Genomic DNA, 228,059 nt, shown 5'->3' with positions numbered 1-228,059 from the left:
CAGCCAGGCCGGTACGCCGTTCTCCTCGCCGTTGTAGTGCACCGTCGCATTGCCGGTGGGCAGGCCCGTGAGGTTTTCCAGGGCCAGGTCGATCAGGCTGCGGCGGGTGGTGTCCACAGCTCCCGGTACGATAAACGTGCCCCACAGAACCGGGCTTTGGATAACAATCTCGATTTTGTCCAGGTTCAGGCTCACGTCCTTTTCAGGCGCGCGGATACGGCTGTGCAACTGTGCCCGGGCATAGTCACGAATGGGAGGAATATCGCCCTGGAACGTTTCGCCTTGGTAACGGGTGTGCAGGTGGGCCAGGTCGATCAGGTAGCGGCTGTAGGCGGCGGTATCGTAGTCCGTCGCCGAGGCCAGCCAATCTGGAAGTTGTTGGTGAATCTCGCGGATACTCGACAGTTGGTGATCGCTCATTTCTTCGATGCTGGGCGCGATCTGGGCGACGGGGGGAGCACCTGACCCGGACCCACCGAAACTCCCAATGACCTGGATTTGCAGCGAGACCAGAGTGCAGGCCAGCGTATCGAAGAAGTTGCCGTCGGGCTCATACAAGCGCCATTGTAAGGTGGTGTCTCGCTCGGGCGCAGGCAGCCGGGCAGCCAGCGAGTCGCCGAACTGGGCCAGGGACTCGAACACCTCATATCCGCTCACCAGCGAGTGCGTCAGTACTATCTGGCGCTTCTCGTGCTCACCTACCAATACGGTGATGTCCAGGAAGCTGGTGTGGGTGGACTGGCCGTCCTGAAGAGTATCTATATCAACCATGTAAGCATGGCTTTTGTAAGGGTCTTTCAGTGAACGCTTGGCCCGGTCGGGTTCCTGGAAAACCGTGCGAGCCATGGCACATTCGTGTTCACCCAGGTCTTGCTCTTCGCTGACGTTCCACACCTTTCTCAGAGAGTGGGAAAGGGACTGCCAGCGGGAGCCGGTGGCACCGTTGGACCCGTTCCAGAAGTCCAGCTGCTGTTCCTGGAAGGCGGTGAACAGCAGATCGGATAACTCGTTGATCAGACGTGCGATGGCATCGATTTTCACCGCGAGGTGTACAGGCGCCGCAGTGTTCGGTTGCAATGTGAGGAAGTGTTGGCCGTCGATGTAGGTCACTCTGTCGCCGGACAATGCCTGATGAGCCAGCACCGAGGCGAGCGATTCGATAATGGCCGGTGCACGCTCGACGGCGTTACCGACCACCTCCCATTGAGGGCTGACCACCACGGCCAGATCGGGGTCGATATTCAGCGAGGGGTACAACTCTTTGAGTGTCGAATGTAGTGTGGCGGCGGCGACTTCCCGGGTGGTAGGGCCGGTGGTCAATTGGGTGAGCAGTTCATAGGTACTGGGTGGGCGGTGGTTATCAGCGATGTCATTGGGCATGTGCTGCTCCTTTGCATTCGATGGCCCGGGCGGGCTTCAGGAATGGGCAAGGTAGCGAGCGGCGTTGCGGCTGGAGCGGTAGATACGTCGAGGTGCAGCCGTTACGCCAAACAATGAGGGCCGCTGTCGTTGTTCTGGTGCCCGTAGGTGACCAACTGTTGCTGGAAGGCCAGGCTCGGCCAGCCAAGTAGGCGGTCTTACCTGAGCCTACCGCTATACCCGCGCCTGGCGCCGCCTCACATCCCGGATTTGATCTTGGTCCAGGCCCTTGTCCTGGCGCGCTCGACTTTGCTGTCCAGGGGCTTGAGCGTGTAAAGCGTGGCCATCGCCGCCTCGGTCGGGTACAGGTTGGGATTATTGCGAATCGCCGGGTCGACCTGCTCGGTAGCGTCCTTGTTCGGGTTGGGGTAGCCGACAAAATCACTGATCGGCGCAATTACCTGAGGTTGCAGCAGGTAGTTGATGAAGGTGTAGGCGTCCTGCGGGTTTTGCGCGCCCTTGGGGATGGCGAGCATGTCGAACCAGATCGGCGCGCCTTCTTTGGGCAGGCGCATGTCCACGGTCACGCCATTTTTGGCCTCTTTGGCGCGGTTGGCGGCCTGGGAAAAGCTACCGGAATAACCCACGGCCACACAAATGTCGCCGTTGGCGATATCGGCCATGTATTTGGACGAGTGAAAGTAGGTGATGTAGGGGCGGATTTTCATCAACAGCGCCTCCGCTTTGACGTAATCCTTGGGGTTGCTGCTGTTGGGGTCCAGGCCCAGGTGTTGCAAGGCCAGCGGCAGAATTTCCGAGGGCGAATCCAACAGGGCGACCCCGCATTGTTTGAGTTTGCTGATGTTCTCTTCCTTGAAGATCAGGTCCCAACTGTCCACCGGCGCATTGTCGCCCAACACCGCTTTGACCTTGGCCGGGTTGAAGCCGATCAGGATGGTGCCGTACATGTAGGGCACGGCGAATTTATTGCCGGGGTCGTTGGCTTCGATCAGCTTCATCAGCTTGGGGTCGAGGTGGTTCCAGTTGGGCAACTGGCTTCGGTCCAGCGTCTGGAACACGCCGGCTTCGATCTGCTTGGCCAGGAACACGTTGGACGGCACCACCACGTCATAGCCCGAGTTGCCGGTGAGCAACTTGGCCTCAAGGGCTTCGTTGGTGTCGAAGATGTCGTACACCAGCTTGACCTGCGGGTGCTGTGCCTTGAAGTCTTCGAGCGCCTTGGGGGTGATGTAGTCGAACCAGTTGTAGACCTTGAGGGGTTTCTCTTCGGCGTGGGCCGCGCCGCCAAGAACGGCTGCGCAGAGGACGAGTGACTTGAGCATGTTCATTGGGCGGACTCCTCAAAACCTTCGAGCACGTTGACGGCGTTGATGCCGATTTCTTCCACGGCGTAGCCGCCTTCCATCACAAACAGCGTGGGTTTGCCCAAGCGGGCGATGCGTGCGCCCATCGCCAGGTAGTCCGGGCTGTCGAGTTTGAATTGCGAAATCGGGTCGTCTTTGAACGTATCCACACCCAGGGAAACGACGATGATGTCGGCGCCATAGCGCGCAATCTCGGTGCAGGCTTCTTCGAGTGCTGCGCTCCAGCGATCCCAGCCGGAACCTGCCGGCAATGGGTAGTTGAAATTGAAGCCTGCGCCGGCGTCTTCTCCCCGTTCGTCGGCATACCCCAGGAAAAACGGAAACTCCGCTTCCGGGTGCCCATGGATCGAGGTGAAGAGCACGTCACTGCGGGCATAAAAAATCGACTGCGTGCCGTTGCCGTGGTGGTAATCCACGTCGAGAATCGCGACCTTTTTGTGGCCTTGGTCGAGGAATGCCTGAGCGGCAATGGCCGCGTTGTTGAGGTAGCAATACCCGCCCATCAAATCGCTGGCGGCGTGATGCCCCGGCGGGCGACACAGGGCAAAGGCGGCGTTTGCACCTTGTGCGATTGCCTGCTGCGCCGTCAGGGCGACTTGCGCGGCGCTGTAGGCGGCTTGCCACGTGCCGGCGGTAATCGGTGCGCCACCGTCAAAACTGTAATAACCCAGTTGGCCGTGCAGGCTGGCAGGCAGTACCCGGCGCAGGGTGCGGGCAGGCCAGGTGTAGGGCAGCAAGTCGCCGTCCTGGCCGAACTCGGTCCAGCGCGCCCAGGCACCCTTGAAGAAGTCGAGGTAGTCGCGGCTGTGAATGCGTTGCAGTGGTGCCAGGCCAAAGTCCTGCGGCGCCTGAACCGGGCCCAGGTCGCGGTCCTTGACCCGTTGCAACACATGGTCGGCGCGCGATGGCATTTCGAAGCAGGGCATCAGTCGCCCGTCCATCAATTCGCAACGGCCGTGATGCAGGTGGTGATCGTCCGAGTAGATCGTCAGCATTTATTGTTCTCCGCAGGCTGTATCGGTGGATGCAGTCTTGCGGCGGGCGGGTTTTAAGAGAACGGCAGGAGCGGCCAAAAGGGGATAAATCTGGCCAAATTGTCTGTCCTCAATTGGCCCCGAAATGGCGCGGCCATGCGCCTTCAACTGGCATCAGGGCCGGAACTGGCTGGGCGCCACGCCGCTCCAGCGCACGAAGGCATGCCGAAAACTGGCGGTTTCGCTGAAGCCGAGTTGCTCGGCGATCCGGTAGATGGGCAGTTCATCGTCGGCCAGCCATTGCTTGGCTCGCTCAAAGCGCAACTCGTCGAGCAGCTCCTGGTAGCTGCAGCCCAGATCATGCAGGTGTCGACGCAGGGTACGGGCCGAGCAGTTCATCTGTTCGGCCAGGCCTTCAATCCCGGGCGCCGCGCTGAGTTGGTTGGCAAGCAGTTGGCGGATTCTGCCAAGCCAGGCCTGGCGACCGGTGAATTCCAGGTTCTGTTTGCGGCAACGCTCGGCCATGGCCTGGTGAGTGATCGCGTCGGCCAGAGGCAAAGGGTGGTCCAACCAGCGTTTGTCGAAGGCAAACGCGTTGGTGGTGGTTTCAAACTGCAGCGAGCAGGCAAAGCACTCGCCGTAGCGCGCCTGATAATCCGGTGCGCTGTGCTCAAAGCGCGCGGCGAGCAGCGGCAGTGGTTGGCCGAGCAAGTCGTCGCAGATGACCTTCAGCGACGCCAGGCACAGTTCAACGTTGAACATCGCAAGGCTCGGGGTTTCCCGGTAGTCGCTGGCGGTGAACCAGATACGCTCAGCGTCTTCTTCAAGGCTGAGCTCGAAAAGTGTTCCCAGCAGCGCCGGATAACGCAACGCCAGGCGCAAAGCGTCACCGAAGGTGGCACTGGTGAGCAAGGCGTAACCGAGCATGCCGTAGGCCGAGACATGCATCCGGCGGCCCAACTCCAGGCCCACATCCCGGCGCAGGGCCACGGCGTTGGCGCATACGCGCATTTCCTGATTGGTGGTGATGCGCGTATCGGCGCGGCTCAAGTCCGCCGCACAGATGCCACTGCCGGCGAGCAGCGCTTCAAAGGGCAAGCCTTCGGCCTTGAACGTGCTGAGCACCAGGGAAACGGCATTGAGGGTGGTGAGGTGGGAGTGCAGCATGGGAACTTCCAGCCAGGGGATGGCTGGAAGTGGAGCAAGTTACATGCCGGTCAGCTCAGTTCGCCGCACAGGTCCAGTTCCACCAGGCGGCGTACCTCGTTTGTCGCCAGCCCGGCACCCAGCAGCACCTGCAGCTTGCCGAATACCGCTTCGCGGGTCATGCCGCCACCGGACAGCACGCCCACACCGCGCAGACGGCTGCCGGCCTCGTAGACGTCGAGTTCCACGCCACCTTCATGGCATTGGGTGATCGCCACCACGACCACGCCCAGGGCCTGCGCGCGCTTGAGGCTGGCGAGGAACGCCGGGTTATCGCTCGGCCCGGTGCCGCTGCCGAAGCATTCCAGCACCAACGCCTGAATGCCGCTGTCGATCAGTGCGTCCAGTTGCGCGGCGGCGATACCCGGCACCAGCGGCAGCACGCCGACGTTGGCCAGCGCTTTGGGTTGGCGGTAATCCAGGGCGGGCGGCAGTGCATCGGCCTTGGCTACGCCGCCATTGCGCTGCAAGGCGGCAAATGGATGGCGACCAAAGCTGCGAATCTTCGCGCATCGGGTCGGTGCCATCAGTGCGCCGTGGAAGTACAGCTGCACACCTGGTGCAAGGCCTTCGCCCAATGCCAGCAGGGCGCCGCTGACGTTTTCCCAGGCATCGCTGTCGGGCACGCCGGCAGGCAGCATGGAACCGGTGAACACAACCGGCACCGGCAGGCCGAGCAGTTGGAAACTCATCGCCGCCGCGCTGTAGGCCAGGGTGTCGGTGCCGTGCAGGATCAGCACGGCGTCGCAGCCGTTGTCCACGGCTTCAATCACAGCGGTGCGCAGGCGCTGCCAGTAGGCGGGGGTCATGTTGGCGCTGTCGATCAGCGGCGCCATTTCCCGGAAGCGCCAGGCAGGCACTGGCAGGTCGGCAAGCTGTTCGCGCATACGTGCTTCGAAACCGGAAGCCGGGGCCAGGCCGTTGGCGCTGGCCTGCATGCCGATGGTACCGCCGGTGTAGAGCACCATGATGTTGTTAGCTTTGGACATCGAGAATTCTCCTGAACGAAAAACGCCGCCGGGCCCAGAGCATGCCCAAGGCCGGGCGGCGTGTCATCTATCTAGGCTTTCTACGCTCAGCGTTGCGCTTGAGCGTTCAGTTCAGCCGATGCTTGAGCGCCAGGCTCAGGCGTCGCCGGGTTTGCCGGCCACGCTTTGCGGTCCAGGTCCAGGTCAGGGAACTTGCTGGAATCGAACACTGGCGTCTTGATGCCTGCCGCACGCTGGCCATCGTAGTCATTCAGGATGCGCATGGCGATCTTGAACAGGAACGCCAGGGCGAACAGGTTGACGAACGCCAGCAGGGTCATGGTGATGTCGGCGAAGGCGAACACGGTGCTCAGGTTCTCGATGGAACCCCAGAAAATCAGCACCAGCACCAGCGCACGGTAGCCCATCAGCACCTTGCGGTTGTTGCCGACCAGGAAGCGCAGGTTGCTCTCGCCGAGGTAGTAGTTGTACATGATCGAGGTGAACACGAACAACGCCAGGGCCACCGAGATGAACATGCGGCCCCAGTCGCCGACCACGGCTGCCAGGGAGTTCTGGGTCAGGGCAATGCCGTCGCCTTCAAAGCCTGGGGTGTAGAAACCGGAGAGCAGGATCAGCAACGCGGTGCAGGTGCAGATCACGAAGGTATCGAGGAACACGCTGAATGCCTGTACCACGCCTTGTGCGATCGGGTGTTCGACCGAGGCCACGGCGGCCACGTTAGGCGCACTGCCCAAACCGGCTTCGTTGGCGAACACGCCGCGTTTCACACCCATGATGATTGCGCTGCCCACCAGGCCACCGAAGGCTTGGTCGAGACCGAAAGCGCTCTTGACGATGGTCGCGAGCATGGCCGGCACGTGGTCGAATTGCAGCACGATCACGTAGAGGGTCACGGCGATGTAGACCAGGGTCTTGACCGGCACCAGCAGGTCGGCGATCGAGGCGATACGCTTGATCCCGCCGATGAACACCAGGCCCAGCAATACCGCCAGCGCGAGGCCGGTGTAGGTGGTGTCGAGGCCAAAAGCATTGTTCAGCGAGTGGGTCACGGCGTGGGCTTGCAGGCCGTTGAAGGCGAAACCGAAGGTCACCAGCAACAGGAACGCCATGACCATACCCAGCCAGCGCTTATGCAGGCCGTGCTGGATGTAGTAGGCCGGGCCACCACGGTAGGTGCCTTCAGCGTCGGTGCGCTTATACAGCTGGCCGAGGGAGCATTCGATGAAGCTCGAAGACATGCCCACCAGCGCGGTGACCCACATCCAGAACACGGCACCCGGGCCACCCAGGGTGACGGCAATGCCGACACCGGCGATGTTACCGGCACCGACGCGGCCGGCCAGGCTGAGCATCAGCGCCTGGAACGAGCTGAGTTGGCCGGCGCTGCTCTTCAGGCTGTCTTTAAACACCGAGAACATGTGGAAAAAGTGACGCAATTGAACGAAACGCGAGCGGATCGTGAAATAACCGCCGAGCCCGACAATGAGCACGATCAGTACTTTCCCTGAGAGGAAGTCGTTGATGACTTCGAGCATGGAGTGTTCCTCGCTGATTTTTCTAATGGCAAACGCAGGACGGTCCGACGCGTCGCTCGGCACCAGGCAGTGCACGACGCTTCGCCCCAATCCTTTTGCGGGTGTTGTTATTCATGCGCTTTCGCGTTGTATCCGGGCCTCGTTACCGACGGCCGCAGACGCGAAGAGGGGCGGCACTATACCTAGGCGAGCGTGATCCGTCTGCACGGGGCGATTAAAGGTTTCAGCCAAGCTATTGCAGGCAAGGAGGGTTTGTAGGGCGTTATTGGATTTTTTATGGGCGTCATTTCACAACCTTGAGGCAAAAAAAAGGGCCTGAAGAACGAGCCTTCAGGCCCTCAAAAGGTGAGAGGTGTCTAGTCCCTCATCCTGGTGAGCAGTGCAACAAACGTTAGGCCTTCAGCGGGACCAAACGTGGGGCAATCATGTTTTCGGGGCGCAGGATGTCGTCGAGCATGGCGTCGTCGAGCAAGCCTTCTTCGCGCACCAGTTCCAGCACACCGCGACCGCTTTCAAGGGCGATGCGCGCAATGCGGGTGGCGTTTTCATAGCCGATGTACGGGTTCAGCGCGGTGACCAGGCCGATGGAGTGCTCCACCAGCTCGCGGCAGCGTGCTTCGTTGGCGGTGATGCCGACGATGCAGTGCTCGCGCAGCATGTCCATGGCGCGTTGCAGCAGGCGGATCGAGTCGAAGATCTTGAACGCGATCAGCGGCTCCATCACGTTCAACTGCAGTTGGCCGCCTTCGGCCGCCATGGTCAGGGCCAGGTCGTTACCGATGACTTGGAACGCCACCTGGTTAACAGCTTCCGGGATCACCGGGTTGACCTTGCCGGGCATGATCGAGCTGCCTGGCTGGCGTGCCGGCAGGTTGATCTCGTTGATGCCGGTGCGTGGGCCGCTGGACAACAGGCGCAGGTCGTTGCAGATCTTCGACAGTTTCACTGCGGTACGCTTGAGCATGCCGGAGAACAGCACGAAGGCGCCCATGTCGGAGGTGGCTTCGATCAAGTCGGCAGCCGGTACCAGCGGCTGGCCGCTGATCAGGGCCAGGCGCTGCACGGCCAGGGCCTGGTAGCGCGGGTCGGCGTTGATGCCGGTGCCGATCGCGGTGCCGCCCAGGTTCACTTCGGTCAACAGCTCAGGCGCGAGGGTTTTCAGGCGGGCCAGGTCTTCACCGAGGGTGGTGGCGAAGGCGCGGAATTCCTGGCCGAGGGTCATCGGCACGGCGTCTTGCAATTGGGTGCGGCCCATTTTCAGCACGTGGCTGAACTCGACGCCCTTGGCGGCGAACGCCTGGATCAGGCTGTCGAGGCTGGCCAGCAGTGCATCATGGCCCAGCAGCAGACCCAAGCGGATCGCGGTCGGGTAGGCGTCGTTGGTCGACTGCGCCATGTTCACGTCGTTGTTAGGGTGCAGGTACTGATATTCGCCCTTGTTGTGGCCCATGGCCTCCAACGCGATGTTGGCGATGACTTCGTTGGCATTCATGTTGGTTGAAGTGCCGGCGCCGCCTTGAATCATGTCCACCACGAATTCTTCGTGGAAATCGCCGCGGATCAGGCGGGCACAGGCTTCGCTGATGGCAGCGTGCTTGGCTTCGCTGAGCTGGCCCAACTCGCGGTTGGCGTCAGCGGCTGCTTGCTTGACCATTGCCAGGCCGACCACCAATTTCGGGTAATGCGAAATCGGAACGCCCGAGAGGCGGAAGTTATTCACCGCTCGCAGGGTCTGGATGCCGTAGTACGCTTGAGCAGGTACTTCAAGTACGCCAAGCAGGTCTTTTTCTGTGCGGAATGATGCAGCGGAGGACATGACGGAAATCATCTCGATATGGACCCGGAACAGGCCGGAACGCTGTGAATGCTAGGCTTGTGGGAGTTTTTGGGCCAATGCTGTTAAACACTGGCCTATGCACAAACGGCATAATGAAGGTGTGACCCAGCTATCATGGCGGGCGTGTGTGCCAAAATGGTGCATACCCGTGGGAGGAAGTGATGAACCTTGAGAGCAAATGGCTGGAAGACTTCAGCGCCTTGGCGGCCACCCGCAGCTTTTCCCAGGCGGCAGAGCGACGCTTTGTTACCCAGCCGGCGTTCAGCCGTCGTATTCGCAGCCTGGAAGCTGCGCTGGGCTTGACCTTGGTCAACCGCTCGCGCACGCCAGTCGAATTAACGGCGGCGGGGCAGTTGTTCCTGGTGACTGCGCGCACGGTGGTCGAGCAACTCGGCGAAGTGCTGCGCCATTTGCATCACCTGGAAGGCGGGCAGGGCGAAGTCATGCAAGTGGCGGCGGCGCATTCCCTGGCATTGGGCTTCTTTCCACGCTGGATCGCGCAACTGCGCAACGAAGGCCTGAACATCGCCACGCGACTGGTCGCCACCAACGTCGGTGACGCCGTGCACGCCCTGCGTGAGGGCGGCTGCGATTTGATGCTGGCGTTCTACGACCCGGATGCCGCCATGCAGATGGATCCGGAGATCTTCCCGTCGCTGCACCTGGGCAATACCGAAATGCTCCCGGTGTGCGCCGCCGATGCCGAGGGCAAGCCGTTGTTCGACCTGGAAGGCGAGGGCAGTGTGCCGCTGCTGGCCTACAGCGCCGGCGCATTTCTCGGGCGCTCGGTGAACCTGTTGCTGCGCCAGCGCGCACTGCGTTTTACCACGGTGTACGAAACCGCCATGGCCGATAGCCTCAAGAGCATGGCGCTGGAAGGCCTCGGCATTGCCTGGGTGCCGCAACTGAGCGTGCGGGCCGAACTGGCGCGCGGTGAACTGGTGGTGTGCGGCGGCCCGCAATGGCATGTGCCGCTGGAGATTCGTCTGTATCGCTGCGCGTTGGTGCGCAAGGCGAACGTGCGGTTGTTGTGGCGTAAACTTGAAGGTGGTGCTGCGGGGGCGACTTCTGGATGAGCAGGTGAAGTCGCCGACGCCGACGTCTGATGTACATCTGGTGTGTCAGCTGAACTTGCTTAGATAGGTGCGGATGTTTGTTCGGTTCTTATCGCTGAAGCGGTAATCGTTTGCGTGCATTGTTGAAACACTACTATCGTTCATGACAGTTTCATACCACCAAGGGAAATGATAGTTAACTTCGGCGTCGCTTGGTTTGGCGCCGAACATAAGCCCTACGGCGTGGGCAATTCCCCTGTCGTCATTCAATGCAGCAATGCCGGCGTCCAAGCCCGGAGCGCCTGATCCAGGGTGACCGTCTTCACTTTTTGGCGTTATAAACAAGTATTTTTTGAGTTCTTCCGAGTTGTCGGTAGCGTGTTGCTTCTGTTGGCGCTTCAAATAGTCGACCTGTGAGTTCAGGTCGCTGAGCTTGTCGCCGCCTTTGCTGAAGCCACGCAGATGTGAGTAATGATCGACGTTGAACTTGACCTCGCGCCCAGCATATTTTTTAAATTCAGACTGGATCAGGTTGAAGTTTTTTTGCATTCGGTCTTCCTGCGACTGAGTAAGCCTGATGCTCTCATGCAAAATAACTTGTATTTCAACAGGTTTTTTTTCAGTGCTGGCAAGTACAGGGCTGTTAACTTTTGCAACTTGCCAGAAGTCAAAGGGTGATCTGTGAATGGATTGCATGACTAGCGCTCTCTATCGACTCAAAGGCTTATTTAATAAATCAATCACGCCGGGCATGTAAAACGCTTACTTGTTAACATGTGTGTTCAAGTGTTTATTTCCTACAAATTGTTGCTCAAGAACGCTGTTCGATCTTTCGAGCACATTCGGAGCGTCGTCAGCGCCGGCCTGACTTTTAAGTCAGTTTGTGCGATTGGTCAGGCCTGTGACGGGCGGTCTTCCAAGGGGCTGTTTATCTGGATTATTACGGTATACTGCGCGGCCTTCGGCCGGTCTAACCGGCCTTAATTCGTACACCAAGCCACGCCGGATTTCCCGCGTGGCTTGTTGTTTTTTGACGCGCCTGCGGGCGCCCAGAGAGAAGAGGCACGACGATGAGTGCATTGGTTGGCGTGATCATGGGCTCCAAGTCCGATTGGTCCACCCTTAGCCACACCGCCGATATGCTGGAAAAACTCGGCATTCCGTATGAAGTGAAAGTGGTCTCTGCCCACCGCACCCCGGATTTGCTGTTCCAGTATGCCGATGAAGCAGAATCCCGTGGCATCGAGGTGATCATCGCCGGTGCCGGCGGTGCGGCGCACCTGCCAGGCATGTGTGCGGCCAAGACCCACCTGCCGGTGCTCGGTGTGCCGGTGCAGTCGTCGATGCTCTCGGGCGTGGATTCGCTGTTGTCCATCGTGCAGATGCCCGCCGGTATTCCGGTGGCCACCCTGGCAATCGGCAAGGCCGGCGCGATCAATGCTGCGTTGCTGTCCGCCAGCATCCTGGGCGCCAAGCACCCGCAGTTCCATGCGGTGCTGAAAAAATTCCGTGCTGAGCAGACAGACAGCGTGCTGGACAATCCAGACCCACGCATCGCCTGAGGTTATTGACGATGAAGATCGGTGTAATCGGTGGCGGCCAATTGGGCCGCATGCTGGCCTTGGCGGGAACCCCGCTGGGGATGAACTTCGCTTTCCTGGACCCGGCGCCCGACGCGTGCGCGGCGGCCCTCGGCGAGCACCTGCGGGCTGACTACAGCGACCCGGACCATCTGCGCCAATTGGCTGACGAAGTTGACCTGGTGACCTTCGAGTTCGAAAGCGTCCCGGCCGAAACCGTGGCCTTCCTGTCGCAGTTCGTACCGGTGTACCCGAGCGCCGAAGCCTTGCGCATCGCGCGTGACCGCTGGTTCGAGAAGAGCATGTTCAAGGATTTGGGCATCCCGACGCCGGCGTTCGCCGACATCCAGTCCCAAGCGGACCTGGACGCCGCCGTTGCCAGCATCGGCCTGCCGGCTGTGCTTAAAACCCGCACCCTGGGTTACGACGGCAAGGGCCAGAAAGTCCTGCGCACGGCTGCCGATGTGGTCGGCACCTTCGCCGAGCTGGGCAGCGTCGCCTGCCTGCTGGAAGGCTTCGTGCCGTTCACCGGTGAAGTCTCCCTGATCGCCGTGCGTGCGCGTGATGGCGAAACCCGCTTCTACCCGTTGGTGCACAACACCCACGACAGCGGAATCCTCAAGCTGTCCGTGGCCAGCACCGACCATCCGTTGCAGGCTCTGGCCGAAGACTATTCCAGCCGCGTACTTAAGCAACTGGATTACGTCGGCGTGATGGCGTTCGAGTTCTTTGAAGTCGACGGTGGCCTCAAGGCCAACGAAATCGCCCCGCGTGTGCACAACTCCGGGCACTGGACCACCGAAGGCGCCGAGTGCAGCCAGTTCGAAAACCACCTGCGGGCGGTGGCTGGCTTGCCGTTGGGCTCCACGGCCAAGGTCGGTGAGAGCGCCATGCTCAACTTCATCGGTGTTGTACCGCCAGTGGAAAAAGTCATCGCCATCGACGACTGCCACCTGCATCACTACGGCAAGGCCTTCAAGGCCGGGCGCAAGGTCGGCCACGCCAACCTGCGCTGCAAGGACCGCGCGACCCTGCAAGGGCAGATCCTCAAGGTCGAAGCGCTGATCGCCGAGCAATAACCCGGGGGTCGGCGGGAACCATTGGTTGCCGCCGTCTCTCTGATTGCAGGATGGCAAAGCCTGACTAGGCTTTGGCATGACTCACATTCAATTCAGAGGGAAATGCCATGGGTATCATCGGAACCATTTTTATCGGCCTGATCGTCGGTCTGCTCGCGCGTTTCCTCAAGCCTGGCGACGACAGCATGGGCTGGATCATGACCATCCTGTTGGGTATCGCAGGTTCCCTGGCCGCCACTTACGGTGGTCAGGCCCTGGGCATCTACCAGGCGGGTCAAGGCGCAGGCTTTATCGGTGCGCTGATCGGCGCCATCGTGTTGCTGGTGATTTACGGTCTGTTGCGTAAAAAGTAATTAAGCGACAAAGCCCTCTGCGCTGCGCAGGCGCAGAGGGCTAGAATGCTCGGCATCTGAACTTGCCGAGCTTTTTCATGCGCCGTCTTTTATTCACACTCCTCCTGTTGGGCTCAGGCCTGGCGCACGCCGGTGAACTGCCGGAAACCGATTGGCTCGACCTGATGCCGCTGTCAGATCAGAAAGCCCTCGAAGCCATGCCCGAGATCGACCACAACTCCCCCGAAGCCCAAGGCACGTTCACTGACAAAGGTGGCCTGAAGCAGAGCAAGGGCTTGCCGGCGGTGATGTATTCGACCAAGACCGTGGCCGCCATGAACGGCAAGAATATCCGTATCGGCGGCTACCCGGTGCCGTTGGAAACCGATGCCAAAGGCCGCAGCACGCTGTTCTTCCTGGTGCCTTACCCAGGCGCCTGCATCCATGTGCCGCCACCGCCCCCTAACCAGTTGGTGCTGGTGCGTTATCCCAAGGGGTTGAAGCTGGATGATATCTACACGCCGCTGTGGGTCACGGGCACGTTGAAGGTGGAGAAGGTCAATAACGATTTGGCGGATGCGGCGTATGCGCTGGATGCTGGGAAGGTGCGGGTGGTGAAAGAGTCCGATCTCTAGATCATGACGCAGAACCCAATGTGGGAGCGGGCTTGCTCGCGAAGGCGTAGTGTCAGTCAATATAACGTTGACTGGTCCACCGCATTCGCGAGCAAGCCCGCTCCCACATTTTGATCAGCGTTTACTACAGGGCGATACGGGTGATGCTCACGCCCAAAGTATGGCTTTCACCCGGCGCCAGGCTCACCACATCATCCAGCACATTTGCTGTCTCGATGCACAACATGCCCTGCCAGCCATCATCGGCCATGTCGTCGAACGCCTTGGCGCGCTCGGTCCAGGGGTTCCAGATCACCGTCGAGTTCGAGCCCCGGCTGGTCAACTGGAGGCGGCGCTGCCAGTCTTTATCGACAATGTTCAACTGCGCCGGGGTATTGAGGTAGATACGGTCGGTCTCGGCCGTGAAGTGCAGCAAACCGGATTGCTGTTTGTTGCTCCAGCCGTCGGCGGTATCGATATACGCCAGCCCATCCAGGCCTTCGACCTGTACGTTGCGCACGTCGCTCACGGCGAAATAGGTGTGCAGCGCCTGGCTGAGGCTTACCGTATCGGTGCCACGGTTGTGGCTGGTCAGGTGGATATGCAGTTGATCGTCGAGCAGCAGGCTCAGCTTCAGGTCGACCTGATGGGGCCAGCCGGGAAAACCGCCCGCAGGCACCGGCAATACCAGGTCGACGCGCAATGCATCGCCTTCAATCGTGGTCCCGGCCAATTCCCAGCGCGCGGTCCGTACAAAACCGTGGGCGCCGGCAGGTTGATCGCTCTGGCGCATCGCTTTTACGCTGTGCGGGTTGCGGTCGAACACACCGAACCACGGCCAGCACACCGGCACGCCGGTACGGATGCCTTTGCCTTGTTTGAACACCGCCTCGGGGTTCGGCCAGATCAACGGCTGCTCGCCCTGGCGCTGGTAACTGAAGATATGCGCGCCCTGTTGGGCCACCTGCAGTTCGGCGCCGTTGTGACGGATGCGCCAGCAGTCCAGCTCGTCGACTTTCACGGTTTCAACGTGGGGCGTAGGCATACAAAGCACTCTTGATGGCAGGCAATGGGGCAATTGACCGTCAAAACCCAGCGAGGTTTAACGTGCGCGTGACGGCACCGAGCGCGTGCGGCCGCTGCCATCGATGGCGACGAACACAAACACCGCCTCGGTGACCTTGCGCCATTCGCTGGACAGCGGGTCATCGCTCCAGACTTCGACCATCATCTGGATCGAACTGCGGCCGATTTCCAGGGCCTGGGTATAGAAGGACAATTGCGCGCCCACTGCCACCGGTACCAGGAATGCCATGCGATCAATGGCCACGGTGGCCACGCGGCCGCCGGCGACCTTGCTGGCCATGGCCGTGCCGGCCAAGTCCATCTGCGCGACCAGCCAGCCGCCGAAAATATCGCCAAAACCGTTGGTTTCACGCGGCAGGGCGGTGATTTGCAGAGCGAGATCGCCTTGCGGGATAGGATCTTCTTGTTCGAGTTCGATCATGCCGAGGGTGCCTCTGACCCGTGACGCTTCATGGGTATTTCAAGTGGATAGCCGTCTTCCGGAAAAACGTTTCAGCACCAACATACACCGCTCGATACGTTTCTCATAAGGCGTACTAAAGGGAAACTCTGCCAAATCGGCTGGATGGCACCCAACGACGTTTTGGCACAGCAGCCCGTCAAGACAGCGGGTTTGGCGCTTGCACGGGCCGAGTATATCGAGACCCTGGCGCCACGACGACCTCCCGGCACTCATTTGGTCGGCAAATCGCGGCTGTAATGCGGCTTTTTCGCGTAACTGTGCTTCTGGTGGCAAATAAAGCGCAGGAACGAGGAATAACGCGCGCCTTTAAACTGTTATTCGGTGGGCGCTGTGCTTTTTCAAGCGATTTGCTATCTTGCCAGACCCGCCGCAAGTCCCGGGCTTGCCGTCACTACTATAAGAGAAGCCTTGCCATGTCCTCCGTGCCCGCAAGCAGTGCGCAACCGTCGCGCCCGCTGACCCGCAACGACTACAAAACCCTGTCACTGTCTGCCTTGGGCGGGGCGCTGGAGTTTTACGACTTCATCATCTTTGTGTTTTTCGCCACCGTGGTCGGAAAACTGTTTTTCCCTGTGGACATGCCGGAATGGCTGCGCATGATGCAGACCTTCGGCATCTTCGCCGCCGGCTACCTGGCGCGGCCGTTGGGCGGCATCATCATGGCGCACTTCGGCGACTTGCTGGGTCGCAAGAAGATGTTCACCTTGAGCATCTTCATGATGGCCGTGCCGACCTTGATCATGGGCCTGCTGCCGACCTATGCGCAGATCGGCCTGTGGGCGCCGCTCCTGCTTCTGTTGATGCGCGTTATCCAGGGCGCGGCGATTGGCGGCGAAGTACCCGGCGCCTGGGTGTTCGTCTCCGAACACGTACCGCCGCGCCATATCGGCTACGCCTGCGGCACCCTGACCAGCGGCCTCACCGCCGGCATCCTGCTTGGCTCGCTGGTGGCTACCGCCATCAACAGCCTTTATAGCCCGGAGCAAGTGTCGGATTACGCCTGGCGAATCCCGTTCCTGCTGGGTGGCGTGTTCGGCCTGCTCTCGGTTTACCTGCGCCGCTGGTTGCATGAAACGCCGATCTTCGCCGAAATGCAGCAACGCAAAACCCTGGCTGCCGAGCTGCCCCTGCGCGCCGTATTGCGCGACCACCGTGGCGCCATCGTGCTGTCGATGTTGCTGACCTGGTTGCTGTCGGCCGGTGTTGTCGTGGTCATCCTGATGACCCCGACGGTGCTGCAAACCGTCTATCACTTCAGCCCGACCATTGCGCTGCAAGCCAATAGCCTGGCCATCGTCACCCTCAGCCTGGGCTGCATCGCCTCCGGCGCCCTGGCCGACCGCTTTGGCGCCGGCCGTGTGCTGGTTATTGGCTGCTTGTTGCTGTTGGCGACGTCGTGGACGCTGTACCACAGCCTGATCGATCACCCGAACTGGCTCTTCCCGCTGTACACCCTGACGGGCCTGTTTGTCGGTGTGATCGGCGTGGTGCCTTACGTGATGGTGAAAGCTTTCCCACCCGTCGTGCGCTTCAGCGGCTTGTCGTTTTCCTACAACGTCGCCTACGCCGTATTTGGTGGTTTGACGCCGTTGGCGGTGTCGCTGCTGATGAAGGAAAGCCCAATGGGCCCTGCTTACTATGTCGCCGTGCTGTGTGTCATGGGGACGTTGGTGGGTGGGTACCTGTGGAAGCGTGGGCGGTAAGCCGCCATTTGAGGGGCGTTCCTACGCAGCTGCGTAGGAACGCTCATAGATTACAGAGTATTTCTGAAACACCGCTTCAAGCGCTTCAACCTCCTCGCAAGCCCCGATTTTATTGACCTTTGCCCTTCCTGTCAGGTTTTTCATAAATGCTGGCCTTTCATCTAATTGTCACATTGCAGACATAGAGTGTTCACACGGCCTACCGATACTTGGCCCCGATCCAACTATCCCTATCTGCTAGGAGCAAGGCATGAAACTGAAGCGTTTGATGGCGGCAATGACTTTTGTCGCTGCTGGCGTTGCGACCGCCCACGCGGTGGCCGCTGGTGTTGACCCGGCAATTCCGGCTTACGCCAAGACCACCGGTGTCTCGGGCAACTTGTCCAGCGTTGGTTCCGACACCCTGGCTAACCTGATGACCCTGTGGGCTGAGTCCTACAAAAAGGAATACCCGAACGTCAACATTCAGATTCAGGCTGCCGGCTCCGCCACTGCACCTCCTGCGCTGACTGAAGGCACCTCTAACCTGGGCCCGATGAGCCGCAAAATGAAGGACACCGAACTGGCGGCCTTCGAGCAGAAGTACGGCTACAAGCCAACCGCTATCCCGGTGGCTGTGGATGCCCTGGCCGTGTTCGTGCACAAGGACAACCCAATCCAGCACCTGACCATGGAACAAGTCGACGCGATCTTCTCGTCTACTCGTCTGTGCGGTGCTAAAGCCGACGTGAAAACCTGGGGCGACCTGGGTGTGACCGGCGACCTGGCCAACAAGCCGGTGCAACTGTTCGGTCGTAACTCGGTATCCGGCACCTACGGCTACTTCAAAGAAGAAGCCCTGTGCAAAGGCGACTACAAGCCAAACGTGAACGAACAACCAGGCTCGGCTTCGGTCGTGCAGTCGATCAGCTCCTCGCTGAACGGCATCGGTTACTCGGGCATCGGCTACAAGACTGCAAGCGTGAAGACTGTGGCCCTGGCCAAGAAAGGCAGCACTGACTTCATCGAAGACAGCGAAGAAAACGCCCTGAACGGCAAATACCCGCTGTCGCGTTTCCTCTACGTGTACGTCAACAAAGCCCCGAACAAGCCTCTGGCCCCGCTGGAAGCTGAGTTCGTGAAACTGGTTCTGTCCAAACAGGGCCAGGAAGTGGTCGTCAAAGACGGCTACATCCCACTGCCAGCCAAAGTTGCCGCCAAGGCCCTGGCTGACCTGGGTTTGAAAGAAGGCAACTAAGCCTGCAAGACCTGGTGTAGACGCATGTTGTTCTGTGGGAGCGGGCAAACCCGCTCCTCCACTCACCGTCTACACCTCTTATTTTTTAGTCCGCTGCCAGCTCTGCTCCGCGGCGGATTTCTTGCGTCACTGCATTGTCATCTTTCTGTCATACAGGATCGCTAGGGTGTGCGCATGAATGATCTGGCCAATTCCACCATGACGACGACTTCTCCCCCCAAGCGCATTGATTTCAATACGCCTGAGCTGCAACGCAAGCGCCGTATTCGCGCGCTTAAAGATCGCCTGACCCGTTGGTACGTGTTGATCGGCGGCCTCGCCGTCCTCGGCGCTATCACGCTGATCTTCTTCTTCCTCGCTTATGTCGTTGCGCCGTTGTTCCAAGGTGCTTCGCTGACCAAGGAAGACGCGCTGACGCCCGCCTGGATTCAGGACGCCGGCAAGCCGCTGATGATCTCCCTCGAAGAACAGAACCAAGTCGCCATGCGGGTTTCCGACAAGGGCCAGGCGCTGTTCTTTAATGTGGACACGGGTGCCGAGCTCAAGCGTGTCGACTTGCCGCTTCCGGCAGGCACAAGTGTTGCTTCGATTGGTGAAGACCAGCCGGGCAGCCCGCTGGTGATCCTCGGCTTGTCGAATGGCCAATCCCTGGTGTTCCGCCACACCTATAAGGTGTCCTACCCGGACGGCAAGAAAACCATTACGCCTGCGGTTGAATACCCTTACGGCGAAACGCCCATCGTGCTCGATGATGCCGGTCGTCCATTGGAGCACGTCGCCCTCAATGCCACCGACTCGACGCTGGTGGTCGCCGGTTCGGCCGGTTCGCACTTGAACGTGCTGGCCCTGAGCCGTGAAGAAAACATGATGACGGGCGAAGTCACCAGCGAGCAGAAGCGTATCGAGCTGCCGCAAATGACCGAGCCGGTGAAGGCGATCTTCATCGACCCACGCCAGCAATGGCTGTATGTGATCAACGGTCGCGCCCTGGCGGATGTGTTCAGCCTGCGCGACAAGAGCCTCAACGGGCGCTACAAACTGCTCGAAGACGGCGACGCCGAAATCACTGCCAGCACCCAGCTGGTGGGCGGTATCTCGCTGATCGTCGGCAACTCCAAGGGTGGCCTGGCGCAGTGGTTCATGGCGCGCGACCCGGATGGCGAACAGCGTCTGAAGCAGATCCGTACTTTCCAGATGGGCACTACGCCGATTGTGGAAATCACCGCTGAAGAACGTCGCAAAGGCTTCACGGCGCTCGATGCGTCCGGCAAGTTCGGCGTGTTCCACAGCACCGCGCACCGCACCCTGTTGGTCGACCCGGTGGTCGATGGCCAAGGTGTGTTCGGCATGTCGCCACGTGCCAACCGTGTGATCGTCGAAGCCGGTGGCAAGCTGCAACCGCTGCTGCTGGACAACCCGCACCCGGAAGTGTCCTGGAGCGCGCTGTGGAGCAAGGTCTGGTACGAGAACTACGACGAGCCTAAATACGTCTGGCAATCGACGGCCGCCAACACCGACTTCGAACCTAAGATGAGCCTGGCGCCGCTGACCTTCGGTACGCTGAAAGCCGCGTTCTACGCCATGCTGCTGGCCGCGCCACTGGCTGTCGCCGCTGCGATCTACACCGCTTACTTCATGGCCCCGAGCCTGCGCCGCAAGGTCAAGCCGGTGATCGAACTGATGGAAGCGATGCCGACGGTGATCCTCGGCTTCTTCGCCGGCCTGTTCCTGGCGCCGTATGTGGAAGGGCATCTGCCGGGGATCTTCAGCCTGCTGATGCTGTTGCCGATTGGCATCCTGGTCGCCGGTTTTATCTTCAGCCGCCTGCCTGAGTCGATCCGCCTGCGTGTGCCCGACGGTTGGGAAAGCGCCATTCTGATTCCGGTGATCCTGTTTGTGGGCTGGCTCTCGCTGTACATGAGCCCGTACCTGGAAACATGGTTCTTCGGCGGCGACATGCGCATGTGGATCTCCCATGACCTGGGTATCACCTACGACCAGCGCAACGCCCTGGTCGTCGGTTTGGCCATGGGCTTTGCGGTCATCCCGAACATCTACTCCATCGCCGAAGACGCCGTGTTCAGCGTGCCGCGCGGCCTGACCCTGGGCTCCCTGGCCTTGGGCGCCACGCCATGGCAGACCATGACGCGCGTGGTCATCCTGACCGCCAGCCCGGGGATTTTCTCGGCGCTGATGATCGGTATGGGGCGCGCCGTCGGCGAGACCATGATCGTGCTGATGGCCACCGGTAACACCCCGGTGATGGAGATGAACCTGTTCGAAGGCCTGCGCACCCTGGCGGCCAACGTTGCAGTGGAAATGCCTGAGTCGGAAGTCGGTGGTAGTCACTACCGCGTGCTGTTCCTCTCGGCGCTGGTGCTGCTGCTGTTCACTTTCATCATGAACACCCTCGCCGAGCTGATTCGTCAGCGTCTGCGCAAGAAATACTCGTCGCTTTAAGAAAGGTAGAAGTCTGTGAAACAGAACTCCCTGAATGGATGGTTCAAGAGCGGCGCCCCCGGCGTCTGGATCAGCGGTGGCGCGGTGTCCATCGCGGTCATCATGACCATTGGTTTGCTGGCTGTGATTGCCGTGCGCGGTTTGGGCCACTTCTGGCCGGCTGACCTGATCCAGGCCAACTACACCGTGCCGGGCCAGGAAAACCATATCGTCATCGGCGAAGTGGTGCAGAAGGAAGAAGTACCCCGCGAGCGCCTGAAAAGCGCTGGCCTGCCGGTACCGGACCAAGGCCCGGAATTCATGACCCGCGAGCTGATCAAGGTCGGCAACCGTGACTTGAACGGCAACGACTTCACCTGGATCGTCGGCGAGTGGCTCAAGGACCAGACCAAGCCTGCCAATCTGATGACCATCGAGCGCCGTGAGTGGGGCAACTTCTACGGCACGCTGGTCAACGTTAAGCAGGATGGCAAGGTGATCGCCGAAGGCGAGGCTGCGTGGCCGGAGCTGCAAGCCCGCGTCGACCGCGTGAACAAGTTGGCTGCCCAGCTCAAGAGCCTGGAAAAAACCGATATCGGCGCGATCAACGCCGGGTTGGAGCGCATCCGTCTGCACGGTCGCAAGCTGGAGCTGGAAGGTAAGCTCGATGCTACCGCCCAAGCGGACATGGATTCGGGCCGCGCCGAACTGAACAACCGCTACAAGGACGTCGAAGCGCGCCTGGCCGACTTGCACGCCCAGTTCAACCGCGACAGCCTGACCGCTCGCGACGGCAACGGCAAAGAAGTCGAAATCGGCATCGGCAAAGTGGTGCATGCCTACCAGCCGAACGCCATGGGCACGCTGACCAAGGTCAGCTTCTACTTCAGCAAGGTCTGGGAATTCCTCAGCGACGACCCACGGGAAGCCAACACCGAAGGCGGGATCTTCCCGGCGATTTTCGGCACGGTGATGATGACCCTGATCATGGCGATGATCGTGACCCCGTTCGGGGTGCTGGCGGCGGTGTACCTGCGTGAATACGCCAAGCAGAACGCCCTGACCCGCATTATCCGTATCGCCGTGAACAACTTGGCCGGCGTACCGGCCATCGTCTACGGCGTGTTCGGCCTGGGCTTCTTTGTGTATGTGCTGGGTGGCTCGGTCGACCGTTTGTTCTTCGCTGAAGCTCTGCCGGCGCCGACCTTCGGTACGCCTGGCCTGTTGTGGGCTTCGCTGACCCTGGCGTTGCTGGCGGTGCCGGTGGTGATTGTCGCGACCGAAGAAGGCCTGGCGCGGATTCCTCGCACGGTGCGTGAAGGTTCGTTGGCACTGGGCGCGACCAAGGCGGAAACGCTGTGGAAGATCGTGCTGCCAATGGCCAGCCCGGCGATGATGACCGGCATGATCCTCGCCGTGGCCCGTGCCGCCGGTGAAGTGGCGCCGCTGATGCTGGTCGGTGTGGTGAAACTGGCACCGTCGCTGCCGCTGGATGGCAACTACCCGTACCTGCACCTGGACCAGAAAATCATGCACTTGGGCTTCCATATTTATGACGTCGGCTTCCAGAGCCCCAACGTCGAAGCCGCACGACCGCTGGTATACGCCACCGCCTTGCTGCTGGTGCTGGTGATCGCCACGCTCAACCTGTCGGCGGTGTGGATTCGTAACCACCTGCGCGAAAAATACAAGGCGCTGGACAGCTGATCTGAATTGAACGCGGACTAAATGTGGGAGCGGGCTTGCTCGCGAATGCGGTGTATCAGAAACACATGTGCTGGCTGACCCACCGCTTTCGCGAGCAAGCCCGCTCCCACATGGACCGCGTAACACACAGATTTTTGAGTAGACCGCCCCGGCGGTCCAACACAACGAATTGGTAGCACAGGGAGCATCCCATGCAACATGAAACCCCTACCCACGGCATCAACATGTCGGCCTTGGGTCGCGACAAGCAGAGCCTGAGCCTGGCCCAGGAAACCGTGGCCATCGAAGTACCGGGCTTGAGCCTGTACTACGGTGAAAAGCAGGCGCTGTTCGATGTCAGCATGAACATTCCCAAGCAGCGCGTGACCGCCTTTATCGGCCCGTCCGGCTGCGGCAAGTCCACGCTGCTGCGCACGTTCAACCGCATGAATGACCTGGTGGACGGTTGCCGCGTAGAAGGTGCAATCAACCTCTACGGCAGCAACATCTACCGCAAGGGCGAGGACGTGGCCGAGCTGCGCCGTCGTGTGGGCATGGTGTTCCAGAAGCCGAACCCGTTCCCCAAGACCATCTACGAAAACGTGGTCTACGGCCTGCGTATCCAGGGCATCAACAAAAAACGCATCCTCGACGAAGCGGTGGAGTGGGCCCTGAAAGGCGCGGCGCTGTGGGAAGAGGTCAAAGACCGCCTGCACGATTCGGCACTCGGCCTGTCCGGTGGCCAGCAGCAGCGTCTGGTGATCGCGCGTACCATCGCCGTGGAACCGGAAGTCTTGCTGCTCGACGAACCGTGCTCGGCACTTGACCCGATCTCGACACTGAAAGTCGAAGAGCTGATCTACGAGCTCAAGTCCAAGTTCACCATCGTCATCGTGACCCACAACATGCAACAGGCGGCGCGGGTTTCCGACTACACCGCGTTCATGTACATGGGCAAACTAGTGGAGTTCGGCGACACCGATACCCTGTTCACCAATCCGGCGAAGAAGCAGACCGAAGACTACATCACCGGTCGCTACGGCTAGTACGCGGTGGTTCTGATTGCACTGAATGCTGCGGTTCTCCGCACCTTACCGGACGTTCCAAGGACGCCAACATGATTAGCAAAGAAGGCCTTACCCATCACATCTCCGCGCAGTTCAACGCCGAGCTTGAGGAAGTGCGCAGCCACCTCCTGGCGATGGGCGGGCTGGTGGAGAAGCAAGTCAACGATGCCGTCACTGCGCTGATCGAGGCCGACTCTGGCCTGGCCCAGCAAGTGCGCGAGATTGATGACCAGATCAACCAGATGGAACGCAATATCGACGAAGAATGCCTGCGCATTCTGGCGCGTCGCCAACCGGCGGCGTCTGACCTGCGTTTGATCATCAGCATCTCCAAGTCGGTAATCGACCTGGAGCGTATTGGCGACGAAGCCACCAAAATCGCCCGCCGCGCCATCCAGCTGTGCGAAGAAGGCGAAGCACCGCGCGGTTATGTGGAAGTGCGCCATATCGGTGACCAGGTGCGCAACATGGTGCGCGACGCTCTCGACGCCTTTGCCCGTTTCGACGCCGAGCTGGCGTTGTCGGTGGCGCAGTACGACAAGACCATCGACCGCGAATACAAGACTGCACTGCGCGAGCTGGCCACCTACATGATGGAAGACCCGCGCTCTATCTCGCGGGTCTTGAACATTATTTGGGTGCTACGCTCTCTGGAGCGGATCGGCGACCACGCGCGCAATATCTCGGAACTGGTGATTTACCTGGTGCGCGGTACCGACGTACGGCACATGGGGCTCAAGCGCATGAAAGCCGAAGTTGAAGGCACGGCCGATCAAATCCCTAATGTTCCGGGCGAATCTGACGATAAGTAAGGTTGCCCGAGAAATTAACGCCCGGCCTTTGGTCGGGCGTTTTTGTTTGCGGTATCTGAATATTTTGCGCAGCAGGAGCAATATAGTCCTTCTGCGACCAGCGAGTTTTGGCAAAATGCCATCAGTCAGGCGTTTTGTGTGCCGAAGTTTTTATAGGATGAAGGGTCGATGAGTAAAGTCAGTGTGTTGGTGGTGGATGACGCCTCGTTTATCCGCGACCTGGTGAAGAAGTGCCTGCGCAACTACTTCCCCGGGATCAAGATTGAAGACGCGGTGAACGGCAAAAAGGCGCAAACCATCCTGATGCGCGAGACCTTCGACCTGGTGCTGTGCGACTGGGAAATGCCCGAGATGTCCGGTCTTGAGCTGCTGACCTGGTGCCGTGAGCAAGCCCATTTGAAGGCCATGCCCTTCGTGATGGTGACCAGCCGTGGCGACAAGGAAAACGTGGTCCAGGCGATTCAGGCCGGGGTTTCCGGCTATGTCAGCAAGCCGTTCACCAACGAGCAGTTGCTGAACAAGGTCAAACAGGCCCTGCACAAGATCGGCCGCCTCGACGCGCTGGTCGCCAGCGCGCCGACCAAGATGAACTCGGCCTTTGGCAACGACTCCCTGAGCGCCTTGACTGGCGGCAAGCCTGAAGCGGTCAAAGCTGCTCCTGTGGCGGCGCCGAGCAAAGGCCTGCTTAACAGCCAGCCGGTGCAGGCGGCTCCGGCTGCTTCGCCGGCAGGTGGGCGTGGCCAGGGCCAACTGCGCCTGTCCAGCGGCACCCAGCAATGTGTGATCAAGGCGCTGAGCATCAAGGAGGCGCTGCTGGTGGTGCGTCGCGGTGAAGTGCTGCCTCAGGTGCTGGAAAGCGCGGTACTGGACCTTGAGCAAGGCGACAACGCCGAAGTCGCACGCCTCAACGGCTACCTGCACGCGATCGTCGCCTACGAGCCGAGGCCGGACAGCGACTGGCTGCAACTGACCTTCCGGTTTATCGACCAGGATGCGCAGAAGCTCGACTACATCTCCCGCCTGATCGCGCGCGGCACGGCGCAGAAGCATTTTGTGCCGGGTGCGTGATCTACACCGCGCCCCATAACCAATGTGGGAGCGGGCTTGCTCGCGAAGGCGGTGTATCAGTCAACATCTTCGATGACTGACACCCTGCTTTCGCGAGCAAGCCCGCTCCCACATTTTGATCTTCAGTGTTTAGCCGAAGGTGTTGTTGCTCAATCGAGCAACAGCACCTTGGCCAACACGATCTTCGGCCCTTTCATCTTCTTGATGATGATGCGCAAGCCTTCAACTTCCAGCACTTCTTCCTCTTCCGGCACCCGCTTGAGGGTGTCGTAGATCAAACCGGCCAGGGTTTCGGCTTCGATGTGGTCCAGGTCGACGCCCAGCAGGCGTTCCACCTTGAACAGCGGCGTATCGCCACGCACCAGCAGTTTGCCCGGCTGGTAGGCGAGGATGCCGCGCTCGGCCTTGCGGTGTTCGTCCTGGATATCGCCGACCAACACTTCCAGCACATCTTCCATGGTCAGGTAGCCGATGATCTTGCCATCGGCTTCTTCCACCAGGGCGAAGTGCGCGCCGCCTTTGCGGAACTGCTCCAGCAACTGCGACAACGGCATGTGCCGCGACACGCGCTCCAGCGGGCGGGTCAGCTCGGCCAGGTTGAACGACTCGGGGATGTGGTCCAGGGCCGCCAGTTCCAGCAGCAGGTCCTTGATGTGCAGCAGGCCGACGAACTCGTTGCGCACCGCGTCGTACACCGGGTAGCGACTGAATTTGTGACGGCGGAACAGCGCCAGGATTTCCTTGAGCGGGGCGTTGAAGTCCAGGGTCACCAGGTCTTCCCGGGAGTTGGCCCAGTCCACCACTTCCAGTTCGCCCATTTCCACCGCAGAGGCGAGCACGCGCATGCCCTGATCGCTCGGGTCCTGGCCACGGCTTGAGTGCAGGATCAGCTTGAGTTCTTCGCGGCTGTAATGGTGCTCATGGTGTGGGCCAGGCTCGCCTTGGCCGGCGATACGCAAGATGGCGTTGGCGCTGGCGTTGAGCAGGTAGATCGCCGGGTACATCGCCCAGTAGAACAGGTACAACGGCACTGCCGTCCACAGCGACAGCAACTCGGGTTTGCGAATCGCCCAGGATTTGGGTGCCAATTCACCGACCACGATGTGCAGGTAAGAAATCACGAAGAAGGCGGCAAAGAACGACACGCCCTTGATCACTTCAGGCGATTGCACGCCCACGGCGCCCAGCAACGGCTCGAGGATGTGCGCAAAGGCCGGCTCACCGACCCAGCCCAGGCCCAGGGAGGCGAGGGTGATACCCAGCTGGCAGGCCGACAGATAGGCGTCGAGCTGGCTGTGCACGGTGCGCAGGATCTGCCCGCGCCAGCCGTTTTTGTGGGCGATGGCCTCGACTCGAGTGGCGCGCAATTTGACCATGGCAAATTCCGCCGCAACGAAGAAACCGTTGAGCAGTACCAGGATCAGTGCAAAAAGAATCATGCCGAAGTCGGCGAAGAGTGTGGCGAGGGTGATACCAGGGGAAGGGTCCATGATGGGGTTTTGCAGGTTCCGTGTGTTCAATGAGGGATGACAGGAGGGCCTGAAAAGCAGGCGCAAGTCGGCCAATGTAGCGGCTGGCGGGGCGCTTGCCTAGTGCCCGCTGCCGGGCGGGGCCTGGAATACATACGTCCACACGCGGCATGTCCAATGTGGGAGCGGGCTTGTTCGCGAAGGCGGTGGGTCAGCCAACACATTCATAGCTGACCTGCTGCCTCCGCGAGCAAGCCCGCTCCCACACTCAGTCCAGCGTCGTTTTCGGGTTATTCCTCGGTGTCGATCACCCGCGAGCGGGTCACCTGCGCTGGCGGAAAGTGGCAGGTAAAGGTGCTGCCATGGCCCAGCACGCTGCTGATTTCCAGCCGTGCACGGTGGCGCAGCAGCACGTGTTTGACGATGGCCAGGCCCAGCCCGGTGCCGCCGGTGTTGGAGTTGCGGCTGGAGTCGACGCGGTAGAAGCGCTCGGTCAGGCGGGGCAGGTGCTTGGCGTCGATGCCGATACCGGAATCCTGCACGCTCAGGTGTGCGCCGTGCTCGTCAGCCCACCAGCGGATGCGGATATTGCCCTTGTCCTGGGTGTACTTCACGGCGTTGAACACCAGGTTGGAAAAAGCGCTGCGCAACTCGCCCTCACTGCCTTTGAGCAAAACCAGCGGGTCGGCTTCCAGACTGATCTGCTGCCCGCGTTCACCGGAAAGCGCCTGGGCGTCGTTCTTGATGGTCTGCAACAGGCTTTGCACCGCCACCGGATGGTTATCCGACGGGTAGTCGGTGGCCTCAAGCTTGGCCAGCAACAGCAGGTCGTTGAGCAGTGTCTGCATGCGTGAACCTTGCTGTTGCATCTGTTGCAGGGCTCGGCTCCAGCGCGGGTTGATCTCGTCGACGTTGTCCAGCAGCGTCTCCAGGTAGCCACAGATCACCGTCAGCGGCGTGCGCAGCTCATGGGACACATTGGCGACGAAGTCTTTGCGCATTTGTTCCAACTGGTGGATGCGGGTGACGTCGCGCACCAGCATCAGGTGTTCGTTGTTGCCGTAGCGGGTCAGGTACAGCTGGATACGCACACGGTCGTTGGTGGGCGAAGGGATTTCCAGGGCTTCTTCGTAGTTTTCCTGCTCGAAATACTCTTTGAAGCGCGGGTGGCGCACCAGGTTGGTCACCGGCTGGCCACTGTCCTGAGGCGTCTTGAGGCCCAGCAGGGTCTCGGCGGCGCGGTTCCACCATTCCAGGTTGCCGTCGCTGTCGAGCATGATTACCGCGTCTTTGAGCGCGGCGGTGGACTCCTGCACACGGTCGATCACCGCTTGCAGGCGCCCGCGTACCCGTTGGTCGCGGCGTTGCAGGTGGTAGATGCTGTCGAACACCTCGCCCCACAGGCCGTAGCCATCGGGTGGTGCTTCATCGGGTTTGTGTTGGCGCAGCCATTCATGCAGGCGGAGCAGCTGTTTGAGCGTCCAGCCCAGATACAGGCCGATACCGACGGCCAGGCTCCAGCCGTAATAGCCGCTGACCAGGCCTACCACCAGGCAGCCGGTGATCAACAGCAGCATGTGGCGGATCAGGGTGCCATGCCAGTTCTGGTTCACTTAAACATGCGTCCTTGTCAGCTGTTAAGGAAGGGAAGGGCTGGCTCAGCCTTTGGTGGAAAAGCGGTAGCCGGTGCCGCGCACGGTTTGTACCAGATTCTCGTAGGCATCGCCCAAGGCTTTGCGCAGGCGGCGGATATGCACGTCCACGGTGCGCTCTTCCACGTACACATTGCCGCCCCACACCTGGTCGAGCAATTGGCCACGGGTGTAGGCGCGCTCCTGGTGGGTCATGAAAAATTGCAGCAGGCGATATTCGGTCGGGCCCATCTCGGCCGGCTTGCCGTCGATGGTCACGCGGTGGCTGATCGGGTCCAGAATCAGGCCGTCGACTTCGATCGGCGCTTCGCCATCGGTAGGGCCGGCGCGGCGCAATACAGCTTTCAGACGGGCGACCAGTTCACGTGGGGAAAATGGCTTGGTGATGTAGTCATCAGCGCCAACTTCCAGGCCCTGGATCTTGTTGTCCTCTTCACCCTTGGCGGTGAGCATGATGATCGGGATATCCCCGGTCAGCTCGTCACGCTTGAGGCGGCGGGCCAGTTCGATACCGGATGTGCCGGGCAGCATCCAGTCGAGCAGGATCAGGTCCGGCTTGCGGTCGACAATGATGGCGTGGGCCTGCTGGGAGTTCTCCGCCTCCAGGCAGTCATAGCCGGCCATTTCCAACGCAACGGCGATCATCTCGCGAATGGGCGCTTCGTCGTCAACGATCAGAATGCTCCTGCCAACCATGCCTAAATCCTCTTGTCATTTAACTGTCTTGCGCCGCATTAGATAACGGAATTATTGCAGTCGTGTGACAGTAATTTAGTCGCTTGGGCAATTCTTGGCACTCTGGACTACCCTTTGGGTCCGAATCCTGACAACCACAAAAGGAAGGTTCCGATGACTCACAGTACTTTTTCCTGGAAAGCCCTGCTGGTAACGGCCGCGTTGACGCTGCCGACCCTGGCGTTTGCGGCCGAGCCTGCGATGACCAAAGACGGCATGTTGGTGGATCACAAGGGTATGACGCTCTACACCTTCGCCAAGGATTCTGGTGACAAGTCCATGTGCAACGACAAGTGCGCCACCAACTGGCCGCCGTTGATGGCCGAATCCACCGACAAGCCGATGGGCAAATGGACCGTCATCACCCGTGACGATCAAAAGAGCCAGTGGGCCTACAGCGGCAAACCGCTCTACACCTTCGTCATGGACAAGAAGGCCGGTGACATGACCGGTGAAGGCAAAATGGACGGCGCCTGGAAGGTCGCCAAGCCTTAGTTAAACCCGCTGGCGATGAGGGGCCTGGCCCCTCATCGAAACCCGTAATCCGCCACAATCCCGACAAAAATCGCCAACCCGGCCCAGTGGTTGTGCAAAAACGCCTTGAAGCATTTCATGCGGTCTTTGTCGCGGGTGTACCAGAACTCCCAGGCAAAACAGCCCGCCGCCGCCAGCAATCCAAGGTGGAACCAGCCTCCCAGCTCGAACCTTGCGCCCGCCAGCAACAGGCAGACCAGTGACAGGCCTTGCAGGGTGAGGATGATCACGCGGTCGGCATCGCCAAACAGAATGGCCGTGGATTTCACCCCGATCTTCAAATCATCGTCGCGATCGGTCATCGCGTAATACGTGTCGTAACCCACCGTCCACAGCAAATTGGCGATGTACAGCAGCCACGCAGTGGCAGGCAGGTGGCCCGTCTCGGCGGTGAACGCCATTGGCATGCCCCACGAAAACGCCGCGCCCAACACCACTTGCGGGTAATAGGTGTAGCGCTTCATGAACGGGTAGCTCGCCGCCAGCGCCAAACCGCCGAGGGACAGCAGGATGGTGGTGGCGTTGGTCAGCAGCACGAGAAGGAAACTGATGCCCATCAACACGGCGAAAAACACCAGTGCCTCTTTGGCGCTGATCTTGCCGCTTACCAGCGGGCGTTGCTCGGTGCGTTTCACATGGCCGTCGACCTTGCGGTCTGCCCAGTCATTGATCACGCAGCCCCCGGCGCGGGTCAGCACCACACCCAGTACAAAAATCACGATATTGATCAAGGACGGCGAGCCCTTGCCGGCGATCCACAGCGCCCACAGCGTTGGCCATAGCAGCAGGTAGATGCCGATGGGCTTGTCCATGCGGGTCAACTGAATGAAATCCCAGGCCCTGGGGTTCAGGCGGTTCAAGGATTTAAGCAGGCGTTGATACATCAGCAGTTCTCCGGATGGTCATGCAACGCGTGCCAGAAGCTCGGCAGGAAAATTTCCGCCACCAGCACACTCAGCGGCCCGCGATCAAAGCGTGAGCGGCGCCCCCACAAGCCGTCGGCCTGGTCCGCGCTCGGCAGCCATTGCCGTGGGTAATGGCACACCTCGATGGGCTGGCGGGTGAAGGCGTGATCGCAAAACAGCAACTCGCCCAACGAACGGCTGCCCAACGCGTCCATATGCAACCCGTCGCCCTGCAGGGCACTGCGCGCCGCCACGCTGCGGGCGAACACCCACGGCTGGCCATGCCCGCGCAGATACACCTCGCGCACCCAACCGACAGTGGCCGGGGCCAGGCCCAGCGCCGCACATTCATCCTCGCGCAACGGCTGCCAGCCTTCGAACAGCGGCGTGACGCTGAACCCATCGTTGGACAGCCGCGTGAGCCGGCGCGTCAGCGAGCCTTCGTCGAACAGCCAATCGAGGGTCAAAGGCGCGGGCAAAGGGCTCAGAAGGCTCTGGGTCAGCCATTGGCAAGCATCGGGAAGGGCGATTGAGTGCGGCACGGTGAGTCAGTATTGGCAGCAAAAGAGGCGGCGAGCTTACCATGGCGTCCTGGGCTTTTGCCGTGCTGAACCGGCCCCATGCGTCGATCGTGCTTGCATCTGCCGGCCCCGATCAGTACAAAACGCCCTGAGCCGCACGGCAACGTAGGTCTATCGACCGTCGGCCAAGATGCCTGGACCCTGAGGAAGCAAGTAATGAAGAAGTGGCAATGTGTAGTCTGCGGCCTGATCTATGACGAAAAAGACGGCTGGCCGGATGACGGTATCGCACCGGGCACGCAGTGGCAGGACGTCCCTGAAGATTGGCTGTGCCCGGACTGCGGCGTGGGCAAAATGGATTTCGAAATGATCGAAATCGGTTAATGCCTCGAATTTAAGCACTGAGTTTAAGAAACGTACTACAAGGAGAAAGGAATGAACGCACCTGTCGTGATCATCGGCACAGGATTGGCCGGTTACAACGTGGCCCGGGAGTTTCGCAAGCTCGACAGCGAGACCCCATTGCTGCTGATCACCGCGGATGATGGGCGCTCCTACTCCAAGCCCATGCTCTCCACCGGCTTTGGCAAGAACAAGGAAGCCGATGGCCTGAGCATGGCTGAACCGGGTGCCATGGCCGAGCAACTCAAGGCCGAAGTGCGCACCCACACGCGCATCAGCGGCATCGACCCAGGCCACAAGCGCCTGTGGATCAGCGAGGAAGCGGTGGCCTATCGCGACCTGATCCTGGCGTGGGGCGCAGAAACTGTGCGCGTTCCGGTTGAAGGTGATGGGGCTGAGCTGATTTTCCCGATCAACGACCTCGAAGACTACGCCCGCTTTCGCGCCGCTGCCGCCGGCAAGCGCCGCGTGCTGGTGCTGGGCGCCGGCCTGATCGGCTGCGAGTTCGCCAACGACCTGATCCTCGGCGGTTACGAAATCGACCTGGTGGCGCCGTGCGAGCAGGTCATGCCGACCCTGCTGCATCCCGCCGCCGCTGCAGCAGTGCAAGCCGGCCTGGAAGGCCTTGGTGCGCGTTTCCACCTGGGCCCGGTGCTCAACCGCCTGCAGCGTAGCGCTGACGGCCTGGAAGCGCACCTGTCGGACGGTGAGGTCATCCACTGCGACCTGGTGGTCTCGGCCATCGGCCTGCGCCCGCGCATCGACCTTGCCGCCGCTGCCGGCCTGCAAATCAACCGTGGAATCATGGTGGACCGCCACCTCAAGACCTCCCACGCCAACATCTACGCCCTGGGCGACTGCGCCGAGGTTGACGGCCTCAACCTGCTCTACGTGATGCCACTGATGAGCTGCGCCCGGGCCCTGGCCCAGACCCTGGCCGGTAACGCTACGGCCGTCAGCTATGGGCCGATGCCGATCACCGTGAAAACCCCGATCTGCCCGCTGGTAGTCTCGCCCCCGCCACGCGGCACCGAAGGTGTGTGGAGCGTCGAAGGGCAGGGCGCCGACATCAAGGCCTTGTGCCGCGACGCCAGCGGCCGCCTGCTGGGTTACGCGCTGACCGGCAGTGCGGTTATGGAAAAACTGGCCTTGAACAAAGAACTTCCGCCGTTGCTGGCGTAAATACCGGTCGTTCTGTCGGAATAACCCTGTTTTTCGCTCTAGAAAGGTCGCCGCGAGACTGGCGGAGCGTGCGAGGGCATGCCATCCTCACTCCCGTCTGCCGCAGAGTAGAGCCTGCGGCGCCTTGGGCGTTGCTCCATAAGAGAGCAGCACGGACATAACAACAAAAAACCGTCAAAGAGGCTTCACTTATGCGTAAACCAGAACTCGCAGCCGCCATCGCTGAAAAAGCGGATCTCACCAAAGAACAGGCCAACCGCGTCCTCAACGCCGTTCTCGAAGAAATCACCGGCGCCCTGCACCGCAAGGACAGCGTCACACTGGTTGGCTTCGGCACCTTCCTGCAACGCCACCGCGGCGCCCGCACCGGCAAAAACCCGCAAACCGGTGAGCCTGTGAAGATCAAGGCGAGCAACACCGTTGCGTTCAAGCCGGGCAAGTCGCTCAAAGACAGCGTCAACCCGTAAGAGCAGGACCGTCTGAAGGGAGGCGGGTTGGTAAGAAAATGGGCACGCCGACTGGGTTGGGTGCCCATTTTTGTTGGGCTGTGTAATCACAGCTTTCAATGCATCTTGGCGTCGTCACGTTTATCCCCGAACTAACTCGTCATGCCCGTCTGGCGATTCTTTTGCGACGAGCTCTTCGTAGTTCGCAGGTTCTGAGTTTAAATTCCCGGGAATCCATTCTCCATTCAATTGCTTGTAGCTGCTGGCTCTATACGGATACAAGTTCATGATTGCTGTAATTTCTTTTTGTAGGTTTTTTCCTTCATACCAAACGCTGCCGCACTCGCCACAGCCCCAAAAGGGCGGAGATTGCTCATCAATCAGATCAACCCAGCCGGCGCATTGGCTAATCGGGCACCGATAATTGGCAGGCTGCGGTGCTGTGATTGGGGGTTGCTCAGCCTTCACGTATTGCGTTGAAGAACCGCAGGAAGGGCACTCAATCATGATAAAACGCTGGCCTTTTGCAAGGAGCGGTGCAATGAATTGTTGTTGCTTCGCGTCCAGCTCAAATGTCTCTTTGCAGAGCTGGCATCGGGCGTTATTAATTGAGTCCATATGGATTTTCCCCTTCAGGATACCAATGCAGGGCTTTGCTATTAGCTTTGTGGTAGGACTTGTCCATGAGTTCAAGGTTGCTCTGGCGGTTATTGCCACCCCTGAATATTGGCTTTTTATGATGCACGTCAAAGCCCTCGGGAACTTGGCCTTTTTTCATTCTATCTACCCCGGCCGGACCATATTTCTGAAGTGATTTGGGGTCTTTGGCCATTTTTTTCATGTACTTCTCTTTGGCACCACCTTTTTTGTCGAAGTTGGCGCGTATTTTTTTGATCTCACTCTTCGTTCTCTTGTGATAGCAGGTCTTCAGCCCCCATGGATCGATCCATGTAAGGGGGTTCGGTGAGTATTGGTAGAGGTTGAAACCTCCCTCCAACCCCACCGGGTCGGGAGTGGTAAACCGCCCCACATCCGGATCATAAAACCTGAACGTATTGAAATGCAGCCCCGTCTCGCGGTCCAGATACTGTCCCTGAAACCTCAGGTTCTGCTCCTCAATGTAATAAGGCTCTCGCACCTCTTCCAGCGTGTTGCCCCACACCCGATAAGTCGCCTGCCAGAGCATGTGGCCATCCACCTCTGTCAGCTGTTCCGGCAACCCATTCAGATCATTGTGGTAGTAACGAATTTTTTGCAGCGGCCCGGCACCGTCCACGCGAGCCAGAGGTTGATAGCCTTCATCCTCATAAACGTACAGGCTTGTCTGACTGTGTTTATGCTCCTGCAATAAACGCAGGCCATCCCACATGAACTGCGTTTCCCCCAGCGGATACCCATCACCGCCATGCTCGGTTTTCCCAACCCTGCGCCCCAGCGGGTCGTAAGCCATCCTGACCACGCTGCCATCGTCATTACGCACCTCAACCAACCGGCTCTCAGCGTCATACGCAAACCGCTGCACGCCACGCTTGGCACTGCGCTTCTCGACCATCCGCCCAAACGCGTCGTAGCGATAACGCTTGTCCTGATACGTCAGCAGCTTGTTATGCACCACCAACCCGGCACCCGCTTGCGGGCCGTCCAGCAGGTTGGCGGCGGCGTCATAGGCGAAGGTTTCGCGCTGGCCGTGCAGGCTGTCCTGGCTGGCGATGATGCGGCCGGTGGCGTCGTAGTGCAGCAGTTGGCGATGTTGCGCGGTGGTTTGCTGGTCGAGCTTGCCGATCAGGTTGTCGGCGGGGTCGTATTCGAATTGCTTTTGCGTTGCCGCCGGCATCAGCGATGGCTGGCTGTTCAGGCGGCGTTGGCGTGAACGCAGGCGGCCGCTGCGGTCGTATTCGCTGCGGGTGCTGAGCTGGCCTTGGGTGCGCAGCACTTCGCGGTGCAGGCGGTCGCGTTCGAAGTCGCTGATGACCTGACCGTCGAGGTTGATCTGATGCAGGTGGCCGCTGCCGTAGTACAGGCGATTGAGCCAGCGCCCGTCCGGCAGTTGGGTCTGGATCAGGTTGCCGAGTTCGTCGTAGTGATGTTGCAGGTTGCCGGCGGCACTCTGTTCGGCAAGCAACTGGCCGACAGCGTCGTAGGCGAAAGCCAAGGCTTGGGAATTGCCTTGCAGATCAGTGAAGGTCACAGCCGTGAGCTGATCCACGGCATCGTAGCTGTAGTCGGTGCGGCCATCGTCGGTGGTTTTGGCGACCAGTCGCCCGAGCGCATCACGCTCCAGCCGATGAACGATGGGCGCGGGTGGCGTCTCGGGCACTACCGCCAGTCCATTGCCATAAGGCGCAGGAAGCGCAGTCACCGCCGTGATGTTGTCGAGCAAGTCGTAGTCGTAGCGCTTGGCGCTGCCGTCGAGGTCTTGCTGCTCGGTCAGCCGATCCCCGGCGTCCCATGCAAACCGATAGCTTTCACCGTTCTCGTTGACCAGCGCTTGCAGCCGCCCGTAGCTGTCATACCCAAACTGCACCTGTCGACCATGGGCGTCGGTGCGCTGACGGACCTGGCCACGCCGGTTGTGTTGGTAGAGCGTGGTGTGCCCGGCGGGGTCGGTGTAGCCCACCAACTGCCCGCTGGCGTTGCGCTGATACAACTCGGTGCGCCCATCCGGTAATTGGCTGCTGAGCAAGCGGCCCTGAGCGTCATAGCTGAACTGCGTGCGTTCACCAAGTGCATCGGTGATGACCTGCAAATAGCCACGGTCGTCGTAGCTGAAACGCGTCGGGTAGCCCGAGCAATCGATATGCTCGACCAACTGCCCGAATGCATTCCAGCGCAGTTTTTTGCTTTTGCCGGTGGCGTCGACAATCTCCACGATCTGGCCATGGGCGTCATAGCGATAGCGGGTGATATAACCCAGCGGATCGGTCTCGGCAATGCAGTTACCGCGTGGGTCATAGCGATATTGCCAGCTGTTGTCGGCCGCGTCGGTTTCCACCAGCGGCAATGCCCAATGTTCCAGCCACAAGGTCGAATCACTGCGGCCCAGCGGGTCGGTTTCGCCGATTACGTTGCCGCTCTCATCGTAGCTGTATTCATAGCGCCCACCCAACGAATCAGTCGCGCTGAGCAATTGGCGTTCGTCGTTCCATTCGAATAGCCAAGTCTGGCCGAGGTTGTCGCTGTACTGAATGATCTGGTGCTGAGTGTTCCAGTACCGCGTGCTCACACGCTGCAGGCCATCGGTGATGCGCGTAATACCGGCCTGCAGGTCATAGTCGAACTGGTAAGCGTCGCCCTCATCGGTCCAATGCCTAACCACGCGCCATTCCAGGCCTTCAACCAGTACCCACTCATAGAAACAGCGCAATCCGGTGGGCAATTGATGTTCCACCATTCGGCGCCCGGCATCGTAGGCGAAGCGCCGCTGGACTTGATCGGTTGCATCGCGCACTTGCGCGAGATTGCCCGCCGCGTCGTAGCCGTAGCTCACCAGCACCTCGCGACGTTGATCCGGGTACAGGCGTTCAATGCGGCTCACATAGCCCTGATCACGGATCAGCTCAACCTGCACCAGATCGAACGTGTCGCGCAGACGCACCAAGTGCCCGGCTTCGTCATAGTCGAGGTAGATACGGTTGTCGTTACGATCACCCAATTGGCTCAGGCGCAGTCGTGTCGAGTTTGCGGGCGCCGGTTCGAACAAACGGTACATGCCGTCGTCGCTTTCGATCAGCAATTGCCCATTGAGGTGTCGCCGCACCGCAAGCCCTTCGCCCGCGCTGAACACTGCGCCGCCCAACGGAATGGAGCCCATGTCGATGGGCCGGCCCTGCTCGTCGGTATACACGAGCGTTTCGCCGCCCTCGGGATGCGGCTGAATGTCGACGCACACCTCGTAGGGCACGCTCCAACCGGCGCCAAACAGGCTGCTCGGGCGTTCATCGCGGCTGTTGTAGAAGCGCTGCCAGTCAATCGGCAGGATACCCGGCAGCACAAAATCCAGGTCGTCGACGTCGCCCAGTACCTTTGCGCCCGTCGCGGCATGCACCGGGTTCGACGAGCCCATCGCGGCGTTGGCCGCAGCGCCCATCGCACTGCTGATGGCCATCGAAGTGGCGCCGCTGACCAACATGCACGGCAACTTGCTGAAGAACTTGCCCTTGCCACCCTTGAGCATCAACAGCGCTGTAACCGCCAGCCCGACGCCAGGCGTCTTGCCGCTGCGAATTTCACGCACCACCACCGAACCGCCACCAATGGTCACGTTGGATGAGATCAAACCGGACGACACCACCGTCGCATCGCAGGTACTGCGATCACCACTGCGCACAGCGGGCTGACCATTGATCGTGACCTTTTCCGAGCCTTCGGCAAGAAACTGCGGCGGCATTGGCGGGTGCTTCATGCACACGACCAGGTCCAGCGGCTTCGGCACGGCGCCTGGCGCGGGCGTTGCGACGGTGGGGCGCCACATCTGCGAGAAGAAGCCTTCGGCCATGTCCAGGTAACTGGGCTCTGGCTCAGGCTTGGTTTCTTCCAGCTCGGTGCCGGCCGGTGTGACATGGGAGCTGATCGCCCCTGCCGCGCGGGCGGCGGGGATGTTATTGGTGAGGGTGTTGGTGGAGCCGGTGAGAATGTTCGCCTGCACGGTGGGCGGAAATAAGGCGTTGCTAAAGGCATCGCATATCTTGGTCAGCCCTTTGTCCGCGCCACTCTTGCTCATGGCCAGGCCGACAATCGTGCCCACTACCGCGCCCAGCAGGAAGCAGCCGAGGCCGCCGGTGGCCACGGTAATGCCGGTGGCGGCCACCACGGCAGCGGTCGCGACCGCAGTAATCGCGATATTGGCCGCCACTTCCAGCACACCGCCGAGGATGTCCGCCATCATCGAGGTGTGGGATAGCGCATCGCCCATCCGGGCCGCCCATAACGCGTCAGACATGCAGGTTGCTCATCAGGAGATAGCGTCGAACGACAGCGAATTTTTTATCAATGCCCAGTGCGTTGCCTCGGCTTCCCCGAGTTTTTCGGCCTTCACATAACTCAAGGCGAGCATCTTGCGCGTACCCGGCAACACCAGCGCCAACTGATACTGGAACACCTTGTCATTGCCCTTGTTGAACTGGCTGCGCAACTCGATACCTTCCACCTCTTGAGCGGCGCCCAGTCGCACGGTGACGCTCGGTTGGCAGCGCAAGTCCTGCACCTGTTTTTCCAGACGCTTGAGCTGGTCGTCGAAGTTGCTGTGCAGGGTTTCGCCTTCGGCGAGCAAGCTGCGGCTGACGATCAGAGACGTGCCCAGCTCGGGGAACTTGAGGATATTGATCGTTGCGTCCTGCAACTCTGCGGCCGGCAGCTGGAACTGAAATTCGTTGATTCGGTACGTCATGGCAAACAGGTCTCGTCAGGAGCTTTTAGGCGCGGGGAAAACGGCTTTGATATTGGCGTCGATGCTTTTTTTGATGCCCTGGCCATCGGGTGTGGCGCCGGGGCCGTGGCCGTTGTTCAAGTGCAGTACGCCCTTGGTGTTGAACTCGGCATCACCGCTGGCATAGAAACTGATATTCACCCCGGTGAGGTTGATCTGCCCGCTGGCATTCAGCTCCAGGATGCTTTCGCCGCAGACCAGGCGCAGGTTTTCACCCACTTCGATGACATAGCTCTGGCTGATGCTGTCGGTCTTGCGCTGGCCGACCAAGAGGACGTCCTCCTGCTTGACGATGCGCGTACGGTTATTACCGATGGTCACCGTTTCGTTATGCCCAATGCTTTTGTTGCGGTCATGCCCGACGGCGTGGCTTTCATCCACTTCCACCACGATGTCCTGATTGCGCTCGGCATGGATATACAACTGCTCCAGCCCCTTCTTGTCCTCCATGCGGATTTCATTGAAGTTGGCTGGGGTGCCGCCCTTGCTGGAGCGACTTTTCATACCGCTCTGGGTGGCATTCTCCGGCAGGTCGTAAGGCACCGTCTGCTCGGCGTTGTACACCCGGCCGGTAATGATCGGCCGGTCCGGGTCACCTTCCAGAAAGCTCACAATCACTTCCTGGCCGATCCGCGGGATCTGCATCGAGCCCCAGTTCTTACCGGCCCAGGATTGCGATACACGAATCCAGCATGAGCTGTTTTCGTTGGATTGGTCATGGCGGTCCCAGTAAAAGTGCACCTTCACGCGGCCATACTGGTCGGTCCAGATTTCTTCACCTTTGGGGCCGACCACCAAGGCCGTCTGCGGGCCTTTGACAATCGGTCGGTGGGTGTTGGCCAAAGGGCGAAAACTTTGTTGGGCATCGATGCAGGTGAGGCTGCTTTCGAATTGCGCCGAGCCTGAGCCGCCGCCGCTTTCCAGGCTTTCCTGGACGATGTAGTAACGGCAACCGACGATCAGGTATTCGCGGTTCTGGTCCTGGCGGCTGAAGCCGGTGAGGCTGAACAAGTGGCCCGAACCGAGGCCGCGCGCGTTGCCGCTGAACTCGATCTGCTCATGCAGGGTTTGCAAGGCTTCGATGCGGGTGCGCGCGTAGTGTTCGCCGTCTTCACTTTGCACATAAGTGCCGGGGTAGTCGTACAACGGGTAGTCGCCGGCAGTGTGCGGGCGCGGCATCGCCGAGCGCACGTCGATGCTCGCGCTGGGGCGCTGGAAGTCGTAGTCGTTCAGCTCCAGCGACCCCGGCTGCACTTCGTGCGCCAGGTGCCAGTTGTGCATATGGTCGCGTTCGCGCTGCTGCTCGTCCTTGGGGTAGTACGGAATCGACGCGTAGCCCGGCACGGTGGTGTGGGCGCCATAGGCGTCGGCCAGCACCAGCACATGGCGGTCCTGTTCATGGCGGAAAAAGTAGTAGATACCTTCCTGTTCCATCAACCGGCTGACGAAGTCGAAGCTGGTTTCGCGGTACTGCACGCAGTATTCCCACTCGCGGTACGGGCGGCTCAGGGCGTCTTCGAAGTCGGAAAAGCCCAGGTCGCGAAACACCTGCTTGATGATCTGCGGGATGCTCAGGTTCTGGAAAATCCGACAGTCCGAGGTGCGGCTCAGCAGCCAGAACCATGGGCGCAGCGTCACTTGGTAACTGGCGAACTGGCCCTGGTCGATGTTCTGGCTGCACCGCGCGACGATGCCGTGGAAATGCCGCTCGCCACCGTCCGCCAGTTGCACGCTCACACTCATCGGCTTGCCCAGCAGCTGGTTGAGGTCGATGTTGGCGTCGAGCGAGGTCAGTTGCAGCTCATAGTTGAACAAGCGGCCCAGCTCTTCGCCGCCCCCCATTTCATTGAGCAACAGCACATCCGCCCCCAGGGGGCTGGTGATCTTGGCCAGGCGTGAGGCTTGGTTGAATAGCATCGGTTAACCCGTAAATGACTTAATAGCTGAAGAAACCGAATTCAACTGTGGGAGGGGGCTTGCTCCCGATAGCAGTGCGTCAGTTGATGCCTGAGGTGACTGATTCACCGCTATCGGGGCAAGCCCCCTCCCGCCGTTGTGATCGCATTCCGTCAGGTCAATCGGCGTCGTTGAAGTCGTAGTGCAATTCATTGTCCCGGCTGCTGATGCGCACACCCGCCAGCGCCTTGCCTTCGAGCATGCGCGTGAGGAATTCACGGCTCATGTCCGGCAACAGGCTGTTGGTGAGGATGGTGTCGATCATGCGCCCGCCGCTTTCGGTTTCGGTGCAGCGTGAGACGATCAAGTCGACCACCGCGTCGTCGTAGTCGAAAGCGACTTTGTGCGTATTCTCCACGCGCTTTTTGATGCGGTTGAGTTGCAGGCGGGTGATTGCCTTGAGCATCTCGTCGCTCAGCGGGTAGTAAGGGATCGTCACCAAACGGCCAAGCAATGCCGGTGGGAAAATCTCCAGCAGCGGCTGGCGCAAGGCCTTGGCGATGTCTTCTGGCTCAGGCATGTTCGCCGGGTCTTTGCAGACGCGGGAGATCAGCTCAGTGCCGGCGTTGGTGGTCAGCAGAATCAGGGTGTTCTTGAAGTCGATCACGCGGCCTTCACCGTCTTCCATCACGCCCTTGTCGAACACCTGGAAGAAGATTTCATGCACGTCCGGGTGGGCTTTTTCGACCTCGTCCAACAGCACGACGCTGTAGGGTTTGCGCCGTACCGCTTCGGTCAGCACACCGCCTTCGCCATAGCCGATATAGCCCGGCGGCGCGCCCTTGAGGGTCGACACGGTATGGGCTTCCTGGAACTCGCTCATGTTGATGGTGATCACGTTCTGCTCACCGCCGTACATGGCTTCGGCCAGGGCCAGGGCGGTTTCGGTCTTGCCCACGCCGGACGTGCCGGCGAGCATGAACACGCCAATGGGCTTGCTCGGGTTGTCGAGGCCGGCGCGAGAGGTTTGGATGCGTTTGGCGATCATCTGCAGGGCGTGGTCCTGGCCGATGATGCGTTTTTTCAGGTGCTGGTCGAGGTTGAGCACCGTCTCCAGTTCGTTGCGCGCCATGCGGCCCACGGGAATGCCGGTCCAGTCGGCGACCACCGAGGCCACCGCCTGGTAATCCACGGTTGGCAGGATCAGCGGGGTTTCGCCTTGCAGGGCAGTGAGGCGTTGTTGCAGGTCCACCAGCTGTGCGCGCAATGCATCGTTGCCGCTGTCGACTTCACCGACCTTCTCACGCAGCGTCGCGCGAGTGGCGAGCAACTCGTCCACCAGCGCTTTCTCTTCGGCCCAGCGGCTTTCCAGGGTTGCGAGGCGTTCACGTTCAGCGCTCAGCAGGGCTTCGCTGTTGCTTTGGCGCGCGCCAATCACGATGCCAATGGCATGCTCGCGGGCGATGATTTGCAGCTCGGTTTCCAGCGCCTCGATGCGGCGGCGGCTGTCGTCCACTTCGGCGGGCACCGCGTGCAGGCTGATGGCAACACGCGCGCAAGCGGTGTCCAGCAGGCTCACGGATTTATCCGGTAGCTGGCGGGCAGGAATGTAGCGGTGCGACAGCTTCACCGAAGCTTCCAGGGCTTCATCAAGGATCTGCACCTGATGGTGTTTTTCCATGGTCGAGGCCACGCCGCGCATCATCAACAGCGCCTTGTCTTCCGACGGCTCGGCGACTTGCACCACTTGGAAGCGGCGGGTCAACGCCGGGTCTTTTTCGATGTGTTTTTTGTACTCGGCCCAGGTCGTGGCGGCGACGGTGCGCAAGGTGCCGCGGGCGAGGGCGGGCTTGAGCAGGTTGGCCGCATCACCGGTGCCGGCGGCGCCACCGGCACCCACCAGGGTGTGGGCTTCGTCGATAAACAGAATGATCGGTTTGGGCGAAGCCTGCACATCCTCGATGACTTGGCGCAGGCGCTGCTCGAACTCGCCTTTCATGCTGGCACCGGCTTGCAGCAGGCCCACATCGAGGCTGCGCAGTTCCACGTCTTTGAGTGCGGGCGGCACGTCACCGGCGACGATGCGCAGGGCGAAACCTTCGACCACGGCAGTCTTGCCCACGCCGGCTTCACCCGTGAGGATCGGGTTGTTCTGGCGCCGACGCATCAGGATGTCGACCAGTTGGCGGATCTCTTCATCACGCCCAACGATCGGGTCGAGCTTGCCGCTGCGGGCCTGTTCGGTGAGGTCGACGGTGAAGCGCTTGAGCGCTTCCTGCTTACCCATCGCGCTCGGCGCCATGGCACCACTGGCCTCGCCCGGGACTGCGCCGGCATTAAATCCGTCGTTGGCACTGAGGGCGTTTTCCGGCGAGTCGCCGACGTATTCGTCAAAGCGTTCGCTCAGGGTGTCGGCCTTGATCTTGTTGAACTCGGAAGACAAGCCCAGCAGCGCATTGCGCAGGCTCGGTGTCTTGAGAATGCCGAGTACCAGGTAACCGGTGCGCACCTGGCTCTCGCCGAACATCAGGCTGCCGTAGACCCAGCCGCGTTCCACGGCTTCTTCCACATGGGACGACAGGTCGGTGATTGACGTCGAGCCGCGCGGCAGGCGGTCCAGGGCTTCGGTCAGGTCGCGGGCCAGGCGCGCCGGCTCCACGTTGAACTGGCGGACGATGCGGTGCAGGTCCGAGTCCTGCAACTGCAGCAGTTGGTGAAACCAGTGAGCCAGTTCCACGTACGGGTTGCCCCGCAGTTTGCAGAACACGGTGGCGGCTTCGATGGCCTTGTAGGCCACGCTGTTGAGTTTGCCGAACAGTGCGGCGCGACTGATTTCACCCATGCTCTGGATTCCTTGAGGTGCTGGCGTGATCGGCGTAATGCCGAGCCAGGATTAGGTCGTTGGCGTCGTGCGCAGGGCAGCCGAGCCATGTGTTGAAGCCCAGGCGGAACTGGCCGTTAAGCTGCAGCTTCGGGACTTCAGGTTGTTGCAAAACCAGGTTCAAGTCCCAGTCCAATTCATGGCCCAGGTACTCGGCCACCCATGCCACCAGCTCGTTGAACGGCTGGCTGCCAGGCAGCATGCCCATGTAGTCATCCAGCTTGAGCGGGCCCAGGCGGATGCGAAACTTATGCTGGCGGTCCCACACGTGGCTGCCCAGGCAAAAGTCCACGCCCAGTTGATTGGCGCTGACACTGACGCGGCTGCGCTCGGGCAGTTCCAGCCACTGGCCGACGTATTCTTCAATCTCAACGGGCAAGCCAAAGTATTCGCTGAGGATCGCCTTCAAACCGTCCGGGTAGCGGGTCTGTGCCGACAAGTGGCCGCTGTAATGCAGCTTCGCCGTGTCGGGAATCAGCCCCTGATTCAGCAGGCTCGGCATACCTCGGCCGCTCAGTGCTGCCAGGCGTGCCGACCAGTAATCATCGTCCGGTCGGTCGTGGCTGACCGTCGGCCGCGCTTCGGCCCAGGCCCGGTAGAACAGGCTGAGCAGGCGATGGTGGAACACGTCCAAAAACTGTTTGCTGGTGCTGTCGGCGTTATTGCGCTGACGCTCGCGCACGTACTCGGTGATGTGCAGCGGCAACGGGCCGTTGGGGCCGCCGAGGCCAAAGAAGAACTGTTCCAGCCGCGCAGGCTTACCGTCGCCGCCGGGATCGACCGAGGCCAGGGTGGCCGGGGCGAACGTGCAATCGGCTTGCTGCCCCAGGCGTAACGGGTCATCCGCCAGGCGCAGGGAATGGCCCAGGCGCGGCAGCTCTGGCGATTCGCACTCGATACGCCGCAGTGCCTGAAAGAAATCGTATTCCCAGGGCTCCTGATGCATCGCATCCAGTGTGTTCACAGGGTCGGACGCCGCCCGGGCTTGGCTTTCCATCGCATGATCTCGCCGCGTTCGGTGGTACGGATCACCGTCTCGGTAAAACTGTTGATCGACACGTAACGTGCCAGAAAGCGCTCCAGCACCGCACCGAGCAGGAACACGCCGGTGCCGCGAAACGCGTTTTCATCAAATTCCAGGGTGATTTCCAAGCCGCGGCCAAACACGATCGGACCCGGCATCGGCAGGCGCCGGGTCACGGCTTTGCTGCTGACTTCGCGCAGGCCTTCGATCTGCAATTGCAGGGCCGCGTCATTGCTGTCGCCGTACAAGCGCAGCAGTTCGCGCAAGGCGCCCGCGCCCTGGCCTTGCTCGCTCAGCGACAGGTAGTTGAGCGACAACTGGCTGATCAGGCGCCAGGCCTTGGCGTCGTGGGCATGGCTGGCGCGCGGGCGACTCGGGCCGGCCACACAGCGTACGGACAATACCGGGGCGCTGTCGGCCAGGGTGAAGTCGGTCTTGCCGTTGCCCACACTCATGAACAGCGGCAAATCGCGGTTGGTGCACAGTGCGGTTACGCCGAGTTGGCGCAGGTCGTGGCGGTACGGCGCTTGCTGGCTGTCGACCAGGCTGACGAAGGTTTCGCTGCCCACATAGGTGGAGCGCGGGCCGTTACGGCGTTGGTCGCTGGACAGCACGCGTGGTTCGCGGCGTACGGTGTAATACGCTTTGTCGCGACCATAGCGCGACGGGTCGCGCACCGCGTAGAACGGCAGGAACGGCTGCTCCGGCCCGGTGCCGTGCCCAGTGATGCCGCTCAGCGAATGAATCTCGAAATCCATCGGCCGGGTGCGGTCAGCGATTACATGGTGTTCGTTGACGCGGTCGGACAGGTGGATACGGTCCACGCGTTTCGGGAACAGGTTGATCGCCGGCGTGCAGAACGGCATGAACTGCGCCGCGCCGACACTGCCTTCCAGGCTCGGCTCGTGGCGGTCGAACAGCACGATCAGTTCCAGCTCCTGGCCGTCGCAGCGTTTGACTGCACGGCTCAGTTCGGCGAACTCGACGAACAGGAAGCGATGGGGCAGGGCGAAGTATTCCTGCAACAACCGGTAGCCCTGAAACGCGCGCGCCACCACCGGCATGGCTGCGTCGGCATCGTCAAAACCCCGTGAGCGCAGCGCGTCTTGCGGCAGGCGTTCAACCCAGTCACCGCCGGGCTTGCGTGCAAACACCGCGCAGGCGTTGCCGAGCAATTGTTCGTAGAGGCGGAACGGTTGCTCATCGGCGCCGCTGAGGTACAGCGGCAGGCTGTCGAGGTCGAGGCTGTTGAACGGTAACTCGGCGCCAGTGCGCAGGGTCAGGCGCAAGCCGGCCTTGGCTTTCGGCTCGCTGGCAGCCAGGCGACCGAGTACGGCGGCGGGGTTGCCGAAGTATTCGGCGCCGCTGACCTGCAACGGCCACAACGTCACCGGATGTGCGGTGCGGTACTCGCAGCAGGTCTGAGTTTCGCGACCCAGTGCGGCGCGCAACACCGTGTCGCGGGGCAGCGGGAAACCGCTGGCCAGGGAGCCTTCGTCGGGGTCGGTCTGCAATTGCACCACGGTCATCGACGGCGTCGGCGCCAAGTAGTGCGGGTAGGCGATTTCCAGCAGGTTATGGGTGAAGGTCGGGTACTCGGCGTCGAGCTTGAGCTGTACGCGGGCGGTGAGGTAGGCAAAGCCCTCAAGCAAACGTTCGACGTACGGGTCGGCGCAGTCCATACCGGACAGGGTCAGCCGACTGGCGATCTTCGGGTATTCCTTGGCGAACTCGGCGGCGCTTTCGCGCACGTGGTGCAGTTCCTGGTTGTACAGCTCCAGCAGGCGCGGGTTCATGGGCGTCTCCGCTGGTCGGCATTCACTACGCGCACATGCCCGGACTCCAGGTCGAGGTCGGTTTGCAGCAACAGGCGCAACGGCACCGGCTGTGCCCACAGGTCGCCTTCGATCTCGAAGCTCAGCGCATTGTGGTTCATCTCGCCATGGCCGACGCGGGCTTTGACGCGCAGTGTGTGGCGCAGAATACGTGGCTCAAAGGTGGCAATCGCCTGGTAGATCAGGGCTTCCAGGGCCTTGATATCAACACTGGAAACGCTGTTGCCAGCCAGTGCCGGCAGGCCGTAATTGACCACCGACGTACCGGCCGCGGTGTGCAGCGTGGCATCGGCATCCAGCAACGACGTGGTGTTGAGCAGCCACGCTAGGTCGCGCAGAACCGAGGCTTTCAATTGGGTCAGGGACAGCACGCGTTTGTCGGCGCTTTCCTTGGGATTGGTTGGGTCGTCGTCGGTCAGCCGGTCCAGCAAGGACGGTTGCAGACGGTCGCGGGAAGCGATTTCAGTTACCACCAAAGCAGCTCCACGGACGGGTTGTGAGAGGGACGGTTGTGCAGCAGGGCCGGTGCCTGGGGCCGTAGCGCAGGGCTACGGCCTCCAGGGCTATCAGCGTTTGGTGTTGGAACGGATGTTCCAGCCAAACTTGATCGCGCCGCCGTCTTTGGTGCCGTCGGCTTTCTGCGGCTGGTAGTCGACCATCACTTGGGCGAAGTTCAGGGTGACGTTTTCGGTCAGGCGATCATCAGTGCCCGAGCCGCCGGTGCTCAGGGACGTGACCAGCACTTCTTCCAGGTTGATCACCATGTACTCGACCTGGCTTTCACCACCGGCCTTGCGCACGGTCAGCTTGACCTTGTCGATGTGCTTGCCGCTGGCGCAGTGCATCATCAGGTTCGGCGACGCCTTGTCGACGTACTTGGTCAGCGACAGGTCCTGGATATTCACCTTGCCCGCGCCGCCGCCACCGCCAACATGCATGTTGCCGGACTGGGCCATGCCCCAGCTCCAGTTCAGCACGTCGATTTCGTCCTTGTGGGCCTTGTCCATGGACTCGCCCTTGATGTCGCCGATCTTGATGAAAATATCAACAGCCATGTTTTCTCCCTGTGTGGCGTGCGCCACTCGATTTGGTTACCGCCAATGGGGCAGTGCTTTTCTGTGGGAGCAGGCTTGCCTGCGATCGCATCAACGCGGTCTGACTGACAGACAGCGTCGCCTGAATCGCGGGCAAGCCCGGCTCCCACAGAAGAGCCGGTTCAACAGCTACTTACGCGCTTTTCGCCGACGGCAGCTTCGATACCAGGCGCAGCGACACGGTCAGCCCTTCCAGCTGATAGTGCGGGCGCAGGTAGAACTTCGAGTTGTAGTAACCCGGGTTGCCTTCGACGTCTTCCACGATCACTTCGGCGGCAGCCAACGGGTGCTGGGCCTTGGTGGTTTCGGTGGAGTGCGCCGGGTCGCCGTCGACGTAGTTGAGGATCCAGTCCTGCAACCAACGCTGCATCTCGTCCTTCTCTTTGAAGGAACCGATTTTGTCGCGCACGATGCACTTGAGGTAGTGAGCGAAACGGCAGGTGGCGAACAGGTACGGCAGGCGCGCGGCCAGGTTGGCGTTGGCGGTGGCGTCCGGGTCATCGTATTCGGCCGGTTTCTGCAACGACTGGGCGCCAATGAAGGCGGCGAAGTCGGTGTTTTTCTTGTGCAGCAGCGGCATGAAACCGTTCTTCGCCAGTTCCGCTTCGCGGCGGTCGCTGATGGCGATTTCGGTCGGGCACTTCATGTCCACACCGCCGTCATCGGTCGGGAACGTGTGGGCAGGCAGGTTTTCCACTTCACCGCCGGACTCCACGCCACGGATGCGCGAGCACCAGCCGTAGTGTTTGAACGAACGGTTGATGTTCACCGCCATCGCGTACGCGGCGTTGGCCCAGGTGTACTTGGAGCTGTCCGCACCGTCGGTGTTTTCTTCGAAGGCGAAGGCTTCCACCGGGTCGGTTTTGGCGCCATACGGCAGGCGTGCCAGGAAGCGCGGCATGGTCAGGCCGATGTAGCGCGAATCTTCCGATTCACGCAGCGAGCGCCAGCCGGCGTATTCCGGGGTGGTGAAGATCTTGGTCAGGTCGCGCGGGTTCGACAGCTCCTGCCAGGAGCCCATGCCCATCACGGTCGGCGAAGCCGCAGCGATAAACGGGGCGTGCATGGCGGCGCAGACTTTCGACAGCTCGCCCAGCAGCTCCACGTCGGGTGGCGACTGGTCGAAGTAGTAGTCGCCCACCAGGCAACCGTAAGGTTCGCCGCCGAACTGGCCGTATTCTTCTTCGTACATCTTCTTGAAGATCGGGCTCTGGTCCCACGCGGTGCCCTTGAATTTCTTCAGGGTCTTGTGCAGGTCCGGCTTGGAGATGTTGAGCACGCGAATCTTCAGCTGCTCATCGCTCTCGGTGTTGTTGACCAGGTAGTGCAGGCCACGCCAGGCGCTTTCCAGTTGCTGGAAATCCTGGTGATGGATGATCTGGTTAACCTGGGCGGTGAGCTTGGCGTCGATGGCGGCGATGATCGATTCAATCGACTTGATCGCGTCATTGGACACCAGGTCTGTCTGCGCCAGAGCCTGTTCGGCCAGGGTGCGCACGGCAGTTTCCACGGCTTCGCGGGCACGCTCGGTCTTGGGTTTGAATTCTTGCAACAGCAGGTTCGCGAACTCGCTGGCTTCTTCGGTAGCGCCCAGGATCTGGGAGCCTTCGCGGGCGGTATTCTCGGTCATGATTACTGGTCCCCTGCCGGCTTAGGCGCGCTTGCAAGGGCCTGCAGCAATGCCGGGTCCTTGATCGCTTTCATGATGATTTCTTCAGCGCCGGTCTTGCCGTCCATGTAGGTCAGCAGGTTGGCGAGCTGGGTGCGGGCTTCGAGCAGCTGTTTGAGCGAATCGACCTTGCGGGCCACGGCGGCCGGGCTGAAGTCGTCCATGCTTTCGAAGGTGATGTCCAGGCTCAGGTTACCTTCGCCGGTCAACTCGTTCGGTACATGGAACGCCACACGCGGCTGCATGGCCTTGAGGCGCGAGTCGAAGTTATCGACGTCCACTTCAAGGAACTTGCGGTCGGCCACAGGGGCGAGCGGTTCGGCAGGCTTGCCGGCGAGGTCGGCCATCACGCCCATTACGAAGGGCAGCTGGACCTTTTTCTCGGCGCCGTAAAGCTCGACGTCGTACTCGATCTGCACTCGAGGCGCACGGTTGCGCGCGATGAATTTCTGAGAACTTTGCTTCGCCACGTTGCTGCTCCTGGTCGCTTGAGCGACGGTGTTGTTACTGCACAGCCGGGCGGCTTACTCGCCGTCCGGGCCACGCAGGTTTTCAAATTGGGACATGCCATCGGGAATCAGATTGCGCACGATGGCCGCGAAGTCGGCGTGCACCAGATTTTTCGCGCGGTTCAACAGCACCGGCAGCGGGCTCGAAGGCTCGTGTCGGGTGTAGTACGCAAGGATCTTGTCGAGGCTGCGCAGCACGTCATCGCGGCTGGCGATGTCGCCCGTTGGGCGCGGTGCGGCGGGGGCAGCAGCGTATTCAACCGAGGGGGCATTGTCGTCACTGACGGCCTCGGGCGCGCTGCGGGTATCGCTGTTCGGTACGAATTGGTTGAGGACTTGCAGCGCCTGCTTGAGCGGTTGCTTCAACAGGCTGAGGTCCACGCCCTGGGCCGAACCGACCTGGTCGCTGACCTGTTGTTCGATGGCTTCGCAGGCGGCACGCGCGGCGCTCAAGGCATCGTGGGTGGCTTGCAGTTGTTCCGGGTCGCTGTCGAGGAACGCGGCGTTCAGTTGCTGGGCACCGAGTTGTTCATCAGGGAAACTCATCAGGCCGCTGGCGTTCAACGCAGCGCGCAGGCTCACCGGCCCGAACGTGCGTGAGCGCGTGAGGATACTTTCGCGCAGCAGACGAATGGTCGCGTCGCTGGTCAAGCCCGAGAGGGCGTTGATGCGCACGGTGGGGTCGTTATCGTCGTCGGCATCCAGGCGCGGGTGCAGGTCGGCCCAGTATTCACGCAGTAGCGCATTGATCAGCGTAAGCACTTCGGCGAGCCCGACCGGGCCTTGCAGGGCGAGGGAGCTTTGCAACAGGAAATGGGTGATGCGCAGGTCTTTGCTGCGCTGCAGCAAGTCGAGGCTTTGCTGCTGGATGTTGCGCCAGTCCGGCGGTTCAGCGGGCAGGATCGAGTCGCCCATGCTGCGCTCGGGTTGGCCTTTGGCGGCACGCTCCAGGTGGAGAAAGTCCGCGTCATATTCCATGTCTTCGCCACAAGGCGAAGTCGCGGAAACGGCGGCGAGCAGCAACGGCACATCCACTTGATTCGATCTCCCTATCGGCCCGTTAGATATCGGGCAATTCATGCATTAGTTGCGTAATGAACTTTGCATGGTTTCTTGGTCATATACGTCGAGGTGCCACTAATGTGCCACCACTGATGTTCAAGAAGTTGTGCATTTTTGGTGTAGTAGTTACGCCTTGTCAAGGTAAGCTATTCGCCCTCTGTGACAGATGTGCGGTGTTTAACACCTTGCGCGACTGACGGGTCTAACGGTGCCCCAAGATAGGATTTTTGTCATAGAGGCCGGGTAAGATCAGCGATCATGCTGACAAAAGCAGATTTTCAAGGTCGTTTGCACGACCTGGCGGTGATCTCTCGGGAGGACGGGCCCCTTTGGGTAGCCCCCGGATAGACCGCGCGCGATGTATCAGCAAGGAGGCAAGATGTCGCTGTGTTTGACTATCACTAGTTATCACAAAATTACCCCTGGGCAATGCCCTGAAAAGTCCATGAATCAGGGCGTGATGGCTATTGGCCGCAGTTCTGATAATGACTGGGTATTGCCCGACCCAGAGCGCCTTGTCTCTTCACAGCACTGCGTTATTCAATACAAAGATGGTCGTTACTATTTAACCGATAACAGTACAAACGGCGTGGAATTGGTCAACGCCGGTATCCGTATGCGCAGGGGTAACAGCGAGCCGTTGCAAGATGGTGAGTTGATCCGCATCGGCGATTATGAAATTCAGGCGCGCATCGACTTTAACGTGCAAGCCGTCGATAGCCAGTCGTTTGCCGGCGATTCGCCGAACAGTTTTGAGGCGCTGATGGGGGCGGTGGTAAACCCGCCTGCGTCGACGCCGGCGATTGCGCCGCAGTTCCAGGGTGCGTCGTCGATGGACACGCTGCCGGATCTGTTCGACTTCCTCACCCCGACCACCGTACCGCCACCGACCGTGGCGGACCACGTACCCTCCGAGCAACACGACTTCCGTCCACCGACGCCGGTTGCCGTGCCGGTGATCGAGCCGCCGGTGGTATCCGGTTCAGTCATTCCCGAAGACTGGGACCTGTTTGGCGACACGCCAGCGCCTGTCGTCACCGCCCCTCAGCCTGTTGCGCCGCCCGAACCGCCACCGCCACTGGCGCCGAGCGTTCAGCCGGTCATCCAGCCGACCGCCCAGCCGACCACCCCGGACACTCAGCAGCCCGACCTGCTGCAAGCCTTCCTGCGCGGCGCCGGCCTTGACCAGCTGCGCCTCGACAAAGCCGACGCCTGCGCGCAAATGGAAAGCATCGGCCGCAGCTATCGGCTGATGGTCGAAGGCCTGATCGATGTATTGCGTGCCCGTGCCAGCCTCAAGGGCGAGTTCCGCATGCAGCAGACGATGATCCGGCCGGCCGAAAACAATCCGTTGAAATTCGCGCCGAATGCCGACGAAGCCTTACTGCTGCTGCTTCGCCACGGTAACCAAGCGTTTATGGCGCCGGACGTCGCTGTGCGCGACAGTTTCGACGACCTGCGCGCCCACCAACTGGCGGTGATGGCCGGTGTGGAAGCGGCGATCAAACACTTGCTCTCGCGCTTTGAACCGGCACAGCTGGAAGAGCGCATGGGTAAGCCCGGCGGGCTGTCGAGTCTTTTTAACGGCTCGCTTCAGGCCCAGTACTGGCAGCAGTTCACCGAGCTCTACAGCAATATTTCCCGCGAGGCCCAGGAAGATTTCCAGGACCTGTTCGGCCGCGAATTCAGCCGAGCCTACGAAGAACACAGCGCACGACAGCGACGCTAAATCGCGCCGCAGTAATGGATAAAACGGATAGCTAAGTACGTCATTGAGGACGCAGGATGATTCCCAGGTTTTTACTCGCAGCAGCCACCGCGTTGCTGCTGACGGCGTGTGCCAAGGATGCCGCCAAACCCCAGGCGGTTGCCGAGGCCGAGGCGGACACCGCCGCCGTCGAGTTGCACTTTCACGCGATTAACGGGCTCAACCCCGGCGCCAACGGCCAGGCCGCGCCGGTGCGGGTGCGCATCTTCGAACTGAAAAACGCCGCCACTTTCAGTCGCTCCGACTACTTCGCGCTGGCTGACCGTGCGCAATCCACCCTCGGCCTGGACCTGCTGGACCAGGACGAAGTGATGGTCCAACCCGGCCAGCAATTGAGCATTCAACGCGACCTCGACCCTTCCACGCGCCAAATCGGTTTGCTGGTGGGCTATCGCGAGTTGGACCGCGCGCAATGGCGCACGGTGCTCAATGTGCCGGCTCGCCAGTACACCGAATACCAGATCAGCCTCGATGTGCGCGCTGTGCGCGCCGACGTCGTGGTTCCCCCATCCAGCCCTGCCCAATAAGAAGCAATCGGAGCCCCCATGTCCTGGAACAATCGCGTGGTCTGGTCGGAAGGCATGTTCATTGGAACGCAGCACTTCCAGCAGCATGACCGTTATCTGGAAAACCTGATCGACGCCCGTAGCCGTCCGTTATCCGCTGGCGCGTGGGGCTTTTCCGAGTTGCTGATCGACCAGGGCCTGCTGGCGCAGGGCAAGCTGGCGATCGTTTCGGCGCGCGGCCTGTTGCCTGATGGCACGCCGTTCAATATTCCCCAGGACGACCTGGCGCCGAGCCCGTTGAACATCGACGACAACCTGCGCGATGGCCTGGTGTACCTGGCCCTGCCGCTCAAGCGCGCGGGCGCCCGTGACACGGTCGACGACGGCGAAGACCTTGGCGGCGCGCGCTATGTGAGCCAAGTGCGTGAAGTCCGTGACGACAACGCGCCGTTCGAAAACCGCGCGCCGGTGGCCGTGGGCTCGCGGGCGCTGCGTTTGCTGACCGCGCAAGATGGCATCAGCGATTACGCGGCCATCGGTCTGGTACGCATCAAGGAGAAGCGCGCCGACCGCGCGTTGGTCCTCGATGACACCTACATCCCGCCGGTTCTGGACGTGGCCGCGAGCAAACCGCTGACGGCCTTTCGCAGCGAATTGCTGGGCCTGCTGCACCAGCGCGGCGAAGCCTTGGCGGGCCGTGTCGTTGCCTCCGGCGCCGGTGGCGCCTCGGAGATTGCCGATTTCATGCTGCTGCAATTGGTCAACCGCGCGCAGCCGCTGCTCCAGCATTTCAGCCAGTTGAGCCCGTTGCACCCGGAGCGTCTTTTCAGCGAGCTGGTGAGCCTGGCTGGCGAGTTTTCCACCTTCTCCACCTCGGGCCGCCGCCCCCAGGAATACCCGCAATACCAGCACGACGACCTGGCCCTGAGCTTCGCCCCGGTGATGGCGGCCCTGCGTGAAGCGCTGTCGATGCTGATCGACAGCAAGGCCACGCCGATTCCAATTGTGGAGAAAGCCTACGGCATCCACGTGGCGATGCTCGCCGACAAAACCCTGCTCGACAGCGCCAGTTTCATCCTCGTGGTGCGCGCCGACGTGCCTGGCGAAACCCTGCGCGGGCGCTTCGGTCAGCAGAGCAAAGTCGGCTCGGTGGAGCACATCCGCGACATGGTCAACCTGCAATTGCCGGGCATTGGCCTGCTGCCGTTGCCGGTGGCGCCACGGCAGATCCCGTACCACGCAGGCAGCACCTATTACGAGTTGGACCGAGGCAGCGAACACTGGCAGCAACTGAACAACTCCGGCGGTTTTGCCTTCCATATCGCCGGGCAGTTCCCGGGTTTGAACCTGGCCTTCTGGGCGATCCGAGGATAATCCGCGATGCATCCCAATGATGATGACCGCACCCAGTTCATGCCGCGCCCGGGTGGCCGTGCGCCGGAGCCTGCGCGTGCAGAACCGGCACCGCTGTCGATGCCGGCCGCGCCAATCCTGACCGGTAAAAGCCAAGGCCTCAACCCGCTGGAAAGCGCCGCGGGCCCGTTGCTCGCGCTGCTGACACGCCTGCGCAACACCATCGCGCACCCGGCGCCGGCCAGTCTGCGCGCGCAGTTACTGGCCTACTTGCGTCAGTTCGAAGAACGCGCCGAAGCCGCCGGTGTGGCGCGCAACGAAGTGTTGCTGGCGCGTTACGCGCTGTGCACCGCGCTGGATGAGGCGGTGTTGAGTACGCCATGGGGCAGCACCAGCGACTGGGGCAAACAGAGCTTGTTGATCACTGTGCACAACGAAGCCTGGGGCGGCGAAAAAGTCTTCCAGTTGCTCGACCACTGCCTGCAAAGCCCGCGCGAGCGCCTGTATTTGCTGGAGCTGTTGTACCTGTGCATGTGCCTGGGTTTCGAGGGCCGCTACCGCGTGATGAACGACGGTCGCAGCCAGTTGGAAGCCTTGCGTGAACGCACTGCCGCGGCCATTCGCAGCGCCCGTGGTGAGCACGAGCGTGAGCTGTCGCCGCATTGGCGCGGCGTGACCGTGGCGCGTGATCGCCTGGCGCAATTCATGCCGCCATGGATCGCCGTGGCCATCGGCCTGGCGCTGCTGTTGGCGTTGCTGTTCGGTTTGCGCATGAAACTGGCATCGGATGCCGAGCCGGTGTTCAAGAATATCCATGCCCTGGGCGAGATCCCGGTGCAGGCCATCGACCGTCCTGTGGTGCAACCGAAAGTAATCGAACGGCCACGCCTGGCAGGCTTTTTGGTGGAAGACATCAAGGCGGGCCGCGTGGCCGTGGAAGACAAGGTCGACCGTTCCGTCGTGACGATCCGGGGCGATGAGCTGTTCGCGTCGGCCAGTTCCAGCATTGTCGATGACTACCAGCCGCTGATGCTGCGCATCGCCGATGCCATCCGCAAGGTCAAGGGCCAGGTGCGCGTCACCGGGCACAGCGATAACCGCCCGATTGCCACGCTGCGGTTCCCGTCCAACTGGGCGTTGTCCGAAGCGCGCGCCAAGTCGGTGCTGGAGATTCTGGCGGCCAAGACCGGCCAGGCGGATCGCTTCAGCGCCGAAGGCAGAAGCGACACCACGCCGGTGGCCACTAATGCCACTGCCGAAGGCCGTGCCCGCAATCGTCGGGTTGAAATCACCGTATTGGCGGAGGGCGTCGAGTGAAGGCGTTTTTCAGTTTTATGATTCGCTGGGTGATCCCGTTGCTGGGCCTGATCGCCCTCAGCCTGATCATCTGGTTTGTCGGGCCGTTGCTCGATTTCCTGGTGCCGGAAGGGCGCCGTTGGGCGCTGATCATCCTGGTGTTTGCCGTATGGATCGCTTACCGCGTGTTCCGCATTATCCAGGCCCGGCGCCAGGCCGCCGAAGTGATGCGCAGCCTGGCGGCCGAAACGCCGGTCGACCCCAACAGTGTCGCCACTGCCGAAGAGTTATCGACCCTGCGCCAGCGCATGGACGAAGCCCTCACGCTGCTGAAAAAGGCCAAGCTTGGCGGTGACGAACGTCGCAACCTCTACGAGCTGCCGTGGTACGTGATCATCGGCCCGCCGGGCTCGGGCAAGACCACCGCGCTGGTCAACTCCGGCCTGCATTTTCCGCTCGCCGCGCAATTGGGCGCCGGTGCGGTGCGGGGCGTTGGCGGTACGCGCAATTGCGACTGGTGGTTTACCGATCAAGCCGTTTTGCTCGACACCGCTGGCCGCTACACCACGCAAGACAGCAACTCCACGGTGGATAAAGCCGCGTGGCTGGGCTTCCTTGACCTGCTGAAAAAGCAGCGCTCGCGCCGCCCGATCGACGGTGCTTTTATCGCTATCAGCCTGTCCGATTTGCTGCTGGGCAGCGATGCCGAGCGCGCCGCCCATGCTGCCGCGATTCGCCTGCGTATCCAGGAGCTGTACACCCAGCTGGGCGTGCGTTTCCCGATCTACCTGATGCTGACCAAGCTCGACCTGGTGCCGGGCTTCATGGAGTTCTTCGACAACCTGAGCAAAGAAGACCGCGCCCAGGTGTGGGGCATGACCTTTGCCCTGGATGACGGCAAGAACAGCGACAGCCCGTTGGCCCATCTGCAAAGCGAATTTGCAGGCTTGGAACAGCGCCTCAACGAACGCTTGGTGGAACGCTTGCAACAGGAGCGCGACCCGGCGCGGCGCGACCTGATCTACGGCTTCCCGCAGCAGTTCGGCGCGTTGAAGGATTGCCTGCAAAGCTTCCTTGAGGGCGTGTTCAAGCCCAATGCTTTTGAAGAGCGTGTATTGCTGCGCGGCGTGTACTTCACCAGCGGCACCCAGGAAGGCAGCCCGATTGATCGCTTGATCGGCGCCATGGCCCAGAGCATGAATCTGGACCGCCAGCACCTGGCGCGCCAGAGCGGTACCGGGCGCAGTTATTTCATCGAAAAACTGTTCACTGCCGTGGCGTTTGCCGAGCGTGGCCTGGTGGGGGTGAACCCGAAGGTCGAGCGGCGGCGCAAATGGATCGCACGCGGCGTATTGGCCGCTACCGTGGCCCTGGTCGTGGTGGTGAGCAGTTTGTGGTGGGTGAGTTATCGCGCCAATCAGGCCTACATCGCCCAAGTCGACCAGAAGGTCGCGCCGCTGGGCCAGACGGTACAGAACCTCAGCCCGGCGCAGCGTGACGTCCTCGCCGTGCTGCCGTTGCTCAATGCGGTGAAGAACCTCGCGGGTGATTCGCCGAACTGGTCCGAAGGGCTGGGCCTGTATCAAGGCGACATGCTTGAAGCTGAGTCCGCCAGTGTCTACCGCAAGCTGTTGATCGCAGTATTCGCGCCCCGCCTGGTGACGCGCATCGAGGAGCAACTGCACGGCGGTGGCAATTCCGACTTCCTCTATGAAGGCCTCAAGGCCTACCTGATGCTCGCCGACAATGAGCATTACGACCCGGACTTCATCAAGGCCTGGATCGCCCTGGACTGGGACCGCAGCTTGCCGCGTGACCTGCCGGCCGATCAGCGCCAGGCGTTGACCGGGCATTTGCAGGCGCTGTTCGAGCGCCATCCGCCGAACGCGCGACTCGACCCACGGCTGATCGACGACCTGCGTCGGCAACTGCAACAACTGCCGGTGGCCCAGCGCGTCTATGACCGGGTCAAACGTCAGAAACTGCCCGATGGCATTCCTGACTTTCGTATCAACGAAGCCGCCGGCCGTGACGCGGCGCTGGTGTTCAGCCGTAAAAGTGGCAAGCCGCTGGGCGAGCCGTTGAGTGGGTTTTTCACCGCCAAGGGCTATCGTCAGGCGTTCCTGCTGAGCAGCTTGAATCAGACGGGCACCCTGGCTGAAGAGCAGTGGGTGCTGGGCCGCGAACAGGCGGACCAGCAGAACGTGGCGAGCCTCGCCGCCGATGTGCGCCGCCTGTATTTCCAGGATTACCAGCGCCAGTGGGATGCCTTGCTTGCGGATATCGACTTCGTGCCGATCACCAGCGTGGCCCAGGCCGCCGATGTGCTGCGAGTGATATCCGGCCCGACGTCGCCGCTGAAAAAACTGCTGGTTGCGGTGGCCAGGGAAACCGACCTGCAAGCCGAAGAGCGCCAATTGGCCGCCAAAGGCGTGCCGGTGGAAGGCGGTGTCGACAAGCTCAAGGAGCGCCTCGGCAGCCTGCTCGGCCAGGAGCAACAGACCACCAGCACTGCGCAAGCGGCGGATGATCCGGTGACCGCGCATTTCGCTGAACTCAACAGCATCGTCAGCAAAAACGAAGGCGAACCGGCCGCTATCGACGGCCTGCTCGCGGATATGAACGCGCTGTATGTGCAGGTCAGCGCCATGGTCGGTGCCAGTGGCGATGCGTTGCTCGGCGAGGCGAAGAACCAGGCGGCGGCAGCGGCCACGCGGGTCAGCCTGAATGCGGAGCGCCAGCCGCCGCTGGTGCAGGGCATGGTCAAGTCGGTGGTCAATTCCACCACCAACAGCATGATGGGCGGCGTGCGTAACCAACTGAACGCAGCGTGGGTCAGCGAAGTGGTCAACGTGTATCGCCAGTCCCTGGCCGGTCGTTACCCGATGTCGCCAGGCAGCGCGCGCGACGCCACGCTGGATGACTTTGGGCAGTTTTTTGGTGTGGGCGGGGTGATGGATAACTACTTCCGCAAATACCTGCAGCCTTACGTGGACACGTCCGCGTCGACCTGGCGCTGGCAGCCTGGCGCAGCGCAGAAGCTCGGGATTGCGCCGGGCGTGCTGCAAACCTTCCAGCGTGCGGCGGCCATTCGTGATGCGTTCTTCCGCGCCGGCGGCACCCAGCCGATTGTGCGTTTCGAACTCAAGCCGGTGTCGATGGACCCGACGATCACTCAGTTCCTGCTGGATCTGGACGGCCAGCAATTGAGCTACGACCACGGCCCAAGCCGCCCGGTGGCCATGCAGTGGCCGAACCCGGGCAGCATTGGCGTGGTGCGTATTTCCATCATGCCGCCGTCGGCCAGCGGCCGTTCGGGCGTGACCCTGGACGGGCCGTGGGCGTGGTTCCGCCTGCTGGAGCAATCGGACCTCACCGCCGGTAACTCGCCGGACCGTTTCAACCTGCGCCTGCGAGTAGACGGCGCGAGCATCGCCTACGAGTTGCGTGCCAACAGCGCCTTCAACCCGTTCAAGAGCCGTGTGCTCAGCGGCTTCAGCCTGCCGGAGCGGCTATGACGACGCTGGGTTTCTACGGCAAGTTGGCCAGCCGCGGTGACTTTGTCAGTCGCGCCTTGCCCCAGAGTTTTATCGGCCCGTGGGACAGCTGGCTGGCGGCGGGGTTGCTCGCCAGCCAGAACAGCCTGGGCGGCGACTGGCTCAACGTGTACCTGGTCAGCCCGTTGTGGCGCTTTGTGCTGGCGCCCGGTGTGTGCGGGCCGGACGCTGCGGCGGGCGTGGTGATGCCAAGCATTGACCGGGTCGGGCGGTATTTTCCGTTGGCGGTGGTCGCTTTGCTGGATCACGACACCAATCCGGCTTCGCTGGTCGGCGGGCCGGACACCTGGTTCGAACAGGCTGAAGAGCTGTTGCTCAGCACCCTGGACGCGGGCGCGACCTTTGAAGGCTTCAACGACGACCTCGACAAACTGGGCATTCCAGCCAGTGAGCCGCGCGCCGTGGACAGCCGCTTTGCGGGCCTGCAACGGGTTGCCGCCACCGTGCCCCACAGCCGAATGACCGCGCTCGCCGAACAGGCCTGCGAAGGCGCCAGCCTGTGGTGGGGGCGTGGTTCGCAGGTGATTTCTCCTGGTTTATTACGGTGTCAGGGTTTGCCTGCCGCCAGTGATTTTGCGCAGTTTTTGCTCGGACAAGAAGGTGTGGTGTAGATGGGGTCGACGTTCAAATCCGCGAGCAAAAGCCATGTGGGCATGGTGCGCCAGGTCAATGAAGACGCGTGCCTGGACCTGCCGGAAAACCGCCTGTGGGTGGTGGCCGATGGCATGGGCGGGCATGCGGCAGGGGACTATGTCAGCAGCCTGATCGTCGACAGCCTGCGCAATGTGCCGGTGGGGCGTTCTCTGGATGAGTATTCGGCGGCCCTGCGCAATGACCTGATCCGCATCAACGCGAGCGTGCGTGAAGAAACGGCCAACCGTGGCGTGACGATGATGGGCAGTACCGTCGTTGTGCTGGCGGCACGCGGCCTGCGTGGCGTGTGTTTGTGGGCCGGTGACAGTCGCTTGTACCGCCTGCGCGATGGCGTGCTCGAAGGCATTTCCCGCGACCACAGCTACGTGCAGGACCTGCAGGACAGCGGCTTGCTCAGCGAAGCCGATGCCCGCGTGCACCCGCGCGCCAATATCGTCACCCGCGCGGTGGGTGTGGAGGCGCAGCTGGAATTGGCCGTGGTCGACTTGCTGATTGCGCCCGGCGACAGCTACCTGCTGTGCAGCGACGGCCTGAACAAGACCGTCGAGGACCATGAAATCCGCGAGGTCCTCAGCCATGACGCCCCGGATGAAATCGTGCGCAGCCTGGTGCACCTGGGGCTTAACCGGGGCGCGCCGGACAACATCACCGCCATTGTCGTGAAGGTTTCGCCATGAACATCGTGATTGCGGGTTATGACATCGAAGGCGAGATCGGCGAAGGCGCCATGGCCAGCGTGTACCTGGCGACCCAACGCTCGCTGGAGCGCAAGGTGGCGTTGAAGGTGATGGCGGCGGCGTTGGCGGCTGATCCGAGTTTTTGCGAGCGTTTCCTGCGCGAGGGCAAGACCCTGGCGCGCCTGTCCCACCCGCACACGGTGACCATCCATGACATCGGCAATGTCGGTGAGCTGTATTACATGGCCATGGAGTACCTGCCCAACGGCACGCTCAAAGAGCGTATCGCTGCCGGGCTGACGCCGGAGCAGGGCGTGACCCTGATCCGCCAGATCGCCTCGGCCCTGGGCTATGCGCATGCCCAGGGGCTGGTGCACCGCGACGTCAAACCGGCGAATATTCTGTTCCGCGCCGACGGCACCGCGGTGTTGTCGGACTTCGGTATCGCCAAGTCGCTGGACGACCGTACCCAGTTCACCCAGGCCGGATTTGCCGTGGGCACGCCGAGCTACATGAGCCCGGAGCAGGCGCGCGGCCAGGAGATCGATGGCCGCGCCGACCTGTACGCGCTGGGCGTGGTGCTCTATGAAATCCTTGTCGGCAAGCTGCCCTACACCGGCCCCGATGCACTCTCCACCGCGCTGGCTCACCTGACCGAGCCGCTGCCGGAGTTGCCGGTGCACCACGGCCGTTATCAGGATGTGCTGAGTAAGCTGTTGGCCAAGGACCCGGCCGAGCGTTTCCCGGATGCGGCGGCGTTGTTGCGGGCCTTGGATCAACTGCCTTCGGACTCGCCTGAAGCGACGCTGGTGCGGCCGTTGCCGATTCCGCTGAGTTTTGATCTGGCGGGTATGACGCCGGTGTCCATCGAGATTCCGACTGAAAAGCCTCAGCCACAACCGGTGCGCCAGCCAGTGGTGACACCGACGCAACACAACGCCGTGTCCGAACAGCGCCGAGGGCCGGTGCTGGCGTTGGCTGCAGTCGCGGTGGCGGTGGCGCTGGCGATTGGCGGTGCCAGTTACTGGTGGCTGAGCAGCGGCGATACGCCTGCGGCACCGCCCGCCGCCGTAGTCCCGAAAACACCGGCGACCCCGACGCCGCCACCTACCCCGGTAAAACCGGCCGTGGCGGATGTGGATGGCGGCCAGCGGCCTTTGCTGATGGCCGGCAAAAAGACCTTGTTTCAACGGGTGCTCAGCAAGCCCGGCGCCAAGCTGTCCCATGACGCCGGTGGTGCGGCCGACGAGGCGCTGCCGGCGTTTTCCGTGCTCTACGTTTACCAGCGCAAAGACATCGATGGCAGCCCGTGGGTGCGTGTCGGTGCCGCCACCGATGGGCGCAGCGATGGCTGGTTGCCTGCCGCTCAGGTCAGCGACTGGAAGCAAAGCCTGGTGCTCAAGTTCACCGAGCGCTCGGGCCGTGCGCCGGTGATGTTCCTGCGCCAATCCTCTGAGGTGGAAAAACTGTTGGCGGATCCCGCTGCCGCGAAAACCGCCTTGGCCAAGGCGCAGAAGAACAGCGAAGACAATCAACAAGTGCTGGCGCTTGAGCCGACGGCCAGCGCGGTCCCGCAAAACCAGTTTTACCTGCTGCCGATCTTCGACGCCAAGGAGAGCTTCGATGAAAACGGCCAACCGGTGCAGTTGCTTAACGTAGCGTCCATCGACCCCGGGAGTGCTGCTGCCGCCAAACCGGCCGCCCGTGTGCTCAGCGCCAACGCCGACGCCTTCCGCACCGCGGTGGTGTTGGTGGTCGACACCACCGTGTCGATGCAGCCTTATATCGACCAAGTCCGCGACGTCGTACATGAGCTGCAAACCCGCATTGCCGAGCGCGGCGAGTTGGACAGCGTCAGCTTCGGCCTGGTGGGTTTTCGCAACAGCATCAAGAAAACCCCGGGCCTGGTATATGTGGCCAAGACCCTGATCACCCTTGATCAGGGTCGCGATCCGCAACGCTTCCTCGACATGGCGCGTCAGGTCAAGGCGTCTACCGTTTCCAGCCACTCGTTCAACGAAGACGCGTTTGCCGGTGTGATGCAGGCGGTGGATGACATGGATTGGTCCGGCTACGGCGGGCGCATTATCCTGCTGGTCACCGACGCCGGCGCGCTGCGCAAAAACGACCCGTTTGCCGCCACCCAAATGAACGAAGCCGAAGTGCGCCAGGCGGCACTGGGCAAGCAGATCAAGATCTACGCCCTGCACCTGCGCACCGACGCCGGCAAGAAAACCCATGCCGGTGCGGAAAGCCAATATCGCGTGCTCACCGCCGACGCCAACCCGCAGATCGGCGACCTCTATACGCCGGTGCCGGGCGGTGATGTGCGCAAGCTCGGCGAGCGTGTCGATGAGATCGGCAGCGTGTTTGCCAACCTCGTGCACCAAGTGCGCAGCAATACGCCGCAACCGGTGCCGCTGCTGAGCTCCGCGCCGAGCCTGGCCGATAAGTCCGCCGCTGTCGGCTACGCCATGCACATGGATTTTCTCGGCCGCAAAACCGCGAGCCAGGCCCCGCAATTGGTCAGCGCCTGGACGGCCGACCGGGACCTGACTAACCCGGCGCTGCCGGCGTTCCAGGTGTGCGTGATGTTGACTAAGTTGCAGCTCAATGACCTGCAGCAATCGTTGAAGCTGATCGTCGATGCCGCGCGCAAAACCCAGACCTCGCCCAAAGACTTCTTCCAGGAAATCGCCAGCGCCTCGGCCTATATGAGCCGCGACCCGCAAGCCCTGCGCAAGGGCGGCAACCTGGCCGACGGCGGCCTTCTCGGCGAATACCTGGAAGGCCTGCCGTACCGCAGCAAGTCGCTGAACATGACGCAGGACTTGTGGTTGTCGTTGAGTGTCGCCGAGCAGGAAGACTTTATTGACGAGCTGGATTCGAAAATCCGTCTCTACGAAACCTTCCACAATGACGTGGCCAATTGGGTCCGTTTCGGCGATGCCGAACCGGGCGATGCGTTGTATCGCGTGCCGTTGTCGACGCTGCCGTGATGTTGACTGTGAGCGCGGTGCACAAGAGCCGGGGCCTCGGTAGCCAGCGCTATAGCCTGGTGATTCCGGCGCTGACGCTGCGGGCGGGTGAGCAACTGGCAATTGTCGGGCCGAGTGGCTGTGGCAAAAGCACGTTGCTGGATCTGTTGGCGCTGGTGTTGGCGCCGGATCAGGTTGGCCAGTTTGTCTTCAACCAGGTCGACATTGGCGGCCTGTGGCGTGGCGATCAACACTCCACGTTGGCCGGGTTACGTAGCCGGCACTTGGGCTATGTGCTGCAAACCGGTGGGCTGCTGGGGTTTCTCGATGTGCGCGGGAATATCGCTCTGTCCCGGCAACTGTTGGGGTTGAAGGACGACGGCAGCGTGGCGCGGCTGGCCGAGCAACTGGAAATCAGCGATCAGTTGGCCAAAAAACCGGCCGCGCTGTCAGTGGGCCAACGCCAGCGCGTCAGCTGCGCCCGAGCCTTGGCCCACGCGCCGCAACTGGTGCTGGCGGATGAGCCGACGGCGTCCCTTGACCCGCTTAACGCTGAGCGTGTGATGCAGGCGCTGCTGGCCCAGGCCCTCGAACACCGTGCGGCCTGCGTGATCGCCACGCATGACGAACCCCTGGCCCGTGCCAGCGGCTTGCAGGTGCGGCGCATCACTTGCCGTCGTGACACCGACGGCGGCGTCACCGCGACCCTCGGGGAGGCGTGCTGATGCGCAGCGGTCTGGTTGCCTCACTGGCCTGGCAGGATTACCGCAACGATGCCTGGCTGTCCGCCTGTTCGGTGCTGGCGCTGGTGGCGGTCATGGTGCCGTTGCTGGTGTTATTTGGCCTGAAGTTTGGACTGGTTAGCAGTTTGACCGAACGCCTGGAGACCGATCCCGCCACCCGTGAAATTATTCCGTTGGGCGGTGGTCGATTCAGCAGCGCGTTTATCGAGCAGCTCGGCCTGCGCAGCGATGTCGGGTTTGCCGTGCCGCGTACCCGGCAGATTGCGGCGACCGCGCAGGTGGGCACGCTCACCCTGGAAATGCTGCCGACGGCGCCGGGCGATCCTTTGCTGGCGGATTTGCCGATGCCGCGCGGCCTGGACCAGATTGTGCTGAGCCACACCGCCGCTGAAAAGCTCGCGGCGCGACCTGGGGATTGGTTGGAAGCCCGTTTTGCGCGACAAGTGGCGGGGCGTGTCGAAGACCAGCGCACACGGCTGCAGGTGCAGGCGGTATTGCCGCTGGAAGCCTTTGCCCGCGATGGCTTGTTGGCAGATTTGGGCCTGCTGGAAGCGGCCGAAGATTATCGCGACGGTCGCGCGGTGCCCGCATTGGGTTGGGAGGGTGACGCGGTGGGTGTGAGTGAGCAGCGTGTGTACCCGGCGTTTCGCCTGTACGCACGCACCCTCACCGATGTAGAGCCGTTGCGAGTGTATTTTGCCGGGCAGAATCTGTTGGTCTCGACCCAGGCGCAAACCATCGCCCAGGTGCAGTCGTTGAGCCGCAACCTGTCGATCGTGTTCTGGATCATCGCCGGGCTGGCCTTGGCGGGCGCGTTTGCGGCGATCTTTGCCGGGGCGTTGGCCGCCGTGGCGCGCAAGCGCCGGGAGTTATCCGTGTTGCGTCTGCTGGGGTTTTCCACCGGCGCACTGTTGCTGTTTGTGGTGATGCAGGCGCTCTACAGCGCAGGTTTCGCCGCTGTGCTGAGTGCCGGGCTCTATGGCTTGGCCGAGATGGGTTTGAATCAATTATTTGTGCAGGTGCCGGGCGAATACGCCAGTCACCTGCTGGCGCGTCACTACGGCCTGGCCCTGGTTGCAATCCTTGGCGTCAGCGCCATGGCGGCGGCCTGTGGTGGTTGGCGAGTGGCGCGTATCCAGGCTTCTGAAGGAATCAGAGATGTATAAGTTACTGGGCGCCTGTGTGGTGCTGAGCGTGGCGTCGATAGCGTGGGCCGATGAGGCCAGCGACAAACTCGACAACCCCAAACCGCTGCCTGACGACGTCAGCCTGCCGCTGCCCTGCGAAGGCAACATGGTGTTCCGCTATGCCTACGTGCTGGCCCAGGGCACCTTGGATGACCGTGAGATCAGCCTCGGCTACCCCTTCGCCGAAGGTGAGGCGGGTTATCAGCAGTCGTTTATTTCCGGCTACCGGCGCGACTTCATCAACGGCCAGTTCACCCTCAAGGACCTGCCGAAGGACTGGAACACAGTCATCGCGCCGTTGATGCCGAAGACCGACGCGAAAACCCCGCTCAAGCCGATGCTGTACTTCATTGGCAAGTATGAAGTGACTGCACGCCAGTACGCCCAGGTGATGTCCCAGGCGCAGTCGTTGGCCAGCGGTGAGCCGGCCCCGGCCTGCGATTTGCCCACCGGCATGGCCGCGCGTTTGCCCAAGGTGAAACTCTCGCGTTTTGAAGCCGAGCGCTTCTCGGCGGTGTACAGCGCCTGGCTGATGAAATACCACCGTGACTTGCTGCCGGTCAGCGGCCGCGGCGCCTCGGCGGAAGACGGTGGCCTGGGCTTTGTACGCCTGCCCACCGAAGTGGAATGGGAATACGCCGCGCGCGGTGGCCAGGCAGTGAGCCGCCAGGACCTGGAAGGGCGCCTGTTCCCACGGCGCGTCGAAGGCAGCGAAAGCGACGGCCCGCTGGCCGATTACGCGGTATTCAACCAGGTTGCCGGCGGCACTGGCCAGGCCGCGCGCCTGATGCCCATCGGCACCAAACTGCCCAACCCGATCGGCATGTTCGATGTGATCGGCAATGCGGCGGAAATGGTCCAGGAATCCTTCCAGCTGGTGCATGCCGGGCGTCGCCAGGGCACCTACGGCGGTTTTGTGGTCAAGGGCGGCAATTACCTGGAAGGCGAGGGCACGCTGTTCACCGGCATGCGCCGCGAGTATCCGCTGTTCGCCGCTGACGGCACCGAGCAAAGCAACGAGACCACGGGTTTTCGCGTGGCGGTGGGGGCGTTGTCGGCGCCGCGCTCGCGTTACAAGGAGCTGTTCGCCCAGTGGCAAAAAGAGGGCCGCCTGGCCTCGTTGACCGACGCGATTGACGACGCCCAGGACCCGACCAAGCGCCTGGACAGCATTATCTCGGCCAGCGTCGATCCCAAGCTGCAAGCCGAACTGGGGCTGGTCAACGAAGAGCTCAAGCGCAACGTCTCGCTGATCGCCCAGCAACGCGAAGAGGCGGCGGGCAACCTGATCCAGTCGGCTGCATTGGTGGCCGAGACCATCAGCAACTACAACATTCGCCTGACCAACCTGCAGAAGAGTCGCCAGCAGGCCTTGGACAACAAGGACACGGCCAGCGCCCAGCTGTTTGCCACGGCCATCGACAATGGGCGTAGCGCGCTTGATGGCGCGGTGGCGATCTACATCGACAACCTGGCCACCGGCACGCGCTACACCGATGCGGTTATCCAGGCGCAGTTTCAACGTATCAAGGAAGAGTTGGATCGCAAGCCAGTGCTCGGTAAAAGCCTGGTGACGCGCGCGACACTGTTCGTTCGCCATGTCGGCAACTACCGCAAGCAACAGCGGGCCGACCCGGCAACGATCTTGAAGGAATTGCTCGCAGCGAGCGGTCAGCGGTCTTGACCGCTGGTTGTATAGCGAGCTTGGAAGGGACTCAGGCGGCGGTGGGCCGTGCTGGGCAAGTCAAACTTAAAAGAGAACACACCTATGCTTTTTTCCCGTAAGGCGGTTTCCAAGCGTCACCTGCTGCTGATCGCAGCCGGTTTCAGCACCGTGTTGACTGGTTGCGCTACGTCGCCGGCGTCCAAGGTCGCGTCAAGCACCAAGGTCGAGTACTACCCGAACTGCTACGAGCCGGTGCAGCACTTGCGTGCAACCGATTCGAACATGACCAAGTCGGTTGTGACCGGTGCGGCCCTCGGCGCGGCCGGCGGTGCTCTGTTGGGTGCGCTGACCGGCGACTCCGAAAAGCGCGGCCGTAACGCCGCTATCGGTGCAGCGGGCGGCGCCCTGGCCGGCGGCGCAGCGGGTTACTACACCGAGCGTCAGAAGCAGATCACGGATGACAACCAGCGCATCGCGTCGTACTCCACGGACTTCAACAAAAGCGCTTCCGACATCGACCGTAGCACCGCTTACGCCAAGGCGTCCCAGCAGTGCTACCAGAGCGCGTTCACCAAGCTGGTGGCCGATCGTAAAGCCAAGACCGTCAACGACACCGAAGGCCGCAAGCGCCTGGCGGAAATCGTTGCAGGCTTGAAGGAGTCCAATGACCTGATCGTTGCGGTCAACGGTAAAGCCAGCGAAGACCTGAATAACTACACCCAGGCCTACGAGAAAGACCTGCAGCAAGTCGGTGTGCAGCGCAACGATGTGGTAACCGTTGCCCAGGCCGATGTAACGCCGCCAGTTGTACCGGCCAAGAAAGGCAAAACACCGGCAAAAGTCGCGAAAAAGCCAGTATTGCCAACCGTGCCGAAAGAAGCGGTGACCACCGAGAAGAGCATCCAGACCGTGCAGGCCAAGCAAGCTGAAAGCAAGCAGGTCGCCAGCGCCGGTAAAGCACAGATCGAAGGCACCTGCCGCGATCCTAACCTCGCCGATTGGGCGCCGGTGCCTTGCCCTAACGTTTAAGTAACATGTTGCTATAAGCGTTAAACGCCAACCGATCTCCTGCTAAAGCGCGAGATCGGTGGCGTTCCTTCTGCAAATCGTTACACTGCTGCGGCCACTTAATAAATACACCGAGGCCGTGTGCATGAAATTTCGTCTTCTGCTGTGGGTGCTTGGCCTGATGATGGGCAAAGCCAGCCGCACCAACCCTGCTTTCCAGCAACAACTGGGTGACAAAGACCTGGCGTTCCAGTTGCAGACCCTCGACGGCAAGGTTGCCCGTCACTTCATCGTCAAAGACCAGCGCATCACCAGCCGTTCAGGGGTTCACCCTGCGCCGGCATTTGCTATCGCGTTCAAAGATGCGGCCTACGGCTTCGCCACGATGCAGGCGAAGAACAAGCAACTGGCGTTCATGACGGGGATTCAGGACAAGTCGATCCAGATCAAGGGCAACCCGGCGCTGGTGATCTGGTTCCAGGGGCTGACCAAGTATTTGAAGCCGAAGAAAAAGAAGAAGGGCTGAAGGGTTTCTTCAGGGGTACCGAGTTGAGTTCATCGCAGGCAAGCCAGCTCCCACAGTTGACTGCATTCCAGGGTTGGAACTCGGTCAACTGTGGGAGCTGGCTTGCCTGCGATAGCGGTTTATCAGGTGACAGTGTCAGCCCTGGCTGAACTGCGATGCCAATTCACGCAACAGCACTTCGGCATCCAACACCTTGCCGACCACTTCCTCAGCCTTGTCACGGCTCAAGCCCAGACGCTCAAGCAGCTCATCCGGAATCGCCTCATCCGGCCCGGAGCCAATGCCACGGCTGCGCAACAAGCGCACGGCCAAACACACCAGGTTCGGATATTCAGCGTATTGCCCGTCGTAGGTCGGGTCGTGCTGGAAGCGCAGGGCGGTGGACAGTTCGTCCGGCATGTCCCAGTAGCGCATCAGCCACGCGCCGATCTGCTCGCGGCTGATGCCCAGCAGGTGTTGCTCGACATAGCTGTGGCACAGGTGCGGGTTGACCTCAAGGTGGCGGCAGATCAGCGAAAAGTGCGGCGGAAACACGTGGGCCAGCAGCAGATAACCGAAGTTGTGCAGCAAACCAGCGAGGTAGGTCAGGCCGGCTTCCGGGCGCTGGGCGCGAGGCATGGCGCGGGTCAGGCCTTCGATCACGGCGGCGGTGTAGATCGACTGGTGCCAGTACGGGGTGGACTGATGCGGATGGTCTTTGGGCAGGCTCAGGGTTTTGCCCAAGGCCAGGCCCAGCGCCAGGTTGATCACCAGGTCAAAGCCGAGCACGCGCACGATGGCGTCTTCCACTGAACGAATCTTGCCTGGCGAGGCGTAGTACGGCGACGCCGCCCAGCTCACCACTTGAGCGGCCAAGGCTGGGTCAGTCTCGACGACACCGGTGATGTCATCGATGGTGGCGTTGGGGTCGACGCGCAGCTTGATAATCTTCTGCGCCGTGTCGGCCAGCGGCGGAATCTCGATGGTTGCTTCCAGGCGCTGCTGGATGCGGCGAGCGGTGAAGGCCTGCATCGCCTGGGTGATTTCCTCGCGGTCATCATTGGGGCGGTCGAGGTTGGGGCGGATATTGCTCAGGGGCTCGCCGAAATGACCGGCGCTGGCCTTGGTGAGCATGGTCTTGAAGTCGCCGCTGGCAATTTCCAGCAGCAGCCCGGCTTCGCCTGAGTGCACCAGCAGGCTCGGTTCGTTGAGCAGGCTGCCTTCGTACAGGCACGGTGAGCTGGTCAGTGCCGGCAGGCCGGGCAGCAGGCTCAGTTCATGCTTGGCCAGCATGCGCTCGATGCGATCCGGCGACACGGCGATAAGGCGGCGACCGGTCAGCTCGGCGAGACGGTTGAGGTCAAGCAACTGGCTTTGCGGGAACAACACCATGAGCGCGCCGACGGCGTCTTCCAGCAACACAGCCTGGACCTTTTGCGCGGGATTCAGGCCGGGCTGTTCGACAACCTCTGTGTAAGGGATGGCGAGCTTTGCGAGCAGAGCCCGAATGACCGGCGGGGCGGTCAGTGGGACTGTGGCGAGGGCGACTTCTGACATGGCCTGATCCAATTTCTTACAGTCTTCGAAGTATAACCAGCTTGATACAACTGTAGGTTGGATAAGTGAGTCAGGCGTCACACTTGGCCGTATTGCTGCCCATGCCTGAGCCAACGATCGAGCAACGGGCTGACGTGATCCGGCCAGCGTTCAAGCAGTGCCTGCGCCGCATCACGCACGGCGGGCAGCAGGTCGGCGTCGCGCATCAGGTCGGCGACCTTGAATTGCAGCAGGCCGGTCTGGCGGGTGCCGAGCATTTCGCCGGGGCCGCGCAGCTCAAGGTCTTTTTCGGCGATGACAAAGCCGTCGTTGGTTTCGCGCATGATGCCCAGGCGCTGACGGCCGATCTGTGACAGCGGCGGGTGGTAGAGCAGCACGCAGTGGCTGGCGGCGCTGCCCCGGCCAACACGGCCGCGCAATTGGTGCAGTTGGGCGAGGCCCAGGCGCTCGGGGTTTTCGATAATCATCAGGCTGGCATTGGGCACGTCCACACCGACCTCGATCACGGTGGTGGCCACCAGCAGTTGCAGGTTGCCGGCCTTGAATTCGGCCATCACCGCGGCTTTCTCCGCAGGTTTCATGCGGCCGTGGATCAGCCCGACCTTGAGCTCGCCCAAGGCACTGGTGAGGTCTTCATAGGTGGTTTCGGCAGCCTGGCAGGTCAGTTCTTCGGACTCTTCAATCAGCGTACATACCCAGTACGCCTGACGCCCTTCGGCGCAGGCACCGCGCACGCGCTCGATGACCTCCACACGCCGCGTGTCGGTCACCAGCACGGTATTGACCGGTGTGCGGCCTGGCGGCAGCTCATCGAGAATTGACGTGTCGAGATCGGCATAGGCGCTCATGGCCAGCGTGCGCGGGATCGGCGTGGCCGTCATGATCAGTTGGTGCGGGTTCATGCGTCCGCCCACGCCTTTCTGGCGTAAGGCCAGGCGTTGCTGCACGCCGAAACGATGCTGTTCGTCGATGATCACCAGTGCGAGGTTCTTGAACTGCACTTCATCCTGGAACAACGCGTGGGTGCCCACCACCATCGGTGCACCTGCGGCGATCTGTTCCAGCGCCGCCGCGCGGACCTTGCCCTTGAGCTTACCCGCCAGCCATGCCACTTCCAGGCCGAGCGGTTCGAGCCAGCGCTTGAACGTGATGAAATGTTGTTCGGCGAGGATCTCGGTGGGCGCCATCAGCGCCACCTGGTAACCGGCTTCCAATGCTTGCAGGGCGGCGAGGGCGGCGACCACGGTCTTGCCCGCGCCCACGTCGCCCTGGATCAGCCGCAACATCGGTTCGTGCTGGCTGAGGTCATAGGCAATTTCATTGCCCACGCGTTGCTGGGCGCCTGTCGGCGCAAAGCCGAGGTTGGCCAGGTATTGCGCCGGCAGGCGCGTGGCCTTGGGCATCGCGGGTGCACGCAGGGAGCGCATGCTTTCGCGCAGGCGTTGCTGAGACAGCTGGTGGGTCAGCAGTTCTTCGAAGGCCAGGCGGTGTTGTGCCCAGTGATGACCGAGCGCGAGTTCGTCGACATCGGCATCGGCTGGCGGGTTGTGCAGGTAACGAATCGCATCGTCCAGCGGCGCCAGTTGATAGTCGCGGGCCAGTTCCAGGGGCAGCCAGTCGGGCAGGCTTTTCGGGCCGAGCAGGGTCAGGGTCTGCATGCACAGCTGGCGCAGGCGTTGTTGTGTCAGGCCTTCGGTCAGTGGGTAGATCGGCGTGAGCGTGGTATCGACCGGGGGCGGCTCGTCGCCGGTGATGGCGCGGTACTCCGGGTGATAGATTTCCAGGCCCGACGCGCCAGGCCGGGCTTCACCGTAACAGCGCACGCGGGTGCCACGCTTGAGGCCTTCCTTTTGCGCATTGCTGAAGTGATAGAAGCGCAGGCTCAGCCCGCCGGTACCGTCCTGCAGCCGTACGACCAGGCTGCGGCGCTTGCCCATCACCACATCGGCACCGCTGACGGTGCCTTCAACCACGGCGTCCTGGCCCGGCCGCAATTGGCCGATGGGCACCACACGTGTGCGGTCCTGATAGCGCAGAGGCAAGTGAAACAGCACATCCTGGAGGTTCTCCAGGCCGACCTTGGCCAACTTCTCGGCCATGGCTTCACCGACACCTTTGAGTGCCGTCACCGACACTCGCGACAGCTCAGTCATACGCTTACTTAGCTCGCAGCAGGCGGCTTGGCCACCGAGCACAGGCGGATCGAGTCGGCGAGGATCTCAATGGCTTTCGGCCGCGGGAAGCTGGCACGCCAGGCAATGGCCACGGTACGGAACGGCACTGGCGGCGTGAGTGGGCGCACCGCAATCACGCCAGGGGCGTAGTGATGGCTGTCGACTGCCGACAGCGGCAGGATCGAAATACCCAGGCCGGAAGCCACCATGTGACGAATGGTTTCCAGGGAGCTGGATTCTACGGTGGTGTGCTTGGCGCCGTCGTTGCCCCTGGTCAGGGTCGGGCAGGCTTCCAGTACCTGGTCGCGGAAGCAGTGGCCTTCACCGAGCAGCAGCAAGCTCTTGTCGTTGAGCAGGCCGGCGTCGATGGTGTCTTTCTGTGTCCACGGGTGTGAGGCGGGCATCAACACGTAGAACGGCTCGTCGTAGAGCGGCAGGGTCAACACGTCTGCCTCGTTGAACGGCAGGGCGATAATGATCGCGTCCAGCTCGCCGTTGCGCAGTTTGTCGCGCAATACGTGGGTGAAGTTTTCTTCGATATACAACGGCATCTGCGGCGCAACGCGGTGCAGTTGCGGGATCAGGTGCGGGAACAGGTACGGGCCGACGGTATAGATGGCGCCGACTTTCAGCGGTGCGGTCAGCTGGTTCTTGCCGGCCTGGGCCAGCTCGCGAATGCTTTGGGCTTGTTCCAGTACCTTCTGGGCCTGGGCAACAATGCCTTCGCCCACTGGCGTGAGGCGCACGGCGCTCTTGCTGCGCTCGAAAATCAGCACACCGAGTTCGTCTTCAAGCTTTTTCACGCCCACCGACAGCGTCGGCTGGCTGACGTGGCAACGCTCGGCCGCATGGCCGAAGTGCTGTTCTTGGGCGAGGGTCACGATGTAGCGTAATTCTGTAAGAGTCATAGCGGGCGTCCATGAGGTTGCAGGCCAAGCATAACGGCTGCAATCGATAGACGCACGTTATCAGAACTTTGATGGGGATTGAGCGGGGAGTGGCGCGGATTTAGCTGAAAAAGGATTTTTAGAGCTGATGAAATCAAACGTGGGAGCAAGCTTGTTCGCGAAAGCGGTGGGTCAGCCAATAAAATCGGTGACTGACACTCCACTTTCGCGAGCAAGCCCGCTCCCACACGCACGCCCGTTTTTGCAAGCCTTAGCGGCGACGCTTCTCGATGTTGTAAACAAACGGCGCGACGATCTCGACGCTGCCGCCTTTCAACATATCGGCCGGTGGCTTGGGCAGTGGCTGGGCACGACGGATCATGTCCAGGGTCGCACGGTCCAGGTCAGCGTTGCCGGAGCGGCCGACCAGCTCGTACGACAGCACGTTGCCTTCGGCATCGACTACAAAGCGCAGGCGGTTCAAACCTTCCTTGCCACGCTGTTGGGCGCTTGGCGGGTACTTCTTGTACTTCTGCAAATGCGCCAGCAGGGCGCCTTCCCAGGACGCCTTGGCCGCTACCTGTGCAGGCGATGGGCCGGGCACGGGCTGGGCGGACTTCTCAGCCGGGGCTTTGGTCGGTGGGGTTTCGCTCGGTGGCTCCTCGGAAGGTTTTTCCTTGGGCGGCTCGGGCTTCTTCTCCACGGGTTTGGGCGGCTGAGGCTTCGGTTTGGGCTTGACCGGCTTGGGTACCTGGATCGTGGGCTTGGGTGCCTCGGCCATTTTCGGCAGGGGCAGTTCTTCCACCGGTGCCGGCGGCTGCGGCGGTGTAATGACTTTGGGCGGTGCCGGAGGCGGCGGTGCAGGCATCGGCGCCAGGTCGATGACCATGGCCGCCGGTGGCAGTTGGACCGGATGCGGCGCGGACCATTGGAGCGCGATGATGATCGCGACGGCATGCACGCCCAGCACGACGGCGAGGCTGGTGCCATAACGCGTCAGTTTGTGGCGCGTCGTGATCATTTCTTGGCTGCCGTCTCAAGTCCGACCAGGCCAACCTTGAGGTAGCCGGCTGCCCGCAGGGCATCCATCACGCTCATCAGGTCGCCGTAGTCCACGCCCTTGTCGGCCTGGAAGAAGATCGTCGTGTCTTTCTTGCCTTGGGTCTTGGCGTCGAGCACCGGGCCCAGGGTTTCGGCTTTGACTTCTTCTTCGCCCAGGAACAGGCGTTGGTCCGCTTTGACGCTGAGGAAAATCGGTTTTTCCGGCCGCGGCGCAGGTTTGGCGCTGGACGCAGGCAGGTCGACCTTGATGTCCACGGTGGCCAGTGGGGCCGCCACCATGAAGATGATCAGCAGCACCAGCATCACGTCGATAAACGGTGTGACGTTGATTTCGTGGTTCTCGACGAGTTCGTCGTCGCCTTGATTCAAATGCAGGCCCATGGCCGATTACCCCACTTTCACCATGTGCGGTTGCGAGCTGCGCTCGGTAGGCAGGTGATCGAGGTCGCGGCTGACCAGCAGCAGGACTTCTGCCGATGCGTCCGATACCTGAGCCTTGTAGCCGGCAATCGAACGGGCAAAGACGTTGTAGATCACCACCGCAGGAATCGCGGCAACCAGGCCCAGAGCCGTAGCCAGCAGGGCTTCGGCGATGCCAGGGGCAACGACGGCGAGGTTGGTGGTCTGGGTTTTGGCGATGCCGATGAAGCTGTTCATGATGCCCCACACGGTGCCGAACAGGCCGACGAAAGGCGCGGTGGAACCAATCGTAGCCAGAACCCCGGTGCCGCTGCTCATGTTCCGGCCACAGGCTGCAACCAGCCGCTCCAGGCGGAAGCTGACGCGTTCCTTGATGCCTTCTTTTTCACGGGTATTGGCCGACAGGCGCATTTCTTCCAGCGCGTCCTGAACCAGCAGGTTGGCCAGGGTGCCCTTCTTGGTCGCGGTTTCGCTGGCTTGCTTGAGGGTGGTGGCCTTCTTCAGGTGGACGATTTCAGTGCGCAGGCGGCGCTTGGCGCCCAGCAGCTCGAAGCCCTTGGCGATCCAGATGGTCCAGGTAATGATCGAGGCGATGGCCAGGCCGATCATCACGGCTTTCACCACGACGTCGGCGTTCTGGTACATGCCCCAGGGTGACAGGTCATGGGCCATGCCCAAGGTGTTGTCTTGTTCGAGCACTACACCGGAGTCGTCGGCAGGTGCCGGGTTGGCCGCCTGGGCAGGGTCGGTGGCGACCGGTGCGGCAGCAGGCGCAGCCGGAGTTGCCGCGGTGTGCTCGGCAGCCGCCGGAGCGGCTGGGGCGGTGGCATCAGCGAAGGCGGCGGTCGGTGCCAGCAGTACGCTGAACAGCAGCGCAGCAATCGCACGCCAGGCGCGGGATGGGCTGCGAAGCTTGGTTGGCGAAGCGGGGTTTGTATTACGTGTCATGCTGGCCGGACCTGAGAGAGAAATGAGTGATCGTCCTGCCAGACCCTGTGAGGCCGAGGACAAATTGGGGGGTTATTATTGCAAGTAATTCTTGTTAACAAAAGTAATACAGTTACTTAATTTGTCCTTTTGCTGGCCGCTGGTCATCTCTGGCGGCTAATCTGCGCCTTTAAGAATGGAGTTTTGTGATGTCTGCGCCTTCTGTTGTAATTGCCGGTTGCGGCGATGTGGGTAGTCGGCTGGCTAGCCAATTGCTGGCCTCGGGATGGGAGGTTCATGGGCTGCGACGCGATATTTCGCGGCTTCCCGACGGGGTCATCGGCATTGCCGGCGACCTGTTCAAAAAAGATTGCCCTGACACCTGGCCGATCGGCGGGGTGGATTACCTGGTGTACTGCGCTGCTGCCACGGACCACGATGAAGCCGGCTATCGCGCGGCATATGTGCAAGGGTTGCAGCATGTATTGGAGTGGCTGGGCGACTACGGCCAGGAACCCAAGCATCTGTTGTTTGTGTCCAGCAGCAGTGTGTACGGCCAGCAAAAGGGTGAGTGGGTCGACGAAACCTCCGACACCCTGGCGAAGGGATATTCGGGCCAGGTGATGCTGGAGGCCGAGCAAGTGGCCCTTAACAGCGCAATCCCTGCGAGTATCGTGCGGTTGACCGGGATCTACGGTCCCGGCCGCGAATGGCTGTTGACCCAGGTGCGCCAGGGCTACCGCGTGGCAGTTGATCCACCTTTATATGGCAACCGGATTCACGCGGATGACGCCGCGGGCTTGCTCGCGTTTTTGTTGCGGCATGTGGAGCAGGGCGGTGCGCTGGATAAGATCTACATCGGCGTGGACGATGCGCCTGCGCCGTTGGCGGAAGTGGTCGGCTGGTTGCGCGAGTACCTGGGCGTAACCGAGTGGGCGGATGATGCGAGTGTGCGTCGTGCCGGCAGCAAGCAATGCAGCAATGCCCGCGCCAAGGCGCTGGGCTGGGTGCCGACGTATCCGACCTATCGCGAGGGGTATGCAGCGATTCTAAAGGGCTAAACGCGATCAAAAAAATGTGGGAGCGGGCTTGTTCGCGAATGCGCGGGTTCAGTCACTGATGATTTGACTGTTACACCGTATTCGCGAGCAAGCCCGCTCCCACATTTAGCGTTGTGTTTGGCTGCCTATTTTTTTTCAAGCAACCACTGTCGCGGGCCGGGCGTGAACGAAGGTACTTCGTCGGTATGCGCGGTGTTCACCGCCTGGAAAATTTCCAGCTGCTTGCCTTTGCGCACGAAGATCCACGGGTTGCCCTGGCCGTTCAGTTGCAGCCAGATACTGTCGTAGCCGCCGCTCATCGAGGCGCAGTCACCCGCCAGGCACAGCGAGTAGCGGTCGACGCCTGGCAGGCCAGCGACCTTGCCGTCAGCCTGGAACTGCACCGTGGCGCCGTCGCCGTTGCCGTCAGTGATCTTCCAGTCGTCGCCCATGTAGGCTGCATACAGCGCCCGTTCGAAGTTGGCGCCCAATGGCGCGCCCTCCGGAGCCGGGTCTTTGGCGCGGGCGAACAATTGTTCTGGCTCGTTATCGTTGGCCACTTGCAACAGTTGTTTGCCCTTGCGCTTGAGTTCGGTGGCCGAGCTGCCGTAGAACTCGACGCTCCAGGCGCCGGATTTCTCACCCAGCAACTTGCCTTCAGCGACTTCAAAACCATTGTAGTAGCGTGCCTGCGAAGCCTTGGTATTGACCTCCCATTCGAGGTTCGGGCCAAAGGATTGCAGGGCTTCACGCAAAGGGCCGCCCTTGGCTGCCGCGTTGATGGCGGCCTGGTTGATCCAGGTGCCGCTCACATCCAGGTCGGCGGGGTTGCTGGCGCAGCCGCCCAGCAACAGGGCGAGCAACGAAGAGGCTACAAGCGCTTTGCGCATTACGAAATCCTTCTAAAACGAAGTCGGCGCAGCCCGTGAAGGCTGCGCCGGGTGTTTTACTCGATGACCAGAATCGCGTCCATCTCAACCTGTGCGCCTTTAGGCAAGGCAGCAACGCCGATGGCGGCGCGGGCTGGGTACGGCTGTTCGAAGTACTTGCCCATGATCTCGTTGACCTTGGCGAAGTGGCTCAGGTCGGTGAGGAAGATGTTCAGCTTGACGATGTCCTTGAACGAACCGCCAGCGGCTTCGGCCACGGACTTGAGGTTTTCGAAGACTTGTACGGTTTGTGCTTCGAAGCCTTCAACCAGTTCCATGGTCTTTGGGTCCAGTGGGATCTGGCCGGACATGTAGACGGTGTTGCCCGCCTTGATCGCCTGGGAGTAAGTACCGATGGCGGCCGGGGCCTTGTCGCTGGTGATAACAGTCTTGGTCATGAGTGACTCCTTGTAAGAGAACGGCTATGCACGCATGCGGGTGATACGGATCACTCCCGTCAGGGCGCGCAGTTTCTTGATCACACGGGCCAGGTGCACGCGGTCGTGCACGCTGACCACCAGCTGGACCACGCTGATGCGGCCATCGCGCTCATCCATGCTGATTTTCTCGATATTGCCGTCGGCCGCGTTGACGCTGCTGGCCAGCAGGGCGATCAGGCCGCGCTGGTGCTCCAGCTCAACCCGCAGCTCGACGTTGAATTCACCGGTGACATCCTTGGCCCACGAAAGCTGGATGCATTTTTCGGGGTTGTGACGGATCTCGCTGATATTGCGGCAATTGTCCAGGTGCACCACCATGCCTTTGCCCGCAGACAAGTGGCCGACAATCGGGTCGCCCGGGATCGGCGTACAGCACTTGGCGTAGCTGAGCACCAGGCCTTCGGTGCCGCGAATGGCCAGCGGGCCTTCGGGGCTTGGCAGTTGTTCGCCTTCGCCGAGCAGGCGGCGGGCGACCACATAGGCCATGCGGTTGCCCAGGCCGATATCTTCCAGCAGGTCTTCGATGGTTTCCTGGCGGTACTCGTGGAGCATTGCTTGCACGCGTTCGGCCGGGATTTTTTCGAGGGCGCTGTCGAAACCGTTGAGCACCTTGTTCAGCAGGCGTTCGCCCAGGCTGATGGATTCGGAGCGGCGTTGCAGTTTGAGCGCGTGGCGGATGTGTGTCCGCGCTTTACCCGTGACCACGAAGTTAAGCCAGGCCGGATTCGGGCGCGCGCCGGGTGCACTGACGATCTCGACCGTGGAGCCGCTTTGCAGCGGTTCGGACAGCGGTGCGAGACGACGGTTGATCCGGCAGGCAATGCAGCTGTTGCCGACATCGGTGTGCACCGCGTAGGCAAAGTCGACCGCCGTGGAGCCTTTGGGCAGCTCCATGATCCGGCCTTTGGGCGTGAATACGTAGACCTCGTCCGGGAACAGGTCGATCTTCACGCTTTCGATAAATTCCAGGGAGTTGCCGGCACGTTGCTGCATTTCCAGCACGCCTTTGACCCACTGGCGGGCGCGGGCATGGGTGCCTTTGGGTTGCTCGTCGCCGCTGGATTTGTACAGCCAATGGGCGGCGATGCCGTTGTTGGCCATTTCTTCCATTTCCCGCGTGCGGATCTGGATCTCGATCGGCACCCCATGCATACCGAACAACGTGGTATGCAGCGACTGATAGCCGTTGGCCTTGGGAATGGCGATGTAGTCCTTGAAGCGGCCTGGCAGAGGTTTGTACAAATTATGTACAGCGCCCAGCACGCGGTAGCAGGTATCGACCTTGTCGACGATGATCCGGAACGCATACACGTCCATGATCTCGTTGAAGGCCCGGCGCTTGCCGCGCATCTTCTTGTAGATGCCGTAGATGTGTTTCTGCCGGCCGCTGACCTCGCCTTCAATCTCGTCGATCGCCAGGCAGTGGCTCAGCGACTCTTCGATCTTGTTGACGATTTCCTTGCGGTTGCCACGGGCGCGCTTTACCGCCTGGTAGATGCGCGCCGAGCGCATCGGGTGCATGGCCTTGAAGCCGAGGTCTTCGAATTCGATACGAATGGCATGCATGCCCAGCCGGTTGGCGATGGGCGCGTAGATTTCCAGGGTTTCCTTGGCGATGCGCCGGCGTTTTTCGCCGGACAGCACTTCCAGCGTGCGCATGTTGTGCAGCCGGTCCGCCAACTTGACCAGAATGACCCGAATGTCGCGGGCCATGGCCATGGCCATCTTCTGGAAGTTTTCTGCCTGGGCTTCGGCCTTGGTCTCGAAGTTCATCTGGGTCAGTTTGCTGACCCCGTCGACCAGTTCGGCCACGGTTTCGCCAAATTGCGCGCTGAGCGCTTCCTTGGCGATGCCGGTGTCTTCAATCACGTCATGCAGCATCGCAGCCATCAGGCTCTGATGGTCCATGTGCATGTCGGCGAGAATATTTGCCACGGCAAGAGGATGCGTGACATACGCTTCACCACTGCGGCGGCGTTGGCCGTCGTGGGCTTGTTCGGCGTAGAAATACGCTCGGCGGACCAGGTTGACCTGGTCTGGGCCGAGGTAGGCCGATAAGCGATCGGCGAGGGCGTCTATGCTCGGCAAAGTGTTAACTCCTGCCGTTGGCTGTGACCCCGCGCCGTGCTACGTCGACCAGGCATAGGCTTAGACGGCCTCGTTGGACTCGTCCTCGAACGCTGCAAACAGCGGTTCGTCTTCAACGATTTCGGCGTTAGCGATGAACTCGTAGCTCATCAGGCCTTCAGCGATTTCACGCAGGGCTACAACGGTAGGCTTGTCGTTTTCCCACTGGACCAGTGGCTCTTTGCCGCCAGTGGCCAATTGACGGGCACGCTTGGTAGAGAGCATGACCAGCTCAAAGCGGTTATCCACGTGTTCTAGGCAGTCTTCAACGGTTACGCGGGCCATGGTATTCCTCGGAGCGAATGCAAGATGCGCGCTGCCCGGTTGGGCGAGCGGACTAAACAGTTTAAAAAATCACCAGCGTTTAGGGAAGCGCTGTTTTTTCGCAGGCCCTCGCAAAACCGCTACAAGTGCCAATGTAAAGCCCTTGCAGCGGTTTTGGGAAGCGTCAATCAACCCAGCAGTTCGGCCAGTAATTTACCGAAACGCTGTTGTTGGCGCTTCTGCTGGAGCTGATTGGTACGGAAAATCGCCTTCAAATCGTCCAGGGCATGCGCAAAATCGTCGTTGATGATCAGGTAGTCATAGTCGACGTAGTGGCTCATTTCGCTGACGGCTTCACGCATGCGGCCTTCGATGATCTCGTCGCTGTCCTGGCCACGGTTGGTCAAGCGCTGGTGCAAGGCTTCGAGCGAAGGTGGCAGGATGAAGATCGAGCGCGCCTTGGGCATCAACTGACGCACTTGCTCAGCGCCCTGCCAGTCGATTTCCAGGATCAGGTCGTGGCCTTCGTCCAGGGTCTGCTGCAAATGGCTTTGCGAAGTGCCGTAGAGGTTGCCGAAGACTTCGGCACGCTCAAGGAAGTCGCCGTGTTCGATCATCTTCACGAACTCGGTGCGCTCGACGAAGTGATAGTGCACGCCGTCCACTTCACCCGGGCGCATGGCGCGGGTGGTGTGCGAGACCGAGATGCGGATTTGCTCGTCAGCGTCGGTCAGGGCCTTGACCAGGCTGCTCTTGCCCGCGCCCGAAGGGGCGGAAATGATGTAAAGGGTGCCGGTGCTGTGGGTCATGGAGGTTGCCTTACTCAATATTCTGTACTTGTTCGCGCATCTGCTCGATCAACACCTTGAGGTTGACCGCAGCCGTGGTGCTGCGCGGATCAAACGCCTTGGAGCCCAGTGTATTGGCTTCGCGGTTGAGTTCCTGCATCAGGAAGTCCAGGCGCCGACCGGCGGCACCGGCGGACTTGAGCACGCGGCGCACTTCGAGGATATGGGTGCTCAGGCGGTCGAGCTCTTCGGCCACGTCACTCTTCTGTGCCAGCAGCACCATTTCCTGCTCCAGGCGCACGGGGTCGAGGTCGGCCTTCATGTCGGTGAAGCGGTCGAGGACTTTCTGGCGTTGGGTGGCGAGCATCTGCGGCACCAGCTCGCGCAGGGTGACTACGTCGGCTTCGATCGAGGTCAGGCGCTCGTTGATCAGGCGGGCCAGTTCGGCGCCTTCGCGCTCGCGGCCGGCCTTGAGCTCCTTCAAACCCTGTGTAAACAAGGCGAGCGCTTCGGCGTTGAGGGCTTGCGGGTCGGTGGCGTCGGCCACGAGTACGCCGGGCCAGGCCAGCACTTCCAAAGGGTTGAGCGCGGCGGGCTGCTTGATCAGGCCGGCGATGGTTTCGGCGGCGGCAACCAGTTGCGCGGCGCGGTCGCGGTCGACTTGCAGTGGCTTACCGGTGGTTTCCTCGGTAAAGCGCAGGGTGCATTCGAGCTTGCCACGGGAGATGCCCTGGCGCAGTGCTTCACGCACGGCGCCTTCGAGGTCACGGAAGGATTCCGGCAGACGCAGGTGCGGCTCCAGGTAACGGCTGTTGACCGAGCGCAGTTCCCAGCTCAGGGTGCCTTGGACGCCGGCTTTTTCGACGCGGGCGAAGGCGGTCATGCTGTGCACCATGGAGGTACCTCGCGATGCAGTCCCACAAATGCGGGCTGATGGGTAAATTGAAGCCGACAGGCTGCGAAGGCGCAGGATTGTAGCGCAGTGGGGCGAGCGCGCCCAAACAATGGGCAATAGGCTCGCCATTCGTAACCGAATTTTTTAGAAGTGCCCCGAATCGGTTCGCGGCTCTATAATGCTCGGCAGTTTTTCGTCCTCCGTACAGGTATCCCCTATGAAACGTCCAAGTGGTCGCGCTGCCGATCAGCTCCGCTCGATCCGCATCACCCGCAACTACACCAAACACGCCGAGGGATCTGTACTGGTCGAGTTTGGCGATACCAAGGTGATCTGCACCGTCAGCGTCGAAAACGGCGTGCCGCGTTTCCTCAAGGGCCAGGGCCAGGGTTGGTTGACCGCCGAATACGGCATGCTGCCGCGCGCCACCGGCGAGCGTAACCAGCGTGAAGCCAGCCGTGGCAAGCAAGGCGGCCGTACCCTGGAAATCCAGCGTCTGATCGGCCGCTCCCTGCGTGCAGCCCTGGACATGTCCAAGCTGGGCGACGTTACCCTGTACGTCGATTGTGACGTGATCCAGGCTGATGGCGGCACGCGCACCGCTTCCATCACCGGCGCTATGGTGGCCCTGGTCGATGCACTCAAAGTGATCAAGAAACGCGGCGGCCTGAAAGGCGGCGACCCGCTCAAGCAAATGATTGCTGCGGTGTCGGTCGGCATGTACCAGGGCGAGCCCGTGCTGGACCTGGACTACCTGGAAGACTCGGCTGCCGAGACCGACCTGAACGTAGTGATGACCAGCACCGGTGGTTTCATCGAAGTGCAGGGCACCGCCGAAGGCGCGCCATTCCAGCCGGCCGACCTGAACGCCATGCTGGCCTTGGCCCAGAAAGGCATGACCGAAATTTTCGAGCTGCAGAACGCCGCACTGGCTGACTGAGTCGGCCTCAAGGAGAAACGCCATGAATGACAGCCAACTACCCGTGCCTACGCCTTCCTACGAAGTGCGTCAGGGAGCCATGTTGTGTCACTTGGCGGCGTTTCTGGGGTTTGTGTTCCCCTTCGGCAGCGTCGTAGGGCCGCTGATCCTGTGGCAGATGAAAAAGGAAGTGGACCCGTTCATTGATGATCAGGGCAAGGAAGCCTTGAACTTCCAGATCACCGTGGCCATCGCCTGGATGGCGTGCATCGTGCTGGCTTTTGCGGTCATCGGCTTTTTCCTGATGTTTGCACTGGCCATCGGCACTATCGTGCTGACGATCATAGGTGCGATCAAAGCCAACAAAGGCATCGCCTATCGCTATCCCTTGACCTGGCGAGTGGTCAAATAACGCGGGTTCGGCCGACAGGCATCCACAAAAAAACCGACAACGATGTCGGTTTTTTTGTGCCTGGGAAAAGACCTCAGATGGTCAGTGTCCAGTCGTAGTCCACGATCAGTGGTGCGTGCTGCGAAAAGCGTGGCTGGCGCGGCAGACGTGCGCTGCGAACAAACCGGCGCAGACCTGGGGTCAGCAACTGGTAGTCGAAACGCCAGCCCAGGTTGAGCATCTCAGCCTGTTCGTTATCCGGCCACCAGCTGTACTGGTCGCCTTCACGGCTGACTTCACGCAGGGCATCAACATAGCCCATGTTGCCGACAATCTCGTCCATCCAGGCACGTTCTGGTGCCAGGAAGCCCGGGGATTGCTGGCTGTCACGCCAGTTCTTGATATCCAGCTTCTGTTGCGCCACGTACAGCGAGCCACAATAAATGTACTCGCGACGTTTGCGTCGCTGTTTATCCAGGTAACGGGCGAAATCGTCCATTAGCTTGAACTTCTGGTTCAAGTCTTCATCGCCGTTCTGCCCCGAAGGGAGCAGCAAGGTCGCGATGCTGACCTTGTCGAAATCGGCTTGCAGGTAGCGCCCGTAGCGGTCGGCTGTCTCGAAGCCGAGGCCGCTGATGACCGCCTTGGGTTGCAACCGCGAGTACAAAGCCACGCCACCTTGGGTGGGCACTTCGGCATCGCAGGCATAAAGGAAGTAGCCATCCAGTTGGAAGGCTGGGTCGTCCAGTTCAAAGGCGGAGGCGCGGGTGTCCTGCAGGCAGATGACGTCGGCATTCTGTGCTTGCAGCCAACTGAGCAAACCACGCTCGACTGCAGCCTGAATACCATTAACGTTCACACTGATGATCCGCATAAATGGCCCCAAAAATCGCGTGCGTGTATGATACACGCCGTCTACCTAATTAGCTAAATCCGTGGTATCTGAGGCTTTTTTCATGCAGGCGTATCAACGCGATTTCATTCGTTTTGCCATCGATCGCGGCGTTTTGCGCTTCGGTGAGTTCACCCTGAAGTCCGGGCGCACCAGCCCATACTTCTTCAATGCAGGCTTGTTTAACTCGGGTTCGGCCCTGGCTCAGCTGGGCCGTTTCTACGCGGCAGCCATTGTTGAAAGCGGTATTTCCTTCGACGTACTGTTTGGCCCGGCCTACAAGGGTATCCCGCTGGCGGCCGCGACGGCCGTTGCGTTGGCCGAACATCATGGGCTTGATCTGCCGTGGTGCTTCAACCGTAAAGAGGCCAAGGCTCACGGCGAAGGCGGCAGCCTGGTGGGTGCTCCGCTTAAAGGCGACGTGCTGATTATCGACGACGTGATCACTGCCGGCACCGCGATCCGTGAAGTGATGCAGATCATCGCTTCCCAGGAGGGCGCCAAGGCGGCCGGCGTGTTGATCGCTCTGAACCGCCAGGAGCGCGGCAACGGTGAGTTGTCGGCAATCCAGGAAGTGGAGCGTGATTTCGGCATTCCGGTGGTGAGCATCGTGTCGTTGAACCAGGTGTTGCAGTTCCTGGAAGATGACCCGCAGCTCAAGCAGCATTTGCCGGCGGTTAAGGCATACCGCGAGCAGTTCGGCGTCTGACACGGCGGCCCATGCAAGCCAGCTCCCACAAAAAAGGCCCCGCTCAATTTGATTGAGCGGGGCCTTTTGGTTTGCCGCGTTTAAGGACGCTTGCGATTGCTGATCAGCGTACCCACACCGGTATCGGTGAAGATTTCCAGCAGGATCGCATTCGGTACCCGACCATCCAGGATCAGCGAGCTACCGACGCCGCCTTGCACTGCTTCCAGCGCGCAACGGATCTTCGGCAGCATGCCGCCGTAGATCGTGCCGTCGGCGATCAGCTCGTCCACCTGCTGGGTCGTCAGGCCGGTCAACACCTTGCCTTCCTTGTCCATCAGGCCGGCGATGTTGGTCAGCAGCATCAGCTTTTCAGCTTTCAGCGCTTCGGCCACTTTACCGGCGACCAGGTCGGCGTTGATGTTGTAGGACTCACCGTTGGCACCTACACCGATCGGCGCGATCACCGGAATGAAGTCGCCTTTGACCAGCAAGTTCAGCAGGTCGGTGTTGATGCCGATGACTTCGCCTACCTGGCCGATGTCGATGATTTCCGGCTGGGTCATTTCCGGCGTCTGACGGGTAACGGTCAGTTTTTTCGCGCGAATCAGCTCCGCGTCTTTGCCGGTCAGGCCGATGGCGCTGCCGCCATGACGGTTGATCAGGTTGACGATGTCCTTGTTCACCTGGCCGCCGAGGACCATCTCCACCACGTCCATGGTCTGCGCGTCAGTAACGCGCATGCCATCGATGAAGTGACTCTCGATCGACAAGCGCTTGAGCAAATCGCCGATTTGCGGGCCGCCACCGTGCACAACTACCGGGTTGATCCCGACAGCTTTCATCAACACGATGTCGCGGGCAAAGCCGGTTTTCAGCTCCTCGCTTTCCATGGCATTGCCGCCGTACTTGATCACCAGCGTCTTGCCGACGTAGCGTCGAATGTAAGGCAACGCTTCGGACAGGACCTTGGCGGTATTGGCAGCGGCTTCGCGTTCGAGGGTCATTCAGGGCTCCGGTAAAAAATCAGAACGGTAATTGGAGATCAGGGGCAACACGTTTCAACTGGGCGTGGAACACGTCCTTGATGCGCTGCAACTCAGCCTCGGTATCCGCCTCGAAGCGCAGGACCAGCACCGGTGTGGTGTTGGACGCGCGAACCAGGCCCCAGCCTTTGGCGTAATCGACTCGCACACCATCAATGGTGGTCAGGTTGGCGCCTTCACCCCATTGCGCATCGTGCAGTGCGTCAATGATGCTGAATTTGCTCTCCTCGGTCACATGGATATTGATCTCTGGCGTAGAAATATCATTCGGGAAGGTCTGAAACAGCTCCTGCGCCGTGGATTTTTCCTTGCTGAGGATCTCCAGCAGACGGGCGGCGCTGTAAATGCCGTCGTCAAACCCGAACCAGCGCTCCTTGAAGAACACATGGCCGCTCATCTCGCCAGCCAACAGCGCGCCGGTTTCCTTCATTTTCTTTTTGATCAACGAGTGACCGGTCTTCCACATGAGTGGGCGACCGCCGTATTCCTTGATCAGCGGCGTGAGACGGCGGGTGCATTTTACGTCGAAGATGATTTCAGCATTGGGATTGCGCGCTACCACGTCTCGGGCGAACAGCATCAGCAAGCGGTCTGCGAACACATTCTCGCCGGTGTTGGTCACCACGCCGACGCGATCACCGTCACCGTCGAACGCCAGGCCCACGTCGGCGCCGGTTTCCTTGACCTTGGCGATCAGGTCTATCAGGTTTTCAGGTTTGCCCGGGTCCGGGTGGTGGTTGGGGAAGTTGCCGTCAACGTCGCAGAACAGCGGGATAATTTCGCAGTTCAGGGCTTCGAGCAGCTGCGGGGCGATCACGCCGGCCGCGCCGTTGCCACAGTCCACCACCACTTTGAGGCGGCGTGCGAGTTTGACGTCGCCGGTGATTTGGTCGGAGTAGCGTTGAAGAATGTCGACTTGGGTAATGCTGCCTTTACCGCTGGTCAGGTCGTTGTTCTTCAGGCGGTTGTGCAGGGCCTGGATCTGTTCGTTGGCCAGGGTATCGCCGGCGATGACGATCTTGAAGCCGTTGTAGTCCGACGGGTTATGGCTGCCGGTGAGCATCACCCCGGATTTGCCGGCCAGTACGTTGGCGGCGTAGTACAGCGCAGGCGTCGGCACCAGGCCGACGTCGCTGACGTGGCAGCCGCTGTCGGCCAGGCCCTGGATCAGTTGTTCCACCAGTTCCGGGCCGGACAAGCGGCCGTCACGGCCTACCGAAACATTGGGCTCGCCCTGGGCCAGGCTCTGGGAGCCAATGGCCCGACCGATCCAATAGGCGGTTTCGGCGGTCAGGGTCTTGGGCACCACACCACGAATGTCGTAGGCGCGAAAGATGCTGTCGGGGAATGTCGGGGCTACTCGGGCTGCGGTACTCATCGCGGGGGGGGAACTCCATCTGAAGGGGGGCAAGGCTGGCCTTAAAGTGGCTGACCGGCAGGCTCAAACTGAAGGGTAAGACGGCGTTTTCGGCAGAGAGTTCGTGGTGTAAAAGTGCCATCGGAGTACTGGCTCCGTTTTCGTTTTCGCGTAATTCATTGATTTTATTAGAAAAATCTCGCTGAATAAAACCGCGCATTCTTCATCCTGAATAGCCATGCGGTGACGTCTTGCCGGACAACTGCGCCCGGCAAGATTCAGCTTAGTCAGTGGCTGCCGGAATGCCCAAAACCACCTGCGCCGCGTTGAGTTTCGTCGAACTCCTGTACCAGTTCGAAGTGCGCCTGTACCACCGGCACCAGCACCAACTGGGCGATGCGCTCGCCAACGGCGATGTTGAACGCGGTGTTGCCACGGTTCCAGCACGACACCATCAGCTCGCCCTGGTAATCCGAATCGATCAGGCCCACGAGGTTGCCCAGCACGATGCCGTGTTTGTGGCCCAGGCCGGAGCGCGGCAGGATCAGCGCCGCCAGGCCAGGGTCGCCGACATAGATCGACAGGCCAGTAGGAATGAGGAGGGTCTGGCCCGGCTCAAGGACCGTGTCCTGCTTGAGCATGGCGCGTAGGTCCAGGCCGGCGGAGCCCGGTGTGGCGTAGGCCGGCAGCGGGAATTCGTTGCCGATGCGAGGGTCGAGGATCTTGGCTTGCAAAGCGTGCATGTAAATTAAACCTGGTTCAGCCGTTGGGCGATAAATGAGATCAGTTGGCGGGCAATCTTGCCTTTGCTGGTCTGGGCGAAAACGGTGGCGTGCAACTCGCGGTCGATCACGCTGATGGCATTTTCCTCACTGTTGAAGCCGATGCTCGGGTTGGCGACATCGTTGGCAACGATCAGGTCGAGGTTTTTGTCTTTCAATTTGCGCGCGGCATAGTCCAGCAGGTGCTCGGTCTCGGCGGCGAAGCCGACACTGAATGGCCGGTCCGGGCGGGTGGCGATGGTCGCCAGAATGTCCGGGTTGCGCACCATTTGCAGGAGCAGGCCATCGCCGCTTGTAGGGTCTTTCTTGAGCTTTTGCGGGGCGACGACTTCCGGGCGGTAGTCTGCAACCGCTGCCGAGGCGATAAACAGCTCGCAGGGAATGGCTGCTTCACAGGCCGCCAACATGTCCCGGGCACTGACTACGTCGATGCGCGTGACGCGATCGGGGGTTGGCAAGTGCACCGGACCGGTGATCAGGGTGACGCGTGCGCCTGCCTCAACCGCGGCTTCGGCCAAGGCAAAGCCCATTTTTCCTGAGCTATGGTTGGTGATGTAACGCACCGGGTCGATGTTTTCCTGGGTCGGGCCAGCGGTGATCAGTACGTGTTTGCCGGTGAGTGCCAGGTGCTGGAAGCACTCTGCGGCGCACTGCGCCAGGTCGGTGGCTTCGAGCATGCGGCCCATGCCCACGTCGCCGCAGGCCTGGCTGCCGGAGGCCGGGCCGAACACTTTGAGGCCACGGCTCTGCAGGAGTTGGGTGTTGGCCTGGGTGGCCGGGTCGCGCCACATGGCCTGGTTCATGGCCGGGGCGATGGCGACGGTAGCGTCGGTGGCCAGTACCAGGGTGGTCAACAGGTCATCGGCAATGCCTTGGGCCAGACGCGCGATCAGGTCGGCAGTGGCCGGGGCGATCAGCACCAGGTCAGCCCATTTGGCCAGCTCGATATGGCCCATGGCGGCTTCGGCCGCCGGGTCCAACAGGTCCAGGTGAACGGGGTGGCCGGACAGGGCTTGCATGGTCAGTGGGGTGATGAACTCACTGCCACCGCGTGTCATGACCACGCGCACTTCGGCGCCCTGGTCCAGGAGCCTGCGAACCAGCTCTGCGCTCTTGTAGGCGGCAATGCCGCCGCCGACGCCGAGAACGATGCGTTTCCGATACAGACGCTGCATTGGTTTGCCTTTCCAGTTCAGTGATGCCAGTTCAGTGACGCCTGCGATGCCCCCTCCCCAGGTGAAATCGCACGCAAAAAAGAGGGCTTAAGATAACACAGCGACCGCCGGGCAACAGCGGCGCACATGCACACGGAGGTGGGATGAGTATTCGCGATTGGCCTGTGGCTGAGCGTCCACGGGAGAAGCTTTTGGAGTGGGGCGCGGCGAGTCTGTCCGATGCCGAGTTGTTGGCAATCTTCCTGCGCACCGGGGTTTCGGGCAGAAGTGCGGTGGATCTGGCGCGCCATCTATTGGCCCAATTCGGAGGCCTTCGACCGTTGTTGGAGGCTAGCCAGACGCTGTTCATCCAGCATTTGGGGTTGGGCCCGGCGAAGTTTGCCCAGTTGCAGGCGGTGCTGGAAATGTCCCGGCGCCACTTGGCCGAGCGCCTGCGTAGCGATTCGGTATTGGAGAGTCCGCTCGCCGTGCGTGACTACCTCAAGGCGCTGTTACGGCATGAGCCCCACGAAATCTTCGGCTGTCTGTTTCTCGATTCAAAACATCGTGTGCTGGGCTTCGAGGCGTTGTTTGAGGGCACCATCGACACCGCCATCGTTTACCCTCGGCAGGTGGTCAAGCGTGCGCTTGCATATAACGCGGCAGCGCTGATCCTGTGCCATAACCATCCTTCCGGGAGTGTCGAACCGAGTGCGGCTGATCGAAAATTAACCAAGTTGCTGCAAAAGGCATTGGAAGTCGTGGATGTGCGAGTGCTGGACCACATCATTGTGGGCGACGGTGACCCGCTGTCGATGGCGGAATATGGGTGGCTGTAGCCCCGCCCCATTGGGGCAGGGCGGGCTTTCACGGTTTGACGCTGACCTTGGAGAAGTCCTGGCGCCCAAACGGGCTCACCTGGTAGCCCTCGACATTCTTGCGCGCCAGAGCGAACGCCGTCGGGTGTGCAAGCGGTAGCCACAGGGCTTGTTGCTGGATCTGTGCCTGGGCCTGTTGATACAGCTTGCTGCGTACACCTTGCTCGCTGGTGGTCTTGCCGGCGCTGATCAGTTTGTCCAGGGCAGGGTCGCAGTAGCGGGCGAAGTTGGTGCCGGATTTCACCGCCGCGCAGGAGAATTGCGGGGTCAGGAAGTTATCTGGGTCGCCGTTGTCGCCAGCCCAACCCATGAACAGCAGGTCATGCTCACCGGCTTTGGCGCGGCGAATCAGTTCGCCCCACTCGATCACACGGATCTCTGCCTGGATGCCGACTTTGGCGAGGTCCGCCTGCAGCAGCTGCGCGCCGAGGTTGGGGTTGGGGTTCAGCAGGCTGCCAGTGGGGCGAGTCCAGATCGTGGTCTTAAAGCCATTCTTGAGCCCGGCGCGATCCAGCAGCGCCTTGGCTTTGGCGATGTCCTGTGGATAACCCGGCAAATCCTTGGCATAGCTCCAGGTATTCGGTGGATAAATGCCATTGGCTACTTCGGCGGTGCCTTCAAATACCGCTTTCAGGTAGCTGTTCTTGTCGAAGGCCAGGTTGATCGCCTGCCGTACTTCGGGCTTGTCCAGCGGCGGGTGCTGGCTATTGATCGCAACGAATGCGGTCATGAAGGCTGGGGTTTTTTCTACTTTGAGTGCGGGATCTTTCTCGGCTTCACCCACATCCAGCGGCTTGGGCGACAGCGCGATCTGGCACTCATCGCGGTGCAGCTTCTGCAGACGCACGTTGGCATCCGGCGTAATGGCGAAGAGCAAGTTATCCACAGCCGGTTTGCCGGCGAAGTAATCCGGGTTGGCTTTGTAACGCACTACGGCATCTTTTTGGAAACGCACAAAAACGAACGGCCCGGTGCCGATCGGCTGGCTGTTGAGCTTTTCGGGCGTGCCGGCCTTGAGCAGTTTATCGGCGTATTCGGCCGGGTAGATCGAGGCAAAGCCCATGCTGAGGGCCGCGAGGAAGGTCGAGTCGGCGTGATCGAGGGTGAAACGCACGGTCAGCGGGTCAAGGGCGTCGATCTTCTTGATCAGTGCCGGCAATTGCAGAGACTGCGCATGCGGGAAGCCGCTCTGGGCAATCTTGTGCCACGGGTTGGCCGGGTCGAGCATGCGCTCAAAGCTGAAACGCACGTCTTCGGCGGTCAGGGTGCGACTCGGGGTGAAATACTCGGTGCGGTGGAATTTGACGTCCGGGTGCAGCTTGAAGGTGTAGGTCAGGCCGTCCGGCGACACTTCCCAGCTGTCTGCGAGGCTCGGCACCAGCTTGCCGCTGGCGGCGTCGTAGTCCACCAGGCGGTTCATCAGCACATCGGCCGAAGCATTGGTGGTGGTCAGGGAGTTGTACTGCACCACATCGAACCCTTCGGGGCTGGCCTCGGTGCAAACGCTCAAACTGGTGGCGGCTTGGGCCAGCGGCGCGATAAAGAGAGGGGCTAGCAATAGCGGTAGGGCAGCGAGGCGCATATTCAGTTTCCTTTGCAGATCGAAGGCCCATCTGCGAGTGCAGTCTGGAAAAAGCCTACCGTAGTGGTCTGTTTGATAAATGACTAGCCCATTTTTGCCTGTGCTTTTGGCGTAAATGCTGTTTTGATGGCGCCTCAGCGCGTTTCGTCTTGTACTTTTGTGTGCTGGCGGGCGTGGTAAATCATTCTGTGCGACGAGCGGTCGGCTGTTACAGCGGCCCCTCCTGGCAACGGTTCAGGCGTCTGTCGCCAACATTTATGCCGGTAAAAACACACGGGCTGTTGTTGCACTTGGGTCTTTCTGGTATAAAGCAGCGCTCTTTTCTAGGGGCCCGGTTCCTTCACTGTAGGTGTAGCCGGTAAGACCCTTAAAGAAACGCGGCGCCTGGCGCCAAATGACTGAGAGATTAAGCGGCCAACCCATGCCGGGTTGGGCATGTGGTTTTAGAGGGCTGAGGCATGTCGAGAGTCTGTCAAGTTACCGGTAAGGGTCCGGTGACTGGGAATAACATTTCCCACGCAAATAACAAAACCCGTCGTCGTTTCCTGCCGAACCTGCAGCATCACCGCTTCTGGGTTGAAGAAGAGAAACGTTTTGTTCGCCTGCGTGTATCTGCCAAAGGCATGCGTATCATCGACAAGCGTGGCATCACTGTCGTGCTGGCCGAAATCCGCGCCGCTGGCAAGATCTAAGGAGCTTTATCATGCGTGAATTGATTCGAATGATCTCTAGCGCCGGTACTGGTCACTTCTACACTACCGACAAGAACAAGCGTACTACCCCGGACAAGCTCGAAAAGAAAATGTTCGACCCGCGCGTTCGCAAGCACGTGATCTACAAAGAAGGCAAAATCAAGTAATTGATTTTCTTCCTTGTGAAAAAAAGCCCGTATCTCACGATCCGGGCTTTTTTTTGCCTGTGATTTGTTGATCAGGCTTTCTGTTCGAACACCACGTAGATCTTGCGGCACGGCTCCAGCACTTCCCAAGTGCCGCTGAACCCGGCGGGGATCACGAAGCGGTCGCCGGCGCGCAAGGTCTTGGCGTTGCCGTCGGCATCGCGCAACACGGAAACACCCTGCACAATCTCGCAGTACTCATGCTCCGTGTAATTGACCTTCCAATGCCCGACTTCACCTTCCCACACGCCGGCGCTCATCTGGCCGCACGGACTGTTGTAGTGGTTGTAGATCGTTTGTTCGGGGTCACCCTTGAGGATTTTCTCGGCGGCCGGACGGTAGCGGTCTGGGGCGGTGTTGGCTTGGCTGAAGTCGACGATGTCCTGGATGCTCATGTGCGTGTCCCGTCTGGCCTGCGGTTGGTGAGCCCAAAGTCTATGTTTATTAAAATGAACATCGCAAGGGCGTTTACCGCCGTTATGTCAAATATATTGAAACATCCCCAGCCGCTGGTTTAGGGTGGCAGCTGCCTTGAGCCGAACAGCAGGCTGGCCGGGCAAGAATTCTTTGAGGCTGCCGGGGGACATCACCTGGCCCTTGTATTCAATAAGAGGAGGACACTCGCATGACCACCCTGACCCGTGCCGACTGGGAACAACGCGCCAAGGACCTGAAGATCGAAGGCCGCGCGTATATCAATGGCGAATACACCGCCGCTGTTTCCGGTGACACCTTCGAATGCATCAGCCCGGTCGATGGCCGCCTGCTGGCCACCGTTGCCAGCTGTGACGTCGCCGACGCCCAGCGCGCTGTCGAAAATGCCCGCGCCACGTTCAACTCCGGTGTCTGGTCGCGCCTGGCGCCGGCCAAGCGCAAATCCACCATGATCCGTTTCGCCGCATTGCTCAAGGCCAATGCCGAAGAGCTCGCGCTGCTTGAAACCCTGGACATGGGCAAGCCGATCACCGACTCCCTGGAAATTGACGTGCCTGGCGCAGCGAATGCGCTGAGCTGGAGCGGCGAGGCTATCGACAAGATCTACGACGAAGTTGCCGCCACCCCGCATGATCAGCTGGGTCTGGTGACCCGGGAGCCGGTCGGTGTTGTCGGCGCGATCGTGCCGTGGAACTTCCCGTTGATGATGGCCTGCTGGAAACTCGGCCCGGCGCTGTCCACCGGTAACTCGGTGATCCTCAAGCCGTCTGAAAAATCCCCGCTGACCGCCATCCGAATCGCGGCTTTGGCCGTTGAGGCCGGTATTCCAAAAGGCGTGCTCAACGTACTGCCGGGTTATGGCCATACCGTGGGCAACGCGTTGGCGCTGCACATGGACGTCGACACCCTGGTGTTCACCGGTTCTACCAAGATTGCCAAGCAACTGTTGATTCGCTCCGGCGAGTCGAACATGAAGCGCGTGTGGCTGGAAGCCGGCGGCAAGAGCCCGAACATCGTGTTTGCCGATGCGCCGGATTTGCAAGCCGCTGCCGAATCCGCTGCTGGCGCCATCGCCTTCAACCAGGGCGAAGTGTGCACCGCCGGTTCGCGCCTGCTCGTGGAGCGTTCGATCAAGGACACCTTCCTGCCGCTGGTGATCGAGGCCCTCAAGGGCTGGAAGCCGGGCAACCCGCTGGACCCGGCGACCAACGTCGGCGCTCTGGTGGACACCCAGCAGATGAACAACGTGCTGTCGTACATCGAGGCCGGCCACGCCGACGGCGCCAAGCTGGTCGCGGGCGGCAAACGCACGCTGGAAGAAACCGGCGGTACCTACGTGGAACCGACGATTTTTGACGGCGTAACCAACGCCATGAAGATCGCCCAGGAAGAGATTTTTGGCCCCGTCCTGTCGGTTATCACCTTCGACAGCGCCGAAGAAGCCATCGCCATTGCCAACGACACCCAATACGGCCTGGCCGCGGCGGTGTGGACGGCGGATATCTCCAAGGCGCACCTGACCGCCAAGGCCTTGCGCGCCGGTAGCGTGTGGGTCAACCAATACGATGGCGGTGACATGACCGCGCCGTTTGGTGGCTTCAAGCAGTCGGGTAATGGCCGCGACAAGTCGCTGCACGCGTTCGACAAGTACACCGAGCTGAAGTCGACCTGGATCAAGCTGTAAGCCATACCGCTGATCCCCTGTAGGAGCCAGCTTGTGAGGGCGTCGGGTCTGCCGGCGATAGCAGCGCCAAGGTGTGACTGACACACCGAGGCGCCTGCAATCGCCGGTAAGCCCGGCTCCCGCATAAGCTCGTTCCTACAGTTCGTTTGCAACCTCGGACATTTTCCACAGGAGCGTGGGCATGCGTTGGGCGACATATTTCGCCGTCCTGGCTTCGGTACTCAGCGTCGGCCTGGCCCTGGGCGTCAGCATGCCGCTGGTGTCCCTGCGTCTCGAAGGCTGGGGTTACGGCAGTTTCGCCATTGGTGTGATGGCCGCCATGCCGGCCTTCGGCGTGCTGCTGGGAGCGAAGGTCTCCAGTCGGTTGGCCGCATGGCTGGGCACTGCGAACCTGATGCGTTTGTGCCTATGGGCCGGTGCAGTGTCTATTGGCCTGCTGGCAATCTTGCCCAGCTACCCGGTCTGGCTGGTGCTGCGGTTGATGATCGGGGTGATCCTGACCATCGTGTTTATCCTCGGCGAAAGCTGGATCAACCAGTTGGTGGTGGAGCAGTGGCGTGGCCGACTCGTTGCGCTGTATGGCTGCAGTTACGCCTTGAGCCAACTGTCTGGCCCGTTGCTTTTGGGCGTGCTGGGTACCGACCATGATTATGCTTTCTGGGTGGGCGTGGGCTTGTTGATGGTCGCGCCACTGCTGTTGCTGGGGCGCTCCGGTGCGCCAACGGCCGATTCCTTCAGCGTCACCTTCGGCGACCTATGGCGTTTTTGTCTGAGTCTGCCGGCGATTGGCTGGGCGGTGGCGTTGTTCGCCGCGTTCGAAGCGATGATTCTGACGCTGCTGCCGGTGTATTGCCTGCAGCAGGGGTTCACGGCCGAGATCGCCCTGGCCATGGTCAGCACGGTGGTGGTTGGCGATGCGCTGCTGCAATTGCCCATCGGCGCATTGGCTGACTACCTGCCGCGACGCACGCTGTTCTTGAGTTGTGCGGTGCTGTTGCTGGTCTCGAGCCTGGCGATTCCGCTGCTGCTGCACACGCCGCTGATCTGGCCGGTGTGGGTAGTCTTCGGCGCCAGCGCCGGCGGGTTGTTCACGTTGTCGCTGATCCTGATCGGCGAGCGCTATCGCGACGACGCGCTGGTGCGCGCCAACGCTCACGTGGCGCAGCTGTGGGGCATCGGTTGCCTGATCGGGCCGCTGGTGGCCGGTGCGGGCAGCCAATGGATCAGTGGGCATGCATTGCCGTGGTTGATGGCTGCCGGCGCGTTGGGGCTGGTGGTGCTGTTGCTGCGCCAGGGCGCATTTGGCGTTGCACAGCCCGCCTGATTTGAAATGCAATCAACTGTGCGAGCGGGCAAGCCCGGCTCCGACAGTTGATCTTCATTGTTCCTACAGCATGCGTTCCAATCCGACTGAGGTGGCGAACCAGGCATTAAACCGACGCCACCAGCTGCCGGGTTCACGGCTCAGCGTGTGCAATTGGCCATTGTCTTCGGTCACCCATACCACCTGGCCGTCCTGCAATTTCGCCTGGTAGCTCAAGGCTGGCGACATGCCTTGCAGCGCGAGGTTGCGTACGTGCTCGGCCAGCTCGGGGCTGTCTACCAGCACGCCGACTTCGGTGTTCCACAGCACCGAGCGCGGGTCGAAGTTGAACGAGCCGATAAACGACTTCTGCCGATCAAAGATCATCGCCTTGCTGTGCAGGCTGGAGTCCGAGCCGTGGAAGGCGCCCCGGCGAAACAAGTGCGGACCGCTGCCACCGCTGGGGTCGCCGGGCTGGCGGCGCAGCTCGTAGAGTTTCACGCCGTGCTCCAGCAACGCCTTGCGATAAGGCGCGTAACCACCGTGCACGGCCGGTACGTCCGTGGCCTCCAGGGAGTTGGTCAGCAGGCTGACCGACACGCCTGCATCGGCGCGGCCGGTGAGGTACACCAGCCCGGGCTGCCCAGGTACGAAATACGCCGAGATCATTATCAGCTCATGGTTCACGCCTTCCAGCTCCGGCGCCAGTTGGGTGGTGAGCAGCAAGCGTGGGTCTGGGTCGGCTTCGGCCAGCACCTTGCTCGGCGCATCCCACAATGCCTGGTTCCACGCCCAGATCAGCTCGCGGCGCCAGATGTTCATGCGCGGTTGGGTCTGGTAAGTGCGCAAGCGGTTATACAGCGCGTGATTCTGCTGGCGAGATTCGGCCAGCGAGTTTTGCAGGCGCACGCGTGCGGCGGCCAAGTCACCTTTGGACGGGCTGCTTGAGACGAAATCATCAATCGGTTTGCTCAGCGCGCTGTTCCAATACTGATCAAAGCTGTGCCCGAGCTGCTCGGCCACCGGGCCGACGCTGAGCATGTCGATATCGGTGAAGTTCAGGTTCGGCTCGGCGTCGAAATACTCGTCACCCAGGTTGCGCCCGCCAACAATTGCCACGCTGTTGTCCGCCAGCCACAGCTTGTTGTGCATGCGCCGGTGTTGGAGCGACAGGTTGAACAACCGCCCCATGGCTCGCGTCACGCCGGTGCTGCGGCCCAGGTGCAGGGGGTTGAACAGGCGAACCTGGATCTGTGGGTGGGCGGCGAGGGTGGCGATGGCTTGGTCGAGGCCGTCGCTGGTGGTGTCGTCCAGCAGGATGCGGATGCGCACGCCACGGTCAGCCGCTTTGAGCAGTTCATCCACCAACATGCGGGTGCTGATGCCGTCGTGCACGATGTAGTACTGCAGGTCGAGGCTGCTTTGGGCATTACGGATCAGTTCGGCGCGGGCCATGAAGGCTTCGCTGCTATTGGGCAGCAGGCGAAAGCCTGAGCGGCCCTGATACGGCGCGGCCTGGGCCTGGATCGAGCGGCCGAATGACGATTGCGCAGCGGGCAGCGCATCGCTGGGAATGCGCGGTGCATTGACTGTCGCGCAACCGCTCAGGGCCACGGCACCCAACAGGAAAAACGATAAAAGCCGTCGAATCATCAAGGGCGCTGCTTCCACATCAGGGCAATTGTCGGCATATGACGGCTAATTCCTGCGAAAGGTCAGTCTGCAGTCTCGGCGAGCATTTTTATCGCCGCGGCGCCGACCTTGCGCACCGCTTCTTCGATCTGCGGGGTTGGCTTGGCAGCGTAGTTCATTCGCAGGCAGTTCCGGTACTTGCCGGAAGCCGAGAAGATACTGCCCACGGCCACCTGCACGCCCTGTTCGGCCAGCATGCGATTGAGCTTGAGGGTGTCGAAACCTTCGGGCAGCTCGACCCACAGCATGAAACTGCCCTGAGGCCGGCTCGCCCGTGTACCCGCTGGGAAATAGCGACTGACCCAATCGAGCATTAAGTCGCGATTGCGTTGATATTGTGCACGCATCCGCCGCAAATGCGGTTCGAAGTGGCCATTTTTGAGGAATTCGGCAATGGCGATCTGCGGCTGTGTCGCCGTGGAGCCGGTGCTGATGTATTTCATGTGCAGCACCCGCTCCAGGTAGCGGCCCGGCGCAACCCAGCCAATGCGCAAGCCAGGCGCCAGGGTTTTCGAGAACGAACTGCAAAGGAGTACGCGGCCATCTTCGTCAAAGGACTTGATCGTGCGTGGGCGCGGGTAGCTGTAGGCCAGTTCGCCATACACGTCGTCTTCGATGATCGCCACATCAAAGCGTTGGGCCAGGGTCAGCAGTGCGCGTTTGCGGGCTTCCGGCATGATGTAGCCCAAGGGGTTGTTGCAGTTCGGCGTCAGCTGGATGACCTTGATCGGCCACTGTTCCAGGGCCAATTCCAGTGCTTCGAGGCTGATACCGGTGAGCGGGTCTGTGGGGATTTCCAGGGCCTTCATGCCGAGGCCCTTAAGGGTTTGCATGGCACCGTGGAAGCTTGGCGAGTCGACTGCGACGATATCCCCAGGTTCGCAAATAGCATGAATACTGGCGGACAGTGCCTCATGGCAACCGGTAGTGATGACGATATCTTCGGCGTTGAGTTGGCAGCCGGAATCAAGAGACAGACGCGCGATCTGCTCGCGCAATTCCATACAGCCAAGGATGTTGTCGTAATACAGTCCGGGCATATCCTGGCGACGACTGATCCTTGCGAGGCTGCGCAGCAGGGGTTTGAGGGTCGGCGACAATACATCCGGCATGCCCCTGCCCATCTGTATGACATCTTTGCGGGGGACTGCGCGAATCAGTTCCAGCACCTGGTCCCACTGCGAGATTTCTACCGGCCGCTGGGCCGGGCGGCCGATTTCGGGCAGGGCCGGCAGCTCACGCCCGACCGGCACAAAGTAGCCGGATTTGGGCTTGGGCATCGCCAGGCCGTTGTCTTCCAGCAAGCGATAGGCCTGTTGAACGGTGCTCAGGCTGACCCCGTGTTCCACACTCAAAGCCCGTACCGAGGGCAAGCGATCGCCGGGGCGGTAGAAGCCCTGCTCTATGCGAGTGCCCAGCACTTCGGCGAGATTGACGTAGAGGGTCATGGCGGTCGCTCCCGGTGGACCATTACAGATACACAGAAAATACAGGATTCAGCCCCCTGAAGGCAGCATCTGTATTGATTTAATAAGAGTTGGTTGAATCTGTAATGGTTTTGCTCGCGCGCTCAAGCTAGTCACTCATGGCAACAGGCAAATGAGGGGCAGCAAAATGAGCGGCATGAGCGATGTGCGGTTGGCATTACACAGTCAGGAGTTGGAAGCGGGGCAGGAGCCGGCGATGTCGACGCCCGCCTGCGGCCGCTGGAGTCTTTTCTGGCACCGTCGCCACACGCGCAAGGCCTTGCTGAGCCTGACTCACGAGCAACTGCGTGACATCGGACTCAGCGCCGAGCAGGCGCGCCATGAAGGTTTGAAACCGTTCTGGCGTGACTGATTACACCCATTCTTTGAATCGGTGCCACAGCATCCCCAGCGCCAGCAGCGGCGAGCGCAGATGCTTGCCGCCGGGGAAGGTGATGTGCGGCACCTGGGCGAACAAATCGAAACGGCCCTGCTGCTGGCCACTGATCGCTTCGGCCAGCAGCTTGCCGGCCAGGTGCGTGGCGTTGAGGCCATGCCCTGCGTAGGCCTGGGCGTAATACACGTTGGGTTGATCGGTCAGTCGGCCGATCTGCGGCAGACGGTTGGCGCCGATGCCGATCATGCCGCCCCACTGGTAGTCGATCTTTACGTGCGTCAGTTGCGGGAACACCTTAAGCATTTTTGGCCGCATATAGGCGCCGATATCCTGAGGATCGCGTCCGGAATAGTGGCAGGCACCGCCGAACAACAGGCGGTTGTCAGCGCTGAGCCGGAAGTAATCCACCGTCACCCGTTGATCACATACCGCCATGTTCTGCGGCAGCAGGCTGGCGGCCTGCGCTGCGCTCAACGGTTCGGTGGCAATGATGTAGCTGCCCGCGGGCAGCACTTTGCCGCTTAACTGCGGATTCAAGCCATTGAGGTAGGCATTACACGCCAGCACCAGGGTCTTGGCGCGTACGTTACCAAGGGCTGTGTGCACGTTAACCTGGGGGCCGTAGTCGATGCGCGTCACTTCGGACTGCTCAAACAGCTTCACGCCCAACTGCTGCGCGGCGGCCGCTTCGCCGAGGGCCAGGTTCAGCGGGTGCAAATGGCCGGAGCCCATGTCGATCATCCCGCCCGCATAGCGGTCGGAGCCGATCACGCTGCTCATTTCGCTGGCTTGCAGCAAGCGCACCTCATGGCGATAGCCCAGGCTGCGCAGTTCTTCGGCGTCTTCGGCGAAGCCTTGCAAGTGCTGAGGTTGGTTGGCCAGGTCACAGTAGCCCCAGGTCAGGTCGCAGGGGATTTGATAGCGCTCGACGCGCTCGCGCACAATCTCGACGGCTTCCAGGCCCATCAGCTTCATCTGGCGCACGCCGTCGGTGCCGATCACGTTGGCGAACTGCTCCAGGCCATGGCCGACGCCGCGAATCAACTGGCCGCCATTGCGGCCGCTGGCGCCCCAGCCGATCTTGCGCGCCTCCAGCAACACCACGCTATAACCCCGTTCGGCCAACTCCAGCGCCGTGTTAAGCCCTGAATAACCGCCGCCAATCACGCAGACGTCGGCGCTCACTTCGCCCGCCTGCGCCGGGTAATCGGGTTGCGGCACGCTGCTGGCGGCGTAGTAGGAAGTGGTGTGCCGGGCGCGGGCAGTCATCGGGAGCATCCCTGTTTGGAAAATTTGACGCAGGATACAGCGGTCGGACGAAGCTGTCTCATCAGGGCTTTTTGCGGCAGAATCCATGCCTATTCGCCGTTCGGTACGTGTTTCGATGAGTTGCAACAGTCAGAAAATCAGCGCGCTGCGCCGACAGATTCCTTCGTTCGAGTGCGTCCCCGGTTGCCACGACTGCTGTGGGCCAGTGACAACCTCGCCCGAGGAGATGTCGCGCCTGCCACGTAAGACTGCTGCCGAGCAGGACGCGGCCATGGACGAGCTGAACTGTGTGCACCTCGGGCCGAATGGCTGCACGGTGTATGACGAGCGTCCGCTGATCTGCCGCTTGTTCGGGACCACAAAGACCTTACCGTGCCCCAACGGCCGCGGGCCGGTGGAACTGATTCATCCACGGGTCGAAAAGCAGATCCACGACTACATGGCCAGCACTCGGCAGGTGCTGGTATAGCGGCTGCACGCGGTCAAGCTGACGCAGTCGGGTCAGTTAATCGGGGATGGGCAGGTTAAGGCTCTCTTTCACTTCTTCCATCACGATATAGCTTTTGGATTCGCGCACGTGGGGCAGTTTGAGCAGGATATCGCCAAGCAATTTACGGTACGACGCCATCTCGGAAATCCGCGCCTTCACCAGGTAGTCAAAGTCGCCTGAGACCAGGTGGCACTCCAGCACATGGGGCAGTTTCAGCACGGCGCGGCGGAACTCTTCAAAGGTGTCGCCGGACTTGTAATCGAGGCTGATCTCGACAAATACCAGCAAACTTCCCTTTAAATGCTGCGGGTTGAGCCGCGCGTTGTACCCCATGATGATTCCTTCACGCTCCAGGCGGCGAACCCGCTCAGTGCACGGCGTGGTCGACAGCCCGACCTTTTCCCCCAGCTCGGTGAACGAAATACGCCCGTCGGTTTGCAGGATGCGCAGGATATTGCGGTCGATCTTGTCCAGCTCCCGCTTGGTCTGGGTGTTGGTACGCATAGGGGATACGCCTCTGTGAAAAGGGTTTTTGCCGAGAATTGTCGCCAAATATAGGCATTTATATAGTGAAATGCACTGGTGATTGCTTTTTATACTGCGCCCATCATTGCTCGAATAACACACGTCAGCGGCTAAGCCCGTGATGAGGATATAAAAATGCGCGTTCTGGTCTTGGGTAGCGGCGTCATTGGTGTGACCAGTGCCTACTATTTGGCGCGGGCCGGCTTTGAAGTGGTCGTGGTCGACCGTCAGCCCGCCGCTGCCATGGAAACCAGTTTCGCCAACGCCGGCCAGGTGTCCCCTGGTTATGCCTCGCCATGGGCCGCCCCGGGCGTACCGCTCAAAGCGATCAAATGGCTGCTGCAACGCCACGCACCGCTGGCGATCAAGGCCACTGCCGATATCGATCAATACCTGTGGATGGCGCAGATGCTGCGCAACTGCACCACCAGCCGCTATGCCGTGAACAAGGAACGCATGGTTCGCCTGTCCGAGTACAGCCGCGACTGCCTCGACGAGCTGCGCGCCGAGACCGGTATCGCCTACGAAGGCCGCAGCTTCGGTACGACCCAGCTGTTCCGCACCCAGGCCCAACTCGATGGTGCGGCCAAGGACATCGCCGTACTGAAAGAGTCCGGTGTGCCGTTCGAACTGCTCGACCGCGCCGGTATCGCCCGCGTTGAACCGGCCCTGGCCAGCGTCACCGACATCCTCGCCGGTGCCCTGCGCCTGCCCAACGACCAGACTGGCGACTGCCAGATGTTCACCACGCGCCTGGTGGAGATGTGCAAACAGCTGGGCGTGGAGTTCCGCTTTGAACAAGACATTCAGCGCCTCGACTACGCGGGTGACCGCGTCAACGGCGTGTGGATCGACGGCAAGCTTGAAACCGCCGACCGCTATGTACTGGCCCTTGGCAGTTATTCGCCGAAATTACTCAAGCCGCTGGGAGTCAAGGCGCCGGTGTACCCGCTCAAGGGTTACTCGCTGACCGTGCCGATCACCAACCCGGCAATGGCGCCGACGTCGACCATTCTCGACGAAACCTACAAGGTCGCGATCACCCGTTTCGACAACCGCATCCGCGTCGGCGGCATGGCTGAGATAGCCGGTTTTGACCTGTCGCTGAACCCACGTCGACGCGAAACCCTGGAGATGATCGTCAACGACCTTTATCCTCAGGGCGGTGATTTGACCGAAGCCACTTTCTGGACCGGCCTGCGCCCGACCACGCCCGACGGCACGCCGATTGTCGGTGCCACCCCGTTCAAGAACCTGTTCCTGAATACCGGCCACGGCACTCTCGGCTGGACCATGGCCTGTGGCTCTGGTCGTTTGCTGGCCGACCTGATGGCGAAGAAAACGCCGCAGATCAGCGCCGAAGGCCTCGATATTTCCCGTTACGGCAACCCTCAGGAGTCCGCAAAACATGTCCATCCAGCGCCAGCTCACCAATGAGCGCATGAGCCAGATCGTTGTTCACAGCGGTACCGTGTATCTGGCAGGGCAAGTCGGCGACGACATGAGTGCCGGGATTGAACAGCAGACCCGTGAAACCCTGGCCAATATCGAGCGGTTGCTGGATTTGGCCGGCACTGACAAAACCAAGCTGTTGTCGGTGACGATTTACCTGAAAGACATCGATGCCGACTTCGCCGGCATGAACGCGGTGTGGGACACATGGCTGCCCAAAGGCGTCGCTCCGGCCCGCGCCACGGTTGAAGCCAAGCTATGTGAACCGGAAATTCTGGTGGAGCTGTCCGTCGTGGCCGCGCTGCCTTAACCAAGATCCCTCTCCCGGTGCCGACGTTGTTGGTCGGTGCCGGTTTTTTCTTTACTCGCCGCCTAGAAGCCTGCCGCCATGCGTCCTGCCCGTGCCCTGATTGACCTCCAAGCCCTGCGCCATAACTATCAACTGGCCCGTGAAGTCACGGGGGCCAAAGCCCTCGCCGTGGTCAAGGCCGATGCCTATGGCCACGGTGCCGTGCGCGTCGCCCAGGCGCTGGAAGCCGAGGCCGACGGTTTTGCCGTGGCGTGTATCGAGGAAGCGCTGGAGCTGCGTGCTGCCGGTATTCGTGCGCCGGTATTGCTGCTCGAAGGTTTTTTCGAGGCCGACGAGCTGCCGCTGATCATCGAGCACGATTTTTGGTGCGTGGTGCATTCGCTGTGGCAGTTGGAAGCGATCGAACAAGCACGGTTGAGCACGCCGCTGACTATCTGGCTCAAGCTGGATTCGGGCATGCACCGTGTTGGGTTGCATCCTAAGGATTATCACGAGGCGTACCAGCGCCTGCTGGCCAGCGGCAAAGTGGCGAAAATTGTACTGATGAGCCATTTCGCGCGTGCCGATGAACTCGATTGTGTGCGCAGCAATGAACAGGTGGAGGTGTTTGAAGCGGCGCGCCAAGGCCTGTCGGCCGAAGTCAGCCTGCGCAATTCGCCGTCGGTGATGGGGTGGGCGAACGTGGCCAGCGACTGGGTGCGCCCGGGCATTATGCTCTACGGCGCCACGCCGTTTGGTGAGGAGCAGGCCATCGCCGCGCGTTTGCAGCCGGTGATGACCCTGGAATCGAAAGTCATCTGCGTGCGCGAACTGCCGGCCGGTGAACCGGTGGGCTACGGCGCCAAGTTCATCACGCCGAAACCCATGCGCATTGGCGTGGTTGCCATGGGTTATGCCGACGGCTACCCGCGCCACGCGCCGACCGGCACGCCGGTGCTGGTGGCGGGGCAGCGCAGCCAATTGCTGGGCCGCGTGTCCATGGACATGCTGTGTGTCGATCTCACCGACGTGCCTGAGGCCGGCCTCGGCTCCCCCGTTGAGCTGTGGGGCAAGAACATCCTCGCCAGCGACGTTGCGGCCGCCGCCGAGACCATCCCCTACCAGATCTTCTGCAACCTGCGCCGGGTGCCAAGGCTCTATTCCGGGGCTTGAACGCCGCCTACGAGCAGAGCTGGCCGGGATTTAGGCCCAAGTGTTGTAAATACTGAACGCTGTCGCCATGATAACGCTCAATTACAACAAAGCCTGAATCCTAGGAGGCTCCTGCATTGGACGTCGGCGAACGACTGCAATCCATCCGTAAACTGAAGGGTCTTTCCCAGCGCGAGCTCGCCAAGCGTGCGGGTGTCACCAACAGCACCATTTCGATGATCGAAAAAAACAGTGTCAGCCCCTCGATCAGCTCCTTGCGCAAGGTGCTGGGCGGCATCCCCATGTCCATGGTCGAATTCTTTTCCGAGGAGATCCTCCAGGAAATACCGACCCAGATCGTCTATAAAGCCAATGAGCTGATCGACATCTCTGACGGCGCCGTCACCATGAAACTTGTGGGCCGCGCGCACCCGAGCCGGGCGATTGCGTTTCTCAACGAAATTTACCCGCCGGGCGCCGACACCGGCGAAGAAATGCTCACCCACGAAGGTGAGGAAACCGGGATCCTGGTGGAAGGCCGCCTGGAGTTGGTGGTCGGTCTTGAAACTTTTGTGCTCGAAGCTGGCGATAGCTACTACTTTGAAAGCACCAAGCCTCATCGTTTTCGTAATCCGTTCGACGTGCCGGCGCGACTAATCAGCGCAGCCACACCCGCGAACTTCTGACAGAAGAGGCGTCCTGCCAGTGGTGCAGAGACACCCGTAGCTGCATTCCGCGAAGCTGAATCTCCCTTTATTTAATAGGGTTGTTTCAGCCGGGCGGGCTAACCGTTATACTTTCGCCGCCTGCGAAACCGTGGCCGCAGGCGTGAATAGCCACCATTGAGGGTGAACGCGTGAACCTAATTATGAAAATGCTGGCTGCACCAGCAACCGTACTGGCCCTATGGGCTGTCAGCGCTCAAGCTGCGACCAATGATGAAATTGCCAAGCGCCTGGAGCCTGTCGGCCAAGTTTGTGTTCAGGGCCAGGAATGCAAAGGGATGGAAGTGGCCGTGGCAGTGGGCGGCGGCGGCGGTGCGAAAACGCCGGACGAGGTGATCGCCAAGCATTGCAATGCGTGCCACGGCAGCGGGTTGCTGAATGCTCCGAAAATCGGTGACGCGGCTGCTTGGAAAGAGCGGCTTGGCCATGTGGATGCCGTATTGGCAGAGCTCAAGATCGAGGACCCGCAGAAAGGCACCAAGGGTTTGGCGCAGGTCGCCAAACACGGTTTGAACGCTATGCCGCCGATGGGCACCTGTACTGATTGCAGCCTTGACGACCTTGAAGGTGCAATCAAGAAGATGTCTGGCCTGTAACCCGCCGATCTTCGCCAAAAACGCCGCTTACGAGCGGCTTTTTTGTGCCTGGAATTTGTATTTCGAGGCTGTTCATTGCAGCAAAGACCCGGCAAGCTCGGTCCAACCCCTAATCATGGAATGTCAGGAGGGTCGGATGGTGCAGTTGTGTTCAATCGAGCAAGCAGTTGACGACGTACTGGCGCGTTTGCCGGCGCATATCCATATGGGCATGCCCTTGGGCCTGGGCAAGCCGAATCTGTTCGTCAATGCGCTGTATCGGCGTATCGCCAAGTTGCCGGAGCGGGCGCTGACCCTCTACACCGCGCTGGCCCTGGGCCGACCAACGATGGGCGATGGCTTGCAAAAACGCTTTCTCGAACCTTTTATCGAGCGGGTGTTCGGCGATTACCCCGAGCTGGATTTCCTCGCCGACCTGCACAAGGACAGCCTGCCGGCGAATATCCGCGTGCAGCAGTTCTTCATGCAGCCCGGCAGCCTGCTTCACAGTGCATCGGCGCAGCAGGATTACGTCAGCAGCAATTACAGCCACGCGGCACGCGACATCAACGCGGCCGGCCTGAATCTGGTGGCGCAGCTGGTGGCCAGCAGCCCTGAGCACCCGGATCGCCTGAGCCTGAGCTGCAACCCCGATATCACGCTGGACCTGCTGCCCATGATCGAGAAGCGCCGTGAGGCCGGTGAAACCATTCTGATCGTTGGCCAAGTGCACAGCGACTTACCCTACATGCCCGGTGACGCCGAGTGGGGCATGGGCGAATTCGACTACCTGATCGACGAAAAGGACAGCACCACGCTGTTCTCCACACCGAATATGCCTGTGGGCCTCCAGGACCATTTTATCGGCCTGCACGCCAGTACTCTGGTGCGCGATGGCGGCACCTTGCAGATCGGTATCGGCTCCATGGGGGATGCGCTGACCGCCGCCTTGTTGGCGCGCCAGGCCGATAACGAAGCCTATCGGCTGCTGCTGACCGACCTCGATGTGTATCAGTGGGCGCCCTTGATCAGCCACGAAGGCGGCGTCGCGCCCTTTGCCCGTGGCCTTTATGGCTGCAGCGAAATGTTCGTCAACGGGCTGCTGGTGCTGGCCGATGCCGGCATTATCCGGCGCAAGGTCTACCCGGATGTGGCGACACAGCAGCAAGCCAACGCCGGCACGCTGGATGACGCGGCTCAACCTGACGGCATTTCGATCCACGGCGGCTTCTTCCTCGGGCCGCGCAGTTTTTACCAGCGCTTGCAGGAAATGACTCACGCCAAGCGCCTCGAATTCAACATGACCCGCATCAGTTACATCAACGAGCTCTACGGTCAGGAAGAACTCAAGCGCCTGCAGCGCCTGGATGCGCGGTTTATCAACAGTGCAATCATGGTGACGTTGCTTGGGGCTGGCGTAGCGGACCAGTTGGAGGACGGCCATGTACTCAGCGGCGTCGGCGGGCAGTACAACTTCGTTGCCCAGGGCCATGCGCTGGAAGGTGCACGTTCGATATTGATCCTGCGCAGCTGGCGCGAGTCGGCGGGGCAGGTCAGTTCCAATATCGTTTGGGAGTACGGCCACTGCACCATTCCTCGACACCTGCGCGATATCGTCATCACGGAGTACGGGATTGCCGATTTGCGTGGGCAGACGGATGCCCAAGTGATCGAGGCGCTGCTGAATATTACCGACTCGCGCTTTCAGGGGGACTTGATCGAACAGGCGCAGAAGGCCGGCAAGTTACCCAATGACTTCCAGCTGGCCCCGCGCTTTGCCGACAACACACCGGAGCGGCTCAAGGGTATTCAGGCCCGCCATCGCCGGCTGTTTCCGGAGTACCCGCTGGGCACTGACTTCACGGATGAGGAAAAGGATCTGTTGCGAGCGTTGAACTGGCTCAAGAGCAAATTCAAGCTGACAGAGATTCTGGAGTTGGGCAAAGCGGCGCTGGATGCACCGGAGCCGGAGGCGTTTCCCAAGCATCTGGAGCGGATGCGGTTGGCTAAACCCGAGGGGCTGAAAGAGGATTTGTATCAGCGTTTATTGCTCGCCGGCCTGCAGGCCACCGCGCACTGACGGCCCAACGCAAAACCAAATGTGGGAGCGGGCTTGCTCGCGAAAGTGGTGTATCAGTCGACTTATTCATTGACTGACACAGCGCATTCGCGAGCAAGCCCGCTCCCACAGGGTTAACTGCATTCAGGCAGCGATTACTCGATGAAAGTGACCACGCCACCCGCCAGCGACTTCACCCGCGCCAGCGACTCAACCCGATAACCCTGCGCATCCAGCTCCGCACGGCCACCCTGGAAGGATTTCTCGATCACAATCCCCAGGCCGGCAACGGTTGCGCCCGCTTGCTTGATGATCGAAATCAGCGCCTGGGATGCCTTGCCGTTGGCCAGGAAGTCATCGATGACCAGCACGCGGTCGCTGCTGGTCAGGTGGCGCGGGGAGATCGCCACCGTGCTTTCCACCTTCTTGGTGAAGGAATACACGGTCGCCGACAGCAGGTTTTCTGTCAGGGTCAGGGATTGCTGCTTGCGGGCGAAAATCACCGGCACACCGAGGTTCAGGCCGGTCATGATCGCCGGTGCGATGCCCGAGGCTTCGATGGTGACAATCTTGGTGATGCCCGAGTCCTTGAACCGCGCGGCGAATTCGTCGCCGATGAGCTTCATCAGCGCCGGGTCGATCTGGTGGTTCAGAAAGGCGTCGACCTTGAGTACCTGGTCGGAAAGCACGATGCCTTCTTCGCGAATTTTCTTGTGCAGTGCTTCCACGGAAAGCTTCCTCTAATGGCGCGGTGTGCGCCGAAAGTAGATTAAAAAGTAGTCGATTTTAGCGCTTTAACATCGCGCGTATATCCGCCAGAGCGGTGTTGCCGCGAACGGCCTTCACCTCGGTCGGGGTGTCGTCATTGCCTTCCCAGGCCAGGTCATCCGGCGGTAGCTCGTCGAGGAACCGGCTGGGGGCACAGTCAATGATTTCGCCGTACTGCTTGCGCTTGGCGGCAAAGGTAAAGGCCAGGGTCTGACGCGCGCGGGTAATGCCCACGTAGGCCAGGCGCCGTTCTTCTTCGATAGTGTCGGCTTCGATGCTGGAGCGGTGTGGGAGAATTTCCTCTTCCATGCCCATGATGAACACGTAGGGGAATTCCAGGCCCTTGGACGCATGCAAGGTCATCATCTGCACGCCTTCGGCACCGTCTTCCTCTTCTTGCTGGCGTTCGAGCATGTCGCGCAACACCAGTTTGCCGATGGCGTCTTCGACGGTCATCTCGCCGTCTTCGTCTTTTTCCAGGGTGTTCTTCAGCGCCTCGATCAGGAACCAGACGTTGCCCATGCGGTAATCCGCGGCCTTGTCGCTGGAGCTGTTGGTGCGCAGCCAATTTTCATAGTCGATGTCCATGACCATGCTGCGCAGGGCACTGATCGGGTCTTCGCCGGCGCACTGTTCGCGGACCTTGTCCATGAAGCGCTTGAAGCGTGACAGGCGATCGGTGAAGCGCGTGTCCAGGTGTTCGCCCAGGCCGATTTCGTCGGTGGCGGCGTACATCGAGATCTTGCGTTCGGTGGCGTAGTTGCCGAGCTTTTCCAGGGTGGTGGAGCCGATTTCCCGGCGCGGCACGTTGATCACGCGCAGGAAGGCGTTGTCGTCATCCGGGTTTACGATCAAGCGGAAGTAGGCCATCAGGTCTTTTACTTCCTGACGTCCGAAAAAGCTGTTGCCGCCCGACAGGCGATACGGCACCTGGTGGTGCTGCAATTTCAGCTCGATCAGCTTGGCCTGGTAGTTACCGCGATAAAGGATCGCAAAATCGCTGTAGGGCCGGTCGGTGCGCAAGTGCAGGCTGAGGATTTCCACCGCGACGCGCTCGGCTTCGGCGTCTTCGTTGCGGCAACGGATCACGCGAATTTCGTCGCCATGGCCCATCTCGCTCCACAGCTGTTTTTCAAACTCGTGGGGGTTGTTGGAGATGAGTACGTTGGCGCAACGCAGAATACGGCTGGTAGAGCGATAGTTCTGCTCCAGCATCACCACTTTCAGGGACGGGTAGTCGTCCTTGAGCAACATCAGGTTTTCTGGCCGCGCGCCGCGCCAGGCATAGATCGACTGGTCATCGTCGCCGACCACGGTGAATTGGTTGCGCGTGCCGATCAGCATTTTCACCAGCAGGTACTGGCTGGCGTTGGTGTCCTGGTATTCGTCCACCAGCAGGTAGCGGACTTTGTTCTGCCACTTTTCGAGGATGTCGGCGTGTTCCTCGAACAGCTTCACCGGCAGCAGGATCAGGTCGTCGAAGTCCACCGCGTTGAACGCCTTGAGCGTGCGCTGGTAGTGGGTGTAGACGATGGCGGCGGTCTGTTCCTTGGGGTTGCGCGCGTTTTCCAGGGCCTGGGGCGGCAGGATCAGGTCGTTTTTCCAGGCGCCGATCATGTTCTTGATCTCATCCACGCCGTCGTCGCCTGCGTATTCCTTTTGCATGATGTCGGTCATCAGCGACTTCACATCGGTTTCGTCGAAGATCGAGAAACCTGGCTTGTAGCCCAGCCGCGCATGCTCCTTGCGGATGATGTTCAAACCCAGGTTGTGGAAGGTGCACACCGTGAGGCCGCGGCCTTCGCCGCCCTTGAGCAGCGTGCCGACACGTTCTTTCATTTCGCGCGCGGCCTTGTTGGTAAAGGTCATGGCGACGATGTACTGGGCACGGATGCCGCAGTTCTGGATCAGGTGCGCGATCTTGCGGGTGATCACGCTGGTCTTGCCGGAGCCAGCACCGGCGAGCACCAATAGAGGGCCGCCGACGTAGTTCACGGCTTCTTGCTGCCGGGGGTTGAGTCGGGACATACAGAATTCAGGGAGTCGTTGTTCAAAAGGGCGGGCATTTTAACAGGCTCGCAGGATTCTGCTCTGACAGAACGACAGTGTGACGTACCACTCGATCTAAATTTGCCGGTTTTGATACTTTGCCGCAGGATGTGGAGGCTTTTACGGCTAAGGTTACGACTTAACCTTACAGTCGGCGCATTTGATAACCCTTATCATTGGTGATTATCAGGCAGCGCGTCATAATGCCCGCCGCCAACACACTTTTGCAGAGTCTAGGGAGCTAGCTTGTCTACGCCTGTCGAACCCTTGCGTTTGCTGCTACTGGCCGATGAGCCAGCGTGGGCAGCGTTGTTGCGCGAGTGCCTGGCGCCGATGGGCGAAGGGGCTGTGCTGATCAGTGCGCCCAACTGGGACTCGGTGAGCCGTCTATTCGATGACGACCACACCGCCGTGCTGTTGACCACGCCACATTTGCAACCCGGTCCCGGCCGCTGCAACTTGCCGTGCGTGTTGCTGCTGGAGCAGGAGCCACTGGTTGCGCCGCTGGGTGTCAGCGATTGGCTGATCCGGAGTGTTCTGGATGCCGATACATTGCGCCGCTGCTTGCGCCACGTGCGTGAGCGGGGCGCGCTGGAAAACACCTTGCAACGCCTGGCCGAGCAGGATCCGCTCACCGGCATCGCCAATCGGCAGGGTTTCCAGACCTTGCTGGCGGCGCGATTGGTTGAGAACGAAGGCCGCGGTTTGGCCCTTGGCCACCTGGACCTCGACAACTTCCGTCACGCCAACGACGCGTTGGGCCACCAGGCGGGCGACCGGTTGATCCTGCAGGTGGTTTCGCGGCTCAAGAGCCAACTCGAAGCCGGTGACCAACTGGCGCGCCTGGGCAGTGACGAATTCGCCTTGCTGATTGATACCCGCCGCGCGCCTCAGCGCGCCGAATGGATGGCTGAACGCATTATCGAAGCGATGGCCGAACCCTACTGGGTAGACGGCGAAAGCCTCTTGATCGGTTGCAGCCTGGGCGTGGCACATGCTCGCGCGCGCGCCGGTGCCGACCCGTTGATGTGGCACGCGCACATCGCCATGCAGCAAGCCAAAAGCACACAAGGCTGCACCTTTCACATCTTCAACGAACGCATCAACCGCAACGCACGCAGCCTGGCCGACCTGGAAAGTGAACTGCGCCGCGCATTGCGCCGTGACGAACTGGAACTGCACTACCAGCCGCGCCTGGATCTGGACGACGGGCACATCGTCGGCCTTGAAGCGCTGGTGCGCTGGCGCCACGGCGAACGAGGCCTGTTGCCGCCCAGTGAGTTTGTGCCCTTGGCTGAACAGAGCGGTCTGATCGTACCGCTGGGTTACTGGGTCATCTCCCGGGCCCTGCGCGACATGCAAGACTTGCGCGAGCGCGGCCTGCCGCCGCTGCACATGGCGGTCAACCTGTCATTTCGCCAATTCCAGGACAGCCAATTGCTCTCGACCCTCAGCCGGTTGATTGCCGAGCGGGGTGTGGAAGCGCAGTGGCTGGAGTTTGAACTCACCGAAACCGCCGTGATGCGCCGCAGTGATCTGGTCAAGCAGACCATGGATGCCCTCGGCCGCCTTGGCGTGAGGTTTTCCCTGGATGACTTCGGCACCGGCTTTTCGTCGTTCGTGCACCTCAACAGCCTGCCGATTGCCTTGTTGAAGATCGATAAGAGTTTTGTCGGCGGCATGGAAGAGCGTGAAGAAAATCGCAAGCTGGTGCACGCCATGATCAACCTGGCCCACAACCTCAACCTGGAAGTGGTGGCCGAAGGTGTGGAAACACCCGAGCAACTTGCGCTGTTGAGGTTGTTTGGTTGCGACCAGGCCCAGGGTTATTTGATCAGCAAGCCGTTACCGTTGCCGGAGTTGGTCGAATACCTGACGCTTGGCAAAGACCAGCAGGCGCTGTTGGGCTGAGTTGCGACTCCCCTCAAAAATGTGCGAGCGGGCTTGCTCGCGAATTGGCGTATCAGTCACCGACGTTATCGACTGTTCCACCGCATTCGCGAGCAAGCCCGCTCTCACCTGTTGATTGAGTAAGACGCTTACTCTGCCTGTGCGGTATGAAAGCCAGGGTGTGCTTCAGGCTCGTGGCGAATCATCCTTTCCATTTTCGCTTCAAACGCCCAGGTCAGGCTGATGGCCGCGCAGGCCAGGCCCAGCGCCAGGCCCCACCACACGCCAGTCGGCCCCCAGCCGAGGGTGAACGCCATCAGCCATGCCGATGGAGCGCCGATCAGCCAATAGCAGCCCAAGCCCACCAGGAAGGTGGTCTTGGCGTCTTTCAGCCCACGAATGCAGCCCATCGCGATGGTCTGCACGCCGTCGAACAATTCAAACCAGGCCGCTACCGCCAGCAGGCTGACGGCCAGGACGATCACGTCGTGGAAGGCCGGGTCGTTATGGTCGAGGAATAGCCCGATAAGCGGATCGGAAAACAGCCACAGCACCGCCGCAAATCCCAACATCACCGCCGCGCCAAACCCGATGCCAACCCTCCCGGCCATGCGTGCGCGCAGCAACTGGCCGGCGCCGTAATGCTGGCCGATGCGCATGGTGATCGCGTACGACATTCCCGCCGGCACCATGAACGCCACCGAGACAATTTGCAGGGCAATCTGGTGCGCCGCCAGTTGCGTACTGCCCATGGTGCCCATGCACAGCGCCGCGAAGGCAAACAGCCCGACTTCCACCGCATAGGTGCCGCCAATCGGCAGGCCCAGGCGCCACAGCTCGCGCAAGTACTGGGTGTTGAGGCGCAGCAGGCCGGTGCCGAGCGGGTAGGCCGCGTAGGTCCGGTTGCTGCGGATGTACCACATCAACGCCAAGGCCATGCTGTTGGCGACGATGGCCGTGACCAAACCGATGCCCATCAAGCCCAGCTTGGGCAGGCCGAACATGCCCTCTATCAGCGCGTGGTTGAGGAAATAGTTAAGCACCGTACCGCACAGGCTGATCACCATCACCGGGGTAGCCTTGCCGATGGCGCTGGTGAAACCACGCAAGGCCATGAAGCTCAGGTAGCCGGGCAGGGCGAACGGCAGGATGGTCAGGAATTGCCCCGCCGCGTGCACGTTGGTTTCGGTCTGGCCAAACATCAGCAATACGGGCTTGAGGTTCCACAGCAGTAAGCCGGCCACCAGGGCCATCAGCCATGCGAGCCAGAGCCCGGCCTGGGTCAGGCGAGTAGCGCCTTCGATGTCGCCCGCACCATGACGAATGGCGACAAGGGTGCCGACTGCGGCAATTACGCCGATGCAAAAAATCGCCACAAACGAATAGCTTGCGGCGCCGAGGCCGCCACCGGCCAAGGCTTCGGGGCTGAGGCGGGCCATCATCAGGGTGTCGGTCAGCACCATCAGCATGTGTGCCAACTGTGAGGCAATCAACGGCCCCGACAGCCGCAGAATGGCCCAGAGTTCGGTACGTACCGGATGCTGCATGATCATCACGCTCAAAAAGTCGGAGGGTTGAGGAAGGGTTGATTCTCGGCGCTTTGAGCACATTGCACAAAACGATAAATGCGATCGTTTGCATGATTAAAACTCATGCCTGAGTGATTCTGGTAGGGTTTCAATATTGCGCTGTCGGAGCTTTCCCAATGTCTCGTCGCCTTCCTCCGCTTTATGCCCTGCGGGCCTTTGAAGCCGCCTCCCGGCATAACTCGTTCACCCGTGCGGCGCTGGAACTGTCGATCACGCAAAGTGCGGTCAGCCGACATATCCGTACGCTCGAAGAGCATTTCGCCTGCCGCCTGTTCCAGCGCAGCGGCCGGAACCTGCAACTCACCGAAGCAGCGCGCCTGCTGCTGCCCGGTGTACGTGAGGGTTTTGCTGCGTTGGAGCGGGCCTGCCACACCCTGAATGCCGAAGACGACATCCTGCGCATGAAAGCGCCGTCCACCTTGACCATGCGCTGGCTGCTGGCGCGGCTCAGCCGCTTTCGCGCGTTGCAGCCCGGCAATGAAGTGCAACTCACGAGTGCGTGGATGAGCGTGGATGAAGTGGACTTCAACCAGGAACCGTTCGATTGCGCAGTCCTGTTGAGCTATGGGCATTTCCCGGCGGACTGGGAGGCCTGTTACCTGTTCCCTGAATTGCTGATCCCGGTGGGCGCCCCCAACCTGCTGACCGATGGGCCATGGGATGTTCATCGTTTGGCGTGTGCGGAGTTGCTGCACCCTACGCCCGACCGCCGCGACTGGCGCAACTGGCTGGAGCGCATGGGGCTGTCGTCCCAGGTGTCGCTCAAGGGTGGGCAGGTATTCGACACGCTTGAACTGGGCATGATTGCAGCGGCGCGAGGCTACGGGGTGTCCATGGGCGATCTACTGATGGTGGCCGAAGACGTCGCCCAAGGGCGATTGAGCCTGCCGTGGCCGACCGCCGTGGCCAGTGGGGAGAATTACTACCTGGTGTGGCCGAAAACCCGTCCCGGTGGTGAGCGTCTGCGCCGTTTGGCGGAGTTCCTCCAAGGGGAAGTCAACGCCATGGCGTTGCCCCAGGTGGAACGTCTGGACTGAAGCGCTACCCACCGTGCGTACAATCGTTTGCGCGATCCCCCTGTGAAGCGCTCAAGTATTGCCCGTGCCCGCCGAAGTAGGGGTGTTGGAACCTTCGTGCACCAACGTTTCCCCACTAGATAATTTGCCGAGCAGCGCTATGAGATCAGGATGATCCTGGCCTCGGCCAGGAGCTGTCATGTCTCAACCTCGCGCTCGGATTGCCTCCCAGTTAGGCCTCGCCTTGGCCGTAATCTTGGCTGTCGTCATCAGCGGCAGCACTGTTTTCGCCTTGCGTTCCCTCGATTCCGCCAACCTTGAAACGCGCGAGGAACACCTGGCCAGCGAGGCGCGCTTGCTCGCCGACCAGCTCAACACCTTCCACAGCACCTTGCGCGAGAGTACCCAGCGTTTGAGCGGGCTGTTTGAAAAGCGCTTCGGCGCCGGGTTGAGTGTGCGTGGCGAGCAGCCGGTAGCCGTGGCCGGCGTACAAACCCCGAGCCTGTTCCTGGGCAGCGACCTGTTGAACAACGATTTCGGCGAGGTCGACGAATTCAAGGACACGTCCGGCGGCGTGGCCACGGTATTTGTGCGCAGCGGCGAAGACTTTATCCGTATCAGCACATCCCTGACCAAACAGGATGGCAGCCGCGCCATCGGTACGGCCCTGGACCACCAGCATCCGGCCTATCAGCGCCTGCTGGCAGGGCAGAGTTATGTCGGCCGGGCGGTGTTGTTCGACCGCTCCTACATGACCCAGTACACGCCGGTGCGGGATGCGGCCGGCAAAGTGATCGCCGTGCTGTTCGTCGGCTTCGACTACACCGACGCCCAGAAGGCCCAGTTCGACAACCTTAAGCGCTTCCGGATCGGCCAGACAGGCTCCCTGGCCCTGTTGGATGAACAGAAGCACTGGCTGGTGCCACCCGCAGGTGTGCAGGCGCTGGACCAGGCAATCCCGGTGATGCTCGACCTGGCCAAGACGCCCGGTAAAGGTCTCTTCTGGAGTGACAAAAACGAAGATTTCTACAGCGTCTCGGTGCCGTTCGACGGCGGCCCGTGGGCGGTGGTGGCAAGTATGCCGAAGTCAGAAATTCGCGCGGTGACCTGGGCGGTGGGGATTCGCCTGGTCATTGGCAGTGTGCTGGCCATGTTGCTCGCTGTGGGCGCTGCGGTCTGGCTGCTGCGCAGTAAGTTGCAGCCCCTGAGCGACCTGGTGCGCCAGGCCGAAGCCCTTGGCGCGGGTGATTTGAGTGCGCGCCTCAATGTGTCCAGCCATGACGAAATCGGCCAACTGGCCCGCAGCTTCAACCAGATGGGCGAAGCGCTGTCGACCATGGTTTCGCATATCCGCAAGGCGTCCGAAGAGGTCAACAGCCGAGCCCAGGCGTTGTCTGGGTTGTCTGGCGGTGCGTATGAAGGCATGGAGCAGCAGTCCGGCGAAATCACCAGCATGGCCGGCGCAGTGGAGGAGTTCAGCGCGACTTCGCTGAACATCGCCGACAACATGGGCAACACCGAGCGACTGGCTCAGGAAAACGCCCAGCAGACGCGTATCGGCCGCACCTCGATGCAGGAGGCGTCGTCGTCTTTGGAGCATATCGCTGAGGCGCTGAACAGCACGGCCACGGTCATCAATACCCTCGGCCAGCGTTCCCAGGAAATTGGCGGGATCGTCGGCGTCATCACCTCGATCGCCGAGCAAACCAACCTGCTGGCGCTCAACGCCGCCATCGAAGCCGCGCGTGCCGGTGAGCAAGGTCGAGGTTTTGCCGTGGTTGCCGACGAGGTGCGTAACCTCGCTTCGCGCACGCGTCAGGCCACCGACGAAATCTCCGGGATGATCCAAAGCATCCAGCAAGAAACCGGCAACGCCATCAGCACCATGGAGCACGGCAACGTATTGATGCAGGAAGGCTTGTCGCGCAATGCTGACGTGGCGTCGGCCCTGGCGCGGATCGACGAGCAAAGCCGCTCGGCGGGCCAGCAGTTTGCCGCGATCACCACCGCGACCCAGGAGCAGAGCAGCACGGCAAATGTGCTCAGCAGCAACCTGCAAAGCATTGCGCTGGCCAACAGCGAGCAGCGTGAAGTGGTGTCGAACCTGGCCATTACCGCCAAGGAACTGGAAACCCTGGCGGCCGGCTTGCGGCACGAGGTGGATCGGTTTCGTTGAGACCTAGCGGTCGCCGAGGCCCGGGTCCACACGCTTGCCGATATCCTTGAGGCGCGCGAGCTGATCGACCATCCCTGGTGCCTCGTCCAGGCTACTGACGAAGGTCCACAGGTAAGTCATGACCGCGTACACGTGGCCGGCTTTGACCGCAGGCGACAGGGCCAACTGGCTGATCGCGACGACAAACAGCAGGGCGGCGAGCGTACCGATAAACAGGAACGCGGCCGCCTCGCGGTCTGACAGCCAGATCCGCAGGCGCGACAGCACGTGATAGTGGCGCTGCAAGGTTTGCACGCCGACCTTTTCCACCAAACCGATTTCCTTCTCCAGACGGTCATTCAAGCGCTCATGCAGCTGCTGATTGCGTCGGGCGAAGCGTGGCAGCAAAGTGGTGCACAACAGCAGTGCGCCCAGGCACGCCAGGCCGATCCACGGCTCGATCACCAGCAACATCACCGCCGCACCGACGATGGAGACCAGCGCCGTCGCGATGATCGGCACGTGTTTTTCGAAGAAGTCGACGAAATCCCGTGCCAATACCACCCGCGCCGCCGCCCTTGAAGTGCTGTGGTTTTGCAGGCGCTGATTGAGGATGACCGGCACGGCGAGGTCAGCGTAGATCCGCGTGAAGGTGCGGGTGTCCAACGCGCGTCGCGCCGCCCCGACCACCCAAAACATCAAGACCACGGCGGCGTAAAACAACGCACTGTCGGCATCGCCACGGATGATCGAGTCCACCGCGAACCCGGCAAACAGCGGGTAGGCCAGCAATAGCGCGTTCTCCAGCGCAACCAGCGACAGCGTGCAGAACAGTTTGCCAGGGTACGCCCGCGCAATTGCCTTGAGGGTTTGGCTGGCGGACTGTTGGCCAATTTTCTTGCTTTCTTCGATCAGAATTTGCGGAGTGACGGATGACATAGGTGCACCAATGGGGTGATAGACGCTATTATTGAGCGACTGCTCAAGTATCCTTGAGCGATCGCTCAAAAAGCAAGCGCCACTCATCCATCGGCGCCCGAAGGAATTGCCCATGTCGCGTATTGACCGTAAAGACCAGATCATCGCCGCTGCCCTGGAGCTGTTTCGCAGCAAGGGTTTTGCCGATGTGTCCACCCGCGACCTGGCCGAGCATGCCGGCCTGTCCCGCAGCCACGTCTACCACTACTTCAGCGATTGGAATGAGTTGCGCCGCGAAGCGTTTGTGCGTTTTGCCAATGAACAACTGGATGAAGTCCGCGCCCCGTTGGTGGGCGTGCCGCCGCTAGAGGCGCTGGTCGGGTTCTTGCGCGATTGCCTGCCGTGCACCGCCGACGCCGGCTGGGCGCTGTGGCTGGATGCATGGGACGAGGCGATGCATGACCCGCAGATGGCCCAGGCCTATCTGGTGATCAATGCTCAATGGCAAGGCATGCTCGCTGAGGTGATCGAGCAAGGAGTCGCTGAAGGTGTTTTCCGCTGTAATTCACCCCAACGCGCTGCCCGGCAGATCTTTGCCTTGGCAATGGGGTATGCCGATGACCTGATGCTCAAACCGTCCACCGAGTCGGCAGACGCGGTGCTGGGTGAGGTGATGGAAGTGGCGAGGCTGCTATTGGATTTCCCCTCGGCGCACTAGCCAGCGACCACCGGCCGGTATTGCAGCGCTTCTGCCAGATGATGGCGGGTGATGTTCTCTACTTGCTCAAGGTCGGCCAGGGTCCGCGCCACTTTGAGCAACCGATGGGCCGCGCGCAGGGACAAGGTCAGCCGTTCGCAGGCGCTTTCCAGCCAGCTTTCGTCGGCTTTCGCCAGCCCGCAGTGCTTGCGCAGCCCTGGCAGATCCAGAAAGGCATTGGCGCAGCCTTGACGTCGTTGCTGGCGCTCGCGTGCCTCGGCGACCTCTGCCGACGCCTTCGCCGTGTTATCGCCGTCCTGTTGGGTTGGGTTCAGCGCGGTGGTTTCCCGCGCGACAGTGACGTGCAAGTCGATGCGGTCCAGCAATGGCCCGGAGAGTTTGTTGCGATAGCGCTGGATCTGCTCCGGCGTGCAGCGGCAACGCCCGCTGGGGTCTCCCAGATAGCCGCAAGGGCAGGGGTTCATGGCTGCCACCAATTGAAAGCGCGCGGGGAAACTCACCCTGTCCCGCGCCCGGGAAATCACGATATGCCCAGACTCCAGCGGCTCGCGCAGCACCTCCAGCACCTTGCGATCAAACTCCGGCAACTCATCCAGAAACAGCACGCCATGGTGGGCGAGGGTAATTTCCCCAGGTTGCGGCTTTGAACCACCGCCCACCAGTGCCGGCGCGGAAGCCGAGTGGTGTGGCTGGCGAAACGGGCGGTGCGGCCAATGGCTCAGGGGCGCCGGGCTGACCACCGATTGAATCGCCGCCACTTCCAGGGCTTCCTGTTCACTCAACGGCGGTAGCAGCCCAGGCAGTCGACTGGCGAGCAAGGTCTTGCCGGTGCCGGGTGGCCCGCTGAACAGGATTTAGATTACCATTGGACCCATTAGACCTTTTACAGAAAAAGAGTCCCAAAATGCCCAAAATCTGGCCATATATTCGTTTTAGTAGCGAAGAACAAAAAAGAGGTGACAGCTTACGCCGTCAGAAGGAGCTGATAGCTCGGTTTGCAGCTCGACCTGAGATAGTCGCTGAGGGCGCTCAGATAGACGAGAGCCTGAATCTAAATGACCTCGGTGTTTCGGGATATACAGGAAAAAACCTGCTAAAAGGTCGTTTTAAAGCATTTTTAGACGCGGTAGATAGTGAAGTAGTCAAGGCGGGAGACTATCTTGCTGTAGAGGCATTAAATCGCATTACACGCTTAAACCCTCTTGAAAGTCTTCCAATCATACTAAGACTTGTTCAAGAAAAGGACGTGCGAATAGCCATAACTTCTAGCTCTCAAATCTATCGGAGAGGCGACGATATTAGCGCGCTCTATATCGCTATTGGGGAGTTACAGCGCGGTTACAAAGAGTCTCAAGAAAAAGGTATGAGGGTAAAAGAAGCTTGGAATAGTAAAAAAAGACGTGCAGCAGATTTTGGAGAGATCGCAACATCTAGAGTCCCATTGTGGTTGTCAGTTGACTCTATCAAGTTAGGGAGTGGTGACATCAAGAGGGTGATAAAGGAAATAGATTCCCGTGTGGCTGTGGTCAAAGAAATATTCCGTCTGTCAGATAGCAATATTGGAGCAGTTGCTACAGCCCGAATTTTAACAGAGCGGGGTGTGCCTACATTCACAAGAGAAAACGCCAGAAAAAATAGTAACTATGGCGACTTTTGGCAAGTGACGTATGTTAGAAAGATACTTTCAAATAGAGCTGTCCTAGGGAATTACCAACCTATGCAGTGGTTGGAAGTTGGCGGGAAGCGTACCAGAGTAAATCATGGCCGCGAGATAGAAGGTTATTTTCCTCAGATAATCACACGAGAACTTTTTGATCGTGTTCAGATAAAGAAGGATGCTCGGAAGATTGAGGGGCAGGGAAACAAAGGGTTGAGATTTAGTAATCTCTTCACAAAAATAGCCTTTTGCTCTGCATGTGGGGCTGTTGCTCATCACGTTAACAAGGGGAAAGACACAAAAAAAGGGGGCAGATATCTAGTTTGTTACAGAGCTAAGTATGGTTCCTGCACGTATAAATCATGGAAGTATGAAAAAGTTGAAGCTATGATTCTCAGCTATCTTGCAGAAGCGGATATCAAAAGCATAATGCGTGATGAGGACAAAGTCGAGCTTCTCGTAAATGAGCGGTATAAAGTTGAAAGTGAACAAGTAGCTATTGGCGAAATGCTCGATAATTTCAAACGTGACTTTAAAGAACTGAAGGGGCGAGTTTCTAATGTTGAAAGGGAACTAGCAATCGAAAATGAAGCAAGGCTTGCGGATATTAAGTCTCAGTTGCACGCTTTGGACGCTCGTATTCTAGAGGCTATCGAGCAGCAAAAGGCGGATTTGAAAAATGAGGTCAGGGCTCTGCAAGAGTTGGATGGTGTGGCTGATGAAAATAAGGTGTTCGAAATAAGGTCTAAGATAAATGCAAGGCTGAAACTAATAGTCGAAAGCATAATTTTAAACTTTGATTTGCAGGTTGCTGAAGTGAGATTCAAGAGCGGCATTGTAAGGCATGTTCATGAGCGCGGAGTTTTTGCAAATATATTACCGCCAGCGACAACTGAGCAAAGTGCGGAAGACATGAGGGAGATTGAAGAGTGGGCTAGTTTGAGCAATGAAGAGAAAAAAGCTAAATGGGCCAATGACGAATTTAAAATCGTTCCCTTGAAGATATAGGACTTTCCAAATTTGGTATCAGTTGATACTGTGCGACATCTTGAAAAGATTAAAACATATGATAGGATTAAATTAGGTAGATTAAAAATTTGAATTTTTATCAACCCGTTGATGAAATTCTCACACTTTCCTGCGGAAAGACGCTTCGCTTGAGAGTATTTCACGGGTTCCTGCCGGAACGGCAGAAGCAAAAGAAAGATAACAAACCATGAGGACTTAATGAATGATATAAAAAATACTACCATGCTATGGAAACGAATGAATTACTCTGCCCAGCGAGGTAAAGTAAAAAATACCCCCGGCCTATCTCAGTTGAAAAGCTCACTTGACCATAGCTTACGCTTAGTCATGAAGAAGGAACTTGAATTTAATTTAGACTTGTCTGATCGGAACTTCATTCTTCAAAATAACAAGATGGTTAGGCTTGACAGTTTGACGCTTGAACATAGGCAAGCAATTGTCGATGAGATAATGAAATCGGTTCAGAGTGATATAGAAACCCACCAAGATGTGTCAAAGCTCAAAGACGACCGCTCCAAATATGCCTACAAGCTCAAAAAACTGTTAATCAAGGAGGATGAGCCGGAAGCAATAAAAATACTTATAAAACGCATTCTGGAAGACCAGAACGGTGCGTTATTACCTTCTCTGATTGATGAAGTCGATTCTATAGGTGTTAGGCGCGCAAACGACAAGAAAAATGCAATAGGTCGGTATATAGAACTACACAACAAGATCGTTGCGGCAGACAATAACTCATTGCACAAAAGCAAAACTGTGGTTCAGGAATGTTTTTTTAAATTCCCAGCCAGAAACAATATTGGCGAAGTAAAGCCTGTTGATTACCTTCGTATAATTTACGACTTTCACAAGAAATACCTGTCGGATTACGAGATAAAAGCTTGCGTTTTTCATGGTGATGAAGTGTCTAGTTTAGAGCAGATCAATAATGGTGTGCACCCTCATATATTCATATCAGGTAAGAATTCGAAGACTGGTCAATATGATCTAGTGCAGGCCCAGCTTGATTTAGTAAATAGATACCTTAAAGGCAAAGGTGAGCCTGCCAGAGCGAACAATTCATTCAAAGCATCACAGACAATAGGTGAGTCTTATCAGCGGCTTGTTTATGAGTACGTAAATAAAAGACTAACCAATTTTGGCTATGGAATAGAAGCATCTATACATGAGAAGACAGACGCTCATAAGAAAAAGCTTGAGGCAATAGCAGAAGATGCTCATAAGGCAAAAATAATGAGGGACTTCAATCTATTGAGTATGTCAAAGAGCGAGTTGGCAAAAGCGGAGCAGCAAAAGAATATTCTAACAACACAACGAGATCAACTCCGTAAGGATATAGCCTCTGATGATCGACTAAGGTTGAGACTTGTGAGAAAAAACAAACGGCTAGCAGAAGAAACCAACCTGATTATTTTAAACAACTTAGCGCTTGAGAAAGAGTCCAATGATGCCAAAGCCGCCATTGAGGCTTTAAATAATCAGAAACGTATACTGGAGAGCCAAAATAACTCTCTACTAGAAAATATTCAAGCGAATGGAAAGGCTCTAGCTGACCAAGTTTGGGCGGTAGAAAAATCTATTGCTCTACTGGCTCATACAGCTAGTGAGCAGCTAGATATGAAGCGCGTATTTGCAGAGTTCAAGAGTAAAAATTTTAGAATGCTCTGTTCCCTATCTCCGAGTGACAGGGTTTATTATATGTATAACATGCGTGAGCGTTTAGAACGGGAGCATCTTGATATTTCGAAAGACAAAATACACACTAAAACCGATAGGTTTAAGCTACATATTTTGGACGCTTGCAATAGCTTCAAGAAACTAGTACCCAAAAGAAAATCCAAAGAAAGGCTTCCAGAAATATAATTCTTATGCGCCTAGTTATAATAAAGTTAGATGAAGATATATAAGTATAGAATGTAGAACAGCCCGCTTTTCAAAAGTGGGCATATATAATTTGAAGTTAACGGTTGGCTTTTTTTCTTGAGAATTCTGATTCTGCATTGACTCTCTTCATGAACTCATCCTTAGAGGATTTACTTATTTTATATGTGCCATGACCTGTGTATCCTACAGGGTAGTAAAGCTCAGCGTTATCGCCCGCCCCAATGACCTTGACGCAAATAGCTTTGTCTGGCAGGTTAGTTACAGTAAAACCCGTTGTATATTTAAAATTATCGCAAACTTTTTCCAGCACTTCAGACCTCGCTGGAATTGCCCTTTGCATTGCATAAGTGAAATACTCTTTATCGCCATAAAGCTCCTTTTTCTTCTCAATAATGAACCAGCATTTCTTGTTTATGTTTTCCTTTTCGCAGCCATCGTACACCCAAAAACCTGCAAATCGGCCAAAGTCGAGGTTGACGTCGGCTTGTGTAACTTCTGCCCTTGCGCCAGCAGAAAAAATTGAAAAACTAATTGCTACCCACATAATCATTTTATTCATGGTTTCTGCCTCTAGCTTGTTGACGTATTTTTCAGAACTTACCAGTTTGTATTTTTTCGCATATTTTTGAGTTTTTCATCGCTTCTTTTCATGAATTCTTCCTTGGATGATTTGCTGATTTTGTAAGTACCGTGCCCGGTGTATCCAACCGGGTAATACAGCTCCGCTTGATTGCCCGCTCCAATGACTTTAATGCAAATGGCCTTGTCTGGTAGATTGGTAACAGTAAAGCCTGTCGTATATTTAAAATCGCCGCACATTTTTTCCAACACTTCAGCCTTTGCAGGAATGGCTTTTTGCATTGCAAAGGAAAAATATTCCTTATTGCCATAAAGCTCTTTTTTCTTTTCAATAATGAACCAGCATTTGCCGCTGATATCTTTTTTTTCACAGCCTTCGTACACCCAAAAACCCGCAAACCTGCCGAAATCTAGATTGATATCAGCTTGCGTCGTTTCAGCTTCTGCTACGGTAGCGAACAATAAGCTGCTCAGAATCATAGAGCTGGTCATCGCTTTCATCAGGCCCGCCTTTTAAATGATCGAATCTGGATTAATATTCTTTTTTTGAATGGTTGGGGTGCCTGCGATTATTTGAGCCTCATATAAAGGACTAATAGAAGAATCGCTATAGTGCTCACCAAGAACAATATCTTTCGGAACGTCTTTGGTATCCGCTGTACAAGTATCTCAAGTAATAGAATAGGGATGAATAGAGAAGCAACCCCAATAAACCGCCACCATTGATAGTTATAGCCTAGCACGCACAATGCTAAGAGCCAGATCGTACCTAGCGTGTAAGTGATAAACGATATATCGTTCTCATCTAGCAGGTCGGCAGCGTTCCACGGGTTAGAAATTTTTCCGTACCGCTTTTTTCGTTCAGCTAATCGCAGGTTCGCAGCAAATGCCTCTGCATAAGTGTCGTGTAAATAACCGTCGCTACTTATATATTTTCCATTGACCACGGGAGGAATATTTGACACTGGAGATTATCTCTATCGTTGATCCAGTTTCCGCACTGTAGGCGGGCTATCCGCTGCCGGGTTGCGTTAACACGCTACCCACGCGAGAGAATAACCAATACCTGCGCCTGCGGTATTTGGCTGCGAGGGACCCTCGATCCCTTTGATAATTCACTATACTAAAAATGTCTATAAATGAGCAATAGCTATACGGAATATGATCTTCTTGACGTGGCCCTAAGGTGCAAGTATCTGATTTTTATCAGGCTTTGCTATGACTCAAACAGCCGTAAAGGCGCTTGGAAAGCGTATCAAAGCTCTTCGCTTGGATAGGAAGCAGACTCAGGCCGGTCTCGCAGAGGCCCTAGGTTGCGAACCTATGACCGTTAGCCGTTATGAGCGGGGAAGCTATGCGCCTAGCATTGAAGCACTAGAGCAAATCGCAGAGGCGCTAGGGTGTACGGTGGAGGCATTTTTCGCTTCGCCTCCTTCACCTGCTGTAATGCAAGGACACGACGATCTTCGTCATGCGCTCTGCGATATTGCATACCACACCTCTGATGCAGCGGTCCTCAAAGAAATTGTAGAGAGTGCTCGCACAATTTTGTCACGTAGTAGTTAACCCCTCTATTCGCTTGCTCCGGTACTATCTGAGAGTTTTTTTGATCAATTCTCCACTGGCCGGAACTCTTCCGTCTGACTTTCTCACACATTTCGCACAGTAAAATTTGACATGTCCGATTTATGTGCAATATTTATAAGTAATAAGGTCTAAGTTGATTACTTGGATTTGCAAGGATGTAAATTTTCTTTGCTGGTGACGTATCTGGTTGTGACTAGTTGGTACGAATCTTATTAAAAAACAGCTGACAAACGGGGGTTCTTTCTTACTCAGCGACTCGCAGGCCACGTGAAAACGTGTTGGACAGAGTGAAAGACAGTAGCAAATCATACTGTAAGTGTCCAAAGTTATAGCGTAGATTTAACGACTATGACGATAGCAAATGCTATCCAAGGCCTACCCTAGAGCTTGAGTAAAGTTTTTTTGCTTGAGGTCTGGGGTAGGCAAACTATGGATAGCATCCCTCTGGGAGCTGACGCAGTCAGCTTTGTAGAAAGCTTTTAAAAGCAGTTATTCACTATAAGATATAGTATATAACTAAGATGAAAAAATTCTCTGGTCAAAACCTCTCTACAAGATATCCTGTCTTCTCGAACTTTATGCTTTTCTACCTACGCCGACCGAAAAATGTTGTGGAATTATTTGTAATCTGAATCTTTGGTTATCGTTTCGTATGAGTTCAATACGAGTATTGACCCTATACTAGCCAGTTCTAAAGCGTTTTTCTTTTCGGTAATACGAAAGTGGGTCTAAGGAAAAATCCTGCCTATATGGGCCAAAAATAGCACCGATAACAGATATCTTACCTAGTGGCTCTAACAGACTTGGTTTTTCTAGATTGATAAAAAGTGACAATCTGCTCGTTTTGGTCTAGCTTTGTAACAGCTTATGTGCTTTGTCTTGTTTTTTTAGCCGATTAATTTGGGGGTGATATGAGTAATCAGGCCTTGGACTTGCTTATCGAATGTGAGCTGCTCAAAGCGAATGGTAATGTCATAGATATTTCAAAGGTTAGCAGTGAAGAGCTAAGTAGGCGATTTTCACACTACGTTAATGCTAGGCAACACGCACTTAACTCTGAAATTGATAAGTATTCACCGGGCTCTAAATTGAGCGCCCAATTTAGTACTTGGTCTTCAAAGTTCTCAAAGGGAAATACTTTATCATCGTTACTGGTATACGATAAAGTTGTTTTGAATGATCCATTAGTTTCTTCCGCAGATAATATAAGCATCGAAAAACTATCCCAAGGCCTAGAGTTTTTCAGTTGGCTTCATCCTTTAATTAGAAATGATCTGGTTTCTGTATATCCCATTGATTTTTATGATAAGCCGAGTAATAGCGTTCCTCTGTGGAGTTCTGAGGACGCATTTAGATCCTCAATTAGTCCCGAAATTCACGATTTCGCTCACAGTCATGCGATTCTTAAGTCTGTAATACCAGATGATCGCGGAGGAATGTTAATCCTTAAGGAGAATGCACATGTTAAGCGTCGGACGGCATTGCATGTTGGTTTCAAGGATGACGTCTTGTATTCAGGCGTTGGGCTGTTTCTCCACCAAACTATGGAAAATGTTCGAAAAGGTGAAGGTAATACACTGTTATATGACCAAACTTGGGATCGAAACGCAGTGTTAGCCGAAGAAAATTTTCAGCGCTGGGCTTATCAAGCAACAAACCAAGCTATCATAGCTAGATTGAAGGCAATATATAATCAGACTACGTTAGCCCATAGCCTAGGCCACACTTATATCACTGAGTCTAGTTTTGAATCGACTTTACTTTCTTTGTCCAACTCTAAAAGTGCAGAGGTCATTTCTCCCTGTGTAAGATTTTTCAATGTTAATGAGCAGTTTGTTAGCATCGAATCACCCAACACAATAATAGAACTTCGAGACAAATATTCGCACGCTTTTGATAGGTTCAACGGATCGTTGATCTCAGTCAGTCAGGAATTGAACGGGGTGAGCCCTGAACAGTTTGATCGCAAATGCCAAGCTCTTTTCCACAGTGAGGTTATGCCTCAGGTTGATCAGGTTCGCAGTGCGATAGGGCAGATCAGTTCGGGGTTAGCTAAGGGAACATTAGCTTCATTTTGTGGGATAGGACTTGCGATAAGCACTGGCTCTGTCGCGCCACTTATGACTTCGTTGCTCCTGTCGGCCGCCGCCGGAGCCGTGGAGGCTATTCCTGCTGTACGCGAATATCAACTTATGAAAACTCGGCCTGCATACGTATGGCATCGACTTATAAGGTAGTGGTTAGAATATTAATCTTTCTTGTCGATGCCTAGCAATGGCTTGGCATTTTGGTTGTGGTCAAAAGCCACGGGCGTGTAGTTAGTAATGTACGGCATAATGTTTTGGCAATTTGAAATGAAATGGTTTGCCATGCCCGCGTTTTGAGTCAAAGAGTGCATTTGCATGCCGAACCAGTTGTTGTTGTAATTTTGTTGCGTGGCTGCACTGTTATTGTTGGCATTTATATTGAAGTTCGTATTGTTTGTGTGCTCGGTCGACTGTCGCTGCGCTTCAATTTCAGCGAGCTTAATGCTTTTTTCTGTATTCTCTTTCTGAAGTTCTATGTCGCACTTCATCTTCAGAGCGATCAGATCTGCATGCTTAATGATAAGCTCAATGTTATCAGGATGCTTTAAGATAGCTTTTTCAAGAAACTCAATGCGTTTGATAAATTCTTCGTCGCTCATGATGGTCCTCGCCTCGGCATGCCCCGGTTACCTGAAATAGATCATAGCTAAGATGAAAAAATTCCAAGCGAAAATTTATAAAAGTCTTTGCTTGTTCGAAATGTTGTCGTATGCGCCATCTATTTTGTAGCTGTTTATAATCTCCGTATAGTTCGAAGGAGATTTCAAGGCCTCTTCAAGTAAACCTTTTTTTGATAGAGATACGTAAAGCGCTGCTGAATATGCTTGGCAGTTAATAGAGCGCTCGTGATTGAATTCTATATCCGTAAAGCAGTCATGTTGAAGTATACTGCTCGCAATAGTCTCGTTGTTGCTAAGGGCGTTTATATACAGCCAGTCATAAAATAGCGTCTTCGGTTCAAGAGGCCAGATTTTTTGATAAAACCTAAATTCCCTAAGACGGCCGCTAGTTTTTAAGCGCTCGTCTTTTTTGGCTTCTCTGGACGTTTTATCCAAGATGTCAACAAATGGGCCGCCATGTTCGAAAACTTTACTTGCTTGAAATGCACATTCGACACTAAACTTTCTATTATACTTTTTTGTTTCAATCATTAAATTGAATGCGCTAGCATTTACACCTTCTTCAGTGAGCGACTTGGAGGATATTTCTAATATATTGTCAATATTAAGTGTTTTTGAGATATTTTGGTGCAAAGAAGTGATGCTTCTTTGCTTTTGTGCAACTGAAAACCCCGGAAACCAGTTAAAAGTTATAAAGGTGGTTTTGACGAGATATTCGGAATTCGTCACTGGTATAAATACGGGTCTTTCAGCCATAGTCACCTCTGATAGAAATACTGTGCTCGAATTTTCCATGGAAACTGAGGAAAAGCTCCAGCCATTGCCTGTAGTGCAACCAAATTTTTGATCTTGTTTTGAGAAGTAAAGTTCAAATCAATAATGTAGTTTGGCGGTATTATACCAGAAACCATGACTTCCGCCTGCACGTCAGTAGTGTCGTAACTATTCAGTTGTAATTGTTGCCTCATCTCCTCGCCCGCGAATAATTTTTCGAGCGCTACGGCACCTCGTAACTCGTTATCAGGTGTGTCTTTTATGTATCTCGTAGCAGCGTTTGTCTCAGTGAATAAGCAGTCGAGTTCCCATAGAATGTTTGGGCTTAACCTAATTACAGCCCAATCATCTGCCGGATAGTTTAACCTCATAGGGTAAAACATTTTGTAATTTGGAGAAGTAATAGACAGACAAGTCCTGTCTTCACGGTCATCAAATCGATGGTCGTCATTATGTAAAAACTGAATGCGGTTGTTTTGCAGTGTGGAACGTGGAATTATCCCGTTCGTAAGAATACTAGTTAGGTTAGATACTCGGGTAAAATGAATTAAGTGTTCTATTTTACGTCTTCGAGCCACTTGCTGAACCATAAAACTTTCCTTGTTGTATAAGTGTGTCCAAGTTTCGACCAGCTTCGGAAACGAGTTTCCTCGGTCTCAACCTAATCCCGGCGAAAAGGAATGTCCATAGGCCACTACTATGGTCTTAGGAAAAATGGGTCCAATGCTAGCTTTAAAGAAGCAGGTTATGCGCGCCCGCCGCCGCGATCAGCAGCGCGCGTTTGGCCGCCAGCTGCCCTTGCACCTCACTCAAATCCGGATAGGGTTTGTTCAGGTACAGCAGCCCGTCGGACTTGTAGGGCTCAATCGGTACTTGCCCGTTCAGGTGCGCCACCACCTGCAGCAAGTGATCTACCGCAATCACCTTCAACCCCGACGCCAGGCACGCTTCCTCGGCATTGGCCCGAGACACTATCACGGTGCGCCCGGCCTTGCGTGCTGCCAGCGCCGCCGGCAACACGCCTTTTACTGCGCGCACCTCACCCGACAGCGCCAGCTCCCCCAGGCATTCCACGTCGTCCAGCATCAACGCCGGCACCTGCACGCTGGCTGCGAGAATCCCCAGGGCAATCGCCAAATCAAAACGCCCGCCGTCCTTGGGCAGGTCGGCAGGCGCGAGGTTGAGGGTGATGCGGCGGGCGGGGTATTGCAGCGCTGAGTTAAGGATGGCGCTGCGCACGCGGTCCTTGCTTTCCTTGACGGCAGTTTCCGGCAGGCCTACCAGCGTCAGGGAGGGCAGGCCGTTGGCCATATGTACTTCAACGCTGACGGCAGGGGCTTCGACGCCAATCTGGGCGCGGCTGTGGACGATAGCGAGGGACATGCTCGTTCCTTGAAAGAGAGGGCCGCTTCCTGCGGTTTTTCAAGGGTAGACGAGGGGGTGGAGAGCGAGGCGGGGGAGGTTTTACAGAACGTATCCGAGGTGCAGCGAAAAAGCCCATGTGGGAGCAGGCTTGCTCCCACCGTTGACTGAGTTGTGACCGTTACTCGGCAGTGGGTGCGAGCCGCGCTTCCAACTCCGCCACCTTCGCCTCCAGGCTCTCCAGCCGCGCACGGGTGCGGGTCAGCACGACCATCTGGCTGTCAAACTCTTCCCGGCTCACCAGGTCGAGCTTGCTGAAGCCGCTTTGCAGCAACGCTTTGAACTGGCTTTCGATTTCGTTGCGGGGCAACGGGGTGTCGCCGCTGAACAAGCGAGAGGCGTGGCCGCTCAGGGCGTCGAGGAGGTCTTTGGGCGCGAGCATGGGAAATATTCCGGAAAACTGTTGGCGGGCAGTGTATCACGCAGCGTCTATAGTCTTTTCACGGTCGCAGACGCACGCTTTTCGCGCAGGGGGCCGGGCGGCTATGCACTGTTTTTGTGCGCATTGGCGTCGCGATAAAGCCCCGCAGGTGGGCATAAGTGGGCAACGGACTGATTTCAGTGGTTTTTACGGAGCTGGCAAGCTTTCTGCTTAGACGATCATGACCCATGCACTGATGCAGTCGCTGTGACGAATGCAGTGCGCCGACGGATCAGGGGTACAGGTTTCGTCACCAGTGGTTCGCTGGCGTCGCAACGGCAAATGCCGAGGCGACGACGCGTTACAAAGCCAGGCACTGCGCTTAGACTTGAGACGGGTTTGTTTTCCTGGGGCAAGTCCACCAATTCGGGAGAGAGTTTTCATGAAGCTAGTCACTGCCATCATCAAGCCGTTCAAGTTGGACGATGTACGCGAGTCGTTGTCCGAGATCGGCGTGCAGGGCATTACCGTTACTGAGGTCAAAGGCTTCGGTCGGCAGAAGGGTCACACCGAGCTGTATCGCGGCGCGGAATACGTGGTCGATTTTCTGCCGAAGGTGAAGATTGATGTCGCCATTGACGACAAGGATCTTGACCGGGTTATCGAGGCGATAACCAAGGCGGCCAACACCGGCAAGATCGGTGACGGCAAGATCTTCGTGGTCAATCTGGAACAGGCTATTCGCATCCGTACCGGCGAAACCGATACCGACGCAATCTAAGCCGCCAAACCCCCAACGCCCCAGGAGAAAACAATATGACTCTGCGTAAATTCGCAGGGCTAGGAGCCCTGTTGTCCCTCGCAATGCCGGCCTTGGCATTGGCGGCGGACCCAGCCCCTGCTCCAGTCCTCAATTCCGGCGACACGGCGTGGATGCTCACATCCACCGCGCTGGTGCTGTTCATGACCATTCCAGGCCTGGCGCTGTTCTACGGCGGCATGGTTCGTTCCAAAAACATTCTTTCCGTGATGATGCAGTGCTTCGCCATCACCGGTCTGATCACCATTTTGTGGTTCGTTTACGGCTACAGCATGGCGTTCGACACTACGGGTGTGGAAGCCGGCGTCGTCAACCTCAACTCGTTCGTGGGCGGCCTGTCCAAACTGTTCCTGTCGGGTGTGACTCCGGCGAGCATCACCGGCCCTGCGGCGCTGTTCCCTGAGGCGGTGTTCGTCACCTTCCAGATGACGTTCGCGATCATTACACCTGCGCTGATCGTCGGTGCTTTCGCTGAGCGTATGAAGTTCTCCGCGATGCTGATTTTCATGGGCGTCTGGTTCACCCTGGTCTACGCACCAATCGCCCACATGGTGTGGGGCGGTCCGGGTTCGTTGCTGGGCGACTGGGGCGTGCTGGACTTCGCGGGCGGCACCGTGGTGCATATCAACGCCGGTGTGGCTGGCCTGGTGGCGTGCCTGGTACTCGGCAAGCGTAAAGGCTTCCCGACCACCCCAATGGCACCTCACAACCTCGGGTATACCCTGGTGGGTGCGGCCATGTTGTGGGTTGGCTGGTTCGGCTTCAACGCCGGTTCCGCTGCTGCGGCCAACGGCACTGCCGGTATGGCGATGCTGGTCACCCAGATTGCTACCGCTGCGGCGGCGCTGGGCTGGATGTTCGCCGAGTGGGTCACCCACGGTAAGCCAAGCGCACTGGGCATTGCCTCGGGCGTGGTCGCCGGCCTGGTTGCAATCACCCCGGCTGCCGGCACCGTGGGCCCGATGGGCGCTCTGGTTATCGGCCTGGCGGCAGGCGTGGTGTGCTTCTTCTGCGCAACTACCCTGAAACGCAAGCTGGGCTACGACGACTCCCTGGACGCCTTCGGCGTGCACGGTATCGGCGGTATCCTCGGCGCGATCCTGACCGGCGTATTCGCAGCCCCTTCCCTGGGCGGCTTCAACGCGGCGACCACTGACATCGCGGCGCAAGTCTGGATCCAGTGCAAAGGCGTCGGCTTCACCGTGATCTACACGGCCATCGTGACCTTCATCATCCTCAAGGTGCTGGATGCGGTCATGGGCCTGCGGGTCACCGACGAAGAAGAGGCTGTCGGCCTCGATCTGGCGCAACACAACGAACGCGGCTACAACTTGTAAGTACGCGAAAAAAAGATGCCCGGCTTGCCGGGCATTTTTTTGTCTGGTGTTTGTCAGTGATAGGACGCTGTACCGGTTTTTGCACAGAGTTTGTGATGGGGCGCACACAGTACTTTTCACCGTGCAAAAGTCTTACATGCATGTAGGCGTATTCGGCACTTTGTTTTTTTCCTGAGCGCGCTAGAATGCGCGCCGATGGGCGGAGAACTGTATGTGGCAACAGACCCTGATTACCCTGCGGGCCAAGCCCCGGGGCTTTCACCTGGTAACGGATGAATTGCTTGCCGGCTTGCCTGAATTGAAGGCTTGTCGCGTAGGCCTGTTGCATCTGTGGCTGCAGCACACCTCGGCCTCGTTGACGATCAACGAGAATGCCGACCCGGCGGTTCGCCGTGACTTCGAACGTTTTTTCAACTCGCTGGTGCCGCAAGGGCGTGCAGGGTTCGAACACAACGACGAAGGTCCGGATGATCTGCCGGCGCACTTCAAGGCCAGTCTCCTGGGCTGCCAGCTGAGTTTGCCGGTCAAGGCCGGCCGCTTGGCAATGGGGACCTGGCAAGGTGTTTATCTGGGCGAGCACCGTGATCATGGCGGTGCTCGTAAAGTCCTCGCCACCTTGCACGGTGATGGGGCATAAGCCACTGGTTATCCGGTGGATGTTGATTTTTTCCGGCGAACTCGACAGCGAGTGAGGCTGGGCTATAACTAATCTGCTTTTCGCAAGTCATGAGGTAGAACATGAGCGACGATGATCTGGAAAACGACGACCTTGAAGTAGGTGACGACGACGAGACCGAAGAAGGTCTTGAAGCGGCAGCTGAAGACGTTACTGACGACGACGGTGGCGATGATGCACCTGCCCCGGCGGCCAAAGGCAAAGCCAAGGCAGCGGTTTCGGTAGACGAACTGCCAAGCGTTGAAGCCAAGAACAAAGAGCGCGATGCGCTGGCCCGTGCGATGGAAGAATTCCTCGCAAAAGGCGGCAAAGTGCAGGAAGTCGAGGCGAACGTGGTGGCAGATCCACCGAAAAAACCGGATAACAAGTACGGCAGTCGACCTATTTGAGGTCAGTCACCTGCTTGTAAGAAAAAGCCCGCCGTCGCTGCGGGCTTTTTCATGCCTGTAATCAATCCTGCAGGTCACCACAGAACAAAAGGGCTGCCGCTATGGCATTACTGCCAACTGCGAAGCAACGGCGGCAACTCGTTTAAGCTACGAATTTCCGCGTCCGGCAGCTTATCCGCTTCCCACGCCTTGCCCGTCGGGTTAAACCACACCGCCCGAAGCCCTGCCTGCTGCGCCCCGGCGATGTCATCGCCAGGGTGATCGCCAATATGCACCGCCTGACTGGCACTCACCCCACCGCGTTGCAAGGCTTCCTGAAACAGGCGCGCATCAGGCTTTGCGATACCGATATCTTCGGCGCGCAGGGCAAAGTGAAAGTAGTCGGCCAGGCCCACACGCTGCACATCGGCATTGCCGTTGGTGATAACCCCGAGCAGGAAGTGCTCGCGCAGGGCTTGCAACATCGGTTCAGCTTCGGGAAACACCGTGAGCTGGTGGCGTGCGTGAATGAACGCTTCAAAGCACACATCAGCCATCTGCGTGGCTTCTGGCTGTGGATAACCGGCCTCTTCAAAGGCGTGCATCAGCACCCGATGGCGCAACACGCTGATCCGATATTTGAGTTCAGGATGGCGCTCCAGTACCTGCTGGCGAAGGCTCGCGAAGTGCTCGAGAGGTAAATCGCCGACCTTGGAAGCATGGGTCGCCAGCCATTCACGCATCGACGCTTCGGCGCTGATGATGACGGGTACGTTGTCCCAGAGCGTGTCGTCCAGGTCGAAGGTGATCAGCTTGATACTCATGAGTCGCCGCCCTTGATGCGTTTGGCCCGTGGATGGGCACTGTCATACACCGTCGCCAGGTGTTGGAAGTCGAGGTGGGTGTAGATCTGCGTGGTCTTGATGTCGGAGTGGCCGAGCAGTTCCTGCACGGCGCGCAGGTCCTGGGACGACTCCAGCATATGGCTGGCAAAGGAATGCCGCAGCATGTGTGGGTGCAGGTTCTGCCCCAGCTCACGCTCGCCGGCGGCCTTGACCCGCAATTGAATCGCGCGTGGCCCCAGGCGGCGGCCTTGTTGGCTGACAAACACCGCATCGTCCGCCGGGTTGGTCAAAAGGCGCAGCGGTAGCCACAATTGCAAGGCTTCACGGGCCTTCCTGCCCACCGGCAGTACGCGGGTTTTGCTGCCCTTGCCGAGCACCTGCACCAGGCCGTCCGCCAGGTCCAGCTGATCGAGGTTCAGGCCGGTCAGCTCCGACAGGCGCAGGCCAGAGGAATAGAACAGCTCCAGGATCGCCTGATCGCGGTGGGCGAGGAAGTCATCCTCCACCGCGCCATCGAGCAATTGCAGGGCGCGGTCGGTGTCCAGGGTCTTGGGCAGGCGTCGCTCGCCCTTGGGCGGGGCCAGGCCATTGGCCGGATCGTGGTCGCACAGGCCTTCGCGGTTGAGGTAATGATAGAGGCCGCGCACCGCCGACAGCAGACGGGACAGGCTGCGCGAGGATTGGCCTTGCTGGTGCAGGCGCGCAATCAGGCTGCGCAGGCTCTGGATATCCAGGGCCTTCCAGCTGGCGATCTGTTGCTTTTCGCAGTACGCCAGGACCTTGTTCAAGTCCCGTCGATAGGCTTCCAGGGTATGGGGCGACACCTGGCGCTCGTTGCGCAGGTGAGCGCAGTAAGCGTCCAGTTGCCTGTCCATGGCTAGCGCACCGCGCGCAAGGCAGTGGTAAAGCGCGGCAGGACCCGGCCCAGCACTTCAGCGATATAGGTCAAAAACAGCGTGCCCACCGAGCTTTTGTAGTGATGAGGGTCACGACTGGCGATGGCCAATACGCCATGCAGGCCTTGATGGCTGAGGGCAACCACAGCGGTCGAGCCGATCTGCTTGCGCTGTTCAGCGCCAAACAAAAAGTCCAGCTCATGCTCGCGCAGGGTGCCGCTGATGGTCTTGCCTTCGGAGAGCAGGCCGCCGATTGCCGTCTGTGCTTCGCCGCCGCTGACCCAGCGACCCACCGGCATCGGGTTGTCGCTGAACAGAATCAGGCTCACAAACGGCACCTGGAAGTCCTGGCGCAGGCTGTCTTCCACGGCAATGACCGTTTCTTCGAGGCTGGTGGCATCCATCAGGGTAAGAATCAGGCGACGGGTCTTGTCGAAAAGACGGTCGTTGTCGCGGGCCACGTCCATCAGGTGCGAGAGCTTGTGGCGCATTTCGATGTTGCGCTCGCGCAGGATCTTCATCTGGCGCTCCACCAGCGAGACGGTGTCGCCGCGCTGGTGGGGGATGCGCAGGGCGGGCAGCAGTTCTTCGTGTTCGACGAAGAAGTCCGGGTTAGCCTCAAGGTACGCCGCGACAGCAGCGGCCTCCAGACTTTCGCTCGGGGACGTTTCGGCGGGTACTTGAGGCTTATCGGTCATTAGCTTGGCTCACTCATAGACGGACCTGTCCTTCGTATACGCGCGAGGCCGGCCCGGTCATCATCACCGGGTGGCCAGGGCCTGCCCATTCGATGGACAAGCGTCCGCCGGGCAGGTCGATCAGCAGCGGCGAATCCATCCACCCCTGGCTGATCGCGGCGACGGCGGCGGCGCAAGCACCGGTGCCGCACGCTTGGGTTTCACCGGCGCCGCGTTCCCATACACGCAGTTGCGCGCGGGAACGGTCGATCACCTGCAGAAAGCCCACATTGACCCGTGCCGGAAAGCGCGGGTGATGTTCGATCTTTGGCCCCAGCTCATGCACGGGGGCGTTATTGATGTCGTTGACCCGCAGGACGGCGTGGGGGTTGCCCATGGACACGGCTGCCAGGTCGACAATCTTGCCATCGACATCCACTGCATAACGGGTGGCCTGCTCGGTGGCCAGGAACGGAATATCCGCCGGCACCAGGCGTGGTTCGCCCATGTTGACGCTGATTTGGCCGTCGCTGCGAATATCCAGCTCGATCACACCGCTCTTGGTCTCGACGCGAATCTGCCGCTTGGCGGTCAGGCGTTTGTCCAGCACAAAGCGCGCGAAGCAGCGCGCGCCGTTGCCGCACTGTTCCACTTCGGAACCGTCGGAGTTGAAGATCCGGTAACGGAAATCCACTTCCGGGTTGCTCGGCGCCTCAACGATCAGCAATTGGTCGAAGCCGATGCCGGTGTGACGGTCGCCCCATTGTTTAGCGTGCTTGGGCAGGATGTGCGCGTGCTGGCTGACCAGGTCGAGAACCATGAAATCATTGCCCAGCCCGTGCATCTTGGTAAAACGCAGCAGCATGGCTTACTCCGGCAGCAGGCTTTCGCCAGCATACAACTCGGCTACCGTCTCGCGGCGACGCACTTCAAACGCTTGATCACCGTCCACCAGCACCTCGGCGGCACGCCCGCGAGTGTTGTAGTTGGAACTCATGACAAACCCGTAGGCACCGGCCGAATGCACAGCCAGCAGGTCGCCTTCTTCCAGGGCCAGTTGACGATCCTTGGCCAGGAAGTCGCCGGTCTCGCAGATCGGGCCGACGATGTCGTAGTTGCGACCTTCGCCAGTACGTGGCTTGACCGCAGTCACATCCATCCAGGCCTGATAGAGCGCCGGGCGAATAAGGTCGTTCATCGCCGCATCGACGATGGCGAAATCCTTGTACTCGGTGTGCTTGAGGTATTCGACCTGGGTCAGCAGGACGCTGGCATTGGCGACGATATGACGGCCCGGCTCGAACATCAGGGTCAGGCCGCGGCCTTCGGTGCGCTCGCGCACGGCCTGGATGTAGTCGGCAATCAGCGGCGGCTCTTCATCGCGATAACGCACGCCCACACCACCACCGAGGTCGATGTGTTGCAGGTAGATGCCGCACTCGCCAAGGCGCTCGCTCAGCGCCAGCAGGCGGTCGAGGGCGTCCAGGAACGGAGGCAGGGTGGTCAGCTGCGAGCCGATATGGCAGTCGACGCCCAGCACTTCCAGGTTCGGCAATTGCGCGGCACGGATGTACACGTCCTCGGCGTCGGCAATGGCGATGCCGAACTTGTTCTCTTTGAGACCGGTGGAAATGTACGGGTGGGTGCCGGCATCGACGTCCGGGTTGACGCGCAGGGAGATCGGCGCGCGAACGCCCATCTCGGCCGCGACGACCTGCAGGCGCTCCAACTCGTCGGTGGACTCAACGTTGAAGCAATGCACGCCGACTTCAAGGGCGCGGCGCATGTCTTCGCGGCTCTTGCCGACGCCGGAGAACACGATTTTTTCAGGCTTGCCGCCGGCAGCCAGCACACGTTCCAGCTCGCCACGGGAGACGATGTCGAAACCAGCGCCCAAGCGCGCCAGGACATTCAATACGCCCAGGTTGGAGTTGGCCTTGACCGCGTAGCACACCATGTGTGGAACGCCGTTAAGAGCGTCGGTGAAAGAACGGTACTGGGCTTCGATGTGCGCACGGGAATACACATAGGTCGGGGTGCCAAAGCGCTCGGCAATCGCGGACAGCGCCACGCCTTCCGCGAACAGCTCGCCGTCCCGGTAGTTAAAAGCGTCCATGAGTTTCCCTTAATAGATGTTGTGCTTGTGCGCTTTGGATTGCGACGTTTGCGCTTGGTCATTGGGGTCTTTGCTGTCATCGGGCAGGTACAGCGGACCTTTTTGACCACAGGCACTAACGAGGCAAGCGACCGCGACGAGCGCAGCAAGGGAAGAGATCAGGCGCTTCATGGCGAAATCCTTGAATATGCATTAATTGCGCCCGAGTATACCGACCACCCGCCAGCTTGCCTATGCGCCGGAATACCCGTCCGGCGGGGGTTTGCCGAGATAGTTGGGAAGCAGGCTACGCTGGTCGAGGATATTTCATACTGTCATCGGTAATGAACTCGGTATCCTTTGCAATCAGCGGGGCTCGCCCGTATCGTGCGGCGCTTGAGCAAAACCAGACACTTTTGAGGTTGCCACAATGAGTTTGACCGAAGCCCGTTTTCACGACCTGGTGGATTCGACCCAGCAGACGCTGGAAGATATTTTCGACGACAGCGGCCTGGATGTGGACCTGGAAAACTCGGCCGGCGTGCTGACCGTCAAGTTTGAGAACGGCACTCAACTGATCTTCAGTCGCCAGGAACCGCTGCGTCAGTTGTGGCTGGCAGCCCGTTCGGGTGGTTTTCACTTCGACTTCAACGAAGAAGACAACAACTGGCAGTGCGATACCAGTGATGAGCTGCTCAGCGAAATGCTCGCGCGCCTCACGCAGGAGCAGGCCGGCGTCGAGCTGAGCTTCGATGAGCTGAACCCCGACGAGAATTGATTGTGACCCAGCCTGCACCTGTACGCCCGCCAAAGCCGTTGTTCAGCAATGTCAGCCCGGCGGTGCCGTCACCTTGTATCAGTTTGTGTCGTCTGGACGAGCAAAAAGTCTGCCTCGGCTGCTTCCGCCATGTGGAAGACATCCGTGAATGGCGCTCTGCCGACGACGCCCGGCGCCGCCTGATCTGTGCCGAGGCCGAGCAGCGCAGGGCGCGCGCTTGAGGCCGCCTTGTTTATTTGTGACGCTGTGGTAGTGTCCGGGTACACCTCAAATCATCGAGGTCCGTGAGAACCCCGCCTTTTCCTGGCGGGGTTTTGCTTTTTTGTGCAGAAAAAAGGAGTCTGCCTGAATCATGACCACCGCACCTTCCATCATCCTCACCCGTCTTGACGTGCAGCGTCTTGAGCAACTGATCGACCGCCTGGGCGATGAGTTTCCCGGCGTCGAAGCGTTGCAAGCCGAACTCGACCGCGCAGAAACAGTCGGCCACGATGAAGTGTCGGGAGACGTCGTGACTATGAACTCCCGTGTCCATTGCCGTGAAGAAAGCAGCGGCAAGGAGCGTCACCTGACCTTGGTGTATCCCAAGGATGCGAATGCCGATGAAGGCAAGATTTCGATTCTGGCTCCGGTCGGCAGCGCCTTGCTGGGTTTGCAGGTCGGTCAGCACATCGACTGGCCAGCTCCCGGTGGCAAGACCCTCAAGCTTGAATTGCTCAGCGTCGAAGGCCAGCCCAAAGATGGCGGCGCCTTCCCGCTCTAAACCTGGTTCAACGCTTTATTGAGCGACAGCTCCAGCTCGGCCTTGTAGCGCAGATACAAGTTGCTCGGGCTCTGCACATCACCGAGCAGGCCCGACAGGTCCAGGTCGGTGATGTAGCAGCGGTAGCGCTCGGTCTCCCGACGCTGCCCGACGATTTCCTGGGCGACCACTGCAAACAACTGGTCGCCAAACTCCAGTTCGCAAAACTCCCGCTGATTGCAGTACAGGGTGATACCTACCTGGCCGTGCGCCGCTTTGCCGATAATCGCCTGCACGTCATAAAACGGTTTATTGACCGGGTTTTGAGGGGCGGGCCGCGGCTCGATGCTGCGGGCGCGATGGCTGCCGGACGGCAACAGTTGGTAATACAAAGTTTGCACTTCACCCAGCGTCTGTGGCGTATCCAGCGGCGATAGCGCTTCACGGCGGTAGATGATCGATTGCAGAAAACGCTGCAACGGCGCCAACAGGCTTTGTTCGTCATGAAACGGCTGGCGCTGCTGCCACAGCGCATTGAACTCATCCAGCACATACAGCTCGGCGAAGCCTTCATTGACGCGGTAGAACACCTGCACACAATCGGCCAGGCCCATGGGTAACAGCAGCGCCAGGTCGTGGTCTTCCAGGGCCATGGCGTCCAGGTGCAGCGGGCTGTAGCTGGCCAGTTCTTCGCTGAGGTACGCGATCAGCGCGTCCTGGGTCGGCAGCGACACATGGGTGGCCTGGCCTGGGCTCAGCTCCATCACGTGATAGTGCTGCTGCACTTGCAGGAGGTAGCGGTGATTGGACTGACCCAGCAGCAGGCTCTGCGCCGTGTCGAAGATTTCTTCCACGCGCTGGGCAATGAACTGCGCACGGTTGTGACAGAAGCAGCGCACCCGCAGCCGTGGCAAATGGTCCGGCGGCAGTTGGTTGAGGTAGTCACGCAGGCAGTCGAGCAATGCGTGGGGGCCGTCGTAGCGGCTGACCATCACCTCGTTCCAGCTGTTGAGCGTCACTTGGTCCAGGGTCAGCACCAAATTGTCGCGCACGCCGGCGTAGCTCAAGGAGTCGGTACGCTCGGTGGTCATCACGATATTCAGGTCGCGGTGATGCTTGAGCGGGTCAACGCCGACGTTGATCAGCAACAACACGTCTTCCGGCACGGCCGGGCGCAACAGGCGATCTTCATCGACGCTGGTCAACGGCAGGGCGATGGTCTGTTGCAGGCTGCCCAACAGGTTGAACAGCTCGAATTCGGTCATGTCACTGACGCCCGGGTGCAGTGCCAGGCGCGTGCTGCTGTCGATCACGCCGTTGCGGTGGCACCAGGTGAGCATTTCCAGCAGGTCGCGGCTGCGTTTGATCGGCGCAAAGTGCTCCCATTCCAGTGCCGTCAGGTTGCCGTTGTACAGGCCCCAGTGGTGCTGGCCGGGCTCCTTGCGGTTGGGCGATTGCACCAGGGTCAGGGTGTCTTCGGCCAAGTCCGGGGCGATGCCGGGGTTGATGAACTCGACCTTGCCGGCCTTGCGCTCAAACGCCGCATACAAGCGCCGGCCCAGCACATTGAGGTCGCGCTTGTTAATCAGGCTGACAGTCTGCTCGGTGCGAGCGAACTGGGTGAGAAAGCGGTAGCTGTAATTGAGCTCATTGACCAGCGCGCGGCGTTCGGAGGCGACCTGGCGCACTTTCCACTGGCTGCGACTGTCCAGCAGGGCCAGTTGGCGCTGGTCCCAGCCCCATTCATGGGCCAGGCGTTCCAGTAACAAGCGCTGCCAACTGGTGCTGCGTTGGCCGGCGCTGAGCTTGAGGTTGACCTTCAGGTACAGCGCGCGCCGTACCAGTTCCAGGCGTTCGGGCTCGTTACGCGCCTTAAGGTGTTCCTCGATGCGGCGGTAGACCACGATGTACGGGTCCAACTCATCCAGATCCATCTGATTGGCGAACACCGCGCGTTTGAAGCGCAGGCTCAGGCAATGCACGTGCGGGTGTTCGCTGGCGTAAACCTCGGTCAGCAGCAGCTTGAGCACCGACTTGTAGGGCGACTCGATGCCTTTGAACAGTTGCCACAGCCCGGCGCCAATGAATTCGCCGGGGGGGATGTGGGCCAGGTGACCAAGGTCGAGGGTTTCATCGGCGCGGATAAAGCGCTTGGAAATCAGTGCGTGGGTGAACTCGGCGTAGCGACTTTCTTCGTAGACCGGCACCAGCCACCAGATCGGCGTGCGCCCGGCGAGCCAGATTGCGGTGCGGTAGAACTCGTCCAGCAGCAGGTAATGCTGCGTGGTGCCGCAGTCGTCGGAGCTCAATTGTGTGTCGCGTTCACCCAGCACAAAGCGTGTCGGCTCGATCAGAAAAAAATGCGCCTCGGCGCCCATGGTCAGGGCCCAGGCTTCCAGCAACTGACACTTTTTGCGCAGCTCAGCCAGCTCGTTTTCGCCCAGGTCGGGCGCGTGGCATACCCACACGTCCATATCGCTTTGGTCTGCCTGAGCCAGGGTGCCGAGGCTGCCCATCAAAAACAGCCCGTGGATCGGCTGCGGCGGGTTGCCATGGCGTGCCTTGTAGGAGAACGAGCGGGTCAGGCGTTGGGCTTCAGTGAGGGCTTGGGCGTCAGGTTCGAAGTTCGACAGCCCGGCCGGCGTGCTGCCCGACACATAACCGGGCAGCAGCGGATGATTGACGTGAAAAAACAGCGGCAGCAGGGTCAGCACGCTTTGTTGGCGTGGTGTCAGCCCCTCGACGGCCCGGGCCATGCGGCCTTCATTGAGGGCCATGAAGCGTGCGCGCAATTGAGCCAGCACCTTGCGGTCGATGCCTTCGTCCAGGTCGGGGCGGATCTCATGGGTGCGGGTCATGTAGAACTCGGTGGCTCGCAGGGCCCGACATGGGCGGCCGTGTAGGAGTTTACAGCCAGTAGCGTAGGAGTTTTAGAGGGAAATTGTTTTTGGCGTCAGAATTTTGAGCGGCTGAACAGCAGCGCCCTCGGAATCCGCAAAGGGCGGACTCCATGGGCGTCAAGAGGTGTCAGGCGGCTTCTTTGGTCGAGGCAGTGGTCAGAATGGTCAACAGGGTTTGGGCCTGTTCGGCAGCATCCCGGCCAAGGCTGGTCAGGTAGCCCCCGTCCGGCTGGTCGATCAGTTTTTTCTCGAACAGGCGTTTGGCGGCGGCGATGGCAGAGGGGGCGGCGGTCTGGTGGACTTTCAGACCTTCCTGGGAGCTGCCCAGGTTGAAGAGTGCAAGGATTTCCAGTTCGGCAACCAACTCAGGGGTATACGACATAAGGACTCCAGACTTTCTAAGAATTTATTAGAGGCTAGCAGGGCATAAGGTGAACGCACTTTGCCGGGCTGTCCAGTGAGAAAGTCGTGGGTCTTGATATGGCGCACCTTTGTGATGAGCACGCCTGCTGCTTCGCCACGAAGGTGCTCGATTCAGTCGTTTTCCGGTGGCAATTCCGGCAGTGCCCGCAGCGCTGTTTCGTACCATTCGGTATTGAATGCGCGGTCTTCGTCCAGCATCTTGTCGATTTCCACGGCCAATACGTGAGCCATGAGGTTCAGAATCTCTTCGCGTTCGTAACCCACCAGCGTCAGCTTGTTCAACGTGGCTTTGGCGGCAGGCGGATTGTCGCTTTCGATCTGGTTTTCGATGGCTTGGATCAGCGTGTTTTCGGTGAACTCTTCTTCGTCGCTGTCGATATCGGTCGGCTCGCTCATGGCAGGCTCCTCAAGGAAAGGGCGCCAGTCTACCCCCATTCAGGCAGGTGATGCTGCTGGTCAGGTCGGTCGCGACGCTCTATAACTTCTGCAGCCAACCCCACACCCGGCCTGGAGGCATTCGCAATGCTCAAGCTTTACGGATTTTCGGTCAGCAACTACTACAACATGGTCAAACTGGCGCTGATGGAGAAGGGCCTGCCGTTTGAAGAAGTACCGTTTTACCCGAGCCAGACGCCTGAAGCCCTTGCTGTCAGCCCCCGTGGCAAAGTGCCGATTCTTGGCGTGAAGCAGGGGTTTATCAACGAAACGAGCGTGATCCTCGAATACATCGAGCAGACCCAGGAGGGCCGTTCGTTGCTGCCGGCCGACCCGTATCAACGCGCCCAGGTGCTGGCGTTCTGCAGGGAAATCGAGCTGTACATCGAGCTGCCCGCGCGCGCCTGTTTCGCCGAGGCGTTCTTCGGTATGCCGGTGCCGGATGCGATCAAGGAAAAATCCAAGGCCGAGTTGCTGTTGGGGATCGCGTCTTTAGGTCGACACGCCAAGTTCGCGCCTTACGTGGCGGGGGAGAGCTTCACGATTGCCGATCTGTATTTCATGTACAGCGTGAACCTCGCCTGTGGCGTGGGCGAGAAGCTGTTTGGCGTGGATCTGCTGGCTGAGTTGCCGGCGGCCAAAGCGCTGCTGGAGCGATTGCATGCCTTGCCCAACGCACAAAAGGTGGCGGCGGACAGGGAAGCGGCGATGCCAGCGTTTATGGCGATGATTGCGGCGAAGAAATAGTGCGGTGACGCCTTCGCGCGCAAGCCCGCCCCCACATGCGACTGCATTCCACAAGTGGAACCTGGTCAGTGGTGGCGGCGGGCTTGCTCGTGAAGCGTTTAGCGGCTGGCCAGCAGCGCCTGGCCGCGCGCTACGGCTGCCTTGACCTGCGCCGGTGCAGTGCCGCCTACGTGGTTACGGGCATTCACCGAGCCTTCCAGGGTCAGCACCGCGAACACGTCCTGCTCGATCTGGTCGCTGAACTGACGCAGTTCTTCCAGGCTCATCTCTGCCAGGTCCTTGCCGGTGTCCACACCGTATTTGACGGCATGGCCGACGATTTCGTGGCAATCACGGAACGGCAGGCCGCGGCGCACCAGGTAATCCGCCAGGTCGGTCGCAGTAGAGAACCCACGCAAGGCCGCCTCACGCATGATCGCGTGCTTGGGCTTGATTGCAGGGATCATGTCGGCAAACGCACGCAGCGAATCGCGCAAGGTGTCGGCAGCGTCGAACAGCGGTTCTTTGTCTTCCTGATTGTCCTTGTTGTAGGCCAGCGGCTGGCCCTTCATCAACGTCAGCAGGCCCATCAGCGCGCCGAACACACGGCCGCTCTTGCCACGCACCAGCTCGGGCACGTCGGGGTTTTTCTTTTGCGGCATGATCGAGCTGCCAGTGCAGAAGCGATCCGGCAGGTCGATGAATTGGAATTGCGCGCTGGTCCACAGCACCAGTTCTTCGGAGAAACGCGACAGGTGCATCATCGCGATGCTGGCGGCGGCGCAGAATTCGATAGCGAAGTCGCGGTCCGATACGCCATCCAGGGAGTTGCCGCCCACGGCGTCAAAACCCAGCAGTTGAGCGGTGTACTCGCGGTCGATCGGGTAAGTGGTGCCCGCCAGTGCCGCGCTGCCCAACGGCATGCGATTGGCGCGTTTACGGCAATCCACCAGGCGCTCGTAGTCACGGCTGAGCATTTCGAACCAGGCCAGCAGGTGGTGGCCGAAGGTCACTGGCTGTGCGGTTTGCAGGTGGGTGAAGCCGGGCATGATGGTGTCCGATTGACGCTCGGCCTGCTCCAGCAGACCCTTTTGCAGGCGCGTGATTTCGGCGAGGATCAGGTCGATTTCATCGCGCAGCCACAGGCGAATATCGGTGGCCACCTGGTCGTTACGGCTGCGACCGGTATGCAGTTTTTTGCCGGTCACACCAATACGATCGGTGAGGCGGGCCTCGATGTTCATGTGCACGTCTTCCAGGTCGACGCGCCAGTCGAACGTGCCGGCCTCGATCTCACCGCGAATGGTGGTCAGGCCATCGATGATGCTGTCGCGCTCGGCGTCGGTCAGCACGCCGACCTTGGCCAGCATCGTGGCGTGGGCGATCGAGCCCATGATGTCGTGGCGGTACAGGCGCTGGTCGAAGGTGACGGAGGCGGTGAAGCGGGCGACGAAGGCGTCGACGGGTTCACTGAAGCGGCCGCCCCAGGACTGGTTGGTCTTGTCGGTGCTCATGGATTCGCTCGTGATCTGCTTAAAAGAGGCGTGGAGGTGTGCCGCCGATAATAACAGGGTTGCCCGTGGAGGCGGTGCTGCGGGTGGTCGGCATTTTTATTTGTGCGAAGGATGGCTAAGTGCCTTGCCGCCGAACGCATCCGGGACGAGACTGAAGGCAGGCGTTAATTGAAAGGATATTTGACGATCGAACAATATCGTCTCAGCGAGCGTCTACAGTTGCACTGATAGAGCATGAATGCACCAAAGTTTGGTGATGTGGTCATATCCCAGGCTATCCATTAAAAAAGGGGGGTATTCGGATTGTGTATCAGCAAACCCTACGGCAATGCCCATAGGCAGCAGGTTTTGGGCGCAACTGAACAGGTCCGGGTGAATTTGGGTGCCGCTCTCGGGGCACTTTTTACCGCTCGCGCTAGTCTTAGCGTGGATCGCTGTGACGCAAGTCACCGCACCTGTCTACGCTATCCTTGTGCGAGACTCACGCAGGAATCCAGCGCAATATGAATGTCCTGATCGTTGATGACGAACCCCAAGCCCGCGAGCGACTGAGCCGTTTGGTCAATGAGCTCGAGGGTTATACAGTCCTTGAACCGAGCGCCACCAGTGGTGAGGAGGCGTTGACGCTGATCGACAGCCTCAAGCCTGACGTGGTGCTGCTCGATATCCGCATGCCGGGCCTTGATGGCCTGCAAGTCGCCGCCCGCCTGAGTGAGCGAGAATCGCCGCCTGCCGTGGTGTTGTGTGCTGCGCAGGAAGAGTTTTCTGCGGAAACGCTGGAAGCCAGTGGTGTCAGTTTTCTCGCCAAGCCGGCGACTGGCGAAGCGTTGCTCAAGGCCCTGAAAAAGGCCGAGCGCCCCAACCGCGTCCAATTGGCTGCGCTGACCCAGCCAGCTGCCCAGAGCGGCAATGGGCCGCGCAGCCACATCAGCGCGCGGACCCGCAAAGGCATTGAGCTGATACCGCTGGGCCAGGTGGTCTATTTTATTGCCGACCACAAGTACGTGACCCTGCGTCACGAGGCAGGCGAAGTATTGCTCGATGAGCCGCTCAAGGCGTTGGAGGATGAGTTTGGCGACCGCTTCGTGCGCATTCACCGCAACGCACTGGTGGCTCGCGAGCGAATTGAGCGTTTGCAGCGCACGCCGCTGGGCCATTTTCAGCTATTCCTGAAAGGGCTCAATGGCGATGCCTTGATCGTCAGCCGCCGTCATGTCGCTGGCGTACGCAAGATGATGCAGCAGCTGTAGCCCGAGGGCTGTGGCGAAGTCTGCAGACCTTATCCCGGTGCGATGTGGCCAGGGAGGCCCCGCACTTGCTGATTCAAATCAAAGCGTGTTTGCCTGAGCTGTTATTATCTGCCGTATCTATTCAGTACGGATTGATCCATGTCCTCTCGCGAAATCCGCATCGCCACCCGTAAAAGCGCCCTGGCCTTGTGGCAGGCCGAATACGTCAAAGCACGCCTTGAGCTGGCCCACCCGGGCCTCAAAGTGACCCTCGTGCCCATGGTCAGTCGCGGCGACAAGCTGCTGGACTCGCCACTGTCGAAGATCGGCGGCAAGGGCTTGTTCGTCAAAGAGCTGGAAACCGCGCTGCTGGAAAACGAAGCCGACATCGCCGTGCACTCGATGAAAGACGTGCCGATGGACTTTCCTGAAGGCCTCGGCCTGTATTGCATCTGCGAGCGTGAAGACCCGCGCGATGCCTTCGTTTCCAACACCTACGCGTCCCTGGATGAGTTGCCACTGGGCAGTGTCGTCGGCACCTCCAGCCTGCGTCGTCAGGCGCAGTTGCTGACTCGGCGCCCGGATCTGCAGATCCGTTTCCTGCGTGGCAACGTCAACACGCGTCTGGCCAAGCTGGATGCCGGTGACTATGACGCGATCATTCTCGCAGCGGCCGGTCTGATCCGGCTCGGTTTCGAAGACCGTATCACCTCCGCCATCAGCGTCGAAGACAGTTTGCCCGCAGGCGGGCAGGGCGCAGTGGGCATCGAATGCCGCACGGCCGACAGTGAAATTCACGCCTTGCTCAAACCTTTGGATCACCCTGACACCGAAGTGCGTGTCACCGCCGAGCGCGCGCTGAACAAGCACCTCAACGGTGGCTGCCAGGTGCCAATTGCCTGCTACGCCGTGCTTGAAGGTGAAAACCTTTGGCTGCGTGGCCTGGTAGGCGATCCTGAAGGCGGCACGCTGCTCACTGCCGACGTGCGTGGGCCACAGCGTGACGCGACCGCCTTGGGTATCCAGGTCGCTGAAGAGCTGCTGGGCAAGGGCGCCGGCGCCATTCTGGAAAAAGTCTACGGCGAGGCCGGTCCGCAGTGACTGGCTGGCGTTTGCTGCTGACGCGGCCTGCCGAAGAGTCGGCTGCCCTGGCGGCATCGCTGTCTGACGCCGGCATTTTCAGCAGCAGCCTGCCTTTGCTCGACATCGAAGCCCTGCCGGTAACGCCTGAGCAACAGTCTGTGCTGCGTGACCTGGGCCGTTATTGCGCGGTGATTGTGGTCAGCAAACCGGCTGCACGCCTTGCTGTGCAGCAGTTGAATCAGCCTTGGCCGCAGTTGCCCTGGTTCAGCGTCGGGGCTGCCACTGCGCAGGTACTGGCCGATCACGGGCTCAACGTTCACTATCCGCAAACCGGCGACGACAGCGAAGCCTTGCTTGAATTGCCCGCCTTGCGCGAGGCTATCGCACGGCCCGATGCCCGGGTACTGATCCTGCGTGGCGAGGGTGGGCGCGAGTTGCTGGCTGAGCGTTTGCGTGAGCAAGGTGCTAGTGTCGATTATCTGGAGTTGTATCGCCGCTTGCTCCCGGCTTACGAGGCCGGGGTGTTGACGCAGCGCATCCAGTTGGAACGCTTGAACGGCCTGGTGGTCAGCAGTGGGCAGGGTTTTTTGCACCTGCAAGCCCTGGCCGGCCTCGATTGGCCGAAAGTGGCGCAGCTGCCGTTGTTCGTGCCCAGCCCGCGCGTTTATGAAATGGCGCGGGCCGCTGGCGCAGAAAAAGTTGTGGATTGTCGCGGCGCGAGTGCCGCGGCTTTGTTAGTGGCGTTGCGCAGCGCTGCCTCGTGAGGCATGCGGCGCCCACTCTCTGATACGCAAAGGACGGATACGTGAGCGAAACAGCCTTGCCTAAAGATGAAGCCCAGCCAGCACTTGATGCGCCGGTTGCACCGGCCACCGCGCCACGCCGCGGCAATGGCCTGGCTATTGTGGCCCTGTTGCTCGGTGCCGCAGGTGTTGCCGCCGGCGGTTGGGGGATATGGCAGGTCCGTGCCCTGCAAGCCAGTAGCCAGCAACAGCTGGGCCAGGTGCAGACCCTTGATGACCAATCCCAATCACTCAAGCAGAGTCAGCAGCAGCTGGCTGCGCGCCTGGCACAATTGCCAGCAGCCGATGAGCTGGAAGAGCGCCGCCGCCTGGTCTCGCAGTTGCAGGGTGATCAGCAGCGCTTGAGCCAACGTCTGGAAACCGTGCTGGGTGCCAGCCGCCAGGACTGGCGCCTGGCCGAAGCCGAGCACCTGATCCGTCTGGCCAGCTTGCGCTTGTCTGCCCTGCAGGACATCAACAGTGCCCAGTCGCTGGTCCAGGGCGCTGACGAAATTCTTCGCGAACAGAGCGATCCAGGTGCCTACGCTGCCCGTGAGCAATTGGCCAAAAGCCTGACCGCGCTGCGCAGCACTGAACAGCCAGACCGCACCGGGCTTTACCTGCAACTGGCGGCCCTGCGTGACCAGGTCGTGCAACTGGCGGCTATTGCCCCTGAATATCAACTCACCGAGCCCACTTCCGAGGGGCGCCCGACGACCGACACGGAAGGTCGCCTGCGCCAGTGGTGGGAGCAGATATCGCGTTACTTCCGCATCGACTTCAACCCGGATGACAACATTCGTCCGTTGCTGGCCGGTCAAGGTTTGAACCAGGTGCGCCTGGCACTGAGCCTGGCCCTGGAGCAGGCACAATGGGCCGCGCTCAACGGTGAGACGGCGGTGTACAGCCGCTCCCTGGGTGAAGCACGCAGCGTGCTGCAGGACAACTTCAACCAGGACAACCCGCAGAGCAAAGCGATGCTGGCACGTATTGCCGAACTCGAGCCCAAGGCCGTCTCCGTGGTGACCCCGGACCTGGCCGCCAGCCTGGCTGCCGTGCAGGCTTATCTTGAACGCCGCCATCTGTCTGCCGGTGAAGCCAAGGCGGCGGCGGGCACGCCGGCCAAGCAGGAGTAGAGCCGATGAAGCGTTTCTATGTGATCCTGGTACTGGCGATTGCAATTGCCTTGGCACTGGGTGTGGGTATTTCGAAACACACCGGCTACGTGCTGATTACCTATCCTCATCTGCTGCACTACGAGTCGAGCCTGTGGGCCACGCTGGTGGCAGTGTTTGTCGTCGGCCTGGCGATCTACCTGGTTCGCGTGCTGCTGAGCCTGATCACTACCTCCGGCGGTGTGGTCAACCCGTGGTCGCGACGCAACCGCAGCCGCCGCATACAGATTGCGATTGAGCAGGGCCAGTTGGACCTCGCCGAGGGCCGCTGGGCCAGCGCCGAACGCCACCTGCACCGTGCCGCCGAGGCCGAGCGCCAACCTTTGCTGTATTACCTTGGGGCTGCCCGTGCCGCCAATGAGCAGGGCCGTTATGAAGAGTCCGACGGCCTGCTGGAGCGCGCCATGGAGCGCCAGCCACAGGCAGAACTTGCCGTCGCCTTGAGCCACGCGCAGTTGCAGATGGATCGCGGCGATACTGAGGGGGCGCTGGTTACCTTGCAGGCGATGTACGAGCGCCATCCCCATAACGCACAGGTCTTGCGCCAGTTGCAGCGCTTGCATCAGCAGCGAGGCGATTGGGCATCGGTGATTCGCTTGTTGCCGGAACTGCGCAAAGACAAAGTGCTTCCTGCCTCCGAATTGGCAGAGCTTGAGCGACGCGCATGGGGCGAGAACCTTGGCCTTGCGGTGCAGCGTGAAGAGCAAGGCGAAGCGGGCTTGCAATCATTGGAGCGCGCGTGGGAGCAACTGACTTCAGCCCAGCGCCAGGAGCCGCAACTGGTCTTGGCTTATGCTGAGCAACTGCGTCGACTGGGTGCTGATGCCAAGGCTGAGGAAGTGCTGCGCGGCGCCATCAAGCGCGGTTATGACAGCCATCTGATCCGGCTTTATGGGTTGCTGCGCGGCAGCGATCCAGGCCGACAGTTGAAGTTTGCTGAAGGTTGGCTCAAGGATCATCCCGGTGACGCCAGCCTGCTGCTGACCCTGGGCCGCCTGTGTCTGCAAAACAGCTTGTGGGGCAAGGCGCGGGACTATTTGGAAAGCAGTCTGCAGGTACAGCGAAACCCCGAAGCCTGTGCTGAGCTGGCACGTTTACTGGCCCAGTTGGGTGACACCGAGCGCAGTAACCAATTGTTCCAGGAAGGCCTGGGCCTGTTGGACAGCCGTTTGCTGGCCTCACCGTTGCCAGTGCCTGCGCGGATTTGAAGTAGGAAAGAGTGAGAGGGTTGGCTCAGAAGTTTCTTAGGGCCAACCCTTTTTTATCGTGTAAAGGCTGGGTCTAAAGCGCGATGTAGCAAATTCCTACCGCTAACAGCTTGAAGTCATCCAGGTTCTGACGGTATATCCCCAGGCTCTCGCGGAATTGTCTGCTCTAGCACGTATTGAAAGGGGTCAGGCCTTTACTCTACCGTAACGACCTATCTTTTGCGGTACGGATAACAATGTCTTTGGCCCCTTCACGCTCCTTGTTTCTCCTGGCGTTCATGGCTGGTGCGATGACGTTGGGTGCGTCGTTCTATCTTGAGTTCGGCGCGCTTTTGCGCCCTTGCTTCCTTTGCCAGGTGCAACGCATCTTTTTGGCCGCCTTTACGCTGATCAATCTGGTTGCCGTGATTCACGGCCCAAGACGCTTTGCGGCTTATCTTTACGGGTTGGCCAGCATGGGGTGCGCGTTACTGGGCGCTATCACCGCCGTGCGCCAAGTACTGCTACAAAATGCCGCACTGGAGCAGGCCAGCGATTGCTGGCCCAGTCTGCAATACATGATTGAGAACCTGTCGCTTTGGCAATCACTGCAATTGACGATCAGAGGCACCGTCGATTGTGTGGAACTCAACTGGACGCTGTTCGACCTGAGCCTGCCCGAGTGGAGTTTGCTGTTCTTCGTGGCGATGCTGGTCCTGGGCATCATGCAGTTTTCGCGGCTGCTACTGAGCCGTCGTGTGGACCTTGTGAGGTACTGAAGGGCAGTCGCAGTTTGTACGACGGGATTAAACACTTGTATGAACTTTCTCTCCTGCGTACCTTGAAGCCATAGTCATGCGGGCATAATCTGGCCCGCATGCATTACTGAAACCGTTTGTCAGATGCGGCCTTGTCCGGCTGCCGCTTTTATCCTTGAAGTGTTGCGCGGGCACAGAGCGGCAGCGCCCCCTATAGGGAAGAGAGATCACCATGCTGGAAAGTTGTCAGAATGCTCAGGAACGCTGGGGTGGGGTGCACAAGCTGATCGACAGCTGGTTGAAAGCACGTCACGAACTGGTTCGGGCCTTTGATGCTCTTGGCGCCAAGCCCGAAGCATTGGCTCAGAATTGCGAGTCGCTGCAAGATTTCTGCGGTGTATTGGTGGACTATGTTTCTACCGGTCATTTCGAGATCTACGAGCAACTGACCAGCGAGGCGAAAGCGTTTAACGATAAGCGTGGTCTGGAGCTGGCCGAGACTATTTACCCGCGCATCGACGTCATCACTGAAAAGCTGCTGGCCTTTAACGACCTGTGTGACGCCGGCAAGTGTGTTGCTGAAAAATTTAAAGAGTTGGGTGGTCTGCTCCACGAGCGTTTCGAGCTGGAAGACTGCTTGATCGAAGTGTTGCACAACGCCCATAAGGAAGAGCCTGTCGCGCAGGTTTGATCCTGGGTGATACGTAAAAAACGGTGCGCATGGCGCACCGTTTTTTATTGGGTCAGTGGCGAGTACCGAGCAACTCGATCTCAAATACCAGCGGTGTATACGGCGGTATCAACTCGCCGGCACCGTCGGCGCCATAGGCCTGGGCCGATGGAATCACCAGGCGCCATTTTGCACCTGTCGGCATCTGTTGAAGTGCTTTGCTCCAGCCGCTGATCACACTGTCCAGACGAAACCATTGGGGCTGTGTGCTCTGATCGAAGATTGTCCCGTCGGGCAACTTCCCGGTGTATTTCACCTGCACCTCATCACTGGCCAACGGCTTGCTGCCAGTACCAGGCTTCAGCTCGGTGAGCAGAATGCCATCCGACAATTCACGCACGCCGCTTGCCGTTTTTTCCTGGGTTAAAAACTGCTGTTCGGCAGCGAGCGCTTTTTCGCTTTTTGGCGCCTCAGCGTCGGCCGCACTCTGTGCTTCGTGTTGGGCGAGGATCTGTTCGATACGAGCATTGTCCAGCGCCAGTGGTTTGCCTTGGTAGGCTTGCTTGAGGCCGTCAACCAGCGCCTGGATCTGCAGGTCGGGGACTTCCTGGCGCAAGCGCTCGCCGAGGCTTGCGCCCAAGCTGTACGCGAGATCGTGCGGGTCTTGAGCAGTGCTGCTGGACGGCGATTGCTCACCTGCATTGGCCACGCCAATCGCCAAGCCAAGCACTAAAAAAAGGTAACGCGACATGGGGTAGTCTCCCGCCGAAAGTGCGACGGATTATGCCAGCCTGAATGCGTAAAAAGTGCCGTGGTTTTTTGTTATATCGATAAGAATTTTCTCACCGTGCAACGCAAGGCCAACGATACTGTCAACATGCCCTAGCGGCGGTAAGAGCAGAGGGCTAGTATGAGCCGCACCCACGTCAGCCAGGAGGTAAACCATGTCGGCCAAACAGAAGCCTGTAAATACCCCGTTGCACTTACTCCAACAACTTTCGGGCAGCCTGCTCGAACATCTGGAAAGCGCATGTTCCCAAGCCTTGGCTGATGCAGAAAAACTGCTCGCCAAACTGGAAAAACAACGCGGTAAAGCACAAGAGAAGCTGCACAAGTCCCGCACCAAACTGCAAGACGCCGCGACTGCCGGCAAGGCCAAGGCACAAGCCAAAGCCAAAGACGCTGTTAAAGAACTTGAGGACCTGCTGGATGCCCTCAAGGATCGCCAAGCTGAAACCCGCACTTACATTTCCCAACTCAAGCGCGATGCCCAGGAAAGCCTGAAGCTGGCCCAGGGCGTAGGTCGTGTGAAAGAAGCCGTGGCCAAAGTGCTGGGCGCTCGCACACCAGCAAAAGCTGTTGCGTCGAAAGCTTCGGCTAAGACTGCTGCCAAGCCAGCGGCTAAAACCGCTGCTGCAAAACCAGCCGCCAAGCCAGTTGCTAAAACCGCTGCTGCGAAACCAGCTGCCAAGCCAGCGGCTAAAACCGCTGCTGCGAAACCAGCCGCCAAGCCAGCGGCTAAAACCGCTGCTGCGAAACCGGCCGCCAAGCCAGCGGCTAAAACCGCTGCTGCGAAACCAGCCGCCAAGCCAGTTGCTAAAACGGCTGCTGCAAAACCGGCCGCCAAGCCAGCGGCTAAAACCGCTGCTGCGAAACCGGCCGCCAAGCCAGCTGCTAAAACGGCTGCTGCAAAACCGGCCGCCAAGCCAGTTGCTAAAACTGCCGCTGCAAAACCAGCCGCCAAGCCAGCGGCTAAAACCGCTGCTGCAAAACCGGCCGCCAAGCCAGCAGCTAAAACCGCTGCTGCGAAACCAGCCGCTAAGCCAGCTGCTAAAGCGGCTGCTGCAAAACCGGCCGCCAAGCCGGTTGCTAAAACTGCCGCTGCAAAACCAGCCGCTAAGCCAGCTGCCAAGCCTGCTGCTGCGAAACCAGCCGCTAAGCCAGCCGCAAAACCTGCTGCTGCCAAACCTGCACCGGCCAAGCCAACTGCCCCGGCAGCTTCGCCTGCTACGCCGACGGCGTCCGCCGCGCCAACGGCATCGGCCAGCAGCACGTCTGCACCCGTAGCGCCAAGCACTACCCCAACCAGCGCTTCCTAAGTGCCGGAGGCCACGACGCGCAACTGCTGCAGCGCGTCGTGGTCAAGGTTGGCGGCTCCGGCCGCCAAGCTTTCAAGCCATCCCCGTTGATCCCCTTCTTCAGTCGGCCACGCCTGCGTTAACACTTCCAGGCGCGCCAACAGCTCCCGTTCGGCTTCCAGTTCCAGGGTTTTGACCCGCTCGCGTAATGCCGCCAAAGGCAAATCCAGTTGAGCCATGGCTCGCCATTGCAGGCGCACCTGTCGCAACGGTTCGACCACGTTTTTTTGCCAGGGCAGGGCAACCTGCTGCAGCGCATGAATGCGCTCGGGCGCAAGCGCCACACCTCGCCGCTCCAGCCAGGCAGCGCAGAGCAACAGGCACACATCCGCGCCTTGCTCCTGCAAGCGCAGGCAGGCGGCTTCGACGCCCGGTCGGGCGTAAGTCGAGAGGGCAAAGCTCCACAGGTCAGCGCACATATTCACACCCAAGCCAGCGGGCAACGAAGCTGGTAGACTCCGCCGCCATTATGATCCGACTTCAAAGCCTAACATTACAGCGTGGCCCGCAACGTCTTCTCGAAGACGCCGAGCTGACCCTGCACGCCGGTCACAAAGCCGGCCTGATCGGTGCCAACGGTGCCGGTAAATCCACGTTGTTCGCCCTGTTGCTGGGTGAGCTGACCCCGGATTCCGGGGACTGCTTGCTGCCGGCCGACTGGCGCATCGCCCATATGCGCCAGGAGATCGACACCCTCGACCGCATTGCGATCGACTACGTGCTCGATGGCGACCTGCGCCTGCGCCAGGTGCAACACGACCTGGCCGAGGCCGAGAAAGCCCAGGACGGTGCGGCTCAGGCCCGCCTGCACTCGGAACTCGACAGCGCCGACGGCTACACCGCCGACGCCCGTGCCCGCAAGATGCTGGCCGGTCTCGGCTTTACCAATGAGCAGATGGACCGCCCGGTCGCCGACTTCTCCGGTGGTTGGCGCATGCGCCTGAACCTGGCTCAGGCGCTGATGTGCCCGTCGGACCTGTTACTGCTCGACGAACCGACCAACCACTTGGACCTCGATGCGATCCTGTGGCTGGAAGACTTCCTCAAGAGCTACCCAGGTACCTTGCTGCTGATTTCCCACGACCGGGATTTCCTCGATGCCGTGGTCGACAACATCGCCCACGTCGAACAGAAGAAAATCACCCTTTACCGTGGCGGCTACACCGCGTTCGAACGCGCGCGTGCCGAGCGTTTGGCGCAGCAGCAGCAAGCTTTCGAGAAGCAGCAGGCGCAACGCGCGCACATGGAAAGCTACATCGCCCGGTTCAAGGCCCAGGCCACCAAGGCCCGTCAGGCCCAGAGCCGGATCAAGGCGCTGGAGCGCATGGAAGAGCTGTCGGCGGCCCACGTTGATTCGCCGTTCGACTTCGTATTTCGTGAGTCGGTGAAGATCTCCAGCCCGTTGCTGGACCTGTCGGATGCGCGTCTGGGGTATGGCGACAAAACCATTCTGGAGAAGGTCAAGCTGCAGCTCACGCCGGGCGCACGTATTGGTTTGCTCGGCCCTAACGGCGCCGGCAAGTCGACACTGATCAAGAACCTGTCGGGTGAACTGCAACCGCTGGCCGGCCGTCTGACCCGTGGCGAGAACCTGGTGGTGGGCTACTTTGCCCAGCATCAGCTGGACTCCCTCGATTCCAAGGCCAGCCCGTTGCTGCACCTGCAGCGTCTGGCGCCGACCGAGCGTGAGCAGACCCTGCGCGACTTCCTCGGTGGCTTTGACTTCCGTGGTGCGCGCATCGATGAGCCGGTATTGAATTTCTCCGGTGGCGAAAAAGCGCGTCTGGCCCTGGCATTGATCGCCTGGGACCGACCGAACCTGTTGCTGCTCGACGAACCCACCAACCACCTGGACCTGGAAATGCGCCTGGCGCTGACCATGGCTCTGCAGGAGTTCAGTGGTGCGGTATTGGTGGTGTCTCACGATCGCCACTTGCTCAAGAGCACCACCGACAACTTCCTGCTGGTGGCGGATGGCAAAGTCGAAGAGTTCGACGGCGATCTGGATGACTACGCACGCTGGCTGACGGATTATCGTCTGCGCAACGCGCCGGTCAGCAACACGCCGGTCAACCCGGATAAAACCGACAAAAAAGCCCAGCGCCAGGCCGCCGCCGCACTGCGTCAGCAGTTGGCGCCGCACAAGCGTGAAGCCGACAAGCTGGAAGCCGAGTTGGGCAAGGTGCATGAGCGCCTGGCCAAGATCGAAACCAGCCTGGGCGACAGCGCCGTCTACGAGGCGGCGCGCAAGGACGAGCTGCGCGACCTGCTGGCCGAACAGGCCAAGCTCAAGGTGCGTGAAGGGCAGTTGGAGGAAACCTGGATGGAGGCCCTCGAGCTGCTGGAAAGTCTGCAAGCGGAGCTGGAGGCGCTGTCCTGATGGAAGCGTTGCACCTGCCGTTACCGACGCAATGGGTGGAACCGGCCTGGATTGGCGTGCAAATCCTGCTGATTCTACTGGCCGGTTATCTGGCCCAGCGTTTTGTTGCCAAAGGTCTCACCCGCTTGGGTGAGCGCTACCCGTTCCCGCCGCAATTGCTGATGCCTCTACGTGGCGGCCTGCGCTGGCTGATCATGGGCAGTGCGTTGATTTTCGTGCTGGGCCGCCTGGGCGTGTCCGCCACGGTGTTGTGGACGGCGCTGTCAGGGTTTGTCGCGGTTGCCGCTGTGGCGTTCTTCGCCATGTGGTCGGTATTGTCCAACCTGCTGTGCGCTATCTTGATATTCACCGTCGGGCCGTTCCGCCTCGGTGATATCGTCGAGTTGGTGGACACCGTCGATAAGCCCGGCGTGAAGGGTCGGGTAGTGGCGATCAACCTGCTCTACACCACGCTGATCGAAGTGGAAGATGCCGGTACCGGCAGCGCGATGGTCCAAGTGCCTAACAGCTTGTTCTTCCAGCGCTCTGTGCGGCGTTGGCCGGGCACTCATGTGTTCCCGGGCGACCGCTAGCGCTCAGATCTTTTAAAAATCTATAGCCAGCCTCCGGTCGGCGGAGTTAGCTTAAGGCCTGACCGCAAACTCCCTTCTGAGGTGTGTAATGGCACTCGATACATGGCTGGCCTTTTTCCTGGCCAGTTGGATCATCTCCCTTTCCCCCGGTGCTGGCGCAATCGCGTCGATGTCCAGCGGCTTGCAATACGGTTTCCTGCGCGGTTACTGGAATGCCATTGGCCTGCAACTGGGCCTGGCGATGCAGATTGCCGTGGTAGCGGGCGGGCTGGGTGCCATTCTTGCGGCGTCTTCCACTGCGTTCTATGCGATCAAATGGTTTGGTGTGGCGTACCTGGTGTACCTGGCCATCAAGCAATGGCGTGCCCTGCCCATGGACATGAGTGATGACGCGGCGATACGCCCGATCGGCAAGCCGATGGCGATGATGTTCCGTGGGTTTCTGGTCAACGCGAGCAACCCCAAGGCCCTGGTGTTCATGCTGGCGGTGCTGCCGCAGTTCGTGAACCCGCAGGCGCCTTTGCTGATCCAGTATCTGATCCTCGGCGCGACCATGATCAGCGTCGATATGATTGTGATGGCGGGTTATACGGGGTTGGCGTCGAAAGTCTTGCGTGTGTTGCGCACGCCCAAGCAGCAAAAACGCATGAACCGCACGTTTGCCGGGTTATTCGTGGGGGCTGCGGGGTTCTTGGCCAGCTTGCATCGCGCAACGGCGTAAGGGAAGAAACGCAATTACAACGGTGGGAGCAGCAAACCTGCTCCCACATGGTTTATGGGTTGGCTTTGAAGTGGGGGCTCAGCGCAGAATCTTTGGCGCTTCATCCCTTGGCAGGTTATTGCGCAACGCAGGCTTGCCCGGGTCTTGATACCCGCCGCCCAACTGTTCCGCCAACTGTCTGGCCACATCCTCACCCAGTGCTTTCGAGACTTCCTTCACCACACGTGGCCGGTTCAGGCTGACGCGTACGTCACGGCTGTTCACCAGCTTGGTGTCCTGGCCTTCACCCATGGCGGTAAATGCCGAGGTGATTTCGAAAGTTCGGGTGTTGATCAGGCTGAAATCGACCACCAGCGTCAGGCCCAGCACCGCCGAATAGCTGTTGGTGTGGTCCAGGGCATTGATGTCCTGGGTGAAGTCGATGTCTGACAGTGTGCCGAACAGCACGTAGTCAGCCCCCTTGAAGTTACCGGCCTTGATGCGTTTGATCACGTCATAGACGTCGCCCTTGGCGTCGGCGGTGTAGGGCGTTCCCTGTACCAGTTGGAACTGGTGCGACTTGAGGATCTCGCCCTTGATATCACCGCTGAATTTACGCAGTTCGGTCTGTTCGATGTAGCTGGTACGGCTCTCGTACTCGCTGTAGTTCGACGCACCGCTGGCCTGATACGCGCTGGCCTGGAAGTTATTGCTGGCCGACACCGCGTGGATGTACTCCTCGACCCGCGCCTCGTAGGCCAGGTCGGTTACCGCGATCTTCGGGGCGGCCGAGGCGCCAAAGGCGCACAGCAGGCCGATCATGCCGATCCATGCACGCATTGTTCAGCGCTCCGTGGTTTTGCGGATTTCTTTTTCGTCCATCCATTCGGCCAGGCCGCTCTCGACGTCGATCAACTGCAGGCTGAACTTGTAGAACACGTCCTTGTAGTCCGAGCTGCGCTTGACGATGGAGCTGATGGAGCCTTCCAGGCGGTACTTGGCGGCCACCATATTGCCGGTCTTGCTCACTGTGGATTTTTTATACAGGCCGCTCTGGTTCTGCAGCTTGAGCTGGTCGACCTGGCTTTGCATTTCAGTGTTGTCGCTGGCGAAGCGCGCGGTGCCGGTCTTCATCAACTGGGTCTTGATCGACGTGGTGATCTCGCGGGTATCGATGTACTCGCTGGTCTTGTTCTTCACGTCATACACCTGCACCACCGGACGGCCTTGCAGAATGCCGGACTGCGCCAGAGAGCGGGTCATGCTTTCGGCGATCATCTGCAGGTCGGTGGAGCCGAACTCGTTGGTCACCAATTCCACGGCCTTGGTGTCGCCGTAGCTGATGTTCTTGCCGCCGAGTACCGGCGAGGTGTTGGAGCAACCGCTGGCCAGCAGGGCGACCACGGCGAGGAGCGAGAAGCGTACGAACATGGGGAAATCTCTCTGAAACAGGCTGTTAAGTTGAAGAGCAGGGGCGCGACTTAAGGCGTCTTCACTTCAAGACGGAAGTCCGCGGCCTGGGGCAAATTGGCAATGGCGGGCAGGAAGGTCGCCTGGTTGGCGTACAGGTTCAGCACTTTCCAGGTTTCTTCATCGCCCACGGGGAAGCCGTCGGCGCCCAGCCAGGCGAAGCGGTAATACATCATCTGGTTGCTGCTGGTGATGTTGCTCAGTTGCACCTTGGCCGTGAGGAAGCCGTTTTCACGGGCAACGCGAATGGCACCGACGGCGATGCCTTTGAATTTACCCATCACGACGATTTTGCTGGCGGCGCTGCCGGGCTCTGGTGGCGGTGGCGTGGCGCAGCCGGCGAGCAGGATCAGCGCGAGGGCGCCGAGGATGAAATGACGCATAACGTGCTCCTTAAGGTTGTTTGAGGGCGATGGCCTGGGTGGAAGTGCCTGGCACCACATGCGCGGCAAGGCCGCCGGCGAACACCTGGTTGCCGACTACGCGCAGAGTGATCACCTGATAGCGCTGGTCGGCCTTGACCGTCACCAGCGTCCCACCCAAGGCGTTGGGCAGGCTGACTTGGTGTTCGCCATGCTTGAGGCGCAGGCGCGTCACTTGGGTCATGTCCGGCAGGGTGCGCCAGGTGCGAGTGTCGGCGCCTTCGGTCACCGCCGAGGCGATGCCCAGCACCAGGCCTGCCATGGGGTTGGTCTTGTTCAGATTGTTTTGCGTCACGCCGCGGCTGACTGCACGCACGGTGGTGCGCAGGATGATCCCCGGCATGTCGTCACGCAGGGCGCGGCGGGACATGGCGGTGGTGCTATTGAGTGCGGTGAGGTTCTGCTGCTTGCCGTCGACGCCGATCTGGCCGAAGGTCGCGGTCGAGGTGTCTGCCTTGATGACCGGGAAGGACAACGGGGTGATGACCAAGTGGCCGTCGATCGGGATCGGCAGCGGTAGGCGGATCGAGTCACGCGCCGGGGCCAGGCCGCTCTGCACCACGATCAGCACATCGGTCTCGTCGGCGCCGACCCTGGATTTGTCCAGGTCCATCAACGCTTGCTCCAGCAACGGCGTGTTGGGGCGCAACTCGGCGGCTTTGCGATAACCCGGTGCGGCCAGGTCTTTCTCTCCCAGGGCCTCGTAGACAAAGCCTGCCAGGTAGTGGCTGAACGCACTCTGGTAGCTGTTCTTCAGGCCGACCACCTCCGGTGCGTCCAGTGCCTCTACCGGGTAGCCGCGCAGGTCTTTGATCTGGGTGGTTACGCCCTGGCGCTCGGCCTCGTTTTCGCGCTTGAGGTATTCCTTGTCGCGCAGGTCGGCGATAACGGCTTCGCGCTCGTGGGTCTTCTTGATTTCGGTGCGGGCGCCGTCGAAGTCATTCACGGCCAGCAGGTTCAGGGCCATCTGGGTGGTCAGCATGACCTTTTCGTAGTCGTAGCCTTCGTAGCGGCGCACCTTGTCGTTGACCAGGAAGCTGCCGAACTGGGCAAGGTACTTTTCGCTGTCGAACTTGACCGACTCTTCCCACTTGTAGACCTGCAGGTCGGCGCTGCGCCAGGCGGTCTGGCTGCCGGTGAGGTCACCCTTGGCGCGCAACAGCTCACCCTTTTCGAAGAAGTAGAGCAGGTCCTTGTCTTCGCCGGCATTGTTCTTTTCCAGCAGGGTCAGGGCGCCGTCGACGTTACCGGTGGCCAACTGCTGGTTAGTGGCTTGCAGCTCAGTGTCGTAGCTGCGAAACATCGAACAACCCGAGAGCAAGGTAACCGCCGCCAGCGTGAGCGGGGTCAAGGCGCGAAATGCCATGCAAACTTCTTCCTTGAAAGTGATAAGCAGATGTGCAAATTCCTCATAAAAACGAGGAAATAAATACCCTTTAGAAATAACAGGGCGCGGCATTATAGGCGCCATTACTGGCAAAACAATGGCTTTTTGTTATGGCTTTAAGCGCTGAATGCCATCAATCCGCGGGTGGTTTCCTAGCGCCAGATCACGAACGCCTTGAGTCAGAGCCTTTAAAGTTAAACAATGTGTTACTTCGTATTTACCTTTGAGATTCATTCATGATTGCCCCCATCCGTTTTCTCGCCTGGCTGGTGTTGCCGGCCTTGATGTCGTGCAGCTTCAATCTGCTGGCCGCGAATGCCGAGGGCGCCCCACAAGCCTTGCATTTGCTGGACTACATTGGCGCTGATTACCCACCGACGGTGGAGGCGGGCAAGGTTATCGATGAATCCGAATATCGCGAACAACTAGAGTTCCTCGGCGTGTTGCAAGGCCTGGTGGCTGAACTGCCGCAAAGGCCCGAGCGCGCGGAGTTGGTCAAAGGCGTCGACGAATTGCTAGCGGCCGTGACCGCCCACCAGGACGGCGCAGCTGTCGCTCGCCTGGCCCGTCAATTGGGCGCCAAGTTGGCGGTGGCGTATGAAGTCAGCCAGGCCCCGGTCATCACTCCCGACCCCGCGCGTGGCGCACCGCTTTACGCCCAGCATTGCTCGGTATGCCACGGCACTGCCGGTGCGGGTGATGGCCCGGCCAGTACGGGAATGACGCCGCCACCGGCCAACCTGCGAGATGCGGTGCGCCTGGACCGCCTGAGCCTCTATGCGATCTACAATACCCTCGGCCTGGGTGTTGAAGGCACTGACATGCCGTCCTTTGCCGATCAACTGGATGACCGTCAGCGCTGGGACCTGGCCACTTACATCGCGGGCTTCACGGCAGACCCGGCTGCGGCAAAAAGTGAACAACCCTTCAACCTCGCCGACCTGGCCCGCCAAACGCCTAATGAAGTGCTGGCTGCCAATGGTCCAGGCGCCGCCGCGACTTTCCGGGCCCAGCGCGCACAACCGCCACAGGTCAAGCGTGGCCCGGCACAGTTGCTCGATTACACCGCCACCACCCTGGACAAGAGCCTCGCCGCATTCCGTAACGGTGACCATGAGCAGGCTTATGACCTGTCGGTCGCCGCTTACCTTGAGGGCTTCGAGCTGGTGGAAAGCTCCCTGGATAACGTTGACGCCAACGTGCGCAAGGACACCGAGAAAGCGCTGATGGCCTACCGGCAGTCGTTGCAGGACGGCCTGCCGCTTGAGCAAGTGCAGCAGCGTCTGGACGTCGCCAAAGGCAAGCTCACCGAATCAGCTGGCTTGTTGGGCAGCGATGGCTTGAGCTGGTCGCTGAGCTATATCTCCGGGCTGTTGATTCTGTTGCGTGAAGGCCTGGAAGCCATCCTGGTGCTGGCGGCGATCCTGGCGTTCCTGCGTAACACTGGCCAGCAATCGGCGGTGCGCAGTGTGAACGTCGGCTGGGGCCTGGCGCTGTTGGCCGGTCTGGCAACGTGGGCGTTGGCGGCGTATGTGATTGACGTCAGCGGTGCCCAGCGCGAATTGCTGGAAGGCTGCACGGCGCTGTTCGCCAGTGTGATGGTGCTGTGGCTTGGCGTGTGGATGCATGACCGGCGCCATGCGGCAGCCTGGCAGGATTACATCAAGAGCAGCCTGGTCGGTGGCGGAGGGCGCTTTGGTTTTGCGCTGCTGGCGTTTTTCTCGGTATACCGTGAGCTATTCGAAGTGATCCTGTTCTACGAAACCCTGTGGCTGCAAGCCGGCCCGGCCGGGCACAACGCCGTACTGGCGGGTGGTGCTACGGCGCTGGTGCTGCTGGTGGGTCTGGCGTGGGTGATCCTGCGGGGTTCGGCGAAGCTGCCGTTGGCGCTGTTCTTTGGCATCAACGCGGCGTTGCTGTGTGCACTGTCGGTGGTGTTCGCCGGGCACGGCGTGAAGGCGTTGCAGGAAGCCGGCGTCTTCGGTACGCGGCCGGTGGCGTTTTTTGACTTCGACTGGCTGGGCATCCATGCCGATGCGTACTCGTTGAGTGCGCAGGCGTTGGCGGTGCTGGCGATTGTGGTGCTGTACGGCCGCAGCCGGCTGGCCGAAAAACGCCGTGTGGTCGCCTGATCGTGCGCGTCTGGATTGATGCAGACGCCTGCCCGCGGGCGGCCAAGGACCAAGTGGTGAAGTTCGCCCTCAAGCGCCAGTTCGAAGTGGTGCTGGTGGCAGGGCAGAGCCAGATCAAGCCGAGCTTTGCCTGTGTGAAGCTGATCGTTGTACCCAGCGGCCCGGATGCAGCGGATGACTACCTGGTGGAGCACGCGGTGCCCGGCGAGCTGGTGATCTGCAGCGATGTACCGTTGGCCGATCGCCTGGTGAAGAAGGGCGTCACCGCCCTCGACCCGCGGGGCAAGGAGTTCAGCCCGGCGAACATGAGTGAGCGGCTGGCGGTGCGCAACCTGTTCACGGATCTGCGCGAACAAGGCCAAATGGGCGGCGGCCCGCCGCCCCACGGTGATAAGGAAAAGCAGGCGTTCGCCAACTCGCTGGATCGCATCCTCACGCGGTTGATGCGAGTGGGTTAGTCGTTCTCGTGGGTCAGTTCCAGCACGCGATCCACGAGTTTGTTGATGCCTGAGGCGACCTCGCTGATGCTTTTGCCGAGCATGTAGGCGGGGGTGCTCACCAGCTTGCGAGCCTTGTCCTCGACGATATCCTCCACCGCGCAGTCGCGGTGGGTGGCGCCCATTTTATCCAGGGCGGCAGCGGTGGCGGCGTCGTTGCCGATGGTGCAGGTAACGCCGGGGCCATAGATCTTCGCGGCCAGGGCCGGCGAGATACAGATCAGACCCACCGGTTTGCCCGCTTCGGCAAAGGCTTCGGCCAGCGCCAGAACCTGCGGGTTGATGCTGCAACCGGCGCCTTCCACGGCAAAGGTCGAGAGGTTCTTCGCCGCGCCAAAACCGCCGGGCACGATCAGTGCGTCGAAGTCTTCGGCGTTGGCCTCACGGATGTCCTTCACTTCACCCCGGGCGATACGCGCCGACTCCACCAGCACATTGCGCGACTCAGGCATCTCTTCGCCGGTGAGGTGGTTGATCACGTGATGTTGCGCGATATCGGGTGCAAAACATTGGACCTGAGCGCCACGCTGGTCCAGGCGCAGCAAAGTGATGACGCTTTCGTGGATTTCTGCGCCGTCGTACACGCCACAGCCCGAAAGGATCACTGCAATCTTTTTGCTCATGAGTATTTCTCCCTATTTCGTGGCGTTAAATGTCTACTAATTTGTCACCTGTTGCCAATGGGATCTGGCGTTGCTACACCTAATCTTGATGTAACAAAAATAGACCGGACTAGCCCATGGACTTCGTGCCTTACGCGGTACCGTTTTTCATTGCCTTGATCGTGGTTGAGCTGTTGGCCGATCACTGGCGCGGCGAGCGCAACTATCGAGTGGCAGATGCCATCAACAGCCTCAGCACGGGTGTGCTGTCCACGACTACGGGGCTGTTGACCAAAGGCGTGGGGTTGCTGACCTACGCGTTTGCGCTCAAGCACTTGGCCCTGATCGAACTGTCGGTCCAGAGTGTCTGGACCTGGGTGTTCGCCTTTGTGTTTTATGACTTCTGCTACTACTGGCTGCATCGCTGCGGGCATGAGCGCAACATCCTGTGGGCCGCGCACTCGGTGCATCATCAAAGCGAGGACTACAACCTCACCACCGCCCTGCGCCAGACCAGTACCGGCTTTCTGCTGAGCTGGATCTTCTACCTGCCCCTGGCCGTGCTGGGCGTGCCGCTGGTGGTGTTTATCAGCGTGGCCTCGCTCAATCTTCTGTATCAATTCTGGGTGCACACCCGCCACGTGCCCAAGCTCGGCTGGGTCGAGTGGTTCTTCGTTACACCGTCCAATCATCGGGCCCACCATGCACAGAACGCTCTCTACATGGATCGCAACTACGGCGGGGTGTTCATTATTTGGGACCGGCTGTTCGGCAGCTTCCAGGAAGAAGACGACAACGAGCCGGTGATTTTTGGCGTGACCACGCCTTTGGCCAGCTGGAACCCGCTATGGGCCAACCTGCAGTTTTATGCGCAGCTGTGGAATGACGCACGAAGTACCGAAAGCGGGTGGGACAAGCTGCGCATCTGGTTCATGCGCACTGGCTGGCGCCCGGCGGACGTGAAGGCCAAGTACCCGATGGCCAAACCCGATTTGAGCCAGTTCCGCAAATTCGACGTGCCGCTGGATGCGCGTCAGCAGGTCTATATCGCGCTGCAGTTTGCCGCGTATGTGGGCTTTGGCAGCTATTTGATGAATTTCGCCGAGGGGCTGCCCACGGCGGCGCTGATCCTGGGATGGAGTGCGATGGCGGTGGGGCTGTTTACGTTGGGCGTCGCCCTGGAGAATCGCCCGTGGGCGCTGAAAGCTGAGCTGGTACGCCTGGGGCTGAATGTGCCACTGGTGTGGCTGGCACCGCTGGTCGGGTTATGGCCGGCCAGCAGTTTGGGCTGGCTGGGTCTGTTGAGTTACAGCTTGCTCAGCGTGATCGGCCTCTACTGTTGCAGAAGCCGGCTTACTCGGCTGGTGTCTTAGGCGTGTCGACGGGAGCCGGCTCGGCGGCGAGCCGGGCCCTTGCGTCCTCGCAGGCCTGGCGGGCAATACGGGCGTTCTTGAAGCGGCGGCGCAACCACAGGCCGAAGCCCAATAGCACCAACGCGCCCAGCACCCACAGCTCGTATTTCTTGACGCTGCCGAGCATGCCTTCCAGCACCGCGCCGAAGTGGTAAGCCGCAGCGCCCAGGGCTGCCGCCCAGACTGCAGCGCCAATCCCGTTAAGAATCAGGTAGCGCGCCGGCGGGTAGCCTGACAAACCAATCGCCACGGGCATCACAGTGCGCAGGCCGTAGACAAACCGGAAGCTCAGCACCCAGATATCCGGATGCTTACGGATATGTTCCAGGGCCTTGTCGCCCATCAATTGCCAGCGCGGCTTGCGCGCCAACAGTTTGCGGCCGTGCTTGCGCCCCAGGAAGTACCACAGCTGGTCGCCGGCGTAGCTGCCAAAGAAGGCAACGACCACCACCAGGTTGATATCCATGTAGCCACGGAACGCCAGGAAGCCTGCGAGAACCAAGATGGTCTCGCCTTCGAAGAACGTGCCTAGGAAGAGGGCAAAGTAGCCGAAGTCATGCAGAAATTGTTGAAGCATGGTCTGGGGTGCTGGCGAAATGAACGCGCAGCCTACGCCTTCGTGAACATTCATGAAAGTATCGAGATGTGTCACGAAGTGAACAATTCCTACATAAACGACGAATGCGACTGCAGGTCGCATCGATAAGCACAACTGTCATTCCTTCGTCATAATGGCCGCTTATAACTGCAACGCTCGCCCGTAAACGCGGGCTCAGGAGTCTGTCGTGAGCTTTACCCCTGCCAATCGCCTGTTCCCCGCCACTCGCCTGCGTCGCAATCGTCGTGATGATTTTTCTCGCCGCCTGGTGCGTGAAAACGTGCTGACGACGAACGATCTGATCCTGCCGGTGTTTGTGCTGGACGGTGAAAATCGCCGGGAAGCGGTGGCGTCGATGCCGGGTGTGGAGCGCTTGACCATTGATTTGCTGCTCGAAGAAGCGGCCAATTGGGTTGAGCTGGGGATTCCGGCGCTGGCGCTGTTTCCCGTGACACCCTCCGAACTCAAGTCGCTCGACGCTGCCGAAGCCTGGAACCCGCAAGGGATCGCCCAGCGCGCCACCCGTGCCCTGCGCGAGCGTTTCCCGCAGCTGGGTGTGATCACCGACGTGGCGCTGGACCCGTTCACCACCCACGGCCAGGATGGCATTCTCGACGAAGACGGCTATGTGCAGAACGACATCACCGTCGATGCACTGGTCAAGCAGGCGTTGTCCCACGCGGCAGCGGGTGCCCAAGTCGTGGCGCCGTCGGACATGATGGACGGCCGCATCCAGGCGATTCGCGAAGCCCTGGAGCTGGCGGGCCACGTCAATGTGCGGATCATGGCCTATTCGGCCAAGTACGCCAGCGCCTATTACGGCCCGTTCCGCGATGCGGTCGGTTCGGCGCTGAACCTGGGCAAGGCCAACAAGGCTTCCTATCAGATGGACCCGGCCAACAGCCATGAAGCCCTGCACGAAGTGGCGGCCGACCTGGCCGAAGGCGCCGACATGGTGATGGTCAAACCCGGGATGCCGTACCTGGACATCCTTTACCGGGTCAAAGAGGAATTCAAGGTGCCGACCTTTGTCTATCAGGTCAGCGGTGAATACGCCATGCACATGGCCGCGATCCAGAATGGTTGGTTGAGTGAAGGGGTGATCCTCGAATCCCTGACAGCCTTTAAACGTGCAGGCGCTGATGGCATTCTGACCTACTTCGCCGCCCGCGCTGCCCAATTGCTTAGAGAGCAACAATAGCCCTCACAGGAACACTCGATGAATACCGAAGGACTCTCAGAAGTTGCCGTAAAAGACGCTCACCCGGTGGTCGAACAAGTCACCGAGACCCCGCCGGAAATGGAGCCGGCTCCACCTGTCGTGGTGGTCGAGACGCCTGCGCCGGCCCCGGTGGCGGCGGTGACCAACCTGGATGACAGCAGCCTGTACATCCACCGCGAGCTGTCACAACTGCAATTCAACATCCGCGTGCTGGAGCAGGCGCTGGACGAGTCCTATCCGCTGCTGGAGCGGCTCAAGTTCCTGCTGATTTTCTCCAGCAACCTGGACGAGTTCTTCGAGATCCGCGTCGCCGGCCTCAAGAAGCAAATTACCTTCGCCCGCGAACAAGCCGGTGCCGACGGTCTGCAGCCGCATCAGGCCCTGGCGCGTATCAGTGAGCTGGTGCATGGCCACGTGGACCGCCAATACGCGATCCTCAACGATATTCTGTTGCCGGAGCTGGAAAAACATCAGGTCCGCTTCATTCGTCGCCGCCACTGGACCACCAAGATCAAGACCTGGGTGCGCCGGTACTTCCGTGACGAGATTTCACCGATCATCACCCCGATCGGCCTCGACCCTACGCACCCGTTCCCGCTGCTGGTAAACAAGAGCCTGAACTTCATCGTTGAACTGGAAGGTATCGACGCCTTCGGTCGCGATTCTGGCCTGGCCATCATCCCGGCACCGCGTCTGTTGCCACGGATCATCAAGGTACCGGAAGAGGTGGGGGGCGCTGGCGACAATTATGTATTCCTCTCGTCTATGATCCACGCGCATGCCGACGACCTGTTCCAGGGCATGAAGGTAAAAGGCTGCTACCAGTTCCGCCTGACCCGTAACGCCGACCTGGCGCTGGATTCCGAAGACGTCGAAGACTTGGCCCGAGCCCTGCGCGGCGAGCTGTTCTCGCGTCGCTACGGTGACGCGGTGCGCCTGGAAGTGGCTGATACTTGCCCGAAACACCTGTCGGACTACCTGCTCAAGCAGTTCAACCTCAGCGAGAGCGAGCTGTATCAGGTCAATGGCCCGGTGAACCTGACGCGCCTGTTCAGTATCACCGGCCTGGACAGCCATCCGGAGCTGCAATACACGCCGTTCACGCCGCAGATCCCGAAGTTGCTGCAAAACAGCGAGAACATCTTCAGTGTGGTGAGCAAGCAGGACATTCTGCTGCTGCACCCGTTCGAGTCCTTTACCCCGGTGGTCGACCTGCTGCGCCAGGCCGCCAAGGACCCGCATGTATTGGCGGTGCGCCAGACCCTGTACCGCAGCGGCGCCAACTCGGAAATCGTCGATGCGCTGGTAGACGCCGCGCGTAACGGCAAGGAAGTCACCGCGGTGATCGAGCTGCGTGCGCGGTTCGATGAAGAGTCCAACCTGCAACTGGCGAGCCGCCTGCAAGCGGCCGGTGCGGTGGTGATCTACGGCGTGGTGGGCTTCAAAACTCACGCCAAGATGATGCTGATCCTGCGCCGCGAAGCTGGCGAGATTGTGCGCTACGCCCACCTGGGCACCGGTAACTACCACGCCGGCAACGCCAAGCTCTACACCGACTACAGCTTGCTGACGTCCGACGACGCCTTGTGTGAAGACGTCGGCAAATTGTTCAGCCAGTTGATTGGCATGGGCAAGACCTTGCGCATGAAGAAGCTGCTGCACGCGCCGTTCACCCTGAAGAAGGGCATGCTCGACATGATTGCCCGGGAGACCCAGTTCGCCCTCGACGGCAAGCCGGCGCACATCATTGCCAAGTTCAACTCGCTGACTGATCCGAAGATCATCCGCGCGCTGTACAAGGCCAGCCAGTCCGGTGTGCGCATCGACCTGGTGGTGCGTGGCATGTGCTGCCTGCGCCCGGGCATTGTCGGCGTGTCGCATAACATCCATGTGCGCTCGATCATCGGCCGCTTCCTGGAGCACACGCGGGTGTTCTACTTCCTCAACGGCGGCGAGGAGCAGATGTTCCTTTCCAGTGCGGACTGGATGGAACGCAACCTCGACAAGCGTGTGGAGACCTGCTTCCCGGTGGAAGGCAAGAAGCTGATCATGCGGGTCAAGAAGGAGCTGGAAAGCTACCTCACCGACAACACTCACAGCTGGAGCCTGCAGTCGGACGGCCGATACGTGCGCAACACGCCGACCGGCAACCAGAACCCGCGCAGCGCGCAGGCGACGTTGCTGGAGAAGCTGGGTAGCCCGATTCTGGCGGTGAATTAATAGTCAATACGGACTAACAATGTGGGAGGGGGCTTGCTCCCGATTGCAGTGGGTCAGTTGATGAATAGGTCAACTGACACTTCGCTATCGGGAGCAAGCCCCCTCCCACATTTGTTTTGCAGTGCGCTTTAGCGCAGGTTCAGGCTGAACCCAACCCGCGTCAGCCACTCCGCTTCCTGGGCGAAGTCCGCCTGGGTCAGCTGGTTTTCGTCCAGCCAGCCTTTGGGGAACACCACGTCGAGGCTGTCGCCGTTGGCGCGCAGGGTGACCTGGGGCATTTCCTGTGTGCCACGGATGTGGTGGAACAGGATCGCAAAGCGCAGCAGCACGCACAGGCGGATCAGCTTGATGCCTTCATCGCCGAACTCGGCAAACTTGTCCTTTGGAATGTTGCGGCGATGGCCACGCACCAGCAGCGCGAGCATCTGTTGGTCTTCGCGGGAGAAACCGGCGAGGTCCGAGTGCTCGATCAGGTAGGCGCCATGTTTGTGGTAATGGTAGTGGGCGATGTCCAGGCCCACTTCATGCACCTTGGCTGCCCAGCCGAGCAGTTCGCGCCAGACGCCGTCTTCCAGGTCCCAGTCCTCGGCCACCTGGTCGAAGGCGTGCAGCGCTTTGCGCTCCACGCGGGCTGCCTGTTCCAGATCGACGTGATAACGCTCCATCAATGAGGTAAGGGTGCGCTCACGCACGTCTTCGTGATGATGGCGGCCCAGCAGGTCGTACAGCACGCCTTCACGCAGGGCGCCATCGCAGTGGTCCATGCGTTGCAGTTCGAGGGCGTCGAAGATCGCTTCGAGAATCGCCAGGCCTGCCGGGAAGATGGTGCGGCGATCAGGCTTGATGCCATCGAAGTCGATTTTCTCGGCATCGCCCAGTTTGAACAGCTTGCGCTTGAGCCACGCGAGACCTTCGGCGTTGACCTCGCCGGTGCCATGGCCGCCGGCCTTCAGCGCCAGGCCGATGGCACGGATGGTGCCGGATGAGCCGATGGCCTCATCCCAGGTCAGGCGGTGCAGGGCGTGCTCGATGCTCATGATCTCCAGTCGCGCGGCCGTGTAGGCCTGGGCATAGCGTGCCGGAGTGATCTTGCCGTCCTTGAAATAGCGCTGGGTAAAGCTGACGCAGCCCATTTGCAGGCTCTCGCGCAGCAGCGGCTCGAAACGCTGGCCGATAATGAACTCGGTACTGCCACCGCCGATATCCGCCACCAGGCGCTTGCCAGGCGTGTCAGCCAGGGTGTGGGAGACACCCAGGTAGATCAGGCGTGCTTCTTCACGGCCGGAAATGACTTCTACCGGGTGGCCGAGGATTTCCTCGGCGCGGCGGATGAATTCACCGCGGTTGCGCGCTTCACGCAGGGCGTTGGTCCCAACGATTCGCACGGCGCCCAAAGGCATGCCATTGATCAGCTGGGCAAAGCGCTTGAGGCAATCGAGCCCGCGTTGCATGGATTCTTCATTGAGCTGGCGCTCGTCGTCGATCCCGGCAGCCAGTTGTACTTTTTCGCCGAGCCGCTCGAGGATGCGGATTTCGCCGTTCTGGGCCTTGGCCACGACCATGTGAAAGCTGTTGGAGCCCAGGTCGATGGCGGCGATCAGGGACAGATTCTTGGCTTGGGATTGCGGCATGGTTTGGGGGTCTCGGTCGATAACCTCACCATCGTGCCACGATCGACCGCTGGCGCCAACGCGTTGTGCTTCAGTAATTTTCCTGAGGCTGTCTGTGGGGAATTCCTTTAGTAAAGGTAGGGCGGTTTTATAAGTGCGTGCCGACTAAGTTCTTCGACGTTGTAGTGTGTTTTTATTATCGGCGGTCATAAGGTGGTTTGTGAAATTTCCGACAGTGAGCGATTCGATATCTCCTTCATTATTTTATTGGGAACTACATTGTGGCTGGTTTAATGGAGGGTGTTTGTTTTTATCATTCCCACAGTTATTGTCGTGTTATCTGATTCTTTAATGAAGTGCCAAAGCGACACACTGTCATCCGGCAATTCTGCCGAGGTGGCATTTATTTATCGTTGTGCACGTCCCGGAAGATAAATCGTTGGGCGATGGAGTCGCCAAGACACAAATAAAGAACACCTGATAACTTTTTTAGTGACAGGATGAACATGAAAAAAATTGTTGGCTTGACTCTCGGTATTGCGTGCCTGGCTGCGGCCTTAACTGCCCAGGCGACTACCAATACCAGCGCCCAGTTGGTCGTCAGGGGGACGATCACACCGGCAGCCTGTAACCTCAGCCTGGCCGGCAGCGGTATCATCGATTACGGCACGATTCGCTCGGGCGAATTGTCCCAGACTGCATTCAATCCGCGCGAAGAGAGGAGCACTTCCCTGATCGTCAATTGTGGCACGACGCCTGCCAGGTTCGGCATCACCTTTACCGATCTGCAAGCAGGCAGCAAGGTGCCGGGCATCCTGGGTGCCGGCTTTACTGAAGCGCAGAATTTCGGGTTGGGGGCTGTAGGCGCCCGTCGCACCGGTGGCTATTCGGTCACCCTCAGGGATCTGCGATCGTCCAGCATAGCGCTGTATCCGATCATGCGTATCGGCGCTGGCGCCTGGAATAACAGCGATGGCAAGGTTGCCCAATCGCCCGCCCAGTACTCCTGGCGCAACGGCGCTACCTTTACACCCACCGCCGTTAACCAATTGACGGGCACACTTGCAGTCAAGGCTGTCATCAACCGAGCCCAGGACCTGGACCTGAGTCGAGACGTCTCTATTGATGGGCGCGCCACGCTTGTATTGAGTTACATCTAAGTAACGTTAAACAGCCAGCCAAGAAGCTTATTGTTTCTTGTTGGCTGTTTTTCTGTGGGCGCTTGACGGCCAATGGACAACTTTATTAGTTGCGGGGAATATAGAGTGCGTGGTTTTTTAGTGATGTGCAGTGCGCTATTGCGGGGTGCAAGCATTTGCCTGTTGTTTACCACTGCTGCTGTGGCGGATGGCATGTATCCGGAAACAACTGTGGTGGTGCTTTATGAGGAAGACGGCGAAGCCACAATCAACATCAAAAATACCGATGCAGGGCCGGCGCTGCTTCATTCGGTCGTGGAGGACGTGCCGGAGGACCTGGAGCCGCTATTGATCGTCACACCGCCCATCGCTCGTGTGGAGGCGGGCGACACGCAACTGGTGCGGTTCATCGCCACCTTGAAGGCGCCGCTTAAGACCCAACGGCTCAAGCGCGTGTCCTTCGAAGGTATTCCCCAAGCGCGCGCGGCGCAGGGGGCGACCATCGGTATCACCCTTCGACAGAATTTGCCGCTGATCCTGCACCCACAAGGCTTGCCTCGGCACCACACGCCTTGGGAATTGCTGAAGTGGAAGCGGGCGGGAGAACGTCTCACCGTCCATAACGACAGTGCCTATGTCGTGCGTCTGGCGCCGGATGTGCAAGTGTTTCCACAGGGTGTTCCGGCCATATTGCCGCGCACCTACATATTGCCGGGTGAGGTGCTGGCGGCAGAGGTCGGCAGTCCCTTGGGCAGCGTGACCGAGGTCGAGATACAGCCGGCGACGGTCTACGGGTTTACGGTCGACCACTACCGGGCTCCGATCGTTACCGACGGGGGGTGACCGACTCATGTCGAACCCTTCGAGTCAAAGCATCGCAGCGTATTTTTGGCCCTGCAGACCCACCCTGATCATAGGGTTTGCGACCCTGTGGAGTCTGCCCGTTCTTGTGTCGGCACTGGAGCTCGGGGAGGGTTTCGACCTCGCGTCACTCACCGCCCACGGTATCGACCCGAAGGTCTCCGACTACTTTCGCAACGCGGCGCGCTTTCGCGAAGGCGTCCAGGTGGTGGGGTTGCGGGTCAATGGAAACCCGCTGGGGCTGGTGGATGCACGCTTCGATCACGAGGGCCGCTTGTGCTTCACCCCGGGGTTACTGGAGAAAGCGGGGTTAGTGACGCCCGGCACCATCATTCAGGAAGGCGCTACGCCCGACCAGTCTTGCCATGATTTCTTGGGGGCATTTCCGACGACGATGGTGAAGCTGCGTCCCGGCACGGACGAGGTGACGCTGGTGGTGCCCACCCAGTCATTGCGTGATCCCCAGTGGGACGCCGGGCATTTTTCCAAAGGCGGGGCAGCGGCGTTGTTCAACTACGACGTGCTGGGTTTCGACAGCCGTTCGCGCAGCGCGCCCAGCCGGTTCGTTTCGGCTTATACCGAGGCAGGCTTCAACCTTGAGGACTGGATTGTTCGCAGTCGTCAATTCTATGTGTCCGATAACGGCAAGGCCCGTACCGAGCATGTATACGCCTATGCACAGCGGGACATTGCCGCGCTGCAATCGACTTTCCAGGTGGGGCAGATATCCAGCCATAACCCGCTGTTTGGTGGCGTCCAGTTATCTGGCCTGCAGTTTTTCCCCGATGGTCAATCACGCGTCGCTGTGGGCAGCAACAATGCCGTGGTCGAAGGGCTTGCCCAGAGCCAATCACGGATCGAAGTTCGCCAGTCCGGCGTGTTGATTCACAGCACGCTGGTGCCTGAAGGTCCCTTCCGGCTAACGGGATTGCCATTGCTCAATGGCACCAGTGACCTGGAGGTCAGCGTGATCGACGTGCGGGGTGCCAGGCGCAGCTTTGTGGTGCCGGCGGCCTCGTTTGCGGGGGCTGCCCCGGCGGCACCGGGTTACTATTTCTCGGTTGGCAAGCTGCGCAAGAGTGCGGGTGAAGAGGGGCCGTCACCGGTGGTCGCCATGGGGAGCGGCACCTGGGGTTTGGGGCGCAACTCGTCTGCGGGCTTTGGCTTGTTGAGTACGGATGAATACTGGTCGGCAGGTGGCACTCTGAGCAGTGTGTTTTTCCAGCGAGTTTCTGTGGCTGCGCGGCAAAACCTTTCCCGAGACGGCAAAAGTGCAGTGTCCGGGGCGCGCAGCAGCGTGTCTGTCAGCAGCCCGGTCTACGCCAATATCGACGTCAACCTCAGCGCAACCAGCCAAACCCGGGGGTATCGTGAGGTGCTTGAGGCCGGCCGCTCATACACGGCCGATGAATTGGGTTCGCGCTTCAAAAACCAATACACGGCAAGCCTGAGCTGGGCCGATCCCACGCTGGGCGTATTTTCTGCGGGCTATACCCACGGGTCTCAATTTGACGGCCGAACGACCGAGCATGTGTCTGCCTCCTGGAACAAGTCATTCAGCCACGCCGATGTCGCGTTGATTGCGGATTCGCAGGTGGGCGGTACGCGCATGGGCCGTGATGCCACGCTTGCCGGCGAGCGAAATGAAAGAGCTGTGGAGCATGATCTGTCCTTGCGTCTGCAGGTCAGTGTGCCCCTTGGGCGAGATCGTCGGCTTAATAGCTACGCCAGCCGGCGCGGGGACCGATTCACCGCTGGCACAGCGCTTAGCGAGCGGGTCAACGAGTCTGTGAATTACGAAGTGGGGGTCGAGCGCGACCTCAATGCCCGAGAGCAATCGGTGCGTGGCAATGTGGATCTATTGCCGCGTTATACCCGCGTTGGCCTGGGTGTCAGCCGTGACCCCCTGGGCACCAGCTACACAGGGCAGTTGCAGGGCGGCGTGGTGGCTCACGCGGGTGGCCTGACGTTCTCACCGTATGCCGTGCAAGACACGTTCGGCATCGTCTCGGTAGGGCAGATCGGCGCGGCAAAAGTCGAGACGCCCCAAGGCCCTGTGTGGACGGACTACCGCGGGCAAGCGGTGATCGCAGGCTTGCCGGCCTACACCAACAGCCGAGTCGAGGTGCAAACCCAGTCCTTGCCCAAACGCGTCGACCTGAAAAACGGCACCCAGATGCTCACCGCAGGCCGTGGGTCCTTCAATGCCGTGAATTTCGATGTGGTGAACGTGCGCCGCATGTTGCTTACCGCGCATGATCAGCACGGCCGGCCATTGCCTCAAGGCGCCACGGTATTCGGCAAGGGTGATCGCTTCCTGACCAGCGTGGTGGGTGACGGCATGATTTTCCTCAACGACGTCGATGAGGCGCAAAGCCTGCGGGTTTCATTGCCTGACTCTTCCAGCTGCGTGTTGCGTATTGATCTTGAGACCCAACCAGATAATGACAAATTCTATGCAACGACCTCGGCGGTGTGCCATGGCCGTTAAGTTTGAAAGGCTGCGTTTGGTGTTGCTCTGCACGGTACTGGCAGCACCTGACGTCCTGGCCGACAACTGTCGGTTATCGGTGAGCCAGCCACGCATCGACTATGGCGCCATCCGCACAGAGGCGCGTGTTGAAAGGGCCGCCTTGGTGCTTGCGACGCGTAGGTTGCGCGTGAACGTTTTTTGCACTGAGCCTGCAGCAATGGCATTGCGGTTTGTTGGTGTTGCAGCAGATGGGCAGGGGTTTGTGTTGGGTCGCCAAGGGCGATTTCGCTTGAGCCTCAAACACGCCCAAGTGGATGGGCGGGCTGTGGAGTGGGCGGCGAGCGACTTGGCCGGCGAGCCTGCCAGCGGGCAATTGCTGCCCGGCCAGACCTTGGTGGCGCGGGCGGCAGGGTTACCGATAGCAGGGCGCCGGCTGACAGCCCAGGTCGATATCGACACCGAACTGCCCGCTGAGGCCTTGGAGGTACGCGACGAGACGCACCTTGAGGGGCACGGCCGTTTCGAACTGATCAGCCCGGCTGTTCCACCGAACCAATGAAGTTGGCGAACTCGGGTGTCTTGGGGTTGGCGAACAATGTTTTGGGGTCGCCTACTTCATGCACCTTGCCTTGGTGCATAAACACCAGTTTGTCCCCGACTTCCCGGGCAAAGCGCATTTCGTGGGTCACCATGATCAAGGTCATGCCGTCCTTGGCCAGTTGGCGCACGACGCTGAGCACTTCATTGACCAACTCCGGGTCCAGGGCGGAGGTTATTTCGTCGCACAGCAGCACTTTGGGCGACATGGCCAATGCCCGCGCAATGGCGACGCGCTGCTGTTGCCCGCCGGACAGGCGATCAGGGAAAGCGTCGAACTTCTCGCCCAGCCCGACTCGCTCCAGCATCTGCCTGGCAAGCTGTGCGGCTTTGGCCTTGGGGACTTTCTGCACCACTTGTGGTGCGAGCATGACGTTTTCGCCCACGGTCAGGTGCGGGAACAAGTTGAACTGCTGGAACACCATGCCGACTTTCTGCCGCAAACTGCGCAGGTCGGCGCGGGCGGCGTCGAGGTATTCGCCATCGACCTCGATCACGCCATCATTGATCGACTCCAGGCCATTGAGGGTACGCAGCAAGGTTGATTTGCCCGAGCCGCTGCGGCCGATGATCGCCACCACCTGGCCTTCTTCAACCGTCAGGTCGATGCCCTTGAGTACATGGTGATCGCCGTAATACTTATGCAGGGCGGAAATTCTAAGCAGAGGCATGCAGTCTCCTTTCCAGATAGCGCGCACTGAGGGACAAGGGGTAGCAGAGCAGGAAGTAACCGAGGGCCACCAAGCCATAGACCATAAAGGGCTCGAAGGTGGCGTTGGCGAGCATGCCGCCGGTTTTGGTCAGTTCGGTAAAACCGATGATCGAGGTCACGGCGGTGCCTTTGACCACTTGCACCGAGAAGCCAACCGTAGGTGCTACGGCAATCCGCAGGGCCTGGGGCAGAATCACGTAACGCAGTTGTTCAAGCGGGTTAAGGGCCAGGCTGGCCGACGCTTCCCACTGCCCGTGGGCGATGGACTCGACGCAGCCGCGCCAGATCTCGGCCAGGTAGGCACTGGTAAACAAAGTCAGGGCAATCGCCGCTGCCAGCCAGGGCGAGATATCCACCCCCAGCAGGGCAATGCCGAAAAACACCAGAAACAGCTGCATCAACAGCGGCGTACCCTGAAACAGTTCAATGTAGGTGCGCGCGACATGGCGCGGGAAGGCTTTGCGGCTGATGCGCATCGTCATCACCAGCAAGCCGATCAGGCCACCGCCGACAAAGGCCACCAGCGACAGCAACAGGGTCCATTGCAGGCCGACAGCCAGGTTGCGCACGATGTCCCAGAACGAAAAATCACTCATCGGCTGTTCCTCATCACAAACCGTCGGCCAATCCAGTTGAGCAACTGGCGAATCATCAGCGCCATGCACAGGTACACCAGGGTGGTCAGTGCGTAGGTTTCAAAGGCGCGGAAGTTACGTGACTGAATGAAGTTGGCGGCAAAGCTCAGCTCTTCGGTGGCGATTTGCGAACACACCGCCGAACCCAGCATCACGATGATGATCTGGCTGCTCAGGGCCGGCCACACCTTGCCCAGAGCGGGCAGCAGCACCACATGGCGGAACGCTTCAAAACGCGTCATCGCTAATGCTGCCGCCGCTTCCAGCTGACCACGAGGGATCGCCTGGATGCCGGCCCGGATGATCTCGGTGGAGTAAGCCCCCAGGTTGATGACCATCGCCAGCACGGCCGCTTGCCACTCGGTGATTTTCAGCCCCAGTGACGGCAAGCCGAAAAAGATGAAAAACAACTGCACCAGAAACGGCGTGTTGCGGATCAACTCGACATACACGCCGAAGAACCAGGCGAACGGCTGGATCTTCCACGCCCGCACCACGGCACCGACGGTGCCCAGGGCAACCCCCAGAATCGCGCCGATGGCCGTCAGTTCAAGCGTGAACAAGGCGCCGCGCAACAGCAGGTCGGTATTGGCCAGTACGGGCACAAAGTCGAATTGATAGGCCATGAATCAGCTCCGTCGCGTCAAAGGTCGGCGGGCAGCGGCTCTTTGAGCCACTGCATCGCGTTCTTTTCCAGGCTGCCGTCGGCCTTGGCCGCCACCAGAATCTGGTTAACCTTCTCCAGCAATGCCGGCTCGTTCTTGTTCACGCCCACGTAGACCGGCGAGTCCTTGAGTTTCACTTTCAGGGCCGGTACACGTTTGGGGTTGCGCTCGCTGATCGCCACCATCACCACGTTGCCGCTGGCAATCAGGTCGACCTGGCCAGCCAGGTAGGCGGCGATGGTCGAGTTGTTGTCTTCGAAACGCTTGATGGTCGCTTCTTTGGGCGCCACGGCGGTCAGCTCGATGTCTTCGATGGCGCCGCGCGTCACGCTGATGGTTTTGCCCTTGAGGTCGTCGGTGGTGCTGATGGCTGCGTCAGGCGGACCGAACACCGCCAGGTAGAACGGCGCGTAAGCCCTGGAGAAGTCGATGACCTTTTCCCGCTCGGGGTTCTTGCCCAGGCTGGAAATCACCAGGTCGACCTTGCCGGTGGTAAGGAACGGGATGCGGTTGGTGCTGTTGACCGGCGTCAACTCCAGCTTGACCTTGAGTTGGTCGGCCAGCAGCTTGGCGGTGTCGATGTCCAGGCCGCGAGGTTTCATGTCAGGGCCGACCGAGCCGAATGGCGGGAAGTCTTGAGGGACGGCGACCTTCAGGGTGCCCCGGGCGACGATATCCTCCAGACCATTGGCCTGGGCGGGTGCCTGGCTCAGCATCAGGCTGGCAAACAGGGCAGTGAGCAGGGCGCTGTAGCGCTTGGTCATGGCAACTCTCCGAAAAGGGCGAAGGGGTTTTCTGAGTTTGCTCAGTGCACAGCCCATGCCATCACCTCTCTGATCGTCTGTAACGCTGGAATTTGTTGAGGTTCGGTGGTCTTACTGGTCTGAACAGTGATGGCGCTTTTCGCACCTTTTTCGAGCGTCGACAAAACCGCGCGAGCCCCTTTGGGGCGTGGCTTGCCGACGGGCGCGAATAGCTTTACAACTAGCCGCTCAGTTGTCTGGAACCTTGAGTTTTTTATGAATTCCATCGCCCAAGCCGTACCGGAAGCGGCCCTGCAGGCCATCCGCAAACTGATCAAGGAACAGGGCTTCGCAGCGGGCGATGCATTGCCGTCCCAGCGCGACTTGGCGGTGCAGTTGGGCGTGAGCCGGGCGTCGTTGCGCGAGGCTTTGTCGTCCTTGAGTGCCTTGGGTGTGGTCAGTGTGCAGCCCGGCAAAGGCGTGTTTGTGCAGGCGGCGGAAGATCCGCCGGGGTTTGCCTGGCCCTTTGCAGCCCAGGCCTCGCCGCTGGATATCTTCCAGTTGCGCTATGCCCTGGAAGGATTTGCAGCGGGGTTGGCGGCGGTGACGCTGACTATCGATGAGTTGGACCGCCTGCAAGACAATGTCGAGGCAATGCGTAAGGTATTGAAGGCCGGCGACTTTGAAACCGCCGCCCGACTGGACTTCGAATTTCACCAACGGATTCTGTTGGCCAGCGGTAACCAGGCGATGGTGAGCATTTTGAGTGCCAGCGCCGAGGTGTTCCTGGAGAGTCAGAAACTACCGTTCATCCGACCGGAGCGGGCCATGGAAACGTGGCAGGAGCATCGCAAGATCCTGCGTGCACTGGCCCGGCGTTCCAGTGCGGCGGCGCAGAAAACCATGCAGGAACACGTACGCAATGCGGCGTTGCGCACGGGCATAGCGTTCGTGACGCCCGTAACGCCCTGAGTGGCTATACCCAAACTCATGCGTCGTCATAGCAAGAGTCAATCAGAGGCGGCTTCCTGAACGAGGGAAGGGCGGCTATGATGGGCAACGTTTTTTTTGCTTACAATCCGGAGACATCCATGAGCAACGATCTTATCAAGCACGTCACCGACGCGACCTTTGAGGCCGAAGTACTCAAGGCTGCTGGCCCGGTGCTGGTTGACTACTGGGCTGAATGGTGCGGCCCTTGCAAAATGATCGCTCCTGTCCTGGACGACATTGCAACGACCTACGAAGGCAAACTGACCATTGCCAAACTGAACATCGACGACAACCAGGAAACCCCGGCCAAGCACGGCGTGCGCGGTATCCCGACCTTGATGCTGTTCAAGAACGGTAACGTCGAGGCCACTAAAGTGGGCGCGCTGTCGAAGTCGCAGCTGCAAGCTTTCCTCGACGCGAACATCTAAGCGTCGTCAAAAAAGCCCCGCAAATCGCGGGGCTTTTTCGTGAAACAGGGCTAGACGCTCCGAAACTCAGGTGGTACATTCGGCCCCGCACTGGTTTCTCCACTGCCCCCTGTAAGCCGTCGCCGACGCATTCCTTTTCGATTAGTACGCGATCCTGTCGCCTTCTCTGCGGCGCGGCCTCATTAAGCCAAAAGCTTAATTTCCCCCCTCCATAAATGATTACGTCATTCCTATATGAATCTGACTGAACTCAAGCAAAAGCCGATTACCGACCTGCTCCAATTGGCCGAAGAAATGGGCATAGAAAATATGGCCCGTTCGCGCAAGCAGGACGTGATTTTCTCCCTGCTCAAAAAGCACGCGAAAAGCGGCGAGGAAATCTCCGGTGATGGCGTGCTGGAGATTCTCCAGGACGGCTTCGGCTTCCTCCGCTCTGCAGACGCTTCCTATCTCGCCGGCCCCGATGACATCTATGTCTCGCCGAGCCAGATCCGTCGCTTCAACTTGCGTACCGGTGACACCATCGTTGGCAAGATCCGCCCTCCGAAGGAAGGCGAGCGTTATTTTGCCCTGCTCAAGGTCGACACGATCAACTTCGATCGTCCCGAGAACGCGAAAAACAAGATTCTCTTCGAGAACCTGACCCCGCTGTTCCCGACCGTGCGCATGAAGATGGAAGCCGGTAACGGTTCCACCGAAGACTTGACCGGTCGTGTTATCGACCTGTGCGCCCCGATCGGCAAAGGCCAGCGCGGCCTGATCGTCGCACCGCCGAAAGCCGGTAAGACCATCATGCTGCAGAACATTGCAGCGAACATCGCACGTAACAACCCTGAAGTTCACCTGATCGTGCTGCTGATCGATGAGCGTCCGGAAGAAGTAACCGAAATGCAGCGCACCGTGCGCGGCGAAGTGGTTGCCTCGACGTTCGATGAGCCGCCAACCCGCCACGTGCAGGTTGCCGAAATGGTGATCGAGAAGGCCAAGCGCCTGGTCGAACACAAGAAAGACGTGGTGATCCTGCTCGACTCCATCACCCGTCTGGCCCGTGCCTACAACACCGTGATCCCGAGCTCCGGCAAGGTACTCACCGGTGGTGTCGATGCTCACGCCCTGGAGAAACCAAAGCGTTTCTTTGGCGCCGCGCGGAACATCGAAGAAGGCGGCTCGCTGACCATTATCGCCACCGCGCTGGTTGAAACCGGCTCGAAGATGGACGAAGTGATCTACGAAGAGTTCAAGGGTACCGGCAACATGGAACTGCCTCTGGACCGCCGTATCGCGGAAAAGCGTGTGTTCCCTGCGATCAACATCAACCGTTCCGGCACCCGCCGCGAAGAGTTGCTGACCGCCGATGACGAACTGCAGCGCATGTGGATTTTGCGCAAGCTGCTGCACCCGATGGACGAAGTAGCCGCCATCGAGTTCCTGATCGACAAGCTGAAAACCACCAAGACCAACGATGAGTTCTTCTTGTCGATGAAGCGTAAGTAATACGACGCTTCAGGTCCAAAAAATGGCGCCCTTTGTGGCGCCATTTTTTTTGCATCGAAAAAGAGAGATTTGTGCGCTAATAGTGTCAGTTAAGAAACAAAAAGGTGGGTGCGGATACACTCACCTCCATCCGAATCAGGCTGATCGACGATTTATGACCGCTCTTGCTTACCGAAGGGACATTGATGGCTTGCGCGCCATCGCTGTCCTGGCTGTTGTGCTGTTTCATTTTGGAGTACCTGGCGTTACTGGCGGTTTTGTCGGCGTTGACGTGTTCTTCGTGATTTCAGGGTTCCTGATCACCTCGATCATCTGGCGCGAACGTCAAGCCGGGCATTTCAGTTTTGTGGAATTTTGGGCGCGGCGGGCCCGGCGTATCCTGCCGGCGTTGATTGTGATGATGTCCGCATCATTGGTCGTCGGCTGGTTTTTGATGGCGCCCAAAGACTACTCAGAGTTGGGGCGGTCGATACACAACCAGGTGATCTTCATCTCCAATCTGTTCTTCATGCGTCAGGACGGTTACTTCGACACGGCCTCCGACATGAAGCCCATGTTGCACACCTGGTCGCTGTCGGTTGAAGAGCAGTTCTACATTGCCTTTCCACTCTTGCTGGCGTTGCTGTCGAGCCGGCTGAAGCAATGGCGTGGCGCCTTGTTTGTGTTGCTGCTGGTGTCATTTGCGGCGAGCGTATGGGCGGTGTCTCGGGAACCGGACAAGGCGTTCTTCCTGCTGCCCATGCGAGCCTGGGAATTGTTGGCCGGTTCCATGCTGGCCGTCATGCCGGTGCCCGCTCGGCGGGCAAGCCCGATGCTGGCGCAAGGCGTCAGCCTGCTCAGCCTTGGCCTGATTATGGTGGCGGTATTTGGTTACGACGACCGCACCGCTTTCCCAGGGGCGGCCGCTTTGTTGCCCGTATTGGGGGTGGTGGGGCTGATTTGGGCCAACGGCCAGCAACCAACGTGGGCAGGGCGGTTGCTGGGCAGTCGCGTGCTGGTGGGTATTGGGCTGATTTCCTATTCCTGGTACCTGTGGCACTGGCCGGTGCTGGTGTTTGGCAAGTACGCCAGTATCTTTGGCCTGTCGTCCTGGGAGCTTGTGGCTCTGTTCGTTGTGAGCCTGGTGTTGGGTTATGCCTCCTGGCGGTTTGTCGAAGGGCCGTTCCGTGAGCGGCGCCTGCTGGCAGGCCGCAGGTCGATTCTGGTCGCGGGTTTCCTTGGGCTTGCCAGCCTGGGCCTGGTCGGCAAAAGCCTGGTTTGGTCGGATGGTTTTGCATCGCGGCTGCCGCCCCAGGCATTGCAATACGCCCAGGCGCGTACCTGGAGCCCCACACTCATGAGTTGCCTGTCGGACGACAAGAAAGACCCGCACCGTAAGCTGTGCCATTTTGGTCCACCGGCGAACTCGGCCCGTGCAATCGTCTGGGGTGACAGCCATGCCTCGGCGCTGATTCCGGCGTTGAAAGATGGGGCCAGCAAGTACGACTTCAGCATCACCCAGGCCGGTTATGCCGGCTGTCTGCCTTTTTACAGGAAAGAAAATACCCCAGGCTGCAGTGCGTTCAACGAGCGCGTCACCCGGTTGTTGAGCCAGGAACAGTTCAGTGATGTGGTGTTGGTCGCGCGCTGGAGCCTCTACGTTTATGGCCAGCACTCCGGTGATACAGGCGCGTCGATCCATGACCCGGAGACGGGCAAGTATGACCGTGCTATTGCCGAGCGATTGTTCTCCGAGGGGTTGAGGGCGTTGGTGCAGCAACTCCGTGCCGGCGGCCACCGAGTCTGGTTGGTCAAGGAGGTGCCGCTGCAGGATTTCAATGTGCCTTATCGACTCAGTCGCCTGGCGATGTTGGGTCGCCCGACCGACCGAGAAGGCTTGCCACTGGCCGAACACGTCCAGCGACAGGCCTATATCAGCAGCGTTTTTGCGCAAATCGCCGCGGCTGACTCGGGAGTCCAGCTCCTGGACCCGGCGCCGACGCTGTGTGCTGCCAACGGTTGGTGTCGGGTCGAACTGGGTGGCCAGTCGCTGTATACCGATGACAATCACCTTTCAAGCGTGGGCACGCGGTATGTGGAGGGGTTCCTTGAACCCCTCTTCCGCAGCTTGCGCCATGCATCCGTTGAGTCGGATGTGAGTCGCAATGACGTGCAATAAGCTGCCAGCGCTCGTAAGAGCAGGTAGGATGTACGCCTATTTTACGGGTGGCATGGTTAATGAAATTCAAGGATCTTCGGGATTTCGTGCAGCAACTTGAGCAGCGCGGAGAGTTGAAACGTATCCAGGTGCCGATTTCCCCGGTGCTGGAAATGACTGAGATTTGCGACCGTACCTTGCGTAACAAGGGCCCGGCGCTGCTCTTCGAAAACCCGACCGGCTTTGATATCCCGGTGCTCGGCAACCTGTTCGGCACCCCCGACCGCGTGGCCTTTGGCATGGGCGCCGAGTCGGTCAGCGAACTGCGCGAGATCGGCAAGCTGCTGGCCTTCCTCAAGGAGCCCGAGCCACCCAAGGGCTTGAAGGATGCCTGGTCGAAACTGCCGATCTTCCGCAAGATCATTGCCATGGCCCCTAAAGTGGTCAAGGACGCGGTGTGCCAGGAAGTGGTCATCGAGGGTGATGATGTCGACCTCGCCATGCTGCCGGTGCAGACCTGCTGGCCCGGCGATGTCGGCCCGCTGATCACCTGGGGCCTGACCGTCACCAAGGGCCCGAACAAAGATCGCCAGAACCTGGGCATCTACCGTCAGCAAGTGATCGGCCGTAACAAAGTGATCATGCGTTGGCTGAGCCACCGTGGCGGCGCACTGGACTTCCGTGAGTGGTGCGAAAAACATCCTGGCAAGCCGTTCCCGGTGTCCGTAGCCTTGGGCGCCGACCCGGCGACCATCCTCGGCGCCGTGACCCCGGTGCCCGATAGCCTGTCCGAATATGCCTTCGCCGGCCTGCTGCGTGGCAACCGCACCGAGCTGGTGAAGTGCCGTGGCAACGACCTGCAAGTGCCAGCCACCGCTGAAATCATCCTCGAAGGCGTGATTCATCCGGGCGAAATGGCCGATGAAGGCCCTTACGGCGACCACACCGGCTACTACAACGAAGTCGACAGCTTCCCGGTGTTCACCGTCGAGCGCATCACCCACCGGATCAAGCCGATCTACCACAGCACCTACACCGGCCGGCCGCCGGATGAGCCGGCCATTCTGGGTGTGGCGCTGAACGAAGTGTTCGTGCCGATCCTGCAAAAGCAGTTCCCTGAGATCACCGACTTCTACCTGCCGCCTGAAGGCTGCTCGTACCGCATGGCCATTGTGACCATGAAGAAGTCGTACCCAGGCCATGCCAAGCGGGTAATGCTCGGCGTGTGGTCGTTTTTGCGACAGTTCATGTACACCAAGTTCGTTATTGTCACCGACGACGACATCAATGCCCGGGACTGGAACGACGTGATCTGGGCCATTACCACGCGCATGGACCCCAAGCGCGACACGGTGATGATCGACAACACGCCGATCGACTACCTCGACTTTGCTTCGCCGGTGTCGGGCCTGGGCTCGAAGATGGGCCTGGATGCCACGCACAAATGGCCGGGTGAAACCACCCGCGAGTGGGGTCGGGTGATCGTCAAGGATGAAGCCGTGACCGCGCGCGTCGATGCGATCTGGAAAGAATTGGGAATAGATTGATGCGTGTAACCCTGCAACCTTCCGGCGCGGTACTGGAGCTGGTCCCTGGCGAACGAATCCTCGAAGGCGCTCGCCGCCTGGGCTACGAGTGCCCGCAGGCGTGCCGTAATGGCGTGTGCCATGTGTGCGCTGCGCTGCTGGTGGAGGGCCGGGTGCAGCAAGCCGGCGAAGTGCGCGACCATGGTGAGTTCTACACCTGTATCGCCGAACCGCTGGAAGATTGCGTTGTGCTGTGGGATGGCGTGTTGGCGCCGGGAGAGTTGCCGTTGCGCAAGTTGTCGTGCCAATTGAGTGAGTGCGTGGAAGTCGGTGGCGATGTGTGGCGCGTGCGCCTGCGCGCGCCGGCCGGTAAAGCGCTGCGTTACCACGCCGGGCAATACTTGATGATCGAACGGGACAACGGCGAGAAGTCGGCGTTTTCGCTGGCGTCGGCGCCCCACGCCGGGCGCGAGCTGGAACTGCATGTGCTGGTGCGCGAGGACAGTGCGCGCAACCTGATCGAGCAGTTGCAGCGCAACCAGATGGCCCGTATTGAACTGCCGTTTGGTGATACGCACTTGGCTGAACTGCCGGACGGGCCGCTGGTGCTGATCGCCGCCGGTACGGGCATGGCGCAGATGCACAGCCTGATCGAGCATTGCCGCGCCTCGGGCTTCAAGCACCCGGTGCACCTGTATTGGGGCGTGCGCCGCCCGGAAGACTTCTACGAAATCGAACACTGGGACCAATGGCAGCAACTGCCCAACCTGTTCCTGCACAAAGTGGTCAGCGACCTGTGCGGTTGGGAAGGGCGTTGCGGGCTGCTGCATGAGGCTGTGTGTGAAGACATCAGCGACCTCAAGGCCGTGCATGTCTACGCCAGTGGTTCGCCGGCGATGATCTACGGCACGCTGGACGCATTGGTCGACGCCGGCATGGATGCGCATCAGATGCGCGCTGATGTGTTTGCCTACGCGCCGCGCCCTTGAACCCTTGAGCTGAACCCGTGCGGGAGCAGGCAAGCCCGCTCCCACATAGGTAGGCGGCGTTCTTAGAAACGAACGCCTGCCGTCAGCATTGCCGCATTGAAGCCCAGCAACACCAGCTCGCTGGTCACCGGGCCGAAGTGGACTCCCACAGACGGAATGATCGCCGGTGCCACGCCGTAACGGTTGAGCGGGATTTTGTCCCGATACTTGCCGCGATAGCCCTGCAGTGCGCCTGCGGTCACTTTCACGTAAAACGGCGAATCGACAATATCGAAGCGCTTGCCGGCGTAGACGTAGTACGAACGCTGGCTGAACGAGTTGCGAAACGTCGCCCCGCCATACACCAGCCCTGACGCCTCGTTGCGCTCCAGGTTGATCAAATCCTGATTGTTATTGTGTTGTGAGTCCGGTGAAAAGTGCCGGGTGTAGAGGCTTGTCTGGGCGTACCAGAAGCCTTTGTCGTTTTCGGTGACAGCCTCAGAGGCCAAGGCGCTGGCGGCGTGTGCCAACAGCAGCAGGCCGCAATAAAAGTATTTCATGGTTCGACCTCGATAGTCGTTCGGATAGGCGGCTAATGTGGGGTCGCTAACGTCGTCAGTTTGGCGGTAAACGTCCTGCATGGCCTGAACCTGCGCTGAAAGCTCGGGCGCCTATGCTTATTCATTTACGGTATTACTGATGTAGGGAAAATCTCATTAAGCTATAAGCAACGGACTACCGACTATCTGCCGATAACCACTCACTGACCGCCACCGCCCGCCAGCCGGATCGATCGTACGAACTCAGAGCATTGAAGTTCTGATTGTTGATTCTTAGGGGAGCGGTATGGGGAGCAATCAAAAACACACGCTGTACTCAGCGATTTTGTCGGCCAATTTGCTGACCGCTGTGGGATTCAATCCAGTGCTTGCGAGCGAAACTGTTACCGCCGACGCACCAAAACTCGACACCGTGATCGTCACCGGCACCCGCACCCAAGAGCGCACCGCCAGTGCTTCGCTGTCACCCATCGACGTGATATCCGGCGATACCCTGCGCAGCACTGGCTCGGATGAACTGGGTGCGGTGTTGGCACGCCTGATTCCGTCGATCAATTTCCCGCGCCCAAGCCTGGTGGATGGCGCCGAACTGGTGCGCCCGGCGCAGTTGCGCGGCTTGTCGCCGGACCAGGTGTTGGTGCTGGTCAACGGCAAACGCCGCCACACCAGTGCTTTCGTCAACCTGGGCGGGGCGGTGGGGCGCGGTTCGGCGCCGGCGGATTTGAATGCCATCCCGCTGTCGGCGGTCGACCATATCGAAGTGCTGCGCGATGGCGCGTCGGCGCGTTATGGCTCGGACGCGATTGCCGGGGTGATCAACGTGATCCTCAAGCACGACGACCACGGCGGCTCAGTCTCGACCAAGTTCGGCGAGTACAAGAAGGGCGACGGCATCCAGCGCAACGTCAGCGGCAATACCGGGTTTGCCTTGGGTGACAACGGCTTTATCAACGTCTCGGGCGAGGGTGCCGACAACGACTACACCAACCGCGCCGGTGACGATTTCCGTCCTGGCAGCGTGGGTTCCACCACCTATGGCCAGCGCGTGTTCCGTCAGGGCGAGCCGGCCACCAATGAAGGCAAATTCCAGTTCAACTCCGAATATTCCTTCAACGATGCGGCCGAGTTCTACACCTTCGGCGGCTACAGCAAGCGCCGTGGCGAGACAGCAGCGTTCTATCGGGCGAGCAACGCGTCCAACAACATCCCGGCGCTGAACCCCAATGGCTATCTGCCGCTGATCAAGGGCAATCTGGAGGACACGTCCTTGGTGGTCGGTCTGCGCGGCTTGCTGGCCTACGATTGGCATTACGACCTGTCGGCCAACTACGGCAAGAACCAGTACGAACTGGGCACCGAAACCATCAACACCTCACTCGGCCTGGCCACGCCGCGCAAATTTAACAACGGCACCTTGAGCAACGATCAGCGCCAGGTCAGCCTGGACCTGTCCCGTGAGTTCGACGTGGGCTTCCTGCCTTACCCGGTGTCGGTGGCTTTTGGCGGCGAATACCTGCGCCAGGGTTATGAAATCGACGCCGGCGACCCGGCGTCCTACTACCAGACCGGCAGCTCGGGCCTGGGTGGTTTCCGTGATGCCGATGCCGGCAGCAGTTCACGGCATAACTGGGCCCAGTACCTGGACCTGGAAACCAACTTCACCGAAAAACTCAGCGCGTCGGCCGCCGTGCGTCATGAGGACTACAGCGACTTTGGCTCCAATGTCAGCGGCTCGCTGTCGGCCCGCTATGACTTCACCCCGCAAGTGGCCTTGCGCGGCAGCATCTCCAACGGCTTTCGTGCGCCTTCCCTGGCCCAGCAGAACTTTGCCTACACCTCGTCACAGTTGATCGGCAGCACCATTCAGGAGGCCGGCACCTTCCCGGCGAACAGCCAGGTGGCCCGCTTGCTGGGCGCCGAAGACCTGAAAGCCGAGAAGTCGCGTAACTACAGCCTTGGCCTGGTGCTCGAACCTGCCGATGACCTGACCGTGACACTCGACGTGTACCGCATCGACATCCGCGACCGCATCAGCCTGTCGTCCAACCTCAATCTCAACCCGGCCACCATTGCCTACCTGCAAGCCAACGGTGTCGGCAACATCAACTACACCAGTGCCCGCTATTTCACCAACGCCACCGACACCCGTACCGACGGCGTCGATCTGGTGGCCAACTACCGTTACTCGTTCGACAATGGCATCCGCTGGAACAGCACGGTTGGCTACAACTACAACCACACGAAGGTGACGGACGTGAAGGCCAACCCGGCCATTCTCGACAGCCTGGGCGCCAACCTGGTGCGGGTGGACCGCCGCGAGCGTATCGGTTTGCTCGGCGACACCACTCCTCAGCACAAGCTGAGCCTGGGTAACGATTTCACCTATGGCCGCTGGGCACTGCACAGCAATCTGGTGCGCTACGGCGAATTCACCAGTTACCAGGCGGACACAATCAACGACCAGACCTTCAAGGCGGCCTGGGTACTGGACCTGTCGGCGGACTACACGCTCAAGAGCTGGACCTTCACCCTGGGCGGCGACAACGTCACCGATAAATACCCGGAGAAGGTCAATGCCTACGCCAGCAGCGGTGGCAACCTCGCCTATAGCACTTTTTCGCCGTACGGTTACAGCGGCGCGTTTTATTACGGTAAAGTTGCTTACAACTGGTAACACGCAGGAGACCTAAGCGATCCGCCATGACCGTTATTGAAACCGATCTGTTGCAATTGGCTTACCCTCCGCGGCTCGATCTGGGGCCGCAACTGACTCACGAGCAATTAATGAGTTCGATGCAGGCCACCATGGCCAAGCATAAGGGGGGGCCGGTCTGGCTATTCGCTTATGGTTCGCTGATCTGGCGTCCGGAATGCTCGTCGACCCAGCGCATGCGTGCACGGGTTCACGGTTATCACCGGGGTTTGTACCTGTGGTCACACGAGCATCGAGGCACGCCGGAGTCACCGGGGTTGGTGTTCGGCCTGGATCGCGGCGGTTCTTGCAGCGGGTTTGCCTACCGTTTGCCGGAAGACCAGCTTGAGGCCTCGCTGTATGCCTTGTGGCAGCGTGAGATGCCTTACCCGTCGTACCGGCCGCACTGGCTCAGTTGCCGCTTGGAAGATGGCAGCCAGGTACAGGCGTTGGGGTTTGTGCTGGAGCGGCACTTGCCCAGCTATGCCGGCAACCTGCCCGATATCGTGCTTAATCACGTGTTGGAAAGCGCTTGCGGGCGTTACGGCACCACTCGCGATTATGTCGAGCAGACCGTGAACGCCCTGCGTAGCCACGCCATGCCAGATAAAAACCTGGAGGCGCGGCTCAAGCGTTGTGCCAAAGACTGCGGCGGGAATTAACGCGCCGAGCTGACGCTGTTGGTGTGCCACAGCGTTGGGATCAGGAACGCAATCGCCAGCAGGCATGCGCCCACCAGCAACACAAAACCACCGTCCCAGCCGAAGTGGTCCACGGTGTAGCCCATGGCCGCACTGGCTGCCACCGAACCACCCAGGTAACCGAACAGGCCCGTGAAGCCCGCAGCGGTGCCCGCCGCTTTTTTCGGTGCCAGCTCCAGCGCCTGCAGGCCGATCAGCATCACCGGGCCGTAGATCAGGAAGCCGATGGAGAACAGCGCGATCATGTCGACCATCGGGTTGCCTGGCGGGTTGAGCCAGTAAACCAGGGTCGCCACGGTGACCAACGCCATGAACACGATGCCGGTCAGGCCTCGGTTGCCACGGAAGATCTTGTCCGACATCCAGCCGCACAGCAGCGTGCCCGGAATGCCCGCCCACTCGTAGAAGAAGTACGCCCACGAGGTTTTATCCACGTCGAAGTGCTTGGCTTCCTTAAGGTAAGTCGGCGCCCAGTCCAATACGCCGTAGCGCAGCAGGTAAACGAAGACGTTGGCGAAGGCGATGTACCAGAGCATTTTGTTGCGCAGCACGTACTTGACGAAGATTTCCTTGGCGCTGAATTCGTCTTCGTGGCTGGCGTTGTAGCCTTCCGGGTAGTCGTTCTTGTATTGCTCGATAGGCGGCAGGCCGACCGATTGCGGGGTGTCGCGCATGGTGATGAAGGCAAACGCCGCCACTGCCAATGCCACGGTCGCCGGCACATAGAACGCTGCGTGCCAGTCGTTGAACCACGCCATGCCCAGCAGGAACAGCGGGCCGATCAGGCCGCCGCCGACGTTGTGCGCCACGTTCCACACCGACACCACACCGCCGCGTTCTTTCTGCGACCACCAGTGCACCATGGTGCGTCCACTTGGCGGCCAGCCCATGCCCTGAGCCCAGCCGTTGATGAACAGCAGAATGAACATCATGGTCACGCTGGACGTTGCCCAAGGTGCGAAACCGAAAATGAACATCACGCCCGCCGATATCAGCAGGCCGAAGGGCAGGAAATAGCGTGGGTTGGAGCGGTCGGACACCAGGCCCATCAAGAACTTGGACAAGCCGTAGGCGATCGCAATGGCCGACATCGCCAGGCCCAGCTCACCCCGGGTGTAACCCTCGTCGATCAAGTACGGCATGGCCAGCGAGAAGTTTTTGCGCAGCAGGTAATACCCGGCGTAACCGAAGAAAATACCGGCGAAGATCTGCCAGCGCAGTCGTCGGTAGGTACTGTCTATTTTTTCTTCAGGCAGGGGCGCCTGATGTGCGGCAGGACGAAAGAAAGCAAACATTCAAGAGCTCCAAATTTCTTGTTTTGACTGCGGATGCGAATGTTACAGTTTCGTTACCGAAAATAGCATTGCCTCTTATCCGCAAACACAGGAAATCCGAGCGATTGCATGTTCTCTTACGAACATGTCGCGAATAGATAAGTATGGGCCGTAATCAGCTTCTTCGAAGCACTGGAGATCAAAATGTGGGAGCTGGCTTGCATGCGATTGCGGTCTGTCAGCTGCATTTGTTGGAGCGGACTCACCGCAATCGCAGGCAAGCCAGCTCCCACATTGACCGCGTTTCAAATCATTACCGGATCTGAACGACGACCTTGCCCACCGTCTTGCGCTGCCCCAGGTCGTTGATCGCGTGGGCAGCCTGCTCCAGCGGATACACCTGCGACACCAACGGCTTCAACTTGCCCTCGGCGTACCACGTGAACAACTGCTGGAAGTTCGCCGCATTGTCCTGCGGCTGGCGCTGGGCGAACGAACCCCAGAACACTCCGACCACGGACGCACCCTTGAGCAGCGCCAGGTTCACCGGCAGCTCGGGAATGCGCCCGCTGGCAAAGCCCACCACCAACAGACGGCCGTTCCAGGCGATGCCACGCACCGCTTGGTCAAACAGATCGCCGCCGACCGGGTCGTAGATCACATCGACACCGTTGCCGTCGGTCAGGCGCTTGATTTCGTCCTTCAGGTTGGCTTCGCTGTAGTTGATCAACTCGTCCGCACCGGCGGCCTTGGCCACGGCCAGTTTGTCCGCACTGCTGGCAGCGGCGATTACCCGGGCGCCCATGGCTTTGCCGATTTCCACGGCCGCCAGGCCCACGCCACCGGAGGCACCGAGTACCAACAGGGTTTCGCCCGGTTGCAGGTTGGCCCTTTGTTTCAAGGCGTGCATCGAGGTGCCGTAGGTCATGCTGAAAGCCGCGGCGGTGTTGAAATCCATGCTCGGCGGGATTGGCAGCACGTTGTAGCCCGGCACGGCGACCTGCTCGGCAAAGCTGCCCCAGCCGGTCAGGGCCATGACCCGGTCGCCGACTTTCAAGTGGCTGACTTTTTCCCCGACTTCACTGACCACCCCGGCCGCTTCGCCACCCGGCGAGAACGGGAAGGGCGGTTTGAACTGGTATTTGCCCTCGATGATCAGGGTGTCCGGGAAATTGACCCCGGCCGCGTGCACGTCCAACAGGATTTCGTTCTTCTTGATCGCCGGGCTGGCGATCTCTTCCAGCACCAGGGTTTCGGCGGGGCCGAAGGCTTTGCACAGCACAGCTTTCATCGGACTATTCCTTTTGGCGTCGTGGCCGATAAGTGTAGGAGGGTACGCCCGTGGGTCAACGAGCATGCCCGGGCCTGATAAGTCGCCATAAGCTTGTGCTCAGCCTTGCTAGCGTTATGCTACCCGGCAACCGAATTTGAGGAATGAACTGTGAAAGCGTGGATCCTGTTGATGCTCGCCCTGACCTTGCCGATGGCAGCCCAGGCCGAAGAAGCGAAAGAAGGCGAGGCACCCAAGGTCAGCTATTACAGCTTGAACCCGCCCTTCGTGGGCAACTACGGCCTGGATGGCACAACAAAACTCAAGGTGTTCAAGGCCGATATCGCCTTGCGTGTGACCGGCCCCGAAGCCCTTGCCGCGGTCAAAGCCAACGAGCCATTGATTCGTAACCAACTGGTGGGGCTGTTCACCCAGCAGACCAACGAAGCGATGAGTACGGTCGAAGGCAAAGAAAAACTGCGCCAGCAAGCCCTGAAGCAAACCCAGCAAGTCATGAACGACGAAACCGGCAAGCCGGTGGTGGAAGACCTGTTGTTCAACAACTTGATCATCCAGTAACGGGTCCTTGTGGCGAGCGGGCTTGCCCAGCGTTGGGTGGCGAAGCCGCCCGAAAACCCTGCGCCTCGGTACACCTGAAACACTGTGGTGAATTTGAAGGGGGCTGCTGCGCAGCCCAACGCGGGGCAAGCCCGTTCGTCACCGTTAAGAAGCCAGGCTTTTGCGAAACCTGGCCAATGCCACCGCAAAAAACACCAGGCCAATCGCCGCCAGCGCGAGCAAATCCGGCCACACCACACTCACGCCCGCATCCCGGAACAGAATCGCGGCGCTCAGGCTCACAAAGTGGGTCGACGGTGAGCCCTGCATCACCCACTGTAACCACTCGGGCATGCTGTCCAGCGGCGTGCTGCCACCGGAAAGCAACAGCATTGGGATGATCACCGGAATCGCCAGCAAACCGAATTGCGGCGTCGAGCGAGCAAGGGTGGCGAGGAAGATCCCCAGTGCGGTACTCGCAAACAGATACAGCGCGGTCACGAACAGGAACAGGCTCATGGACCCGGCCAGCGGCACGCCGAGCAAACCCTTGACCACCAGCTCCAGAGACAGCCACGTGCACAGCACCACCACCAGCATGTTGCTCCAGATTTTCGCCAGCATGATTTCCAGTGCGGTCAGGGGCAGTACCAATAAATGGTCGAGCGTGCCGTGCTCGCGCTCGCGCAGCAGTGCGGTGCCGGTCAGCACGATGGCCAGGATGGTGATGTTGTTGACGATCTGGATTACCGCCAGGAACCAACCGCCTTCCAGGTTGGTGTTGAACAGCGCCCGGGTGGTCAGCTGCGCGGGTAACGTCTGGCTGGACTCGGCCTGGCCGCTGTAGCTGAGCAACTCACGCTGGAAAATCCTGCCGATGTAGCCGGCCCCCATGAACGCCTGGCTCATCGCCGTGGCATCGACGTTCACCTGCACGCCCGGCTGACGCCCGGCCAACAGGTCGGCCTGGAAATTTGCCGGCACGTTGATCACGAAGGTGTACTCGCCGCTGTCCATGACCTTATCCAGTTGGTCATAGGCCAGCGGCGCGGGTGGTTGAAATTCCGGTGGCAGTAATGCTTCGGCCATCTGCCGGGACAGCGCGCTGTGGTCTTCATCGACAAAGGCCACGCTGGCGTTGTGCACGCCAATCACCGAGCCGGCGGCAGGCATGTAGATCGCGACGGTAAAGGCGTAGGCCAGAAACAGCAGCAACACGCTGTCGTGGCGCAGGCTGGTGAGTTCCTTGATCCCCAGGCGCAGGATGTGAGCGAGCTTGTGCATCAGGCCTCCTGCTTTTTGAGCATGATTAAGCTCAGCCCGGTGAACCCGATAAAAAACCCGAACAGCGCCAGGCACTGCGGCCACAATTGGCGCAGGTCGAGGGCTTTGGTGAAGGTGCCTACGGCGATATCCAGAAAGTGGCCGGCGGGGAACAGCGTGCCCATCACTGCGGCCGCACCGTCCAGGGACGAGCGCGGCACGATCAGCCCGGAGAATTGGATGGTCGGCAGGCTGGTGATGATCATGGTGCCGAGGATCGCCGCAATCTGAGTGCGGGTGAACGCTGAGATCAGCAGGCCCATGCTGGTGGTGGCCAGCACGTACAGCAGGCCGCCAAATGCCAGGGTCAACCCGCTGCCTTTAAACGGTACACCGAACAGCCAGCGGTTCATCGCCACCAGCAGCGCGAGGTTCACGAGGCTCACGGCCAGGTACGGCGCCTGTTTGCCGAGCAGGAATTCCAGGCGGGTCAGGGGTGTGGCGTAGAAGTTGGTGATCGAGCCCAGCTCTTTCTCGCGCACGATGCCCAGCGCGGTGAGCATCGCGGGGATAAATGCCAGGATCAGCGCCATCACGCCCGGGCCGATGGCATTCACGCTGACCACGTCCTGGTTGTAGCGAAAGCGCGTTTCGAGCTTGGCGGCGGCTTGGGTGTTCACGGGCAGGCTGCTCAGCGCGGCCAGTTGCTGGAGGTTGCCCTGATGCACGGCTTCCACGTAGTTACGGCTGGTTTCCGCGCGAAACGGCATGCCGCCGTCGAGCCACGCGGCGACGGTGGGTTGGCGGCCGGCGTAGAGGTCGCGGCCAAAACCGGGCGGGATTTGCAGCGCCAGTTTGATTTCCGAACGCTGCAGGCGACGGTGCAGTTCGTTTGCGTCGCGGATGGGCGCTTGTTCGGCGAAGTAGCGCGAGCTGCGAAAGGCTTCCAGGTAGGCACGGCTTTGCGGCGTCTGGTCCTGGTCGTAGACGGCGAAGGCGAGGTTTTCCACATCCAGGGAAATCCCGTAGCCGAAGATCACCATCATGAACATCGCCCCCAGCAGGGCGAAGGCCATGCGCACTTTGTCGCGCAGCAGCTCCTTGCCTTCGCGGCTGGCCACGGCCAACAGCCGAGCCGGGCTGAACCCGTGTTTGCTGACCGGCGGCGCGCTGGTTTCGCTGACGGTCGCGGCGGGCGCGGCGGGTTCGGGCTCGCCTTGGGCTTGCTGCAGGCAGGTGACGAAGGCCGCTTCCAGCGTGTCGCCGTGGAATTGTTGTTGCAGGGCTGCGGGTGTGTCGCAGGCCAGTACTCGGCCGGCGTGCATCAGCGAGATGCGGTCGCAGCGCTCGGCCTCGTTCATGAAGTGGGTGGACAGGAAAATGGTCACGCCCTGTTCGCGGGACAGCTCGATCAGCAATCGCCAGAAATCATCCCGCGCCGCCGGGTCGACGCCCGAGGTGGGCTCATCAAGGATCAGCACTTCGGGGCGATGCAACACGGCCACGGCCAATGAGAGGCGCTGACGCAGGCCAAGGGGCAGCTCGCCTGACGGCTGCTCGGCCACGTCGCCCAGATCGAAACGCTGAATCAACTCATCTATTCGCGGGCCGCTGTCGGCCTTGGGCAAATCGAACAGTTGCGCATGCAGCACCAGGTTCTGGCGCACGCTGAGTTCGCCGTACAGCGAGAAACTTTGCGACATGAAACCCACGCGCTTACGGGTCGCGAGGTCCTTGGCATTCACCGGGTTGCCGAGCAGCGTGGCGCTGCCCTCGGTGGCCGGCATCAGCCCGGTGAGGACTTTCATGGTGGTGGTTTTGCCGCAGCCGTTAGAGCCGAGGAAGCCGAAAATCTCGCCCCGGCCGATGGCAAAGCTGACTTTATCCACCGCCGTGAAATCACCAAAGCGCAGCGTCAGGTCGTGGGCTTCGATAGCGATATCAGTGTTGCCGCTTTCACGCGGTGGAATCACCAGCGGTTGATTGTTGTGGGCGCTGTCGCCCTGGAAGTGGGTGAAGGCCTCGTCCAGTTTGCCGCTGGGTGTGGTGGCCGCCAGCTCGTGGCTCAAGCCGTCGGCGATCAGTTTGCCGCGATCCAGCATCAGGCAATGTTCGAACTGTTCGGCCTCTTCCATGTAGGCCGTGGCCACCAGCAGCGTGAGCTGCGGGCGTTCGTGGCGTACGGTTTCGACCAGTTCCCAGAAGCGTCGACGCGACAGCGGGTCGACGCCGGTGGTGGGCTCGTCGAGGATCAGCAGGTCCGGGTCGTGGATCAGCGCGCAGCACAGGCCAAGTTTCTGCTTCATGCCACCGGACAGCTTGCCGGCCGGGCGCTCGGCGAAGCGTGCGAGGTCAGTGGCCAGCAGCAGGTTGTGCATGCGCTGCTCGCAATCGGCTCTCGACAGGCCGAACAGCGTGGCGAAGAAGCGGATGTTTTCGCTGATGGATAGCTCGGGATACAAGTTGCCGCCCAGGCCTTGGGGCATGAAGGCGATGCGTGGGTACAGGCTGTTGCGGTGGCGGCGGTCTTCGATAGAGCCACCGAGCACTTCCAGTTGCCCCGCCTGAAGCTTTTTAACCCCGGCGATCAACCCCAGCAGGCTGGACTTGCCCGCGCCATCCGGGCCGATCAAGCCGCAGCGGGTGCCGGCCGGCAAGCTGAAGGCGATGTCGATGAGTGCCTGTTGCTTGCCGTAACGGTGGTTGATCCCCGTGGCGTGCAGCGCCAGGGCGGTCATTTCAGGTTGGCCGGCCAGTCGATATCAGCCGTGCGCACGTAGCCGGCGCCGGGCATGCCCGGTTTGGCTTGCGGTACGGCACTGGGTTGAGTCAGGCGCAGCTTGACGCGGAACACCAGCTTCTGACGCTCGTCGCGGGTCTCGACCTCCTTGGGCGTGAACTGCGATTTGTCGGCGACAAAACTGATTTTCGCCGGCAGCGGTTGCTGGGGCAGGGCGTCGAGCAGGATGCGCGCGTCACTGCCGACGGTCAGGCGGCCGGTGATGGACGCGGGCAGGTACAGGTTCATGTACTGATCATTGGGATCAATCAGCAACAACACACGCCCGCCCGCGCCGAGCACTTCACCCGGCTCGGCCAGGCGTAACTGGATGATGCCGTCGATGGGCGCCCGCAGGCTGCTGTCGTCGATTTCGCTGGTGAGCTGGGCCACTTGGGCCTGGGCCGCGCCAATGGCGGCTTTCACCGCATTGACCTGAGCTTGCGCGGCGACCACGGCGGCGTTGCCGGTGTTCTGACGCGCTTGCTGCTGGTCGATCAACTGGCTGCTGGCGAAGCCGCGCTTATACAGTTCCTGGGTGCGCCTGAGTTCCTGGCCGGCCAGCAGTTGTTCACTCTGGCGCAGTTGCACGTTGGCCTCGGCGGCGGCGAAGTTTTCCTTGGCGCGCAGCACTTCGGCTTCGGCCTGGGCACGTTGGGCTTCGAGGGTGCGGGTGTCCATGCGCGCGAGCAATTGGCCCTTGAGCACCTTGTCACCTTCATCCACGCGCACTTCGGCGAGGCGCCCGGGGATCTTGGCGGCGATCTGCACTTCGGTGGATTCCAGGCGCCCATTGCCCATGCTCAAGCCTTCTGGCAGGCGGTCCTGGGTGGAACGCCAGTAACCGAAGCCACCGGCACCCAGCAACAGGGCGATCAGGGCAATAGCGAAAAGGCGCGACATATGGCGGTTCGTAGACATGGCTGCATCCTGCGGCATTAGCGTTCCAGTGTGACCGGTTTTCCCTCTGGGGGTCTTGATATCGATCAGTTAAAGCAAATGGATGATTGCGGCCCACTGCTCAGGCGTGACCGCCATGACCGAAAGCCGGCTGCCCTTTTGCACCAGGGGCAGTTCGGCAAGGGCGGTTTGTTGCTTCAGGTAGCCCAGGCCCAGCACGTTGGGGAAGGTTTTAACGTGTGCCACGTTGATCGCGCTCCACGGATTTTTTTCCGGGCTGGCCTTGGCGTCGAAATAATGGCTGTCCGGCTCCAGTGCGGTCGGGTCCGGGTAGGCAGCCTCGATGATTTTGCCGATTCCGGCGATGCCGGGCTCGGGACAGCTGGAGTGGTAAAAGAAGAACTCGTCACCCACCGCCATGGCGCGTAGAAAATTGCGCGCCTGGTAGTTACGAACCCCGTCCCAGCGCGCTTCGCCGAGCTTTTCCAGGCCGTTGATGGAGAGTTCGTCGGGCTCGGATTTCATCAGCCAGTAGGCCATTTTTACGCTCCAAAAAAAGGCATTGGATAAGTTGTCGGGCAATTCCATGACAAACCGACAGTCGGTTGGCGTCAAGGTTTGCGTGTTGGTTCACGTTACCGCAGAATGCCCGCTTTTAAGCTTGACGCAGCTGCAACGGACTACTTTGGAACGTTGTTGTCATCGTGTACGAGGTGCCTGAAGGGGGGCAATCGATGCAACGTAAACCGGATTTACTATGGATTTTGGTCATTTTGTTTGGTCTGGGCGTCGTGACCACCGGGTATGCGCAGAGCTTGTGGTCGAACAAGACCGATGCGCCCGTTGAACTGGCTCAGCAGCAGCCACACCCGTTCAAGCGTTAACACCTTTTCAAGGCGTCGTTGACTCCAGCGACGCTTCTGCGACATACCACTGCTTATCGGTGACGGTGCCCGCCAGTGGCACGTCCCAGCTCGCCTGCGCCAAGCGCTCGACTTTCTGACATTCATGGGCCAGCCCCAGCAGCGTCGGCTTGCGCCAGCTTTGGCGCCTGGCGAGGTAGGCCAGGCTGCGGTCATAAAACCCGCCGCCCATGCCCAGGCGCCCACCCACATCATCGAAGCCTACCAGCGGCAGCAGCACGAGATCGAGTGCCCATACCGGGCGCTGGCGATTGGCATTCACGCGCGGTTCAAGAATGCGAAAGCGGTTGGGCAACAACTTATCCCCAGGCCGCACACGCTGAAATACCATCTTGGTGCGCGGCCAGGCACTCAGCACCGGCAGGTAAGTGGCCTTGCCCCGCCGCTGAGCGGCGCGCAGCAGCAAGCGCGGATCGATTTCACCGTCCGTCGGTAGATACAAAGAGATATGTTTGGCGCGGCGAAACAGCGGTTGCTGTGCCAGTTGCCGATACAAGCCTTGGGCTGCCTTACGCTGTTCGCTCGGGGTCAGCTCGCGGCGGGCCTTGCGCAACATGCGTCGAAGTTGCGGGCGGGAAAGCGGCGCAGGTTCGGTCATGGTTTTTCGGCTCATAAAACAATGCCAGTCCTGGGACTGGCATTGAGTTTGGGAATTCAGGCTCCCCGACAGAGCCGCTGTCGACTTAGCCCTTGAACCCGAAAGTTCAAGGTGGAAGATGCAGTAGGCTTTAAGGCTTTCCGTCTAGCGGACATGCACACCAGCCCAACGTGCAACTTCCAGGGTAGTGCGAATCGGCTCAGGGACATCGCCGACTGGCAAACACGCCAGGGAGTGGGGCGAGTATACCTTAAACAGCGTTGGCAATCAGCCCTTGGGTGCGTCCGAATCAGTGGAAAGCACCAGATCCACGCGTTCCAGCAGGTCACGCACTTGCTCGCGCGTTGAGCCGCTGGCCTGAACGTCAGGCCGTTCCTGCTTATGCAGCAGATCGTGGGTGATGTTCAGCGCGGCCATCACGGCGATGCGGTCGGCACCGATGACTTTGCCGCTGCTGCGGATTTCACGCATTTTGCCATCCAGGTAGCGGGCAGCGCTCACCAGGTTGCTGCGTTCTTCCTGGGGGCAGATGATCGAATATTCTTTGTCGAGGATCTGCACGGTAACGCTATTGCTTGAACTCATGAGTCTTGCTCCAGGGCCTTCAGGCGCGAAATCATCGATTCGACCTTACGCCGGGCGATTTCGTTTTTTTCAATGAGGTGAGCGCGTTCCTCGCGCCAGGTCTTTTCCTGAGCTAATAGGAGTCCGTTTTGACTCTTAAGTTGCTCGACCCGATCAATTAGCAATTCGAGTCTGGCCATCAGCGCTTGCAGGTCGGTGTCTTCCATTGGGTTCCACTGGATTTGTCTGATGAATGGCAACTGCAGGATAAACGATCTGACGCCCTTGATAGTCTTGGTACGTCTGCCGGTGCTAGGATACAGCGCTTCATTCTAGACATTGCGCCGTCTGGCGCCTAGCTCACCATGCCTATTCAGAACTCCCCGTACGACGCTTTTTCCAAACTGCTGAGCTCCAGCGGTCATCCTTGCTCGCCTGCCGAACTGCACGGCGTGTTGTTGGGCCGCAGCTGCACGGGTGTTGGCTTCGATGCCGACAACTGGCTGGCTGATGTGGCCGAGCTGCTGGAAACCGAACCGACCGAGAACGTGCGTAACGCGCTGATTGGCCTGCAAGAGATGGTCAAAGGCGAGCTGACCGGTGATGACGTCACCGTGGTCCTGCTGCTGCCGACCGACGACGCACCGCTTACCGAGCGCGCTGCCGCACTGGGCCAATGGTGCCAGGGTTTCCTCCACGGTTTCGGCGTGAACGCCAGCGGCCTGGAACTGAGCACTGATGCCAAAGAAGTGTTGCAAGACTTGGCGGCGATCTCCCAGGTGCAAGATGCCCTGGAAGAGTCCGAAGACGGCGAAGGCGACTATATGGAAGTAATGGAATACCTGCGCGTCGCGCCGCTGCTGCTGTTCACCGAGACCAAGAAGTCCGCTGAACCGGCTGCACCCAAGCCTTCGCTGCACTAAGAAAGGAAGCCCATCTGCCCATGATCCATATCCCGAAAGCGGAATACACCCGTCGCCGCAAGGCGCTCATGGCGCAGATGGAACCCAACAGCATCGCGATTCTGCCGGCCGCCGCCGTGGCCATTCGCAATCGTGATGTCGAGCACGTCTACCGCCAGGACAGCGACTTCCAGTACCTGAGCGGGTTTCCCGAGCCCGAAGCGGTGATCGTGCTGATGCCCGGTCGCCAGCATGGCGAGTACGTGCTGTTCTGCCGCGAACGCAACGCCGAGCGCGAATTGTGGGACGGCCTGCGTGCCGGCACCGAAGGCGCGATTCGTGACTTTGGCGCCGACGATGCATTCCCCATCACCGATATCGACGACATCCTGCCGGGCCTGATCGAAGGCCGCGACCGGGTCTACTCGGCCATGGGCAGCAACGCCGAGTTCGACCGGCATGTGATGGAGTGGATCAACGTGATCCGCTCTAAAGCGCACCTGGGCGCCCAGCCGCCGAACGAATTTGTTGCCCTGGATCATCTGCTTCACGACATGCGCCTGTATAAATCGGCGGCAGAAGTGAAGGTGATGCGCGAGGCCGCACGAATTTCCTGTGCGGCCCACGTGAAGGCCATGCAGGCCAGTCGCGCGGGGTTGTATGAGTTCAGCCTGGAAGCCGAGCTGGATTACGAGTTTCGCAAGGGCGGCGCGAAAATGCCGGCCTATGGCTCCATCGTCGCCGCCGGGCGCAACAGCTGCATTCTGCATTACCAGCAGAATGACGCAGTGCTCAAGGATGGCGACCTGGTGCTGATCGACGCCGGTTGTGAGATTGACTGCTACGCCAGCGACATCACTCGCACCTGGCCGGTCAACGGTACGTTTTCGCCCGAGCAAAAAGCGATTTACGAGATTGTGCTGGCGTCCCAGGAAGCGGCCTTTGCCGAAATTGCGCCGAACAAACATTGGAACCAGGCCCATGAGGCGACGGTAAAAGTCATTACCACCGGGCTGGTGAAACTGGGCCTGTTGCAGGGCGATGTCGACGAATTGATCGCCAGCGAAGCGTACCGGACCTTCTATATGCACCGTGCCGGACACTGGTTGGGCATGGATGTACACGATGTGGGCGAGTACAAGGTCGGTGGCGAATGGCGCGTGTTGGAAGTCGGCATGGCGTTGACCGTGGAACCCGGCATCTATATATCGCCGGACAACCAGAATGTGGCAAAGAAATGGCGTGGCATTGGCGTGCGCATCGAGGACGACGTGGTGGTGACCAAGCAAGGCTGTGAAATCCTGACCGGCGGCGTGCCCAAGACGGTTGTCGAGATCGAAGCGCTGATGGCGGCTGCCCGATGAGCCGCGTTAACCTGGCGATCATCGGCGGCGGCCTGGTGGGTGCGAGCCTGGCGCTGGCGTTGCAAGCGGGCGCCAAGGCGCGGGGTTGGAACATTGTGCTGATCGAACCGTTTGCGCCGGGTGACACGTATCAGCCGAGCTACGATGCGCGTTCCTCGGCGTTGTCTTACGGCGCTCGTCAGATTTATCAGCGCTTGGGCCTGTGGCAAGCCATCTCCCGCCGCGCCGAGCCGATCAAGCAGATTCATGTGTCGGACCGTGGGCGTTTCTCCACTGCGCGGTTATCCGCGATGGAGGAGGGCGTGCCTGCCCTCGGTTATGTGGTGGAAAACGCCTGGCTCGGCCAATGCCTGTGGCAAGGTTTGGACAAAGAAGTGGTGAGCTGGCGCTGCCCGGCCGAAGTCACGCGCATGGAGCCGCTGCCCGATGGCTATCGCCTGACCCTCAATGATGAAACCGTATTGGAGTGCGACCTTGCGGTGCTGGCCGATGGGGGCCGCTCCGGTCTGCGCGAGCAATTAGGCATCGGTGTAAAAACACGCCCGTACAACCAGAGTGCGCTGATCGCCAACATCACCCCAAGCGAAGCGCACAACGGCGAAGCCTTCGAGCGCTTCACCGATGAAGGCCCGATGGCCTTGCTGCCGCTGCCGGACAATCGTTGCGCCCTGGTCTGGACCCGCATCGGCATGGACGCACAGCGCCTGGCCAACCTTGATGAACGCAGTTTCTTGAGCGAATTGCAGGGCGTGTTCGGCTACCGCCTGGGCACCCTGAAGCAAGTGGGCGCCCGTCATTTGTACCCGCTGACTCTGGTGGAGGCGGAAGAACAAGTCCGCTCTCACCTGGCGGTCCTCGGCAATGCGGCTCACAGCCTGCACCCGATTGCCGGGCAGGGTTTCAACCTGTCCCTGCGCGATGCGAATGCCTTGGCCGAAGCCTTGCTGGCTGGGCCGGCGGTGCCGGGTGACCTGGCGACGTTGCAGCGTTATCGCGAGCGCCAGCACCTGGATCAGAAGCTCACGGTGGGGTTCTCCGATCAAGTCACGCGCCTGTTTGGCAGCGCTCAACCCTTGGTGGCCATGGGGCGCAATATGGGCCTGCTGGGCCTGGACCTGCTCCCGCCGGCCAAACGCTGGTTCGCCCGTCAGGCCATGGGCTTGGGTACGCGCCCCGATGCGTAAGTGGTTGGTCCAACGGTTGGGTAGAGCGCGGCTGTTGCGTTGGGTCATGACCCTTTATCCGCCCTATCTCGGGGCGGGGATCAGCGTGCAGCACATGAGCGCTGACTTTCGTCATGTCAAAGTGCGCATGGGGCTGGGCTGGTACAACCGTAATTACGTCGGCACGCAATTTGGCGGTAGCTTGTACTCGATGGTCGATCCGTTCTACATGTTGCTGTTGATGGAGAACCTGGGCCGCGACTACATCGTCTGGGACAAGGCTGCGAGCATCGATTTCATCTCGCCGGGCAAAGGCCCGGTGTACGCCGAATTTTCCATCGACGACGCCTTGCTGGACGAGATTCGTCGACAGACTGAAGGGGGTGAGAAGTACTTGCCCCAGCTTCAGGTGCAGATTCATGACGGCTCCGGCACCCTGGTGGCGCGGGTCGACAAAACCCTTTACGTGCGGCGCAAGCCGCCAGCGAGACAGGCTTAAAGCATGGACATGCGCGCAGATGTGCTGATTGTCGGGGCCGGAATGGTCGGGAGCGCCTTGGCGCTGGCGTTGCAGGGCAGTGGCCTGCAAGTGCTGCTGCTCGATGGCAGCCCGCTGAGCGTCAAGCCGTTCGATCAGGACGCAGCCTTCGAGCCCCGCGTGAGTGCCTTGTCGGCCGCCAGCCAGCGCATCCTCGAGCGCCTGGGCGTGTGGGACGGCATTGTGTCGCGGCGCGCCAGCCCCTATGGCGAGATGCAGGTGTGGGACGGCAGCGGCACGGGGCAAATCCACTTTTCAGCGGCCAGCGTGCACGCCGAAGTGCTGGGGCATATCGTCGAGAACCGCGTGGTTCAGGACGCGTTGCTGGACCGTCTGCACGATTGCGACTTGGGCTTGCTGGCCAATGCGCGCCTGGAACAGATGCGTCGCTCCGGTGATGACTGGCTGCTGACCTTGGCCGACGGCCGCAAATTGCGTGCACCGCTGGTGGTTGCCGCCGACGGTGCCAACTCCGCTGTGCGCCGCCTGACCGGCACCGCGACGCGCGAGTGGGATTACCTGCATAACGCCATCGTCACCAGCGTGCGCAGCAGCCAGGCTCACCAGCGCACGGCATGGCAACGCTTCACCGATAGCGGCCCGCTGGCATTTTTACCGCTGGTACGGGAGGGGCAAGAGGAGTGGTGTTCGATCGTCTGGTCGACCACCCCGGCGGAATCCGAGCGCTTGATGGCGCTGGATGACGACAGCTTTTGCCGTGAACTGGAGCGCGCCTTTGAAGGGCGGCTCGGCACAGTGATCAGCGCCGACCCGCGCGTTTGTGTGCCCTTGCGTCAACGCCACGCCAAGCGCTATGTGGCCGAAGGCCTGGCGTTGATCGGCGATGCCGCGCATGTGATCCACCCGTTGGCGGGGCAAGGCGTGAACCTGGGGTTTCTCGATGCAGCAGTGCTGGCCGAAGTGTTGTTGGCGGCCACCGAGCGCGGCGAGCGCCTGGCCGATGTGAAGGTGCTGAGCCGCTATGAGCGCCGGCGCATGCCGCACAACCTGGCGCTGATGGCGGCGATGGAAGGTTTTGAGCGGTTGTTCCAGGCCGATCAACTGCCTTTACGCTGGCTGCGCAACGCCGGGTTGAAAATGGTCGACCAGATGCCCGAAGCCAAAGCGGTTTTTGTACGTCAGGCCCTGGGGTTGACGGGCGATCTGCCGGAGCTGGCCAAGCCCTGACTTGAAATGCAGTCGCTGTGGGAGCCGGGCTTGCCCGCGATGAGGCCATCAGCGCTCGCGCCAATCCGGCCATGCAACATCTGGTAACGCCTCCACCGAGCGCTACCAAATGTGAGTCCTTATCATTTGCCTTCTTTTTGCAAATGAGAGACCGCACCCATGTTGGCACCCAAGCGCCTCCTGACTGCCCTGGCACTCACCCTTATCGGCAGCACCACCGTGCAGGCGGCCGACGAAGTCGTGGTCTACTCCTCGCGTATCGACGAACTGATCAAGCCGGTGTTCGACGCCTACACCCAGAAAACCGGGGTGCAGGTGAAGTTCATCACCGACAAGGAAGCCCCGCTGATGCAGCGGATCAAGGCCGAAGGCGAAAACGCCACCGCTGACCTGCTGCTGACCGTCGACGCCGGCAACCTCTGGCAGGCCGAGCAAATGGGCATCCTGCAACCGTTCACCTCTGCGGTGATCGACAAGAACATTCCCCTGCAATACCGCGCCTCCAGCCACGCATGGACTGGCCTTAGCCTGCGTGCGCGGACCATCGCCTATTCCACTGACCGCGTAAAACCGGGCGACTTGACCACCTATGAAGCCCTGGCCGACAAGCAGTGGGAAGGTCGACTGTGCCTGCGCACAGCGAAAAAGGTCTACAACCAGTCGCTGACGGCCACCCTGATCGAAACCCATGGCGCGGCCAAGACTGAAGAAATCGTCAAAGGCTGGGTCAACAACCTGTCCACCGACGTGTTCTCCGATGACATCGCAGTGCTCGAAGCCATCAACGCCGGGCAGTGCGACGTGGGTATCGTCAACACCTACTACTATGGTCGCCTGCACAAGCAGAAGCCGGACCTGGCGGTGAAGCTGTTCTGGCCGAACCAGGGCGACCGTGGCGTACACGTCAACCTGTCGGGCATTGGCCTGACCAAGCACGCACCGCACCCGGAGGCTGCCAAGGCCCTGGTGGAGTGGATGACTACGGCTGAGGCGCAGAAGATTTTTGCCGATGTGAACCAGGAGTTCCCGGCTAACCCCGCCGTGCCGCCATCAGCGGAAGTAGCGACCTGGGGCAAGTTCATCGCCGATACCTTGCCGGTGGAGGTGGCAGGCAAGCGCCAGGCTGAGGCCATTCGCCTGATGGACCGCGCCGGCTGGAACTAAAATTTTAGAACGCCGCTGATCAACATGTGGGAGCGGGTGTGCTCGCGAAGGCGTCGTGTCAGTCGATACATGTGTGACTGATACACCTCTTTCGCGAGCACGCCCGTTCCTGCATGGGTTGGTGGTGTTTTCAAGACAACTGACATTCTGAGAATTTTTCATTGGCCCACCCCGCCCAACGCCGCTGGTACCTGCCGGTCTTCACCGTCGCCGCTCTGGTACTGCTGCCGCTGAGCGTGCTGTTGCTGTCCTGGCAAAGCATCGACACACAGATCTGGGCGCACCTGTGGGACACGCAGATGCCACGTCTGCTGGGCAACACGCTGACCCTGGTGTTGGGCGTCGGTGTCGGTGTGACGCTGCTGGGCGTGAGCCTGGCGTGGCTGACCAGCCTCTGCGAATTTCCCGGGCGGCGCTGGCTCGACTGGGCGCTGATGTTGCCCTTCGCTATTCCCGCCTACGTGCTGGCCTTTGTGTTTGTCGGCCTGCTCGATTTCGCAGGCCCGGTACAAACCCTGCTGCGCGATTGGTGGGGCAGCAGTCTGCGTCTGCCGCGCGTGCGTTCCACTGGCGGTGTGATCATCGTGTTGGTGCTGGTGTTCTACCCCTATGTCTATCTTCTCGCGCGCACCGCGTTTTTGGCTCAGGGCAAAGGCCTGATGGAGGCGGCGCGCGTGCTTGGCCAGTCACCCTGGCAAGCGTTCTGGCACGTCGCGCTGCCCATGGCGCGCCCGGCGATTGGTGCTGGCGTAGCATTGGCGTTGATGGAGACCCTGGCAGATTTCGGCGCAGTCTCGGTATTCAATTTCGACACCTTTACCACCGCTATCTACAAGACGTGGTACGGCTTTTTCAGCCTTTCCAGCGCTGCCCAACTCGCCAGCCTGTTGCTGCTGGTGGTCATGCTGGTGTTGTACGGCGAACGACGTGCCCGAGGTGCCAGCCGCGCGGGCAATGAGCGGCCGCGCGGCAAGGCGCTGTATCACCTGCGCGGGTTAAAGGCCGCAGCGGCCAGTGCTTGGTGTGGTTTGGTGTTTGCCTGTGCCTTTGTTATCCCGATGCTGCAACTGGTCGCCTGGTTCTGGCAGCACGGTCGGTTCGATCTGGATGAGCGTTATACCGGCTTGATCGTTCACACCCTCTACCTGGGCGGTATCGCTGCCCTGATCACGGTCAGCGTTGCGTTGATATTGGCCTTTGCCAATCGCCTGGCGCCTACGCGCGCGATTCGCTCCGGAATCAGCTTGGCCAACGTCGGCTATGCCTTGCCGGGCTCGGTACTGGCGGTGTCGATCATGCTGGCGTTCAGCTACTTGGACCGTGAGCTGGTAGTGCCGTTGTCAGGTTGGCTCGGCGGCGCTGGCAAGCCTTTGTTGCTTGGCAGCCTGTCGGCGCTGGTCCTGGCGTATCTGGTGCGTTTTCTGGCGGTGGCCTATGGGCCGCTGGAAAACAGCCTGGCGCGAATCCGACCGTCTTTACCGGAAGCGGCGCGCAGCCTCGGCGTCAGTGGGCCACGACTGTTTTGCAAAGTGTATCTGCCGCTATTGCTGCCGGGGACATTGAGCGCGGCGCTGCTGGTGTTCGTCGATGTGCTCAAGGAAATGCCGGCGACCCTGCTGATGCGCCCGTTTGGCTGGGACACGCTGGCGGTACGGATCTTTGAAATGACCAGTGAAGGGGAATGGGCGCGGGCGTCGTTGCCGGCGCTGACACTGGTGTTGGTGGGCCTGTTGCCGGTGATCGGCCTGATCCGACGCTCTGCACGACAAATCGGTTAGGTGCCAGTCCTACGGCTTGCGGCTACAATGCGCGGCATTCGGTGCGCTCCGTCTTTCGGGGCGAGTCGCTAAATGTCGCTGCAGGCCTGGTAATACAAGGTGTTCAGCGCAAATGGTAACTCTGCGCATCTTCGCCAAGCCCGGAAGGAGAAACCCATGGGACAGCGTACGCCTCTGTATGACCTGCATCTCGCCCTCGGCGCGAAAATGGTCGATTTTGGCGGTTGGGATATGCCTCTGCATTACGGCTCGCAAGTTGAAGAACACCATCAGGTGCGACGCGACTGCGGGGTGTTCGATGTATCTCATATGACCGTGATTGATGTCACAGGCCTTCAGGCCAAGGAATGGCTCCAGCACCTGCTGGCCAATGATGTCGATCGTTTGCATGGCTGCGGCCGTGCGCTTTACAGCGCCATGCTCAATGAGCAAGGCGGCGTAGTGGACGACATGATCGTCTACCGCACCGAGACGGGTTACCGGTTGGTGGTCAACGCAGCCACCCGTGATCAGGATATGGCCTGGATGCAGGCACAGTTGGGCAGCTACGCGGTGCAACTGCATGAGCGGTCCGAGTTGGCGATGCTTGCCATTCAAGGGCCGCATGCCCGGCAGAAAATCGCCGAATTGGTCACCCAGTCTCGCGGCACGCTGATCCATCAGCTCAAGCCGTTTGAAGGCCAGGTCGACGGCGATTGGTTTATCGCGCGTACGGGTTACACCGGTGAAGATGGCTTGGAAATTGTCCTGCCTGCCGCTCAGGCTCCGGGTTTTTTCAATGACCTGGTCGGCGCCGGCATTTCACCCATTGGCCTTGGCGCCCGCGATACCCTGCGCCTGGAGGCCGGCATGAATCTGTATGGCCAGGATATTCACCAGGCGGTTTCGCCCCTGGCGGCCAATATGGCCTGGAGTATTGCCTGGGAGCCTGCCGACCGCCAATTCATCGGCCGTGCCGCCCTCGAGGCGGAAAAAGCAGGCGGTGTGCGCTACAAATTGGTCGGTCTGGTGCTGGAGGAGCGTGGGGTTTTACGTGCTCACCAAGTGGTTCGTATCGCCAATGTTGGCGAAGGAGAGATCACCAGTGGTAGTTTCTCTCCTACGCTGAGCAAATCCATTGCACTGGCGCGTGTACCGACGGCCACTGCCGATCGGGCCGAAGTGGAAATCCGCGGTAAGTGGTACCCGGTTCGAGTGGTCAAACCGACCTTCGTGCGCCATGGCAAAACCCTGATCTAACTATTCCGGCAGGCCAAAGGCCGCTGACATTTCATCTTGAGGACACAGACTATGAGCGATATCCCTGCCGACCTGCGTTTTGCCGAAAGTCACGAATGGGCCCGTCTGGAAGCTGACGGCACTGTGACCGTCGGTATCTCCGACCATGCTCAGGAAGCGTTGGGTGATGTGGTGTTTGTTGAACTGGCGGAAGTTGGCGCCCAGTTTAAAGCTGAAGGCCAGGCTGGCGTGGTTGAGTCGGTGAAGGCTGCTTCGGATATCTACGCCCCGATTGCTGGCGAAGTGATCGCCGTCAACGAGGAATTGAGTGGCAGCCCTGAGCTGTTGAACTCCGACCCTTACGGCGCCTGGATCTTCAAGCTCAAGCCAAGCAACTCGGCTGATCTGGAAAAACTGCTGGATGCCGCCGGCTACAAAGCCGCCATCGGCGAGTAACCGCGAGCCGTTGGACCCGCGCACATCAATGTGGGAGCTGGCTTGCCTGCGATAGCATCACGGCGGTGTGGTTGAATCACCGCAGTGCCTGTATCGCAGGCAAGCCAGCTCCCACAGTTGATTGCGGACAGCTGGCAGTTTGTCTTTAGCTCGCTTTCAGTACCGCTTTAACCGCCGCGACCGACCGTTCCACGTCCGCTTCTGTCATCGCCGTGAACATCGGCAACGACACGATCAAACGCCCAACACGCTCCGACACCGGGAACATGCCTTCCTTGAAGCCCTGTGCCCGATACAGGCTCAGCAGGTGGATCGGCGGGTAGTGATAGCCAATGCCGACGCCGTGGGCTTGCATTTGCTCCATGAAGGTCGCGCGCGCGGGCAGACCGTCCTGGCGCTCCGGCAGTACCAGCTGGAACAGGTGCCAGTTGCTGTTTTCGAAATCCGCTGGCGGCAGTTGCGCGCCGTATCTCTCTTCAAAGTCACTGCCGAAGCACTTGAAGTAGTGCCGTGCCAGATTCTGGCGATGGGCAGTGATCTTCTCGATATGGGCAAATTGCCCCAGGCCGATGGCGGCGGCGATGTCGGTCATGTTGAACTTGCCGCCCAACACATCCACGTCCAGCCCGTCAAAACCGGTACGGGTAACGCCCTGCAGACGATATTTTTCTGCCAGACGGGCTTCCTCGGCATTGTTCAACACCAGGCAACCGCCCTCGGAAGAGGTGATGTTCTTGTTCGCCTGGAAGCTGAACGACACGAAGTCACCGGTTGCACCGATACGTTCGCCATCCCAGCTGGAACCCAAGGCCTGGGCGGCGTCTTCGACGATACGCAGGTTGTACTTGTTGGCCAGTGCATACAGCATCGGCATATCCAGGGGCAGGCCGGCCAGGTAGACCGGGATGATCGCCTTGGTGCGTGGGGTGATCGCTGCTTCTACCTGGGCCAGGTCGATGTTGCGGGTGACCGGGTCGATATCGGCAAATACCGGCGTGGCGCCCACTTCCAGAATGACGTTGGCGGTGGCGACCCAAGAGATAGGGGTGGTGATGACTTCGTCACCAGGGCCGATCCCGGCGATGCGCAGGGCAATCTCCATGGTGCAGGTGCCGGAGTTGAAAGTCCGTACCGGACGGCCGCCAAAGTATTCCGACAGTTGTGCTTCGAACGCCTGTACTTTTGGCCCGCTGGTGATCCAGCCTGAGCGCAGGACGTCGCCGACCGCCGAGATGGTGGCTTCATCAATGGTAGGTTTGGAAAACGGCAGAAAGGGCTGTTGGCTCATAACGACGAAGGCATCCGTTTCAGATAGGCGATGAGTAAAAGACGTATCAGTACCGCATGGTTGCACGGTTTGACTGAATATAGCCTGTCATGCGTGAACGAATCGTCATGTTATGGACAAAAAAATGCCGCTTGGGAAAGCGGCATTTTTTATCGGGCGCGGTTACTCGGTAACAGCGTTTTTCGCGAGGATGGCGTTGGCCAACTCCATATCTGTGGCCTTGAGGCCAGGGTTGTCAGCGCGCACTTTCTGCATGGCAGCTTCCAGGTACGGGCCGCGGATGCCGCCGTCGCTGGCAACAAAGCTGCCTGCGTCATCCTGGGCGGCGACCACCAGCTTGTGGTCCTTGAAGGTCAGGTACGTCGAGCCGGTAGTGGCGCCCGATGAGATGACGTTGCGCCAGAAACTGTCGGCCATGGCTGAGCCGACAGGGAGGGAAAGCACAGCAAGGGTTGCGACAGCATATTTGAGACGCATGATGGGTGACTCCGACTGGGTTATCTGAACAGTTTGATTGTAGTTAGCCCAATCGAGTTCCATCACTGACTAAACAGTTTCGACCTGTAAAACCACGCCATGCTGACCAATGACACGCACTTGAGCGCCTACGGGGCTGTCCGGACCGGTCACCATCCACACGCCATCGCCGACTTTTATCTTGCCCCGGCCATCGACGATCGCCTGATGCACCACAAATGTGCGACCAATCAGTTCCGAGCCGCGCATGTTCAGCCCCGGCTGGTCGCTGACCTTGGCGCTGCTGCGCTGGCGTCTCCACCAGTACACGGCGGTCAGGATCGACAAGACAGCGAATAGCAGCAGCTGCCATTCCAACCCGAGCGGTGGGACCAGAAACTTGATAACGCCTACGGCCGCGGCGGCGATCCCCATCCACAGCAGGTAGCCACCGGCGCCGAACACTTCAAGAATCAACAGCACCGTACCCAGTGCCAGCCAATCCCAGAACGACAGATGCTGCAGGAATTCCCACATGGCGACTGCCTCAGCCTTTCTTGTTGTCGAAGGTTGCCTTGACGATTTCGCCGATGCCACCGACTGCGCCAATCACCTGGCTGGCCTCCAGCGGCATCAGGATGACTTTGCTGTTGTTGGCCGAAGCCAGCTTGCCCAAGGCATCGATGTATTTTTGCGCGACGAAGTAGTTAACCGCCTGCACGTTGCCCGAGGCGATTGCCTCGGAAACCACTTGGGTGGCGCGGGCTTCGGCTTCGGCCTGACGCTCGCGGGCTTCAGACTCCAGGAAAGCCGCCTGACGGCTGCCCTCGGCCTCAAGGATCTGCGCCTGCTTCTTGCCTTCGGCAGTCAGGATCGCCGATGCGCGCAGGCCTTCGGCCTCCAGAATCTGCGCACGCTTGATCCGCTCGGCTTTCATCTGGCCGGACATGGCGGCCATCAGGTCGGCAGGCGGGCTGATGTCCTTGATCTCGATCCGGGTGATCTTGATGCCCCACGGTGCCGTCGCTTCATCCACGGTACGCAGCAGTTTCTCATTGATGCCGTCACGCTGGCTCAACATCGCATCCAGTTCCATGGAGCCGAGCACGGTGCGGATATTGGTTTGCAGCAAGTTACGAATAGCATGTTCGAGGTTGTTGACCTCATAGGCGGCCTGGGCAGTGTTGACCACCTGGAAGAAGCACACGGCGTCAATCTGCACAGTGGCGTTATCGGCGGTGATGACTTCCTGAGGCGGGATATCCAGCACGCTTTCCATCACGTTCATCTTGCGACCAATGCGGTCCATGATCGGAATGATGATGTTGAGGCCGGGTTTGAGGGTGTTGGTGTAGCGGCCGAAGCGCTCGACGGTCCATTGGTAGCCCTGGGGCACCACTTTAAAACCCATGAACAGGATGGCCACGGCCAAACCCACGAATAGAAGCAGTACGGTTCCGATCTGCATAGCGATTCCCTATCTGATGGTGTCAGTGAAGCGGATGTGCGATCGAGTGTAACGGTCTGCTCACGGATAGGGACGGTTTCACGGCGCAACCACCCAATCATTTGTTTCTGAATCCCCAGGCGTTACCCGTAATACTTCTGCGAGGGTGGTCAGCCCGGCGTGCACTTTGTCGATACCGGCCATTCGCAGCGTGCGCATGCCTTGCCCAAGTGATGCCCGGCGTAGAGCCTGCACATCGGCGCCGGGCGTGATCAGCGCCTTGAGCGTCTCGTCCATCACCATGATTTCGTAGAGCCCGGCACGGCCTTGGTAGCCGCTGTCGCGACACTCCCCGCAGCCAATCGCTTCGTGAACCGGTTCCGGCGCATTCACCGCGCGTTTGCAATGAGGGCACAAAAGCCTTACCAAACGCTGTGCCATTACGCCTATCAGCGTAGCCTTGATCAAATAATGAGCAATGCCCAGTTCCTGCAAACGACTGATGGCGCTGGGAGCATCGTTGGTGTGGAGAGTCGATAGCACCAGATGTCCGGTCAGTGCGGCCTGGATCGCCATTTCGGCCGTTTCCTGGTCGCGAATCTCACCGATCATGATGATGTCCGGGTCTTGACGCAGCAGCGCGCGGATACCGCTGGCGAAGGTCAGGTCGATGTTGTGGTGCACTTGCATCTGGTTGAAGGCGGGCTCAATCATTTCGATCGGATCTTCCACCGTGCACAGGTTGACCTCGCGGGTCGCCAGTTGCTTGAGCGTGGTGTAGAGGGTGCTGGTCTTGCCCGAGCCGGTAGGCCCGGTAACCAGGATGATGCCGTTGGCCTGGCGGGTCATGGCGTGCCACCGTTGTTGGTCCTCGACGGATAAGCCCAGTTGGTCAAAATCCTTGATCAGCACCTGTGGATCGAAAATACGCATCACCAGTTTTTCGCCAAACGCGGTCGGCAGGGTTGAAAGGCGCAGTTCCACCTCAGCGCCCTCCGGGCTTTTGGTCTTGACCCGGCCGTCCTGGGGTTGGCGCTTTTGCGCGACATTCATCCGGCCCAGGCTTTTCAGGCGGCTGACGACCGCCATCGTGACCTGAGGCGGAAATTGATACACATCGTGCAACAGCCCGTCGATGCGAAAACGCACCCGGCCCTGGTCGCGACACGGTTCTATGTGGATATCGCTGGCCCTTTGGCCAAAGGCGTACTGCAACAGCCAGTCGACGATATTGACGATATGCGCGTCATTGGCATCCGGCTCCTGCTCGCTGGCGCCGAGGTTGAGCAGTTCGAAGTTGCTGGCCACCGTTACCTTTTGATCTGCGCCGCTGACGGACTGGGCCAGCCGGTAAAACTCGCCAATGCAGCGCTGAATGTCCTTGGGGTTGGCGACCACGCGCTTGATCGAGCGTTTCAGCACCTGCGCCAGCCCGGCTTCCCATCCGCTGACATGGGGCTGGGCGCTGGCGACGGTGACGGTTTGCGCATCCACGGCTACCGCAAGGATCGCGTGGCGCTGCGCGAAGGCGTGGGACATCAAGGGCACTACCGTCGCCACGTCGATCTTGAGCGGGTCGATGCGCAGATAAGGCTGCCCGACATGCCGGGCCAGCCATTGGGTCAGTGTTTCCAGGCAAAACCCTTCGGTTGCGATGCATTCAAGCGGGTGCAGTGAGGATGGCGTCGCCGATAACCTTTGCGCCACCTCCGCTGAAATCAGCTTTTGCTCGACCAGCGCAGGCAGCAATTGCTGCAGTTCCAATCGGTGATCGTGCAAGGCAGCGGGCATGGGCATTTCCTGGGCAGTGTCGGGTGTAATTCCAGGCTAGCCAGTCGCTGAACATCCACCGCCCAGTGTGTATTGCAGGCTTTTACAGACTGGCCGCCGTCACCGCCTGAGGCCGCAGGGAATCGGCCGGCCACACGTCCAGCGAGCACACGCTGATCAGGTTTCTAATCTTTTCACCGATCACCTGGGCCCGATGCCAGCTCAAACCGTCCATCACGATGTCGATGTTCAGCAGGTCGTCCTCCCGGTTCACATTGACCTGCTGTGGCGTCAGGAACTGCAGTGCGAAGTAATTGAGCACGCGGCACAGCACATCCGGTTCGGCCTCGGCAACGATCTGATAATGCGCCTGGCAATGGGCGCAGTTGACGGCCCACGCATCGACGCGGGCAGAGGGCGGTGTGGTTTCGACGGCGTGCATGCTGATTCTCCAGATTCGACTGAAGAAATTTTTACATTCGCTGCGGGAGATTTCTTATCTAAGATGGGGCGTATTTGCGATTTGTTGAATAAAACAATTCGAGATAAGCGCTATTAAAGGTATTTCTATGCACAGTGAGTTGGACGTCTACGACCGCCGTATCCTGGCCTTGCTGCAAGAGGACGCCTCACTGTCCAGCGCGCAGATCGCCGAGCAGGTGGGGCTGTCGCAGTCGCCGTGCTGGCGGCGTATTCAACGGCTGAAGGAAGAAGGCGTGATTCGCGGTCAGGTAACGCTGCTCGACCGCAAGAAAATCGGCCTCAACACGCAGATTTTTGCCGAGGTAAAACTCAACGCCCACGGCCGATCCAACTTCACCGAGTTCACCGAGGCGATCCGTGGGTTTCCGGAAGTGTTGGAGTGTTACGTGCTGATGGGGGCGGTGGATTTTCTGCTGCGCATCGTCACCTCGGACATTGAGGCGTACGAGCGGTTTTTCTTCGAGAAGCTGTCGATGGTGCCGGGGATTCAGGAGGTCAACTCGATCGTGGCTTTATCCGAGATCAAGTCCACTACCAGCCTGCCTGTATTGCGCTGACCGTGTGGGAGCGGGCTTGCTCGCGAATGCGGCGTGTCAGCCACCAAGAAGTTGACTGATCCACCGCTTTCGCGAGCAAGCCCGCTCCCACATTTGACCGAATTGCTCGGTTTTACAGGCGCAGCAACGTTTTCCAGGCACGGTTTTGATACACCGCAATCGCCTGATGCATGCGCGCATCCAGCGACTCGTCGGTGATCGGCTGGTTGGCCAGCAGCGCCAGCTTGTTCAGCTCGCCGTACAAACGGTCCAGTTCCGGAATATCCACCACGTGGCGCGCGTGATGCAGCCAGGCCTGGATGCGCTCGATACGCGGCAGTTGCTCGGCCAGGTCTTCCGGTTGCTGCTGATAGCGCGGCAGTTGCAGGGCGACGGCATCGTCAGCCAGCAGGCGCGGTAGCCAGTTGGTGATTTGCGCGGCGCCCTGGCGGTTGCCACGCACGTTGCGGTCGGTGGTCCAGGTGCGTGCCAGCAGCCAGCGCGAGGTGTTCAGCGAGAACAAGCCCCAGCGCACGTCTTCCAGCTCTTCAGCGAATTGTTCCGGTGCGGCTTTGCGAATGTCTTCGTCGTCATCACCGGCCTGGACCAGCGGGCGCCAGTCTTCCAGCAACGCATCCAGCGCGCTGCGCAGTTCACTGGTGGATTGACGCGGAGCGGCCTGGCCGAGGCTGCCGATCAGGGCGCGCAGTTCGCCGAGGTTGTCGACCCAGTCCTGCAGCAGGCGCCAGTGGCCGTTGAAACGGTATTGTTCGGCCAGGCGCTGGCTGCTGCCCAGCAGGTGCCACATGATGGCGGCGAAAGCGTCGTCCAACGGCATTTCGGCTTGGATCTGCGGCGCCGGCAGGCTCAGCGAGTAGCTGTTGGCGTCGTACAAGCGGTAACCACGCTCGGCTTTGCTGATATCGCAGGGCATCAGTGCCAGGGTGGCGGCCAGTTCGGCGGCGAGTTCCAGCAGGGCAGCCGGTTCACCTTCGCGCAGTTCCAGTTCCAGCTCGCAGATTTCTTCTTTCTGCTTGCCGACGACCACATGGCCCAAGTCCAGGGCGGCTTCGATGACCACCTTGGTCTTGCCACGTCCCCAGGCGATTTCAGCGCGCTCACGCACGAAATCGGTGGTGAAAATCGGCTTCAGGGTCTTTTTGTCCAGCTCGGCCAGTTGCTCGGGCCAGCACTCGCCGTCGAGTTTCTTCACGTCGAGCTTGGCTTTGGGCAGGTCCCAGTTGAACTCGTTGCGTTCCGACAAACCGGCGACGCTTTGGCCACGGGTCTTGAGGGTCTGGATGATTTCGTCACCGTCCTTGCGCAGGCGCAGGGCGACTTTGGCCTGGGCCAGGTCGCGCTCGGGGGTGTCGAAATACTGGTTCATCAACTCACGGCGTTCCCAGCCACTTTTGTTGCGTTTTTTCAGTAGCGGGTGCTCACGCAGCGCGGCGAGGGTTTCGCGGCTGACGCGGAGCTTGATTTCGGTTTCTTTCTGCATGGCCGGAAAATCCAGGATCGGGAGCGCAGCCGGGGAAAAGAGTGGCTGCCAAGGTCGTGCAGTGTACAGGACTGAGCCCGGCAACGCGCCGCAACGGTTTATTGTGTCGTGCAGATGGTTCTATAGTGGGGCTCATCCGGGAAGTTGAGAGGCCGCGCATGCCGTTACCGTCCATGAAAGAGCAATTCGCCGCGTTGGTTGCCGCGCCGTCGGTCAGTTGCACCCAAGCGTCTCTCGACCAGACCAACCGCCCGGTGATCGACCTGCTCGCCAGTTGGCTGGGCGACCTGGGTTTTGCCATCGATATCCAGCAAGTCAGCCCTGGCAAGTTCAACCTGCTCGCCAGTTTTGGCAGCGGCCCTGGCGGCCTGGTGCTGGCCGGTCATAGCGACACCGTTCCTTATGATGCTGCGCTGTGGAAAACCGACCCGCTCAAACTGACGGAAGTCGACGGCCGTTGGGTGGGGTTGGGCAGCTGCGACATGAAGGGCTTTTTTGCACTGGCCATTGAAGCGGTGTTGCCATTGTTGGATCAGCCGTTCAAGCAACCGTTGCTGATCCTCGCCACCTGCGACGAAGAAAGCTCCATGTCCGGCGCTCGCGCGCTGGCCGAGGCGGGGCGCCCGTTGGGTCGCGCGGCGGTGATCGGTGAGCCGACGGGGCTTAAGCCGATCCGCCTGCACAAAGGCGTGATGATGGAGCGTATTGATATTTTGGGCCAAAGCGGCCATTCGTCGGACCCAAGCCTGGGCCACAGCGCTCTTGAAGCCATGCACGACGCCATCGGCGAACTGCGTGGCCTGCGCCTGGCCTGGCAGCGTGAGTACCGCAACCCGCAATTCAGCGTGCCGCAACCGACCATGAACTTCGGCTGCATCCACGGTGGCGACAATCCCAACCGCATTTGCGGTCAATGTTCCCTGGAATTCGACCTGCGGCCCTTGCCGGGCATGGACCCGCAAGTACTGCGCGACGCTATCCGGCAGAAGCTCGAACCCTTGGCCGAGCGCCACAAAGTCAAGATCGACTACGCGCCGCTGTTCCCCGAAGTGCCGCCGTTCGAGCAGGCCGAAGACGCCGAGCTGGTGCGGGTGGCGGAGCGATTGACCGGTCATCGTGCCGAAGCAGTAGCGTTCGGCACCGAAGCGCCTTATCTTCAGCGCCTTGGTTGTGAAACCCTGGTGCTCGGCCCTGGCGATATTGCCTGCGCTCACCAGCCAGGCGAGTACCTCGAAATGTCACGCTTGACGCCTACAGTGCGTCTATTGCGAGAACTGATCGAACATTACTGCCTCAAACCTGCATAAATTAACCCCAGCCCATTCGTACATAAGGAGAGTGAGCGTGTCGCCAAGCCTGTTCCGACGATAACCATCAGCCCGCTGTGCGCTTTCACGATTCATCCTTTTTTGGCTGCTTTTTATTACAGGCCCAGGTGTTATGCCCGAATACGTCAATTGGCTTCGTCACGCTTCGCCTTACATCAACGCCCACCGCGACTGCACCTTTGTGGTCATGCTGCCCGGCGACGGTGTGGAACATCCCAACTTCGGCAATATCGTTCACGACCTGGTGCTGCTTCACAGCCTGGGCGTGCGGCTGGTGCTGGTCCACGGTTCGCGCCCACAAATCGAAGCGCGCCTTGAAGCGCGCGGCCTGACCCCGGTTTACCACGAAGGCTTGCGCATCACCGATGCCGCGACGCTGGAGTGTGTGATCGACGCGGTCGGCCAGCTGCGTATTGCGATCGAAGCGCGCCTGTCCATGGACATGGCCTCGTCGCCGATGCAAGGCTCGCGCCTGCGGGTGGCCAGCGGCAACCTGGTCACCGCGCGGCCGATCGGTGTGCTGGAAGGCGTGGATTACCACCACACCGGCGAAGTGCGCCGGGTCGACCGCAAGGGCATCAACCGTCTGTTGGATGAGCGCTCCATCGTACTGCTGTCGCCGTTGGGTTACTCGCCCACCGGGGAGATCTTCAACCTGGCCTGCGAAGACGTTGCCACCCGCGCCGCCATCGACCTGGGTGCGGACAAGCTGCTGCTGTTTGGCGCCGACCTGGGGCTGATCGATGAACACGGTCGCCTGGTTCGTGAGCTGCGCCCGCAACAAGTGCCGGCGCACCTGCAGCGCCTGGGCAACAACTATCAGGCTGAACTGCTCGACGCCGCCGCCGAAGCCTGCCGTGGCGGCGTAGGGCGCAGCCATATCGTCAGCTACGCCGAAGACGGCGCATTGCTCACCGAACTGTTTACCCGGGATGGCGGCGGTACGCTGGTGGCCCAGGAGCAATTTGAACTGGTGCGCGAAGCGGCGATTGAAGATGTCGGCGGTTTGCTCGACCTGATCAGCCCGCTGGAAGAGCAGGGCATTCTGGTACGGCGTTCGCGCGAAGTGCTGGAGCGTGAGATCGAGCAGTTCAGTGTGGTCGAACGCGAAGGCATGATCATCGCCTGTGCGGCGCTGTATCAAATCGCAGACTCGGACGCCGGTGAGTTGGCATGCCTGGCCGTGAACCCGGAATACCGCCACGGTGCGCGCGGTGATGTGTTGCTGGAGCGCATCGAAACCCGAGCCCGAGCGCAGGGGTTGAAGACGCTGTTTGTCCTCACCACGCGTACCGCCCACTGGTTCCGTGAGCGTGGTTTTGTACCGAGCAGCGTTGATCGTCTGCCTTCGGCGCGAGCCTCGCTGTACAACTACCAGCGTAATTCGAAGATTTTCGAGAAGGCCCTCTAACGCCGATTTTCCTGCCTGATAAAAAGCCGGCTCCTGCAGGAGCTGGCTTACGGGTTGATGAACTTGTCGGTCACGTACGCTGAGTAATCCGGCAACACCGCTTCGATCTTCCCCTGTTCCTGCAAAAACGTCGCTGTCTCTCCAATCGCCTTCGCTGTGCCCCCTTTAAGCAGGGCTTCGGTTTGCTGCGCCTGGGCATCCGGGAAGGTGGTGCCGGCCAAGAGCTCAGGAATATCCACGGCATTCGAACCTGTCAATTTGGCGATTTTCTGCACCGGTTCAGAGTCTACCGTCCAGCCGTTTTTATGGGCGGCATAGTCGGCGAAAGAATCCAGCGTGACCTTGGCAAACTTGGCCACTACGTCAGGATGTTTTTCCGCGAAATCCTTGCGTGCCACCCACACTTCGAATGTCGGCGCTCCCCACTGGCCCACCTGGGCCGCATCTGTCAGGGTTTTTCCGGTCTTGCGGATCTCGCCCAGGGCTGGCGACCACACGAACGCACCGTCGATATCGCCACGTTTCCACGCGGCGGCAATCTCTGCGGGCTGCAGGTTCACCACGTTGACTTTTTGGGCGTCCAGGCCCCAATGCTTCAGCGCGCCGAGCAGGCTGTAATGAGAGGTTGAGACGAAGGGGGTGGCGATGGTTTTGCCGACCAGGTCCTCTGGTGTGTCGATGCCGCTGCCATTACGCACCACCAGCGCTTCAGAAGCATTGATCTGCGCCGATACCATAAAGGCTACGATCGGTAGATTGCGTGAAGCCGCCGCTGCTAGAGGGCTGGAACCCAGGTTACCGATTTGTACATCGCCGGATGCGATAGCCGTGACGACTTGCGGCCCACTGTTGAATCGGCGCCAGGCAATCTTCTCGCCAAACGCCTTTTCGTAGAGCCCATCGGCCTGGGCGACTTTGCTGGGGTCGATGCCGGTTTGATAGCCGATGGTTAAATCGGCCGCTTGGACACCAAAAGAAATTATTAGTGACACAAAAACTGTAACAAATTGACGAGAGGATGTGCCTTTGGCCATGATGGCGTCGCCTTTTTGATCGTGGGTGACGTATGCAACTGTACGGCAACACTAATCGATCTAAAAAAAGGCTAGTAAATACCATTTAGGAATTAGCTTATGGGGCGGTTGGTCTATGCTGACCGGCTTGCTGCATGCAAAGTCTTATTCCTGAATCGTATGAAAAAGAATGAAACAATTCTTTTTGGGTGTATGAAAAACTCATTACCCTGCAGGGACCAAATCAACAGCGTTTAGACCAAGGTAGTAGACATACAAAGTTACGATTGACTTGGTAGTCACTATCTGGCGCTAATCGCGCATCTGTGGATCCAGGGCGTCAGATCCGGGACCAAAGAAATACAAAAATTAGAAATGAGAGGAGCGGTACATGAAGAAGTCAACATTGGCGTTGGCTGTGACCCTGGGCGCAATCGCTCAGCAAGCAGGCGCTGCCGGTTTCATCGAAGACAGCAAGGCCACTCTGGGTCTGCGTAACTTCTACATCAACACTGACAACCGTGACGGCGCGCCTACGGCGAGCAGCCGTAGCAAGAACGCAGAATGGGGCCAAGGCTTCGACCTGCGTTTCATCTCGGGTTACACCCAAGGTACCGTTCAGTTTGGTGTTGACGCTATCGGCCTGTACGGCATGCGTCTGGACTCCAGCCGCGATAACCACGGCAACTACAGCGGCACCTCTTCGGGCGGCACTGTGTTCCCAAGCGACGGCAACAAGGCTGTCAGTGATTTCGCCAGCCTGGGCGTGACCGGTAAGGTCAAAGTCTCCCAGACCGAACTGAAGCTGGGCACTTTGCAGCCTAAGCTGCCAGTTATCGTGACCAACGACGGTCGTCTGCTGCCGCAAACCTTCCAAGGTGGCCAGATCACTACCAACGACATCAAGGATTTGACCTTGGTTGGTGGTCAGATTGAGCATGCCAAGGGCCGTAACTCCAGCAACAACGAAGGCTTGTCGCTGGGCGGTGCCAACGGTAGCTCTAACTACAGCGCCGGCAAGTTCGTCAATAAGTTCTACTACGCAGGTGGTGACTACAAGATCAACAAGGATCTGACTGCCCAGTACTACTACGGCAACCTGGAAGACTTCTACAAGCAACACTTCCTGGGTCTGACCCACAACTGGTCGATCGGCCCGGGCGTATTGAAGTCTGACTTGCGTTACTTCCACAGCACCGACGACGGTCTGAACGGTAACACGCCTGCCTATTACACCACCGGCAACTACAACACCTTCAACGCCGGCAAGGGTAAGGTTGACAACAACCTGTACAGCGGCCTGTTCCTGTACACCGTTGCAGGTCACACGTTTGGTGGTGGTTACCAGGTCAGCAACGGCAGCAGCGACTTCCCGTGGCTGAACCAAGGTGACGGTTCGTCGGCGTACCTGACTACTGACATGCAAATCCAGAAGTTCGCCCGCGCAGGCGAGCGTACCTGGCAAGCACGTTACGCTTACGATTTCGCCAAGGTTGGCCTGCCAGGCCTGACGGCCGGTGTTGTGTACCTCAAAGGTAGCGACATCGACACCATCGCCAACAACGCTGGTCGCGCTGAAACCACCGGTCAGTCCGAGTGGGAACGCGACATCACCGTTGCCTACGTGATTCCAGAAGGCCCGCTGAAAAACCTCGGCGTTGCCTGGAAAAACGCTATGTGGCGTACCGATCTGGCGAACACCCGTTCCCAGGACGAAAACCGTTTGATCGTCAGCTACTCGCTGCCACTGTTCTAGTAGCGTGAAGCTGTTGTAAGACTGTAAACCTTGCCCGGCGCAATGCCGGGCAAGGTGTCTTTCTTTTCAAGTCGGGCTCAACCCCCGCAAGCCCTTCCTGAAACCCCTCTTGGTACAGCGTCTCAAGGCCTTCTCGAACCTTGTGTTGGATGTTGATCCTCAGCGTTTCCCGCGTCCAATGAATTGATTTTTAATATTCGTTTATCATCTAAATAAAGCGATATTTATTCTTTTTAAATAATCTATAACCCATGCACAGTAGGCTCCATAAGCACTCACCAGGAGCCACACCATGAGCCTAAGATTGGGCGACATCGCCCCCGACTTTGAACAGGATTCCAGCGCCGGCAAGATTCGCTTCCATGAATGGCTGGGCGATAGCTGGGGCGTGCTGTTTTCCCATCCGGCGGACTTCACTCCGGTGTGCACCACCGAGTTGGGCTTTACCGCCAAGCTCAAGGACGAATTCGCCAAGCGCGGCGTCAAGGCGATTGCGCTGTCGGTAGACCCGGTGGACTCGCACCACAAGTGGATCGAAGACATCAACGAAACCCAGAACACGGTCGTTAACTTCCCGATCCTGGCGGATGCCGATCGCACGGTGTCGGACCTGTACGACCTGATCCACCCGAATGCCAGTGACACCCTCACCGTGCGCTCCTTGTTCGTGATCGACCCGAACAAGAAGATTCGCCTGACCATTACCTACCCGGCCAGTACCGGCCGCAACTTCCACGAAATCCTGCGGGTTATCGACTCGCTGCAGCTGACCGACAGCCACAAGGTCGCCACACCCGCCAATTGGCAGGACGGCGATGACGTGGTGATTGTGCCGTCGCTCAAGGACGAGGAAGAAATCAAGCAACGCTTTCCCAAAGGCTATCGCGCGGTGAAGCCGTATCTGCGGCTGACCCCACAGCCTAATCGCTGACACATAATCCAGTGTGGGAGGGGCTGTCAGTTGATGCACCTTTGAATGACACACCGCCTTCGCGAACAAGCCCGCTCCCACATTTTGAGCGCATTTCAAGTTGTAGACCGTCTCACACAGCAGGGGTTTTCAGGCCGTTTCGACGGCCTTTTTTTTCGTCTGAAGATTCATAAATCTCATATATTTTTAGGGAATAAACAAATGAAAAAATAAGATTTATAGATATATAAATCAGCTGATATGGTCTGTCCCATCTTGGCGCCACCGCACACAGCGAACCGCCGACACTTGCTCAAGGAATACCTGCATGCTGGTCGTAACACTTGGAGGCAGTCCCAGCCAGCGTTCCCGCTCCGGGGTCTTGCTGGAAAAAACCCGTCAGTGGCTGCAAGACAAAGGCGTGGAAGTGGTGAGTTATCAGATACGGGACTTCCCGGCCGAAGACTTGCTGCACGCCCGCTTCGACAGCCCCAAAGTTATCGATCTGTTGCAGCAAGTCGCCAACGCCGACGGCCTGGTCATCGCCACGCCGGTCTACAAGGCCTCGTTCTCGGGTGCGTTGAAAACCGTGCTCGATCTGCTGCCTGAGCGCGCCCTGGCCCACAAGATCGTCTTGCCGATGGCCACCGGCGGCAGCATCGCCCACATGCTGGCAGTGGACTACGCCTTGAAGCCGGTGTTGTCGGCGCTCAAAGCCCAGGAGCTGCTCCACGGCATCTTTGCCGAAGACAGCCAGATCGCTTACGGCGAGGGCAGTGCCCAGGCGCAACTGGTGCCAGTGCTTGAACAGCGTTTGCACGAGGCCCTGGAGACCCTCTACAGCGCCATGGCCCGTCGCCCGAAACCCCTTGATCCCAATGTGTTGAATGACCGTTTGTTGAGTGCTCGCTGGAGCATTTAAGCCTTACCGGATTTTGTAGTACTCACCTTACTCAGCCGCCAACGGCCAAGCAGGTGCAGCCAACCCCCCAATCGCATTTTTTGGAGAGAGCGCCATGCGCACTGTCATCTTGCGTCGTGGTCTGGTCGCACTGTTTGCTGCGGCTGTGTCCTTCGGCGCCATGGTTCAAGCCCACGCCGCCGAAACCCTGCGGATCGGTTATCAAAAGTACGGCACCCTGGTGTTGCTCAAAGCCAAGGGCACGCTGGAAAAACGCCTGGCCGCCCAAGGCGTGCAGGTGCAGTGGACGGAATTCCCCGGTGGCCCGCAACTGCTCGAAGGCCTGAACGTCGGTTCCATCGACTTCGGCGTCACCGGCGAAACCCCGCCGGTATTTGCCCAGGCAGCCGGCGCCGATCTGCTTTATGTCGCCTACGAACCGCCTGCGCCGACCAGTGAAGCGATCCTGGTGCCCAAAGACTCGACGATCAACTCCGTGGCCGAGCTCAAAGGCAAGAAAATCGTGCTCAACAAAGGCTCCAACGTGCACTACCTGCTGGTACGCGCCCTGGAGGATGCCGGCCTGAAATACACCGACGTGCACACCGTGTTCCTGCCGCCCGCCGATGCCCGCGCCGCGTTCGAGCGTGGCAGCGTCGACGCCTGGGTGATCTGGGACCCGTACCAGGCCGCCGCCGAAAAACAACTGCAAGCGCGCACCCTGCGTGATGGCACCGGCATCGCCGACAACCACCAGTTCTACCTGGCCACCAAACCGTACGCCACACAGCACCCGGATGTGATCAAGGCGCTGGTGGAAGAAGTGCGTGCGGTAGGTGAGTGGTCCAAAGCCAACCCGCAGGAAGTCACGGAACAAGTCGCACCGCTGCTCGGCCTACCGGCTGACATCACCCTGATCTCGGTGAAGCGCCAAGGCTACGGCGCGCTGTTCCTGACCCCGGAAGTGGTCGCCGCCCAGCAGAAAATCGCCGACAGCTTCTACCAGCTCAAATTGATCCCCAAACCCTTGAGCATCAAGGACGTGATCTGGACGCCACCCGCCGCCGTTGCCAAAGCGCCGTAATTCGACTTCTTCAGGAGACAACTCCATGAGCCTCACTATTTTCTGGTTCCTGCCTACCCACGGCGACGGCCATTACCTGGGTACCGCCGAAGGCGCTCGCGCCGTTGACCAC

At 59.9% G+C, this 228,059-nt stretch carries 209 protein-coding genes, 1 other RNA gene and 3 pseudogenes (2 of these 213 only partly in view); 109 read left to right on the top strand and 104 right to left on the bottom strand.

Going from position 1 to position 228,059, the window contains the following annotated elements; all coding sequences use genetic code 11:
* The 7 genes from A7D21_RS05110 to aspA all read right to left on the bottom strand — a co-directional run.
* A protein-coding gene (locus tag A7D21_RS05110; protein ID WP_069551185.1) for a dermonecrotic toxin domain-containing protein crosses the window boundary here: on the bottom strand, positions 1-1,380 show its 5' end (the start). The gene continues 3,216 nt to the left of window position 1, outside the view; the window shows 1,380 of its 4,596 coding nt (coding positions 1-1,380); its start codon is at positions 1,378-1,380; the stop codon falls past the left edge of the window.
* A gap of 236 nt (positions 1,381-1,616) precedes the next feature.
* Complete coding sequence (locus A7D21_RS05105; RefSeq protein ID WP_069551184.1) at positions 1,617-2,708, bottom strand: polyamine ABC transporter substrate-binding protein; 1,092 nt, start codon at positions 2,706-2,708, stop codon at positions 1,617-1,619.
* Positions 2,705-3,739 carry a histone deacetylase family protein gene (locus A7D21_RS05100; RefSeq protein ID WP_053258718.1) on the bottom strand — a complete coding sequence of 345 codons (1,035 nt, stop codon included), beginning with the start codon at positions 3,737-3,739 and terminating at the stop codon, positions 2,705-2,707. Before A7D21_RS05100 ends, A7D21_RS05105 begins: the two co-directional genes overlap by 4 nt.
* A 153-nt stretch (positions 3,740-3,892) precedes the next feature.
* Positions 3,893-4,885, bottom strand: coding sequence for an AraC family transcriptional regulator (locus tag A7D21_RS05095; protein WP_053258717.1), 993 nt, complete (start codon positions 4,883-4,885; stop codon positions 3,893-3,895).
* Positions 4,886-4,935: 50 nt separating this feature from the next.
* The gene (locus A7D21_RS05090) at positions 4,936-5,913 is read right to left on the bottom strand and encodes an asparaginase (protein ID WP_069551183.1); all 978 of its coding nucleotides are present in this window, start codon (positions 5,911-5,913) and stop codon (positions 4,936-4,938) included.
* An 86-nt stretch (positions 5,914-5,999) separates the two neighbouring features.
* Entirely contained in the window at positions 6,000-7,451 is a 1,452-nt protein-coding gene (locus A7D21_RS05085) for a sodium:alanine symporter family protein (protein WP_069551182.1), read from the bottom strand.
* Positions 7,452-7,842: 391 nt separating this feature from the next.
* Positions 7,843-9,267 (bottom strand): aspartate ammonia-lyase, encoded by a 1,425-nt coding sequence (gene aspA, locus A7D21_RS05080; protein ID WP_053258714.1) that lies wholly within the window; start codon positions 9,265-9,267, stop codon positions 7,843-7,845.
* A gap of 182 nt (positions 9,268-9,449) precedes the next feature.
* Here aspA and A7D21_RS05075 point away from each other — a divergent pair, with 182 nt between their 5' ends.
* Positions 9,450-10,364, top strand: a complete 915-nt coding sequence (locus A7D21_RS05075; RefSeq protein ID WP_053258713.1) for a LysR substrate-binding domain-containing protein — start codon at positions 9,450-9,452, stop codon at positions 10,362-10,364.
* Positions 10,365-10,409: 45 nt separating this feature from the next.
* Here A7D21_RS05075 and A7D21_RS05070 read toward each other — a convergent pair whose 3' ends face one another.
* Positions 10,410-11,039, bottom strand: a complete 630-nt coding sequence (locus A7D21_RS05070; RefSeq protein ID WP_069551181.1) for a hypothetical protein — start codon at positions 11,037-11,039, stop codon at positions 10,410-10,412.
* A 374-nt stretch (positions 11,040-11,413) separates the two neighbouring features.
* Between A7D21_RS05070 and purE the strand changes: the two genes are divergently transcribed.
* The 4 genes from purE (at position 11,414) to A7D21_RS05050 (ending at position 13,969) form a co-directional block, all read left to right on the top strand.
* Positions 11,414-11,905, top strand: a complete 492-nt coding sequence (gene purE, locus A7D21_RS05065; RefSeq protein WP_003195648.1) for a 5-(carboxyamino)imidazole ribonucleotide mutase — start codon at positions 11,414-11,416, stop codon at positions 11,903-11,905.
* Between the two features lie 11 nt (positions 11,906-11,916).
* Positions 11,917-13,002: a 5-(carboxyamino)imidazole ribonucleotide synthase gene (locus A7D21_RS05060; RefSeq protein ID WP_053258711.1), complete on the top strand. Its 1,086-nt coding sequence runs from the start codon at positions 11,917-11,919 to the stop codon at positions 13,000-13,002.
* A gap of 107 nt (positions 13,003-13,109) precedes the next feature.
* Positions 13,110-13,355: a GlsB/YeaQ/YmgE family stress response membrane protein gene (locus tag A7D21_RS05055; RefSeq protein WP_053258710.1), complete on the top strand. Its 246-nt coding sequence runs from the start codon at positions 13,110-13,112 to the stop codon at positions 13,353-13,355.
* A 77-nt stretch (positions 13,356-13,432) separates the two neighbouring features.
* Positions 13,433-13,969, top strand: a complete 537-nt coding sequence (locus A7D21_RS05050) for a DUF3299 domain-containing protein (RefSeq protein ID WP_017135795.1) — start codon at positions 13,433-13,435, stop codon at positions 13,967-13,969.
* A 124-nt stretch (positions 13,970-14,093) separates the two neighbouring features.
* Here A7D21_RS05050 and A7D21_RS05045 read toward each other — a convergent pair whose 3' ends face one another.
* On the bottom strand, positions 14,094-14,993 hold the full coding sequence (locus A7D21_RS05045; RefSeq protein ID WP_053258709.1) for a D-hexose-6-phosphate mutarotase: 900 nt from the start codon (positions 14,991-14,993) through the stop codon (positions 14,094-14,096).
* Between the two features lie 57 nt (positions 14,994-15,050).
* On the bottom strand, positions 15,051-15,455 hold the full coding sequence (locus A7D21_RS05040; protein ID WP_003176975.1) for an acyl-CoA thioesterase: 405 nt from the start codon (positions 15,453-15,455) through the stop codon (positions 15,051-15,053).
* 455 nt (positions 15,456-15,910) lie between these two features.
* Here A7D21_RS05040 and A7D21_RS05035 point away from each other — a divergent pair, with 455 nt between their 5' ends.
* The 7 genes from A7D21_RS05035 to A7D21_RS05005 all read left to right on the top strand — a co-directional run bounded on the left by A7D21_RS05035 (position 15,911) and on the right by A7D21_RS05005 (position 25,509).
* A complete protein-coding gene (locus tag A7D21_RS05035) occupies positions 15,911-17,200 on the top strand; it encodes an MFS transporter (protein ID WP_053258708.1) in 1,290 nt (429 codons plus the stop codon).
* Positions 17,201-17,450: 250 nt separating this feature from the next.
* On the top strand, positions 17,451-18,437 hold the full coding sequence (locus A7D21_RS05030) for a phosphate ABC transporter substrate-binding protein PstS (protein ID WP_053258707.1): 987 nt from the start codon (positions 17,451-17,453) through the stop codon (positions 18,435-18,437).
* Positions 18,438-18,863: 426 nt separating this feature from the next.
* Positions 18,864-20,897, top strand: coding sequence for an ABC transporter permease subunit (locus A7D21_RS05025; RefSeq protein WP_171902594.1), 2,034 nt, complete (start codon positions 18,864-18,866; stop codon positions 20,895-20,897).
* A 15-nt stretch (positions 20,898-20,912) separates the two neighbouring features.
* Positions 20,913-22,583, top strand: a complete 1,671-nt coding sequence (gene pstA / locus A7D21_RS05020; protein WP_053258705.1) for a phosphate ABC transporter permease PstA — start codon at positions 20,913-20,915, stop codon at positions 22,581-22,583.
* A gap of 191 nt (positions 22,584-22,774) precedes the next feature.
* Entirely contained in the window at positions 22,775-23,608 is an 834-nt protein-coding gene (pstB, locus tag A7D21_RS05015) for a phosphate ABC transporter ATP-binding protein PstB (RefSeq protein WP_053258704.1), read from the top strand.
* A 71-nt stretch (positions 23,609-23,679) separates the two neighbouring features.
* Positions 23,680-24,441 (top strand): phosphate signaling complex protein PhoU, encoded by a 762-nt coding sequence (phoU, locus tag A7D21_RS05010; RefSeq protein ID WP_053258703.1) that lies wholly within the window; start codon positions 23,680-23,682, stop codon positions 24,439-24,441.
* A gap of 168 nt (positions 24,442-24,609) precedes the next feature.
* On the top strand, positions 24,610-25,509 hold the full coding sequence (locus A7D21_RS05005) for a response regulator (protein WP_053258702.1): 900 nt from the start codon (positions 24,610-24,612) through the stop codon (positions 25,507-25,509).
* A gap of 149 nt (positions 25,510-25,658) precedes the next feature.
* On the opposite strand, the gene A7D21_RS05000 is transcribed toward A7D21_RS05005, so the two are convergent.
* The 3 genes from A7D21_RS05000 to phoB all read right to left on the bottom strand — a co-directional run bounded on the left by A7D21_RS05000 (position 25,659) and on the right by phoB (position 29,326).
* A complete protein-coding gene (locus A7D21_RS05000) occupies positions 25,659-26,999 on the bottom strand; it encodes a hemolysin family protein (protein ID WP_053258701.1) in 1,341 nt (446 codons plus the stop codon).
* Positions 27,000-27,268: 269 nt separating this feature from the next.
* A complete protein-coding gene (gene phoR / locus A7D21_RS04995; protein WP_207201206.1) occupies positions 27,269-28,555 on the bottom strand; it encodes a phosphate regulon sensor histidine kinase PhoR in 1,287 nt (428 codons plus the stop codon).
* An 81-nt stretch (positions 28,556-28,636) separates the two neighbouring features.
* A complete protein-coding gene (gene phoB, locus A7D21_RS04990) occupies positions 28,637-29,326 on the bottom strand; it encodes a phosphate regulon transcriptional regulator PhoB (RefSeq protein WP_003195617.1) in 690 nt (229 codons plus the stop codon).
* A 153-nt stretch (positions 29,327-29,479) separates the two neighbouring features.
* Between phoB and A7D21_RS04985 the strand changes: the two genes are divergently transcribed.
* Entirely contained in the window at positions 29,480-29,860 is a 381-nt protein-coding gene (locus tag A7D21_RS04985; protein ID WP_069551179.1) for a hypothetical protein, read from the top strand.
* 32 nt (positions 29,861-29,892) lie between these two features.
* On the opposite strand, the gene ubiA is transcribed toward A7D21_RS04985, so the two are convergent.
* Together ubiA and A7D21_RS04975 are read right to left on the bottom strand one after the other, a co-directional pair.
* The gene (gene ubiA / locus A7D21_RS04980; protein ID WP_069551178.1) at positions 29,893-30,783 is read right to left on the bottom strand and encodes a 4-hydroxybenzoate octaprenyltransferase; all 891 of its coding nucleotides are present in this window, start codon (positions 30,781-30,783) and stop codon (positions 29,893-29,895) included.
* On the bottom strand, positions 30,783-31,346 hold the full coding sequence (locus A7D21_RS04975) for a chorismate lyase (RefSeq protein WP_069551177.1): 564 nt from the start codon (positions 31,344-31,346) through the stop codon (positions 30,783-30,785). The genes ubiA and A7D21_RS04975 overlap by 1 nt, the downstream gene beginning before the upstream one ends.
* Before the next feature lie 195 nt (positions 31,347-31,541).
* Between A7D21_RS04975 and A7D21_RS04970 the strand changes: the two genes are divergently transcribed.
* The 3 genes from A7D21_RS04970 (at position 31,542) to A7D21_RS04960 (ending at position 33,376) form a co-directional block, all read left to right on the top strand.
* Entirely contained in the window at positions 31,542-31,709 is a 168-nt protein-coding gene (locus tag A7D21_RS04970) for a rubredoxin (protein WP_053258696.1), read from the top strand.
* Positions 31,710-31,760: 51 nt separating this feature from the next.
* Positions 31,761-32,909: an NAD(P)/FAD-dependent oxidoreductase gene (locus A7D21_RS04965; protein ID WP_069551176.1), complete on the top strand. Its 1,149-nt coding sequence runs from the start codon at positions 31,761-31,763 to the stop codon at positions 32,907-32,909.
* Positions 32,910-33,100: 191 nt separating this feature from the next.
* Positions 33,101-33,376, top strand: a complete 276-nt coding sequence (locus tag A7D21_RS04960) for an HU family DNA-binding protein (protein ID WP_003213368.1) — start codon at positions 33,101-33,103, stop codon at positions 33,374-33,376.
* Positions 33,377-33,496: 120 nt separating this feature from the next.
* Here the strand turns inward: A7D21_RS04960 and A7D21_RS04955 are convergent, their stop codons facing one another.
* From A7D21_RS04955 to tssA, 12 genes are all read right to left on the bottom strand, one after another.
* Entirely contained in the window at positions 33,497-33,973 is a 477-nt protein-coding gene (locus A7D21_RS04955) for a hypothetical protein (RefSeq protein WP_069551175.1), read from the bottom strand.
* A complete protein-coding gene (locus A7D21_RS04950; protein WP_141718197.1) occupies positions 33,960-38,294 on the bottom strand; it encodes an RHS repeat-associated core domain-containing protein in 4,335 nt (1,444 codons plus the stop codon). The genes A7D21_RS04955 and A7D21_RS04950 overlap by 14 nt, the downstream gene beginning before the upstream one ends.
* Positions 38,295-38,306: 12 nt before the next feature.
* On the bottom strand, positions 38,307-38,741 hold the full coding sequence (locus A7D21_RS04945; protein ID WP_069551174.1) for a DcrB-related protein: 435 nt from the start codon (positions 38,739-38,741) through the stop codon (positions 38,307-38,309).
* 15 nt (positions 38,742-38,756) lie between these two features.
* A complete protein-coding gene (locus A7D21_RS04940) occupies positions 38,757-40,697 on the bottom strand; it encodes a type VI secretion system Vgr family protein (RefSeq protein WP_069551173.1) in 1,941 nt (646 codons plus the stop codon).
* Between the two features lie 157 nt (positions 40,698-40,854).
* Positions 40,855-43,518: a type VI secretion system ATPase TssH gene (tssH, locus tag A7D21_RS04935; RefSeq protein WP_053258690.1), complete on the bottom strand. Its 2,664-nt coding sequence runs from the start codon at positions 43,516-43,518 to the stop codon at positions 40,855-40,857.
* Positions 43,511-44,554 carry a type VI secretion system baseplate subunit TssG gene (tssG, locus tag A7D21_RS04930; protein ID WP_069551172.1) on the bottom strand — a complete coding sequence of 348 codons (1,044 nt, stop codon included), beginning with the start codon at positions 44,552-44,554 and terminating at the stop codon, positions 43,511-43,513. The genes tssH and tssG overlap by 8 nt, the downstream gene beginning before the upstream one ends.
* Positions 44,518-46,377 carry a type VI secretion system baseplate subunit TssF gene (gene tssF / locus A7D21_RS04925; RefSeq protein ID WP_053258688.1) on the bottom strand — a complete coding sequence of 620 codons (1,860 nt, stop codon included), beginning with the start codon at positions 46,375-46,377 and terminating at the stop codon, positions 44,518-44,520. The genes tssG and tssF overlap by 37 nt, the downstream gene beginning before the upstream one ends.
* Positions 46,374-46,889 (bottom strand): type VI secretion system baseplate subunit TssE, encoded by a 516-nt coding sequence (gene tssE, locus A7D21_RS04920; protein ID WP_053258817.1) that lies wholly within the window; start codon positions 46,887-46,889, stop codon positions 46,374-46,376. The genes tssF and tssE overlap by 4 nt, the downstream gene beginning before the upstream one ends.
* Before the next feature lie 93 nt (positions 46,890-46,982).
* A complete protein-coding gene (locus A7D21_RS04915) occupies positions 46,983-47,471 on the bottom strand; it encodes a type VI secretion system tube protein Hcp (protein WP_005792512.1) in 489 nt (162 codons plus the stop codon).
* A 172-nt stretch (positions 47,472-47,643) separates the two neighbouring features.
* Positions 47,644-49,140 (bottom strand): type VI secretion system contractile sheath large subunit, encoded by a 1,497-nt coding sequence (gene tssC / locus A7D21_RS04910; protein ID WP_053258687.1) that lies wholly within the window; start codon positions 49,138-49,140, stop codon positions 47,644-47,646.
* A gap of 2 nt (positions 49,141-49,142) precedes the next feature.
* Positions 49,143-49,649, bottom strand: coding sequence for a type VI secretion system contractile sheath small subunit (tssB, locus tag A7D21_RS04905; protein WP_017135823.1), 507 nt, complete (start codon positions 49,647-49,649; stop codon positions 49,143-49,145).
* Positions 49,650-49,703: 54 nt separating this feature from the next.
* Positions 49,704-50,723, bottom strand: coding sequence for a type VI secretion system protein TssA (tssA, locus tag A7D21_RS04900; RefSeq protein WP_069551171.1), 1,020 nt, complete (start codon positions 50,721-50,723; stop codon positions 49,704-49,706).
* A 406-nt stretch (positions 50,724-51,129) separates the two neighbouring features.
* On the opposite strand from tssA, the gene tagH reads away from it, so the two are divergent.
* The 13 genes from tagH (at position 51,130) to A7D21_RS04835 (ending at position 68,669) form a co-directional block, all read left to right on the top strand.
* Positions 51,130-52,479 (top strand): type VI secretion system-associated FHA domain protein TagH, encoded by a 1,350-nt coding sequence (tagH, locus tag A7D21_RS04895; protein WP_069551170.1) that lies wholly within the window; start codon positions 51,130-51,132, stop codon positions 52,477-52,479.
* Positions 52,480-52,535: 56 nt separating this feature from the next.
* The gene (tssJ, locus tag A7D21_RS04890) at positions 52,536-53,045 is read left to right on the top strand and encodes a type VI secretion system lipoprotein TssJ (RefSeq protein ID WP_053258684.1); all 510 of its coding nucleotides are present in this window, start codon (positions 52,536-52,538) and stop codon (positions 53,043-53,045) included.
* Positions 53,046-53,063: 18 nt separating this feature from the next.
* The gene (tssK, locus tag A7D21_RS04885) at positions 53,064-54,398 is read left to right on the top strand and encodes a type VI secretion system baseplate subunit TssK (protein ID WP_053258683.1); all 1,335 of its coding nucleotides are present in this window, start codon (positions 53,064-53,066) and stop codon (positions 54,396-54,398) included.
* Positions 54,399-54,404: 6 nt separating this feature from the next.
* A complete protein-coding gene (locus tag A7D21_RS04880; protein ID WP_053258682.1) occupies positions 54,405-55,694 on the top strand; it encodes a DotU family type VI secretion system protein in 1,290 nt (429 codons plus the stop codon).
* Positions 55,691-59,191, top strand: a complete 3,501-nt coding sequence (tssM, locus tag A7D21_RS04875) for a type VI secretion system membrane subunit TssM (RefSeq protein ID WP_069551169.1) — start codon at positions 55,691-55,693, stop codon at positions 59,189-59,191. Before A7D21_RS04880 ends, tssM begins: the two co-directional genes overlap by 4 nt.
* Positions 59,188-59,841 (top strand): type VI secretion system-associated protein TagF, encoded by a 654-nt coding sequence (gene tagF, locus A7D21_RS04870; protein ID WP_053258680.1) that lies wholly within the window; start codon positions 59,188-59,190, stop codon positions 59,839-59,841. The genes tssM and tagF overlap by 4 nt, the downstream gene beginning before the upstream one ends.
* Positions 59,842-60,561 carry a PP2C family serine/threonine-protein phosphatase gene (locus A7D21_RS04865; RefSeq protein ID WP_069551168.1) on the top strand — a complete coding sequence of 240 codons (720 nt, stop codon included), beginning with the start codon at positions 59,842-59,844 and terminating at the stop codon, positions 60,559-60,561.
* The gene (locus A7D21_RS04860; RefSeq protein ID WP_069551167.1) at positions 60,558-63,560 is read left to right on the top strand and encodes a serine/threonine-protein kinase; all 3,003 of its coding nucleotides are present in this window, start codon (positions 60,558-60,560) and stop codon (positions 63,558-63,560) included. Before A7D21_RS04865 ends, A7D21_RS04860 begins: the two co-directional genes overlap by 4 nt.
* A complete protein-coding gene (locus A7D21_RS04855; protein ID WP_069551166.1) occupies positions 63,560-64,264 on the top strand; it encodes an ABC transporter ATP-binding protein in 705 nt (234 codons plus the stop codon). Before A7D21_RS04860 ends, A7D21_RS04855 begins: the two co-directional genes overlap by 1 nt.
* Positions 64,264-65,448: an ABC transporter permease gene (locus A7D21_RS04850; protein ID WP_069551165.1), complete on the top strand. Its 1,185-nt coding sequence runs from the start codon at positions 64,264-64,266 to the stop codon at positions 65,446-65,448. The genes A7D21_RS04855 and A7D21_RS04850 overlap by 1 nt, the downstream gene beginning before the upstream one ends.
* On the top strand, positions 65,441-67,153 hold the full coding sequence (locus tag A7D21_RS04845; protein WP_053258675.1) for an SUMF1/EgtB/PvdO family nonheme iron enzyme: 1,713 nt from the start codon (positions 65,441-65,443) through the stop codon (positions 67,151-67,153). Before A7D21_RS04850 ends, A7D21_RS04845 begins: the two co-directional genes overlap by 8 nt.
* A gap of 84 nt (positions 67,154-67,237) precedes the next feature.
* Positions 67,238-68,164: a type VI secretion system-associated lipoprotein TagQ gene (tagQ, locus tag A7D21_RS04840; RefSeq protein ID WP_069551164.1), complete on the top strand. Its 927-nt coding sequence runs from the start codon at positions 67,238-67,240 to the stop codon at positions 68,162-68,164.
* Positions 68,165-68,288: 124 nt separating this feature from the next.
* Positions 68,289-68,669, top strand: a complete 381-nt coding sequence (locus A7D21_RS04835; protein WP_064455030.1) for a hypothetical protein — start codon at positions 68,289-68,291, stop codon at positions 68,667-68,669.
* A 135-nt stretch (positions 68,670-68,804) separates the two neighbouring features.
* Here A7D21_RS04835 and A7D21_RS04830 read toward each other — a convergent pair whose 3' ends face one another.
* The 6 genes from A7D21_RS04830 to exbB all read right to left on the bottom strand — a co-directional run bounded on the left by A7D21_RS04830 (position 68,805) and on the right by exbB (position 75,696).
* Positions 68,805-70,205: an aminoacyl-tRNA deacylase and HDOD domain-containing protein gene (locus tag A7D21_RS04830; RefSeq protein ID WP_053258673.1), complete on the bottom strand. Its 1,401-nt coding sequence runs from the start codon at positions 70,203-70,205 to the stop codon at positions 68,805-68,807.
* A gap of 77 nt (positions 70,206-70,282) precedes the next feature.
* Positions 70,283-72,358, bottom strand: coding sequence for an ATP-dependent DNA helicase RecG (gene recG, locus A7D21_RS04825; protein WP_053258672.1), 2,076 nt, complete (start codon positions 72,356-72,358; stop codon positions 70,283-70,285).
* Positions 72,359-72,366: 8 nt separating this feature from the next.
* Positions 72,367-73,287, bottom strand: coding sequence for a hydrogen peroxide-inducible genes activator (locus A7D21_RS04820; protein WP_069551163.1), 921 nt, complete (start codon positions 73,285-73,287; stop codon positions 72,367-72,369).
* 250 nt (positions 73,288-73,537) lie between these two features.
* Positions 73,538-74,287 (bottom strand): energy transducer TonB, encoded by a 750-nt coding sequence (locus A7D21_RS04815; protein WP_053258671.1) that lies wholly within the window; start codon positions 74,285-74,287, stop codon positions 73,538-73,540.
* Positions 74,284-74,709 (bottom strand): TonB system transport protein ExbD, encoded by a 426-nt coding sequence (gene exbD, locus A7D21_RS04810; RefSeq protein WP_003195519.1) that lies wholly within the window; start codon positions 74,707-74,709, stop codon positions 74,284-74,286. Before exbD ends, A7D21_RS04815 begins: the two co-directional genes overlap by 4 nt.
* Positions 74,710-74,715: 6 nt before the next feature.
* Complete coding sequence (exbB, locus tag A7D21_RS04805; protein WP_069551162.1) at positions 74,716-75,696, bottom strand: tonB-system energizer ExbB; 981 nt, start codon at positions 75,694-75,696, stop codon at positions 74,716-74,718.
* Between the two features lie 188 nt (positions 75,697-75,884).
* On the opposite strand from exbB, the gene A7D21_RS04800 reads away from it, so the two are divergent.
* Positions 75,885-76,736 carry an SDR family oxidoreductase gene (locus tag A7D21_RS04800; protein WP_053258669.1) on the top strand — a complete coding sequence of 284 codons (852 nt, stop codon included), beginning with the start codon at positions 75,885-75,887 and terminating at the stop codon, positions 76,734-76,736.
* Positions 76,737-76,861: 125 nt separating this feature from the next.
* Here the strand turns inward: A7D21_RS04800 and A7D21_RS04795 are convergent, their stop codons facing one another.
* From A7D21_RS04795 to A7D21_RS04770, 6 genes are all read right to left on the bottom strand, one after another.
* Positions 76,862-77,605, bottom strand: coding sequence for a hypothetical protein (locus A7D21_RS04795; protein ID WP_069551161.1), 744 nt, complete (start codon positions 77,603-77,605; stop codon positions 76,862-76,864).
* 56 nt (positions 77,606-77,661) lie between these two features.
* Complete coding sequence (locus A7D21_RS04790) at positions 77,662-78,042, bottom strand: RidA family protein (protein WP_003176922.1); 381 nt, start codon at positions 78,040-78,042, stop codon at positions 77,662-77,664.
* Positions 78,043-78,066: 24 nt separating this feature from the next.
* A complete protein-coding gene (spoT, locus tag A7D21_RS04785) occupies positions 78,067-80,172 on the bottom strand; it encodes a bifunctional GTP diphosphokinase/guanosine-3',5'-bis pyrophosphate 3'-pyrophosphohydrolase (protein WP_053258667.1) in 2,106 nt (701 codons plus the stop codon).
* A gap of 60 nt (positions 80,173-80,232) precedes the next feature.
* Positions 80,233-80,496, bottom strand: coding sequence for a DNA-directed RNA polymerase subunit omega (gene rpoZ / locus A7D21_RS04780; RefSeq protein WP_003176920.1), 264 nt, complete (start codon positions 80,494-80,496; stop codon positions 80,233-80,235).
* A 167-nt stretch (positions 80,497-80,663) separates the two neighbouring features.
* The gene (gene gmk / locus A7D21_RS04775; RefSeq protein WP_053258666.1) at positions 80,664-81,284 is read right to left on the bottom strand and encodes a guanylate kinase; all 621 of its coding nucleotides are present in this window, start codon (positions 81,282-81,284) and stop codon (positions 80,664-80,666) included.
* A 10-nt stretch (positions 81,285-81,294) separates the two neighbouring features.
* A complete protein-coding gene (locus A7D21_RS04770; protein WP_053258665.1) occupies positions 81,295-82,158 on the bottom strand; it encodes a YicC/YloC family endoribonuclease in 864 nt (287 codons plus the stop codon).
* Positions 82,159-82,375: 217 nt separating this feature from the next.
* Between A7D21_RS04770 and rph the strand changes: the two genes are divergently transcribed.
* The gene (gene rph / locus A7D21_RS04765) at positions 82,376-83,098 is read left to right on the top strand and encodes a ribonuclease PH (protein ID WP_003213280.1); all 723 of its coding nucleotides are present in this window, start codon (positions 82,376-82,378) and stop codon (positions 83,096-83,098) included.
* 22 nt (positions 83,099-83,120) lie between these two features.
* Positions 83,121-83,489 carry a DUF4870 domain-containing protein gene (locus tag A7D21_RS04760; protein WP_053258664.1) on the top strand — a complete coding sequence of 123 codons (369 nt, stop codon included), beginning with the start codon at positions 83,121-83,123 and terminating at the stop codon, positions 83,487-83,489.
* Positions 83,490-83,562: 73 nt separating this feature from the next.
* On the opposite strand, the gene A7D21_RS04755 is transcribed toward A7D21_RS04760, so the two are convergent.
* Positions 83,563-84,342, bottom strand: coding sequence for an exodeoxyribonuclease III (locus tag A7D21_RS04755; protein WP_003195493.1), 780 nt, complete (start codon positions 84,340-84,342; stop codon positions 83,563-83,565).
* An 82-nt stretch (positions 84,343-84,424) separates the two neighbouring features.
* Between A7D21_RS04755 and pyrE the strand changes: the two genes are divergently transcribed.
* On the top strand, positions 84,425-85,069 hold the full coding sequence (pyrE, locus tag A7D21_RS04750) for an orotate phosphoribosyltransferase (protein WP_053258663.1): 645 nt from the start codon (positions 84,425-84,427) through the stop codon (positions 85,067-85,069).
* An 80-nt stretch (positions 85,070-85,149) separates the two neighbouring features.
* Here the strand turns inward: pyrE and argB are convergent, their stop codons facing one another.
* The 4 genes and pseudogenes from argB to coaBC all read right to left on the bottom strand — a co-directional run bounded on the left by argB (position 85,150) and on the right by coaBC (position 89,408).
* Positions 85,150-86,055, bottom strand: coding sequence for an acetylglutamate kinase (argB, locus tag A7D21_RS04745; protein ID WP_017735763.1), 906 nt, complete (start codon positions 86,053-86,055; stop codon positions 85,150-85,152).
* A gap of 19 nt (positions 86,056-86,074) precedes the next feature.
* Positions 86,075-87,478, bottom strand: a pseudogene (locus tag A7D21_RS04740) (phosphomannomutase/phosphoglucomutase); the annotation flags it as partial.
* 260 nt (positions 87,479-87,738) lie between these two features.
* Positions 87,739-88,194 carry a dUTP diphosphatase gene (gene dut / locus A7D21_RS04735; RefSeq protein WP_053258661.1) on the bottom strand — a complete coding sequence of 152 codons (456 nt, stop codon included), beginning with the start codon at positions 88,192-88,194 and terminating at the stop codon, positions 87,739-87,741.
* Between the two features lie 5 nt (positions 88,195-88,199).
* Positions 88,200-89,408 carry a bifunctional phosphopantothenoylcysteine decarboxylase/phosphopantothenate--cysteine ligase CoaBC gene (gene coaBC, locus A7D21_RS04730; RefSeq protein ID WP_053258660.1) on the bottom strand — a complete coding sequence of 403 codons (1,209 nt, stop codon included), beginning with the start codon at positions 89,406-89,408 and terminating at the stop codon, positions 88,200-88,202.
* 143 nt (positions 89,409-89,551) lie between these two features.
* Here coaBC and radC point away from each other — a divergent pair, with 143 nt between their 5' ends.
* Complete coding sequence (gene radC, locus A7D21_RS04725) at positions 89,552-90,226, top strand: DNA repair protein RadC (protein ID WP_053258659.1); 675 nt, start codon at positions 89,552-89,554, stop codon at positions 90,224-90,226.
* Positions 90,227-90,254: 28 nt separating this feature from the next.
* Here radC and A7D21_RS04720 read toward each other — a convergent pair whose 3' ends face one another.
* Complete coding sequence (locus A7D21_RS04720) at positions 90,255-91,847, bottom strand: ABC transporter substrate-binding protein (RefSeq protein WP_069551160.1); 1,593 nt, start codon at positions 91,845-91,847, stop codon at positions 90,255-90,257.
* A gap of 458 nt (positions 91,848-92,305) precedes the next feature.
* Here A7D21_RS04720 and rpmB point away from each other — a divergent pair, with 458 nt between their 5' ends.
* Positions 92,306-92,539 (top strand): 50S ribosomal protein L28, encoded by a 234-nt coding sequence (gene rpmB, locus A7D21_RS04715; protein ID WP_003176907.1) that lies wholly within the window; start codon positions 92,306-92,308, stop codon positions 92,537-92,539.
* An 11-nt stretch (positions 92,540-92,550) separates the two neighbouring features.
* Positions 92,551-92,706, top strand: coding sequence for a 50S ribosomal protein L33 (rpmG, locus tag A7D21_RS04710; protein WP_003176906.1), 156 nt, complete (start codon positions 92,551-92,553; stop codon positions 92,704-92,706).
* 71 nt (positions 92,707-92,777) lie between these two features.
* Here the strand turns inward: rpmG and A7D21_RS04705 are convergent, their stop codons facing one another.
* Positions 92,778-93,140 carry a cupin domain-containing protein gene (locus tag A7D21_RS04705; protein WP_053258657.1) on the bottom strand — a complete coding sequence of 121 codons (363 nt, stop codon included), beginning with the start codon at positions 93,138-93,140 and terminating at the stop codon, positions 92,778-92,780.
* Positions 93,141-93,370: 230 nt separating this feature from the next.
* On the opposite strand from A7D21_RS04705, the gene A7D21_RS04700 reads away from it, so the two are divergent.
* Positions 93,371-94,864: an aldehyde dehydrogenase gene (locus A7D21_RS04700; protein WP_053258656.1), complete on the top strand. Its 1,494-nt coding sequence runs from the start codon at positions 93,371-93,373 to the stop codon at positions 94,862-94,864.
* 181 nt (positions 94,865-95,045) lie between these two features.
* Entirely contained in the window at positions 95,046-96,188 is a 1,143-nt protein-coding gene (locus A7D21_RS04695) for an MFS transporter (RefSeq protein ID WP_053258655.1), read from the top strand.
* Positions 96,189-96,251: 63 nt separating this feature from the next.
* On the opposite strand, the gene A7D21_RS04690 is transcribed toward A7D21_RS04695, so the two are convergent.
* Both A7D21_RS04690 and A7D21_RS04685 read right to left on the bottom strand, forming a co-directional pair.
* A complete protein-coding gene (locus A7D21_RS04690; RefSeq protein ID WP_069551193.1) occupies positions 96,252-97,820 on the bottom strand; it encodes a phospholipase D family protein in 1,569 nt (522 codons plus the stop codon).
* Positions 97,821-97,882: 62 nt separating this feature from the next.
* Complete coding sequence (locus A7D21_RS04685; protein ID WP_053258654.1) at positions 97,883-99,307, bottom strand: PLP-dependent aminotransferase family protein; 1,425 nt, start codon at positions 99,305-99,307, stop codon at positions 97,883-97,885.
* Between the two features lie 166 nt (positions 99,308-99,473).
* Here A7D21_RS04685 and A7D21_RS04680 point away from each other — a divergent pair, with 166 nt between their 5' ends.
* The gene (locus A7D21_RS04680; RefSeq protein ID WP_053258653.1) at positions 99,474-99,698 is read left to right on the top strand and encodes a DUF1127 domain-containing protein; all 225 of its coding nucleotides are present in this window, start codon (positions 99,474-99,476) and stop codon (positions 99,696-99,698) included.
* Here A7D21_RS04680 and A7D21_RS04675 read toward each other — a convergent pair whose 3' ends face one another.
* Positions 99,699-100,991 carry an FAD-binding oxidoreductase gene (locus tag A7D21_RS04675; RefSeq protein ID WP_069551159.1) on the bottom strand — a complete coding sequence of 431 codons (1,293 nt, stop codon included), beginning with the start codon at positions 100,989-100,991 and terminating at the stop codon, positions 99,699-99,701.
* A gap of 115 nt (positions 100,992-101,106) precedes the next feature.
* Here A7D21_RS04675 and A7D21_RS04670 point away from each other — a divergent pair, with 115 nt between their 5' ends.
* Positions 101,107-101,460 carry a YkgJ family cysteine cluster protein gene (locus A7D21_RS04670; protein ID WP_053258651.1) on the top strand — a complete coding sequence of 118 codons (354 nt, stop codon included), beginning with the start codon at positions 101,107-101,109 and terminating at the stop codon, positions 101,458-101,460.
* Between the two features lie 36 nt (positions 101,461-101,496).
* Here A7D21_RS04670 and A7D21_RS04665 read toward each other — a convergent pair whose 3' ends face one another.
* On the bottom strand, positions 101,497-101,985 hold the full coding sequence (locus A7D21_RS04665) for an Lrp/AsnC ligand binding domain-containing protein (RefSeq protein WP_003176896.1): 489 nt from the start codon (positions 101,983-101,985) through the stop codon (positions 101,497-101,499).
* A 156-nt stretch (positions 101,986-102,141) separates the two neighbouring features.
* Here A7D21_RS04665 and dadA point away from each other — a divergent pair, with 156 nt between their 5' ends.
* The 6 genes from dadA (at position 102,142) to A7D21_RS04635 (ending at position 108,279) form a co-directional block, all read left to right on the top strand.
* On the top strand, positions 102,142-103,443 hold the full coding sequence (gene dadA / locus A7D21_RS04660) for a D-amino acid dehydrogenase (RefSeq protein WP_069551158.1): 1,302 nt from the start codon (positions 102,142-102,144) through the stop codon (positions 103,441-103,443).
* Positions 103,415-103,768 (top strand): RidA family protein, encoded by a 354-nt coding sequence (locus tag A7D21_RS04655; RefSeq protein WP_053258649.1) that lies wholly within the window; start codon positions 103,415-103,417, stop codon positions 103,766-103,768. Before dadA ends, A7D21_RS04655 begins: the two co-directional genes overlap by 29 nt.
* A gap of 78 nt (positions 103,769-103,846) precedes the next feature.
* On the top strand, positions 103,847-104,920 hold the full coding sequence (gene alr, locus A7D21_RS04650) for an alanine racemase (protein ID WP_069551157.1): 1,074 nt from the start codon (positions 103,847-103,849) through the stop codon (positions 104,918-104,920).
* 116 nt (positions 104,921-105,036) lie between these two features.
* Entirely contained in the window at positions 105,037-105,585 is a 549-nt protein-coding gene (locus A7D21_RS04645; protein WP_003176893.1) for a cupin domain-containing protein, read from the top strand.
* A 182-nt stretch (positions 105,586-105,767) separates the two neighbouring features.
* Entirely contained in the window at positions 105,768-106,220 is a 453-nt protein-coding gene (locus A7D21_RS04640; RefSeq protein WP_053258647.1) for a cytochrome c5 family protein, read from the top strand.
* Between the two features lie 136 nt (positions 106,221-106,356).
* Positions 106,357-108,279 (top strand): acetyl-CoA hydrolase/transferase C-terminal domain-containing protein, encoded by a 1,923-nt coding sequence (locus A7D21_RS04635; RefSeq protein ID WP_069551156.1) that lies wholly within the window; start codon positions 106,357-106,359, stop codon positions 108,277-108,279.
* A gap of 134 nt (positions 108,280-108,413) precedes the next feature.
* On the opposite strand, the gene A7D21_RS04630 is transcribed toward A7D21_RS04635, so the two are convergent.
* Together A7D21_RS04630 and rep are read right to left on the bottom strand one after the other, a co-directional pair.
* On the bottom strand, positions 108,414-108,986 hold the full coding sequence (locus tag A7D21_RS04630; protein ID WP_053258645.1) for a xanthine phosphoribosyltransferase: 573 nt from the start codon (positions 108,984-108,986) through the stop codon (positions 108,414-108,416).
* Positions 108,987-109,044: 58 nt separating this feature from the next.
* Positions 109,045-111,054 carry a DNA helicase Rep gene (gene rep / locus A7D21_RS04625; protein WP_053258644.1) on the bottom strand — a complete coding sequence of 670 codons (2,010 nt, stop codon included), beginning with the start codon at positions 111,052-111,054 and terminating at the stop codon, positions 109,045-109,047.
* Between the two features lie 267 nt (positions 111,055-111,321).
* Between rep and A7D21_RS04620 the strand changes: the two genes are divergently transcribed.
* Positions 111,322-112,986 (top strand): bifunctional diguanylate cyclase/phosphodiesterase, encoded by a 1,665-nt coding sequence (locus tag A7D21_RS04620; protein WP_053258643.1) that lies wholly within the window; start codon positions 111,322-111,324, stop codon positions 112,984-112,986.
* 128 nt (positions 112,987-113,114) lie between these two features.
* Here A7D21_RS04620 and A7D21_RS04615 read toward each other — a convergent pair whose 3' ends face one another.
* A complete protein-coding gene (locus A7D21_RS04615) occupies positions 113,115-114,518 on the bottom strand; it encodes a NorM family multidrug efflux MATE transporter (protein ID WP_069551155.1) in 1,404 nt (467 codons plus the stop codon).
* 152 nt (positions 114,519-114,670) lie between these two features.
* On the opposite strand from A7D21_RS04615, the gene A7D21_RS04610 reads away from it, so the two are divergent.
* Positions 114,671-115,591: a LysR substrate-binding domain-containing protein gene (locus A7D21_RS04610; RefSeq protein ID WP_053258641.1), complete on the top strand. Its 921-nt coding sequence runs from the start codon at positions 114,671-114,673 to the stop codon at positions 115,589-115,591.
* A 178-nt stretch (positions 115,592-115,769) separates the two neighbouring features.
* Positions 115,770-117,746 carry a methyl-accepting chemotaxis protein gene (locus A7D21_RS04605; RefSeq protein WP_053258640.1) on the top strand — a complete coding sequence of 659 codons (1,977 nt, stop codon included), beginning with the start codon at positions 115,770-115,772 and terminating at the stop codon, positions 117,744-117,746.
* A gap of 3 nt (positions 117,747-117,749) precedes the next feature.
* Here the strand turns inward: A7D21_RS04605 and A7D21_RS04600 are convergent, their stop codons facing one another.
* Positions 117,750-118,664: an ABC transporter six-transmembrane domain-containing protein gene (locus A7D21_RS04600; protein WP_169875525.1), complete on the bottom strand. Its 915-nt coding sequence runs from the start codon at positions 118,662-118,664 to the stop codon at positions 117,750-117,752.
* 112 nt (positions 118,665-118,776) lie between these two features.
* Here A7D21_RS04600 and A7D21_RS04595 point away from each other — a divergent pair, with 112 nt between their 5' ends.
* Entirely contained in the window at positions 118,777-119,361 is a 585-nt protein-coding gene (locus A7D21_RS04595) for a TetR/AcrR family transcriptional regulator (RefSeq protein ID WP_069551153.1), read from the top strand.
* On the opposite strand, the pseudogene A7D21_RS04590 reads toward A7D21_RS04595, so the two are convergent.
* Positions 119,358-120,215 (bottom strand): annotated as a pseudogene (locus A7D21_RS04590) (YifB family Mg chelatase-like AAA ATPase); the annotation flags it as partial. The gene A7D21_RS04595 and the pseudogene A7D21_RS04590 overlap by 4 nt on opposite strands.
* A 50-nt stretch (positions 120,216-120,265) precedes the next feature.
* On the opposite strand from A7D21_RS04590, the gene A7D21_RS04585 reads away from it, so the two are divergent.
* Both A7D21_RS04585 and A7D21_RS04580 read left to right on the top strand, forming a co-directional pair.
* On the top strand, positions 120,266-122,026 hold the full coding sequence (locus A7D21_RS04585) for a recombinase family protein (protein ID WP_069551152.1): 1,761 nt from the start codon (positions 120,266-120,268) through the stop codon (positions 122,024-122,026).
* Positions 122,027-122,245: 219 nt separating this feature from the next.
* Positions 122,246-123,910, top strand: a complete 1,665-nt coding sequence (locus A7D21_RS04580) for a hypothetical protein (RefSeq protein ID WP_069551151.1) — start codon at positions 122,246-122,248, stop codon at positions 123,908-123,910.
* Positions 123,911-124,007: 97 nt separating this feature from the next.
* Here the strand turns inward: A7D21_RS04580 and A7D21_RS04575 are convergent, their stop codons facing one another.
* Together A7D21_RS04575 and A7D21_RS04570 are read right to left on the bottom strand one after the other, a co-directional pair.
* A complete protein-coding gene (locus tag A7D21_RS04575; RefSeq protein ID WP_069551150.1) occupies positions 124,008-124,490 on the bottom strand; it encodes a hypothetical protein in 483 nt (160 codons plus the stop codon).
* A 38-nt stretch (positions 124,491-124,528) separates the two neighbouring features.
* Entirely contained in the window at positions 124,529-125,011 is a 483-nt protein-coding gene (locus A7D21_RS04570; RefSeq protein WP_069551149.1) for a hypothetical protein, read from the bottom strand.
* A gap of 717 nt (positions 125,012-125,728) precedes the next feature.
* On the opposite strand from A7D21_RS04570, the gene A7D21_RS36555 reads away from it, so the two are divergent.
* Both A7D21_RS36555 and A7D21_RS35130 read left to right on the top strand, forming a co-directional pair.
* A complete protein-coding gene (locus tag A7D21_RS36555) occupies positions 125,729-126,076 on the top strand; it encodes a helix-turn-helix transcriptional regulator (protein ID WP_080377339.1) in 348 nt (115 codons plus the stop codon).
* Positions 126,077-127,008: 932 nt separating this feature from the next.
* Entirely contained in the window at positions 127,009-128,334 is a 1,326-nt protein-coding gene (locus A7D21_RS35130; protein WP_141718196.1) for a hypothetical protein, read from the top strand.
* A gap of 11 nt (positions 128,335-128,345) precedes the next feature.
* On the opposite strand, the gene A7D21_RS04560 is transcribed toward A7D21_RS35130, so the two are convergent.
* From A7D21_RS04560 to A7D21_RS04540, 5 genes and pseudogenes are all read right to left on the bottom strand, one after another.
* On the bottom strand, positions 128,346-128,783 hold the full coding sequence (locus tag A7D21_RS04560) for a hypothetical protein (RefSeq protein WP_069551147.1): 438 nt from the start codon (positions 128,781-128,783) through the stop codon (positions 128,346-128,348).
* A gap of 75 nt (positions 128,784-128,858) precedes the next feature.
* The gene (locus tag A7D21_RS04555; protein ID WP_069551146.1) at positions 128,859-129,560 is read right to left on the bottom strand and encodes a hypothetical protein; all 702 of its coding nucleotides are present in this window, start codon (positions 129,558-129,560) and stop codon (positions 128,859-128,861) included.
* Between the two features lie 2 nt (positions 129,561-129,562).
* On the bottom strand, positions 129,563-130,168 hold the full coding sequence (locus A7D21_RS04550) for a DarT ssDNA thymidine ADP-ribosyltransferase family protein (RefSeq protein ID WP_083272157.1): 606 nt from the start codon (positions 130,166-130,168) through the stop codon (positions 129,563-129,565).
* Positions 130,169-130,313: 145 nt separating this feature from the next.
* Positions 130,314-130,961: pseudogene (locus tag A7D21_RS04545) on the bottom strand (magnesium chelatase domain-containing protein); the annotation flags it as partial.
* A 160-nt stretch (positions 130,962-131,121) separates the two neighbouring features.
* Positions 131,122-131,382: an accessory factor UbiK family protein gene (locus tag A7D21_RS04540; RefSeq protein WP_069551144.1), complete on the bottom strand. Its 261-nt coding sequence runs from the start codon at positions 131,380-131,382 to the stop codon at positions 131,122-131,124.
* A gap of 421 nt (positions 131,383-131,803) precedes the next feature.
* Here A7D21_RS04540 and glnK point away from each other — a divergent pair, with 421 nt between their 5' ends.
* From glnK to sutA, 4 genes are all read left to right on the top strand, one after another.
* A complete protein-coding gene (gene glnK, locus A7D21_RS04535; RefSeq protein WP_002555808.1) occupies positions 131,804-132,142 on the top strand; it encodes a P-II family nitrogen regulator in 339 nt (112 codons plus the stop codon).
* A gap of 35 nt (positions 132,143-132,177) precedes the next feature.
* Positions 132,178-133,518: an ammonium transporter gene (locus A7D21_RS04530; protein WP_069551143.1), complete on the top strand. Its 1,341-nt coding sequence runs from the start codon at positions 132,178-132,180 to the stop codon at positions 133,516-133,518.
* A gap of 211 nt (positions 133,519-133,729) precedes the next feature.
* Entirely contained in the window at positions 133,730-134,155 is a 426-nt protein-coding gene (locus A7D21_RS04525) for a secondary thiamine-phosphate synthase enzyme YjbQ (protein WP_017845176.1), read from the top strand.
* A 101-nt stretch (positions 134,156-134,256) separates the two neighbouring features.
* Positions 134,257-134,583: a transcriptional regulator SutA gene (gene sutA / locus A7D21_RS04520; RefSeq protein ID WP_053258634.1), complete on the top strand. Its 327-nt coding sequence runs from the start codon at positions 134,257-134,259 to the stop codon at positions 134,581-134,583.
* A gap of 107 nt (positions 134,584-134,690) precedes the next feature.
* Here the strand turns inward: sutA and A7D21_RS04515 are convergent, their stop codons facing one another.
* Genes A7D21_RS04515 through A7D21_RS34165 form a run of 6 tightly spaced genes read right to left on the bottom strand, consistent with a single transcriptional unit; the run spans position 134,691 to position 139,267 of the window.
* Positions 134,691-135,386: an HAD family hydrolase gene (locus A7D21_RS04515; RefSeq protein WP_069551142.1), complete on the bottom strand. Its 696-nt coding sequence runs from the start codon at positions 135,384-135,386 to the stop codon at positions 134,691-134,693.
* Positions 135,383-136,282 carry a tyrosine recombinase XerC gene (gene xerC / locus A7D21_RS04510; RefSeq protein ID WP_053258632.1) on the bottom strand — a complete coding sequence of 300 codons (900 nt, stop codon included), beginning with the start codon at positions 136,280-136,282 and terminating at the stop codon, positions 135,383-135,385. Before xerC ends, A7D21_RS04515 begins: the two co-directional genes overlap by 4 nt.
* Positions 136,283-136,284: 2 nt before the next feature.
* Positions 136,285-137,001: a DUF484 family protein gene (locus A7D21_RS04505; protein WP_053258631.1), complete on the bottom strand. Its 717-nt coding sequence runs from the start codon at positions 136,999-137,001 to the stop codon at positions 136,285-136,287.
* Between the two features lie 13 nt (positions 137,002-137,014).
* Positions 137,015-137,845 carry a diaminopimelate epimerase gene (dapF, locus tag A7D21_RS04500; RefSeq protein ID WP_053258630.1) on the bottom strand — a complete coding sequence of 277 codons (831 nt, stop codon included), beginning with the start codon at positions 137,843-137,845 and terminating at the stop codon, positions 137,015-137,017.
* A gap of 3 nt (positions 137,846-137,848) precedes the next feature.
* Complete coding sequence (lysA, locus tag A7D21_RS04495; protein ID WP_053258629.1) at positions 137,849-139,096, bottom strand: diaminopimelate decarboxylase; 1,248 nt, start codon at positions 139,094-139,096, stop codon at positions 137,849-137,851.
* 9 nt (positions 139,097-139,105) lie between these two features.
* A complete protein-coding gene (locus A7D21_RS34165) occupies positions 139,106-139,267 on the bottom strand; it encodes a lipoprotein (RefSeq protein WP_083272156.1) in 162 nt (53 codons plus the stop codon).
* A 238-nt stretch (positions 139,268-139,505) separates the two neighbouring features.
* Here A7D21_RS34165 and cyaY point away from each other — a divergent pair, with 238 nt between their 5' ends.
* From cyaY to rnk, 3 genes are all read left to right on the top strand, one after another.
* Positions 139,506-139,853 (top strand): iron donor protein CyaY, encoded by a 348-nt coding sequence (cyaY, locus tag A7D21_RS04490; RefSeq protein ID WP_053258628.1) that lies wholly within the window; start codon positions 139,506-139,508, stop codon positions 139,851-139,853.
* Positions 139,854-139,855: 2 nt separating this feature from the next.
* The gene (locus A7D21_RS34155; RefSeq protein WP_010207446.1) at positions 139,856-140,074 is read left to right on the top strand and encodes a DUF1289 domain-containing protein; all 219 of its coding nucleotides are present in this window, start codon (positions 139,856-139,858) and stop codon (positions 140,072-140,074) included.
* Positions 140,075-140,205: 131 nt separating this feature from the next.
* Entirely contained in the window at positions 140,206-140,616 is a 411-nt protein-coding gene (gene rnk, locus A7D21_RS04480) for a nucleoside diphosphate kinase regulator (RefSeq protein ID WP_053258626.1), read from the top strand.
* Here the strand turns inward: rnk and A7D21_RS04475 are convergent.
* The 3 genes from A7D21_RS04475 to A7D21_RS04465 all read right to left on the bottom strand — a co-directional run bounded on the left by A7D21_RS04475 (position 140,613) and on the right by A7D21_RS04465 (position 144,314).
* On the bottom strand, positions 140,613-143,453 hold the full coding sequence (locus tag A7D21_RS04475; RefSeq protein ID WP_053258625.1) for a class I adenylate cyclase: 2,841 nt from the start codon (positions 143,451-143,453) through the stop codon (positions 140,613-140,615). The genes rnk and A7D21_RS04475 overlap by 4 nt on opposite strands.
* A gap of 169 nt (positions 143,454-143,622) precedes the next feature.
* Entirely contained in the window at positions 143,623-143,877 is a 255-nt protein-coding gene (locus A7D21_RS04470) for a TIGR02647 family protein (RefSeq protein ID WP_053258624.1), read from the bottom strand.
* A 152-nt stretch (positions 143,878-144,029) separates the two neighbouring features.
* Positions 144,030-144,314: a hypothetical protein gene (locus tag A7D21_RS04465; RefSeq protein WP_053258623.1), complete on the bottom strand. Its 285-nt coding sequence runs from the start codon at positions 144,312-144,314 to the stop codon at positions 144,030-144,032.
* 126 nt (positions 144,315-144,440) lie between these two features.
* Here A7D21_RS04465 and A7D21_RS04460 point away from each other — a divergent pair, with 126 nt between their 5' ends.
* Positions 144,441-145,100 carry a glutathione S-transferase family protein gene (locus A7D21_RS04460; protein WP_053258622.1) on the top strand — a complete coding sequence of 220 codons (660 nt, stop codon included), beginning with the start codon at positions 144,441-144,443 and terminating at the stop codon, positions 145,098-145,100.
* Between the two features lie 98 nt (positions 145,101-145,198).
* Here A7D21_RS04460 and argH read toward each other — a convergent pair whose 3' ends face one another.
* The gene (gene argH, locus A7D21_RS04455; protein ID WP_053258621.1) at positions 145,199-146,593 is read right to left on the bottom strand and encodes an argininosuccinate lyase; all 1,395 of its coding nucleotides are present in this window, start codon (positions 146,591-146,593) and stop codon (positions 145,199-145,201) included.
* A gap of 503 nt (positions 146,594-147,096) precedes the next feature.
* Here argH and A7D21_RS04450 point away from each other — a divergent pair.
* From A7D21_RS04450 to A7D21_RS04420, 7 genes are all read left to right on the top strand, one after another.
* The gene (locus tag A7D21_RS04450) at positions 147,097-147,843 is read left to right on the top strand and encodes a LytTR family DNA-binding domain-containing protein (RefSeq protein ID WP_053258620.1); all 747 of its coding nucleotides are present in this window, start codon (positions 147,097-147,099) and stop codon (positions 147,841-147,843) included.
* A 138-nt stretch (positions 147,844-147,981) separates the two neighbouring features.
* The gene (gene hemC, locus A7D21_RS04445) at positions 147,982-148,923 is read left to right on the top strand and encodes a hydroxymethylbilane synthase (protein WP_053258619.1); all 942 of its coding nucleotides are present in this window, start codon (positions 147,982-147,984) and stop codon (positions 148,921-148,923) included.
* Positions 148,920-149,669, top strand: coding sequence for a uroporphyrinogen-III synthase (locus A7D21_RS04440; RefSeq protein ID WP_053258618.1), 750 nt, complete (start codon positions 148,920-148,922; stop codon positions 149,667-149,669). Before hemC ends, A7D21_RS04440 begins: the two co-directional genes overlap by 4 nt.
* 41 nt (positions 149,670-149,710) lie before the next feature.
* Entirely contained in the window at positions 149,711-150,823 is a 1,113-nt protein-coding gene (locus A7D21_RS04435) for a uroporphyrinogen-III C-methyltransferase (protein ID WP_069551141.1), read from the top strand.
* Positions 150,824-150,828: 5 nt separating this feature from the next.
* On the top strand, positions 150,829-152,070 hold the full coding sequence (locus A7D21_RS04430) for a heme biosynthesis protein HemY (RefSeq protein ID WP_053258616.1): 1,242 nt from the start codon (positions 150,829-150,831) through the stop codon (positions 152,068-152,070).
* A 236-nt stretch (positions 152,071-152,306) separates the two neighbouring features.
* A complete protein-coding gene (locus A7D21_RS04425) occupies positions 152,307-152,828 on the top strand; it encodes a disulfide bond formation protein B (RefSeq protein WP_053258615.1) in 522 nt (173 codons plus the stop codon).
* 211 nt (positions 152,829-153,039) lie between these two features.
* Entirely contained in the window at positions 153,040-153,498 is a 459-nt protein-coding gene (locus tag A7D21_RS04420; protein WP_053258614.1) for an Rsd/AlgQ family anti-sigma factor, read from the top strand.
* A 52-nt stretch (positions 153,499-153,550) separates the two neighbouring features.
* On the opposite strand, the gene A7D21_RS04415 is transcribed toward A7D21_RS04420, so the two are convergent.
* A complete protein-coding gene (locus A7D21_RS04415; protein ID WP_053258613.1) occupies positions 153,551-154,228 on the bottom strand; it encodes an FKBP-type peptidyl-prolyl cis-trans isomerase in 678 nt (225 codons plus the stop codon).
* 193 nt (positions 154,229-154,421) lie between these two features.
* On the opposite strand from A7D21_RS04415, the gene A7D21_RS04410 reads away from it, so the two are divergent.
* Entirely contained in the window at positions 154,422-155,576 is a 1,155-nt protein-coding gene (locus A7D21_RS04410) for an AlgP family protein (RefSeq protein WP_069551140.1), read from the top strand.
* Here A7D21_RS04410 and A7D21_RS04405 read toward each other — a convergent pair.
* Entirely contained in the window at positions 155,573-156,034 is a 462-nt protein-coding gene (locus tag A7D21_RS04405) for a TIGR02444 family protein (RefSeq protein ID WP_069551139.1), read from the bottom strand. The genes A7D21_RS04410 and A7D21_RS04405 overlap by 4 nt on opposite strands.
* A gap of 50 nt (positions 156,035-156,084) precedes the next feature.
* Between A7D21_RS04405 and A7D21_RS04400 the strand changes: the two genes are divergently transcribed.
* From A7D21_RS04400 to A7D21_RS04390, 3 genes are all read left to right on the top strand, one after another.
* Positions 156,085-157,995, top strand: a complete 1,911-nt coding sequence (locus A7D21_RS04400; RefSeq protein ID WP_053258610.1) for an ATP-binding cassette domain-containing protein — start codon at positions 156,085-156,087, stop codon at positions 157,993-157,995.
* Positions 157,995-158,567, top strand: a complete 573-nt coding sequence (locus A7D21_RS04395; protein ID WP_053258609.1) for a mechanosensitive ion channel family protein — start codon at positions 157,995-157,997, stop codon at positions 158,565-158,567. The genes A7D21_RS04400 and A7D21_RS04395 overlap by 1 nt, the downstream gene beginning before the upstream one ends.
* Positions 158,568-158,655: 88 nt before the next feature.
* On the top strand, positions 158,656-159,288 hold the full coding sequence (locus tag A7D21_RS04390) for a LysE family transporter (RefSeq protein ID WP_053258608.1): 633 nt from the start codon (positions 158,656-158,658) through the stop codon (positions 159,286-159,288).
* Between the two features lie 78 nt (positions 159,289-159,366).
* Here A7D21_RS04390 and A7D21_RS04385 read toward each other — a convergent pair whose 3' ends face one another.
* The 4 genes from A7D21_RS04385 to A7D21_RS04370 are packed head-to-tail and all read right to left on the bottom strand — an operon-like array spanning position 159,367 to position 162,525.
* Positions 159,367-160,107 carry a penicillin-binding protein activator LpoB gene (locus A7D21_RS04385; RefSeq protein WP_069551138.1) on the bottom strand — a complete coding sequence of 247 codons (741 nt, stop codon included), beginning with the start codon at positions 160,105-160,107 and terminating at the stop codon, positions 159,367-159,369.
* A gap of 3 nt (positions 160,108-160,110) precedes the next feature.
* Positions 160,111-160,698 (bottom strand): penicillin-binding protein activator LpoB, encoded by a 588-nt coding sequence (gene lpoB, locus A7D21_RS04380; protein ID WP_053258606.1) that lies wholly within the window; start codon positions 160,696-160,698, stop codon positions 160,111-160,113.
* 50 nt (positions 160,699-160,748) lie between these two features.
* Positions 160,749-161,120 (bottom strand): YcfL family protein, encoded by a 372-nt coding sequence (locus tag A7D21_RS04375; RefSeq protein WP_003214024.1) that lies wholly within the window; start codon positions 161,118-161,120, stop codon positions 160,749-160,751.
* Positions 161,121-161,130: 10 nt separating this feature from the next.
* The gene (locus A7D21_RS04370) at positions 161,131-162,525 is read right to left on the bottom strand and encodes a COG3014 family protein (RefSeq protein WP_053258605.1); all 1,395 of its coding nucleotides are present in this window, start codon (positions 162,523-162,525) and stop codon (positions 161,131-161,133) included.
* A gap of 257 nt (positions 162,526-162,782) precedes the next feature.
* Here A7D21_RS04370 and A7D21_RS04365 point away from each other — a divergent pair, with 257 nt between their 5' ends.
* Both A7D21_RS04365 and A7D21_RS04360 read left to right on the top strand, forming a co-directional pair.
* On the top strand, positions 162,783-164,678 hold the full coding sequence (locus A7D21_RS04365) for an FTR1 family protein (RefSeq protein WP_053258604.1): 1,896 nt from the start codon (positions 162,783-162,785) through the stop codon (positions 164,676-164,678).
* A gap of 2 nt (positions 164,679-164,680) precedes the next feature.
* Positions 164,681-165,136: a YaiI/YqxD family protein gene (locus tag A7D21_RS04360; RefSeq protein WP_053258603.1), complete on the top strand. Its 456-nt coding sequence runs from the start codon at positions 164,681-164,683 to the stop codon at positions 165,134-165,136.
* On the opposite strand, the gene elbB is transcribed toward A7D21_RS04360, so the two are convergent.
* Entirely contained in the window at positions 165,133-165,798 is a 666-nt protein-coding gene (gene elbB, locus A7D21_RS04355; protein WP_053258602.1) for an isoprenoid biosynthesis glyoxalase ElbB, read from the bottom strand. The two genes, A7D21_RS04360 and elbB, sit on opposite strands and share 4 nt — an antisense overlap.
* Positions 165,799-165,914: 116 nt before the next feature.
* Between elbB and A7D21_RS04350 the strand changes: the two genes are divergently transcribed.
* On the top strand, positions 165,915-167,150 hold the full coding sequence (locus A7D21_RS04350) for a sterol desaturase family protein (protein ID WP_069551137.1): 1,236 nt from the start codon (positions 165,915-165,917) through the stop codon (positions 167,148-167,150).
* On the opposite strand, the gene A7D21_RS04345 is transcribed toward A7D21_RS04350, so the two are convergent.
* Entirely contained in the window at positions 167,131-167,766 is a 636-nt protein-coding gene (locus A7D21_RS04345) for a DedA family protein (protein WP_053258814.1), read from the bottom strand. The two genes, A7D21_RS04350 and A7D21_RS04345, sit on opposite strands and share 20 nt — an antisense overlap.
* Before the next feature lie 208 nt (positions 167,767-167,974).
* On the opposite strand from A7D21_RS04345, the gene hemB reads away from it, so the two are divergent.
* Positions 167,975-168,988, top strand: coding sequence for a porphobilinogen synthase (gene hemB, locus A7D21_RS04340; protein ID WP_064454667.1), 1,014 nt, complete (start codon positions 167,975-167,977; stop codon positions 168,986-168,988).
* Between the two features lie 18 nt (positions 168,989-169,006).
* Positions 169,007-171,229: a polyphosphate kinase 1 gene (gene ppk1 / locus A7D21_RS04335; RefSeq protein ID WP_053258599.1), complete on the top strand. Its 2,223-nt coding sequence runs from the start codon at positions 169,007-169,009 to the stop codon at positions 171,227-171,229.
* A 128-nt stretch (positions 171,230-171,357) separates the two neighbouring features.
* On the opposite strand, the gene ppx is transcribed toward ppk1, so the two are convergent.
* The gene (ppx, locus tag A7D21_RS04330) at positions 171,358-172,860 is read right to left on the bottom strand and encodes an exopolyphosphatase (protein WP_016978945.1); all 1,503 of its coding nucleotides are present in this window, start codon (positions 172,858-172,860) and stop codon (positions 171,358-171,360) included.
* A gap of 485 nt (positions 172,861-173,345) precedes the next feature.
* Here ppx and A7D21_RS04325 point away from each other — a divergent pair, with 485 nt between their 5' ends.
* From A7D21_RS04325 to A7D21_RS04310, 4 genes are all read left to right on the top strand, one after another.
* A complete protein-coding gene (locus A7D21_RS04325) occupies positions 173,346-173,999 on the top strand; it encodes a DUF1120 domain-containing protein (RefSeq protein ID WP_053258598.1) in 654 nt (217 codons plus the stop codon).
* A gap of 123 nt (positions 174,000-174,122) precedes the next feature.
* Positions 174,123-174,821, top strand: a complete 699-nt coding sequence (locus A7D21_RS04320; protein ID WP_083272155.1) for a fimbria/pilus chaperone family protein — start codon at positions 174,123-174,125, stop codon at positions 174,819-174,821.
* Between the two features lie 7 nt (positions 174,822-174,828).
* Entirely contained in the window at positions 174,829-177,330 is a 2,502-nt protein-coding gene (locus tag A7D21_RS04315) for a fimbria/pilus outer membrane usher protein (protein ID WP_053258597.1), read from the top strand.
* Positions 177,320-177,871 carry a hypothetical protein gene (locus tag A7D21_RS04310; RefSeq protein ID WP_053258596.1) on the top strand — a complete coding sequence of 184 codons (552 nt, stop codon included), beginning with the start codon at positions 177,320-177,322 and terminating at the stop codon, positions 177,869-177,871. Before A7D21_RS04315 ends, A7D21_RS04310 begins: the two co-directional genes overlap by 11 nt.
* Here the strand turns inward: A7D21_RS04310 and A7D21_RS04305 are convergent.
* From A7D21_RS04305 to A7D21_RS04290, 4 genes are read right to left on the bottom strand one after another with little or no spacing between them, the layout of a single operon-like run.
* Positions 177,843-178,580, bottom strand: a complete 738-nt coding sequence (locus tag A7D21_RS04305; RefSeq protein WP_017135248.1) for an amino acid ABC transporter ATP-binding protein — start codon at positions 178,578-178,580, stop codon at positions 177,843-177,845. The two genes, A7D21_RS04310 and A7D21_RS04305, sit on opposite strands and share 29 nt — an antisense overlap.
* Complete coding sequence (locus A7D21_RS04300; RefSeq protein WP_053258595.1) at positions 178,567-179,217, bottom strand: amino acid ABC transporter permease; 651 nt, start codon at positions 179,215-179,217, stop codon at positions 178,567-178,569. Before A7D21_RS04300 ends, A7D21_RS04305 begins: the two co-directional genes overlap by 14 nt.
* Positions 179,214-179,882: an amino acid ABC transporter permease gene (locus A7D21_RS04295; RefSeq protein ID WP_017736949.1), complete on the bottom strand. Its 669-nt coding sequence runs from the start codon at positions 179,880-179,882 to the stop codon at positions 179,214-179,216. The genes A7D21_RS04300 and A7D21_RS04295 overlap by 4 nt, the downstream gene beginning before the upstream one ends.
* A gap of 17 nt (positions 179,883-179,899) precedes the next feature.
* A complete protein-coding gene (locus tag A7D21_RS04290; RefSeq protein WP_053258594.1) occupies positions 179,900-180,685 on the bottom strand; it encodes a transporter substrate-binding domain-containing protein in 786 nt (261 codons plus the stop codon).
* A gap of 255 nt (positions 180,686-180,940) precedes the next feature.
* On the opposite strand from A7D21_RS04290, the gene A7D21_RS04285 reads away from it, so the two are divergent.
* The 6 genes from A7D21_RS04285 to A7D21_RS04260 all read left to right on the top strand — a co-directional run bounded on the left by A7D21_RS04285 (position 180,941) and on the right by A7D21_RS04260 (position 188,231).
* Positions 180,941-181,636: a FadR/GntR family transcriptional regulator gene (locus tag A7D21_RS04285; protein WP_053258593.1), complete on the top strand. Its 696-nt coding sequence runs from the start codon at positions 180,941-180,943 to the stop codon at positions 181,634-181,636.
* A gap of 119 nt (positions 181,637-181,755) precedes the next feature.
* On the top strand, positions 181,756-182,085 hold the full coding sequence (trxA, locus tag A7D21_RS04280) for a thioredoxin TrxA (protein WP_015886460.1): 330 nt from the start codon (positions 181,756-181,758) through the stop codon (positions 182,083-182,085).
* A 234-nt stretch (positions 182,086-182,319) separates the two neighbouring features.
* Entirely contained in the window at positions 182,320-183,579 is a 1,260-nt protein-coding gene (gene rho, locus A7D21_RS04275; protein WP_003176825.1) for a transcription termination factor Rho, read from the top strand.
* 154 nt (positions 183,580-183,733) lie between these two features.
* A complete protein-coding gene (locus tag A7D21_RS04270) occupies positions 183,734-185,737 on the top strand; it encodes an acyltransferase family protein (RefSeq protein WP_053258592.1) in 2,004 nt (667 codons plus the stop codon).
* Between the two features lie 59 nt (positions 185,738-185,796).
* Entirely contained in the window at positions 185,797-187,263 is a 1,467-nt protein-coding gene (gene ubiD / locus A7D21_RS04265) for a 4-hydroxy-3-polyprenylbenzoate decarboxylase (RefSeq protein WP_053258591.1), read from the top strand.
* Entirely contained in the window at positions 187,263-188,231 is a 969-nt protein-coding gene (locus tag A7D21_RS04260) for a CDP-6-deoxy-delta-3,4-glucoseen reductase (RefSeq protein WP_053258590.1), read from the top strand. The genes ubiD and A7D21_RS04260 overlap by 1 nt, the downstream gene beginning before the upstream one ends.
* Before the next feature lie 62 nt (positions 188,232-188,293).
* Here A7D21_RS04260 and A7D21_RS04255 read toward each other — a convergent pair whose 3' ends face one another.
* Entirely contained in the window at positions 188,294-188,770 is a 477-nt protein-coding gene (locus A7D21_RS04255; RefSeq protein WP_053258589.1) for a hypothetical protein, read from the bottom strand.
* 286 nt (positions 188,771-189,056) lie between these two features.
* On the opposite strand from A7D21_RS04255, the gene A7D21_RS04250 reads away from it, so the two are divergent.
* Both A7D21_RS04250 and A7D21_RS04245 read left to right on the top strand, forming a co-directional pair.
* Positions 189,057-191,444, top strand: coding sequence for a TonB-dependent siderophore receptor (locus tag A7D21_RS04250; RefSeq protein ID WP_053258588.1), 2,388 nt, complete (start codon positions 189,057-189,059; stop codon positions 191,442-191,444).
* Positions 191,445-191,470: 26 nt separating this feature from the next.
* On the top strand, positions 191,471-192,124 hold the full coding sequence (locus tag A7D21_RS04245; RefSeq protein ID WP_053258587.1) for a gamma-glutamylcyclotransferase: 654 nt from the start codon (positions 191,471-191,473) through the stop codon (positions 192,122-192,124).
* On the opposite strand, the gene glpT is transcribed toward A7D21_RS04245, so the two are convergent.
* A complete protein-coding gene (glpT, locus tag A7D21_RS04240; RefSeq protein ID WP_053258586.1) occupies positions 192,121-193,458 on the bottom strand; it encodes a glycerol-3-phosphate transporter in 1,338 nt (445 codons plus the stop codon). The two genes, A7D21_RS04245 and glpT, sit on opposite strands and share 4 nt — an antisense overlap.
* 292 nt (positions 193,459-193,750) lie before the next feature.
* The gene (locus A7D21_RS04235) at positions 193,751-194,728 is read right to left on the bottom strand and encodes an NADPH:quinone oxidoreductase family protein (RefSeq protein ID WP_069551136.1); all 978 of its coding nucleotides are present in this window, start codon (positions 194,726-194,728) and stop codon (positions 193,751-193,753) included.
* Positions 194,729-194,878: 150 nt separating this feature from the next.
* Here A7D21_RS04235 and A7D21_RS04230 point away from each other — a divergent pair, with 150 nt between their 5' ends.
* Positions 194,879-195,286, top strand: coding sequence for a flagellar basal body-associated protein FliL (locus tag A7D21_RS04230; protein ID WP_053258584.1), 408 nt, complete (start codon positions 194,879-194,881; stop codon positions 195,284-195,286).
* 144 nt (positions 195,287-195,430) lie between these two features.
* Here the strand turns inward: A7D21_RS04230 and A7D21_RS04225 are convergent, their stop codons facing one another.
* From A7D21_RS04225 to A7D21_RS04210, 4 genes are all read right to left on the bottom strand, one after another.
* Positions 195,431-196,549 carry an ABC transporter permease gene (locus A7D21_RS04225; RefSeq protein ID WP_053258583.1) on the bottom strand — a complete coding sequence of 373 codons (1,119 nt, stop codon included), beginning with the start codon at positions 196,547-196,549 and terminating at the stop codon, positions 195,431-195,433.
* Positions 196,549-199,266 carry a ribosome-associated ATPase/putative transporter RbbA gene (rbbA, locus tag A7D21_RS04220; RefSeq protein WP_069551135.1) on the bottom strand — a complete coding sequence of 906 codons (2,718 nt, stop codon included), beginning with the start codon at positions 199,264-199,266 and terminating at the stop codon, positions 196,549-196,551. The genes A7D21_RS04225 and rbbA overlap by 1 nt, the downstream gene beginning before the upstream one ends.
* Positions 199,263-200,228 carry an HlyD family secretion protein gene (locus tag A7D21_RS04215; RefSeq protein ID WP_053258812.1) on the bottom strand — a complete coding sequence of 322 codons (966 nt, stop codon included), beginning with the start codon at positions 200,226-200,228 and terminating at the stop codon, positions 199,263-199,265. The genes rbbA and A7D21_RS04215 overlap by 4 nt, the downstream gene beginning before the upstream one ends.
* Before the next feature lie 69 nt (positions 200,229-200,297).
* Complete coding sequence (locus tag A7D21_RS04210; protein WP_053258581.1) at positions 200,298-200,747, bottom strand: EVE domain-containing protein; 450 nt, start codon at positions 200,745-200,747, stop codon at positions 200,298-200,300.
* 194 nt (positions 200,748-200,941) lie between these two features.
* Between A7D21_RS04210 and A7D21_RS35740 the strand changes: the two genes are divergently transcribed.
* Positions 200,942-201,091 (top strand): hypothetical protein, encoded by a 150-nt coding sequence (locus tag A7D21_RS35740; RefSeq protein ID WP_096236759.1) that lies wholly within the window; start codon positions 200,942-200,944, stop codon positions 201,089-201,091.
* A gap of 7 nt (positions 201,092-201,098) precedes the next feature.
* Here the strand turns inward: A7D21_RS35740 and A7D21_RS04205 are convergent, their stop codons facing one another.
* The 4 genes from A7D21_RS04205 to A7D21_RS04190 all read right to left on the bottom strand — a co-directional run bounded on the left by A7D21_RS04205 (position 201,099) and on the right by A7D21_RS04190 (position 202,519).
* A complete protein-coding gene (locus A7D21_RS04205) occupies positions 201,099-201,728 on the bottom strand; it encodes a 5-formyltetrahydrofolate cyclo-ligase (protein ID WP_053258580.1) in 630 nt (209 codons plus the stop codon).
* A 58-nt stretch (positions 201,729-201,786) separates the two neighbouring features.
* A non-coding RNA gene (ssrS, locus tag A7D21_RS04200) (6S RNA) lies at positions 201,787-201,965 on the bottom strand.
* A gap of 30 nt (positions 201,966-201,995) precedes the next feature.
* The gene (locus tag A7D21_RS04195; RefSeq protein WP_005792389.1) at positions 201,996-202,313 is read right to left on the bottom strand and encodes a cell division protein ZapA; all 318 of its coding nucleotides are present in this window, start codon (positions 202,311-202,313) and stop codon (positions 201,996-201,998) included.
* Positions 202,310-202,519, bottom strand: a complete 210-nt coding sequence (locus A7D21_RS04190) for a TIGR02449 family protein (protein ID WP_003177365.1) — start codon at positions 202,517-202,519, stop codon at positions 202,310-202,312. Before A7D21_RS04190 ends, A7D21_RS04195 begins: the two co-directional genes overlap by 4 nt.
* A gap of 138 nt (positions 202,520-202,657) precedes the next feature.
* Between A7D21_RS04190 and A7D21_RS04185 the strand changes: the two genes are divergently transcribed.
* The 9 genes from A7D21_RS04185 to gcvH all read left to right on the top strand — a co-directional run bounded on the left by A7D21_RS04185 (position 202,658) and on the right by gcvH (position 212,063).
* Positions 202,658-203,215 (top strand): YecA family protein, encoded by a 558-nt coding sequence (locus tag A7D21_RS04185; protein ID WP_053258579.1) that lies wholly within the window; start codon positions 202,658-202,660, stop codon positions 203,213-203,215.
* Between the two features lie 20 nt (positions 203,216-203,235).
* Positions 203,236-204,558, top strand: coding sequence for a Xaa-Pro aminopeptidase (gene pepP, locus A7D21_RS04180; RefSeq protein WP_053258578.1), 1,323 nt, complete (start codon positions 203,236-203,238; stop codon positions 204,556-204,558).
* Positions 204,555-205,742 (top strand): 2-octaprenyl-6-methoxyphenyl hydroxylase, encoded by a 1,188-nt coding sequence (gene ubiH, locus A7D21_RS04175; protein WP_053258577.1) that lies wholly within the window; start codon positions 204,555-204,557, stop codon positions 205,740-205,742. Before pepP ends, ubiH begins: the two co-directional genes overlap by 4 nt.
* Positions 205,735-206,220, top strand: a complete 486-nt coding sequence (locus A7D21_RS04170) for a DUF4442 domain-containing protein (protein WP_069551134.1) — start codon at positions 205,735-205,737, stop codon at positions 206,218-206,220. The genes ubiH and A7D21_RS04170 overlap by 8 nt, the downstream gene beginning before the upstream one ends.
* A gap of 9 nt (positions 206,221-206,229) precedes the next feature.
* Positions 206,230-207,447 (top strand): 2-octaprenyl-3-methyl-6-methoxy-1,4-benzoquinol hydroxylase, encoded by a 1,218-nt coding sequence (locus tag A7D21_RS04165; protein WP_167422788.1) that lies wholly within the window; start codon positions 206,230-206,232, stop codon positions 207,445-207,447.
* Between the two features lie 159 nt (positions 207,448-207,606).
* Positions 207,607-208,611 (top strand): extracellular solute-binding protein, encoded by a 1,005-nt coding sequence (locus tag A7D21_RS04160; RefSeq protein WP_053258574.1) that lies wholly within the window; start codon positions 207,607-207,609, stop codon positions 208,609-208,611.
* A gap of 161 nt (positions 208,612-208,772) precedes the next feature.
* A complete protein-coding gene (locus A7D21_RS04155) occupies positions 208,773-210,389 on the top strand; it encodes an iron ABC transporter permease (RefSeq protein WP_069551133.1) in 1,617 nt (538 codons plus the stop codon).
* Positions 210,390-210,545: 156 nt separating this feature from the next.
* Entirely contained in the window at positions 210,546-211,628 is a 1,083-nt protein-coding gene (gcvT, locus tag A7D21_RS04150; protein ID WP_053258572.1) for a glycine cleavage system aminomethyltransferase GcvT, read from the top strand.
* A 51-nt stretch (positions 211,629-211,679) separates the two neighbouring features.
* The gene (gene gcvH, locus A7D21_RS04145; RefSeq protein ID WP_053258571.1) at positions 211,680-212,063 is read left to right on the top strand and encodes a glycine cleavage system protein GcvH; all 384 of its coding nucleotides are present in this window, start codon (positions 211,680-211,682) and stop codon (positions 212,061-212,063) included.
* Between the two features lie 145 nt (positions 212,064-212,208).
* Here gcvH and A7D21_RS04140 read toward each other — a convergent pair whose 3' ends face one another.
* From A7D21_RS04140 to A7D21_RS04115, 6 genes are all read right to left on the bottom strand, one after another.
* Positions 212,209-213,351 (bottom strand): DegT/DnrJ/EryC1/StrS aminotransferase family protein, encoded by a 1,143-nt coding sequence (locus tag A7D21_RS04140; RefSeq protein WP_069551132.1) that lies wholly within the window; start codon positions 213,349-213,351, stop codon positions 212,209-212,211.
* Positions 213,352-213,513: 162 nt separating this feature from the next.
* Positions 213,514-213,828, bottom strand: a complete 315-nt coding sequence (locus A7D21_RS04135) for a DUF2388 domain-containing protein (RefSeq protein WP_043046966.1) — start codon at positions 213,826-213,828, stop codon at positions 213,514-213,516.
* Positions 213,829-213,897: 69 nt separating this feature from the next.
* Positions 213,898-214,344: an NfeD family protein gene (locus A7D21_RS04130; RefSeq protein WP_053258569.1), complete on the bottom strand. Its 447-nt coding sequence runs from the start codon at positions 214,342-214,344 to the stop codon at positions 213,898-213,900.
* Between the two features lie 10 nt (positions 214,345-214,354).
* Entirely contained in the window at positions 214,355-215,275 is a 921-nt protein-coding gene (locus A7D21_RS04125) for an SPFH domain-containing protein (protein ID WP_053258568.1), read from the bottom strand.
* A 78-nt stretch (positions 215,276-215,353) separates the two neighbouring features.
* Positions 215,354-217,045: a GspE/PulE family protein gene (locus tag A7D21_RS04120; protein ID WP_053258567.1), complete on the bottom strand. Its 1,692-nt coding sequence runs from the start codon at positions 217,043-217,045 to the stop codon at positions 215,354-215,356.
* 82 nt (positions 217,046-217,127) lie between these two features.
* On the bottom strand, positions 217,128-217,466 hold the full coding sequence (locus A7D21_RS04115) for a hypothetical protein (RefSeq protein WP_053258566.1): 339 nt from the start codon (positions 217,464-217,466) through the stop codon (positions 217,128-217,130).
* A 127-nt stretch (positions 217,467-217,593) separates the two neighbouring features.
* On the opposite strand from A7D21_RS04115, the gene A7D21_RS04110 reads away from it, so the two are divergent.
* Complete coding sequence (locus tag A7D21_RS04110) at positions 217,594-218,064, top strand: Lrp/AsnC family transcriptional regulator (protein ID WP_010167872.1); 471 nt, start codon at positions 217,594-217,596, stop codon at positions 218,062-218,064.
* Between the two features lie 112 nt (positions 218,065-218,176).
* Here A7D21_RS04110 and A7D21_RS04105 read toward each other — a convergent pair whose 3' ends face one another.
* Positions 218,177-219,544 carry an inorganic triphosphatase gene (locus A7D21_RS04105; RefSeq protein ID WP_053258565.1) on the bottom strand — a complete coding sequence of 456 codons (1,368 nt, stop codon included), beginning with the start codon at positions 219,542-219,544 and terminating at the stop codon, positions 218,177-218,179.
* A gap of 158 nt (positions 219,545-219,702) precedes the next feature.
* On the opposite strand from A7D21_RS04105, the gene argE reads away from it, so the two are divergent.
* Both argE and argA read left to right on the top strand, forming a co-directional pair.
* Positions 219,703-220,851, top strand: a complete 1,149-nt coding sequence (gene argE, locus A7D21_RS04100) for an acetylornithine deacetylase (protein ID WP_053258564.1) — start codon at positions 219,703-219,705, stop codon at positions 220,849-220,851.
* 133 nt (positions 220,852-220,984) lie between these two features.
* Positions 220,985-222,283 carry an amino-acid N-acetyltransferase gene (argA, locus tag A7D21_RS04095; protein WP_053258563.1) on the top strand — a complete coding sequence of 433 codons (1,299 nt, stop codon included), beginning with the start codon at positions 220,985-220,987 and terminating at the stop codon, positions 222,281-222,283.
* 47 nt (positions 222,284-222,330) lie between these two features.
* Here the strand turns inward: argA and tauA are convergent, their stop codons facing one another.
* Positions 222,331-223,317 carry a taurine ABC transporter substrate-binding protein gene (gene tauA, locus A7D21_RS04090; RefSeq protein WP_069551131.1) on the bottom strand — a complete coding sequence of 329 codons (987 nt, stop codon included), beginning with the start codon at positions 223,315-223,317 and terminating at the stop codon, positions 222,331-222,333.
* A 370-nt stretch (positions 223,318-223,687) separates the two neighbouring features.
* Here tauA and A7D21_RS04085 point away from each other — a divergent pair, with 370 nt between their 5' ends.
* The 5 genes from A7D21_RS04085 to ssuD form a co-directional block, all read left to right on the top strand.
* Entirely contained in the window at positions 223,688-225,052 is a 1,365-nt protein-coding gene (locus A7D21_RS04085; protein ID WP_053258561.1) for an OprD family porin, read from the top strand.
* 292 nt (positions 225,053-225,344) lie between these two features.
* Positions 225,345-225,983: a peroxiredoxin gene (locus tag A7D21_RS04080; protein WP_053258560.1), complete on the top strand. Its 639-nt coding sequence runs from the start codon at positions 225,345-225,347 to the stop codon at positions 225,981-225,983.
* A 307-nt stretch (positions 225,984-226,290) separates the two neighbouring features.
* On the top strand, positions 226,291-226,884 hold the full coding sequence (gene ssuE / locus A7D21_RS04075; RefSeq protein WP_053258559.1) for an NADPH-dependent FMN reductase: 594 nt from the start codon (positions 226,291-226,293) through the stop codon (positions 226,882-226,884).
* A gap of 94 nt (positions 226,885-226,978) precedes the next feature.
* A complete protein-coding gene (locus A7D21_RS04070; RefSeq protein WP_069551130.1) occupies positions 226,979-227,947 on the top strand; it encodes a sulfonate ABC transporter substrate-binding protein in 969 nt (322 codons plus the stop codon).
* 25 nt (positions 227,948-227,972) lie between these two features.
* A protein-coding gene (ssuD, locus tag A7D21_RS04065) for an FMNH2-dependent alkanesulfonate monooxygenase (protein ID WP_053258557.1) crosses the window boundary here: on the top strand, positions 227,973-228,059 show its 5' portion. The gene runs 1,062 nt beyond the window's last position; 87 of the gene's 1,149 nt are visible here — the first part of the coding sequence; its start codon is at positions 227,973-227,975; its stop codon lies off the right edge, out of view.

The organism is Pseudomonas sp. AP19, from assembly GCF_001728855.1.
GTDB lineage: Bacteria > Pseudomonadota > Gammaproteobacteria > Pseudomonadales > Pseudomonadaceae > Aquipseudomonas > Aquipseudomonas fluorescens.
This window is presented reverse-complemented; position numbering and strand designations above follow the sequence as displayed.

Coding starts and splice junctions, on each gene's coding strand:
- A7D21_RS05105 (WP_069551184.1), bottom strand. CDS start 2,708: ATGAACATGCTCAAGTCACTCGTCCTCTGCGCAGCCGTTCTTGGCGGC.
- A7D21_RS05100 (WP_053258718.1), bottom strand. CDS start 3,739: ATGCTGACGATCTACTCGGACGATCACCACCTGCATCACGGCCGTTGC.
- A7D21_RS05095 (WP_053258717.1), bottom strand. CDS start 4,885: ATGCTGCACTCCCACCTCACCACCCTCAATGCCGTTTCCCTGGTGCTC.
- A7D21_RS05090 (WP_069551183.1), bottom strand. CDS start 5,913: ATGTCCAAAGCTAACAACATCATGGTGCTCTACACCGGCGGTACCATC.
- A7D21_RS05085 (WP_069551182.1), bottom strand. CDS start 7,451: ATGCTCGAAGTCATCAACGACTTCCTCTCAGGGAAAGTACTGATCGTG.
- aspA (WP_053258714.1), bottom strand. CDS start 9,267: ATGTCCTCCGCTGCATCATTCCGCACAGAAAAAGACCTGCTTGGCGTA.
- A7D21_RS05075 (WP_053258713.1), top strand. CDS start 9,450: ATGAACCTTGAGAGCAAATGGCTGGAAGACTTCAGCGCCTTGGCGGCC.
- A7D21_RS05070 (WP_069551181.1), bottom strand. CDS start 11,039: ATGCAATCCATTCACAGATCACCCTTTGACTTCTGGCAAGTTGCAAAA.
- purE (WP_003195648.1), top strand. CDS start 11,414: ATGAGTGCATTGGTTGGCGTGATCATGGGCTCCAAGTCCGATTGGTCC.
- A7D21_RS05060 (WP_053258711.1), top strand. CDS start 11,917: ATGAAGATCGGTGTAATCGGTGGCGGCCAATTGGGCCGCATGCTGGCC.
- A7D21_RS05055 (WP_053258710.1), top strand. CDS start 13,110: ATGGGTATCATCGGAACCATTTTTATCGGCCTGATCGTCGGTCTGCTC.
- A7D21_RS05050 (WP_017135795.1), top strand. CDS start 13,433: ATGCGCCGTCTTTTATTCACACTCCTCCTGTTGGGCTCAGGCCTGGCG.
- A7D21_RS05045 (WP_053258709.1), bottom strand. CDS start 14,993: ATGCCTACGCCCCACGTTGAAACCGTGAAAGTCGACGAGCTGGACTGC.
- A7D21_RS05040 (WP_003176975.1), bottom strand. CDS start 15,455: ATGATCGAACTCGAACAAGAAGATCCTATCCCGCAAGGCGATCTCGCT.
- A7D21_RS05035 (WP_053258708.1), top strand. CDS start 15,911: ATGTCCTCCGTGCCCGCAAGCAGTGCGCAACCGTCGCGCCCGCTGACC.
- A7D21_RS05030 (WP_053258707.1), top strand. CDS start 17,451: ATGAAACTGAAGCGTTTGATGGCGGCAATGACTTTTGTCGCTGCTGGC.
- pstB (WP_053258704.1), top strand. CDS start 22,775: ATGCAACATGAAACCCCTACCCACGGCATCAACATGTCGGCCTTGGGT.
- phoU (WP_053258703.1), top strand. CDS start 23,680: ATGATTAGCAAAGAAGGCCTTACCCATCACATCTCCGCGCAGTTCAAC.
- A7D21_RS05005 (WP_053258702.1), top strand. CDS start 24,610: ATGAGTAAAGTCAGTGTGTTGGTGGTGGATGACGCCTCGTTTATCCGC.
- A7D21_RS05000 (WP_053258701.1), bottom strand. CDS start 26,999: ATGGACCCTTCCCCTGGTATCACCCTCGCCACACTCTTCGCCGACTTC.
- phoR (WP_207201206.1), bottom strand. CDS start 28,555: ATGCTGCTGTTGATCACCGGCTGCCTGGTGGTAGGCCTGGTCAGCGGC.
- phoB (WP_003195617.1), bottom strand. CDS start 29,326: ATGGTTGGCAGGAGCATTCTGATCGTTGACGACGAAGCGCCCATTCGC.
- A7D21_RS04985 (WP_069551179.1), top strand. CDS start 29,480: ATGACTCACAGTACTTTTTCCTGGAAAGCCCTGCTGGTAACGGCCGCG.
- ubiA (WP_069551178.1), bottom strand. CDS start 30,783: ATGTATCAACGCCTGCTTAAATCCTTGAACCGCCTGAACCCCAGGGCC.
- A7D21_RS04970 (WP_053258696.1), top strand. CDS start 31,542: ATGAAGAAGTGGCAATGTGTAGTCTGCGGCCTGATCTATGACGAAAAA.
- A7D21_RS04965 (WP_069551176.1), top strand. CDS start 31,761: ATGAACGCACCTGTCGTGATCATCGGCACAGGATTGGCCGGTTACAAC.
- A7D21_RS04960 (WP_003213368.1), top strand. CDS start 33,101: ATGCGTAAACCAGAACTCGCAGCCGCCATCGCTGAAAAAGCGGATCTC.
- A7D21_RS04955 (WP_069551175.1), bottom strand. CDS start 33,973: ATGGACTCAATTAATAACGCCCGATGCCAGCTCTGCAAAGAGACATTT.
- A7D21_RS04950 (WP_141718197.1), bottom strand. CDS start 38,294: ATGTCTGACGCGTTATGGGCGGCCCGGATGGGCGATGCGCTATCCCAC.
- A7D21_RS04945 (WP_069551174.1), bottom strand. CDS start 38,741: ATGACGTACCGAATCAACGAATTTCAGTTCCAGCTGCCGGCCGCAGAG.
- A7D21_RS04940 (WP_069551173.1), bottom strand. CDS start 40,697: ATGCTATTCAACCAAGCCTCACGCCTGGCCAAGATCACCAGCCCCCTG.
- tssH (WP_053258690.1), bottom strand. CDS start 43,518: ATGGGTGAAATCAGTCGCGCCGCACTGTTCGGCAAACTCAACAGCGTG.
- tssG (WP_069551172.1), bottom strand. CDS start 44,554: ATGGAAAGCCAAGCCCGGGCGGCGTCCGACCCTGTGAACACACTGGAT.
- tssF (WP_053258688.1), bottom strand. CDS start 46,377: ATGAACCCGCGCCTGCTGGAGCTGTACAACCAGGAACTGCACCACGTG.
- A7D21_RS04915 (WP_005792512.1), bottom strand. CDS start 47,471: ATGGCTGTTGATATTTTCATCAAGATCGGCGACATCAAGGGCGAGTCC.
- tssC (WP_053258687.1), bottom strand. CDS start 49,140: ATGACCGAGAATACCGCCCGCGAAGGCTCCCAGATCCTGGGCGCTACC.
- tagH (WP_069551170.1), top strand. CDS start 51,130: ATGTCGCTGTGTTTGACTATCACTAGTTATCACAAAATTACCCCTGGG.
- tssJ (WP_053258684.1), top strand. CDS start 52,536: ATGATTCCCAGGTTTTTACTCGCAGCAGCCACCGCGTTGCTGCTGACG.
- tssK (WP_053258683.1), top strand. CDS start 53,064: ATGTCCTGGAACAATCGCGTGGTCTGGTCGGAAGGCATGTTCATTGGA.
- A7D21_RS04880 (WP_053258682.1), top strand. CDS start 54,405: ATGCATCCCAATGATGATGACCGCACCCAGTTCATGCCGCGCCCGGGT.
- tagF (WP_053258680.1), top strand. CDS start 59,188: ATGACGACGCTGGGTTTCTACGGCAAGTTGGCCAGCCGCGGTGACTTT.
- A7D21_RS04865 (WP_069551168.1), top strand. CDS start 59,842: ATGGGGTCGACGTTCAAATCCGCGAGCAAAAGCCATGTGGGCATGGTG.
- A7D21_RS04860 (WP_069551167.1), top strand. CDS start 60,558: ATGAACATCGTGATTGCGGGTTATGACATCGAAGGCGAGATCGGCGAA.
- A7D21_RS04855 (WP_069551166.1), top strand. CDS start 63,560: ATGTTGACTGTGAGCGCGGTGCACAAGAGCCGGGGCCTCGGTAGCCAG.
- A7D21_RS04850 (WP_069551165.1), top strand. CDS start 64,264: ATGCGCAGCGGTCTGGTTGCCTCACTGGCCTGGCAGGATTACCGCAAC.
- A7D21_RS04845 (WP_053258675.1), top strand. CDS start 65,441: ATGTATAAGTTACTGGGCGCCTGTGTGGTGCTGAGCGTGGCGTCGATA.
- tagQ (WP_069551164.1), top strand. CDS start 67,238: ATGCTTTTTTCCCGTAAGGCGGTTTCCAAGCGTCACCTGCTGCTGATC.
- A7D21_RS04835 (WP_064455030.1), top strand. CDS start 68,289: ATGAAATTTCGTCTTCTGCTGTGGGTGCTTGGCCTGATGATGGGCAAA.
- A7D21_RS04830 (WP_053258673.1), bottom strand. CDS start 70,205: ATGTCAGAAGTCGCCCTCGCCACAGTCCCACTGACCGCCCCGCCGGTC.
- recG (WP_053258672.1), bottom strand. CDS start 72,358: ATGACTGAGCTGTCGCGAGTGTCGGTGACGGCACTCAAAGGTGTCGGT.
- A7D21_RS04820 (WP_069551163.1), bottom strand. CDS start 73,287: ATGACTCTTACAGAATTACGCTACATCGTGACCCTCGCCCAAGAACAG.
- A7D21_RS04815 (WP_053258671.1), bottom strand. CDS start 74,287: ATGATCACGACGCGCCACAAACTGACGCGTTATGGCACCAGCCTCGCC.
- exbD (WP_003195519.1), bottom strand. CDS start 74,709: ATGGGCCTGCATTTGAATCAAGGCGACGACGAACTCGTCGAGAACCAC.
- exbB (WP_069551162.1), bottom strand. CDS start 75,696: ATGACACGTAATACAAACCCCGCTTCGCCAACCAAGCTTCGCAGCCCA.
- A7D21_RS04800 (WP_053258669.1), top strand. CDS start 75,885: ATGTCTGCGCCTTCTGTTGTAATTGCCGGTTGCGGCGATGTGGGTAGT.
- A7D21_RS04795 (WP_069551161.1), bottom strand. CDS start 77,605: ATGCGCAAAGCGCTTGTAGCCTCTTCGTTGCTCGCCCTGTTGCTGGGC.
- A7D21_RS04790 (WP_003176922.1), bottom strand. CDS start 78,042: ATGACCAAGACTGTTATCACCAGCGACAAGGCCCCGGCCGCCATCGGT.
- rpoZ (WP_003176920.1), bottom strand. CDS start 80,496: ATGGCCCGCGTAACCGTTGAAGACTGCCTAGAACACGTGGATAACCGC.
- gmk (WP_053258666.1), bottom strand. CDS start 81,284: ATGACCCACAGCACCGGCACCCTTTACATCATTTCCGCCCCTTCGGGC.
- A7D21_RS04770 (WP_053258665.1), bottom strand. CDS start 82,158: ATGGTGCACAGCATGACCGCCTTCGCCCGCGTCGAAAAAGCCGGCGTC.
- rph (WP_003213280.1), top strand. CDS start 82,376: ATGAAACGTCCAAGTGGTCGCGCTGCCGATCAGCTCCGCTCGATCCGC.
- A7D21_RS04760 (WP_053258664.1), top strand. CDS start 83,121: ATGAATGACAGCCAACTACCCGTGCCTACGCCTTCCTACGAAGTGCGT.
- A7D21_RS04755 (WP_003195493.1), bottom strand. CDS start 84,342: ATGCGGATCATCAGTGTGAACGTTAATGGTATTCAGGCTGCAGTCGAG.
- pyrE (WP_053258663.1), top strand. CDS start 84,425: ATGCAGGCGTATCAACGCGATTTCATTCGTTTTGCCATCGATCGCGGC.
- argB (WP_017735763.1), bottom strand. CDS start 86,055: ATGACCCTCGAACGCGAAGCCGCTGCCAATACCGCCAAGGTCCTGTCC.
- dut (WP_053258661.1), bottom strand. CDS start 88,194: ATGCACGCTTTGCAAGCCAAGATCCTCGACCCTCGCATCGGCAACGAA.
- coaBC (WP_053258660.1), bottom strand. CDS start 89,408: ATGCAGCGTCTGTATCGGAAACGCATCGTTCTCGGCGTCGGCGGCGGC.
- radC (WP_053258659.1), top strand. CDS start 89,552: ATGAGTATTCGCGATTGGCCTGTGGCTGAGCGTCCACGGGAGAAGCTT.
- A7D21_RS04720 (WP_069551160.1), bottom strand. CDS start 91,847: ATGCGCCTCGCTGCCCTACCGCTATTGCTAGCCCCTCTCTTTATCGCG.
- rpmB (WP_003176907.1), top strand. CDS start 92,306: ATGTCGAGAGTCTGTCAAGTTACCGGTAAGGGTCCGGTGACTGGGAAT.
- rpmG (WP_003176906.1), top strand. CDS start 92,551: ATGCGTGAATTGATTCGAATGATCTCTAGCGCCGGTACTGGTCACTTC.
- A7D21_RS04705 (WP_053258657.1), bottom strand. CDS start 93,140: ATGAGCATCCAGGACATCGTCGACTTCAGCCAAGCCAACACCGCCCCA.
- A7D21_RS04700 (WP_053258656.1), top strand. CDS start 93,371: ATGACCACCCTGACCCGTGCCGACTGGGAACAACGCGCCAAGGACCTG.
- A7D21_RS04695 (WP_053258655.1), top strand. CDS start 95,046: ATGCGTTGGGCGACATATTTCGCCGTCCTGGCTTCGGTACTCAGCGTC.
- A7D21_RS04690 (WP_069551193.1), bottom strand. CDS start 97,820: ATGATTCGACGGCTTTTATCGTTTTTCCTGTTGGGTGCCGTGGCCCTG.
- A7D21_RS04685 (WP_053258654.1), bottom strand. CDS start 99,307: ATGACCCTCTACGTCAATCTCGCCGAAGTGCTGGGCACTCGCATAGAG.
- A7D21_RS04680 (WP_053258653.1), top strand. CDS start 99,474: ATGAGCGGCATGAGCGATGTGCGGTTGGCATTACACAGTCAGGAGTTG.
- A7D21_RS04675 (WP_069551159.1), bottom strand. CDS start 100,991: ATGACTGCCCGCGCCCGGCACACCACTTCCTACTACGCCGCCAGCAGC.
- A7D21_RS04670 (WP_053258651.1), top strand. CDS start 101,107: ATGAGTTGCAACAGTCAGAAAATCAGCGCGCTGCGCCGACAGATTCCT.
- A7D21_RS04665 (WP_003176896.1), bottom strand. CDS start 101,985: ATGCGTACCAACACCCAGACCAAGCGGGAGCTGGACAAGATCGACCGC.
- dadA (WP_069551158.1), top strand. CDS start 102,142: ATGCGCGTTCTGGTCTTGGGTAGCGGCGTCATTGGTGTGACCAGTGCC.
- A7D21_RS04655 (WP_053258649.1), top strand. CDS start 103,415: ATGTCCATCCAGCGCCAGCTCACCAATGAGCGCATGAGCCAGATCGTT.
- alr (WP_069551157.1), top strand. CDS start 103,847: ATGCGTCCTGCCCGTGCCCTGATTGACCTCCAAGCCCTGCGCCATAAC.
- A7D21_RS04640 (WP_053258647.1), top strand. CDS start 105,768: ATGAAAATGCTGGCTGCACCAGCAACCGTACTGGCCCTATGGGCTGTC.
- A7D21_RS04635 (WP_069551156.1), top strand. CDS start 106,357: ATGGTGCAGTTGTGTTCAATCGAGCAAGCAGTTGACGACGTACTGGCG.
- rep (WP_053258644.1), bottom strand. CDS start 111,054: ATGTCCCGACTCAACCCCCGGCAGCAAGAAGCCGTGAACTACGTCGGC.
- A7D21_RS04615 (WP_069551155.1), bottom strand. CDS start 114,518: ATGATCATGCAGCATCCGGTACGTACCGAACTCTGGGCCATTCTGCGG.
- A7D21_RS04610 (WP_053258641.1), top strand. CDS start 114,671: ATGTCTCGTCGCCTTCCTCCGCTTTATGCCCTGCGGGCCTTTGAAGCC.
- A7D21_RS04605 (WP_053258640.1), top strand. CDS start 115,770: ATGTCTCAACCTCGCGCTCGGATTGCCTCCCAGTTAGGCCTCGCCTTG.
- A7D21_RS04600 (WP_169875525.1), bottom strand. CDS start 118,664: ATGTCATCCGTCACTCCGCAAATTCTGATCGAAGAAAGCAAGAAAATT.
- A7D21_RS04595 (WP_069551153.1), top strand. CDS start 118,777: ATGTCGCGTATTGACCGTAAAGACCAGATCATCGCCGCTGCCCTGGAG.
- A7D21_RS04585 (WP_069551152.1), top strand. CDS start 120,266: ATGCCCAAAATCTGGCCATATATTCGTTTTAGTAGCGAAGAACAAAAA.
- A7D21_RS04580 (WP_069551151.1), top strand. CDS start 122,246: ATGAATGATATAAAAAATACTACCATGCTATGGAAACGAATGAATTAC.
- A7D21_RS04575 (WP_069551150.1), bottom strand. CDS start 124,490: ATGAATAAAATGATTATGTGGGTAGCAATTAGTTTTTCAATTTTTTCT.
- A7D21_RS04570 (WP_069551149.1), bottom strand. CDS start 125,011: ATGAAAGCGATGACCAGCTCTATGATTCTGAGCAGCTTATTGTTCGCT.
- A7D21_RS36555 (WP_080377339.1), top strand. CDS start 125,729: ATGACTCAAACAGCCGTAAAGGCGCTTGGAAAGCGTATCAAAGCTCTT.
- A7D21_RS35130 (WP_141718196.1), top strand. CDS start 127,009: ATGAGTAATCAGGCCTTGGACTTGCTTATCGAATGTGAGCTGCTCAAA.
- A7D21_RS04560 (WP_069551147.1), bottom strand. CDS start 128,783: ATGAGCGACGAAGAATTTATCAAACGCATTGAGTTTCTTGAAAAAGCT.
- A7D21_RS04555 (WP_069551146.1), bottom strand. CDS start 129,560: ATGGCTGAAAGACCCGTATTTATACCAGTGACGAATTCCGAATATCTC.
- A7D21_RS04550 (WP_083272157.1), bottom strand. CDS start 130,168: ATGGTTCAGCAAGTGGCTCGAAGACGTAAAATAGAACACTTAATTCAT.
- A7D21_RS04540 (WP_069551144.1), bottom strand. CDS start 131,382: ATGCTCGCGCCCAAAGACCTCCTCGACGCCCTGAGCGGCCACGCCTCT.
- glnK (WP_002555808.1), top strand. CDS start 131,804: ATGAAGCTAGTCACTGCCATCATCAAGCCGTTCAAGTTGGACGATGTA.
- A7D21_RS04530 (WP_069551143.1), top strand. CDS start 132,178: ATGACTCTGCGTAAATTCGCAGGGCTAGGAGCCCTGTTGTCCCTCGCA.
- A7D21_RS04525 (WP_017845176.1), top strand. CDS start 133,730: ATGTGGCAACAGACCCTGATTACCCTGCGGGCCAAGCCCCGGGGCTTT.
- sutA (WP_053258634.1), top strand. CDS start 134,257: ATGAGCGACGATGATCTGGAAAACGACGACCTTGAAGTAGGTGACGAC.
- A7D21_RS04515 (WP_069551142.1), bottom strand. CDS start 135,386: ATGAGTATCAAGCTGATCACCTTCGACCTGGACGACACGCTCTGGGAC.
- xerC (WP_053258632.1), bottom strand. CDS start 136,282: ATGGACAGGCAACTGGACGCTTACTGCGCTCACCTGCGCAACGAGCGC.
- A7D21_RS04505 (WP_053258631.1), bottom strand. CDS start 137,001: ATGACCGATAAGCCTCAAGTACCCGCCGAAACGTCCCCGAGCGAAAGT.
- dapF (WP_053258630.1), bottom strand. CDS start 137,845: ATGCTGCTGCGTTTTACCAAGATGCACGGGCTGGGCAATGATTTCATG.
- lysA (WP_053258629.1), bottom strand. CDS start 139,096: ATGGACGCTTTTAACTACCGGGACGGCGAGCTGTTCGCGGAAGGCGTG.
- A7D21_RS34165 (WP_083272156.1), bottom strand. CDS start 139,267: ATGAAGCGCCTGATCTCTTCCCTTGCTGCGCTCGTCGCGGTCGCTTGC.
- cyaY (WP_053258628.1), top strand. CDS start 139,506: ATGAGTTTGACCGAAGCCCGTTTTCACGACCTGGTGGATTCGACCCAG.
- rnk (WP_053258626.1), top strand. CDS start 140,206: ATGACCACCGCACCTTCCATCATCCTCACCCGTCTTGACGTGCAGCGT.
- A7D21_RS04475 (WP_053258625.1), bottom strand. CDS start 143,453: ATGACCCGCACCCATGAGATCCGCCCCGACCTGGACGAAGGCATCGAC.
- A7D21_RS04470 (WP_053258624.1), bottom strand. CDS start 143,877: ATGTCGTATACCCCTGAGTTGGTTGCCGAACTGGAAATCCTTGCACTC.
- A7D21_RS04465 (WP_053258623.1), bottom strand. CDS start 144,314: ATGAGCGAGCCGACCGATATCGACAGCGACGAAGAAGAGTTCACCGAA.
- A7D21_RS04460 (WP_053258622.1), top strand. CDS start 144,441: ATGCTCAAGCTTTACGGATTTTCGGTCAGCAACTACTACAACATGGTC.
- argH (WP_053258621.1), bottom strand. CDS start 146,593: ATGAGCACCGACAAGACCAACCAGTCCTGGGGCGGCCGCTTCAGTGAA.
- A7D21_RS04450 (WP_053258620.1), top strand. CDS start 147,097: ATGAATGTCCTGATCGTTGATGACGAACCCCAAGCCCGCGAGCGACTG.
- hemC (WP_053258619.1), top strand. CDS start 147,982: ATGTCCTCTCGCGAAATCCGCATCGCCACCCGTAAAAGCGCCCTGGCC.
- A7D21_RS04430 (WP_053258616.1), top strand. CDS start 150,829: ATGAAGCGTTTCTATGTGATCCTGGTACTGGCGATTGCAATTGCCTTG.
- A7D21_RS04425 (WP_053258615.1), top strand. CDS start 152,307: ATGTCTTTGGCCCCTTCACGCTCCTTGTTTCTCCTGGCGTTCATGGCT.
- A7D21_RS04420 (WP_053258614.1), top strand. CDS start 153,040: ATGCTGGAAAGTTGTCAGAATGCTCAGGAACGCTGGGGTGGGGTGCAC.
- A7D21_RS04415 (WP_053258613.1), bottom strand. CDS start 154,228: ATGTCGCGTTACCTTTTTTTAGTGCTTGGCTTGGCGATTGGCGTGGCC.
- A7D21_RS04410 (WP_069551140.1), top strand. CDS start 154,422: ATGTCGGCCAAACAGAAGCCTGTAAATACCCCGTTGCACTTACTCCAA.
- A7D21_RS04405 (WP_069551139.1), bottom strand. CDS start 156,034: ATGTGCGCTGACCTGTGGAGCTTTGCCCTCTCGACTTACGCCCGACCG.
- A7D21_RS04400 (WP_053258610.1), top strand. CDS start 156,085: ATGATCCGACTTCAAAGCCTAACATTACAGCGTGGCCCGCAACGTCTT.
- A7D21_RS04395 (WP_053258609.1), top strand. CDS start 157,995: ATGGAAGCGTTGCACCTGCCGTTACCGACGCAATGGGTGGAACCGGCC.
- A7D21_RS04390 (WP_053258608.1), top strand. CDS start 158,656: ATGGCACTCGATACATGGCTGGCCTTTTTCCTGGCCAGTTGGATCATC.
- A7D21_RS04385 (WP_069551138.1), bottom strand. CDS start 160,107: ATGCGTGCATGGATCGGCATGATCGGCCTGCTGTGCGCCTTTGGCGCC.
- lpoB (WP_053258606.1), bottom strand. CDS start 160,698: ATGTTCGTACGCTTCTCGCTCCTCGCCGTGGTCGCCCTGCTGGCCAGC.
- A7D21_RS04375 (WP_003214024.1), bottom strand. CDS start 161,120: ATGCGTCATTTCATCCTCGGCGCCCTCGCGCTGATCCTGCTCGCCGGC.
- A7D21_RS04370 (WP_053258605.1), bottom strand. CDS start 162,525: ATGGCATTTCGCGCCTTGACCCCGCTCACGCTGGCGGCGGTTACCTTG.
- A7D21_RS04365 (WP_053258604.1), top strand. CDS start 162,783: ATGATTGCCCCCATCCGTTTTCTCGCCTGGCTGGTGTTGCCGGCCTTG.
- elbB (WP_053258602.1), bottom strand. CDS start 165,798: ATGAGCAAAAAGATTGCAGTGATCCTTTCGGGCTGTGGCGTGTACGAC.
- A7D21_RS04350 (WP_069551137.1), top strand. CDS start 165,915: ATGGACTTCGTGCCTTACGCGGTACCGTTTTTCATTGCCTTGATCGTG.
- A7D21_RS04345 (WP_053258814.1), bottom strand. CDS start 167,766: ATGCTTCAACAATTTCTGCATGACTTCGGCTACTTTGCCCTCTTCCTA.
- ppk1 (WP_053258599.1), top strand. CDS start 169,007: ATGAATACCGAAGGACTCTCAGAAGTTGCCGTAAAAGACGCTCACCCG.
- ppx (WP_016978945.1), bottom strand. CDS start 172,860: ATGCCGCAATCCCAAGCCAAGAATCTGTCCCTGATCGCCGCCATCGAC.
- A7D21_RS04325 (WP_053258598.1), top strand. CDS start 173,346: ATGAAAAAAATTGTTGGCTTGACTCTCGGTATTGCGTGCCTGGCTGCG.
- A7D21_RS04320 (WP_083272155.1), top strand. CDS start 174,123: ATGTGCAGTGCGCTATTGCGGGGTGCAAGCATTTGCCTGTTGTTTACC.
- A7D21_RS04315 (WP_053258597.1), top strand. CDS start 174,829: ATGTCGAACCCTTCGAGTCAAAGCATCGCAGCGTATTTTTGGCCCTGC.
- A7D21_RS04310 (WP_053258596.1), top strand. CDS start 177,320: ATGGCCGTTAAGTTTGAAAGGCTGCGTTTGGTGTTGCTCTGCACGGTA.
- A7D21_RS04305 (WP_017135248.1), bottom strand. CDS start 178,580: ATGCCTCTGCTTAGAATTTCCGCCCTGCATAAGTATTACGGCGATCAC.
- A7D21_RS04300 (WP_053258595.1), bottom strand. CDS start 179,217: ATGAGTGATTTTTCGTTCTGGGACATCGTGCGCAACCTGGCTGTCGGC.
- A7D21_RS04295 (WP_017736949.1), bottom strand. CDS start 179,882: ATGGCCTATCAATTCGACTTTGTGCCCGTACTGGCCAATACCGACCTG.
- A7D21_RS04290 (WP_053258594.1), bottom strand. CDS start 180,685: ATGACCAAGCGCTACAGCGCCCTGCTCACTGCCCTGTTTGCCAGCCTG.
- A7D21_RS04285 (WP_053258593.1), top strand. CDS start 180,941: ATGAATTCCATCGCCCAAGCCGTACCGGAAGCGGCCCTGCAGGCCATC.
- trxA (WP_015886460.1), top strand. CDS start 181,756: ATGAGCAACGATCTTATCAAGCACGTCACCGACGCGACCTTTGAGGCC.
- rho (WP_003176825.1), top strand. CDS start 182,320: ATGAATCTGACTGAACTCAAGCAAAAGCCGATTACCGACCTGCTCCAA.
- A7D21_RS04270 (WP_053258592.1), top strand. CDS start 183,734: ATGACCGCTCTTGCTTACCGAAGGGACATTGATGGCTTGCGCGCCATC.
- ubiD (WP_053258591.1), top strand. CDS start 185,797: ATGAAATTCAAGGATCTTCGGGATTTCGTGCAGCAACTTGAGCAGCGC.
- A7D21_RS04260 (WP_053258590.1), top strand. CDS start 187,263: ATGCGTGTAACCCTGCAACCTTCCGGCGCGGTACTGGAGCTGGTCCCT.
- A7D21_RS04255 (WP_053258589.1), bottom strand. CDS start 188,770: ATGAAATACTTTTATTGCGGCCTGCTGCTGTTGGCACACGCCGCCAGC.
- A7D21_RS04250 (WP_053258588.1), top strand. CDS start 189,057: ATGGGGAGCAATCAAAAACACACGCTGTACTCAGCGATTTTGTCGGCC.
- A7D21_RS04245 (WP_053258587.1), top strand. CDS start 191,471: ATGACCGTTATTGAAACCGATCTGTTGCAATTGGCTTACCCTCCGCGG.
- glpT (WP_053258586.1), bottom strand. CDS start 193,458: ATGTTTGCTTTCTTTCGTCCTGCCGCACATCAGGCGCCCCTGCCTGAA.
- A7D21_RS04235 (WP_069551136.1), bottom strand. CDS start 194,728: ATGAAAGCTGTGCTGTGCAAAGCCTTCGGCCCCGCCGAAACCCTGGTG.
- A7D21_RS04225 (WP_053258583.1), bottom strand. CDS start 196,549: ATGCACAAGCTCGCTCACATCCTGCGCCTGGGGATCAAGGAACTCACC.
- rbbA (WP_069551135.1), bottom strand. CDS start 199,266: ATGACCGCCCTGGCGCTGCACGCCACGGGGATCAACCACCGTTACGGC.
- A7D21_RS04215 (WP_053258812.1), bottom strand. CDS start 200,228: ATGTCTACGAACCGCCATATGTCGCGCCTTTTCGCTATTGCCCTGATC.
- A7D21_RS04210 (WP_053258581.1), bottom strand. CDS start 200,747: ATGGCCTACTGGCTGATGAAATCCGAGCCCGACGAACTCTCCATCAAC.
- A7D21_RS35740 (WP_096236759.1), top strand. CDS start 200,942: ATGCAACGTAAACCGGATTTACTATGGATTTTGGTCATTTTGTTTGGT.
- A7D21_RS04205 (WP_053258580.1), bottom strand. CDS start 201,728: ATGACCGAACCTGCGCCGCTTTCCCGCCCGCAACTTCGACGCATGTTG.
- A7D21_RS04195 (WP_005792389.1), bottom strand. CDS start 202,313: ATGAGTTCAAGCAATAGCGTTACCGTGCAGATCCTCGACAAAGAATAT.
- A7D21_RS04190 (WP_003177365.1), bottom strand. CDS start 202,519: ATGGAAGACACCGACCTGCAAGCGCTGATGGCCAGACTCGAATTGCTA.
- A7D21_RS04185 (WP_053258579.1), top strand. CDS start 202,658: ATGCCTATTCAGAACTCCCCGTACGACGCTTTTTCCAAACTGCTGAGC.
- pepP (WP_053258578.1), top strand. CDS start 203,236: ATGATCCATATCCCGAAAGCGGAATACACCCGTCGCCGCAAGGCGCTC.
- ubiH (WP_053258577.1), top strand. CDS start 204,555: ATGAGCCGCGTTAACCTGGCGATCATCGGCGGCGGCCTGGTGGGTGCG.
- A7D21_RS04170 (WP_069551134.1), top strand. CDS start 205,735: ATGCGTAAGTGGTTGGTCCAACGGTTGGGTAGAGCGCGGCTGTTGCGT.
- A7D21_RS04165 (WP_167422788.1), top strand. CDS start 206,230: ATGCGCGCAGATGTGCTGATTGTCGGGGCCGGAATGGTCGGGAGCGCC.
- A7D21_RS04160 (WP_053258574.1), top strand. CDS start 207,607: ATGTTGGCACCCAAGCGCCTCCTGACTGCCCTGGCACTCACCCTTATC.
- gcvT (WP_053258572.1), top strand. CDS start 210,546: ATGGGACAGCGTACGCCTCTGTATGACCTGCATCTCGCCCTCGGCGCG.
- gcvH (WP_053258571.1), top strand. CDS start 211,680: ATGAGCGATATCCCTGCCGACCTGCGTTTTGCCGAAAGTCACGAATGG.
- A7D21_RS04140 (WP_069551132.1), bottom strand. CDS start 213,351: ATGAGCCAACAGCCCTTTCTGCCGTTTTCCAAACCTACCATTGATGAA.
- A7D21_RS04135 (WP_043046966.1), bottom strand. CDS start 213,828: ATGCGTCTCAAATATGCTGTCGCAACCCTTGCTGTGCTTTCCCTCCCT.
- A7D21_RS04130 (WP_053258569.1), bottom strand. CDS start 214,344: ATGTGGGAATTCCTGCAGCATCTGTCGTTCTGGGATTGGCTGGCACTG.
- A7D21_RS04125 (WP_053258568.1), bottom strand. CDS start 215,275: ATGCAGATCGGAACCGTACTGCTTCTATTCGTGGGTTTGGCCGTGGCC.
- A7D21_RS04120 (WP_053258567.1), bottom strand. CDS start 217,045: ATGCCCGCTGCCTTGCACGATCACCGATTGGAACTGCAGCAATTGCTG.
- A7D21_RS04115 (WP_053258566.1), bottom strand. CDS start 217,466: ATGCACGCCGTCGAAACCACACCGCCCTCTGCCCGCGTCGATGCGTGG.
- A7D21_RS04110 (WP_010167872.1), top strand. CDS start 217,594: ATGCACAGTGAGTTGGACGTCTACGACCGCCGTATCCTGGCCTTGCTG.
- A7D21_RS04105 (WP_053258565.1), bottom strand. CDS start 219,544: ATGCAGAAAGAAACCGAAATCAAGCTCCGCGTCAGCCGCGAAACCCTC.
- argE (WP_053258564.1), top strand. CDS start 219,703: ATGCCGTTACCGTCCATGAAAGAGCAATTCGCCGCGTTGGTTGCCGCG.
- argA (WP_053258563.1), top strand. CDS start 220,985: ATGCCCGAATACGTCAATTGGCTTCGTCACGCTTCGCCTTACATCAAC.
- tauA (WP_069551131.1), bottom strand. CDS start 223,317: ATGGCCAAAGGCACATCCTCTCGTCAATTTGTTACAGTTTTTGTGTCA.
- A7D21_RS04085 (WP_053258561.1), top strand. CDS start 223,688: ATGAAGAAGTCAACATTGGCGTTGGCTGTGACCCTGGGCGCAATCGCT.
- A7D21_RS04080 (WP_053258560.1), top strand. CDS start 225,345: ATGAGCCTAAGATTGGGCGACATCGCCCCCGACTTTGAACAGGATTCC.
- ssuE (WP_053258559.1), top strand. CDS start 226,291: ATGCTGGTCGTAACACTTGGAGGCAGTCCCAGCCAGCGTTCCCGCTCC.
- A7D21_RS04070 (WP_069551130.1), top strand. CDS start 226,979: ATGCGCACTGTCATCTTGCGTCGTGGTCTGGTCGCACTGTTTGCTGCG.